The sequence below is a fragment of the Catellatospora sp. TT07R-123 genome (genome assembly GCF_018327705.1).
Lineage (GTDB): Bacteria > Actinomycetota > Actinomycetes > Mycobacteriales > Micromonosporaceae > Catellatospora.
This window is the reverse complement of the sequence record NZ_BNEM01000001.1, coordinates 457568-688253: the sequence shown is the minus strand read 5'-3', so window position 1 is coordinate 688253 and position 230686 is coordinate 457568. Positions and strand designations below refer to the sequence as shown.

General features: G+C 72.0%; 182 protein-coding genes and 4 pseudogenes (2 of these 186 cut by a window edge). 98 read left to right on the top strand and 88 right to left on the bottom strand.

The genetic code is table 11. From position 1 onward, the window contains the following. The 5 genes from Cs7R123_RS02855 to Cs7R123_RS02835 form a co-directional block, all read right to left on the bottom strand. A protein-coding gene (locus Cs7R123_RS02855; protein ID WP_212823209.1) for a YncE family protein crosses the window boundary here: on the bottom strand, positions 1-7 show its beginning. The gene continues 1145 nt to the left of window position 1, outside the view; 7 of the gene's 1152 nt are visible here — the first part of the coding sequence; its start codon is at positions 5-7; the stop codon falls past the left edge of the window. 237 nt (positions 8-244) lie between these two features. Continuing rightward, positions 245-1084: a CHAP domain-containing protein gene (locus tag Cs7R123_RS02850; protein ID WP_212823207.1), complete on the bottom strand. Its 840-nt coding sequence runs from the start codon at positions 1082-1084 to the stop codon at positions 245-247. Positions 1085-1204: 120 nt separating this feature from the next. Then, positions 1205-2161: a cyclase family protein gene (locus Cs7R123_RS02845; protein WP_244871563.1), complete on the bottom strand. Its 957-nt coding sequence runs from the start codon at positions 2159-2161 to the stop codon at positions 1205-1207. A gap of 266 nt (positions 2162-2427) precedes the next feature. After that, positions 2428-2838: a DUF6069 family protein gene (locus Cs7R123_RS02840; protein WP_212823205.1), complete on the bottom strand. Its 411-nt coding sequence runs from the start codon at positions 2836-2838 to the stop codon at positions 2428-2430. 188 nt (positions 2839-3026) lie between these two features. Then, positions 3027-5093 (bottom strand): M6 family metalloprotease domain-containing protein, encoded by a 2067-nt coding sequence (locus tag Cs7R123_RS02835; RefSeq protein ID WP_244871562.1) that lies wholly within the window; start codon positions 5091-5093, stop codon positions 3027-3029. 835 nt (positions 5094-5928) lie between these two features. Between Cs7R123_RS02835 and Cs7R123_RS02830 the strand changes: the two genes are divergently transcribed. Next, positions 5929-7470, top strand: coding sequence for an AMP-binding protein (locus Cs7R123_RS02830; protein WP_212823203.1), 1542 nt, complete (start codon positions 5929-5931; stop codon positions 7468-7470). A gap of 35 nt (positions 7471-7505) precedes the next feature. Then, the gene (locus Cs7R123_RS02825; protein ID WP_212823202.1) at positions 7506-8567 is read left to right on the top strand and encodes an alpha/beta fold hydrolase; all 1062 of its coding nucleotides are present in this window, start codon (positions 7506-7508) and stop codon (positions 8565-8567) included. Between the two features lie 58 nt (positions 8568-8625). Here the strand turns inward: Cs7R123_RS02825 and Cs7R123_RS02820 are convergent, their stop codons facing one another. From Cs7R123_RS02820 to Cs7R123_RS02810, 3 genes are read right to left on the bottom strand one after another with little or no spacing between them, the layout of a single operon-like run. Continuing rightward, the gene (locus Cs7R123_RS02820; protein ID WP_212823201.1) at positions 8626-9966 is read right to left on the bottom strand and encodes an MFS transporter; all 1341 of its coding nucleotides are present in this window, start codon (positions 9964-9966) and stop codon (positions 8626-8628) included. Next, positions 9963-11204 carry a cytochrome P450 gene (locus Cs7R123_RS02815; RefSeq protein ID WP_212823200.1) on the bottom strand — a complete coding sequence of 414 codons (1242 nt, stop codon included), beginning with the start codon at positions 11202-11204 and terminating at the stop codon, positions 9963-9965. Before Cs7R123_RS02815 ends, Cs7R123_RS02820 begins: the two co-directional genes overlap by 4 nt. Beyond that, a complete protein-coding gene (locus tag Cs7R123_RS02810) occupies positions 11201-11791 on the bottom strand; it encodes a sigma-70 family RNA polymerase sigma factor (RefSeq protein ID WP_280517272.1) in 591 nt (196 codons plus the stop codon). The genes Cs7R123_RS02815 and Cs7R123_RS02810 overlap by 4 nt, the downstream gene beginning before the upstream one ends. 337 nt (positions 11792-12128) lie before the next feature. Between Cs7R123_RS02810 and Cs7R123_RS02805 the strand changes: the two genes are divergently transcribed. Genes Cs7R123_RS02805 through Cs7R123_RS39905 form a run of 4 tightly spaced genes read left to right on the top strand, consistent with a single transcriptional unit; the run spans position 12129 to position 15796 of the window. Then, positions 12129-12620 carry a hypothetical protein gene (locus tag Cs7R123_RS02805; protein ID WP_212823198.1) on the top strand — a complete coding sequence of 164 codons (492 nt, stop codon included), beginning with the start codon at positions 12129-12131 and terminating at the stop codon, positions 12618-12620. Next, positions 12604-13578, top strand: a complete 975-nt coding sequence (locus tag Cs7R123_RS02800; protein WP_212823197.1) for a bifunctional lysylphosphatidylglycerol flippase/synthetase MprF — start codon at positions 12604-12606, stop codon at positions 13576-13578. The genes Cs7R123_RS02805 and Cs7R123_RS02800 overlap by 17 nt, the downstream gene beginning before the upstream one ends. A 17-nt stretch (positions 13579-13595) precedes the next feature. After that, a complete protein-coding gene (locus Cs7R123_RS02795) occupies positions 13596-14729 on the top strand; it encodes an acyl-CoA dehydrogenase family protein (protein ID WP_212823196.1) in 1134 nt (377 codons plus the stop codon). Positions 14730-14743: 14 nt separating this feature from the next. After that, positions 14744-15796 (top strand): SDR family oxidoreductase, encoded by a 1053-nt coding sequence (locus tag Cs7R123_RS39905; protein WP_244871561.1) that lies wholly within the window; start codon positions 14744-14746, stop codon positions 15794-15796. Between the two features lie 147 nt (positions 15797-15943). Here the strand turns inward: Cs7R123_RS39905 and Cs7R123_RS02790 are convergent. Further along, positions 15944-17023 (bottom strand): annotated as a pseudogene (locus Cs7R123_RS02790) (RNA-guided endonuclease InsQ/TnpB family protein); the annotation flags it as partial. Positions 17024-17169: 146 nt separating this feature from the next. On the opposite strand from Cs7R123_RS02790, the gene Cs7R123_RS02785 reads away from it, so the two are divergent. From Cs7R123_RS02785 to Cs7R123_RS02745, 9 genes are read left to right on the top strand one after another with little or no spacing between them, the layout of a single operon-like run. Further along, a complete protein-coding gene (locus Cs7R123_RS02785) occupies positions 17170-18414 on the top strand; it encodes an aspartate aminotransferase family protein (RefSeq protein WP_212823194.1) in 1245 nt (414 codons plus the stop codon). 21 nt (positions 18415-18435) lie between these two features. After that, positions 18436-18903 carry an SRPBCC family protein gene (locus Cs7R123_RS02780; protein ID WP_212823193.1) on the top strand — a complete coding sequence of 156 codons (468 nt, stop codon included), beginning with the start codon at positions 18436-18438 and terminating at the stop codon, positions 18901-18903. Further along, entirely contained in the window at positions 18896-20218 is a 1323-nt protein-coding gene (locus Cs7R123_RS02775) for an FAD-binding oxidoreductase (RefSeq protein ID WP_212823191.1), read from the top strand. The genes Cs7R123_RS02780 and Cs7R123_RS02775 overlap by 8 nt, the downstream gene beginning before the upstream one ends. Before the next feature lie 26 nt (positions 20219-20244). Next, a complete protein-coding gene (locus Cs7R123_RS02770) occupies positions 20245-20922 on the top strand; it encodes a class I SAM-dependent methyltransferase (protein ID WP_212823189.1) in 678 nt (225 codons plus the stop codon). Continuing rightward, positions 20919-22298, top strand: a complete 1380-nt coding sequence (locus Cs7R123_RS02765) for a cytochrome P450 (RefSeq protein ID WP_212823187.1) — start codon at positions 20919-20921, stop codon at positions 22296-22298. Before Cs7R123_RS02770 ends, Cs7R123_RS02765 begins: the two co-directional genes overlap by 4 nt. Further along, positions 22295-23290, top strand: coding sequence for a hypothetical protein (locus Cs7R123_RS02760; RefSeq protein ID WP_212823185.1), 996 nt, complete (start codon positions 22295-22297; stop codon positions 23288-23290). Before Cs7R123_RS02765 ends, Cs7R123_RS02760 begins: the two co-directional genes overlap by 4 nt. Beyond that, on the top strand, positions 23287-23940 hold the full coding sequence (locus Cs7R123_RS02755) for an SGNH/GDSL hydrolase family protein (protein ID WP_212823183.1): 654 nt from the start codon (positions 23287-23289) through the stop codon (positions 23938-23940). Before Cs7R123_RS02760 ends, Cs7R123_RS02755 begins: the two co-directional genes overlap by 4 nt. 11 nt (positions 23941-23951) lie before the next feature. Continuing rightward, entirely contained in the window at positions 23952-25331 is a 1380-nt protein-coding gene (locus Cs7R123_RS02750) for a cytochrome P450 (protein WP_212823181.1), read from the top strand. After that, the gene (locus tag Cs7R123_RS02745) at positions 25328-25546 is read left to right on the top strand and encodes a ferredoxin (RefSeq protein WP_212823179.1); all 219 of its coding nucleotides are present in this window, start codon (positions 25328-25330) and stop codon (positions 25544-25546) included. The genes Cs7R123_RS02750 and Cs7R123_RS02745 overlap by 4 nt, the downstream gene beginning before the upstream one ends. Positions 25547-25606: 60 nt before the next feature. On the opposite strand, the gene Cs7R123_RS02740 is transcribed toward Cs7R123_RS02745, so the two are convergent. The 6 genes from Cs7R123_RS02740 to Cs7R123_RS02710 form a co-directional block, all read right to left on the bottom strand. Further along, positions 25607-25930, bottom strand: coding sequence for an Ohr family peroxiredoxin (locus Cs7R123_RS02740; protein WP_212823177.1), 324 nt, complete (start codon positions 25928-25930; stop codon positions 25607-25609). A gap of 171 nt (positions 25931-26101) precedes the next feature. Then, positions 26102-26671, bottom strand: coding sequence for a dihydrofolate reductase family protein (locus tag Cs7R123_RS02730; RefSeq protein WP_212823173.1), 570 nt, complete (start codon positions 26669-26671; stop codon positions 26102-26104). A gap of 41 nt (positions 26672-26712) precedes the next feature. Beyond that, a complete protein-coding gene (locus Cs7R123_RS02725; RefSeq protein WP_212823172.1) occupies positions 26713-27720 on the bottom strand; it encodes a 3-oxoacyl-[acyl-carrier-protein] synthase III C-terminal domain-containing protein in 1008 nt (335 codons plus the stop codon). Continuing rightward, positions 27720-34562 (bottom strand): non-ribosomal peptide synthetase, encoded by a 6843-nt coding sequence (locus Cs7R123_RS02720; protein WP_212823171.1) that lies wholly within the window; start codon positions 34560-34562, stop codon positions 27720-27722. Before Cs7R123_RS02720 ends, Cs7R123_RS02725 begins: the two co-directional genes overlap by 1 nt. A 26-nt stretch (positions 34563-34588) precedes the next feature. After that, positions 34589-39178, bottom strand: a complete 4590-nt coding sequence (locus Cs7R123_RS02715) for a condensation domain-containing protein (protein WP_280517271.1) — start codon at positions 39176-39178, stop codon at positions 34589-34591. A gap of 1 nt (position 39179) precedes the next feature. Continuing rightward, on the bottom strand, positions 39180-39440 hold the full coding sequence (locus Cs7R123_RS02710) for an acyl carrier protein (RefSeq protein ID WP_212823169.1): 261 nt from the start codon (positions 39438-39440) through the stop codon (positions 39180-39182). Between the two features lie 262 nt (positions 39441-39702). Between Cs7R123_RS02710 and Cs7R123_RS02705 the strand changes: the two genes are divergently transcribed. From Cs7R123_RS02705 to Cs7R123_RS02690, 4 genes are read left to right on the top strand one after another with little or no spacing between them, the layout of a single operon-like run. After that, positions 39703-41067, top strand: a complete 1365-nt coding sequence (locus Cs7R123_RS02705; RefSeq protein WP_212823168.1) for a serine hydrolase — start codon at positions 39703-39705, stop codon at positions 41065-41067. Next, positions 41064-47333 carry a non-ribosomal peptide synthetase gene (locus Cs7R123_RS02700; protein WP_212823167.1) on the top strand — a complete coding sequence of 2090 codons (6270 nt, stop codon included), beginning with the start codon at positions 41064-41066 and terminating at the stop codon, positions 47331-47333. Before Cs7R123_RS02705 ends, Cs7R123_RS02700 begins: the two co-directional genes overlap by 4 nt. After that, positions 47330-48562, top strand: coding sequence for an MFS transporter (locus Cs7R123_RS02695; RefSeq protein WP_212823165.1), 1233 nt, complete (start codon positions 47330-47332; stop codon positions 48560-48562). Before Cs7R123_RS02700 ends, Cs7R123_RS02695 begins: the two co-directional genes overlap by 4 nt. Before the next feature lie 10 nt (positions 48563-48572). Further along, positions 48573-48791, top strand: coding sequence for an MbtH family protein (locus Cs7R123_RS02690; protein ID WP_212823163.1), 219 nt, complete (start codon positions 48573-48575; stop codon positions 48789-48791). 6 nt (positions 48792-48797) lie between these two features. Here the strand turns inward: Cs7R123_RS02690 and Cs7R123_RS02685 are convergent, their stop codons facing one another. The 4 genes from Cs7R123_RS02685 to Cs7R123_RS02670 all read right to left on the bottom strand — a co-directional run bounded on the left by Cs7R123_RS02685 (position 48798) and on the right by Cs7R123_RS02670 (position 52659). After that, positions 48798-49871 carry an HAD family hydrolase gene (locus Cs7R123_RS02685; RefSeq protein ID WP_212823161.1) on the bottom strand — a complete coding sequence of 358 codons (1074 nt, stop codon included), beginning with the start codon at positions 49869-49871 and terminating at the stop codon, positions 48798-48800. Next, on the bottom strand, positions 49868-50971 hold the full coding sequence (locus tag Cs7R123_RS02680; RefSeq protein ID WP_244871560.1) for an acyl-CoA dehydrogenase family protein: 1104 nt from the start codon (positions 50969-50971) through the stop codon (positions 49868-49870). Before Cs7R123_RS02680 ends, Cs7R123_RS02685 begins: the two co-directional genes overlap by 4 nt. Positions 50972-50976: 5 nt before the next feature. After that, on the bottom strand, positions 50977-51828 hold the full coding sequence (locus Cs7R123_RS02675; RefSeq protein ID WP_212823159.1) for a 3-hydroxyacyl-CoA dehydrogenase family protein: 852 nt from the start codon (positions 51826-51828) through the stop codon (positions 50977-50979). A gap of 108 nt (positions 51829-51936) precedes the next feature. Then, entirely contained in the window at positions 51937-52659 is a 723-nt protein-coding gene (locus tag Cs7R123_RS02670; RefSeq protein ID WP_212823157.1) for a MerR family transcriptional regulator, read from the bottom strand. A gap of 62 nt (positions 52660-52721) precedes the next feature. Between Cs7R123_RS02670 and Cs7R123_RS02665 the strand changes: the two genes are divergently transcribed. Then, positions 52722-53924, top strand: coding sequence for an erythromycin esterase family protein (locus Cs7R123_RS02665; protein ID WP_212823155.1), 1203 nt, complete (start codon positions 52722-52724; stop codon positions 53922-53924). Here the strand turns inward: Cs7R123_RS02665 and Cs7R123_RS02660 are convergent. The 4 genes from Cs7R123_RS02660 to Cs7R123_RS02645 form a co-directional block, all read right to left on the bottom strand. Continuing rightward, positions 53902-55338, bottom strand: coding sequence for a serine/threonine-protein kinase (locus Cs7R123_RS02660; RefSeq protein WP_212823153.1), 1437 nt, complete (start codon positions 55336-55338; stop codon positions 53902-53904). The genes Cs7R123_RS02665 and Cs7R123_RS02660 overlap by 23 nt on opposite strands. 326 nt (positions 55339-55664) lie before the next feature. Further along, entirely contained in the window at positions 55665-58508 is a 2844-nt protein-coding gene (locus Cs7R123_RS02655) for a glycoside hydrolase family 9 protein (RefSeq protein ID WP_212823152.1), read from the bottom strand. 282 nt (positions 58509-58790) lie between these two features. After that, positions 58791-59021 carry a hypothetical protein gene (locus tag Cs7R123_RS02650; protein WP_212823151.1) on the bottom strand — a complete coding sequence of 77 codons (231 nt, stop codon included), beginning with the start codon at positions 59019-59021 and terminating at the stop codon, positions 58791-58793. A gap of 134 nt (positions 59022-59155) precedes the next feature. Further along, entirely contained in the window at positions 59156-59395 is a 240-nt protein-coding gene (locus Cs7R123_RS02645) for a DUF6289 family protein (protein ID WP_212823150.1), read from the bottom strand. 257 nt (positions 59396-59652) lie between these two features. Here Cs7R123_RS02645 and Cs7R123_RS02640 point away from each other — a divergent pair, with 257 nt between their 5' ends. The 3 genes from Cs7R123_RS02640 (at position 59653) to Cs7R123_RS02630 (ending at position 63179) form a co-directional block, all read left to right on the top strand. Further along, complete coding sequence (locus tag Cs7R123_RS02640; protein WP_212823149.1) at positions 59653-60057, top strand: cupin domain-containing protein; 405 nt, start codon at positions 59653-59655, stop codon at positions 60055-60057. A gap of 139 nt (positions 60058-60196) precedes the next feature. Further along, complete coding sequence (locus tag Cs7R123_RS02635; protein ID WP_212823148.1) at positions 60197-62080, top strand: serine/threonine-protein kinase; 1884 nt, start codon at positions 60197-60199, stop codon at positions 62078-62080. Then, the gene (locus Cs7R123_RS02630) at positions 62073-63179 is read left to right on the top strand and encodes a DNA glycosylase AlkZ-like family protein (RefSeq protein WP_244871559.1); all 1107 of its coding nucleotides are present in this window, start codon (positions 62073-62075) and stop codon (positions 63177-63179) included. The genes Cs7R123_RS02635 and Cs7R123_RS02630 overlap by 8 nt, the downstream gene beginning before the upstream one ends. Before the next feature lie 61 nt (positions 63180-63240). Here Cs7R123_RS02630 and Cs7R123_RS02625 read toward each other — a convergent pair whose 3' ends face one another. From Cs7R123_RS02625 to Cs7R123_RS02615, 3 genes are all read right to left on the bottom strand, one after another. Then, positions 63241-66084: a M48 family metalloprotease gene (locus Cs7R123_RS02625; RefSeq protein ID WP_212823146.1), complete on the bottom strand. Its 2844-nt coding sequence runs from the start codon at positions 66082-66084 to the stop codon at positions 63241-63243. Beyond that, positions 66081-66671 (bottom strand): hypothetical protein, encoded by a 591-nt coding sequence (locus Cs7R123_RS02620; RefSeq protein WP_212823145.1) that lies wholly within the window; start codon positions 66669-66671, stop codon positions 66081-66083. The genes Cs7R123_RS02625 and Cs7R123_RS02620 overlap by 4 nt, the downstream gene beginning before the upstream one ends. 269 nt (positions 66672-66940) lie before the next feature. Continuing rightward, positions 66941-68116: a VOC family protein gene (locus tag Cs7R123_RS02615; protein ID WP_244871558.1), complete on the bottom strand. Its 1176-nt coding sequence runs from the start codon at positions 68114-68116 to the stop codon at positions 66941-66943. 35 nt (positions 68117-68151) lie between these two features. Here Cs7R123_RS02615 and Cs7R123_RS02610 point away from each other — a divergent pair, with 35 nt between their 5' ends. Beyond that, the gene (locus tag Cs7R123_RS02610) at positions 68152-70215 is read left to right on the top strand and encodes a CRISPR-associated endonuclease Cas3'' (protein WP_212823144.1); all 2064 of its coding nucleotides are present in this window, start codon (positions 68152-68154) and stop codon (positions 70213-70215) included. Positions 70216-70245: 30 nt separating this feature from the next. Here the strand turns inward: Cs7R123_RS02610 and Cs7R123_RS40640 are convergent, their stop codons facing one another. Then, entirely contained in the window at positions 70246-70380 is a 135-nt protein-coding gene (locus Cs7R123_RS40640) for a hypothetical protein (protein ID WP_275412025.1), read from the bottom strand. Positions 70381-70495: 115 nt separating this feature from the next. Here Cs7R123_RS40640 and Cs7R123_RS02605 point away from each other — a divergent pair, with 115 nt between their 5' ends. Further along, positions 70496-70849: a gamma-glutamylcyclotransferase gene (locus Cs7R123_RS02605; RefSeq protein ID WP_212823143.1), complete on the top strand. Its 354-nt coding sequence runs from the start codon at positions 70496-70498 to the stop codon at positions 70847-70849. 68 nt (positions 70850-70917) lie between these two features. Here Cs7R123_RS02605 and uvrA read toward each other — a convergent pair whose 3' ends face one another. Beyond that, the gene (gene uvrA / locus Cs7R123_RS02600; RefSeq protein ID WP_244871557.1) at positions 70918-73380 is read right to left on the bottom strand and encodes an excinuclease ABC subunit UvrA; all 2463 of its coding nucleotides are present in this window, start codon (positions 73378-73380) and stop codon (positions 70918-70920) included. 2388 nt (positions 73381-75768) lie between these two features. Here uvrA and Cs7R123_RS02595 point away from each other — a divergent pair. Beyond that, positions 75769-75972, top strand: a complete 204-nt coding sequence (locus Cs7R123_RS02595; RefSeq protein WP_212823141.1) for a cold-shock protein — start codon at positions 75769-75771, stop codon at positions 75970-75972. A 908-nt stretch (positions 75973-76880) separates the two neighbouring features. On the opposite strand, the pseudogene Cs7R123_RS39900 reads toward Cs7R123_RS02595, so the two are convergent. Next, a pseudogene (locus tag Cs7R123_RS39900) lies at positions 76881-76973 on the bottom strand (spermine synthase); the annotation flags it as partial. A gap of 32 nt (positions 76974-77005) precedes the next feature. Continuing rightward, a complete protein-coding gene (locus Cs7R123_RS02590) occupies positions 77006-77344 on the bottom strand; it encodes a helix-turn-helix domain-containing protein (protein WP_212823140.1) in 339 nt (112 codons plus the stop codon). Between the two features lie 573 nt (positions 77345-77917). Between Cs7R123_RS02590 and Cs7R123_RS02585 the strand changes: the two are divergent. From Cs7R123_RS02585 to Cs7R123_RS02550, 8 genes and pseudogenes are all read left to right on the top strand, one after another. Then, positions 77918-78034 (top strand): annotated as a pseudogene (locus tag Cs7R123_RS02585) (cold-shock protein); the annotation flags it as partial. 159 nt (positions 78035-78193) lie between these two features. Beyond that, on the top strand, positions 78194-78661 hold the full coding sequence (locus Cs7R123_RS02580) for an Asp23/Gls24 family envelope stress response protein (protein ID WP_212823139.1): 468 nt from the start codon (positions 78194-78196) through the stop codon (positions 78659-78661). Continuing rightward, a complete protein-coding gene (locus Cs7R123_RS02575; RefSeq protein WP_212823138.1) occupies positions 78661-79125 on the top strand; it encodes a hypothetical protein in 465 nt (154 codons plus the stop codon). Before Cs7R123_RS02580 ends, Cs7R123_RS02575 begins: the two co-directional genes overlap by 1 nt. A 31-nt stretch (positions 79126-79156) precedes the next feature. Then, positions 79157-79348 (top strand): hypothetical protein, encoded by a 192-nt coding sequence (locus tag Cs7R123_RS02570; RefSeq protein WP_212823137.1) that lies wholly within the window; start codon positions 79157-79159, stop codon positions 79346-79348. Continuing rightward, positions 79345-79776, top strand: coding sequence for an Asp23/Gls24 family envelope stress response protein (locus Cs7R123_RS02565; protein ID WP_280517270.1), 432 nt, complete (start codon positions 79345-79347; stop codon positions 79774-79776). The genes Cs7R123_RS02570 and Cs7R123_RS02565 overlap by 4 nt, the downstream gene beginning before the upstream one ends. Before the next feature lie 18 nt (positions 79777-79794). Beyond that, positions 79795-80325 carry a DUF6286 domain-containing protein gene (locus Cs7R123_RS02560; protein WP_212823135.1) on the top strand — a complete coding sequence of 177 codons (531 nt, stop codon included), beginning with the start codon at positions 79795-79797 and terminating at the stop codon, positions 80323-80325. Then, the gene (gene amaP / locus Cs7R123_RS02555) at positions 80322-80897 is read left to right on the top strand and encodes an alkaline shock response membrane anchor protein AmaP (RefSeq protein WP_212823134.1); all 576 of its coding nucleotides are present in this window, start codon (positions 80322-80324) and stop codon (positions 80895-80897) included. Before Cs7R123_RS02560 ends, amaP begins: the two co-directional genes overlap by 4 nt. 107 nt (positions 80898-81004) lie before the next feature. Further along, entirely contained in the window at positions 81005-81523 is a 519-nt protein-coding gene (locus Cs7R123_RS02550; protein ID WP_280517269.1) for an inorganic diphosphatase, read from the top strand. 253 nt (positions 81524-81776) lie between these two features. On the opposite strand, the gene Cs7R123_RS02545 is transcribed toward Cs7R123_RS02550, so the two are convergent. Next, complete coding sequence (locus tag Cs7R123_RS02545) at positions 81777-82064, bottom strand: catalase-related domain-containing protein (protein ID WP_244871556.1); 288 nt, start codon at positions 82062-82064, stop codon at positions 81777-81779. Between the two features lie 70 nt (positions 82065-82134). Here Cs7R123_RS02545 and Cs7R123_RS02540 point away from each other — a divergent pair, with 70 nt between their 5' ends. After that, positions 82135-84417 (top strand): discoidin domain-containing protein, encoded by a 2283-nt coding sequence (locus Cs7R123_RS02540; protein WP_212823132.1) that lies wholly within the window; start codon positions 82135-82137, stop codon positions 84415-84417. Between the two features lie 214 nt (positions 84418-84631). Here Cs7R123_RS02540 and Cs7R123_RS02535 read toward each other — a convergent pair whose 3' ends face one another. Further along, positions 84632-85936, bottom strand: coding sequence for an EAL domain-containing protein (locus Cs7R123_RS02535; RefSeq protein WP_280517268.1), 1305 nt, complete (start codon positions 85934-85936; stop codon positions 84632-84634). A 376-nt stretch (positions 85937-86312) separates the two neighbouring features. Here Cs7R123_RS02535 and Cs7R123_RS02530 point away from each other — a divergent pair, with 376 nt between their 5' ends. From Cs7R123_RS02530 to Cs7R123_RS02520, 3 genes are all read left to right on the top strand, one after another. Continuing rightward, complete coding sequence (locus Cs7R123_RS02530; protein WP_212823128.1) at positions 86313-86516, top strand: cold-shock protein; 204 nt, start codon at positions 86313-86315, stop codon at positions 86514-86516. A 338-nt stretch (positions 86517-86854) separates the two neighbouring features. Next, entirely contained in the window at positions 86855-88036 is a 1182-nt protein-coding gene (locus tag Cs7R123_RS02525; RefSeq protein WP_244871555.1) for a DEAD/DEAH box helicase, read from the top strand. Between the two features lie 68 nt (positions 88037-88104). After that, positions 88105-88524 carry an STAS domain-containing protein gene (locus Cs7R123_RS02520; RefSeq protein WP_212823126.1) on the top strand — a complete coding sequence of 140 codons (420 nt, stop codon included), beginning with the start codon at positions 88105-88107 and terminating at the stop codon, positions 88522-88524. A 180-nt stretch (positions 88525-88704) separates the two neighbouring features. Here Cs7R123_RS02520 and Cs7R123_RS02515 read toward each other — a convergent pair whose 3' ends face one another. Beyond that, the gene (locus Cs7R123_RS02515) at positions 88705-89454 is read right to left on the bottom strand and encodes an SDR family oxidoreductase (RefSeq protein WP_212823124.1); all 750 of its coding nucleotides are present in this window, start codon (positions 89452-89454) and stop codon (positions 88705-88707) included. A 505-nt stretch (positions 89455-89959) separates the two neighbouring features. Here Cs7R123_RS02515 and Cs7R123_RS02510 point away from each other — a divergent pair. Both Cs7R123_RS02510 and Cs7R123_RS02505 read left to right on the top strand, forming a co-directional pair. Continuing rightward, positions 89960-90361 (top strand): TIGR03618 family F420-dependent PPOX class oxidoreductase, encoded by a 402-nt coding sequence (locus Cs7R123_RS02510; RefSeq protein ID WP_212823122.1) that lies wholly within the window; start codon positions 89960-89962, stop codon positions 90359-90361. A gap of 227 nt (positions 90362-90588) precedes the next feature. After that, complete coding sequence (locus tag Cs7R123_RS02505; RefSeq protein ID WP_212823120.1) at positions 90589-90921, top strand: YciI family protein; 333 nt, start codon at positions 90589-90591, stop codon at positions 90919-90921. Positions 90922-90941: 20 nt separating this feature from the next. Here Cs7R123_RS02505 and Cs7R123_RS02500 read toward each other — a convergent pair whose 3' ends face one another. The 4 genes from Cs7R123_RS02500 to Cs7R123_RS02485 are packed head-to-tail and all read right to left on the bottom strand — an operon-like array spanning position 90942 to position 94849. Then, positions 90942-92168, bottom strand: coding sequence for an adenylosuccinate synthetase (locus Cs7R123_RS02500; protein WP_212823118.1), 1227 nt, complete (start codon positions 92166-92168; stop codon positions 90942-90944). Then, positions 92165-93130 carry a hypothetical protein gene (locus tag Cs7R123_RS02495; RefSeq protein ID WP_212823116.1) on the bottom strand — a complete coding sequence of 322 codons (966 nt, stop codon included), beginning with the start codon at positions 93128-93130 and terminating at the stop codon, positions 92165-92167. The genes Cs7R123_RS02500 and Cs7R123_RS02495 overlap by 4 nt, the downstream gene beginning before the upstream one ends. A gap of 10 nt (positions 93131-93140) precedes the next feature. Then, complete coding sequence (locus Cs7R123_RS02490) at positions 93141-94124, bottom strand: lipopolysaccharide kinase InaA family protein (protein ID WP_212823114.1); 984 nt, start codon at positions 94122-94124, stop codon at positions 93141-93143. Next, positions 94124-94849, bottom strand: a complete 726-nt coding sequence (locus tag Cs7R123_RS02485) for an NUDIX domain-containing protein (protein ID WP_212823112.1) — start codon at positions 94847-94849, stop codon at positions 94124-94126. Before Cs7R123_RS02485 ends, Cs7R123_RS02490 begins: the two co-directional genes overlap by 1 nt. Positions 94850-95023: 174 nt before the next feature. Between Cs7R123_RS02485 and Cs7R123_RS02480 the strand changes: the two genes are divergently transcribed. Together Cs7R123_RS02480 and Cs7R123_RS02475 are read left to right on the top strand one after the other, a co-directional pair. Then, the gene (locus tag Cs7R123_RS02480) at positions 95024-96214 is read left to right on the top strand and encodes an RCC1 domain-containing protein (protein WP_212823111.1); all 1191 of its coding nucleotides are present in this window, start codon (positions 95024-95026) and stop codon (positions 96212-96214) included. A 258-nt stretch (positions 96215-96472) separates the two neighbouring features. Then, positions 96473-96790 carry a hypothetical protein gene (locus Cs7R123_RS02475; protein WP_212823110.1) on the top strand — a complete coding sequence of 106 codons (318 nt, stop codon included), beginning with the start codon at positions 96473-96475 and terminating at the stop codon, positions 96788-96790. A 73-nt stretch (positions 96791-96863) separates the two neighbouring features. Here the strand turns inward: Cs7R123_RS02475 and Cs7R123_RS02470 are convergent, their stop codons facing one another. From Cs7R123_RS02470 to Cs7R123_RS02455, 4 genes are all read right to left on the bottom strand, one after another. After that, a complete protein-coding gene (locus Cs7R123_RS02470; RefSeq protein WP_244871554.1) occupies positions 96864-100295 on the bottom strand; it encodes a ThuA domain-containing protein in 3432 nt (1143 codons plus the stop codon). 100 nt (positions 100296-100395) lie between these two features. Then, complete coding sequence (locus Cs7R123_RS02465) at positions 100396-101484, bottom strand: cytochrome P450 (RefSeq protein ID WP_212823109.1); 1089 nt, start codon at positions 101482-101484, stop codon at positions 100396-100398. 195 nt (positions 101485-101679) lie between these two features. Next, the gene (locus Cs7R123_RS02460; RefSeq protein ID WP_212823108.1) at positions 101680-102060 is read right to left on the bottom strand and encodes a hypothetical protein; all 381 of its coding nucleotides are present in this window, start codon (positions 102058-102060) and stop codon (positions 101680-101682) included. Between the two features lie 69 nt (positions 102061-102129). Next, positions 102130-102576, bottom strand: coding sequence for a MarR family winged helix-turn-helix transcriptional regulator (locus tag Cs7R123_RS02455; RefSeq protein WP_212823107.1), 447 nt, complete (start codon positions 102574-102576; stop codon positions 102130-102132). 213 nt (positions 102577-102789) lie between these two features. Here Cs7R123_RS02455 and Cs7R123_RS02450 point away from each other — a divergent pair, with 213 nt between their 5' ends. From Cs7R123_RS02450 to Cs7R123_RS02430, 5 genes are all read left to right on the top strand, one after another. Continuing rightward, entirely contained in the window at positions 102790-103260 is a 471-nt protein-coding gene (locus tag Cs7R123_RS02450) for a VOC family protein (protein WP_212823106.1), read from the top strand. 83 nt (positions 103261-103343) lie between these two features. Next, the gene (locus Cs7R123_RS02445) at positions 103344-104249 is read left to right on the top strand and encodes an NAD(P)H-binding protein (protein ID WP_212823104.1); all 906 of its coding nucleotides are present in this window, start codon (positions 103344-103346) and stop codon (positions 104247-104249) included. A 48-nt stretch (positions 104250-104297) separates the two neighbouring features. Continuing rightward, on the top strand, positions 104298-105047 hold the full coding sequence (locus Cs7R123_RS02440; RefSeq protein ID WP_212823102.1) for an SDR family oxidoreductase: 750 nt from the start codon (positions 104298-104300) through the stop codon (positions 105045-105047). A gap of 84 nt (positions 105048-105131) precedes the next feature. Further along, entirely contained in the window at positions 105132-106007 is an 876-nt protein-coding gene (locus Cs7R123_RS02435; RefSeq protein WP_212823100.1) for a nucleoside hydrolase, read from the top strand. A gap of 333 nt (positions 106008-106340) precedes the next feature. After that, positions 106341-108704: a tetratricopeptide repeat protein gene (locus Cs7R123_RS02430; protein WP_212823099.1), complete on the top strand. Its 2364-nt coding sequence runs from the start codon at positions 106341-106343 to the stop codon at positions 108702-108704. Positions 108705-108965: 261 nt separating this feature from the next. On the opposite strand, the gene Cs7R123_RS02425 is transcribed toward Cs7R123_RS02430, so the two are convergent. Further along, positions 108966-109841, bottom strand: coding sequence for a LysR family transcriptional regulator (locus Cs7R123_RS02425; RefSeq protein WP_212823098.1), 876 nt, complete (start codon positions 109839-109841; stop codon positions 108966-108968). A 311-nt stretch (positions 109842-110152) separates the two neighbouring features. Between Cs7R123_RS02425 and Cs7R123_RS02420 the strand changes: the two genes are divergently transcribed. From Cs7R123_RS02420 to Cs7R123_RS02410, 3 genes are all read left to right on the top strand, one after another. Then, entirely contained in the window at positions 110153-110479 is a 327-nt protein-coding gene (locus tag Cs7R123_RS02420; protein WP_212823096.1) for a CHAP domain-containing protein, read from the top strand. Between the two features lie 142 nt (positions 110480-110621). Continuing rightward, on the top strand, positions 110622-111425 hold the full coding sequence (locus Cs7R123_RS02415; RefSeq protein WP_212823095.1) for a bifunctional 2-polyprenyl-6-hydroxyphenol methylase/3-demethylubiquinol 3-O-methyltransferase UbiG: 804 nt from the start codon (positions 110622-110624) through the stop codon (positions 111423-111425). A gap of 98 nt (positions 111426-111523) precedes the next feature. Beyond that, on the top strand, positions 111524-113596 hold the full coding sequence (locus tag Cs7R123_RS02410; protein ID WP_212823094.1) for a glycosyltransferase family 39 protein: 2073 nt from the start codon (positions 111524-111526) through the stop codon (positions 113594-113596). A 73-nt stretch (positions 113597-113669) separates the two neighbouring features. Here Cs7R123_RS02410 and Cs7R123_RS02405 read toward each other — a convergent pair whose 3' ends face one another. Continuing rightward, on the bottom strand, positions 113670-116279 hold the full coding sequence (locus tag Cs7R123_RS02405) for a glycoside hydrolase family 97 protein (RefSeq protein WP_212823093.1): 2610 nt from the start codon (positions 116277-116279) through the stop codon (positions 113670-113672). A 175-nt stretch (positions 116280-116454) separates the two neighbouring features. On the opposite strand from Cs7R123_RS02405, the gene Cs7R123_RS02400 reads away from it, so the two are divergent. The 3 genes and pseudogenes from Cs7R123_RS02400 to Cs7R123_RS39895 all read left to right on the top strand — a co-directional run. Continuing rightward, positions 116455-117003: an AAA family ATPase gene (locus Cs7R123_RS02400; RefSeq protein ID WP_212823092.1), complete on the top strand. Its 549-nt coding sequence runs from the start codon at positions 116455-116457 to the stop codon at positions 117001-117003. A gap of 153 nt (positions 117004-117156) precedes the next feature. Continuing rightward, the gene (locus Cs7R123_RS02395; RefSeq protein ID WP_212823091.1) at positions 117157-119160 is read left to right on the top strand and encodes a family 43 glycosylhydrolase; all 2004 of its coding nucleotides are present in this window, start codon (positions 117157-117159) and stop codon (positions 119158-119160) included. Positions 119161-119250: 90 nt separating this feature from the next. Then, a pseudogene (locus tag Cs7R123_RS39895) lies at positions 119251-119496 on the top strand (helix-turn-helix domain-containing protein); the annotation flags it as partial. Positions 119497-119650: 154 nt separating this feature from the next. On the opposite strand, the gene Cs7R123_RS02385 reads toward Cs7R123_RS39895, so the two are convergent. From Cs7R123_RS02385 to Cs7R123_RS02365, 5 genes are all read right to left on the bottom strand, one after another. Then, the gene (locus tag Cs7R123_RS02385) at positions 119651-120268 is read right to left on the bottom strand and encodes an ATP-dependent Clp protease proteolytic subunit (RefSeq protein ID WP_212823089.1); all 618 of its coding nucleotides are present in this window, start codon (positions 120266-120268) and stop codon (positions 119651-119653) included. 2 nt (positions 120269-120270) lie between these two features. Continuing rightward, positions 120271-120867, bottom strand: a complete 597-nt coding sequence (locus Cs7R123_RS02380) for a ClpP family protease (protein ID WP_212823088.1) — start codon at positions 120865-120867, stop codon at positions 120271-120273. A 130-nt stretch (positions 120868-120997) separates the two neighbouring features. Next, positions 120998-121834 carry a maleylpyruvate isomerase N-terminal domain-containing protein gene (locus Cs7R123_RS02375; RefSeq protein ID WP_212823087.1) on the bottom strand — a complete coding sequence of 279 codons (837 nt, stop codon included), beginning with the start codon at positions 121832-121834 and terminating at the stop codon, positions 120998-121000. Between the two features lie 149 nt (positions 121835-121983). Then, positions 121984-122751 (bottom strand): glycoside hydrolase family 16 protein, encoded by a 768-nt coding sequence (locus Cs7R123_RS02370; RefSeq protein ID WP_212823085.1) that lies wholly within the window; start codon positions 122749-122751, stop codon positions 121984-121986. A gap of 454 nt (positions 122752-123205) precedes the next feature. Beyond that, positions 123206-124258, bottom strand: coding sequence for a LacI family DNA-binding transcriptional regulator (locus Cs7R123_RS02365; RefSeq protein ID WP_212823083.1), 1053 nt, complete (start codon positions 124256-124258; stop codon positions 123206-123208). A 245-nt stretch (positions 124259-124503) separates the two neighbouring features. Between Cs7R123_RS02365 and Cs7R123_RS02360 the strand changes: the two genes are divergently transcribed. Both Cs7R123_RS02360 and Cs7R123_RS02355 read left to right on the top strand, forming a co-directional pair. Continuing rightward, complete coding sequence (locus tag Cs7R123_RS02360; protein WP_212823081.1) at positions 124504-125787, top strand: glycoside hydrolase family 6 protein; 1284 nt, start codon at positions 124504-124506, stop codon at positions 125785-125787. A 172-nt stretch (positions 125788-125959) separates the two neighbouring features. After that, complete coding sequence (locus Cs7R123_RS02355) at positions 125960-127345, top strand: DUF1996 domain-containing protein (RefSeq protein WP_244871553.1); 1386 nt, start codon at positions 125960-125962, stop codon at positions 127343-127345. 54 nt (positions 127346-127399) lie between these two features. On the opposite strand, the gene Cs7R123_RS02350 is transcribed toward Cs7R123_RS02355, so the two are convergent. From Cs7R123_RS02350 to Cs7R123_RS02340, 3 genes are read right to left on the bottom strand one after another with little or no spacing between them, the layout of a single operon-like run. After that, the gene (locus Cs7R123_RS02350; RefSeq protein ID WP_212823080.1) at positions 127400-128029 is read right to left on the bottom strand and encodes a hypothetical protein; all 630 of its coding nucleotides are present in this window, start codon (positions 128027-128029) and stop codon (positions 127400-127402) included. A gap of 4 nt (positions 128030-128033) precedes the next feature. Further along, positions 128034-128681: a response regulator transcription factor gene (locus Cs7R123_RS02345; protein WP_212823079.1), complete on the bottom strand. Its 648-nt coding sequence runs from the start codon at positions 128679-128681 to the stop codon at positions 128034-128036. Positions 128682-128689: 8 nt separating this feature from the next. Further along, positions 128690-129886 (bottom strand): sensor histidine kinase, encoded by a 1197-nt coding sequence (locus Cs7R123_RS02340; protein WP_212823078.1) that lies wholly within the window; start codon positions 129884-129886, stop codon positions 128690-128692. A gap of 170 nt (positions 129887-130056) precedes the next feature. Here Cs7R123_RS02340 and Cs7R123_RS02335 point away from each other — a divergent pair, with 170 nt between their 5' ends. Then, a complete protein-coding gene (locus Cs7R123_RS02335) occupies positions 130057-131193 on the top strand; it encodes a sensor histidine kinase (RefSeq protein WP_212823077.1) in 1137 nt (378 codons plus the stop codon). On the opposite strand, the gene Cs7R123_RS02330 is transcribed toward Cs7R123_RS02335, so the two are convergent. Next, the gene (locus tag Cs7R123_RS02330; protein ID WP_212823076.1) at positions 131171-131932 is read right to left on the bottom strand and encodes an alpha/beta fold hydrolase; all 762 of its coding nucleotides are present in this window, start codon (positions 131930-131932) and stop codon (positions 131171-131173) included. The two genes, Cs7R123_RS02335 and Cs7R123_RS02330, sit on opposite strands and share 23 nt — an antisense overlap. Before the next feature lie 117 nt (positions 131933-132049). On the opposite strand from Cs7R123_RS02330, the gene Cs7R123_RS02325 reads away from it, so the two are divergent. Then, positions 132050-132721 carry a response regulator transcription factor gene (locus tag Cs7R123_RS02325; protein ID WP_280517267.1) on the top strand — a complete coding sequence of 224 codons (672 nt, stop codon included), beginning with the start codon at positions 132050-132052 and terminating at the stop codon, positions 132719-132721. A gap of 60 nt (positions 132722-132781) precedes the next feature. Here Cs7R123_RS02325 and Cs7R123_RS02320 read toward each other — a convergent pair whose 3' ends face one another. The 11 genes from Cs7R123_RS02320 to Cs7R123_RS02270 form a co-directional block, all read right to left on the bottom strand. Then, positions 132782-134185, bottom strand: a complete 1404-nt coding sequence (locus Cs7R123_RS02320) for a hypothetical protein (protein WP_212823075.1) — start codon at positions 134183-134185, stop codon at positions 132782-132784. After that, positions 134182-136017, bottom strand: coding sequence for a hypothetical protein (locus Cs7R123_RS02315; RefSeq protein ID WP_212823074.1), 1836 nt, complete (start codon positions 136015-136017; stop codon positions 134182-134184). The genes Cs7R123_RS02320 and Cs7R123_RS02315 overlap by 4 nt, the downstream gene beginning before the upstream one ends. A gap of 414 nt (positions 136018-136431) precedes the next feature. Then, on the bottom strand, positions 136432-136827 hold the full coding sequence (locus tag Cs7R123_RS02310; RefSeq protein WP_212823073.1) for a hypothetical protein: 396 nt from the start codon (positions 136825-136827) through the stop codon (positions 136432-136434). Further along, positions 136824-137402, bottom strand: coding sequence for a hypothetical protein (locus tag Cs7R123_RS02305; RefSeq protein ID WP_212823072.1), 579 nt, complete (start codon positions 137400-137402; stop codon positions 136824-136826). Before Cs7R123_RS02305 ends, Cs7R123_RS02310 begins: the two co-directional genes overlap by 4 nt. A gap of 166 nt (positions 137403-137568) precedes the next feature. Beyond that, positions 137569-138174: a phosphoribosylanthranilate isomerase gene (locus Cs7R123_RS02300; protein WP_212823071.1), complete on the bottom strand. Its 606-nt coding sequence runs from the start codon at positions 138172-138174 to the stop codon at positions 137569-137571. A gap of 105 nt (positions 138175-138279) precedes the next feature. Further along, positions 138280-139083, bottom strand: a complete 804-nt coding sequence (locus Cs7R123_RS02295) for an S-methyl-5'-thioadenosine phosphorylase (protein WP_212823070.1) — start codon at positions 139081-139083, stop codon at positions 138280-138282. Next, positions 139080-139544, bottom strand: coding sequence for a hypothetical protein (locus Cs7R123_RS02290; RefSeq protein ID WP_212823069.1), 465 nt, complete (start codon positions 139542-139544; stop codon positions 139080-139082). The genes Cs7R123_RS02295 and Cs7R123_RS02290 overlap by 4 nt, the downstream gene beginning before the upstream one ends. Further along, positions 139541-140698: a molybdopterin-dependent oxidoreductase gene (locus tag Cs7R123_RS02285; RefSeq protein WP_212823068.1), complete on the bottom strand. Its 1158-nt coding sequence runs from the start codon at positions 140696-140698 to the stop codon at positions 139541-139543. The genes Cs7R123_RS02290 and Cs7R123_RS02285 overlap by 4 nt, the downstream gene beginning before the upstream one ends. Beyond that, on the bottom strand, positions 140674-141315 hold the full coding sequence (locus Cs7R123_RS02280) for a class I SAM-dependent methyltransferase (RefSeq protein WP_212823066.1): 642 nt from the start codon (positions 141313-141315) through the stop codon (positions 140674-140676). The genes Cs7R123_RS02285 and Cs7R123_RS02280 overlap by 25 nt, the downstream gene beginning before the upstream one ends. Continuing rightward, positions 141312-141959, bottom strand: a complete 648-nt coding sequence (locus Cs7R123_RS02275; protein WP_212823065.1) for a TIGR04282 family arsenosugar biosynthesis glycosyltransferase — start codon at positions 141957-141959, stop codon at positions 141312-141314. Before Cs7R123_RS02275 ends, Cs7R123_RS02280 begins: the two co-directional genes overlap by 4 nt. Beyond that, a complete protein-coding gene (locus Cs7R123_RS02270) occupies positions 141956-142606 on the bottom strand; it encodes a glycosyltransferase family 2 protein (protein WP_212823064.1) in 651 nt (216 codons plus the stop codon). Before Cs7R123_RS02270 ends, Cs7R123_RS02275 begins: the two co-directional genes overlap by 4 nt. A 113-nt stretch (positions 142607-142719) precedes the next feature. Between Cs7R123_RS02270 and Cs7R123_RS02265 the strand changes: the two genes are divergently transcribed. Next, positions 142720-143775, top strand: coding sequence for an NAD(P)-dependent oxidoreductase (locus tag Cs7R123_RS02265; RefSeq protein ID WP_212823063.1), 1056 nt, complete (start codon positions 142720-142722; stop codon positions 143773-143775). 1 nt (position 143776) lies between these two features. Then, a complete protein-coding gene (locus Cs7R123_RS02260) occupies positions 143777-145147 on the top strand; it encodes a hypothetical protein (protein WP_212828756.1) in 1371 nt (456 codons plus the stop codon). Between the two features lie 51 nt (positions 145148-145198). Here Cs7R123_RS02260 and Cs7R123_RS02255 read toward each other — a convergent pair whose 3' ends face one another. The 3 genes from Cs7R123_RS02255 to Cs7R123_RS02245 form a co-directional block, all read right to left on the bottom strand. Then, the gene (locus Cs7R123_RS02255; RefSeq protein WP_244871552.1) at positions 145199-145942 is read right to left on the bottom strand and encodes a phosphotransferase enzyme family protein; all 744 of its coding nucleotides are present in this window, start codon (positions 145940-145942) and stop codon (positions 145199-145201) included. A gap of 63 nt (positions 145943-146005) precedes the next feature. After that, positions 146006-147319: a condensation domain-containing protein gene (locus Cs7R123_RS02250; protein WP_212823061.1), complete on the bottom strand. Its 1314-nt coding sequence runs from the start codon at positions 147317-147319 to the stop codon at positions 146006-146008. Between the two features lie 154 nt (positions 147320-147473). Beyond that, positions 147474-148931 carry an MDR family MFS transporter gene (locus Cs7R123_RS02245; RefSeq protein WP_244871551.1) on the bottom strand — a complete coding sequence of 486 codons (1458 nt, stop codon included), beginning with the start codon at positions 148929-148931 and terminating at the stop codon, positions 147474-147476. Between the two features lie 326 nt (positions 148932-149257). On the opposite strand from Cs7R123_RS02245, the gene ppk2 reads away from it, so the two are divergent. The 18 genes from ppk2 (at position 149258) to Cs7R123_RS02155 (ending at position 168136) form a co-directional block, all read left to right on the top strand. Continuing rightward, positions 149258-150190, top strand: coding sequence for a polyphosphate kinase 2 (gene ppk2 / locus Cs7R123_RS02240; RefSeq protein WP_212823059.1), 933 nt, complete (start codon positions 149258-149260; stop codon positions 150188-150190). Between the two features lie 19 nt (positions 150191-150209). Then, positions 150210-150347 (top strand): hypothetical protein, encoded by a 138-nt coding sequence (locus Cs7R123_RS02235; protein ID WP_212829306.1) that lies wholly within the window; start codon positions 150210-150212, stop codon positions 150345-150347. A 238-nt stretch (positions 150348-150585) separates the two neighbouring features. Continuing rightward, complete coding sequence (locus Cs7R123_RS02230; RefSeq protein ID WP_212823057.1) at positions 150586-151617, top strand: D-2-hydroxyacid dehydrogenase; 1032 nt, start codon at positions 150586-150588, stop codon at positions 151615-151617. Position 151618: 1 nt separating this feature from the next. After that, positions 151619-152527 (top strand): dihydrodipicolinate synthase family protein, encoded by a 909-nt coding sequence (locus Cs7R123_RS02225; protein ID WP_212823055.1) that lies wholly within the window; start codon positions 151619-151621, stop codon positions 152525-152527. After that, on the top strand, positions 152524-153297 hold the full coding sequence (locus tag Cs7R123_RS02220; RefSeq protein ID WP_212823053.1) for an SDR family oxidoreductase: 774 nt from the start codon (positions 152524-152526) through the stop codon (positions 153295-153297). The genes Cs7R123_RS02225 and Cs7R123_RS02220 overlap by 4 nt, the downstream gene beginning before the upstream one ends. Next, entirely contained in the window at positions 153294-154472 is a 1179-nt protein-coding gene (locus tag Cs7R123_RS02215; RefSeq protein ID WP_212823051.1) for a pyridoxal phosphate-dependent aminotransferase, read from the top strand. The genes Cs7R123_RS02220 and Cs7R123_RS02215 overlap by 4 nt, the downstream gene beginning before the upstream one ends. A 16-nt stretch (positions 154473-154488) precedes the next feature. Beyond that, complete coding sequence (locus Cs7R123_RS02210) at positions 154489-156132, top strand: ABC transporter substrate-binding protein (RefSeq protein WP_212823049.1); 1644 nt, start codon at positions 154489-154491, stop codon at positions 156130-156132. A gap of 86 nt (positions 156133-156218) precedes the next feature. Continuing rightward, positions 156219-157208 (top strand): ABC transporter ATP-binding protein, encoded by a 990-nt coding sequence (locus Cs7R123_RS02205; RefSeq protein WP_212823047.1) that lies wholly within the window; start codon positions 156219-156221, stop codon positions 157206-157208. Continuing rightward, entirely contained in the window at positions 157205-158212 is a 1008-nt protein-coding gene (locus tag Cs7R123_RS02200; RefSeq protein WP_212823045.1) for an ABC transporter ATP-binding protein, read from the top strand. The genes Cs7R123_RS02205 and Cs7R123_RS02200 overlap by 4 nt, the downstream gene beginning before the upstream one ends. Then, the gene (locus tag Cs7R123_RS02195; RefSeq protein ID WP_212823044.1) at positions 158209-159120 is read left to right on the top strand and encodes an ABC transporter permease; all 912 of its coding nucleotides are present in this window, start codon (positions 158209-158211) and stop codon (positions 159118-159120) included. Before Cs7R123_RS02200 ends, Cs7R123_RS02195 begins: the two co-directional genes overlap by 4 nt. Then, positions 159120-160046: an ABC transporter permease gene (locus Cs7R123_RS02190; RefSeq protein WP_212823043.1), complete on the top strand. Its 927-nt coding sequence runs from the start codon at positions 159120-159122 to the stop codon at positions 160044-160046. Before Cs7R123_RS02195 ends, Cs7R123_RS02190 begins: the two co-directional genes overlap by 1 nt. Positions 160047-160081: 35 nt before the next feature. Then, a complete protein-coding gene (locus Cs7R123_RS02185) occupies positions 160082-161203 on the top strand; it encodes a Gfo/Idh/MocA family protein (protein WP_212823042.1) in 1122 nt (373 codons plus the stop codon). Further along, positions 161200-162675: a TldD/PmbA family protein gene (locus Cs7R123_RS02180; RefSeq protein WP_212823041.1), complete on the top strand. Its 1476-nt coding sequence runs from the start codon at positions 161200-161202 to the stop codon at positions 162673-162675. The genes Cs7R123_RS02185 and Cs7R123_RS02180 overlap by 4 nt, the downstream gene beginning before the upstream one ends. Beyond that, positions 162675-164054 (top strand): TldD/PmbA family protein, encoded by a 1380-nt coding sequence (locus Cs7R123_RS02175; RefSeq protein WP_212823040.1) that lies wholly within the window; start codon positions 162675-162677, stop codon positions 164052-164054. Before Cs7R123_RS02180 ends, Cs7R123_RS02175 begins: the two co-directional genes overlap by 1 nt. Next, positions 164054-164905, top strand: coding sequence for a DUF4438 domain-containing protein (locus Cs7R123_RS02170; RefSeq protein WP_212823039.1), 852 nt, complete (start codon positions 164054-164056; stop codon positions 164903-164905). Before Cs7R123_RS02175 ends, Cs7R123_RS02170 begins: the two co-directional genes overlap by 1 nt. Then, the gene (locus tag Cs7R123_RS02165) at positions 164902-165735 is read left to right on the top strand and encodes a DUF4438 domain-containing protein (RefSeq protein WP_212823038.1); all 834 of its coding nucleotides are present in this window, start codon (positions 164902-164904) and stop codon (positions 165733-165735) included. Before Cs7R123_RS02170 ends, Cs7R123_RS02165 begins: the two co-directional genes overlap by 4 nt. Then, positions 165732-166394, top strand: a complete 663-nt coding sequence (locus Cs7R123_RS02160; protein WP_212823036.1) for a GntR family transcriptional regulator — start codon at positions 165732-165734, stop codon at positions 166392-166394. The genes Cs7R123_RS02165 and Cs7R123_RS02160 overlap by 4 nt, the downstream gene beginning before the upstream one ends. 143 nt (positions 166395-166537) lie before the next feature. Further along, positions 166538-168136: a phosphonate degradation HD-domain oxygenase gene (locus Cs7R123_RS02155; protein ID WP_308442868.1), complete on the top strand. Its 1599-nt coding sequence runs from the start codon at positions 166538-166540 to the stop codon at positions 168134-168136. A gap of 64 nt (positions 168137-168200) precedes the next feature. Here the strand turns inward: Cs7R123_RS02155 and Cs7R123_RS02150 are convergent, their stop codons facing one another. The 4 genes from Cs7R123_RS02150 to Cs7R123_RS02135 form a co-directional block, all read right to left on the bottom strand. Continuing rightward, positions 168201-168815, bottom strand: a complete 615-nt coding sequence (locus Cs7R123_RS02150; RefSeq protein ID WP_212823032.1) for a hypothetical protein — start codon at positions 168813-168815, stop codon at positions 168201-168203. A gap of 119 nt (positions 168816-168934) precedes the next feature. Then, complete coding sequence (locus Cs7R123_RS39890; RefSeq protein ID WP_244871550.1) at positions 168935-170122, bottom strand: polysaccharide lyase family 7 protein; 1188 nt, start codon at positions 170120-170122, stop codon at positions 168935-168937. Positions 170123-170455: 333 nt separating this feature from the next. After that, positions 170456-171454, bottom strand: coding sequence for a cellulose binding domain-containing protein (locus Cs7R123_RS02140; RefSeq protein WP_212823030.1), 999 nt, complete (start codon positions 171452-171454; stop codon positions 170456-170458). Between the two features lie 104 nt (positions 171455-171558). Then, positions 171559-173079 (bottom strand): diguanylate cyclase, encoded by a 1521-nt coding sequence (locus tag Cs7R123_RS02135; RefSeq protein ID WP_212823029.1) that lies wholly within the window; start codon positions 173077-173079, stop codon positions 171559-171561. Positions 173080-173359: 280 nt separating this feature from the next. On the opposite strand from Cs7R123_RS02135, the gene rox reads away from it, so the two are divergent. Next, positions 173360-174787, top strand: coding sequence for a rifampin monooxygenase (gene rox / locus Cs7R123_RS02130; RefSeq protein ID WP_212828754.1), 1428 nt, complete (start codon positions 173360-173362; stop codon positions 174785-174787). An 87-nt stretch (positions 174788-174874) separates the two neighbouring features. Here rox and Cs7R123_RS02125 read toward each other — a convergent pair whose 3' ends face one another. Next, positions 174875-175687: a DUF2785 domain-containing protein gene (locus Cs7R123_RS02125; protein WP_212823028.1), complete on the bottom strand. Its 813-nt coding sequence runs from the start codon at positions 175685-175687 to the stop codon at positions 174875-174877. 89 nt (positions 175688-175776) lie between these two features. After that, positions 175777-176253, bottom strand: coding sequence for a PLAT/LH2 domain-containing protein (locus tag Cs7R123_RS02120; RefSeq protein ID WP_212823027.1), 477 nt, complete (start codon positions 176251-176253; stop codon positions 175777-175779). 216 nt (positions 176254-176469) lie between these two features. Between Cs7R123_RS02120 and Cs7R123_RS02115 the strand changes: the two genes are divergently transcribed. Then, complete coding sequence (locus Cs7R123_RS02115) at positions 176470-179358, top strand: BTAD domain-containing putative transcriptional regulator (protein WP_212823026.1); 2889 nt, start codon at positions 176470-176472, stop codon at positions 179356-179358. Between the two features lie 11 nt (positions 179359-179369). Further along, on the top strand, positions 179370-180101 hold the full coding sequence (locus Cs7R123_RS02110; protein ID WP_212823025.1) for a rhomboid family intramembrane serine protease: 732 nt from the start codon (positions 179370-179372) through the stop codon (positions 180099-180101). A 3-nt stretch (positions 180102-180104) separates the two neighbouring features. On the opposite strand, the gene Cs7R123_RS02105 is transcribed toward Cs7R123_RS02110, so the two are convergent. Further along, positions 180105-182066: a toprim domain-containing protein gene (locus Cs7R123_RS02105; protein WP_212823024.1), complete on the bottom strand. Its 1962-nt coding sequence runs from the start codon at positions 182064-182066 to the stop codon at positions 180105-180107. Between the two features lie 60 nt (positions 182067-182126). After that, positions 182127-183221 carry a winged helix DNA-binding domain-containing protein gene (locus tag Cs7R123_RS02100; RefSeq protein ID WP_212823023.1) on the bottom strand — a complete coding sequence of 365 codons (1095 nt, stop codon included), beginning with the start codon at positions 183219-183221 and terminating at the stop codon, positions 182127-182129. 218 nt (positions 183222-183439) lie between these two features. On the opposite strand from Cs7R123_RS02100, the gene Cs7R123_RS02095 reads away from it, so the two are divergent. Further along, positions 183440-184492: an enoyl-CoA hydratase/isomerase family protein gene (locus Cs7R123_RS02095; protein ID WP_212823022.1), complete on the top strand. Its 1053-nt coding sequence runs from the start codon at positions 183440-183442 to the stop codon at positions 184490-184492. 9 nt (positions 184493-184501) lie between these two features. On the opposite strand, the gene Cs7R123_RS02090 is transcribed toward Cs7R123_RS02095, so the two are convergent. The 3 genes from Cs7R123_RS02090 to Cs7R123_RS02080 form a co-directional block, all read right to left on the bottom strand. Then, entirely contained in the window at positions 184502-185680 is a 1179-nt protein-coding gene (locus Cs7R123_RS02090; protein ID WP_212823020.1) for a serine hydrolase, read from the bottom strand. A gap of 144 nt (positions 185681-185824) precedes the next feature. Continuing rightward, the gene (locus tag Cs7R123_RS02085) at positions 185825-186238 is read right to left on the bottom strand and encodes a hypothetical protein (protein WP_212823018.1); all 414 of its coding nucleotides are present in this window, start codon (positions 186236-186238) and stop codon (positions 185825-185827) included. Between the two features lie 106 nt (positions 186239-186344). Further along, positions 186345-191009: a HEAT repeat domain-containing protein gene (locus tag Cs7R123_RS02080; protein WP_212823016.1), complete on the bottom strand. Its 4665-nt coding sequence runs from the start codon at positions 191007-191009 to the stop codon at positions 186345-186347. 253 nt (positions 191010-191262) lie between these two features. Between Cs7R123_RS02080 and Cs7R123_RS02075 the strand changes: the two genes are divergently transcribed. The 3 genes from Cs7R123_RS02075 (at position 191263) to Cs7R123_RS02065 (ending at position 195503) form a co-directional block, all read left to right on the top strand. Continuing rightward, positions 191263-192510 (top strand): serine hydrolase, encoded by a 1248-nt coding sequence (locus tag Cs7R123_RS02075; protein WP_212823014.1) that lies wholly within the window; start codon positions 191263-191265, stop codon positions 192508-192510. A gap of 161 nt (positions 192511-192671) precedes the next feature. Continuing rightward, positions 192672-194096 (top strand): hypothetical protein, encoded by a 1425-nt coding sequence (locus tag Cs7R123_RS02070; protein ID WP_244871549.1) that lies wholly within the window; start codon positions 192672-192674, stop codon positions 194094-194096. A gap of 108 nt (positions 194097-194204) precedes the next feature. Beyond that, positions 194205-195503 (top strand): EAL domain-containing protein, encoded by a 1299-nt coding sequence (locus Cs7R123_RS02065; protein WP_212823012.1) that lies wholly within the window; start codon positions 194205-194207, stop codon positions 195501-195503. A gap of 73 nt (positions 195504-195576) precedes the next feature. Here Cs7R123_RS02065 and Cs7R123_RS02060 read toward each other — a convergent pair whose 3' ends face one another. Continuing rightward, positions 195577-196401, bottom strand: a complete 825-nt coding sequence (locus tag Cs7R123_RS02060; RefSeq protein ID WP_212823010.1) for a Bax inhibitor-1/YccA family protein — start codon at positions 196399-196401, stop codon at positions 195577-195579. 83 nt (positions 196402-196484) lie between these two features. Next, entirely contained in the window at positions 196485-197633 is a 1149-nt protein-coding gene (locus Cs7R123_RS02055; protein ID WP_212823007.1) for a sporulation protein, read from the bottom strand. 258 nt (positions 197634-197891) lie between these two features. Between Cs7R123_RS02055 and Cs7R123_RS02050 the strand changes: the two genes are divergently transcribed. From Cs7R123_RS02050 to Cs7R123_RS02035, 4 genes are all read left to right on the top strand, one after another. Beyond that, a complete protein-coding gene (locus tag Cs7R123_RS02050; protein ID WP_212823006.1) occupies positions 197892-198284 on the top strand; it encodes a MerR family transcriptional regulator in 393 nt (130 codons plus the stop codon). Between the two features lie 144 nt (positions 198285-198428). After that, positions 198429-200828: a DNRLRE domain-containing protein gene (locus tag Cs7R123_RS02045; RefSeq protein ID WP_212823005.1), complete on the top strand. Its 2400-nt coding sequence runs from the start codon at positions 198429-198431 to the stop codon at positions 200826-200828. 125 nt (positions 200829-200953) lie between these two features. After that, the gene (locus Cs7R123_RS02040) at positions 200954-203806 is read left to right on the top strand and encodes a BTAD domain-containing putative transcriptional regulator (RefSeq protein ID WP_212823004.1); all 2853 of its coding nucleotides are present in this window, start codon (positions 200954-200956) and stop codon (positions 203804-203806) included. A gap of 112 nt (positions 203807-203918) precedes the next feature. Beyond that, entirely contained in the window at positions 203919-205244 is a 1326-nt protein-coding gene (locus Cs7R123_RS02035) for a M23 family metallopeptidase (protein WP_212823003.1), read from the top strand. Positions 205245-205306: 62 nt separating this feature from the next. Here Cs7R123_RS02035 and Cs7R123_RS02030 read toward each other — a convergent pair whose 3' ends face one another. The 3 genes from Cs7R123_RS02030 to Cs7R123_RS02020 all read right to left on the bottom strand — a co-directional run bounded on the left by Cs7R123_RS02030 (position 205307) and on the right by Cs7R123_RS02020 (position 207740). Further along, positions 205307-205714 (bottom strand): hypothetical protein, encoded by a 408-nt coding sequence (locus Cs7R123_RS02030; RefSeq protein WP_212823002.1) that lies wholly within the window; start codon positions 205712-205714, stop codon positions 205307-205309. Positions 205715-205776: 62 nt separating this feature from the next. Next, complete coding sequence (locus Cs7R123_RS02025; protein ID WP_212823001.1) at positions 205777-207009, bottom strand: serine hydrolase; 1233 nt, start codon at positions 207007-207009, stop codon at positions 205777-205779. 221 nt (positions 207010-207230) lie between these two features. Then, the gene (locus Cs7R123_RS02020) at positions 207231-207740 is read right to left on the bottom strand and encodes a hemerythrin domain-containing protein (protein WP_212823000.1); all 510 of its coding nucleotides are present in this window, start codon (positions 207738-207740) and stop codon (positions 207231-207233) included. A gap of 198 nt (positions 207741-207938) precedes the next feature. Between Cs7R123_RS02020 and Cs7R123_RS02015 the strand changes: the two genes are divergently transcribed. The 3 genes from Cs7R123_RS02015 to Cs7R123_RS02005 all read left to right on the top strand — a co-directional run bounded on the left by Cs7R123_RS02015 (position 207939) and on the right by Cs7R123_RS02005 (position 210820). Beyond that, positions 207939-208832, top strand: a complete 894-nt coding sequence (locus Cs7R123_RS02015) for a LysR family transcriptional regulator (protein ID WP_212822998.1) — start codon at positions 207939-207941, stop codon at positions 208830-208832. Between the two features lie 210 nt (positions 208833-209042). Then, positions 209043-209681, top strand: coding sequence for a GNAT family N-acetyltransferase (locus Cs7R123_RS02010; RefSeq protein ID WP_212822996.1), 639 nt, complete (start codon positions 209043-209045; stop codon positions 209679-209681). Beyond that, positions 209678-210820: a ThiF family adenylyltransferase gene (locus tag Cs7R123_RS02005; RefSeq protein WP_212822995.1), complete on the top strand. Its 1143-nt coding sequence runs from the start codon at positions 209678-209680 to the stop codon at positions 210818-210820. Before Cs7R123_RS02010 ends, Cs7R123_RS02005 begins: the two co-directional genes overlap by 4 nt. A 163-nt stretch (positions 210821-210983) precedes the next feature. On the opposite strand, the gene Cs7R123_RS02000 is transcribed toward Cs7R123_RS02005, so the two are convergent. Both Cs7R123_RS02000 and Cs7R123_RS01995 read right to left on the bottom strand, forming a co-directional pair. Then, positions 210984-211649 (bottom strand): Tat pathway signal sequence domain protein, encoded by a 666-nt coding sequence (locus Cs7R123_RS02000; RefSeq protein WP_212822994.1) that lies wholly within the window; start codon positions 211647-211649, stop codon positions 210984-210986. A 75-nt stretch (positions 211650-211724) separates the two neighbouring features. After that, complete coding sequence (locus Cs7R123_RS01995) at positions 211725-212633, bottom strand: hypothetical protein (RefSeq protein ID WP_212822993.1); 909 nt, start codon at positions 212631-212633, stop codon at positions 211725-211727. A 257-nt stretch (positions 212634-212890) separates the two neighbouring features. Between Cs7R123_RS01995 and Cs7R123_RS01990 the strand changes: the two genes are divergently transcribed. The 4 genes from Cs7R123_RS01990 to Cs7R123_RS01975 all read left to right on the top strand — a co-directional run bounded on the left by Cs7R123_RS01990 (position 212891) and on the right by Cs7R123_RS01975 (position 221731). Next, the gene (locus tag Cs7R123_RS01990) at positions 212891-213658 is read left to right on the top strand and encodes a TetR/AcrR family transcriptional regulator (protein WP_212822992.1); all 768 of its coding nucleotides are present in this window, start codon (positions 212891-212893) and stop codon (positions 213656-213658) included. 178 nt (positions 213659-213836) lie between these two features. Then, entirely contained in the window at positions 213837-214472 is a 636-nt protein-coding gene (locus Cs7R123_RS01985) for a DUF6230 family protein (protein WP_212822991.1), read from the top strand. 2 nt (positions 214473-214474) lie between these two features. Next, the gene (locus Cs7R123_RS01980) at positions 214475-214924 is read left to right on the top strand and encodes a DUF6114 domain-containing protein (RefSeq protein WP_212822990.1); all 450 of its coding nucleotides are present in this window, start codon (positions 214475-214477) and stop codon (positions 214922-214924) included. Positions 214925-215425: 501 nt separating this feature from the next. Further along, positions 215426-221731: an RHS repeat-associated core domain-containing protein gene (locus tag Cs7R123_RS01975; RefSeq protein WP_212822988.1), complete on the top strand. Its 6306-nt coding sequence runs from the start codon at positions 215426-215428 to the stop codon at positions 221729-221731. Here the strand turns inward: Cs7R123_RS01975 and Cs7R123_RS01970 are convergent. Together Cs7R123_RS01970 and Cs7R123_RS01965 are read right to left on the bottom strand one after the other, a co-directional pair. Then, positions 221728-224298: a low temperature requirement protein A gene (locus Cs7R123_RS01970; RefSeq protein ID WP_212822986.1), complete on the bottom strand. Its 2571-nt coding sequence runs from the start codon at positions 224296-224298 to the stop codon at positions 221728-221730. The two genes, Cs7R123_RS01975 and Cs7R123_RS01970, sit on opposite strands and share 4 nt — an antisense overlap. A 41-nt stretch (positions 224299-224339) precedes the next feature. Continuing rightward, positions 224340-224891, bottom strand: a complete 552-nt coding sequence (locus Cs7R123_RS01965) for an EF-hand domain-containing protein (protein ID WP_212822984.1) — start codon at positions 224889-224891, stop codon at positions 224340-224342. Between the two features lie 189 nt (positions 224892-225080). Between Cs7R123_RS01965 and Cs7R123_RS01960 the strand changes: the two genes are divergently transcribed. From Cs7R123_RS01960 to Cs7R123_RS01950, 3 genes are all read left to right on the top strand, one after another. Beyond that, positions 225081-225638 (top strand): EF-hand domain-containing protein, encoded by a 558-nt coding sequence (locus Cs7R123_RS01960; RefSeq protein WP_212822983.1) that lies wholly within the window; start codon positions 225081-225083, stop codon positions 225636-225638. A gap of 90 nt (positions 225639-225728) precedes the next feature. Further along, positions 225729-227540: an acyl-CoA dehydrogenase gene (locus Cs7R123_RS01955; RefSeq protein ID WP_212822982.1), complete on the top strand. Its 1812-nt coding sequence runs from the start codon at positions 225729-225731 to the stop codon at positions 227538-227540. A 221-nt stretch (positions 227541-227761) separates the two neighbouring features. Further along, positions 227762-228184 (top strand): EF-hand domain-containing protein, encoded by a 423-nt coding sequence (locus tag Cs7R123_RS01950; protein ID WP_212828750.1) that lies wholly within the window; start codon positions 227762-227764, stop codon positions 228182-228184. A gap of 119 nt (positions 228185-228303) precedes the next feature. Here the strand turns inward: Cs7R123_RS01950 and Cs7R123_RS01945 are convergent, their stop codons facing one another. Then, positions 228304-229482, bottom strand: a complete 1179-nt coding sequence (locus Cs7R123_RS01945; protein ID WP_212828748.1) for a cytochrome P450 — start codon at positions 229480-229482, stop codon at positions 228304-228306. A 47-nt stretch (positions 229483-229529) separates the two neighbouring features. After that, on the bottom strand, positions 229530-230686 hold the 3' portion of the coding sequence (locus Cs7R123_RS01940; RefSeq protein WP_212822981.1) for an NAD(P)/FAD-dependent oxidoreductase. It continues 211 nt past the right edge of the window; 1157 of the gene's 1368 nt are visible here — the last part of the coding sequence; its start codon lies off the right edge, out of view; its stop codon occupies positions 229530-229532.

Sequence of the window (230686 nt, the reverse complement as noted above, 5' to 3'; positions counted from 1 at the left end):
ATGCCATGATGTTGCTGCTTGCATTACCCGACATCATGCCTCCGAGCGAACATGCAGATCGATAGTGATCATTGCATAGTTTCCCGGGTGGGACTAGATCAGATCGAGCGCGGTGACCCTGCGCCACACGGCAGACGTTTCCGTCGTCGACCGCGCGATCCGGAGCGGGTGGGCCTCGACCGGGTCGTGCGGTCGAGGCCCGCCCCTCATCGGCCGGCTGCGGCGGTGTACGTCACCGCCCGGATCACTTGAAGCGGACGAACTGGGAGAACTGGCTGTTGGCCGTGCCCACCGACACGGTGCGGTGGCTGTAGGCAGACCCGCCGTTGTAGTTGTACTCGTCGACCTCGAACGTGCCGTTGGAGTTCACCCTGGTCACGAACGCGACGTGACCGAATGTGCCGCCGAGGCGGACCGCGACGTCACCGGCCTTCGGGCTGCCGTACACCGGGATGCCGGCGCTGCGGGCGGCGTTGGCCCAGTTGTTGGCGTTGCCCCAGTGGACGCCCGCGTAGTAGTTGTGGAAGGCGACATCCAGGCGGCTTCGCACCGCCCACGCGGCGAAGCTGGTGCACTGGCCCTTGTAGAAGTTCCACGGGTCGACGCCGGTCGTCTGCCCGCGGTAGGGGTAGTCGTCCTTGGCGGGGTAGCCGCCGCCACCGGTGGGCGCGGGCTGATGCGAGGCGTTGTTGTTCTTCAGCGACGCGTTCAGGTTGACCTTCGCCCCGGACGCGATGTCCTGGGACGTGCCACCGAAGTCGCTGTTGAAGTACACCCGGATCGTGCTGCCGGTGCGGTTCCACGCCGACGCCGCGTTGTTCTTGATGCACTGGCCCTGGCCGTTGCCGGCGCTCTGGAACTCGTAGCACGTCGGCTGGGTGGCCCCGTAGTCGGCCAGCGACGATCCGTGGTCGGAGATCGACCCGGCGAAGTCGCTGTTGTAGTAGTAGCAGAACTCGCCACTGTCGCAGACACCGTCACGCGACGCCGCCTGAGCCGGTGCTGCGGCGACGCCGACACCGGCCACCGCGATGGCGATGGTCACGCCGACGGTGCGCAGCGCGCGTCCGATTCTCCCTGACATGCTTTGCCTCCCCGGGATGGAACTGAAGTGCACGGTGAGGCGAATGTACGAAGCCGACTTCCACACTTCATACATTTCCGCTACAACCGTCCCATCGCGCCTGCGAGAGCGGCACCGTGGTCAGAAGGTCGCGATCGGGTTGACCGGGCTGCCGGACGTGCCGGCGAAGCGGACCGGTGCGACGGCGAGCTGGAAGTCCCACTGGCCGAGCTCGGTGGCGGTGGCGGCGCACGCCTCGAGGTCGCAGTTGTCGAGCATCCACAGCCCCATCGCGACCAGGCTCACGGCGTGCACGGGCATCAGCACGTCCGGGTAGCCCGACGGCTGGACGTCCTGCGGGGTGTCCGCGCCGATCAGCGCGACCTGCCGCTCGTGCAGCCACGGCAGGCATGACGCGTGCCAGCCGGCCTGCGTGAAACCGCCGGTGGGGCCGGCTTCGTGCCGGGCGCGGCCGTAGCCGGTCCGCAGCAGCACCGCATCGCCCGGCTGCACCCGTACACCCTGGCGGCGCTCGGCCGCCTCAAGGTCGTCGGGGAACACCCCGTGCCCCGGCGCCAGCCACGGCACGTCGCGGACCGCCGCGACGTCCAGCAGGACACCGCGCGTGACGATGCCGTCGGCCGCCGCCGTGACGGCCGCCCACGCCGACCCCGACGCGGCGTCGACCAGCGAGTGCGGCCGGCCGTTGTACATCGTGCCGTCCCAGAAGATGTGGCACGGCGAATCGAGGTGGGTGATGGTGTTGCCGTGGAACGAGAGGTCGAGCCGTTCGGACGAGAAGCCCCAGCGCCGGTCGTCGTGGAACGCGGCCACCGGCATGTTCTCGGCTCCGGGCATGTCGGCGGCGCAGGGGCAGGTCGTCGTCGACCGTTCCATGTCCTGCGGCACGGTGATCTCCCATGCGCAGGAGACGCTCCGGCCGTGGCGCACGGCCCGCGCCGCCGCCAGCCGGACGGCGTCGGTGACGTGGTTCAGCGTCCCGAGCTGGTCGTCGTCGCCCCACCGTCCCCAGTTGGAGAGCGTATCGAAGTATCCGAGCACGTCGTCCTGCGTCGGCATCGGTCGCTGGACCGTCATACCGGCATCGGCTCCTTCAGTCAGGTTACGAAGTGAAGTGGCGACCTGGCGAAGCTTCACCGGCTTCAGGCACGTCGTGCCGCCTTGGCGAATGAAGCCTGCTGTCTGACGAACCATCCGTCGGCCTCGGCCACCGTGGCCGACGGAGGAAGATCAGACGATCCCGCAGCGGCGGTCTCGGCGGCGATCCTGACGATATCGGTCGGACACCGTTCCGGGTCCGTCGGGGATCGTCTGCGCCTCGATCCGTGAAAGTGTTCCGCCGTTCACGCGGGCAGGCGCCGGGCGACCGCCGGCACCACGATGACGGCGGCGACCAGATGGGTGAGCATGAGCAGCGCCCTGGTGGACGCCGCGGCGTCCGCGAGTACGTCCGGAACCAGGGACAGCACGGTCAGCACCACCGTCGTCCAGACGAAGACCCGCCGCGGGTGCCGCGCCGTGCGCAACAGCACCACGGCGAGGATCAGCCCCACAGCCGAGAACAGCGCGGTCAGCATCCCGAACCCCATGATCGGGATCGACGCGCCACTCACGTCGAGGCTGATCCCGGCGGCGCTGCCGGCGGCGGCGACCGCGCTCGTGGCGGCGCTGGCGACCGCGATGGCGACGACGCCCGTCGCGAGCAGCCGACCCAGGCTCGTCGTCGGCTTCGTGGCGGTGTCGGTGGTGGTCATGGTGTCCTCCGGTGATGCGGCGGCCGGCTCGTTGCCGGCTTCTCACCAGAGGTCGAACGGCGCACCGCCGGAATCGACACGGCAAGCGGGACAATCTCGCGGCGGCGGGGACGCCCCGCCGCTCAGGCGGCGGGAGACGACCCTTTGCGTGGCCGCCTCCCGCCGCATCCGCTCACCGCTTGCCGAACCTAGGCGATGCTGCAGGTGGCGGTGGCTGTCTTCGTCTGGTTGCTCTCCGAGGTCGCGGTCATCCGGATCTGGGCGGTCGGCCCGGCGCCCGAGGCGCGCTTGGCGTAGATCTGCACCGGCACGGTCTGGCCGAACTTGGCCGTGACCACGGTCGCCGGCAGGGTGACCGTCCATCCGGTGCTGGTCGTCGTCGCCGAGATCCGGTACACGTCGGCGGCGACGTACGGGGTCACGTCCTCGGGGTGGCCGGACGGCACGGTCCCGGCCTGGCCGGTGTTCTGGACTGCCAGCGTGCAGGTGGTCCAGCCGTCGGCCGGTGGTGAGGTTCCGGTGGCCGGGGACACGGCAACGCCGCGCACGTGATTGCCCGCGCCGTCGAGCGAACGTACGGCGACGGTGTAGGACAGGACGCCGGTGCCGTCCCGCTGGATGTCGAGCACGTACACATGCAGGCGGTTGGCCTGGTCGATGTACTCGTACTCGCTGCCCGAGTCGGTGCCGGCGTGGAACAGCGCGTCGGAGAGCTGCCGGTAGTCGCCGATGGTCATCTTCTGCACCGTGCCGTTGGGCCGTACGAAGTCCGTCTGGTCGATGTCCTGCGGGTTGGCGTCGACGGTCCAGATGAACGGGGCCGTGTCGCTGTTCTTCGTCTTGGCCAGCAGCACGCCGGAGTCGGGGGTGAACGAGTCGAAGCCCATCCGGTCGACGACCTCGATGGTGTAGTTGTTGTACCCGCCGCCGTCACACCGCGGGTTGGTGCTGGTGCTGCACGCGGGGCTGCGGTCCCCGCCGTCCAGGGCCACGTTCAGGCCGGTGAGCCCGGCCGTGCCGGGCTGGACGGACCGGGCGGTGACCCGGGCGACCACGAGCCCGGAGCTGGACAGGGCGTTGCGGGACAGCCGCAGTACGTTCCGCTCGTCGACGATCCCGAGCTTGATCTTGTTGCGGAGCATGTGCTGCGCGCCCATGCTGGCGCCGCCCGTGGCCGGGATGAGCCACCGGCTGTGCGGGCCGCCCGGACCGTTGAACGTGCCGCGGTCGAGCATCTCCCAGGGTCCGCTGTAGGCGCGGCGGGCCGGGGTCGAGTACGGGTTGTTGTAGTTGTCGGCGATGCCGAGGATGTGGCTGAACTCGTGGGCGTAGACCGACATCCCGGAGCTCTCGGCCTGGGTCGAGCTGCCGGTGACGGCGTTCGGCCAGATGTTGGCCGACGCCTGCCAGGAGGTCCACTCGATATACCGGGTGTAGTTCCAGTTGGGCAGTGCCGTGTCCGGCGGGCCCCATGCGTCGGTGACGCTCTCCTTCGTCGGGAACTTCATCTCGCCGAACTCCTGCCAGGTCGACGACTCGTCCTGCCCGGCGCTGAGATAGAAGACGAAGTCGTACTGCCCGACCACGGCGCTGCCGACGTCGGCGACCCAGGCGGCGCGGGCGTCGGTGCGCAGGTCACGCTGGCAGGAGTCGCCGCTCGGGCAGCCCGAGCCGCGCTGGAAGCTGTCGATCCCGTACTGGTGGCTCTTGGCGGGCATCTGGTAGACGCCGAACGCGCCGAGTTCGATCCCGTACCGGCCGCCGGAGTCCTCCATCCAGTACTCGTGGATGGTGTGCCCGTGGTTGAGCTGGCTCGGCGTGTTGAGGAAGTCCCGATAGAACTGCGGCACCTGCGCCCGCGGCAGGTTCTGCACGGCCGTCGGATTGCCGTAGATGGTGGAGTTCGCGGGCCGGGTGACGACGAAGGGCTGGTTCGGGTAGTCCACCAGCACCAGCGCGCCGCGGAAGGTGCGCACCGAGCCGTGCACGGCCGGGTTCGCCCAGTTCGTGCCGGGGACGGACCGGTAGTCGGCCCAGGTCATGGTGTCAGGTTGCTCGAAGTTCTGCGGGTCGACCGGTTGCGGCGCGCCCGCGGCGAGACTCCGGGGCTGGGCCTGCTCCTGTTGCCACGGCTGCGTCTGCGGCCAGTGCCGCCGCTGCCACGGGTTCGACGGCGGATCCGGCAGTGGGCTCGCCGCGACCGGCGTCACGGCCAGCCCACCCCAGGCCAGCGTCAGCACTGCGACCCAGGCCATGCCGCTTCTCCAAGCGATCATCGCGCGCCCCTCGGCAGGTAGGAGTCAACTCATAGTCATATTGACATTGATGAGTCACTGTCGCTACGTGCTCCGGGGCGGCTGGCACATCTCCGCGATCGGCCCACCGCACGGATCATCCAGGCGGTCCCCGCCGACCTGACCTGATGCTGCTCCACGCGCGGTTCCAGAGCCTGTCCGCCGACCCTGGCCCGCCGCCCGCCGAGGATCCGGCCGAGCTGGCGTCGTTCGAGCGCGCGCTCCAGCTGTACCGGGCGCTGGGCGACAAACCGACCTGGGCCGAGGCGTTGCGGCATCTGGGTATCGCGGCGCACGCGGCCGGCCGCCTGGACGAGGCGCGCGAGCGGCTGGGCCATAGGCATGGCCCATCACTACGAGACGGTGGCGGTCATCAATGTCGGAGATCCCGACCCAAGGTCCAGAACTCATGGCGGACCTGGGTCGGGACAGCATGATCTGGTAAGGCGGCGAGGTGAATCGCCGCCTTACTGATCGTTGGGTGGCCGGACTCGGCCATCTGCCTCGGCTTGGTGCCGATGGTCACGCCTCGTTGACGACGAACATGGACATTCACCTCCATCAGTAGTCCGGTGGCGCCATGTTAAGCACGGCCCGCCGCCAATGGCAATGACACATATCAATCCCACGCCGATTAGTAGATAGACAATGACGGATTGGGGCATCCTGCGAAATAGCCCAGCCGATCCGGCGCACACCGCTCAAATAGAACAGAGATAACCCGCGCGAGGGGTACGGATATCGCGGCCGTAAAGCAACCAGAGGCACATCGGCGTACCCGGGTTAGGGAGCTCACATGAATACCCCCAATTACGTGCGGCACGGCCTGGAACTGTTCGCGTCGTACGCGGACCGCGAGGCCCTGGTCGCGGGCGAGCGCCGGATGTCGTACGCCGAGCTGCGCACCGCCGTGCTCGACCTGGCGACGAACCTGCGCGACCACGGCGTGAAGCCCGGTTCGTCGGTCCTGATGATGTTCGCCAACCCGATCGAGGGGCCGATCGCCCAGCTGGCGCTGCACCTGCTCGGTTGCCGCACGTTGTGGATCATGCCTGGCAACAAGCAGCGCGAGTTCAACGAGTACACCCAGCTGCTCGCCGAGTCGGATGCCTTCATGTACGACCCGCGTACCCACGCCGACAAGGGCGCGGAGCTCGCGGCGTCGGCGCCCGCGGTGCCCGTGTTCTGTCTCGGGCCCGGCGGTGTGGGCCCGGACCTGCTCGTGCCCGTGGCCGACGGCGCCGCGCCGCTGGACGTGGAGAGCTTCGACACCGAACCCGAGTCGATCTTCCAGACCTCCGGCACCGTCGGCACCCCGAAGCTGGTGCACCACCGCAACAGCTTCTTCGCGCAGGCCCAGGCCCTCGCGGTGGCGTACCGGGACTCGGGGCTGCCGTCACTGCGGCAGTACTCGATCTCCCCGTTCTGGGCGGTCAGCGGCCAGATGACCGCGTTCCTCGTGATCTTCGGTGGTGGCATGCTGGTCCTGGGTGCCACGTTCGATCCCGAGGGCTTCCTCAAGGTCCTCGAGCGGGAGAGGATCAACTCGACGTTCCTGTCCCCGGCGATGTTCTACGAGGTCCTCGACCACCCGGCCGTCGAGACGACGGACACGTCGAACCTGTTCATGTTCAACCTCGGCGGCGCGGGCGCGAACCCGGCCCGGCTGCGCCAGGGCATCGAGCGCTTCGGCCCGGTGCTGCGCATCATCTACGGGCTCAGCGAGTCCACCATGGTCACCACGCTGCCGGGGCTTACGTACGACCCGGAGCACCCGCAGCGCATCGGCTCGGCCGGCACCGCGTACGGCGACGTGCGCATCGAGGTGCGCGGCGAGGACGGCCGCACGGTCCTGCCCGTCGGCGAGATCGGCGAGATCTGGATCGCCAGCAACCTCAACATGGCCGGCTACTGGGGCGACCCGGAGCTGACCGCGCAGACGCTCGTCGACGGCTGGGTGCGCACCCGCGACCTCGGGTACGCCGACACCGACGGGTACCTGTACCTGGTCGACCGGATCCAGGACATCATCATCTCCGGTCTCGGCGCCCGCAAGATCCACTCCCGGGTGGTCGAGGACGTCATCGCCGCCCACCCGAGCGTGAAGTCCGTCGCCGTGATCGGCGTTCCCGACGAGAAGCTCGGGCAGGCCGTCTACGCGTACGTCGTGCCGACCGAGCCGGGCGCGGTCACCGACGAGCAGCTGCGGGAGCTGGTGAAGGTCGAGCTGATCCCGCAGGCCGGGCCCCACCACGTGGAGTTCGTCGAGCGGCTGCCCCTGACCCGCTCCGGCAAGGTCGACAAGAAGGCACTGCGGGCGCAGTACGCCGCCCGCTGACCCATCCCAACCCCTCTGGAAGAAAGCAGGAACGCTTGAAGCGCCTCAGGTCACTCGCGTTGGTGCCGGTGCTGCTCGCGGCTCTGGTACTCGTCCCCGCCGAATCGGCGAGCGCGTCCCTCGCGTCGATGCACTGCACCCAGCACACGCTGCCCGTCCGGCTCTCCGAGACCGGTGCGGCCAGCTACAGCATGTGGGGCGAGCTGTGCTACCGGGGGCCGCGTCAGCCCCGTACGGTGCAGCTGCTGGTGCACGGGGCCGGGTACAACCACGTGTACTTCGACATCCCGTACGGCAACGGGTACTACTCCTACGTGCGGGCGGCCACGCTCGTCGGGTACGCGACGTTCAATGTGGACCGCATCGGCACCGGGCGCAGCTCGCACCCGGTCAGCCCCCTGGTGAACATCGCGGGCGGCTCGGTGGCGCTGCACGACGCGATCACCGCGCTCCGCTCGGGCGCGGTGAGTGGCACCGGCTTCGGCAAGGTGATCTGGGTCGGGCACTCCTACGGGTCGATCTACGGCTGGAAGGAGATCTCGACGTACCACGACGTCGACGCGTTCATCAACACCGCGGCGCTGCACGTGTTCAACCAGCCGCACCTGAACGCGAACATCTTCCCCAACTTCTACGGGGCGTCGTCGGATCCCGCGTTCGCGGGCCTGGGCCTGGACCCCGGGTACCTGACGTCGAAGCCGGACATGCGCCACCTGATGTACTACGTGCCCGAGACCAGCGACGCGGGCGCCCTGGCCGCCGACGAGGCGAACAAGGACGTGGTCAGCTACACCCAGCTGACCGACCTCGCCGCGATCGTGGCGCTGCCGCCCGCGTCGGCGCTGACGCAGGGCGTCACGGTGCCGACGCTGATCCTCAACGGACAGGCCGACCCGATGCACTGCTCGGCGGTCGCGGAGGACTGCACCAGCTCCGAGGTGGTGCAGCAGTTCGAGTCGCAGTACTACCCGCCGCAGGCGCAGCTGCGCACGGTGCTGATCCCGAAGACGGGCCACAACACGGTCACGAGCACGACGTCGCCGTACAGCACCGCGGTGATGCTGGCCTGGTCGCTGTCGGTCGCGGCCCCGTACTGACACCAACCCCGCACACGCGAACGCCCGGCCGCGACATCGCGGCCGGGCGTTCGGCTGTTCATCTGGTACGCGCGACTGTGCTCGGCTCCGTCTGCGCGCTCGGCTCCGTCTCCGCAGCCGTTTCCGTGGCCGTCGCCGCGGTCTGGGCCGGGGCGGGTGCGGGAGTATCGGGTGCCGGTGTCGCCTGCCCGGCGGCCCACCTCTCCTTGAACAGCAGCGGCAGCAGGCTGACGGCCAGCAGCACGATCGAACCGACGAGGATGGCCCGGTTCAGGCCGAGTCCGTCGACCGACCACCCCGCCAGCAGGCCGCCGAGCGGGATGCCGATGAACGACACGGCCGCGGCGACGCCGAAGACGCGCGTCTGGAGCTGGGCCGGGGTGCGCTCGTACAGCATCGCGCCCATGATCGGGTTGACCGACGAGATGGCGAACCCGGCGAGGAACGTGACCACGAGGACCAGCGCGAGGTTGTGCGACAGGCCCATCACGAGCAGCCGCGGCGCGCTGCCGACGACGAGCCCGACCACGAACGCGACGTAGCGGGGCAGCTTCGTGGCCAGCATGATGAAGACGATCCCGCCGAGTACGCCGCCCGCCGCGAGCGCACCCGAGATCAGGCCCAGCGCGGCGGGGGACTTGAGCACCTCGCCGACCCACAGCGGCACGAAGACGGTGAACGCCTGCGTGAACAGGTTGCTGGCCGTGGTGATCAGCACGAGCGCGAACAGCAGCCGATCCTTGCCCAGGTGCGCGAAGCCGCCCTTCAGCGCGGTGAAGTAGGGCTCCTTCACGGTGGGCGCCGGGTTGGCGCCCGGCTCGGCCGGGTCGGCGGGCGGCATCTTCACCAGGGTGATGACCAGCAGCGCGCAGAACGCGAACGAAGCCGCGTCGAACCACACCGCGCCGCGGGCGCCCAGCCAGTAGATGAGCACGCCGCCGACCGGCGCCCCGACCAGCGTCGCCGTCTTCGTGAAGCCCTCGTACAGCGCGGTCATGCGGACGATCGGGATCCCGGCGGCCTTGGCGATCGGGCGGTTGATGACGTTCTTCGACCGGTCGGCGATGCCCCGCAGGCCGCCGCCGATCGCCACGAGGCCGAGCAGGACCAGGTAGTTCATGCCGGGAAGTCCGGCGATGCCGGCCATCGCGACGGCGCTGGCGATGTTGGCGACGATGATCGTGCGCCGCAGCCCCACCCGGTCCGCGATCGGCGCCGCCAGCACGCCCGTCAGCACGTAGGGCAACATCTCGGCCGCCACCGCGATGCCCATCTTGCTGGGGCTGGCCGTCGTGACCCAGATGAGCCACGGGATCGCCAGCACCGAGATCCGGCTGCCCATGGACGACACCGTGTCGGCGATCAGCAGTGATATGTAGGGGACCTTCGGTTTGTTCATGCCTTCACCTCGCCGAGATCGACCGGCAGCCGCCGGTAGCCGCGCAGGAGCAGTTGGTCGTTGCGTTCGGCCGCGCCGATGGCGAGGTCGGGGAAGCGGCGCAGCAGCATCGGGAAGGCGAGCTGCCCCTCCAGCCGGGACAGTGCCGCCCCGAGGCAGTAGTGCGGTCCCGCGCCGAAGCTGAGCGACTGCAACCTCGGCCGGGTCGCGTCGAACAGGTCGGGGTCGCGGTAGCGGCCCGGGTCGCGGTTCGCGGCGCCGAGCAGCACCAGCACCATCGAGCGGGCCGGTACGCGTACCCCGGCGATCTCGCGGTCGTCGGCGACCCAGCGGCTGATGTACTGCAGCGACGCGTCGTAGCGGATGATCTCGTCGACCGCGTCGGTGAGCAGCTCGGGGTCGCCGCAGATGCCCTCGGCCAGGCTCGGCCGTTCGAGCAGGATCGGCAGTCCGTTGCCGAGCATGTTGATGGTGGTGACGAAGCCCGCGTTGAACATCAGCACGAGGTTGGCGACGACCTCGTCCTCGCTGAGCTGGTGGTGCTCGCTGTCCAGCACCTGCACGAGGGTGCTGACGAAGTCCTCACGCGGCCGGGCGCGCCGGTCGGCGATCATGCCCCGGTAGTAGTCGAGGATCTCCCGGGTCACCGCGTCGGTGGCCAGCAGCACCTCGGGGGACTTCGCGGTCTGGTCGAGATAGTCCACGATCTGCTGCACGCGTGGCCGGAACCAGTCCAGGTCGGCGTCGGGGATGCCGAGCAGCCCGCCGACCACGCTGGTCGGCATCAGGTACGCGAACTGCGAGATGAAGTCGACCTCGCCGCCGTCGGCCGCGGTGGCGGCCATCCGGTCCATGAGCGCGTCGACGATACGGGCGATCATGGGTGCGAGCGCGTTCACCCGGCGCACCGTCAGCACCTGGTGGAACAGCTTGCGCATGCGGCCGTGGTCGGGCGCGTTGGTGAACATCATCGTGGTCATGAGGGTCGTGAGGGTGGGGTGCTCGCGCCACGTCGTGCTGCCGAGGTCCTGGTGGCGGCTGTCGGAGACGAGGAAGCCGGGATCGCGCAGCACCTGGTCGACGGCGTCGTAGCCGTGCACGACCGCGCCGAACGGGCCCGCGACCCCCGGGGTCACCGAGGCGGCGCCACCCAGGGCGTGCAGCGCCGTGTAGTGCGGGTACGGGTTCGCGCGGCCCGCGGGGGAGAACAGCTCGCGGATGATCGTGTCGGCGTTCATCCGAGCCTGCCCGCGCTCATCGCCGCAGCGGGCACGGGCTCCGCGGGGGCGCCGTTCATGCAGTGGTCGAACTGCATGCGCAGCCGCGCCCGGCCGCGGGTGAACGCGCTCTCGACCGCCTTGGCGGTCAGCCCGAAGGAGTCGGCGATCTCCCGGTTGGTCATGCCCTTCGCCCGGGCCAGCATGATCTGCTGCTCGCGGCCCCGCAGCTGGCTCGCGCGCTCGATCATCCACCGGCCCAGGTCCAGCTCGACGAGCTGCTCGTCGGGCCCCGGGGACCGCTCGACGAACGCCACGCGCATGCGCAGCCGGCGCTGGCGGTCCCCGTCGCGGTAGTAGTCCACGCACAGCCGCAGCGTGGTGGTGGTCAGGAACTCGCCGACCCGGTCCTCGTCGAGCCGGGGGAAGAGCACACCGCGCAGCAGCACCTCCTGTACGCAGTCGTCGACGTCCTGGGGGTTCCACAGCCGCTTGCGCACCAGACGTGTCACGTGCTCGCGGTAGGAGAGGATCAGCCGCCAGCGTCGATCATCGGGACGCGGCGGATCTTCGGATGATATGGGGGGAGTTCGGTCGTGATTAAACATGGCCAACCTTCCCTTTCTCGGACAGGCTTCGCCCTGCTTTGGCCAGCTTGTGAAATGGCTGAACTCATGAATCAGACATTCACGTAACTAAAAATCTGGATGTGTCGATCTAGACACCATGCCAGAGCAAGACCGACTCCGGCAAGTGATCGGAACGGATGATTCTTCGGCCCGTCGGCGCAGTATTAATGTCCGGCTTTCGGCGGTTATATAGGAACGCTTCCCCGTCATTCGGATATGCGATTCACGCTGAAATCAGACAGCGGTGAGGGTCGATTCGATCGGTGGCGTAACACCGCTTGAACACACCCGATCGCGCCAAGCCTGGAGGTGGCCGGTGGATGCCCACAACCGGTTCGAGACACGTACGACATTCACTCTGGCCAGGCTGGAGTGGCTCACCGCCCTGGTGGTCGCCAGCGTGCTCGGGATCCTGCACATCGGCGAGATCCGCTGGCCGGTCTTCATCGGCTTCTTCCTGGTCATCGACGTGATCGGGTACATCCCCGGGGCGATCGCGTTCCGGCGGGCGCCCGGCGGCGACATCTCGCGCGGCTACTACCTGGCGTACAACATCATGCACAGCCTGGTGACCAACGCGATCCTGGTCGGGCTGTGGTGCCTGCTGGTCGGGCCCGAATGGGCGCTGCTCGCGGTGCCGATCCACCTCTTCGGCGACCGGGCCCTGTTCGGCAACACGCTCAAACCGTTCGGGGTCCCGTTCGAGCCGCACCTCAGCCCCGCGTTCGCCGAGTTCGAGCGGGCGTACGCCGCCGAGCCGAGTACCCGGGCACGCAGCGGGAAGGTCACCCATGCTGTCGACGCGTGAGGAGCTGGAGGCGTACAGCGATCACCCCAGCGGCTTCCTCGCCCTCAACTCCGGCAACCAGTACTACCGCCACCCCGGCACGCGCGGCGTCATCTCCTACCGCGAATCGGGCCGCTACCTCGTCGTATTCGGCGGCGTCACCGCCCCGCCCGGCGCGGACCACGACGGGCTCCTCGACGGCTTCATCGCCTACGCCGCCGGGCGGCGGCGCCGGATCGTCGCCATCCAGGTGCCGCTGGCCGACGCGCCCTCGTACGCCGAGCGCGGCTTCACCGTCAACCAGGTCGGCGCCTCGTACGCGCGCAGCCTCGACAAGTTCTCCCTCGGCGGCGCGAAGTACATGCGGCTGCGCAACAAGATCTCCCGCGCGGTGCGCGCCGGACTTGAAGTATCCGAAGTGGACCTGGCTGGAGCGCAGGCCGAACTCGACGCCGTCGACAGACCGTGGCTCAAGGCCAAGGGCGTCCTCGTCAAGGAGATCACCTTCCTGATCGGGGAGCGCACCGGCGAGTACGCCAAGGACCGGCGGCTGTTCGTCGGGCGCCTCGACGGCCAGACCATCGGGTACATCACCTACTCGCCCGTCTACGGCAGCCGGCCCGGCTGGCTGCACGACCTGACCCGGCGCCACCCCGACGCCCCGCCCGGCGTCATGGAGACGATCAACTCCACGGCGATCACCGCGCTGCGCGCCGAGGGCTGCGCGTGGCTGCATCTCGGCTTCACCCCGTTCGTCGGGCTCGACCCCGGGCACGCCCTGCCCGGTGGCAGCCGCCTGGTCGACCGGATCGTGACGTTTCTCAGCCGCCACGGCGAGCACGTCTACCCCGCCCAATCGCAGCTCGCCTACAAGGAGAAATGGGGTGTCGACGTGGTCCTGCCCGAGTACGTCGCGTTCCAGGGCTCGCCGCGCCCCGGCGCGGTATGGCGGCTGCTGCGCGTCACCAACTCGATCTGACCACGGGAGAGATGTCCATGCGTTTCCTGGAACGCGAACGAGCCGTACTCGGCAAGCTGCTGCCCGGCCTCGACGAGGCGCTGGCGGCGCACGGCCTGACCGCGCTGGAGCGCCCCGGCAGCCCCGGCATCGCGGCGTTCCGCGAGGCGGGCGGCCCCGGGCTGCTGGTCGCGGCGGCGCACGGCGGCGCGGGCGCGACCGCGGTGCAGGCGATCCAGGTGCAGCGCGCCATCGGCGCCCGCTCACCGTCCCTCGCCGTCGCCACGACGATGCACCACTTCTCCATGGCCGGGCTCGTCGTCGTCAGCGAGATCTCCAACGGCTTCGAATGGATGCTGATGGAGGGCATCGCCCGCGAGGCGAAGCTGCTCGCGTCGGGCTTCGCCGAGGGCACCTCCGGGCAGAACATCCTCGCCCCCGCGATGCGGGTCACCCCCGCCGACGGCGGCGTACGCGTCACCGGTGCCAAACGCCCGTGCAGCCTGTCGGCCTCCATGGACCTGCTGACCGCGAGCATCCTCGTGCCCCGCCTCGACGGGACCGGGGACCAGCTGGCCATCGCGCTGATCCCGGCCGGTTCGGAGGGCATGAGCGTCAGCCCGTTCTGGGGCAGCTTCGCCCTCGCCGGAGCGGAGTCCGACCAGGTCGTCCTCGACGAGGTCTTCGTCCCCGACGAGCTGCTCGTACGCACCGACAGCGCGCCCGGGCAGGCCCTCGACGGGATCCAGATCGCCGGGTTCCTGTGGTTCGAGGTGCTGATGACCGCCAGCTACCTCGGCGCGGCCAGCGCCCTGGTGGAACGGGTGCTCGGCCAGGACCGCATCCCGGAGCTGGAGCGCGTACGCCTGGTCTGCGACGTCGAGGCCGCGATGGCGGCGGTGGAGACCGTCGCCGCTCGGCTGGACAACGGCGCCCGCGACTCCACCGCGCTGGCCGAATCGCTCTACGCCCGCTACGCCGCCCAGGACGCCATCGCCCGGATCGTCCCCCGCGCCGTGGAACTGCTCGGCGGTATGGCGTACTTCGCCGCCGACGACGTCGCGTACCTGTCGGCCTGCGCCAACGGGCTGTCCCTGCATCCGCCGTCGCGTTCGCGCATGGCGGGTCCGCTCGTGGCCCAGCTGGGCGGGCAACCGCTCACCATCGCGTAGAGGAAGAGGATCTGATGCGGGCAGACAAGCCGGTGCTGCTGCTCACCGGGGGTGCCGGTGTGCTGGGCACCGCTCTCATCGATGAACTCGCCGACGATTACGAGATCATCTGCCTGCTGCGGCGGGCCTCGGTCACCGATCACCGGGTTCAGCAGGTCCGCGGCGATCTCGCCGCGGACGACCTCGGACTGCCCCCGGCGCAGCTGCGCTCGCTGGCCGGCCGGGTCGACGTGATCCTGCACGCCGGTGCCGCGACGAGCTGGACGCTGGCGCCCGAGGAGATCGCCGCGACCAACGTCGGGGGCACCGCGCGGATGCTGACGTTCGCCGAGCACGCCGGCGCCCCCTTCTACTACGTCAGCACCGCGTTCGTCGAGCGCCCCGTGCCCCACCCCGGCGACCCCCGCTTCATCGGGCCGCGCGCGTACGTCGAATCGAAGATCGCCGCCGAGGCGCTGATCCGCGACCGCGGGCACCCCGCGGCCATCGTGCGGCCGTCCATCGTGATCGGCGACTCCCGGGACGGGCGGATTTCGTCGTACCAGGGCATCCACAAGGCGATCCGCGCCGTCGTGCGCGGCACCGCCCCCATGATCCCCGCCGACGCGGCCGCGCTGATCGACGCGATCCCACAGGACGTCGTTGCGCGGGCCACCGGGGACCTGATCCGCCGCGGCGAGACCGGCGGCACCTACATGCTGACCGCAGGGCCGCAGGCCCTGACCGTCGCCGAGATGGTCCGCCTCTGCATGGCCATGGCCGCCCGGTGCGGCCTGACCCACAGCCAGCCCCGGCTCATCCCGACCGAAGCCGTCGACCGGCTGCTGATGCCGCTGCTCACGGAGGTCATCCCCGTCGCCATGCGCCGCCGGTTCGAAGACCTGATCACGCTGATGCTGCTGTTCCAGTCCGACGACGCGCTGCCGACCTCGCTGCCGTCACTGGGCCTCGGCGACGCCGTCACCAAGGACGCGCTGCTCGCCTCGTTCGACCACACCATCGACTACTGGGCCACCCACAGCAGGCTCCTGCCCTCGACGGTGAACCTCGAAAGGCTCGCGGCTTGACATCCACCCTGCCCTAAAGGACGGGATTCCCTTGGTTGCCCTCGGGTCTTCCTGTTTCGCCGACGACTGCCCCGTCCGAGAGGATTCTCGTTGAGGTCTTACATCGTCTCCGCAGGCTGTCACCGCCAGTCCGGCGGCCAGGATGTTGCGTGCGGCATTCACGTCGCGGTCGTGGACGCTGCCGCATCGGCACGTCCACGCCCGCACGTTCAGCGGCATCCGTTCTGTGAGCGTGCCGCAGGTCGAGCACAGCTTGGACGACGGGAACCAGCGGTCCACGACGATCAAGTTCCGGCCGTGCCAGGCGGCTTTGTACTCCAGCATGGTGCGCAACTGCCGCCAGGCCGCGTCACTGATAGCTCGGGCCAAGCGGTGGTTCTTGAGCATGTTGCGTACGGCGAGGTCCTCGATCACGATCGCTTGGTTCTCACGAACGATCCGAGTCGTCAGCTTGTGCAGGTGGTCGCGTCTGCGGTCGGCGATGCGGGCGTGGATGCGGGCGACCTTGACCCGGGCCTTGGCCCGGTTGGCCGAGCCATTCTGCTTACGGGCCAGGCCGCGTTGCGCACGGGCCAACCGCTTGCGGTCGGCGCGCTCGTGCCGCGGGTTGGTGATCTTCTCGCCAGTGGACAGGGTGAGCAGGCTGTCGATCCCAGCGTCGATCCCGACCGCGCCGCAGGCGGCGGTCTGGACGATCACGTCGTCGCAGAGCAGGGACACGAACCAGCGTCCGGCCGCGTCCTGCGACACCGTCACCGTCGACGGCGCACAGCCCTGCGGCAGGGTCCGCGACCACACGATGTTCAGGGGTTGGTTCATCTTCGCCAGGGTCAGCGTGCCGTCGCGCCACCGGAACGCGCTGGCGGTGTACTCCGCCGACCGGCGCGAGCGCTTCCTGGACTTGAACGTCGGATACTTCGCGCGTCTGGCCCAGAAGTTGGTGAACGCGGTCTGCAGGTGCCGCAGCGCCTGCTGCAACGGCACGCAGGAGACCTCGTTGAGGAACGCCAGTTCGTCGGTCTTCTTCCACGCAGTGAGCAGGGCCGAGGTCGCGTTGTAGTTCACCCGCTCCTGACGCTGCGTCCACGCCTCGGTCCTGGCCTGCAAGGCCATGTTGTAGACCAGCCGGACGCACCCGAAGGTTCGCGACAGCTGCGCAGCCTGCGCATCGGTGGGGTAAAAGCGGAACTTGAACGCCCGCTTCACCGCCCCGGCCACACCTCGCATCCTAACTGGACCGGCGACGAACCTCGGGCCGAGGTACGGGCGGACGCCGGTCCGCCCTGGCGGGCGATCAGCTTTCCCCGCCCTGCTCCGCAGGGGCTCCGCCTCCTCTCCGGCCTGATGGCCGGAGTGCCCACGGAAGGAATCTGATGACCAGCGTCGACATCGCCGCGGACGTGGTCACCCGTACCCAAAAGCACTTGAGCTCGGGACGCGCGGCCCTCGCGCGGCTGATGGGGTCGGTCGTGGAGGTGCGCTCGGAGGGCGCCTGGGTGATCGACGCCGACGGGCGCCGCCACCTGGACTTCGGCGGGTACGGCGTCTTCATCCTCGGCCACTGCCACCCCGCCGTGGTCGCCGCCGTGCAGCACCAGGTCGCGACGCATCCCCTCGCCACGCGGACCCTGCTCGAACCCGTCATCGCGCAGGCAGCCGAGGCGCTCGCCGGGATCGCCCCGCCGGGCCTGGACCACGTCCACTTCGTCAACTCCGGCACCGAGGCGACCGAGGCGGCCCTGAAGCTCGCCCGCGCCCACGGCCACCACGCGCTGATCACCACGGCGGGCGGGTTCCACGGCAAGACGCTGGGCGCGCTCAGCGTCACCGCCAACCCCACCTACCAGGACCAGTTCCGGCCCCTGCTGCCCGACGTCACGGTCGTGCCGTTCGGTGACGCGGCCGCGATGTCGGCGGCGATCGCGGCCGCCGGGCGCGCCGCCTGCGTCATCCTCGAACCCGTCCAGGGCGAGGGCGGCGTGGTCATCCCGCCGCCCGGGTACCTCACCGCGGTCGCCGCCGCCTGCGCCGAGCACGGCGCGTTCCTCATCATCGACGAGATCCAGACCGGGCTCGGGCGGCTGGGCTCCTGGTGGGGCATCGACACCGAACGCGTCGCCCCCGACGTGCTGCTCGTCGGCAAGGGCCTGTCCGGCGGGATCATCCCCGTCGCCGCGATGCTCGCGGGCGAGCAGACCTACGGGCCGTTCAACCGCGACCCGTTCCTGCACTCGTCCACGTTCGGCGGCTCACCGCTCGCGGGCGCCGCCGCCCTCGCGGCCGTACGCACGATGGCCGCCGAGGACATCCCGCGCCGCGCGGCCCGCCTCGGGTCGCTGCTGCTCGACGGGGTACGCGCCCGAGCCGCCGCCCACGGCGCCGGACTCGTCGCCGACGTACGCGGCCGGGGCCTGCTCATCGGCATCGAGATGGCCGAACAGCGCCACCTCGGCGAGCTCGCGCTCGCGCTGATCGACCGCGGGGTGCTCGTGAGCCACTCGCTCAACGCGTCCCGGGTGATCCGGTTGACCCCGCCCGCCATCCTCGGCGACCCCGAGCTGGCGCTGTTCTTCCAGGTGTTCGACGACGCCCTGGCCTCACTCACGGCCATGGCATAGGGACGAAGGGAAACGCCTCTCATGCGACGTGTCATCATCCAGGTGCTCACGGGGCTCGCGCAGCCCGACGCGTACGCGCGGATCAGCGACTTCGCCCGCTACGAGGAGCTGACCAGCACCGTACGCCAGGTGAACGTGCACGCCGCCGACCCCGACGGCAGCGTCGTGTCCGACTGGACCGTCACCTTCCGCAACGGCCTGCTCCGCTGGACCGAACGCGACTACTTCGAACCGGACCGCGGGGTCATCCGGTTCACGCAGCTCGCCGGCGACTTCGAACGGTTCGAGGGGCAGTGGCTGATCGAGGGCGCGCCCGAGGGGACCGCGATCACGTTCGACGCCGTCTTCGACCTCGGCATGCCGTCGCTCGCCGACATCCTCGACCCGGTCGCCGAGGCCACCCTGCGCGACAACATCCTGGTCATCCTGCACGGCCTGCTCGGCGAGGTCACCGTGCCCGGCGATCTTGCGACGGCCGGCCATGACTGAACCGCCGTGGCGTGCCGCGCCACCCGAACCGCCACCGCGCGACGACCGCGACGGCGCCGACGTCGTGATCGTCGGCGCCGGGCTCACCGGCCTGTCCGCCGCGCTGCACCTGCTGCGCGCCGAACCCGGCCTCGACGTGCTGATCCTCGACGCGGGACAGCCCGGCTCCGGCGCCAGCGGGCACGGCACCGGGCTGCTCGGGCCCCGCATCGGCCCACCTGTCGACCTCGCCCGGCGCCGCTTCGGCGACGACACCGCCCGCGCCGTGTACGCGTTCAGCACCGCCGCCGTGGCCCGTGTGCTGGCCCTGATCGCGGAGTCGGGCATCGACTGCGACCTGACGGCCGGGGCGCAGGAGATCGTCGCCCGCACCGAGGCCGACGCGGCCCGGCTGCGCTCGCGTGCCCGCGCGTACGCCGAACTCGGCATCGAGGTGCCGCTGCTGCCCGGCTCCGAGCTCGCCCCGTACCCGGACGTGGCCTACCTGGCCGGTCTGCGCTACCCGTCGGCGGCCACGCTGGACCCGGCGGCCCTGACGCGGGGCCTCGCCGACGCGGCACGCGCCGCCGGTGCCCGCATCCGTCCGGGCACCCTCGTCCGCGAGGTCCACCCCGGACGGGTGTCCACCAGCACCGGCCCGGTACGCGCCCGCAAGATCCTCGTCGCCGTCAACGGCTACGCCGACCATCTGCGGCTGCCCGTCGGCACGATGCTGCCGCTGCGCGTACACGCGATCGCGACCGCGCCGCTGCCGGTGGGCGTGCTCGACGGCGTGGCCCGCACCGCCGTCATCGAGCACGGCGACCTCGCCCCCTACTACCGGCTGACCCCGGACCGGCGGCTGATCGCCGGGGGCGGCCGCGCACTGCTGCCCGCGCGCGGGGACGGGCTGCCGCCCGGACCGGCCGACGACACCCGCCACGCTCCCGCGTGGCGGTTCCTCACCGGGTGGCTGCACACCCTGCACCCGGCCCTGCGCGACATCGAGGTGACGCACCGCTGGTCCGGGCGCATCGCGATGACCGGCGACGGGCTGCCCGTCGTCGGGCGCGCCGCCCCCGGCGTCTGGTACGCGGGCGGCTGCGGCGGGCACGGCCTGGCGCTCAGCGTGGCCACCGGCGCATACCTGGCCGAGCACCACCTGGGTGACCGAGCACCCGGCGGCGCACCGGCGAGCCTGCCGTGGCACCGCGACCGCGCGCCCCGCCTGCCCGTCGGCGGCCTCGCCCGGCCGCTGCTCGGCGGCTACCTCGCCACCCTGGCCGCCCGCGCGGAACGCAAGGCCCGCGAGGGTGCCGGTGCCCAGCGCGCGTAACACCAACGGAACCTGAAGGGACAGCCATGGGTGTCATCCATAAGCCGCTAGAGCTGCTAGAGGACAACTTCAAGAAGCCCACCGGCTTCTCCGGCCGCCTCGTCGGCCACCTGATGACGGTCCAGCACCGCACGCTCACCGACTGGACCATCGAGCAGATGGGCATCGCCGACGGCGACGACATCCTCGACATCGGCTGCGGCAGCGGCATGGCGCTGGGCCTCATGGCCGCCCGCAACGCCACCGGGACTCTCACCGGGATCGACTACTCGCCCGTCATGGTGGGCCTGGCCGGCAAGCGCAACGCGGCGACGATCCGCGCGGGCCGGATGACGGTCCAGCACGGCGACGCGATGAACCTGCCGTTCGAGGAGGCGTCGTTCGACCAGGTCACCGCGATCGAGACGTTCTACTTCTGGCCCGACGCGATGCGCGGGCTGAAGCAGGCGCACCGGGTGCTGCGGCCCGGCGGGCAGATGGTCGTCACGCTGGAGATGAGCCGCGAGGCGTCCGGCAAGCCGTCGCTGGTGCAGCGCTACTTCGGCAGGCGCTTCACCGAGCGCTCCGCCCGCGAGGGGCTGCGCATCGTCTCCGGCGCCGACCTCACCGGGATGCTCACCGAGGCGGGCTTCATCGACGCCCGCTTCGTCGCCGAACCCACCCGGTCGCTCGGCTGGGTCTGCGCACTGGCCCGCAAGCCATGACCACGCGAACCGTCCCCGCGGTACGCGGCGTCCCGCTGCTGGGCAGCATCACCGACTTCCGCCGCGACATCCTCGACGCGATGATGGCCGGGTTCCGCGAGCACGGCGACCTCGTCGCGTACAAACTGGGACCGGTCACCGTCTACGGCGTCTCCAGCCCCGACCTGGCGGGGGAGGCGCTGACGGAGACCGCCCGGTTCGGCAAGCTCGGCGCCGACAACCCGCTGCGCCTCGTCCTCGGCACGGGCCTGCTCACCAGCTCCGATCACGAGAGCTGGCTGCGCAACCGCCGCATGATGCAGCCCCTCTACACGAAGAGCGCCATCGCCGGCATGTACGCCACCATGGTGTCGTCCACGCAGGACTGGCTGGACCACCTCGCGCGGGCGTACCGGCCGGGGGACCTGCTGGACATGCACAAGGAGACGATGCGGGTCACGCTTGACATCGTCAGCCGCGCCATGTTCTCCACGAACATCCTCGAAGACCTCGACACCATCGGCCCCCACGCCGTCGACATCGCGATCAACTTCGCGTTCCAGCGGCTGCAGAACCCGTTCAGCCCGCCGGTGAGCTGGCCGACGCCGGGCAACCGGCGCTTCAAGGCCGTGATGACCGCGATCGACTCGCTGATGTACCGGCTGATCGCCGAGCGCCGGGCCGCCGGGCCGTCCGACAACGACCTGCTGGACATGCTGCTCGCGTGCAAGGACGACGCGACGGGGGAGGTGATGACCGACCGGGAACTCCGCGACGAGATCATCACCACCTTCGCCGCGGGGCACGAGACCACGGCGATCACCCTCACCTGGGCGCTGTACCTGCTGTCCCAGCATCCGCGGGCGCTGCGCAAGCTCCAGGACGAGGTCGACACCCTCGACGGGCGGCTGCCCACCCTCGACGACCTGCCGAACCTGCCCTACACGCTGCGCGTCTTCGAGGAGGCGCTGCGGCTCTACCCGTCCGCGCCGATCGTGCCCCGGCTCACCGGCGCGGCGACCACCCTCGGCGGGTACGAGCTGCCCGCGGGGGCCCGGGTGCTGGTCAGCCTGTTCAACATCCAGCGCAACCCGGCCCACTGGGACGACCCGGACCGGTTCGAACCCGACCGCTTCGAACCGGCCGCCCGCAAGACCTGGCACCGGTACGCGTACCTGCCCTTCGGCGCCGGGCCGCACCTGTGCATCGGCAAGCACTTCGCGCTGATGGAGGCGCAACTGCTGCTCGCGGCCCTGATCCAGCGGTACGAGCTGCGCCACCTGCCCGGTCACCGGGTCGTCCAGCAGGCGTCGATCACGCTGCGACCCCGATACGGCATGGAGATGACGATGCATCCGCGGCGACGCGTGCAGACCCGAAAGGAACAGCCGGCATGAACGACGAACAGCTCTCCTGGACGCAGTACGTCCCCGGGCAGAAGGAGGGGCACTACGAGAGCTTCTACCAGCGGGGCAACCACCCGACCCGGCCGCTCGCGTTCTGGATCCGCTACACGATCTTCAGCCCGAAGGGCAGGCCGGAGGACGCCATCGGCGAGCTGTGGTCGATCTTCTTCGACGGCGAGACCGGCGAGCACGTCGCCGCGAAGGAGGAGCACCCGCTGCGCGACTGCTCCTTCGCCCCCGAGGGCATGGACGTGCGCGTCGGCGGCGCGACCCTCGTCCCCGGCCACCTCACCGGCGGCGCGACCAGCTCCGGCAACACCATCACCTGGGACCTGTCGTACGCCGGCAAGGAACCGATGCTGTTCCTCATCCCGCGGTCCCTCTACAGCGGCGGGTTCCCGAAGGCGAAGAGCCTCGTCGGCAGCCCGCTGGCCGGATACGACGGCACCCTGACCGTCAACGGCCGCACCGTCGACATCGACGGCTGGGTCGGCAGCCAGAACCACAACTGGGGCAGCCAGCACACCGACTACTACGCGTTCGGGCAGGTCGCCGGCTTCGACGGCGCCCCCGGCAGCTTCCTCGAAGTGATCACCGCGCAGACGAAGGTCGGCCCGATCAAGACGCCGTTCATGACCCTGCTCGTGCTGCGCCACGACGGCCGCGAGTACGCGATCACGTCACCGACGCAGGCGGCCAAGGCGAAGGGCAGCTTCGGGTACTTCCACTGGGACTTCGCGACCGGCGACGACGAGGTGGCGATCAAGGGGCATGTCGAGGCGCCCGCGGGCGCGTTCGTCGGGCTGAACTACTACAACCCGCCCGGCGGGATCAAGCACTGCCTCAACACGAAGATCGGCTCCTGCGAGCTGACCGTCACGGACAAGGCGTCGGGGCGCGTGGAGACGCTGCGTACCGAGAACCGGGCGCTGTTCGAGATCCTCACCGACGACCGGGCGCACGGAATCGAGATCAAGGCATGACGACGACCGAGGCCACCGACCCGTACCTCGCCGACCAGGAAGACCTGGAGAAGCAGCTCACCGGCGCGAAGTGGCGGCGTTTCGCCGTGCTCGGCGACAGCATCGCCGAGGGCATGGGCGAGGCGACCCCCGGGTACGCCGACCGGACCTGGTTCGATCGCGTGCACGCCACCCTGTCGCGTACCCACGAAGTGGATCTTCGCAACGTCGCGCAGCGCGACCTGCGCGCCGCCGACATCCGCGCGAAGCAGCTGCCCGCGGCCGTCGAGTTCGGCCCGGACCTCGCCGTGCTCATCGCCGGGGGCAACGACCTGTTCAGCCGCGGCTTCGACCCCGACCTCGTCGAGGCCGACCTCGACGCGATCGTCGGGACCCTGCGCGCGGGCGGCGCCACCGTCATCGCGGTCACGCTGATGGACATCGTCAGCGCGGTGCCGCAGCTGGCGGGCGGTGCGATGGACCGGCTGCCGATCCTCAACGAGCGCACCCGCGCCGTCTGCGCGCGCCACGGCGCGCTCGTGCTCGACGCCTTCGTCCACCCGATGTGCGCCGAACGCAACGTCTACAGCGCCGACTTCAAGCATCCCACGATGCGCGGTCACGCCATCCTCGCGATCGAGACGCTGCGGCTGCTCGCCGCCGCACAGTGAAGGAGCCCACGGTGACCACCACCGCGAACGCCCCCGCCCCGGCGCCCCGGCTGCGCGAACCGATCCCGCTCGTCAGCCACCTGCGGGCTTTCATCCACGACCCGCTGGAACTGTTCGACAGCATGCACGCCAGCCACGGCGACGTCGTCGAGTTCTTCATGGCGGGGGACCGGTGGGTGCTGCTCAGCCACCCCGACGACATCGAACGCGTGCACCTGGAGACCACCCGCAACTACCGCAAGGGGTACCAGGAGTACAAGAAGATCGGCTACGTCTTCAGCCGTACGCTCGGCAACGGCCTGGTCACGAGCGAGGGCAGCTTCTGGCGCACCCAGCGCCGCCTGGCCCAGCCGGCCTTCCACACCAAGCGCGTGCAGGGGTACGCGGACACGATGGTCGACTACACCCGCGAGCTGATCGACACGTGGCGCCCCGGCGACGAGTTCGACATGCGCATCCTGATGGGCGGCCTGACCCAGCGCGTGGCCGGCAAGTCGTTCTTCGGCACCGACACCGAGAAGGAGTCCTCGCGGGCCAGCCAGGCCCTCGACAAGATCATGCTCGGGTTCAACGTGGAGCTGGGCAGCATGGTCCTGGAACGGCTGCCCGCCTTCGTCCCCACCCGCAACCGCCGCCGCGTCGACTCGGCGATCTCCGACTTCGAAGACGTCATCGCGGAGTTCATCGCCAACCGGCGCGCGGCCGTCGGCGAACACGCCGACCTGCTCGCGATGCTGGTCGAGTCCCGTGACGACGACGGCTCGCAGATGAGCGACAAGCAGCTGCGCGACGAGCTCGTCACCATGTACGTCGCCGCGCAGGAGACCACCACCAGCACGCTGGCCTGGATCTGGTACTTCCTCGGCACCCGCCCCGACCTGGCCGCCCGCGTCTACGCCGAAGTCGACTCCGTCCTCGGCGGGGCACCGGCCACCGCCGAGAAGATGGGCGAGCTGAAACTGCTGCGCGCCGTCGTCGACGAGGTCCTGCGGCTCTACCCGCCCGCGTGGCGGGTGTTCCGGGTGCCGGACAACGACGTCGAGTTCCAGGGCTACCGGGTCAAGGCCGGCACCATGGTCGCGATGAGCCAGTGGATCACCCATCGCGATCCGCGCTGGTTCGACAAGCCCACCGAGTTCGACCCCGACCGCTGGCTCGACGGGCGCACCGCCAACCTGCACCGGTACGCGTACTGGCCCTTCGGCGGCGGACCGCGCATGTGCATCGGCAACGGGTTCGCGCTCATGGAGATCGTGCTCATCGCGGCCACGATCGCCCAGCGGGTCCGTTATACGCTGCTCGACCACGACGTCAAGCCGTACCCGATGATCACCCTGCGGCCGAGCCCCGGCGTGCGGGTCCGCGTCGACTCTGTGGCGGGTGCGCAGTGAGCCAGTGGCGGATCGGCGTCGACCACGACGCGTGCGCGGGTTCGGGTACGTGCACGTCCATCGCCTCCCAGCGGTTCCGGCTCAACGCGCAGTCGTTGTCCACGCCGATCGAGGAGCTGATCGAACCGGACGACGACGTGCTCGAGGCGGCGGAGAACTGCCCGGCGGCAGCGATCACCGTCCGGAACGCGGAGACCGGCGCGATGATCTCGTAACCCGCCGGGAGCTGCCGCGGCGCTGCGCTCAACGGGTGCCGACGCGTGCCTCCGGCGGGCTCATGGCAGCACGCGCAGGTCGACGGCGATGTTGCCGCGAGTGGCCCGCGAGTACGGGCAGACGGCGTGCGCTGACCGGGCGAGTTCCTCGGCGGTGCCGGGTGCGACGCCGGGCAGGTGGACGAGCAGGGTGACCGCGAGGCCGAGCGCGCCCTGCTCCTCGGTTCCGAGGCTGACGCGAGCGGTGACGCTGGAGCCGCTCAGGTCAGCCTCGCTCGGGCGGGCGACCAGCCGCAGCGCGCTGTGGAAGCAGGCGGCGTAGCCGGAGGCGAACAGCTGCTCGGGGTTGGCGCCCGCACCGGTGCCGCCGAGCGCGGGCGGCATGGCCAGGTCGAGGTCGAGGCGGCCGTCGGAGGTGCAGACTGTCGCCCAGCGCGCCGGCTACACCTCGGAGTTCGCCTTCGCCGAGGCGTTCAAACGCGAGCTCGGCGTAGCCCCCGCTCACTACCGCCGGCAGTCACGGACGTAGCCCGGCAAGCGGCAGCTCAGTCGCGCTCACCGCCTTGTCTGGTACCTGGTCAGCAGCACCCCGCCGGGAAACGTGCGCGTCTCCACCAGGTCCAGGTTCACCCAGCTGTCCACCGCGGCGAAGTACGGTTTGCCACCGCCCACCAGCGCCGGATGGGTCACGATCTCGTACTCGTCGACCAGCCCGGCCCGCATGGCCGCCCCGGCGAGCGTCGCGCCGCCGACCCTCATCGGCTCGCCGTCCTCGGCCTTGAGCCGGGCGATCTCCGCGACCGCGTCGCCGGTGAACACCCGGGCGTTCCAGTCGACCTTGTCGACCGTCGAGGAGAACACCACCTTCGGCGTGTCCCGCCAGTTCCGCGCGAACTCGATCTGCGCCGGGGTGGCGCCCGGCTGCTGATCGCCGGTCGGCCAGTGGGAGCTCATGACCTCCCACAGCTTGCGCCCGTACAGGAACAGACCGATCGCCCGCTCCTGGTCGAGCCAGAACTGGAACAGCTCGTCGCTCTGACTCTGACTGCCCCAGCCGAGATCGTCGCCGGGCGCGGCGATGTAGCCGTCCAGGGACACGTTCATGCCGTAGACCAGCTTCCGCATGGCGCCATGCCTTTCGGTCGGTCGTTCTGTCGTCCCGGGCACTAGAGGTAGTGCACGTCGGTGCCCGCGGTGGCACCGTGTTCCAGTATCAGCATGCTCCAGGCGGCCGAGGGGCTGGCGTTGACGGCGATGGCCGTGCCGCCCTCGGGCAGCTCGCCCCGCTCGATCGCATGGGACAGGTTGAGCATGATGTCGTTGGGGCCCTGGTGGCCGTACCGGGAGAGGTTGTCGGCGCATGCGGGGGCGATGGCCGCGTCGAGCAGCTCCGCATAGACCTGGAACGTGCTCAGGGACAGGTTCTGGCTGAGGTAGCAGGCGATGTCCCGCTGGTCCAGGCCGCTGCGCCGCAGCGCGAGCCTGTTGAGGGCACGCAGCCGGCCGGCGGTCTCCACCGCCAGCGAGAACGAGTAGGCGGCGAGGTCCGCGCACTGTTCACGCCATTGCGCCGTCGGCAGGTCGCGGTAGTCGACCCGGAACAGGTCCCAGTAGGCGCCGTTGGTTTCGAGCACGATGTCGCGGACGCGTACCGGGCCGTGCCGGGCGACGATGACGGCCAGGCCGCCGTCGCCGCTGATGGTGACCGGGTGGCGGTAGCGGTGCGGGGTCGCCGGTCTGCTGCCGTGCGCGATGAGGACGGTGGACAGGTCCGGGTCGGCGGCGAGCAGGCCGCGGGCGGTCAGCAGGGCCGGGGTGATCGAGACGCAACCCAGGCCGCCGACGGTGAAGCTCATCGCCCGGGTCAGGTCGAGGCGGTGCTGCAGCCGGGTCGCCTCGGAGCTCACCAGGTGCTCCGGCGCACGGGATTCGACGACGATGAGCGCGTCGATGTCGGAGCCGCTCAGCCCGGCCTGGGCCAGCGCGCGCTGCGCGGCGCGTTCGGCCAGGTCGGTGGTGCTCAGGGCGGGGTCGCAGGGCACGTGTGAGACGCCCAGCCGCAGGCAGGTGTCCCGCTGTTCGGGCGGCAGATCCCGCAGCTCGGGCAGGTCGGCCACGGCGACGGTGTGCTCGGGCAGGTAAGCGGCGACCGCGAGCAGCGACGGCGACGCCATCACGCCAGCCCGGCCAGGGCGGCGGCGAGCTCGTCGGCCAGGGCCGTCATCTCCTCGGCGCGGTAGCTCGTGTCGTGGGAGACGGCCACGGACAGGGCGCCGCCGCTCACCCAGGAGCTGACGGCGATGCCGAACCCGGCGGTCTGCGGTGTTCTCAGGCGCAGCTGAAGGTCGAGCCGGTTGCGGAGACGGCGCAGCCCGCGGTCGAACGACGAGGCGTCCGTGGCCAGGTGGGTGACCAGGATGGCGGGTTCGGGCAGCGCGCGCAGCCGCGCCACGGCGGGCGACGCGGGCGAGAGGTGACGCAGGATGCCGTACCCGACGCCGTCGTTGGGGATCGAGCGGAGGCGGTCGCTCACGTCGGTGCGGCAGGCGCTGACGTCGCGGTCCGGGTCGGCGGGCAGGAACAGCGGGTGCAGGGTGGTGAACCAGCCGACGGCGTGGCCCCGGGCCTCGGTCCGGTAGATGCCGGGGGTGGCCTCGCCTTCGGTCATGACGTAGGCGCCCGGCGTGCCCTGCCATCGCGCGATGCCGTACGCGATCGCGGCGTAGGCGGCCTCCCGGGCAGCGGCGTCGCCCGTGCGCAGCACGGCAGGCACCTGCGACGGTTCCAGGGTGCGCAGGAGAGCCGTCGCGGTCTCGCCGGTCGGGTCGTCGCGGCGCTCGGGGGTGGCGGCAGATCCGGCGGTCAGCAGCGCCGTCCAGTAGCCGAGTTCGCCGGCGGCCTCGTCGGAGACCGACATGGCGTGCAGCGACCGGCTCCACTGCCGCCAGGTGGCCGGTCGTGGCGCCGCCGACAGCGGCCGCTGCGTGGTGAGCTGTTCCAGGGCCGCGTCGAGGTCGTCGAGCAGGGCGATGGCCGCCATGTTGTCGAACACGGCGTGATGGATGATCAACAACAGCAGGCCGGTCCGGTCGCCTCCGCGTTCGTAGAAGCGGGCCCGCAGGGCCGGTCCCCGCTCGATGTCCACATCAGACCGGAGTTGTTCCAGGTCGGCGGCGAGGACGGCGATTTCCTCGGTCTCGCCCATGGGCGGCAGGACCACCGTGTCGACGAGCCGCGACGGTTCGGTCTCCGCGAGTTCGATCCGCCAGCCGAGGGCGTTGTGGCGCAGCCGGTAGCGCAGCGTCTCGTGGATCTCGGTGAGATGCTGGAGCGCGGCGCGTACGTCGTGGCCGCGGCAGCCCGCCGCGACCTCGATCACCATGGGTACGGTGAACTCGCGCAACGCCCGCGGCCCGGGGTCGGTGAGGAACCGGTGCATGATGGGGGTCAACGGGATCGCTGTCCCGGAATCCCGCGGTGCCCGCGCGGGTGCCGGCTCGCCGGGGCCGAGTTCGGTGTCGTCCGCGTCGCGGTGGTGACCGGGCCCGGCGACGGAGCGCGCCAGGTCGCGCAGGGTGTGGTATCGCAGCAGCTGCTGCGGGGTGAGCTCGATTCCGGCACGGCCCGCGCGGGCGCACACCCGTACGCTCATCACCGAGTCGCCGCCGAGCTCGAAGAAGTTGTCGTCGGGGTCGACGCGGTCGCGGCCGAGGATGTCCGCCCAGACTCCGGCCAGGATCCGTTCCGCGGTCGCCGCCGTCATGGTGTCCGTCGTCATGGTGGTCCCCATCGTCTTCAGGCGTTGCCGGTCGATTTTTCCGTGGGGTGTCCTGGGCAGCGAGTCGTGGACCAGGACGCGGCTGGGCACCATGAACGCCGGCAGGTCGCGGGCGGCCAGGGCGAGGAGTTCGCCGGGAGCCGGGGCCGGGCCGGCACCGCCGACATGCGCCACCAGCTGTGCCGAGCCGTCGGCGGCGGGTGTGGCGACGACGGCGGCTTCGCCGACACCGCCCCGGGCGGTGAGGAAGTGCTCGACCTCCGCCGGTTCGACCCGGTTGCCCCGGATCTCGACCTGATCGTCGGTACGGCCGCAGAACTCCAGGTTGCCGTCGGGGCCGATCCGGGCCAGGTCGCCGGTGCGGTACATGCGTGATCCCGGCTGCGGTGCGAACGGGTCGGCGACGAAACGCTGCGCGGTGAGCGCCGCCATGCCGTGGTAGCCGCGGCCCACCACGGTGCCCCCGAGATGGAGTTCGCCGATCCGGCCCGCCGCGACCGGTTCGCCGCCCTGGTCCAGTAGGTAGACGCGGCATCCGGTGATCGGGCGGCCGATGCCGGGCAGCGCGTCGCCGGGCGCGGCCGCCACGTCGCCGCCGGTGGCCACGACGGTGCACTCGGTGGGGCCGTACAGGTTGAGCAGCCTGAACCGGGCACCGGCGGGTGGCCGGAGGTGCAGCCGGTCGCCCCCGGTCGCGAGTACCCGAAGCGGCAGATCAGCCCCGGGCACGGTCTCGGTCAGCAGGAGTTCGGCCAGCGGTGTCGGCAGGAAGGCGACCGTGATGCGGTGGGCTGTCAGCCAGCGGGTCAGCGCCCCGGGTTCGCGGCACTCCGGCGGAGCGATGTGGATGGTCGCGCCGCCGGCCAGGGCCGCCCAGATCTCCAGGACGGCGGCGTCGAAGCCGGGTGAGACGAGCTGGCTGAGCCGGTCGGCGGGGCCGAGGCCGGTCTCGTCGCGGTACCAGCGCAGCAGGTCGGCGAGGCTGTGCTGCTCGACCTCGCATCCGTGCGGCTGACCGGTCGATCCGGAGGTGTGGATGAGGTAGGCCAGGTCGCGGGGGCCGGAGCGGGGCGGGGGGTCGGCGTACCCGGCCGTCGGCAGGCTGTCCTCGATCACCATGACGGTGGGGATGCCCTCGGCCAGCGGGGTCAGGGCGGGGCTGGCCACGGCGACCCGGCTGCCCAGCGCGCCCAGGACGGCCGCCACCCGGGCCGGTGGGTGGGCCGGGTCGACGGGTGCGTAGGCGCCGCCGGCCTTGGCCACGGCGAGCCAGCCGATCACCAGGTCCGCGGAACGCTCGGCGATGACCGGCACGATGGTGTCCGGGCCGACGCCCGCCTCGATGAGGTCGTGGGCGAGCTTGTTGGCGCGTTCGTTTATCTCCCGGTACGTGTGATCGCGTCCCGCGCACACGACGGCCGGGTGGTCCGGCCGCTGCGCGGCCTGCGCCTGCACCATCGCCACAGCCGAGGGCAGCTCCTGCGCCGAGGGCGGCGCCACGGCCGGGGGCAGGTCCCGCGCGGGAGCGGCGGGAAGCGGCAGGGACCGCAGCGGATCGTCGGGGGCGTCCATGGCGGACCGGATCAGGGCCAGGAACCGTGCCGCGAGGCCGTCCACGGTGGTTCGTTCGAACAGGGCGGTCGAATACTCGATGTAGGCGAGCATGGCTCCGTCGGCCTCGTCGGTGATGCCGAAGGTGAGGTCGAACTTGGCGGTGCCGGGCGGGATTCCGTTGATCACCTCGTCCTGGTCGAAGCCGGCGAGGCGCACGCCGGGCAGGTCGACGTCGGGTGTCGGCACGTTCTGGTAGGTGTAGGCGATGTCGAAGAGGGGATGCCGGGCCGGGTCGCGGTGGCGGCGCAGCTCGGAGATCAGCGTGGCCAGCGGCACCCATTCATGGTCCAGCACCGCGGCGACCGTGCCGGTGCACGTGCGGACCAGCTGCCGGAAGGACTGCCCGCCGTCCACGGCGGTGCGAAACGGCAGGACGTTGTTGAAGTAGCCGATCAGGTCGTGGGTGGCCGGGTTGAACCGGCCGGAGGTGCCGACGCCCACGACGACGTCGGCCAGCGCCGCCCAGCGGAAGACGAGCGCGTCGACGACGGCGAGCATGGTGACGAAGGTGGTCACGCCCTCCCGGCGGCTGAAGGCGCGGACGCGCTGCGCCAGCTCGGCGTCGACGGTGAACCGGACCAGGTCGCCCTCGTGGCCGGGCCGCCCGGGTCGGGGGCGGTCCAGCGGAAGCTCGTCGCGGCGCAGGCCGGCCAGTGCCTGGCGCCAGTGGTCCAGGCCGCGTCGCAGCCGTTCGCCGCGCAGCCAGTCGCGGTGCCAGCCGGCGAAGTCGGCGTACTGCACGGCCAGCTCCGGCAGGGCGGCTGGCCTCGCCTCCAGCCCGGCGCGGTAGAACTCGAGCAGGTCGCGGAAGAACGGGCGCGGGGACCAGCCGTCGAAGATGCTGTGATGCCAGGTGTCGAGCAGCACGTGGTCGTCGTCGGCGAGGCGGACCAGGCTGGTGCGTACCAGCGGGCCGTGTGCCAGGTCGATCGGTGTGCTCGCCTCGGTGGCCGCGAGCCGCCGGAACTGTCGCGTCCGGTCGGGTTCGGGGACGCCGCTCAGGTCGATCAGCGGCAGCGCGGCGGTCGCGCCCGTGTCCAGCAGGTACGGCACGCCGTCGTCGCTGCGGACGCAGGCGCGTAGCAGCTCGTGCCGCTGCGTGAGGTCGTCCAGCGCGCCGAGGAGCGCGGCGTGGTCGAGCGGGCCGTGCCAGCGGATGGCGTGGGGGACGTTGTACAGCGCGGTGCCGGGGTGCAGCTGGTCGAGATACCACAGCTGCTCCTGGCCGAGGGAGATCGGCAGCCTGCCGCCGCGCGGCAGCACCGGGATCGTCAGGTCGTCCTGCGGGTGGGGCCGCGTCTGGGCCCGCAGGGTGTCGATGGCCTGGGCGAGCCGTCCCAGCGTCGGGTTGGCGTAGAGGGTGGCGAAGCCGATGGTGACACCGAATGCGGCGTCGATGTCGCGCAGCACGCTGATGCCGGTGAGGGAGGTGCCGCCGAGCTCGAAGTAGTGGGAGTCGTCGTCGAGGTCGGAGGCTCTGAGCGCGCGGCTCCACACGGCCGCCAGGCGCTGCCGGGTGTCCCCGTCGGCGGCTGGCATCGGGCGGCTGATCGCCGGGGTCGGCGCCGTGGGCTGGCGCCAGCAGCGCACCGGCTCGAACGGGTAGGTGGGCGCGTCGATGTGCCCGGGGCGGGTGCCGGCGTAGTGCCTGTCCCAGTCGACCGTCACGCCGTGCCGGTAGAGCCGCGCGAGCTGGTGCAGGGGGTCGGGCACCCCGGCGAAGGTCATGATCTCCAGCTCCGGGGCCAGCGCGTGAATCTGGCGCGACAGCACCCCGTCCTCGCCCATCTCCACCAGCACCGCGTCGTCCTGGACGAAACCGCGCACGATCTGGCGCAGGCGTTCCTGGTCCAGCGTCGAGGAGAGCTCGCGGCCGGTCGCCGCTGCTGCGGCCTCGGCGATGGACAGCTCGCCCCGGCACGCGCGTACGGCGAGGTTGCCGACGCCGCAGCCGGTGAGCCGCGCCTCGGGCAGGCCGAGCGCGCCCAGGGCGCGATAGAGGGCATGCTGGTGGGCGACGAGCCGCGCGGCCGGGTCGGCTTCGGCGGCGTCTCCGGCCGGGAGGACGGTGGCGTCCCCGGAGAACAGCAGCACCACCGGCCGGTCGCGGGCGGCGGGCCGAGGCGGCACGTCGGCCGTGCGCAGCGCGGTCACGAGCTCGCGCGGATCGGACACGACGGCGGCCCACCGGTAGGGGTGGTCGTCGCGGCAGCGATTCATGGCATACCCGATGGAGGGCAGCGGGTGCTCGGTGTGCTCGGCGAAGTCGGCCAGCAGGGTGCGGTATCGCCGCAGCGCGGCCTCGGACTTCGCGGACACCGTGACGAGCTGGGCGTCCGCGGGGTCGGTGGCGGGGGCGGCGCGGTGCGGCGGTGCTTCGATGACGGCGTGAACGTTGGTGCCGGTCAGGCCGAAGGAGCTGACCCCGGCGCGGCGGGGCGTGCCGGTCGCGGGCCACGCGCGGAGTCCGGTGTTGACCCGGACCGGCCCGGTGAAGTCGATGAGCGGGTTGGGGGAGTCGAAATGCACGGCCGGGTAGAGCTGCGCGTGCCGTACGCTCTGCATCGCCCGGAACAGTCCGGCCATGCCGGCGGCGTGGTCGAGGTGGCCGACGTTGGCCTTGGCCGAGCCGATGACGCAGTCGGCATCGCCCGCGCCCGCGTCGAGGAACGCCTGCCGCAGCGCCTCGACCTCCACCACGTCGCCCAGCGGTGTCCCCGACCCGTGGCATTCGACGTACCCGATGGTCCTCGGGTCGACTCCGGCGTCGCGCCACGCGGCAGTGATCACCTCGCTCTGCGCCACCTGGCTGGGCGCGCCCATGTTCGCGGCGCGGAAGCCGTTGTGGTTGGTGGAGATCCCCTTGAGCACGGCCAGGATCGGATCGCCGTGGGCGAGTGCCTCGGTCAGCAGCCTGAGCACGACGATGCCGCCGCCTTCGCCACCCACCGCGCCGGCGGCGGCCGCGTCGAACGGGCGGCAGACGCCCTCGGGCGACTCGATGCCACGCATGAACGTGTGGGTGTCGGCCGCGATGAGCTGCGGCTGAACGCTGACGCCGCCGGCGACGGCCAGGTCGGCGGCGCCGCCGCGCAGCTGCTGCACCGCCAGGGCCACCGCCGTCAGGCTTCCGCTGCACGCGGTGTCCAGCGTCAACGCCGTGCCGGTGAGATCCAGCAGGTACGAGATCCGGGCGGCCACCGCCGCCGGCACCGCGCCGAGCAGCTGCTGGGCGTCGGACTCGTCGGACAGCCGCTGGTAGCCGGTATCGGCGGCGCTGAGGATCACGGCGGTCCGGGTGCCGCGCAGCTCGCGCGGCGCGCGTCCGGAGTTCTCGATCGCCTGGTGCGTGAGCTGCAACGCGAGTCGTTGCGCGGGATCCATCAGCTCGGCCTCGCCCAGCGAGATGCCGAAGAACCTGTGGTCGAAGAGGTCGATGCGGTCCAGGTAGCCCAGCCGGACGTAGGTGACGTCGCCGGTGCCGCCGCAGTGCCGGACCCGCTCAGGGCTGGGCTGCCCCACGCTGTCGCGGCCGGAGGACAGGTGGTGATGCCACGCGTCGAGGTCCGAGGCGCCGGGAAACAGGCACGCCGCCCCGACGATGGCCACATCGTCGCCGTTCACATCGACACCTCGTTCCACTGTTGACGCTATAGGTGGACATCTCCGGCTTGCCCGTCCGAGGCAGGTGGGGGAGCCTCGATGAGCCGCGCCATGGCCTCGACGGTCTGATGGCGCAGCAGCGCCGCCATCGGCAGCTCGCCGCCGCACAGCGGTTCCAGCCGGTCGCGCAGCTCCAGCAGCGCCAGCGACGAGCCGCCGGCTTCGAAGAACTTGTCGTGTACGCCGAACGTCGGCTCGAGCAGGAGGTCGGTCCAGTAGCGGGCCACGAGCCGTTCCGCCGGTGTGCGCGGCGGGATGCCCGGCCGCGCTGCTGCTTCGTCCTCGCGAGGTCCGTCGCGGGGCTCGTCGCGTTCGCCATCGCCGAGGACGGCCAGGTGGCCGAGGGCCCGGTGCGGGGCGGCGGTCACCGTCGCGGCGAGTTCGAGCAGGTCCTCGCCGAATCGTCGGATGAGGTCGGCGGAGAACAGGTCGGTGAGATAGGTGACGGCCAGCGCCAGGCCGTCCGGTGTCTGGCGGAACTCGAGGATCAGCTCGAACGGGGACTCCGTGACGGGGACGGGGATCTCCTCCGCCCAGGGCGCGGTCACCGGCGCCCGCTGCTGGAGCACCACGAGCACGGAGACGAACGGCGTGCCGCCGTCCCGGCGCGGCGGGCGGGTGGCCCGTACGACCAGCTCGAACGGGGCGGGCTGGGCGGATGCCGCGAGCACGGTGTCGCGCACCCGGGCGAGGAAGTCGACGAAGGAGAGGCGTTCGTCGATGCTGGAGCGCAGCACGACCGTCTCGACGAAGCAGCCGACGACGCGTTCGAGTTCGACCCGGTCCCGGCCGGCGGTCACCGTGCCCACGGCGACGTCCCGGCGGCCGGTGCGGCGGCCCAGGAGCAGCTGGGTCACGGCGGTCACCGCCATGAACAGGGTGGCGTCGGCGTCGCGAGCCGCTCTGCGCAGGGCGGCGACCAGGGGTGCGGGAAAGGCGAGGTCGGCGGTCGCGGCGCGGCGGGTGGGCGCTGAGGGGGTGGGCCGGTCGCCGGGCAGGTGCGCCGGGCGCAGGTCCGCCAGCTGCCGCCGCCAGTAGGCGAGCGCCCCGGACAGCGCCGAGCCGGTGAGCCTGCGCTGCTGCCAGGCCGCGTAGTCGGCGTACCGCACGGGCGGGCGTGCAGGCCAGCCGGTCGAGCCGTCGGCGGTGTAGCCGCCGATCAGCTCCTCGGTCAGCACGGCCATCGACCAGCCGTCGCAGCTGAGATGGTGCAGGACGAGGTGCAGTACGTGCTCCTCGGTGCCGAGCCGGATCAGCTGGGCGCGTACGGGTGGCCGCAGGCCCAGGTCGAACGGGGCCCGCATCGCGGCCCGCAGCTGGTGGCGCAGCGCGTGTTCCCGGGTGTCGGCGTCGACCTCGGTGAGATCCGTTTGCGGGAGGTCGACCGGTTGTGCGGGCAGGATCCGTTGCACGGGGCCGGGTCCGAACACGGTGCGCAGCGCCTCGTGCCGGTCGATCAGGCTGTGCAGCGTGCGGTGCAACCGGTCGAGGTCGAGGGCGCCGGTGAGCCGCAGCGCCAGTCCGGTGTGGTACTGGGCGCTGTCCGGCGCGACCAGGTGGGAGTACCAGAGGCGTCGCTGGGCGGACGACTGGGGCAGCGGGCCGCTGCCGGCGGTGGCCTCGATGCGGTCGCCGTCTGCGGCGGCGACGGCCGCGCAGACGCGGATGGCCAGTCCGGCGATGGTCGGATGGTCGAACAGGGCGCGCAGCGGCAGGTCGACGCCGAAGGCGTCCAGCACGCGGGTGAGCACCTGCAACGCCTGGAGCGAGTCGCCGCCCAGGGCGAAGAAGTCGTCGTCGGGCCCGGATCGGGGCACGGCGAGCACCTGCGTCCAGATCTGCCGCAGGCGCTGCTCGACCGCGGCGACGGCGGCGGCCGGGGGTGAGCCGCCGGTGGGCACCTCGGCCGCGTACGACACGGGGGCGGACGGCTGCACGGTGGTGGCGGGGAGCAGACGGCCCAGGTCGCGGTGCGGCTCGGCGGCCAGCTGCGCCAGCATCCGGCGCAGCTGGTGCATGATCGCGTCGATGGTGGCGGCGGTGAACAGGTCCGGGTCGTAGAGCAGGCGCAGGGACAGCTGGGCACCGCCGACCACGACCAGGGCGAGCGGATAGTGGGTGACCTCGATGGCGCGCAGCGAGGACAGGTCCGCTTCCCCGGCGGGGGGATAGTTCTCGAACACCACGATGCTGTCGAAGAGGCTGCCGCCCGCGGGCAGGCCGGCGGCGGCGTGGATCCGGTTGAGCGGCGCGTGGTGGAACGGCTGGGCGGCGAGGTTCGCGGCCTGGAGGTCGGCGAGCCAGGCGGTGACGGGCTGGTCCGGCCGCAGGCGTACGCGGACGGGGACGGTGGTGGCGAACATGCCGATGATCGCGTCGGCGCCTTCGATGTCCGGACGGCCGGACACGGTGGCGCCGAAGGTCACGTCGCCGCGACCGCTGTGCTGGGCCAGGACCAGCGCCCAGGCTCCCTGCACGACCGTGCTGACGGTCAGCCCGCTGCCGCCGGCGAAGGCGCGCAGCCGGGCCGATTCCCCGGCGAGGTCGCTCGTGGTGTGCGCGCGGCCGCGCGCGTGCGGTCGCTCGCGGCGTTCGGGCCGGTAGGGCAACGGTGTGGGCAGCGCGGCGCCGGCGAGCGCGTGCTGCCAGAACCGGAGCGCCGCGTCGTGGTCCTGTCGGCTCAGCCATTCCAGATGGCGGCGGAAGGGGCGCCGGGCGGGGGCGGCGGGGGCGGTCTGGCCGGCGCGCAGCCGGTGGCGGGCGAGGACGTCGGCGATGACCTGCCGCATGCTCCAGCCGTCGAGCACCAGGTGGTGCAGGTCCCAGGTCACCTCGACCGTGTCGGTGTCGACGGTGGCGATGTTCACCCGCATCAGCGGCGGGCCGGGCAGGTCGAGGTGCCGTTCGCCGGGCCACGGGTGGTAGGAGACGGGCAGGCGTACGGCGGAGTGCACCACCTGCACCGGGTGGGTCAGGCCGCCGTGGGCCACGGCGGTCCGCAGCGCCGGGGTGCGGTCCACCACGTCCTGCCACGCCTGCCCCAGCAGCAGCGGTTGCGGCACTGCCGGGATGGTGCACACGACGCGTTCCACGTAGAGCCCGGCGTCGGGGTCGAGCAGGGTGTGGAAGAGCATCCCCTGCTGTGTCGGGGTGAGGGGGTAGATGTCCTCGACGTGGCGGCCGTTGCCCGTGACGCGGTCGAGCGCGGCCTGGTCGAGACCGGACAGTGGAAAGTCCGACGGGGTGCACCGGCCCGCGTCCGGGAGGTCGCAGTGCTCGATGATCGCGCTCAGGGCGGCGATGAACGCCCGCGCCTCGGCGTGAGCGGCCGGTTCGTCGTCGCCGGCGTAGGCCCAGGTGACCTCCAGCCGGCCGCCGCGTATCGCGGCGGTGACCTCCAGGTCGTGGCCGCGTGGGCGGTCGGTGACCGGTCCCTGCTCGGCGGCGCGCAGGTCGGGGTCTCGCGGCGGGTTCCACCGGCCGAGGTAGGTGAACAGCGTCGGTGCTGCCGGGACCTGCCGCAGCGCGCCGTGGGCCAGGCCCGGTCCGGGTCCGGCACGCAGTCGCTCCTTGACGGAGGGCACCAGTTCGCGCCACGGCGCGCCGCCGGGCACCTCCAGGCGGACGGGGAACAGGGTGGTGAAGCAGCCGACGGCGCCCGCAGGGTCCACGCCGCCCACGGTGGTGTCGCGGCCTGTCCCGGCGACGTCGAGGTGCACCTGTGCCCGGCCGGTCCGTCGCGCCACCGTATGGGCCAGCGCGCAGATCAGCAGATCCTCGACGCGCGTACGGTACGCGGCGTGGGCGTGGCGCAGCAGGCGGTCGGTGTACCCGGCGTCGAGCCCGACCGTGATCTCCCCGCCGTCTCGGTCATGGGGGTGGGTGCGACGGTGTGTCGCGGCCGCGTCCGCCGTACTCGGTGTGGCGGCGTACCAGTGGGATCTCTCGCGGTCGGATCCGCCCGCGGCGGTGTGCTCGGCCAGGGCGCGGGCCCACCGGGCGAACGACGTCGGGGCGGGCCTGCGGTCCGGCGCGCGGCCGTCGCGGGCGGCCCGATAGGCGTTGCCCAGGTCGGCGAGCAGGATCGACCAGGAAGCGGCGTCGATGGCGAGCCCGTGCACGACCAGCAGCAGCCGCGCCGCCCGAGCCTGGCCGGGGCCGCCCGGGGCCGCACCGGGTGCGGCGGGGTCCAACGCGGCGGGGTCCAGCAGGGCGGCGGTCAGCAGCGGTGGCCGGCCCAGGTCGATGCTTTGGCGCAGCGCGTCGAGTGCGTCCGGCAGCTGCCGGCCGGGTAGCCGGGCGAGGTGCGGACGCGCGTCGGTCACCCGCTGCCGCCAGCCCCGGTCCGTGCGGGTGAATTGCAGGCGCAGCGCGTCATGGCGGGCGACCACGGTCCGCACCGCGGCGGCGATCGCCCGCGTGTCCACCGGCGGTGCCAGCTCGACGGTCAACGATTGGGTGAGTCTTCGCGGGTCGGGGTGAGTTTCGATAAACCACCGCTGCATCGGCGTCAATGGTGATTCATGTCCGGCACTGTCGGGTGCGCGTCGCGGCGGCGAGGCGGACTGCTCGGCCATCTCACTGCGGCCCGGTGTCGGCGTCGATCGCCTCCGCCGCCGTTTTGCGGCCCACGAATGCGGCGATTCTGGCTATCGTCCGGAAGTTGTCGAGGCTGAGGTCCTCGGCGTCGACGGTGAGTCCGAAGCGGCGTTCCACGTAGGTGACCAGCTCCAGCGCGCGCAGCGAGGTGAGGTAGCCGAGGGCGAAGATGTCGTCGTCGTCGGCGGGTGCCCGTTCGCGGGCGGCCGAGGTGACGAAGCCGCGCAGATCGGCTGCCACCGTAGCGTATGACCGGTCCGGTTGCACCGCGTTTCCTCCCGTCGCCGCGCCCAAAACCCCTTTAGCGTTACACCCGCCTGAATGAATAGCTTGAGGTAGGAAGATTCGAAAGTCTAGATGGCACAGTGCAATGTGCACCCCTACGGTGCTGCTGGGACCGCATGGGAAACCCCCGGAGCGGTCCGTATGCCGCTGCCTTGTGTCCACACAGGACGGCGGTGAAAGCAACCACGTGTACCGACGGAGGTTTCCTGTGTCCGGCTTGACCAGACAGCGCGACGTGAGCGCGGTGCTGACCGAGAGTATGCCCCTGCTGGCACAACGATACGGGGTGCCTGGCGCCCAGCTCGCCGTGTACCGGCACGGGCGCACCGACTCCGTGGAGTTCGGCCAGCCGCAGCACCAGTCGCCGACGCCGGTCACCGGCGCCACCGTCTTCCCCGTCGGTTCCATCACCAAATGCTTCACCGCCACCGCCGCGATGGTCCTGGTCGCCGACGGCGACCTGGACCTCGACGAGCCGATCGCGGCCTACCTGAGCGGCCTGGACCGCCGCTGCGCCCAGATCACGCTGCGGCAGCTGCTGAGCCACACCAGCGGCCTGGGCTCCGGCGCCGTCCCCGGCACGGTGTCCACCGTCTCCGCGGGCCGATACACCGCCGAGCACTGCCGTGACAGCAACCTGGTGCTCCCGCCCGGCAGCGGCTTCTCCTACTCCAACGCCGGGTTCGTGGTCGCCGGCCACCTGATCGAGGTCGTGACCGGCATGGACTTCCGGGAGGCGCTGGAATCCACGGTGCTGCGCCCGCTGGGCATCGAGCCGGCGTTCGTCAACGGCACCCACCGGGGCGCGGCCGAACAGCAGCTGGCGACGGGCTATTCCGTCAACCTCACGCTCGGGCGGACCCGGCCGGTGGAACAGTCGCTGGCCGTCGCGGAGACTCCCGCCGGCGGCCTCGCCGCGACCGCCCTGGACCTGATCGCGCTGGCCCGCCTGCACCTGGACGGCGGCATACCCAAGGTGATGGCACCGGCCGCCGCGCGGCAGATGCGCGCGCCCGTGCCGCAGGCTGAGCCTTTCGGCCTGGCCCAGGGCTGGGGCCTGGGGCTCGCCGACTACGGTGCGGGCTGGCTCGGCCACGACGGCAACGCCAACGGCACCTCGTGCTACGTGCGGCTGCATCCCGAATCGGGGATGGCCGTCGCCCTGACCAGCAACGCCGGCACGGGCTCGGAGATCTGGCGCGAACTGCTCGACGAGCTCGACCACGTCGGCATCCACATCGGCCAGCCGACGCTGTGGCCGGAGCAGCCGACGCAGCTGGCCTCGCCGCAGGAGTGCGTCGGCGTGTACCACAACGGCGCCGTGGCCTACGTCGTGCACGCCACCGGCTCCGAGCTGCAACTGGCCGTCGACGGCGGGGTCTACGCGCCGATGATCTGCCAGGAGGACCTCACCTTCGCCCTGCGCATGCCCACCTCCGGTCAGCAGCTGTTCTGCGGGCGCTTCCTGCGCAATCCGGTCACCGGCGTGATCGACAGCCTCCAGGTCAGCGGCAGGCTGGCCCGGCGCGGCGAGCAGGCCGCGCCCGTCATCGTGCGCCAGCGCGAAATGCCCAACTCATGAGCGCGGGTCTGGAGCGCGCCGAGCAGACCACGGCGCGCGGACGTCACCCCGGCACGGTGCCGGCGCTGTTCGCGGCCCGGGTACAGGCCGACCCGTCGGCGACGGCCGTGGTCTGCGGTGCCGAGCAGCTCAGCTATGCCGAGCTCGACCTGCGGTCCAACCAGCTGGCACACCGGCTGATCGAGCTCGGGCTCGCCTCCGAGGAGCCGGTGGCGCTGCTGGCCGAGCGGTCGGTGGATCTGGTCGTGGCGGTGCTGGCCATCGCCAAGGCCGGCGGCGCCTACCTGCCGCTGGATCTGCGCGCGCCGCACGCCCGCCTGCGCGCTGTGCTGGCCGAGGCGGATGCGCGCATCCTGCTGACCGACAAGGCTCTCGCCGAGACGGCGGCGGCCATCCACCACGGATGCACCGAACGCCTCGACGCGGCATCGGCGGACCAGCCGGACCACCGACCCGAACGCGCGGTGTCGCCGGACCGGCTGCTGTACGTCATGTACACCTCCGGCTCCACCGGCACGCCCAAGGGCGTGGCGGTCACCCATGCCGACGCGGTGGCGCTCGCGCTGGACTCCCGTTTCGACGACGAGGCCCACCGGCGGGTGCTGCTGCACTCCCCGACGGCGTTCGACGCGTCCACCTACGAGCTCTGGGTGCCGCTGCTGCGCGGCGGCCGCGTCGTGGTCGCCGAGCCCGGCGACCTGGAGCCGGACACGCTGCGCCGCGTCATCTCCGAGCACGGCGTGACCGCGCTCTGGCTCACCGCGGGACTGTTCCGGCTGCTCACCCGCGAGCACCCCGACTGCCTGGCGGGGGTACGGCAGGTGTGGACCGGCGGCGACGTGGTGCCGCCCGCCGCGGTGCGCCGCGCCATGGCCGCCACGCCGGGGCTGGTCGTGGTCAACGGATACGGCCCCACCGAAACCACCACCTTCGCCACCACGCACGCGATGGCCGACCTGGACCACGTGGCCGAATCCGTGCCCATCGGATCGCCGCTGGACGGGATGCGGATCCATCTGCTCGACGAATCCCTGCGGCCGGTCGCGCCGGGCGAGGCCGGCGAGGTCTACATCGCCGGACCCGGGGTGGCCCGCGGCTACCACCGCCGCCCCGCCCTGACCGCCGAACGGTTCGTCGCCGACCCGGACGGACCGCCCGGCAGCCGCATGTACCGCACCGGCGACCTGGCGATGCTGCTGCCCGACGGGACGCTGGGGTTCCTGGGCCGCAGCGACCACCAGGTGAAGGTGCGCGGATTCCGCATCGAGCTCGGCGAGATCGAGGCCGCCCTGCACCGCCACCCGGCCGTCGCCGAGGTGGTCGTCGTGACCCGGGAGGACTCCGGTGCCAAACGCCTCGCGGCGTACCTGGTGGCTCGGGAGGGTTCGCCGGCTCCGGCCCCGGCCGCGCTGCGCGAGTTCCTGCGTGGCGTGCTGCCCGACTACATGGTGCCGGCCCACGTCGTCGTCCTCGACGCGCTGCCGCTGAGCGCCAACGGCAAGGTCGACCGGCAGGCGCTGCCGGCTCCGGCCGCCGATCCGTCCGCCGACCGGGTGGAGCTGAGCACGGACGCGCAGCGGGCCGTCGCCGCGATCTGGGCCGAAGTGCTCGGCGGACCCGTGCCCGGCGCGGGCGACGACTTCTTCGACCTCGGCGGCGACTCGCTGACCGGCATCCAGGTGATGTCGCGCCTGCGCGCCCGCTTCGGGATCGCGGCACCGCTGCGGCTGCTGTTCACCCACCCGACGGTCGCGGGCCTGGCCGAGGCGGTGTCGCACGCCCCGCACGCCGACGCCGAACCGATCGAGACGGTGCCGCGCGGGCGGCCCCTGCCCCTGTCGCCCACCCAGCACCGGTTGTGGCTGTCGGAGAAGGTCTCCCCGGGTACGCCCGAACACAACACCGGCATCGGCCTGCGCCTGGACGGCCCGCTGGACCGGGGTGCGCTACGCGCCGCACTGGCCGCGCTGGTGGCCCGGCACGAGCCGCTGCGCACCACCTTCGGTGACGACGACGGCCGCCCGTACCAGCGCGTGCACGAGCACGGCGAGCTCGCGCTCACCGAATACGACGTATCCACATCGGCGCATCCCGCACCCGATGAGGCGTGCGAGGCGATCCTCGCCCGGCATCTGAACACCGGCTTCGACCTCGAACACGGCCCGCTGGCCGAAGCCGTCCTGGTCGAGCTCGGCGAGCGGCGGCACGTGCTGCTGCTGCGCCAGCACCACCTCATCACCGACGGGTGGTCGATCCGGCTGCTGGTCGACGAGCTGCTGGAGCTCTACGCCAACGGCGGGTCGTGCCCGCCGCCCCCGTCCGTGCAGTACGCCGACGTCGCCGTGCGCCAGCAGCGGCGGCTGACGGAGGCGGTCATCGCCGAACACGTGGACTACTGGACGTCGACGCTGGCCGGGCTGGACGTACTCGACCTGCCGACCGACCGGCCGCGCCCGCCGGTACGCACCACGGCCGGTGCCGTGCACCGCCACCACGTGCCGGCCGACCTGGTCGAGGCACTGGCCCGCGTCGGCCGCGACAGCGGCGCCACGCTGTTCATGACCCTCGCCGCCGCCGCACAGGTGCTGCTGTCGCGCTACACCCACCAGCGCGACATCGCCATCGGCACCGTCACCGCCGGCCGGGACCAGGCCGAACTGGAACAGATCATCGGCTTCTTCGTCAACACCGTGATCCTTCGCTGCCCCGTCGAGGAGGAACTGACCTTCGCCGGATACCTCGACACGGTACGCGAGCGCGTGCTGGAGGCCTTCGCCCACGACCAGGTCCCGTTCGAACGCCTGGTGGAAGCGCTCGAACCGGTGCGCGACCCGAGCCGCGCTCCGCTGGCACAGGCCTACGTCGTGCTACAGACCGACATGGTGCGGCCGCGGCGCGTCGGCGCCCTGACCCTGGCCGAGCACGACCTGCCCCGCCCCGCGGCCAGGTTCGATCTGGTGCTGGAGTTCACCCCCCGCGACGGCGGGCTGACCCTGACCGTCGAATACAACACCGATCTGTTCGACGCGAGCACGGTGCGCAGCCTCACCGGCCACCTGATGACGGTGCTGGAGGGCGTCACCGGCGATCCGGCGACCAGGCTGCGCGACATCGAACTGATGGACGCCCCGCAGCGCGACCAGATCCTGGTGCACTGGAACGACACCGGCCGCGACGTGACACCGGCGACCCTGCCCGAGCTGTTCCAGGCGCAGGCGCGGCGGACCCCCGGACTGATCGCGCTGCGAGAGGCCGACACGGCGATGACGTACGCGCAGCTGTCGGCGCGCACCGCCCAGCTGGCGCACCTGCTCATCCAGCGCGGCGCGGGGCCGGAGGACATCGTGGCGCTGGCGCTGCCGCGCTCGGTGCAGATCGTCGTCGCCCAGCTCGCCGCCACCCAGGCGGGCGCGGCGTTCCTGCCGGTCGATCCGCACTATCCGCCGCAGCGCATCGCCTTCATGCTCGACGACGCCCGCCCGATGCTGCTGCTGACCACCGCCGAGGTGGCGCAGCGGCTGCCGCAGACCGACGGCGTCGACGTGCTGGTGCTCGACGACCCCGTGACGCTGGCCGAACTGGCCCGGATGCCGCAGCATCCGCCCACCGACGCCGACCGGCGGGCGCCGCTGCTGGCGGCCCACCCCGCCTACCTCATCTACACCTCGGGCTCGACCGGCCGCCCCAAGGGCGTGGTGGTCACCCACACCGGCCTGGCGAGCTTCGCCGCCGCCGAGGCGGAGCACTACCAGGTACGCGCCGGGGACCGGGTGCTGCAGTTCGCCTCACCGAGCTTCGACGCCTCCATCCTGGAACTGTGCATGGCCCTGCCGACCGGGGCCAGCCTGGTGGTGCCGCCGCCGGGCCCGCTGCTCGGCGACCGGCTGGCCGAGGTGCTCGGGCAGCAGCAGATCAGCCACGCGCTGATCCCGCCGACCGCCCTGGCCACCGTCCCCGCCGAGACCGTGCGCGACGGGCTGCCCGCCCTGCGCTGCCTGGCCGTCGGCGGCGAGGCGTGCACGACGGAACTGGTCGAGGACTGGGCACCGGGACGCTCGCTGATCAACTCGTACGGCCCGACCGAGGCGACGGTGGTGTCCACCTGGAGCGAGCCGCTCACGCCCGGCGCCGCCGTCACCATCGGGCGGCCCATCCTCAACAGCCAGGCCTACGTCCTGGACCCGGCGCTGCGCCCGGTGCCGGTCGGTGTCACCGGCGAGCTGTACGTCAGCGGTCCCGGCCTGGCCCGGGGCTACCTGGGCCGGCCCGAGCTGACCGCGCAGCGCTTCGTCGCCAACCCGTTCGCCGGACCGGGCGCACGCATGTACCGCACCGGCGACCTGGTGCGCTGGACCGCCGAGGGCGAGCTGGAGTTCCGCGGGCGGGCCGACAACCAGATCAAGGTCCGGGGGTTCCGGATCGAACCCGGCGAGATCGAGGCGGTGCTGCTCGCCGATCCGGCCGTCGCCCAGGCGGTCGTGGTGGCGCGCCGCGACCACGGGTGGCAGCGGCTGGTCGCGTACCTGGTGGCCGCGCCCGGCCACGAGATCGACGCCGACGCCGCCCGCGCCTCGGTCGCCGGGGTGCTGCCCGAGCACATGGTGCCGCACGCCTTCGTCACGTTGGACCGGCTGCCGCTGAGCCCCAACGGAAAGCTCGACCACCAGGCGCTGCCCGCGCCGGTCGTGGTCACCCGCCACACCCCGCCCGAAGGCCCTGTCGAGGTGACGCTGGCGCAGATCTGGGCCGAGGTGCTGGGCGTGGACCGTACCAGCCGCGATGACGACTTCTTCCACCTCGGCGGCGACTCGATCCTGGCCATCCAGATCGTGTCCCGGGCCCGGCAGGCGGGGCTGAGCCTGACCCCCACCGACATCTTCGCCCACAGCACGGTCCGCGCGCTGGCGTCGGTGGTGACCGCGGTCGACACGGGCGGCGGCGACGACGCGCCGGTCGTCGGCGAGGTGGCGCTCACGCCGATCCAGCACTGGTTCTTCGACGTGCACCGCGACAGCCCGACCCACTTCAACCAGGCGCTGCTGATCGAACTGGCGCCGGACTGGGACGAAGCCGCGCTCACCGAGGCGGTGACCGCCCTGCCCGCACACCACGACGCGCTGCGGATGCGGTTCGAGGCCACCGGCGACGGCTGGCGGCAGTACAACGCGGCGGTCGAACCGTCCGTGCTGCTGCGCCGCGACCTGCCGCCCACCGACGACCCGCTGGCGGCGGTGCGACCCGTCGCCGACGAGATCCACGCCGGCTTCGACCTGAGCCGCGGCCCGCTGTTCAAGGCGGTGCTGTTCACCTTCGGACCACGGCAGCGACCCCTGCTGTTCCTGGTCGCCCATCACCTCGTGGTGGACGCCGTCTCCTGGCGCATCCTGGCCGAGGACCTGGAATCGGGCTACCAGCAGGCCCTGCGCGGCGACACCGTACGGCTCGGGCCCAAGACCACCTCGTTCCAGAGCTGGGCGCACCGCCTGACCGAGCACGTCCGCACCGGCGGCTTCGACGCCGAAGTGGACTACTGGACCGACGCGCTCGACGTGACCCCGCTGCCGGCGGACCGGGCGCCGGGCAGCGGACCGGCCGCGGCGCTGTGCACGGTGGAGGTGAGCCTGGACAAGGACGACACCGAGGCGCTGCTGCGCGTCGCACCCGTCGTGTACCGGACCCGGATCAACGACGTGCTGCTGGCCGCCCTCGCCCGGGCGCTGTCGCAGTGGAGCGGTCAGCCGAGGGTCTGCGTCGACCTGGAAGGCCACGGCCGGGAGGAACTCTTCGACGACACGGACCTGACCCGCACCGTCGGCTGGTTCACCACGATCACCCCGATCGTCCTGCACTGCGAACAGGACGCCGGACCGGACTGGCGGGAGATGACCAAATCGGTACGCCGCCAGCTGCGGCGCGTACCCGCCAACGGCATCGGCTTCGGGGCCCTGCGCCACCTCGGCGGGCGGTTCGGCGACGCCACCACGGGACCGCAGATCGCCTTCAACTACCTGGGCCAGTGGGAGGCGCGGGCCCGCGACGGCGCCGGCCTGATCTGGGACGTGCACGGCTCCATCGGGCAGGACCGCGACCCGGGCAGCCGGGGCACCCACCTGGTCGAGGTCGAAGGCGCGGTCCTCGACGGGCTGCTGCGCTTCGCCTGGTACTACCGGCCCGACGTGCACCACGAGGCCACCATCGAGGCCGTTGCGAACAGCTTCCTGCAAGCGCTGCGCAGCATCGCCGCCGACTGCCGGGAGGCGCTGTGAGCACCGCCACGACCGAACAGGCCGCGGTTCCGCTGTCGCGCAACCGCGACTACCAGCTGGTGTGGGGCAGCCAGGCGCTGACCGACTTCGGCGTCAACGCCGCCACGATCGCCCTGCCGCTGCTCGCGCTGTCGGTCACCGGTTCGGCGGCCCGCTCCGGCCTGGTGCTGGCGGCGGCGGCCGGAGCGAGACTCGCCGCCGGCCTGCCCGCCGGGGCACTGGTGGACCGGTGGAACCGCAAGGCGATCATGATCGGCTGCGCGGTGGCGCAGACCGTCACCGCGGCCTCCTTGGCGGCTGCGGTGTCGTCGGACCTGCTCACGCTGGCCCACCTGGTCGTCGCGGCCGTCGTCATGGGCGCCTGCGCGGCGCTGTTCGACCCGGCCGAGGACGCCAGCCTGCCCAACCTCGTCGCGGCCGAACAGCTCGCCTCGGCGGTCGCGCTCAAGTCGGCTCGGGTCTACCTGGGGCAGCTGACGGGCACCGCCGCGGGCGGATTCCTGTACGCCGCCGCCCGGGCGCTGCCGTTCGCGGCCGGGGCCGCCGTCCACGCCGTCGCGTGCCTCGGCCTGCTGTTCCTGCGACTGCCCGGACGCGAGCCGTCGCCGGCACCCGCCGCGGGGCTCGGCGCCGACATCGGGGCCGGGCTGCGCTGGGTGTGGCAGCACAGGTACATCCGGGTCGCCATGGCCTGCGCCGTCACGCTCAACCTGTTCTTCAGCGCCTTCTACCTCGTCGCCATCGTGCTGGCCGCCTCGCGCGGGGTGCCGTCGGGCCAGATCGGCGTGATGGCCGCGATGCTCGGCGCGGGCGGCGTCGTCGGCGCGCTGCTGGCACCCAGGCTGTCGCAGCGCCTGAGCGCCTACACGGCGATCGTGTCGGTGTTCTGGATCGTGGCCCTGCTGACCCCGATCGCCGTGGTCATCCACAACGGCTACCTGATGGGCGTGCTGTTCTTCGTGATGGCCCTGCCCGCACCCACCGCCACCACGATCATCGTCTCGCGGCTGCTGCTGCTGACCCCCGATCACCTGCGCGGGCGGCTCAGCTCCGTGCTGGGCCTGACCGCGGGCATCGCCGCGACCGCGGGCCCCGTACTGGGCGGGGCGCTGGCCCAGGCGGTGACGGGCGGCCAGGCGACGCTGATCTGCGCGGCCGGCGTCGCCGTCATGGCCCTCGTCGTCACCTTGAGCCCCACGCTGCGCGCGGGTACCCCGGACCAGGCATAAGGAGAATCCCATGTCCACCAATCCTTTCGACGACCCGGACGGCACCTACCTGGTGCTGGTCAACGATGAGGGGCAGTACTCGCTCTGGCCGGCGCTCGCCGCCGGACCCGGTGGCTGGACGGTCGTGCTCGGGCCGACCGGCCGCCAGGCCGCGCTCGACCACATCGAGCAGCACTGGACCGACATGCGGCCCAAGAGCCTGGTCGAGGCGATGAACCAGACGTCCTGAACCGGGTCAGGCCAGATCCTGGGCCGTGACGTGGATCGAGGCCGGCGGTGTGCGGTGGGTGGCGACGAGATGGAGCCGCTGCACACCGCCGCCGCCGGGCAGATCGTCCAGGCAGGCGCAACCGGCCGCGGTGAAACCGGCGAACCGGTAGGCGACCTCCATCATGCGATTGCGCTCGGTGCGTACGAAATCCGCCGCCACGTGCACACCCGCCGACGCCGCCTGATCGATGAGCCACCCGAGCAGCACCCCGCCGACCCCGTACGGGATCACCCGGCAGGAGGTGGTCAGCAGCTTGAGGTGCCACGACCGCGCGTGCCGCGCCACCAGCGCGATGCCCACCGTGCCGTGCTGCCCGAACCGGTCCTCCAGCGTGCACACCAGGACCAGGTGACCGCTGTCATCCAGCAGGCCGCGCAGCGTACGCAGGGGATAGTGCACTCCCGTGGCGTTCATCTGACTGGTGCGCAGGGTGAGCTCCTCGACCCGGAGCAGGTCCGGCGCGGTCGCCTCCCGGATGTGCAACCGCAGTTCGAGCGTACGCAGGAAGTCCTCGTCGGGCCCGGCGAAGCCGGCACGGGCCGCCTGCCGCCGCAGGCTCGTCTGGTACCGCTGCCGCCGCAGGTGCGCGTCGGGGGCCACCACGGGCGGGCAGAACTCGGCCCGCGACGGCAGCGTCACCGCCTCGTGCGCCGCGTAGCACCGCACCTGCGGCAGGTGGTGGGCGACCTCGGCCTGTTCGGCCGGATGGTCGTCGATGAAAGCCATGCTCCGATAGGCGAAGCCCAGCTCGTCGGCGATCGCGCGGACCGACTCGGACTTGGCGCCCCACCCGATGCGCGGCAGCACGAAATACTCGGCGACGCCGAGCCGCGCCAACCACGACATGGCCTGCTCGGCGTCGTTGCGACTGGCCACCGATTGCAGGATGCCCCGGCGGTCGAGCTCGACGACGACCCGGCGGATCTCGTCGGGCAGGCTCACCACGCCGTCCTCCAGCAGGACGCCGCGCCACAGCGTCTCGTCCAGGTCCCAGACCAGGCACTTGACGGTGTCGCCGGTCAGGTCGTGCTCGCTCATGACCACGTGTCGATCACGTGCCGGGCCAGCAGCAACTGGCTGATCTCGCTGCTGCCCTCGATGATCTCCATCAGCTTCGCGTCGCGGTACGCCCGCGCCACCGGATGACCGTCGTGGGCGCCGGCCGACGCCAGCACCTGCACCGCCGCCGCCGCACCGCGGGCGGCGCCGGTGGCCGCGAGATGCTTGGCGATGACCGCCGCGGTCGCGAGCTCCGGTATCGCCTCGTCCCAGCAGTGCCCGGCATGCCGGCAGGTGTGGGTGGCGGCCCGCTCGGCGACGAGCAGCTCGGCCAGGTGCGCGCCGACGAGCTGGTGCTCGGCGAGCGCCGCGCCGAACTGGCGCCGCTTGACGGCATGCCGGGCCGCCGCGCGCAGGCAGGCCCGCAGGATGCCCACGCATCCCCACGCCACCGACAGCCGGCCGTAGGTCAGCGCGGCCGTCACCAGCCACTCCAGCGGCACACCGGCACTGCCCAGCAGGCGGTCCCGGGGCACGCGGACCCGGTCGAACTCGAGGTCGGCGTGTCCGGCCGCGCGGCAGCCCAGCGGATCGGGAACCACCCGTACGGTGAGCCCGGCGCTGTCCATCGGGACCAGGACCGCCGCACCCGCGGCGCCATACCTGCCGAAGACGAGCACGTCGTCGGCGTAGGCGGCGGCGGTGACCCACACCTTGCGGCCCGACAGCACCAGGTCCGCGCCGTCGGACTCGACGCGGGTGGTCACCGCGGCCAGGTCGCTGCCGGCCTCCGGTTCGCTGACGGCGACCGCGGCCAGCGTGCCGGAGGTGAACCGGCGCAGATGTTCGTGCTGCTGGACGGGGGTGCCGAAGCGCCGCACCGTCCAGGCCGCCATGCCGTGCGAGGTCATCAGGCTGCGTACCGACGAGCAGAGGCTGCCGACGTGCGCGGTCAGCTCGCCGGTGTCCAGCATGGACAGGCCCGGCCCGCCGAAGCCGTCCGGGACGTCCGGGCACAGCGCGCCCGCGCCGGCCAGACCCCGGATCACCTCCTGCGGGATGAGCATGCGCCGGTCCCACTCGTCGGCCCGGTCGCCGATCAGCCGGTCGGCCAGCGCGATCAGCGTCTGCCCGCGCACGGCCGTCACCCGAGCGGGTCGGGATAGTCGAAGAATCCCCGGCCGCTCTTGCGGCCGAGCTCGCCCTGCCTCACCTTGGCCAGCAGCAGGTCACACGGCGCGTATCCCGCGTCCCCGGTGCGTTCCAGCAGCACGGTGAGCGTGTCGACGACACTGTCCAGGCCGATCAGGTCGGCGGTCGCCAGCGGGCCGCTGCGATGGCCCAGGCATCCGGTGAACAGGGCGTCGACGGCCTCGGCCGAGCTGATGCCCGCCGCGACGATCCGGGCGCTCTCATTGATCATCCGTTGCAGGACCCGGTTGATCACGAACCCCGGCCCGTCCAGCACGACGATGGGTTCGCGGCCGAGCGCGGCCACCACCGACAGCCCGGCGGCGAGGGCGGCGTCGGAGGTCCTCGGTCCACGCACCACCTCCACCGTGGCGATGTGGTACGCCGGGTTCATGAAGTGGACGCCGAGCAGGTCGCCCGGCCGCGCGATCGCCCGCGCCAGCTCGTCGATGGGGATCGCGGAGGTGTTGGAGATCAGCACCGTGCCCGGACCGACCATCGTGGACACGGCCGCCAGGACCGAGGCTTTGACGTCGGCGCGTTCGGTGACCGACTCGACCACCGCGGTCGCCTCGGCCACCCGGGACAGATCCGTGGTGGTCGTCAGCTCGCCCGGCCGCCGCCCGGCGGGCACGGCGCCGATCAGCCTGGCCAGCCGCAGCTGCCGGGTCACCTGCGCCCGGGCGCGATCGAGGATCTGCTCGCTGAGATCGATCAGGGTCACCGCGAGTCCGCTGCCCACCGCGAGCGCGGCGATGCCGGTGCCCATCACGCCCGCACCGAGGACGGCCAGACGATGCGTCATAGTCCCTCACCAGCGATCATCGATCATCTGGAATATATCACTGTGATCGATGTATCGCGATGACGCCTCCGGGTGACGCCAGGGGCGACCGCACCGGGCGGGCCGCTCCTATCCGCGGCCCCGACCAGCTCGGTGGTCCAGGTAAGCCGCAAGCGCGGCCGCGCCCGCCAGCATGGCACGGCCGCGGGCCGACAGGCGGGCGTGCCAGTCGCGCAGCATCGAGCCCAGCGGCGCGACACCCCCGGCCGTACGGATCTGATCGAGCATCGGCACGATCTGCTCCAGCCGGTAACCGCCCCGCCGCAACTGATGGACGAGCAGGGCGTCACGTACGTCAGCCGCCCCGTAGACCCGGTAGCCGGTCCGGCGGTCACGCCGTGGCCGCACCAGACCGGCCCGTTCCCATTTGCGCAGCGTGGCCGGGCGGACGCCCAGCCTTGACGCCAGCGGGCCGACGAACGTGTCGCCCCGTTCCGGCGGCACGGGACTGAGGTCGGCCAGCGCCGCCTCGACGGCCCGCAGGGTGCGGCGGTCGTCGAGCAGCTGGGCATGGCTCGCGTCGACGAGCCACAGCGCGTCCTCGACCGCGTCCCGGTTGACCGCCTGCATGATCGACGCGGCCGTGCCGTGCCCGTGACCGGGCACCAGGGCGAGGAACGCCCGCAGCGCCGCGGCGTGCAACGGCGTGTAGCCCCGATAGCCGTGCACGGAGCGCTCGGCTTCCGGAAGGATCCCGGCCTCCTCGTAATTGCGGACCGCCTGCGTGGACAGGCCGTGCTCCCGCGCCAGGTCGACCGGCCTGAGCTGCCGGTCAGGTTGAGGGTTCTGCATGGGGAGCACACCTAAAGTCGCTGAGAAGTCTCAACTGTCGGTTCAACGATACCGTTGAGGGAATGACAGCTGCGATCGAAGACGCCGCCCATCCCGTCGCCACCGACATCGTCATGGGTCTGCTGCCCGCCAAGCCGAGGCTGCTCGCCCTCGGGGAACCCACCCACGGCGAGGACATCCTGCTCGAAGTGCGAAACGACCTCTTCCGGCAGCTCGTCGAGCAGGAGGGCTACCGGACGATCACCATCGAGAGCGACTGCATGATGGGCCTGCTCGTCGACGACTACCTCGCCTCCGGCACCGGCACGCTCGACGACGTCATGGCGCACGGCTTCAGCCACGGGTTCGGCGCCTCGGCCGCCAACCGTGAGCTCGTACGCTGGATGCGCGCGTACAACGACGGCCGGCCCCGGTCGGCGCAGCTGCGCTTCGCGGGCTTCGACGGCCCGCTGGAGATGACCGGCGCCGCCAGCCCCCGGCAGGCTCTCACCGCACTCCACGCCTACCTTTCCGTGCGCGTCGACGCCGACCTGCTCGCCTGCACCACGCAGACACTCGACCGCCTGCTCGGCGCCGACGACCCGTGGAGCCACCCCGACTCGCTGCGCGACCCGTCCCGATCCGTCGGGCAGACCCCTGAGGCCCTACAGCTGCGGCTGCTCGCCGACGACCTGGCCGCGCTCCTCGACACCCACCTGCCGCAGCTGATCGAGGCGTCCACGCCCGACGAGCTGGAGGCTGCCCGCCTGTTCGCGCGCACCGCCACCGGCCTGCTGCGATACCACCACTGGCTGGCCGACACGTCACCCGGCAGGCTCGCGCGACTGCTGGGCGTACGGGCGTCGATGATGGCCGCGAACCTGCTCGCCGCGACCGAGCACGGCCCGGCACTGGCGTACGCCCACAACTCGCATCTGCAGCGGGAGCAGAGCAGCATGCGCCTGGGCGGCATGCGGCTGGAGTGGTGGAGCGCCGGGGCGATCGTCGCCTCCCGGCTCGGTCAGGGGTACGCCTTCCTGCCCACCGCCCTCGGCACCATCCGCCACCACGGCGTCGACACCCCACCCGCCGACACCCTCGAAGGCCTCCTGTACGCCCTACCCGAGGACCGGCACGTCATCGACGTCCGTCGGCTGGAAGCCGTCCTCGGCGAGACATCGCCCGACGCGCGGGTGTCACCGTGGTTCGGCTACGCCCCGGTCGATCCGGCACACCTCACCGGAATCGACGCGATGGTCTTCGTCAAGGACTCCCCAGCCGCGTGAACACCGACCCGGTGGTCTCACCGCCCTCGGAACGACTGGCCAGGCAGTACAGCAGCCAGGTGTCCCGGTCGACCTGGATCGGCCAGGCCTCGCGCTGCCAGCCTGCGGTCGTGGCACCTTCCCGGGTTCGCTGCGCCATGACCTGCGCGGAGCAGAGGGCGGCGACATCGGCCCGGTCCATGAGCTCGTCCTGGCGCACGAACTCCGCTCCGGACGGCAGAGTCCCCACGACGACCGTCTCCCAGGAGTGCGGCTGATCGCAGGTGATCGGCTTCGGCCGGTGCGCCGTGCCGCCAGTGCTGGTCAGGCCGCCCCAGCACTCGGGCGTGGGCGGGCAGGCGGCCGCGCCGCACGCCACATATCCGGCGGGCACCCGCGGACCGTCGGTGGCCCCGTTCGACGCCGTCCACCGAGGCGACGCGTCCGATCCCCACACCGACCAGGCGGCCAGGCCGCCGCCGCCGAGCACGACGAACGCGACCGCCGCCGCGAGGAGCAACCGGATCCGGCGGTGCGCGGAGACCCTGCCGGGTTCGTCGTCTGGACCGGTGCCGGCACTCGGGTTCAGGGTTGCGGAAGGGGCCTGCGCCTGCGGCGGTGCGCCGCTCAGCACGCCGAGGGCGGCCTCGGCCAGCGCGGCGGCCGACGGCCAGCGCCGCTCGGGATCGACCGCGAGTGCCCGTTCGACCAGGGCGGCCACGCGCTCGGGAACATCGGCGCCCAGCGGTGGGGGCGGCTGCTCGACCCGCTGCATGGCGACTGCGAACGGATTGTCGCCGGTGAACGGGCGGCGTCCCGCCAGGCACTCGTACGCCACGACGCCCAGCGCGTAGACGTCGCTGCGCGAATCGGCGGGCCGGCCGAGGACCTGTTCCGGCGCGAGGTACGACGGTGTGCCCAGGATGCCGCCCGGCGTGGTCAGCGCGGTGTGGTCCTGCGCGCGGGCGATGCCGAAGTCCGTCAGCACGATGGTTCCGTCGACGCGCACCAGCAGGTTGCCGGGTTTGACATCGCGATGCACGATGCCCTGTTCATGCACGGCCTGCAGCGCCTCGGCGGTCTGCGCGACCAGGGCCAGGGTGGACTCGGTGGTCAACCGGCCGTGCCGGGCCAGCGCGTGCGACAGCGACTCGCCCTCGACATACTCCATCACCAGGTACGCGCCACCGGAGTCGCCGTGGTAGTCGTGGATGGTGACCACGCCGCGGTGGCGTACGCCGGCCATCGCACGCGCCTCGGCGAGGAACCGGCGGACGAACCCGGGATCGTCGAGCAGTGCCGGAAGCACCGCCTTCACCGCGACGACCCGGCCGAGCACCGTGTCGGTCGCCCGCCAGACCTCTCCCATACCGCCGGCGCCGATCCGCTCGTCCAGCCGGTAACGGCCGTCGAGCAGCGCTCCTGGACTGTGCATGCCCTGCCCCGCTCCTCGCCGTGATCGGATCGCCCGCCGACGATAGCGTCGCGCCCCGACAGGCCGCCGCCGTGATCGCATGATGAGAACGGCCAGGCGCATGCGCGCACGACCGTATCGTGCGGAAGTCAGGCTTTGCGCCTCGCCGCCAGGCCGCCGGTGGAGACGGCATGAGCCGGTGTCGCCTGCGCCCGGACCGGCGGACCACTGGCCGCATCGGTCGTGCGCTCAGGTCACGGCATGCGCACCAGGTGGGATGCTCGCCGACGTCGGCGATGGGGGTGGCCCGCGCCGCCACCCGTGGCGGCGGCGCGGGCCCGATGGCGTCAGCCGATGGTGCAGGTGACGCCGTTGAGGGTGAACGCGACCGGGCGCGGGTTGCTGCCGGTGTGCGTGGCGTTGAAGCCGAACGACGTGGACGCGCCGGGTGCGAGCGTCCCGTTGTAGCTCTCGTTGGTGATCGCCACGTTCGCGCCGGTCTGGGTGTACTTCGACGACCACGCCTGGGTGATCTGCTGGCCCGCTGTGAAGGCGAAGGCCAGCGTCCAGCCGTTGATCGTCGCGGTGCCGGTGTTCTTGACCGTCACGTTGCCGGTGAAGCCGGTGCTCCAGTCGTTGGTGGCGTACGTGATCTGGCAGGCCGACGGCTGCGGCGGGGCCGTGGTGGTCACCGACACGGGGCTGGACGCCGCGGAGGCGTTGCCCGCCGCGTCGACCGCGACCACGTAGAACTGGTACGCCGTCTGCGCGGTCAGCCCGGTCACCGCGTACGTGGTGCCGGTGACGGTGCCCAGCAGGGCGTCGGTGGCGCCCGCCTCACGGTAGACGCGGTATCCGGTGACGCCGACGTTGTCGGTCGACGCGGCCCAGGCCAGCGTCACGCCCGAGGACGTGACCGCGGACGCGGCCGGGGTGCCGGGCGTGCTCGGCGGGGTGGTGTCCACCGGGTCGGCGGCCAGCGTGGTGAAGGTCGCCGGTGCCGAGGCCGCCGAGCGGTTGCCCGCCCCGTCCTTGGCCACCACGTAGTAGGTGTACGAGGTGCTCGGGGTGAGCCCGGTGATCGTCAGCGCGGCCCCGGCCGGTGAGCCGACCAGCACGTCGGTGGCACCGGCCTCGCGGTACACGTCGTAGCCGGCCAGGCCGCTGCCGCCGGAGTCGGTGGAGGCCGCCCACGCCAGGGGCAGCGCGGTGCTGGTGACGCCGGAGGCGGTCGGCGTGCCGGGCACGCTGGGCGCGGTGGTGTCCGGAGTGGTCGACGGCTCGTTGCCCCAGATCCGCACGCCGCCGTGGTACAGCGGCACGCCCGGGTTGACCCCGGCGGTGGCCAGGTACGACGGGTCGTTGGCGGGGTTCCAGGTGCCGCCCTCGCCGACGCCGACCTTGAACTGGACCTCCATCCGGTGCTGCGACTGACCGGCGGGTGCGATGGTGAACCCGGTGCAGTCGACCTCGACGTACCAGAGGTTGCCCTGGGCCTGCTTGGCGGTGCTCGGGGACGGGCAGCCCTGGGTGTAGCCGGGGGTGACCACGACCGCCGTGGCGTCGTCGCGGTTGAAGTAGTAGCGGAACTTCGCCGTGGTCAGCGCGCGGGCCGGGAACGCGGACTTGTTGTAGACGATCGCCTTGACCCGGGTCTCCCGGACGTCGGCGGTGAGCGTGGTCTCCACCGTCATCTCGTCCATGTCAGGCGCCTCGACGCCGGGGAAGCCGGCCAGCGGCGTGCCGCCGTACTCCTGGGACAGCCGGGCCAGCGCGGAGGTGAGCCCGGCGTTGTAGTCGGTGGCGACCTCGTTCATCACGTAGTCGCCGCGCTCGTCCTTGTAGGCGTCGTCGGGCGAGGACGGGCCGCCGACCAGCGCGCCGTACAGCACGTGCCGGGTGCCGGTCGGCACGGTCTGGCTGTCCCACCAGGACCCGTGGGCGGTGCGGTGGTGCGGGTTCTTCGGCGAGTTGCTCCCGAAGCCGATCATGTATGAGGAGTTGCGCGGGTTGTCGCCGAGCGCGTAGTTGACCTGGCGCAGCGCGAAGTCGTGGTAGCGCTGCTTGCGCGTGGCGTCGGTGGTCTTGTCGCTGTAGACGAGCGCGGCGAACGAGGTGTTCGCGGCGTAGCGCAGCGCCCCCCAGCTGTCGAGCACGGCCATGCCGCCGGGCGAGGTGCGCACCTTCTCCCCGTTGACGCCGACGGTCCAGTAGTCGAGCCAGCGGTTGGCGTCGTCGACGTACTTCTGCTTGCCGGTCAGGTTGGCCAGCAGCACGTACGCGCCGAACTGCTTGTTGTCCCAGGCCAGCGTCCACTTGTAGGAGCGCGTGGTGGACTGCGGCTCGGTGCCCAGGCTGTCGTAGGCCGCCTCGGCCTTGGCCAGGTAGGCGGCGTCGCCGGTGGCCCGGTAGAGCCAGATCCCGCCCCACACCAGCTCGTCGGTGTAGCCGCTCCACGACTTGTAGAAGTTCGTCGCGTCGGTGATGCAGGAGTGGTAGGTCTGGCGCACCGTGTCGGCGAACGTGTACAGCTGCTTGGCGTGCGTGACCAGGGTGTCGGCGTAGGTCGGGTCGGTGGGGCGGAACACCATCGACGAGGCGGCCATCGCGGCCGCGGTCTCCCCGGCGAGGTCCGCGCCGCCGCAGGTGGCATCGATCTTGTACGCGGGCCGGGCCATCGGCATCACCTCGGCCGGACCCCACCACTTGTGGTCGTCGTCGCCCTTGCCGATCTGCCCGTAGAGCACGTTCGGGGCCGGGTGCGCCTTGATGAAGTAGTCGTTGGGCACCCGCAGGTTGTTGAGCAGGTAGGTGAGCTGCCCGGAGGCGGCGTAGCCGGCCCGGTACTCCACCGCGCCCCAGGCGAGCATCGTGGTGGTGAACGCCATCGGGAAGCCGAACTTGACGTGGTCACCGGCGTCGAACCAGCCGCCGGTCAGGTCGAGCCCGACGTCGGAGCCGTCGTTCATGGCGGAGTCGCCGCGCCAGGAGACCCGGCTCCACGACGGCTTGGGCCCGGAGATCTGGGCCTCGTAGAAGAACAGCGACTTCTGTAGCGCCTCGGCGTAGTTGAAGGCCGGGGCGGCGGTGGCTGGGCTCGGGGCCACGGCGACCGCGAACGCCGCCGCGGTGAGCGCGGCGGATACGGCCCCCGCGATGCGGCGACCCCAGCGGGATCGTGCGTCGGGCATGAAGGACTCCTCGTACGTGGAGCCGCGCCGGGCACGCCGCGCCGGTGGGGTGCGGGCGGACGTGGGCGCGTCCGTCCCGCCCGGCGCGCGTGACCAGGCGCGGTGGGTGATCGGGCAGTTGTCACGGGAGCGCTCCCATAACAACGGTCAATGTAGCCCGATGTTGCGTTCCTGTGAAGCGTCAATGACGGCGGACGTCCGCCGTCGGGTCTGGCCACCGGCCGCGGGATGCCGCGGCCGGTCCGGCGAAGGGCGTCGGCGCGACTCGCCGATCGCCGCGCATCAGGCGTAGATGAACCAGAGGCCCGAGCCGTTGCCAGTGGAGTTCCAGACGCACTGGAGCGGGCCGGTCCAGCCGTAGTTCTGGATGCCGTAGTTGCCGATCCGGACGCACTCCGAGTAGTCGTAGACGACGCCGCGAAGGCTGGTCGCCGCGTGCGCGGGCGTGGCTCCGGCGAACATGGTGGCGCCGACCAGGGCTGTCGCCGCGATCGCCATCTTGACTCTGCGCATTTTCCCTCCATCGATGAAGCGGTTAAGCGGAGCATAGATAAACGGCGATCGAATCGTCTCGCCTGTCCCGTCAGTTGGGTCGGCCCTACCGGCCGGCGGGCGCCGTCCAGGCGGTGAAGGTGCCGGGCGGTGCGTCAGCAGGGGGTCTCGGCGAAGGTCGCGTACCCGCTGCGGGTGCCCCATGTGGAACGGCTGCCGCCGCAGTCCTCGTACAGCTGCCCGACGACGGAGGTGTGGGCCGCGTCGGCGTACCAGGTGGTGTAGCAGTAGTGGTCGATCGTGCACGCGCGTGCCTGCGCCGGCGCGCCAGGTAGCACCACGGCTACCGAGCCGATCGTCACCAGAGCCGCCGCGAGGCCGAGACGTCGAAGCATGGTCGTGACCCTCCTCCTGTTTCGGAGTCGACAAAACATTCATGAGAATCATTGCGTGGCGGGTCGTGGCGGCGCAACCGGCCGGTGCGACGACGGACGATAAGGCGGTTCGCGACACACGGCGGCCCGTCGTTTGCGAGGATGATCCTGCCGCTGCGTGGCTGAGCAGACTGATGACGGAGCAGGAAAGGCCGCACGCCGTCGGCGGCCGCGCGCGGAAGCTGACCCGCCGATGCCGAGCAGGGAGCCGATCCGAGATGACCGTGGAGAACCGGAGCACCTCGGTGCTCACCCCGCTGTGGGAGCGGCAGCTGCCGACCGTGGCGCAGCCCGTCGACGTCATGACGCTGCTGGTCGAGATACCGCCCGGCGGCAGGGGCCTGCCGCCGCACAAGCACTCCGGCCCGGTCTTCGGGTACATGATCGAAGGCGAGATGCTCTTCGAGCTCGAAGGAGAGCCCGAGCGGGTCATCAAGGCGGGCGAGGCGTTCTTCGAACCGGGCGGCGACGTCATCCACTACCAGGACGCCAACAACCTGCCCGACACGGCCAGCCGCTTCGTGGTCGTCATGCACATGGTGCCCGGTCAGCCCATGCTGACCTACGTGGACGACGACGAACTCCAAGCCCGCCGCGACCGCCGCGCACCGCGCCCGCAGTAGCCGCGCCCGCGATAGCCAGGCCCGGCGGCGCCCGAAGCGACGGCGACGTCCGGCACGTCGTCGCCGCACCCGCCGCGCTACCAGCGTATCCGGCCATCCCGCCGATGCTCGGCGCAGCGCGCACCGGTACGGTCTTGGGATGTCCGCCGCATCCTCCCAGCAGGTCGTCGCCGGCCGCTACCGGCTCGTCGAGGCGCTCGGCCAGGGCGGGATGGGGCGTGTCTGGAAAGCCCGGGACGAGGTCCTCCACCGGGACGTGGCGATCAAGGAGATCATCCCGCCGCCGGGCCTCACCGAGCAGGAGTGCCAGGAGATGCGCGAGCGATCGCTGCGCGAGGCCCGCGCCATCGCTCAACTCAGCCACACCAACGCCGTACGCGTCTTCGACGTGCTGCGCACCGACGGCGAACCGTGGATCGTGATGGAATACGTGCCCTCACGCTCCCTGCACGAGGTCCTCACCCACGACGGCCCCGTCACGCCGCAGCGGGCGGCGGAGATCGGGCTGGGTGTGCTCGCGGCATTGCGCGCCGCGCACCAGGTCGGCGTCGTGCATCGCGACGTGAAGCCCGGCAACGTGCTGCTCGGCCACGACGGCCGGGTGGTCCTCACCGACTTCGGCCTGGCCACGGTGCCCGGCGACCCGAACGTCACGCGCACGGGGATGATGCTCGGCTCACCGGCGTACATGTCGCCGGAACGGGCCCGCACCAACAGTGCCGGCCCCGAGGCCGACATGTGGTCCCTGGGCGCGACCGTCTTCGCGGCCGTCGAGGGGCAGTCGCCCTACGCCCGCAGCACCGCCATCGCGACGCTCACCGCACTGGCCAGCGAGCCGCCTCCGCCCGTCCGCAACGCCGCCGGTCCGCTCAAGACGGCGGTCGCCGGCCTGCTGCGGCGAGACCCCGGCAGCAGGATGAAGGCCGACGAGGCAGAGCAGCTGTTCCTGCGCGCGATCGAGCGTCGCAAGCGCGGGCTGTCGCTGCTTCCCGGGGTGCGCCGGGTGGGCCTGATACCGCGCCAGGACCGCTCGCGCGATGCCGACAGCGCCCCCGCAGGGCGGGTGCCGTCGGCCGCGGCGCAGCCGCCGATGAACACCGTGGCCGAGGTGACGGAGGCCGCGCCGACGTACCTGCCGCGTGCCGCCGCTCCCGTACGCGTGCCGCAGCCGCGCTCGAATCCGGACGCCGAGAGCGGGCCCGCGCCGGCGGCGACCACCGCGGACGCGTCGACGACGAAGATCGACCTGGTCGCGGCGGTGGACCAGGCACCCGCGCCGGTCGAGTCCCCCGCGCCGGAGTCCCAGCCCGAGGATCTCGTGCTGATGGCCACGGAGACAGCCGTGGTCCCGGCCGCGTCGGCCACCGCTGTCAGGCGTCGGCGTGTCGGCGTCGCGCTGGTCGCGACCGTCGTCGCGCTGGGCGTCTCCGTGCGCCTCGCCGCCGGCGGCGACGACCCGCCGACGACCCCGGTTGCCGCACCGACCAGTGCGGGCACGCCGACCCCGTCCGCCACGCCTTCTCCGTCCGCCAGCGCGGCCACCTCGCCGACGCCGGCCACCTCGCCGACCTCCGCAGCCGCCACCGGCTTCGTGCTGCCTTCGGGCTGGCACATGTACAGAGGTAGCGGATTCTCGATTCCGGTGCCGGACAACTGGTCGGCCGACCGCGACGGCGGCATGATCCTCTTCAAGGAGCAGGGCGGGCTGCGTCGCGTGCTCGGCGTATACCGGTCGGAGGACGTCGACCCGGATCCGGTGGCGGCCCTGACCGGCGAGGAGCGCCAGCAGAGCAAGTCCGGCTACCGCAGGTTGGGGCTGGACCCGGTCGACTACCGGGGCTACCAGGCCGCCGACTGGGAGTGGCTCTACAGCACCGGCAGCGGCACCCGCGTCCACGTGCTCCGGCGCGGCTTCATCGCTTCGGACAGGTACTACACGATCTCCTGGTACGTAGCCGATGCCAGCTGGCAGGAGAATCTCAGCCTGTTCAAGATCGTTGCCGACGGCTTCAAGGTTGCGTAACCATGAGCTCACCCGGGTCGAGGCGCGTCGCATCGCCGTGCGGGCCCAGCTGCTGGACCGGCCGCGGCCGACCTCGCTGCTGGCGGTGGTGCGGCAGCTGACGCTGCTGCAGGCCGACCAGACCGCCGCCGTCGCGCCGAGCGCGGACCTGGTGCTGTGGAGCCGGCTGGGGCCGGCATACCGGCCGAGGGATCTGGAGGCGGCGCTGGGGGACCAGGCGCTGCTGGAGTTGCAGGGCATGATCCGGCCCGCCGAGGACCTGGCGCTGTTCCGCGCGGACATGGCGGACTGGCCGGGCAGCGGTGAGCTGCTGGACTGGCAGCGGCACCGGCGTGACTGGGTCGCGGCCAACCGGGGCTGCCGGTCGGACATCATCTCCCGGTTGCGGTCCGACGGCCCGCTGCCGGCCCGGGAACTGCCGGACACGTGCGAGGTCCCGTGGCAGTCCAGCGGCTGGAGCAACGACCGCAACGTGCTGAAGATGCTGGAGCTCCTGGAGGCCCGGGGCGAGGTCGCGGTCGCGGGGCGGGACGGCCGCGAGCGGTTGTGGGACCTGGCGGCGCGGATCTACCCCGACGACCGCGTGGTCGCGGCTGGTGAGGCGGCTCGGATCCGCGCACAGCGGCGGCTGCGTTCGCTGGGTGTCGCCCGCAGTAGCCGCACCAAGCAGTCCGTCGGGCCGGTCGACGCGGCCGAGGTCGGTGAACCCGCGGTGATCGAGGGCGTCCGCGGCCGGTGGCGGGTCGATCCGGCCCAGGTCGGTCAGCCGTTCACCGGCCGGGCAGCGCTGCTGTCGCCGCTGGACCGCCTGGTGTTCGACCGCAAGCGGATGGCCGAGCTGTTCGAGTTCGAGTACCAGCTGGAGATGTACAAGCCGGCCGCCGGACGCCGGTGGGGCTACTGGGCGATGCCGATCCTGTACGGCGACCGGCTGGTCGGGAAGCTGGACGCCACCGCCGACCGGCGTTCCGGTGTGCTGCGGGTGGACGCCGTCCACCGGGACGTGCCGTTCACGAAGGCGATGGCGACCGAGGTCGACCGTGAGATCGCGGAGCTGGCGGCCTGGCTCGAACTGGGCCTCGACCTGCCGTCCGACTGACGATCGGCCCGGCACCCGGCGGCTCCGGCGGCACGCCGCTCGTCCCGCCGGATGCCGTATGTCAGCCGCGAACCCGGGTCAGCTCCACCCGGTAGTCGGGGCCGTGCAGCAGCATGGTCCCTGCGGCACAGGTGTACTCATCCGGGGAGACGGCGGGCGCGAGATCGGCGGTGCGCAGGACCGCGCCGTCCACGCGCAGCACGACGGTGCCGTGCGGGGTCCAGTCGCGATAGGTGATCGTCGACTCGTCCACCTGGTAGAAGCCGGTCGCGCCACCCTGGACCGTGATCTCCAGCAGATGACCGGCCGACGTCGCGCGCAATGGCGCGGCCCCTGCATAGTCGATCGTGATCGTGCCGTCGGCGTGGAAGGACTGCCGGGTGCCGCTGCCGGTGAACCGCACCTTCCCGAAGTCGTCCATGTCGAGGTCGAGGAGGTCGCTGGCTTCGGTCCAGTCGCCTACCAGACATGACTGGGCGGTTGCCGCGGTCTGCTCGCTGTCCACGGGATCCCAGTAGCCGATGTTGTGCGGCACGACGACGACCGCCGCGGTGAGCAGCGCGGCGGTGAGCAGCGCCAGCGTGGCCAGCACCGGACGGCGTGCGGCCCGCGCCGGGCGCCGACGCCGCAGCCGGCTGCCGATCAGCGCTCCCAGCAGCACCGCCGGGATCGCGACGGCGAGCCCTTTGGCGAGCAGGGTGTGCACGTAGCCGGCGAGTTCGGCGGCCGGGATGGCGGGCGGCGTGCAGCGGCCGGTGCCGCCGGACAGCTTGATGCAGCGGGTCACCGTGAAGGTGGCGATCAGGCCGAGGCTGGCCACGACGGCCACGACGGTGGCGGCCAGCGCGCCCAGCGCGGGCCGGGCGGCGTGGCTGCGGGCGGCGACGACGGTGGCAGCCACCCCGGCGGCTGTCACCGCGACGGCCCAGTAGGTGTTGAGGAACACGAGCCCGAAGAACGGCGGCATGCCCGCGGTGATCGGCGGGGTGGCCCGCACCTGCGCCGACAGGACGGCTCTGGCCGTGAACGCGGCGGCGACACCGAAGACGACGACGGCCAGCCCGGCCGCTGCGCCTACACGCAGGGCGGCGCCGAATGCCGGCTCGCCGGCGGCCTCGCCGTCACCGGTCACGCTGCCGCCCACCGCGGTGCCGGTAGCCGCGGTGTCGGCTTCGCGGCGGTCGGCGGGCTGCTCCGCCCGGTGCGGGCGGAGCAGCGCAGGGACCGCCCACAGGCCGATGAGCGCGACGCTGACCAGCGGGTTTTCGACCACGTACAGCAGCGGCAGGTACTGGCTGCCGGTGACCTGCGACAGCGTGGCGAACCAGCCGATGTCACCGCCAGGCTCGGGCACGCCACCGGGCAGAACCGCCGTGATCAGGCCGCCCTGCAGGAAGGCGTGCCACAGCGCGAACAGCGGCGCGCCGAGGGCGATCGAAGCGGCCACCACGACCGCCTGCGCCCGGCCGCGCCGTGCCGTACGCAGGCCGCGCCGGGCGACCGAATGCGTCCACGCCGCCAGCGCCGCACCGCCCACGAACAGCAGGATCAGACCGACCAGCAGACCGGGCCGGTCCAGCGCCGCGCCGCTGGTCGTGGCCGACAGCAGTGTCAGCGGCAGCGCGGCAGCGTATCCGGCGACCAGCGCGACCGGCGGACCGAGCCACGCGCCTGCTCTCGGCGGGCGGTCCGGATCGGCGACAGCGGCCCGCCACATCGCGGCGGCCAGCACCCCGGCCGCGAGGACCCCCGCAGGAAGGCCGCTGAGTGTCAAGCCGAGCACCGCGTTCGGCGCGACGCTCGCGGCCAGCAGGCTGGCGTTCAGCGCGGCGAGCGCGGCGGTGAATCCGACACCGATCATCTCCCACACGCCGGTGCGCAGCAGCCGGCCGGGGGAGTCGATCGCCGCCAGCCGCGCCGCTCGCGACGGATGGGTGCCGAGCCGAGAAGCCAGCCGCCGCCATGCGCCAGCCGGTTCGGGCAGCCCGGCGATCACGGCCCGTAGCGATCTGGCGTGTGCGCCGGCGCCGGCCCGCCCGTCGGCGTGCAGCTCACGGGTACGCAGGATCGCGTTGCGGGTCAGGTAGACGACGGCCGTCAGCGCGGCCACCGCACCCACCTGGTACGCGATCTCGGGGCCGTGCCCGTCGAACCGGTCGGCCGACCAGCGCAGCGGTGTGTAGAACAGCGCCGGGTGGATGAGCAGCGCCACGAACGGCAGCAACCCGACGAGCGCGAACGCGCGCCACAGGGCGATGCTGAAGTAGGTGCGGGCGACGTCACGGTTGCCGAGGTGGGCCAGCTCGTGCCGCACCACGGCGCGCACCGCGTCCGGGTCGGTGCCGTAACGCATGATCAGGCCGGCGTCGAGCACGACCACGGGCCGCCATGGCAGGCCGAACGCCTGGCCGCCCGCGGTCGCGGCGCGCGGGTCCAGCAGCCAGCGCGGCGAGCGGGCCAGGCCGACCTGCGCGGGCAGCCGATCCAGGTCGGCGATGAGCTCCGCGCTGTCGGGACCGGCCAGCGGCAGCAGGCCGCGGCTGCGCCTGATCCACCACGGGTGCAGCAGGTACAGCAGGGCGGCGAGCATGAACACCAGCCCCACGCCGACGCCGATCCATGCCGCCTGGTCCAGGTACAGCGGCCGCGTGCAGCGCATCAACCGGCCGGCGGCCGGGACCAGCCGGTCGGTGAAGTCCGCAGTCGTGACGACGGGCCGGTCGAACCCCTGCTTCTCGGCGCCGTAACAGGCGGTCATGACCGTCTGGAACAGGTGGGCCTTCGCCGGCACGGCCAGATACACCCAGCTGTACACCGATACGCTGGAGGCAAGGACCGCCGCCACCAGCAGCAGGAACCGGGTCGCGGTCCCGTCCGGCGCCCGGGCGCCGGGCGCGACGGTCATCGACCGCTCCCGCGCAGCACGCCCTCACCGACCACGGCGACCGCGAGCCTGTCGGCGCGCTCGGGCGCCATCCTCGCGTGCCGGACGAGCACCGACTCGACGATGCTCGCGACCTCGGCCCACTGCGCCGCGGACAGCGCCAGATCACCATCGCCCGACTCGGTCGGCGACGGGCCGTGGGCCTGAGCGCCCGCCGGTGTCGACACGTCCCGGCCGGCCGGGCCACCCGCGTCAGCCGAGCCGCCCGGCGGCCGAGTCTTCGCGAACAACCTGCGCAACGCAGCTGTCGAGGCGGCCCCGCCGCGCAGCACCGCCTGCCCGCCCAGATAGGCGAGGACCTCGACGGACGCCTCCATCAGCACCGGCACCAGCAGCAGTTCGAGCCCCGTCAGCCCGAACTGCAGCGGCCGGCCCTTGGCATCCTGCCCGGCGAGCGCCCGGGCCGGATGGTCGAGATAGGACCGTGCCTGTTGGGCGAAGATCAGCCGGGCCGGCGACTGCTCGGGCTCCACCTCCACGATGCGCTCGAACATCACCCGTGCCAGATCGACGGCAAGCTGCTCGTCCGTCGAGGAGGTCCCGCCCATGCCGCATCGCCCCTTCCACCGCACTGCTGCTGACCGGCGCCAGTGTAGTGAGGCTGCACGCGGACCGATGCCTGCTGACCGAGGCTCGACCCGGTCGGACGAATGATCGATCTCGATGTGGCGCCATTGCCCATGGGGGGACTGGCCGCCGACACACGACGGACAGTCGAAACTCCATAGCGGACGAACGGCATTCGACCGAACGGCCTAATCCGTGCGGGTAAACCCCGCTCGCGGGACTCAACCCCCGCGAGCGGCGCGACGCGACCTCATACCCCGCTGACGATCACGATCTCGTTGCCTTCGGGGTCGGCGACCCGCCACCGGCCCTCCGCCTCGCCGACGAGCCGGCCACCGGCCGCGACGGTCGCGGCCACGCGCGTCTGCGCGAGGTCCGAGGGCACCGCGAGCTCGAAGTGGATCCGGTTGCGCTGCCGGCGCCGCTCCGTCTCCGAAGCGTCGAGCTCCTGGAACACCAGCACCGGGTTCAGCCGCCGCGGATCGTGGATGTCGCTGACCCCGGCTCGCCGGTCGTGGGTGTATCCGAGTGCGGCGACCCAGAACGCGCGGACCGCGGCGACGTCGGCGGCGTCGAGGAAGAGCTGGGCGAAGCGCGGCAGCCCCGGATCCGCGATGGCTCCGAGCCTGCGGGCGGCGGTCTGAAGGTCTGCGGCGAGGCCGGTGAAGTCGAGTTCGAGGCCGTGGGCGTCCTCTTCCGACTGGTCCTTGCCGCTGTCGATGATCACGAGCCCGGGGCGCAGGTCGATCAGCAGCGGGAAGCCCGCGTCGTCGGCCAGTGCCGCCGCTGCGGCGGCCAGGTCGCGCTGCTGCTCCGGCGAGGTGGTGCGGTAGCACGCCATCGCGCTGAACACCGCCTGCCAGTCTGCGGTCCCGCTGCTCTCGCCGAGCGCCGCGCCCGGCACCAGGTCGACCTCGTTGCCGTCGGGGTCGGCGTGACAGACCCCGTAGGGTCCCGAGGCCTCGCCGAGGCCCGCCTGCTCGACCGCCGCGGCCGGCCGCACCACGTCGAGGTGGATGCGGTTGCGCAACGGCCGTGGCTCGGTCGACTGCCGGATCCGTATCGCGGGGTCGCGCCGCACCGGATCGGCCAGACCGCCGTCCTGCCCGGGCGCGTAGCCGAGCACGCGCTGCCAGAATCGCCGCACCTCGGACGGGTTCGCGGATTCGAACACGACACCCATGTCCTGCAACGCGGCAGGGTCCGCGGCCAGCCCGAGATCCCGCGCGGCCGCCGACACCGCCCCGGCGTGCGCGTCCGAGTCCAGGCGCACCCGCATGCCGGTCGCGCGCAGGTCGACCGCGATCCCGGCCGACATTTCGACGATGCGTCCGGCGAGCGCCGCCCCTTCGACCAGCGAAGGCGCGCCGAACCATGCCGTCGCGACGCCGTCGACCAGCCGCCAATCTGTATCGATCTCTGCCATGCCCAGCACTGTAGAGCCCGGGTAGGGTGCGGATCGTGGACGGGTTCGAGGGTTTCATGCGCACCGCGACAGGGCACGCTCCCCACCCGTACCAGGCGCGGCTGGCCGCCGAGGGGCTGCCCGAACTGCTCAGCGCACCGACAGGTGCGGGTAAGAGCGCCGCGGCCGTGCTGGCCTGGCTCTACCGGCGGCTGATCGCCGCGCCGGAGAGCACGCCGCGCCGGCTGGTGTACGTGCTGCCGCAGCATAGCCTCCCCGATCAGCTGCACGACCGGATCGGGCAGTGGCTGGCCCGGCTCGGCCGCGCCGACGAGGTCGGCCTGCACCCGATCACCGACGGCGCCTGGCGGCGCCGTCCCGAGCGCACCGCGATCCTCGTGGGCACCCATGACCTGCTGCTGAGCCGCGCCCTGATGCGCGGGTACGGCGACGCGACCGCGCTGGCCCCCGTCTCGTACGCGCTGCTGCACACCGACACCCAGTGGGTCGTCGACGAGGCGGACCTGCTCGGCCCCGCGCTGCCCACGACCGTCGCGCTCCAGCGGCTCCGCGACGAGGTCGGCACGCCTTCGCCTACCGGCACGATGTGGATGTCGTCGGATGCGTCGCTGCCGTCGGTCCGGCGGATCACCCGGCTGGACATCGACCCCGCGCACTACATCGAGGGGCTCGCCGATGCGCTGGCGGCCGCACATGTCCCCGGCACCCAGACCATCGCCGTGCTCAACACGGTGGAACGGGCCCGCGCGCTGTACGCGGCGCTACGGGAGACCGGACGCGACGTCCTGCTGGTCCATCCGCGGTTCCGGGCCGTGGACCGTCGGCGGCTGCTGTCCGAACTCGACGATACCGGACACGACCGGATCGTCGTCACGGCGCAGGCGCTGGAAGCCGGGATCGACGTCTCCAGCCGCACCCTCCTGACCGAACTCGCCCCCTTGAGCTCGATCGTGCAGCGGGCAGGGCGCTGCAACCGCTACGGCGAGCATCCCGCAGGCGGGGACCTGCTCTGGTGCGAGCCGTCGACCGGCGCAGACCCTGACACGGCACGCTGGCTCCTCGCTCCTGACCGGCCGCCGGTCCGCCCGGCCACTCCGGACCGTCCGGCCCTGCGCCTGCCCGACCTGCTGGAACTGTTCGACACCGCCGAGCCCGACACGGACGTCAGCCGCTGGATCTGCGACCGCGCCGACCTCACGGTGTCGGTCGCCTGGCGCGACGGCGAACCCTCCGAAGACGAACCCGGCCCCGGGCGCGACGAACTCTGCCAGGTCCCGCTCGCCGACCTGGAACAGCGGGACCACGCCTGGGTACGGGACCGGTCGGACGGCCACTGGCGGCGGGTGGCGGCCGGGGACCTCCAACCGGGCGCGACCGTGCTGCTCCAGGCCGAACACGGCGGCTATCTGCCGGACGAAGGCTGGGCCCCGGAGAGCCGTACCCCCGTGACGCCCCTGGCCCTGCCCCCCAGCACGCTGACCTTCGCCTGCACCAGGTGGGTCAGCCTCGACCAGCACCTCATGGAGACCGAGCAGGAGGCGCGGCTGCTCCTCGACGCTCTGCCCGGCCTGCCCGCCGAGCAGCAGGAGGCGGTGGCCCGCGCCGCCCGCTACCACGACCTCGGTAAATGCCACGAGGTGTTCCAGGAGATGCTGCGCGCAGGCGGCGGCGACTTCCCGGAGGGCCTGCTGGCCAAGTCCCGAGCCCCCTACAACACGGGCCGCCACCGCCGGGCGCACTTCAGGCATGAGCTGGTCAGCGCGCTGATCCTGCCGGACGGACAGCCGCTGATCAACTACCTGGTCGCGGCACACCACGGCAAGGTGCGGATCACCGTGCGCCCGGCGGCGGGGGAGGAGACACCATTCCTCATGGGCGTACGCGACGGCGACCGCACCCCGCCGATCGAGCTGTCGACCGGGGAGCGTTTCCCCGCCCAGTCCCTGCGGACCGACATCTTCACGACCGGCCCGTGGACAGAACGGGCGAAGGCGCTGCGCGACGACCTCGGTCCCTTCCGGCTCGCCTACCTGGAGACCCTGGTCCGCGTCGCCGACTGGCGCTCCAGCGCCCGCCACGACGGCCCGGTCCTGCCATGATCGATCAGTTCCGGCCGGATGGTCCCTGCATCAGCCGCCGGTGTACTCCGGGTCGTCCGGCCCTTCCGCAGGCTCGATGGGGTGCGGGGTGCGTCCCCGCTGCTCGCGAATCTCGGCCTCGTCGTCCTCCCGGACGATTTCCGGCTCCTCGGGCGTCTGGCTCATCGCGGCCTCCTCGATCCGATGACCGCAGTCGTACCCACGACGGGCCGTTTTCATACCCGGGCACGCGGCAGAGCGCCGGGGCGTCGGCGGGGCACGACGGCGGTAGAATCGTGCGGTGAGTGATGATCTCGGCCCGACTCACCGCCTGGCGACCTACGGAAGCCTCGCGCCGGGCAAGCCGAACCATCACCACCTCGACGGCCTTGACGGCCGCTGGTTCCCGGGCCACGTGCTCGGCCGACTCGTCGATGCGGGCTGGGGCAGCGCCATCGGGTTCCCCGGGCTCGCCGTCGACCCCGATGGCGAGCGCGTAGACGTCGAGGTCTTCGAGTCCGGCGACCTTCCGGCCCATTGGGCGCGGCTCGACGAATTCGAAGGTCCGCAGTACGAGCGGGTCGTCGCGAAGGTGCACACGCCGGGCGGTCCGGTCGAGGCGTGCATCTACGTGCTGCGGGCGGCGAAGCCGTGAGGCTGGCCGATCGAGCCGTATGACGCCGTCGTCGAGCACGCCGGGCTGGAGAAGGACGAGGAGTTCGGCTACCGGCGCGAGAACGTGCCGACAGCGGCCAGGTAGCGGGCGGTGTGCCCGTCGGCCGCGGCGACCTGCGCCGGGGTGCCCGCCGCGACGATCCGGCCGCCCGCGTCGCCGCCGCCCGGCCCCAGATCCACGACCCAGTCGGCGGTCGCGGCCACGCCCATGTCGTGCTCGACGATGATCACGGTGTTGCCCGCGTCGACCAGGTCCTGGAGCTGGCCCATCAGCAGCTCGACGTCGGCCGGGTGCAGGCCCGTGGTCGGCTCGTCGAGCAGGTACAGGGTGTGGCCGCGGTGGGCGCGCTGCAGTTCGGTGGCGAGTTTGATGCGCTGCGCCTCACCGCCGGACAGCTCGGTGGCGGGCTGGCCGAGCCGCAGGTAGCCGAGCCCGACCTCGCGCAGGGTGCACAGGCTGCGGGCAGCGGCGGGCACGTCGTCCAGGAAGCGGCCGGCCTGCTCGACGGTCATCGCGAGCACGTCGGCGATGGTCGCGCCGCGATAGGTGATCTCCAGCGTCTCCGGGTCGTAGCGCGCGCCGTGGCAGTCGGGGCAGGTCGCGTAGGTGCCCGGCAGGAAGATCAGCTCTACGGTGACGAAGCCTTCGCCCTGGCACGTCGGGCAGCGCCCGGCGGGCACGTTGAACGAGAACCGGCCGGGATCGTAGCCTCGGGCGCGGGCCTGCTCGGTGTTGGCGAAGACCTTGCGTACGGCGTCGAACATGCCGGTGTAGGTGGCGAGATTCGACCGCGGGGTGCGGCCGATCGGCTTCTGGTCCACTCGTACCAGCCGGTCGAAGTGCTCCAGGCCGCGCACGTCGGCGGCGAGCACGTCGAAGTCGTCGACCGGCCCGAGGCCGAACTCGGCCTCGGCGGTGTCGTCGGGTTCGGCCGCCGCGACGCCGAGGTGGCGGGCGACGACCTCGGCCACCACCTGCGTCACCAGGGTCGACTTCCCGGACCCGGACACCCCGGTCACCGCGGTGAGCACCCCCAGCGGCAGGTCGGCGTCGAGGTCGCGCAGGTTGTGCCGATTGACGCCGCGCAGCCGCAGCCAGCCCGTGGGCTGCCGGGGTTCGCGCCGTCGGGGGCGGGTGCGTCCCGGGAACAGGTACGGGCGGGTGGCCGACTCCGCGGCGTCGCGCAGCCCGGCGACCGGTCCGCTGTAGACGATCCGGCCGCCGGCCTCGCCCGCGCCGGGGCCGACGTCGACGAGCCAGTCCGCGTGGCGTACCACGTCCATGTCGTGCTCCACGACGAAGACCGAGTTGCCCGCGGCACGCAGGTGGTCCAGGACCTGCAGGAGCGGCTCGGCGTCGGCGGGGTGAAGCCCGGCGGACGGCTCGTCGAGCACGTACACGACGCCGAACAGTCCCGAACGGAGCTGGGTGGCGATCCGCAGCCGCTGCGCCTCGCCCGGCGACAGGGTCGGCGCCGGCCGGTTGAGCTGCAGGTAGCCGAGCCCCAGGTCGACCAGTACGCCGATGCGGTCGGTCAGGTCGGCGGCGAGCATGCGCGCGACCTCGGTGCGTTCCCCCGACAGCGACGACTCCCATGCGGGCTCCGGATCGGCCATGGTGGCGGTGGGCCGCAGTACCTCGGCCAGCGCCGACAGCGGGAGCGCGACCAGGTCGGCGATGGTGCGCCCGGCGAAGGTGACCGCCAGCGCCTCCGGCCGCAGCCCGGTCCCGTCGCAGGTGGGGCACGCTCCGATAGTCACGAAGCGCAGGGCGCGCTCACGGTTACGCTCGCTCTTGGAGCTGGCCAGCGTATGCATGATGTGCGACCGGGCGCTCCAGAACCGGCCGTTGTACACGGCCTCGCCCCGGTCCCGGTGCGGGTGCACCTCGACGACCGGCTGTTCGTCGGTGTAGAGGATCCAGTCCCGCTGCGACTTCGGCAGCCGGTGCCATGGCCGGTCCACGTCGATGCCGAGCGCTACGAGGATGTCGCGCAGGTTGACGCTCTGCCACGCGCCCGGCCAGGCCGCGACCGCGCCCTCGCGGATGCTGAGCTTCGGGTCGGGCACCATGAGCCGTTCGGAGACCACGTGGGTGCGGCCCAGGCCGTGGCAGGTCGGGCACGCGCCCGCGGCGGTGTTCGGGGAGAACGCCTCGGCCTCCAGCCGCTGCTCGGTGCCCGGCGGATAGGTGCCCGCGCGGGACAGCAGCAGCCGCAGCAGGTTCGACAGCGTGGTCAGCGTGCCCACGGTCGAGCGGGCGCCACCCGAGCCGCGGCGCTGCTGCAACGCGACCGCCGGCGGCAGCCCGGTGATCTCCGTCAGCTGCGGCGCGGGCAGCTGGTTCAGCAGGCGGCGGGCGTACGGCGCGACGGACTCGAAATATCGTCGCTGAGCCTCGGCGTATACGGTGGCGAACGCGAGTGAGGACTTGCCCGAGCCGGAGATGCCGGTGAACGCGACCAGCGCGTCGCGCGGCAGGTCCACGTCGACGTCGCGCAGATTGTGCACCCGAGCGCCACGGACCCGGACGAACGGATCATGAGCTGGCGGCCGCGTCCTGGGCACACGACGAGGCTACCGCGAATCCCGCCACGAGTTCACCGGCCTGCACTGGATGGCCCCGCGACAGGTCCTCGCCACCCTGTCGGCGCCTTCGGCGTCGGCGGAACATATGGCACCGAGCGTGGCGCACCTGTCGCACCGACCTCACGGAAGGACGCCAGAAAATTTGTGGTGGCCGTAGTAGACATCAGCAGACTCGTTCGTTAAAGTTTCTGGAGTCAAGGACGGAAAATAAAGACGCCGACGAAACATTGCCCGCCCATGCGGGTACTGGACCAACGCGGAGCTGGTGCCGAGCACTTCACGGCACCGCCCGAGCAGTGCCGGTGCGGTTTGGGGCCGGATGTTGCCGGTGAGGCCAGGTTTTGGTCAGGGTTTCACCGGGATAGGAGATGGCCGTACATGCGCGGGGCTGCGAAGTCGAGTGGGGCTCCGGCATCGGCGGAACGTAGGCAAGTGGCAGTAGGGGTACAGCCCGGGTAGGACCACCGGGTGTCAGCAGGCGAGGCCAGGAAGCTGTTTTAAGGCTTCGCCTGGGTTGGAACAGTCCGCCGTACGTGGTGGGGCCATGAAGCTGCGTGGGGCTCCAGCGCCGGTTGGATGGCACGACAAGCAAGGCACGTGGAAAGAAGAGGAGAGGGAGGGCAGGTACACCGTTGGATCGCCCGTTGCAGACCGTTTGTTGAGTCTGCCGGTCGCCGCTGTTTCCATCCGTACGAAAGGTGGTCTCGGTCACGCTTACGCGATCCTCGCGCCCGGCGCCGTTCACGGCAGCCGGAGCGGATACGACAAACCGGCGCTGTTAGCCGGTGATGGTGTTCTACCCGTAACCCTGGGCCCCGGCGCTTTCGCGCCGGGGCCCTCGTCATAACGCCCCACCGGGTGGGGCGTGTAGCAGAACGAGGAGCTCCGGCGCGTTCCAGCTGCACTCGATGCATTGAGCGGCATCGGACAGCATCGACACCCGATTGAAGATTAAGATCGGTGAGGGCGTCGCGGAACGCCGGACGCTACTCGTGCAGCCGCAGCGATCACAGCACTGCGCTCTGCGTCAATCCAGGCAGTTACGGTTACCGCAGGGACGCGAGCTGCACGGTCCAAGTCCGGGCTGTCCCGACGACCGCCATTGCCCGGCAGAGCAGCTCGCAGCCCAGCTCTGGACTTCCCTCCGCGAAGCCGCGGTTGATGATGCTGACAGCTCTCGAGTGGTCACCCGCTTCAAGAGCATGCTCCAGTCCGGTGGCCAGGACCGCGGCGAGCGAGGCGTGGAAACTGTCAGCCCCTCTTTCGCGGAGGGTCTTGGCGGGCTCGCGCGACAGTGACGGAGAGAACGTGGGCGGGGCTAACACGAATGTCATGTCCTTCTTCTGCGGTGTCGGCGTGCCCGAATCGGGCCAGCCGGATTGGGGGCTTCCTGCGTAGCGGTGCGGCAACGGTATCGTCGCACCGCCCCGGGCGGAATCGGCTGCTGCTCCCAGCAAGGAACAGCCGATGACCCTGGCTTGATCGCTGGCGGGACGCCGCGCGTCGTTGTGCCTGGGGCGGACGCTTCTCGAAGGGCTGCCGACAGGGGGAGGCCCCGCCATCGGACGCCCGCCACGCCTCCGATCATGATCGTTTGCCTGGCGGCGCTGGGCGTCGCCTGTAGCGGACGCGGCGTTGTGGGTCAGCGCACTGAAACGGCGGGGGCGATCGGGTGGTCTGCCAACGCTCGGCCCTCCAACATCGGAGTTGTCCTGTGGACACCGCCGAGACTGGCAGCGCGCCCTGTGGGCGCTGGCCCGCCAACGATGTTGACGAGATGATCCGCGGCCCACTCTACGCGCGCTGAACACCGCGCAGCCGCCGCCAGCTCAGGAAGCCGATGCCGGCGATGGACCTGGCTCCCGCTCGGCAAGAACCGACCGGCCCCCGTCTCGTGTCATCGTCACCTCCGCCTGCGTGGCTGTCACGTACGACAACCCGGACGTGTCCGACGTGGACGAGCTTTGTGAAATACATGATCTCGACACTGGCAGAGGATTCGGGAGTGACGGTGACCGAACACGGTGGTCGGCTCATCGTGCTCTACGGCCGAGATGTCGCAGTGATAGAAGTCGCGCCTCGCGGTGCAGTGCTGGGACGCAGGCAGTGCGCGTGGTGCTGACGAATGCAGGATCGTGTGTTACGGTAGTCCTGTTGCAGTTTTGATTTCCGTAGACGTTTCGGCGCCTGGTGGTCTGACCAAGACCATGCAGGTGCTTTTTTCGTTTGTGTCGTTTCCGACGCGGGTGATCAACGCGGCGGCGTGGGAACCGCACAGGGCGGTCCCCAACAGCCTGCGAAGGAGCAGACATGGCTACAGGTACCGTGAAATGGTTCAACGCCGACAAGGGCTTCGGCTTCATCAGCCAGGACGACGGCGGCGCCGACGTCTTCGCCCACTTCTCGGCGATCTCCTCAAACGGCTTCCGCAGCCTCGAGGAGAACCAGCGCGTGGAGTTCGCCATCACCCAGGGCCCGAAGGGCCCCCAGGCGTCGGACATCCGCTCGCTCTGATCCACGCTTTCCCGAACGGCGGCCTGACTGTTTCAGCAGGCCGCCGTTCGGCGTTCATCTATCATTTGTTCAGGTTCGTTCTTGCGATGTCCCGTGGCCTACGGCCCCGTGCCTTCTCTGCGACGTACCGCTCGAGGAAGGCACAGCATGACCGTGATCACCGCGCCGCCGCGCCCGCACGACGCCCACCCGCAGACCGTCCCGGGCGGGTTCAGTCACGACCGGCAACCGGTCGCTGGCGCTCCGCTCTGGAAGCCGACCCCCACTGCGGCCTTCGGTCGCATGGCACCGTTCCTTGCTCCACCCACCACGGAAGAACAGAAGCCCGCGCCTCGTGCATCCGATCGGGATGAGGTGGCGATGCATCGACTGCGCCACCCGTTCGCTGGCGCAACCGACCCGGGCCACGGCGGACAGTGAAGATGGCCGCCCCGTCAGTGTGAGCTCATAACCACCGCTGGCGATGACTGCAGCAGCCGAACTCCGGTAGCCCTGGCCTTACGAGAAGCGACGTCGCGACCGGAACTGGCCGACCTCGACTCCTCGTCACCGTCACCCACCGTCGCACCCTGCTCGACGGCCACAAAGCCTTCCTCTGCCAGCAGTACAACCTCGGCCAGCGCAACGCCTCGGAACTGTTCCGGCAGATCAAAGCCCAGGGCTACCGCCGCAGCCCACCCCAGCCGGCCACTTCATCCGGCTGCTCAAGTTCATCCGGCTGCTCAAGAAGGCCGCGATCGCTGCTGGAGGGGTAGGCAACCCCGTGGTCGCGAGCGACATCCTGGCAGCAAACCAACGGCGGACAACCGGGCCGCTGCACCCCCGAACACAGCTGGGGCCACGCGGCGACATACGTGCTGCGTCCAGCCGGACGCTGACCGTCGCCCACGGCAGGCCCGGCGAGGATTACGTTGCGACGAGCCCGGCCGGGTGGCCGATACACAGCGGTGCAGCGTGAGCGCGCTGGCACCCAAGTGCAGCACCCACGGTGGGGCGCCGGCGCGGCGGCGTCGACGATCGAGGCGATGCGGCGCTATTCGGTACCGCCCGGAGCGGGTCGGCCTTCGGCCTGGTAGCGCCGGTTGAGTTCGAGCGCCTCCTGCAGCTGGTCTTCGAGAATGATGATGCGGCACGCCGCCTCGACCGGTGTGCCCTGGTCGGCGATCTCGCGGACCCGGGCTGCCAGGCGCAGTTGGTAGCGCGAGTAGCGGCGATGGCCGCCGTCGGAGCGGGCCGGGACGAACAAACCGCCCTCGAGGGAGCGGAGGAAAGCCTGGGTGACGCCGAGCATCTCGGCGGCCCGGCCCATCGTGTACGCGGGATAGTCGTCGTCGTCGAACTTGTCGGCCGGGACACTGTCAGCAGAGGTCATAGGCACCTTTCCTAGAACGCAGGTAAGGATCCCGGCGCCAAGACGCCGGGATCCTTGGGGAGAAACGAGTTACATACCATCGCCGGCCGACTGCACCGGCTTACCGTCTTCTCGCGCCCGCCAGACAGCGCGGGGTAGCGAGCATCTCGTGGATACGACCGGGGACCACCTTCCGTTCGGGGTCTGCGGCCCGCCGGCATGCGTGCCGGGCGGGGATCCGATGGCACTACTCCTCTCGCCTTCACCTGTCACTGATCAACTACGGGTACTGCGGTCGTGCGACTTGCCAGAACTGCCATGACCGGAATCGATGCGGTCCTTCACCCGGCGTGCGGTCTGCGGGGCCTCTTTCGTGCACCTGGCCTCGCGTCCCGAACGGTCGGACGGTCCTGCTTCCTACCCGTGCTGCAGTTCACCTGCCGCACTCGATAGATCTTCGTTTGCAACAACTGGAACACTACACAGGGCCGGACTGGATGTCTACTAGCGCCGCTGAAGATTTTCGGGTTGGGCGAGTAGTGCCTTCCTGTGCGCTGATGGCCGAGCCTCGACTGGGACTCGGGCTGCGTTCAAGCCGACAAGGGCTTCGGCTTCATCACCGTCGACGGCGGCACCGCCGACGTCTTCGTCCACCACTCGGTCATCCAGATCGGCGGCTACCCCGAGCTGCGCGAGAACGAGCGCGTCGAATCGACCGGCTGATCTGCCGCTTCCTGACCCGCCGCCGGCTTTCTGGCCAACCGGGGCGATATCCGCAAGGCGGACGTGGCGAACAAAATTCGCAAAACATGACTGATACCGGCGCGGTGTGGGAACGGAGCGGCTGAAGGCGAGACCAAGGAGAAGCCGATGACGCAGACGATGGAACGTTCTCCCGTGCCGGCCGCCGAGGCGGGTCGGGAGGCGAAGCCGCGCAACGACCGGCTGGTGACCGATACCGGCAAGATCAGCGTCGCGCAGGGCGTGGTTCAGAAGATCGCGGGAATCGCTTGTCGTGAGGTCGCCGGTGTGTACTCGATGGGTACCGGCAGCGCGCGGGCGTTCGGCGCGATCCGGGAGCGGATCCCGGGTAGTGCGGGCCCGAACGTCGCTCAGGGAGTCGGCGTCGAAGTGGGCGAGACGCAGGCCGCGGTCGATCTCGACATCGTGGTCGATTACGGGGCCAGCATCGCGGAGCTGGGCCGCAGCGTGCAGCGCAACGTCAAGCAGTCGATCGAGCGGATGACCGGCCTGGAAGTGGTCGAGGTAAACGTGAACGTCGACGACGTCCACCTGCCGGACACAGGCGACGATCGCAGTTCGGCCAGGGTCGAGTGATGTGCACGCCGGGGTCGGCCGAGCGGCTGCCGGAAGTCGATGCCGAGGCGGTGGCGGGCGCGGCCCGCGCCTGCCGCGGGGTGGAGGCGCTGCTGGGCGGGTTCCCGGAGGTGGCGACCTACCTTCCCGGAAGGCGGGTGCTGGGTGTGCGGGTGACACCGCGAGCGGTGGAGATCCAGCTGCGCGCGGCCTGGGGGATACCGGCAGATGAGGTCGCCGCGGGGGTCCAGGCGGCGGTGGCGCCGCTGGTCCCCGGGCGTGCCGTCGATGTGACGATCGGCGATCTCGGTGACCCGCCCGAGGCCGGCCCGCCGACCGGCGCGCCGACGTCCGCCACGACGGGAGCGGCGGGCCTTCTCGACGCCCGGGTGGTCCTGGCACACGCCTCGGCGGAACCCGCAAAGACGCACGGTGACCTACTCGGGTCCGAGGCGATGCCGCACAGGGCTAACGCCGCGGCCTGAATTCAGTTCAGACAACGCGAGGGAGCAGCTCATGAATCGCACCATGTTCGGCACCGCTGTGGGGCTGCTCCTCGGCGTCGTGCTGGTGTATGCCGGATTCGGGCCGATGGTCGTGGTCGCCGCGTTCGGGCTCGCCGGCTGGGCGGTGGCGAAGGTACTGGCCGGGGAACTGGATCTCAGTCGGCTCGGCGAGGGCACCGGTCAGCGTCGGAGTCCCCGATGACAGCCACCACACGGCACGCGGCAGACCCCGCGACCAGCCCGCCCGAAGACGCCGGGCCGTCATCCGGCGGAACGATCCGCATCAGCAAGGACGTGATCGCCAAGGTGGCGGCACAGGCCGCCGGCGAGCTGCCCGACGTCGGTGGCCCGACACACGGGCTCGGTCGCCTGCACGGCACCGACAAACTCGGTGGCAAGGCGGACCTGAGCCATCGACCGAAGGCATCCGCGCATGTTGACGGTGACCGCGTGTACGTCGACCTGGTGGTGAGCGTGCGATGGCCGGCATCGCTGCCCGACGTCACCGCGGCGTTGCGCGACCACGTGCGCACCCGTGTCGAACAGGTGACCGGCCTGCACGTCGGTGCCGTCGACATCGACGTCACCGACCTGATCGGCACCAACCACGCCGGCGCCCGCGTGCGCTAGCCAACGACAGGAGGCAGCATGAGAAGGCTCGTCAACCGCCTGCTCGCCCTGATCACCGGCCTGGCCCTGGCCGCTGCGGCGGCTCTTGTCATCGTCGAGGCCGTCGCCGTGCTGATCGGCAAGGGCCCGCTGCTGGTCGACTGGCCCGCCGCGGCCGGGTGGGTGCGGCGCACCGCCTGGGGCGACCGGCAGGCGCTCGCCGTCAGCCTGCTGCTCCTCGCTTCAGGTGCCGCGCTCGTGCTCGCACAGCTGTGGCCGGCCAGGGTCCGGCGGCTGCCTATCGACACCGCGGACCCGGCCACCGACGCGGCGATAAGCCGCCGCACTCTCGCCCGGGACGTGACCGCGGCTGTCCAGGAGGTCGACGGAGTCGTCCCGGAACGGGTCAAGGTCGGGCGGACCCGGATCTCTGTGCGCGCCGGCGCCCACGTGGCCGACCGGTCCGCGCTGGCCGGCCAGGTGAGCGCCGCGGTGCGGGAAAGGCTCGACCGACTGCGCCTGCGTCGCCAGCCCCGGCTCACGGTGAGGTTGTCCCGGAGGGGATCATGAACGTGGACCGCTTCAACCGCATCGCGCTGCTCGCCGTCGGAACGCTGCTGCTGGCTGCCGGGGTTGTGGGCCTGCTGGCCCACACCGACGCCCTGGGCTGGTCGCTGCGCGACCGGGTCCTCGCCGACAGTCCGGTGAGCCGGTACGCCGCCGACAACAGCCGCTGGCTGTGGCCGGTCGTGGTGGCCGGTGCTGTCGTAGTGCTGGTGCTGGCCGTGAAGTGGATGCTCGCGGTGCTGCTCGCCACCGACCGGCTGCGTACGGTGGCGTTGCGCACCGAACCGGACACCGGCGAGCACACGACGCTGGCCGGACCCGCCCTGGAGGAAGCCGTGCGGGACCAGATCGAGGCGTACCGCGGAGTCGCCTCGGCGAAGGTCCGCCTCCTCGGCGAACCGCAGAAGCCGATCATGGCTGTCGGGGTGCGGACCTCCGCCCCGGGCAGGCTCGCGCCCCTGTGCGACCGGATCGAACAGGGGGCTCTGGCAGACGCCCGCCGCGTACTGGGCCGGCCGGACCTGCCCGTGCGCGTGGACCTCGACACCGGCCGCCGACCGGGCCGGGTGGTTTGAGGACCGCCAGACGTGGGGGCAGGTAGTTGACCAGTTCGCTTTTCCCGGCTTTCCCGGCGCGGTCGGGGCGGCATCCGCCGGAGGCCGCCGCGGGGCGCGGTGGGCAAGTGTTCGACGTGACGGTCGAGATTCCTCGCGGGACCCGCAACAAGTACCGCATGGAGCGCGCCACGGGCCGAATCCGGTTGGATCGGACGCTGTTCACCTCGACGCAGTATCCGGCCGACTACGGTTTCATCGAGGACACCCTCGGCGAGGACGGCGACCGGCTGGATGCGCTGGTGCTGGTCCAGGAGCCGACCTTTCCCGGCTGCGTCATCGGCTGCCGGGCGATCGGCATGTTCCGCATGCGCGATGCGGGACGCCCCGATTTCAAGGTCCTGTGCGTGCCCATCGCGGATCTTCGCCTCGCTCATCTCGCCGACATCGACGACCTTGAGCCCTACCACCGGATGGAAATCCAGCACTTCTTCGAGATCTATACAGACCTGGAGCCCGGAAAGAGCGTCGACGCCGAGCACGGCGTCTGGGCTGGGCGGATGGAGGCGGAACGGGAGGTCGTTCAGGCGCGGGCACGCATGGCCACCGCCGAGGCCCGAGATGACGCGCAGGAAGAAGTACGCTGAAGAAGCCGCGGGTCCGTAGCACGGATGGTGCCGCGGGTGCGGCCTGTCCGTCGGCGACCACGACGGCGTCGTACAGCACCGATGCCACCGTGTTCACGGCCCGGGTCACCGGAATTGCCGCTCCGTCGGTAGTCGTCACGGCCCCGTCGACCAGTCCGTGGTTGGCCGGCCCCGCCGCCGGGGACGCGACACCGATTACCCGCGGCCACGGCCACGGCCAGCTGATGGTCGATCTGGTTGAGGTGTTCGAACATCAGTGGATGTGCGGTTGTTCCACCTCGCCGAGTTCGAACCGGTACGCGGTGATGATGTGCTCCTTCTCCCACGCGGCCATGCTGTTCCAGAACAGGGTGGCCTGGGAGTAGCGGTCGGCGAAGGTCTCCGACCATTTGCGTTCCTTGCCGGTCTGGCATGGCCGAAGGACTCCTGCCAGACCGCTTTTCTGCCCGTGCGGCCGGATCGCCGAGGATGACGCGCAGGTGCGCTGCGCTTTGTGCGGATCTGTGCCATCCGGACGGCAACGGCCGATGCCCGGCGCCACAGATATTGACATCGAGGTTTGTGAGTGTTGTCGTGGGCCTATGCCCGGCCGACCGAAGGGACCGCTTCACATGACCCCCTGTCGCGCGTCAGGCCTGCTTACGGCGGTCTTTGCCGTCGCCGCCACCCTCACCGTGCCCGCACCGGCAGCGGCCGCCGCCTCGCCGCAGACGATCCCCGCGCTGCAGCAGTGGACGGTGGGCTCCGGCAGCTACACGTTCACCTCTACGAGCCGGGTCGTGGTGAACCTCGCCTACGCTGGCCAGCTCGCCGACGAGGGACAGACTCTCGCCGACGACCTGTCGACAGACCAGGGCAGGACCGTCTCGATGATCCAGAGCAGCAGCCCGGTCACCGGTGACATCTACCTCACCCTCGGCGGCGCCGACGCCAACGCCGAGGGTTACACGATGACCGTCGGAGCCACGATCGGCATCTCGGCCCGTACCGACGTCGGGGCCTTCTACGGCACGCGTACCGTGCTGCAACTGCTGCGCCAATCCGCGAGCGTCCCCGCCGGCACCGCGAAGGACTGGCCGGTCAAGCCCGAACGCGGCCTGATGATCGATCAGGGCCGCAAGTTCTTCACCGTCGCCTGGGTGCGCAACCACATCCGCGAGCTGGCCTACCTGCGGATGAACTACTTGCACCTTCATCTGTCGGACAACTTCGGCTTCCGCCTCGAATCCGCCACTCACCCGGAGGTCGTCTCGACCCAGCACTACACGAAGGCGGAGATCGGCAGCCTGGTGGCGCTGGGTCAGAAATACCACGTGACGATCGTGCCGGAGATCGACACCCCGGGACACATGGACGCGATCCTCGCCGCCCACCCCGAGCTGAAGCTCAAGAACTCGTCCGGCACCGCCAGCAACTCCTTCATCGACCTGTCGCTGGCCGGGTCCTACACCCTCATCGGCGATCTGATCAACGAGTACCTGCCGCTGTTCCCCGCGCCGTACTGGCACCTCGGCGCAGACGAGTACGTCACCGACTACGCTCAGTACCCGCAGCTGCTCACTTATGCCCGCGCGCACTACGGGTCCGGCGCGACCGCGAAGGACACCTACTACGGCTACATCAACTGGGCGAACGGCCTCGTCCGGACCGGCGGCAAGACGATGCGGATGTGGAACGACGGCATCAAGTCCGGCGACGGCACCCTCAGCCCGGCCGCGAACATCATCGTCGAATACTGGTACAACTACGGACTCACGCCGGCCCAGCTCGTCGCCGCCGGGCACCTCGTCGCCAACGAGTCCTGGGACCCGACCTACTATGTGCTCGGCGGGTCGAAGCCCAACAGCCAGTGGGGCTACGAGACCTGGAGCCCTGACCTCTTCCAGGGCGGCAACACGATCTCCGACGGCACGAGGAATCTTGGCACCAACATCCACGTCTGGTGCGACAACCCGAATGCCGAGACCGAGGAACAGGTCGCGGCCGGCATCCGCTACCCGCTGCGCGTCCTCGCCCAGCAGACCTGGGGCTCGCCGAAGCTCGTCGCCGCCTACTCCTCGTTCACGACCATCGCCGACACCATCGGCCACTCTCCCGGCTGGCCGACCGTCAGCCTCCCCGGCGACCTCGCGCTCAACCGGCCGGTCACGGCCTCCTCGACGGAGACCCCGTCCTTCCCCAGCAGCGCGGCCGTCGACGGTGACGGGGCTACCCGCTGGTCGTCAGCCTATGCCGATCCCAGTTGGATCCAGGTCGACCTGGGCTCGACAGTCTCGATCGGACGGGTGATCCTGCGCTGGGAGACCGCATACGGCAGGGCGTACCAGATCCAGACCTCCAACGACGGCTCCGCCTGGACCACCGTCTACTCCACCACCACGGGCGACGGCGGCGTCGACGATCTCACCGGCCTGGCGGGCAGCGGCCGCTACGTCAGGATGTACGGCACCGCACGGGGCACGACCTATGGCTACTCGCTCTATGAGTTCGAGGTCTATCCGGGCACCCCCAACCTCGCCCGCAACCGGCCGGTCACGGTCTCGTCCACGGAGACGGCCGACTTCCCGGGCTCCTACGCGGTAGACGGAGACACGTCCACGCGGTGGTCGTCAGCCTATGCGGATCCCAGTTGGATCCAGATCGACCTTGGTGCCACGCAGACCGTCAAACACATCATCCTGCGCTGGGAGACCGCGTACGGCAGGTCGTACCAGATCCAGACCTCCAACGACGGCACCACGTGGACCACCGCCTACTCGACGAGCACCGGCGACGGCGGCGCCGACGACCTCACCGGGCTCACCGCCAGCGGCCGCTACCTGCGCGTCTACGGCACGCAACGAGCCACCCAGTGGGGCTACAGCCTCTACGAGGTAGAGGCATACGCCGTCTGACGTCGGTTCCCCGTCCGGCACGACGGGATCAGACCTGCATGACGCGTAGGCCCGCGGCCGAAAGTTGCGCAATCGCCTCCGGGCTCGCGGTGGTGTCGGTGATCGTCTGCACGGCGCCGCTGCTCGGGGTGGCCGCGCGGCTGGGCCGCAGCTCCCTGCCCAGGGCCGTGCCGAAGCCGGTGATCAGGCGCGAGGCGCTCGCCGTCGCCGGTGCCTACGCCAGCGGCGGGCTCTCGGCGATCGGACGCAGCCTTGGCACGAGGGTGCGTGCGGCGTCGATCACGAGGTCGCGGTCGTAGCTGACGATGACGTCGAACTCTCGGCCGCCCTCGCTGGTGCCCAGATGGCCGCGGTCTCTGGCGAACAGGGCGCACGCGAAGTAGGTGCCGATCACGATGACGTTCCACTCGCGCAGGAGCGGATCGGTGGCGGACAGCGCGGCACCGCGTACGCCGGGTGAGGGTTCGGCAGGCATGTTCGCGCCGAACGCGGCGACCAGGAACGCGTGGCCCGCCAGCCTGCGGTAGCGGTCCTCGGCCTGCCGGAAGTACCGCAGGTCCTGGAAAGTAGACAGCAGCACGGCCGATTCGCGCGAGAGGCTCTGGCTCTCTATGTGCCTGCTGAGGGGGATCAGCAGTTCCTTGGTGGTGGGCCGGGCGGTCCGGTGCTGGCGGGCGTGTTCGAACGGAGTGCTCGGCCCGTCGCCGCTCACCGCAAGCCGGGGGAGCGGCCGGCCCGGGCCGGGGAAATGGCCGGGCAGCGCGCCAGGCCGACCGAAGTACCAGCCCTGGCCGAAGGTCGCGCCCATGGAGGAGGCGACGGCGAGGTGCCGTTCGGTCTCGATGCCCTCGGCGAGGATGACCGCGCCGGTGCGTTCGGCCTCGGCCAGTGCGGCGTTGACCACGCGGGAGACCCGGCCGGTGGTGCGCTCCTGCACGACGGTGCGATCCAGTTTGATCACTTCCGGCGAGATCAGGGGCAGCGTGGCGAGGGTCGCGGGGTTGGACCCGACGTCGTCGAGGGCTATGCGGGCCGACCGGGCACGCAGCCCCGCGATGGAGGCGACCAGCGCCGCGGGATCGCGGTCGAGCTGCCGTTCGGTGATCTCGACTACCACCTGGAGTTCTCGGTAGGCCCGCTCGTTCAGATCGGTCAGATCCGTCGGGCAGGCGGCACGCATCGACACCGGCTCGACGTTGACGAACAGCGGCAGATAGGCGGGCAGGTGTGCGTCCAGGGCGTGCTGGAACGCCGAGCAGCGCGCGATCCAGTCGAGTTCTGCGGTGCGGCCCAGCTGCGCGGCGGTGCGGAACAGGACTTCGGGGGAGTGGAAGGCCGTGCCGACCGGGCCGCGAATGAGGGCCTCATATCCCGCGACCCGCCCGTCGGCGATCGTGACCACGGGCTGGAAGACAGGCTGAACGGCACGGCAGCCGAGAAGGTCTTCGAAATCTGCCGGGCCGGCTGCCCACCCGGCCGAGTCCGGCTGCGTCCCCAGGGCTCTGTGCACACGCCACATCCCAAGATCGACGACTTGCGGTGCTCGCGCCGCCGGATCGCAGCGCTCGATGCGCCCGAGCAGCCCTTACGTTACCCGTGAAGGTCGAGACGACGCCCGGCGCTGAGCGAGCCTTGCGGATCAAATGTATCGTTTTGCAGCGGTCGGCGCCAAATGTGGCTGTCGGCGTCCGGACGAGCCGCTGCGGGGACGGCGTGCCTCCAATAACCGCGCCGGGCGTGTATGGTAAAGAGACAGTTTCCTGTTTGTGGTCCTTCCACCTCGCCGGGGCATTCTCCGGGGTCGGTTCTCCTCCCGGATTACCGCGGTTACCGCTGCTCGAGACGGCCCATCGGGGCCTCGCGGCGCGCGCGGTCCCCTGCCTCAAGGAGCACACATGGCATTCGGCACCGTGAAATGGTTCAATGCCGACAAGGGCTTCGGCTTCATCACCGTCGACGGCGGCACCGCTGACGTCTTCGTCCACCACTCGGTCATCCAGATCGACGGCTACCGCGAGCTGCGCGAGAACGAGCGCGTTGAGTTCGACGTCGTGCAGGGCCCGAAGGGCCCGCAGGCCGAGGCCGTACGCCTCGTCTGAGCCGACCGCGACGTCCGTCGTGGCCTGCGAATGGGCAGTCCCCGGCGCCGCGATTCGATTCACGGACCGGCCGGGCGTTGCCACCACCGAGTCGCCGCCGGTCGCCCGACCCGAAACGGGTCGAGGGCTGCCGCGCTGCACACCGACTTTCGAAAGGCTCCAATTTGACTACAGCTGTACCTCTCCGGACCGTTCGCCGCAGGCGCCGGCCCTCGCAGACGCCGGCCGTGGCGGTGCCCACTCCGGTACGACCGCCCACTGGACCAGACGCGGAAAGCTTCGCGAAACTGGCCCTGCATCCGGCGCTGATCGACATCCTGGCCGCGCAAGGGTTGACCGTGCCGACACCGATCCAGGCCCGCGCCGTTCCCGACGCAGTCGCCGGGCGTGACCTGCTCGGCCGTGCGCGTACCGGCTCGGGCAAGACACTCGCCTTCGGGCTGCCGATGCTGACCCGTCTGGCGGGCCGCCGGGCCGCGGCCCGCCGCCCGCTGGGCCTGGTGCTCCTCCCCACCCGGGAACTGGCAGCCCAGGTCAGCGCCGCGCTGGCCCCGTACGCCAAAGCGCTGAGCCTGCGCATCGTCACCGTCGTCGGCGGTTTGTCCCTGGGCCGGCAGAGCGACCAGCTGCGCTCCGGCGCCGAAATCGTCATCGCCACCCCCGGCCGCCTCAACGACCTGCTCGAACGCGGCGACTGCAAGCTCGACCGGGTCGAGATCACCGTGCTCGACGAGGCCGACCAGATGGCCGACATGGGCTTCCTTCCCCAGGTCACAGCGCTGCTGGCCGCGACCGCGCCGGACGGGCAGCGGATGCTGTTCTCCGCCACCCTGGACGGCGACGTCGACCGGCTGATCCGCCGCTTCCTGACCGACCCGGCCCGGCACTCGGTCGACCCGCCCGCCGGTGCGGTCACCACGATGGACCACCACCTGCTGCATGTCGACGCCGCCGACAAGGACGCAGCCACCGCACGCATCGGCGCCCGCGACGGCCGGGTCATCATGTTCGTCAAGACCAAGCACCGCGCCGACCGCGTAGCCGACCGGCTGCTGGCCAGCGGCGTCACCGCGGCCTCCCTGCACGGCGGCAAGAGCCAGCCGCAGCGCACCCGCATCCTCGAGCAGTTCAAGTCCGGCGCGGTCAACGCTCTGATCGCCACCGACCTGGCCGCCCGCGGCATCCACATCGACGACCTCGACCTCGTCGTCAACTACGACCCGCCCAACGACGCCAAGGACTACCTGCACCGCGGCGGCCGCACCGCCCGCGCCGGGCGCAGCGGCACCGTCGTCACCCTCGTCGTCGACCACGAGCGCCGCGACACCACCCGCCTGCTGGCCGCCGCCGGCGTCAAAGCCCGGACGACGTCGGTGGGCCCCGACGGCCACGAGCTGACCCGCATCACCGGAGCGCGCACGCCGTCGGGCATCCCGGCCGTGCTGCCCGCCTTCCGTCCCTCCGTCCCCGACCCGGCGCAGCCGGCCCGCCGAGCCCGCCGCAACCGGAGACCACGCTGAACACGCCGATGCGGCGCAGGACAGCCAGCCCCAATACAGCGGAACCGGCCACCACACGCGGTGTCGTCATGCCAGAGGAACTGCGCATCCGCCTGCGCGTACACGCCGGAGAACTACGCCTGCTGGTGGCGGGCGAGGTCGACCTCGCCACCGCGTACCTGCTCGGCAAGGTGACCACTGCGTTGCTGCGCACCCGCACCGCCGCGAGTCTGGCCATGGACATGTCCGCGGTCACGTTCATCGACGCCGCCGGGATCGCGGCGGTGATCGGCTGCCGCCGCCAGGCAGCCCGACACCGCCTCCCCTTCTCTGTCGTCAACCCGTCGCGCGCGGTCGCCGCCACCATCGGACTGTGCGGCGTCGGACACCTGCTCGCGCAGCCGGTGCCACTGGGTTGTGCCGCTGAGGCGCTGGCATCGGCCCCCACCCGACACCGCCCCCGCAGGCGTCAGCCGTCGTCGGCACGCCCACGTCCGGCACGACCGTGACGTCACAACAGATTGCTGCGCCGGATCGGCTTCAGTAGCCGACAGGTCGGCGGCGCGTCTCCGTCGGGCAGGGCTGCCTGATCCGGCCCACCCGGTGACGCGCCGTCCGGCGCTGCAATCGATGAGTGCCGACGCGTGTCCGCGGCGGGCCGCCCATGGTGGACCTGTTCCTGGCCCAGGTCAGACCTGGTTCATGCCCCCGTCGACGAACAGTTCGGCGCCTGTGATGAAGCTGGACTGCCCGGATGCCAGGAACAGCACCGCGTCGGCCACCTCCTCGGTCCGCCCCATCCGGCCCAGCGGAACCTGGGCGATCAGCGCCTGTCTGAGCTGCCGCGCCTGCTGCTCACCGGCGGCCAGCCCGCTCAGACCGGGTGTCTCGATCGGGCCGGGGCTCAGGGTGTTGACGCGTACGCCCCGGTCCTTGAGTTCCACGGCCCACGTCCGGGCCAGCGACCGGACCGCTGCTTTCGACGCCCCGTATACGCCGAACGACGGCTGACCGGCCGACCCGGCCGTGGAGCCGGTGAGGATCACCGAGGCTGGGTCGTTGAGCAGCGGCAACGCCTTCTGCACGGTGAACAGCAGCGCTTTGACGTTCAGGCCGAACGTGGTGTCGAAGTGCTGCGCCGTGACCTGCTCCAATGGTGCGAACTCGCCGCCGCCCGCATTGGCGAACACCACGTCAAGCCCGCGGCCGCGGGCACGTACGGCATCGTAGAGCCGGTCAAGGTCGGCGTCTGAGGTGACGTCGCCGGTGATACCGGTGGCACTGTCACCGATTGCGGTCACCGCCGCGTCCACCTGTGCGGGACGCCGACCCATGATGAAGACGTGCGCCCCATGCTCGGCCAGCCGTTTCGCGGCTGCCAGGCCTATGCCGGTGCTGCCGCCGGTGACGACCGCCGTCTTACCGTCAAGCTGTCCCACGACTGCCTCCTCGCATCGCCGGGTCGGCTGCCGGCGCCGCTTGCCTCCCCCATTGATCCCACAACTTCCCGGCGGCGACCCGTCATATCGCCAACTTCGCGCTGGTGGCGGATCCCAGGCGATCGGGCCGACGCCCGCTTCCCATCGCCGTCCGCGGCGTTATGGCATGTGAGGGGTCGCTGCCGCGAGGGGTTGCGGCAGTTCGAGCCCGGCCGGTGGGATTGCCTGAGGGGTGCAGTCCCACCGGCCACACTCGCGAGACCTTGTAGGGCGACACGATGCACATGTTCTCGGCAGGTAACCCTCGGCAGCGGACCCGACAGCGACTTCATGCTTGCCGCCATTTGTGCCGATGCGGTCGCCGCCCGGCTGCTCATCCGCCCGCGTGAGGCGCGCGGGTCCGTAGCGCCGTCCTCCAGGCCGCTGAGCGCTCATCGGTATAACGTGATAACGATTCTGCGCAGCTGGGCGGCGCGAACACGGCCAGCAGGAAGGCGGGCGGGTGATGACGACACGCTTGACCCCGGCGGCACTGGATTTCGTCGAACGGCGGCACCTGGCCACGTTGACGACCTTGCGCGCCGACAGAAGCCCGCACGTGGTGCCGGTGGGATTCACCTACGACGCCGATGAGCATGTCGCCCGGGTCATCTGCGACGGCTCGAGCCGAAAGGTTGCCAACATCAGAGGTGAAGGCTACGCGGCGCTGTGCCAGGTCGACGGTGCCAGCTGGCTGACCCTGGAAGGCCGAGCCGTAGTGCAGACTGACCACGCGGCGGTAGCCGACGCGGTCGCCCGCTACACCGCCAGATATCGCGAGCCCAGACCGAACCCGAACCGGGTGGTCGTCGTCGTGACCATTGATCGTGTGATGGGCTCGGCTGATTTGACTGCTGCCCGACCATGACATGAGGCACCGCGCCCGCTCCAGTGGCCGGCAGGACTGGGGCGCCAACTTCAACCGGGTGCTGTGGAACGCGGGTGCAGGGGAGTACCGCTCACCCGGGTACGGCGGGCGACACCGACGACCCGGTCCGACGGCGTATGCGCCGCTCCGCAGGTTTCGCCGCCCGCCTGACCGGTGATCTGGTATGTGTCACCGCCTGGTGACCCCAGCCGCGGAAGGATCCCGCCATGGCGAAGTTCGTGACCATCGGATACGGCGACCAGGCCGGATACGACCGGACCGCCGCTGCGCTGCGCGATCGGGCGCATGCCCATGAGGTGCGGCTGCGGGAGGCCGGTGCCGAGTCGGGGATCGCCGGCCCGCCCGTTCAGGTGAGAAACCATGATGCCGCCGGCGTGGTCGTCGAGCAGGGTCCGTTCCTGTCCGCGGCACTGCCGGTGGCCGGGTTCGCCCTCATCGAGGCCGCTTCGATGGACGAGGCGATCGAAGCCGTGTCCGCGACTCCGTGCGCGATCGCGCACGGAGTCGTCGAGGTGTGGCCGCTGCACGAGCCGGAGTAGGCCGCCGACGATGCGGCAGGTCACCGCGACCGCGTGGCCCACTGCTTCTTGTCTGCGCAGGTCGGGCCGGACGAGGTGACCGCGACCGGAACGCCGAGCACTTCCGCGACATCGCCGAGCCCGGTGTAGACCGGGGTGGCGGTGCTCAACGTCTGGGTGAGCTTCTCCTGGTACGCCAGGTCGCCGCGCTCGCCGGGCGCGATCCGGTCCAGTCGTCCGTACGACAGGCACATCTTCAGCGCGTGGTGTTCTGCCGCGTCGGTGTGGGTGACGGCGAGCGCGTCGACGCCGCCGCAGACCTCGACGGCGTAGCGGTGGGCCACGGCGTCGAAGTGTCCGGCCCGCCATGCGCCCTGCCACGGTCCGTGGCCGTTGTGCCGCTCCGGAAGCGCCGCCGTGAGCTGCGGATCCTCGGTGACCAGAGGTCCGGCGCCGTGGCGGGTGGTGTAGGTGCGTACGACGCCCAGGCGCAGGGCGTCGCTGTCGCCGTCCTCGGCCAGCAGCGTCTCGGCGTTGTCGAAGGTGGTGGTGGACCAGGTGGTGTACGGGTGCCAGCCGCGCCATTCGTCCAGCAGCACGCCCTGGGCCCCTTCGAAGACGCAAGGGCCGGACAGCGCCTGCCGGGACGAGGAGACGAGCCGGACCGCGGTCCCGAACGCCTGGAAGGTTTCGGCGACGGCGGCGACCGGCGGCGCGTCGAGGGGGCCGAGTTCGGCGGTGAGCGCGTCCCGGACCGCCGCCAGCTTGCGCACCAGCGCGACCGGGGAGTCGGTGTCGCCGGCGCGTACGGCGAGGTCGGGGTGGGCCAGCGCGAACGCCGCGGTCTCGCCGACGCCCATGCCGCACGACCCGTGCCGGTCGCCGCCGCGTGCGGTTTCCCGGCGGCGGTTGGCGGCCCGGTGCCACGGCGTCGTCAGCAGGGCCCGCCGGTCGACGGTCAGCAGCTCGAACGGCGCGGCCACGCCCAGTTGCACGAGGTGTCCGGCCTCGGCGGCCAGCGCCAGCGGGTCGACCATCATGAACCGGGACAGGTGGGTGCGTACGCCGTGCAGGGTGCCGGAGCCGAACTGGGCGAAGGTGTGGTGACGCCCGTCGGGCGTCACCACGTTGTGGGCGGCCTGCGCGCCCCCGTTGAACCGGATCACGGTGCTCACCGGCCGGGTCGCGCAGAGCCAGTCCACGATGGTGCCCTTGCCGGCGTCGCCGTAGCCGAGGTCGACGACGATGACGTGGCGGGGTTCGGTCACAGCCGGGTCACCGGCGTGGCCCGGTCCCCGAAACCGATGGGAAGCGCGGAGCGCACCAGCGCGCCGCGGGTCCTGCCCAGCGGGGCGAGTGCCTTGCCGACGGTCGGGCTGGCCGCCGACCCGGCCTCGGTGAGGTCGACCAGGCCCGAGTCCAGGTCGGTGGCGTCCTCGCCGAGTCCGACGGTGAGGGCGATGGTCTCGCAGACGGCGTCGAGGTCGTCGAGTTCGATGACGTTCTGGCCGAGCAGCCCGCGCCAGAATCCGAGGATCTGGGCGTCGCCGGTGTAGCTCGCCTGGGCGGGCATGATGAAGTACACGTCGTAGCTGCGCTGCAACTCCGCGACGATCGCCTCGGTGCTGATCGGTTCGCCGATCGTGTCGCCGATGACCTTGCGCACCTCGCCGGGCTTGACCTGCCGGTAGGCCATCTCGTCGCCGATGATGAACAGGTAGCCGCGCCGGCCGCGGGCGACGGCGTCGAGCGCGGTGTGGCGGGCCATGAAGTACATGGCGAGTTCGTAGGACTCGGTGCGCTGCCCGCCGCCACCGCCTTCGAGCAGGATCCGGCCGAGGTCGTCGTCGGTGCGGTTGTCGGACTCGAACTGCCCGATCTGCAGCGGCGCCCGGTCGCAGGTGGCGTCACCGATCGCGCCGAACAGGATCTGCGGGTCGGTGCAGTAGCCCTTGCGGATCAGCAGGCCGAACAGTTCCGGCAGTTTGGTCTGCAGCACGCGCGGCACCGAGCCCATCGACCCGGTCACATCGAACAGGATCGCGATCGGCGTCGACCGCGGGTGCTGGTCGCTGTCGCGGCTCTCCCGCACCGTGACACCGTGCGGGTTGAGGGCGTCGTGCACGGTGCGCGCGCCGGAGTCGCTGTAGGCGAACGCGCTCGTGCCGGTTGCCGAGCGGTAGCCCGCCGCGGCGGCGTAGACGTCGGTGGACCATCGTCCGCTTCCCATGATCTGCTCCTTACAGGGTGAAGGGCCGGTAGGCGCGGGGCCCGTAGAGCGTTTCGAGCAGCTCGTCGAGTTCGGCGAGCAGCCGCCACGCGTCGTGCGGGCGGGTGTTCGGGTCGGGCAGGGTGCAGCCGCGGGCGAACCGGGCCAGGGCCGGCGGTGTCCGGTCGCCCATGAGCCAGGTCATGCACCGGGTGGCGAGGTGGACGTCGGTCGCCGGCCCGGCGGGGCGCTTGCCGGTGACCTCCGGTGGGTAGAGGTCGCGGTACCCGCCGGCGAGCGCCGGGACGGTCTGGCCGGGTTCGGTGGTGCTGTAGCACCAGTCGACGAGGACGAGGCCGTGCTCGCCCGGGTGGATCAGCACGTGGTCGGGGACGACGGCGCCGTGGACGACACCGGCGCGGTGGGCGTACCCGACGGCGACCAGCAGCCGCCGCCACATCCATGCCGCGTCACGCGGGTCGACCCCGTCGGGGTGGGACTGCTTCACCCGGGCCAGGTTCACGAACCCGTCCTGGTGGGCGAGGACCGTCGCGGTGCGGCGGGTGCCGCCGGCGGGGTCGCGGTGCGTGAACGACTCGATCAGCCGCGGGGCGTACGCGTGGTGGCGCGCCTCGCCGTGGTCCCGCAGCCGGGCCAGGGCGCGTGCCTCGCGGCTCATCAGGTCGCTGTCGGCGGGGTGGCGGGGCAGCTTCAGCAGCGCCGTGCCGTCGTCGACGGTGTACAGGTCGGCGAGGTCGCCCGTGTACCGCAGCGGCCCGACGCGATAGGTGCCGCGGTGGGTGACCATCGTCGTGTCGTCGTGGTGCGCCGCCCACAGGTCCGAGAGCCGGGTGAAGGCGCGCGTCGCGGTCGCGGCCGAGCCGGCCGGTGCGGCATCCGGGTGCAGGGCCTTGGCGAGCATCCGGTATGCGCGTCCGCTGTCGCCGCCGCCGAACAGGTCGCCGGGCACGCGTGCGGCCATCACCCGGGTGACCGCGTCGTCGAAGCCGCTCATCACCGCTCCTGCGAGGGCCGCAGCAGCGCCGGGTGCAGGATGCGGGCGTCGCCCGCCCGGTAGAGCTTGGAGCGGGGGCCGCCGCGTTCGCCGCCGCGCTGGGTCGTGGCGCCGGTGTCGGCGATGAAACCCGGCACGGACAGCGCTTTGCGGTGGAAGTTGCCTGCGTGCGGCTCCTCGCCCCAGACCGCCATGTACACGCCGCGCAGCTGCGCGATCGTGAACTCCTCGCCCACGAACGCGGTCGCCAGCGGCGTGTATTCGATTTTGGCGCGGGCACGTTCGAGGCCTGCGGCGAGGATCGCGTCGTGGTCGAACGCGAGGCCGGTCGCGGCGCCGACGGGGACCCAGCGGGCCGCGGCGGCGTCACCGCCGACGGTCGGATCGGGCAGGTGCGGCGCGAAGGCGAGGTAGGCGACCGACACCACCCGCATGCGCGGATCGCGGCCCGGGTCGCCGAACGTCGCGAGCTGCTCCAGGTGGACGCGGGGAAGAATCGCTGTCTCCTCGGCGAGCTCGCGCAGGGCCGCCTGGTCGAGTGTCTCCTCGCGGACGAAGCCGCCCGGCAGCGCGAGGCGGCCGGCCTGGGGCTGCTCGCCGCGTTCGACGAGCAGCACGTGCAGGACGCCGTCGCGGATGGTGAGCGTGACGACGTCGACGGTGACCGCGACCGCCGGGTAGGCCCGCGGGTCGTAGCCGTCGAGGAACTCGCGCTCGGTGACCATGCCATGTCCTTATCGATCTGAGATTAACTCGAACTGAGAATGACTGTAGGCCGAGGCGTGGCCGCTGTCAATCGCCGGCGGATCCATACGGGCTGACCTGCCACGTCCAGGCGTGTCGGCGACATCCGTCGGCGACCCACCGGTACAAAAGATTCCATAACACGCGGGGTGAAGATGGACACGACGCTCACACGCCGACTGGCCGGTGCGGCACTGCTCGGCACGATCCTGGTCTCGCCGCTCGGCGCCGCCGACCAGGCGGCGGCTGCGCCGCGACACGGCTTCACACCGCACCCGGCGGTGGCGTGGGGGAGCAACCTGGACGGCCGGCTCGGCGACGGCACCACGCAGCCGCGGCAGACACCGGTAGCCGTGACGGGCCTGCTGTCGGTCGCGCAGCTCGGCGCGGGCACCGGGTACGGCATCGCGCTGCTGGCCAATGGCACGCTACGAGCCTGGGGCGACAACGAGCGCGGCCCGCTGGGCGACGGCACCGAGACCGACCACTCCACCCCGGGCGTCGTGACCGGACTCGACGAGGTCACCGCGGTCGCGGCCGGCGCCGTCCACGCGCTGGCGCTGCGCCGCGACGGCACCGTCTGGGCCTGGGGCGACAACAGCAGCGGCCAGCTCGGCCTCGGCGTCATCGACCCGAACCCGCAGCTCACCCCGGTGCGCGTGCCCGGGCTGACGAAGGTCCGGGCGATCTTCGCCCGGGACAGCTACTCCATGGCGATGCTGGCCGACGGTACGGTGCTGGCCTGGGGCAACAACAGCGCGGGGGTGCTCGGCAACGGCACGTTCGGCACGGACGACCCGCACCCGACGCCGGTACGGGGGCTGCACGGCGTACGCACCATCGCGGCGGGCAGCGGTCACGTGCTGGCGCTGCGGCGCGACGGCACCGTGCTGTCCTGGGGCGCGAACAACTTCGGCCAGCTAGGCCGGGGCACGGTCAGTCAGACGCCGTCGCCGCTGCCCGCTCCGGTGGAGGGGCTGACGGGGGTGGCGGCGATCGCCACCGGGTTGCGGCACAGCCTGGCGCTGCGCAAGGACGGCACCGTCCGGTCCTGGGGCGACAACTCCGCCGGCGAGCTGGGCGTCGGCGTCTTCGGCGGCGTGCGCGATCGTCCGGTCACGGTGCGGCGGCTGGCAGGGGCACGCGCGGTCGCGGCCGGGTTCGACACCAGCTACGCGCTGTCGCGCGGCGATGACCACGTCGTACACGCGTGGGGCCGCGACGACACCGGCCAGCTCGGCGACGGCAGCACCACCGGCCGCGCGCTGCCGGTCACGATCCAGACGAGCCTGGACGCCGTCGCCGCGGTCGTCGCCGGAAACGGGTTCGCCCTGGCCGCGGGCTGACATCGCCGCGACCACGTCGACCGGACGGGTGCAGCCCGTTCGCCCCTGTGCCAGTATCGGCCGATGACAGGACTGGTGCGGGCAGACGGAGACTCCGTTGCGGCGGGAAGGATCGCACGACGGATCGGGTACTGGGACGGACCGTGGGCGTGGTCGGGCATGCCGGACGTCTGCCGCTTCGTGGATCTCGGCGCTGACGACACGCAACAGCGCCGGGTCGCGGCCTATCTCCGATCCGGGCCGCGATTCGTGCTCACCATGGGCGTGTCCCTGTGCCGGCTGTGCGGCTGCGGCAACGGCTCCGCCGAGCAGACCGACGGAGAGTTCATCTGGCCCGAGGGCCTGGCGCACTATGTCGAGGACCACCGCGTGCGGCTGCCGGATGAGTTCATCGAGCGCGCCGAACGCGGCCCGGTCGCCGACTTCGACCTGGACGGCTTCTGCCGCGGCCTGCGGCCCGACGGCGATGTGAGCGTCGACCTCGACTGGTGGGAGGGCCTGCCCCAGACCGGCCGCCCCGGCTCGGTGACCGGACACCTCCCGGGATGTCGGCAGAGCACTTCGGCCCCGGGCTGAGACAGGGCTGGTGACAGAGCCGATCGAGGAGGCGACCGGCTCTGTCACGTCGCGTGGCGCTACGGGTGGTGCGTCAGTTCACGGTGATCACCACGCTGCTGGAGTGGGTCGCGCCGACGCTGTCGGTCAGCGTCAGCCATGCGGTGTAGACGCCCTTGCGGGTGTACACGTGGCTGGCCGAGGCCGCGTGCACCGTGGCGCTGTTGTCGCCGAAGCGCCACTCGCGGTCCACGATCGTGCGCCCGGGCGGCGCGGTCGCGGTGCTGTTGAAGGCGACGGTCAGCGGCCCCGTACCGGTGGTGGGTGTGCCCGTGGCCGTCAGTGTCGCGCCCGTCTCGGCCTTCACGCCGCGGCCGTTGAAGCGCAGCCAGTCCAGCGCCATGATGTCCGGATCGCCGGTCTGCCCGGTCTTGACGAACCTCAGGTAGAGCGTGAACGTGCCGCCCGGGTTGGTCAGCGCGACCGTCGGCGACACCACGTTGTCGTAGCTGCCGGTGACCGGGATGGTCGCCGTGCCCAGCAGCGGGCCGGTGGGGGAGCCGTTGCGGAACTCGATCGTGCCGCCGGTGCCCCCGGAGCTGGCTCCGACCACGACCCCGCCGATGTTCTGCAGGTTGACCGGGCCGATGTTGATCCAGTCCCCGTCGTCGATGTCGCCGAGCCTGCGCCCGGCCTGCGCGGTGGCCCGGTCGAGCACGGTGACCCCGGACGAGGCGTCGAAGTGTTCGGCCTCCATGCTCCGCGGCTGCAACTCGACCTGCACCGAGCCGACCAGTGCGGGCGCGCCGGTCGCGCCGGCGTCGGTGTACTGGGCGCTGATCAGGGTGAACAGGTCGGCGCCGGGCCCGTGGCCGTCGCCGCCGCCGGACTCGGTGACCAGCGTGCCGGAGCAGCCGATGTAGTTGTCCATCGGGTGCGCGTGCGAGTCGTGGCCGAGCAGCGTCTGCACCACCACCCGGTTGCAGTCGACGGTGGTGTCCTCCGGATCGGTGACCGTGACCGTGTACGGGATGCGGTCGCCGAACTCGAAGAACCCGCCCTGCGGCACGTTGATCGTCACGACCGGGCGGGTGTTGCCCACGGTGATCTCGGTGCTGGCGACGGCCGTCAGCCCGCCCGCGCCGGTGACGATCAACCGGGCGTTGAACCGGCCCCGGGAGGTGTAGGTGTACGACGGGCTGGCGGCGGTCGAGTCGACGGTGCCGTTGCCGTCGAAGTCCCACGCGTAGGAGGTCGCCCCGGCCGATCCGGCGCTGGAGAAGGCGACCGCCAGCGGAGCGGGCCCGTTGTCCCGGCTCGCGGTGATCTTCGCGGTGGGCGGCACGCCGTTGGCCACATAGTCGATCCGGTAGATGCCGGCGCCCTCGTTGGAACCGCCGCGCCCGCTGCCGGACCCGGCCCCGAAGTCGATGACGTACAGCGATCCGTCCGGGCCGAACTCGGCCTCGAACGGCTGGACCCAGCTCATGCCCGCGAAGATCCCGTTGACGGACTGCAACGAGCCGACGGTGGTGGGGCCGAACCGCGGGTCGGTGAACGTCTGCGCCGTCTGGTGCAGCGACAGCGTCTTCCACCACTGCCGGGTCAGCTCGTAGACGATCCACTTGCCCTCGAAGTACTCGGGGAACTTCGAGATCCGGGGGTTGGCCGGGTCGTAGTCGTAGACCGGGCCGCTCATCGGGCCGCCGCCGCCGGTGCCGAGCTCGGGGAACTGTGCCGAGGCGGAGTAGGCGTACCAGACGAGCGCGCCGCGGGCGGCGGGCAGGGCGGTCAGGCCGGTGTTGTTGGGGGAGTTGTTGACCGGGGCGGCGCAGTTGAACTTCGCCCCGGAGACCCCGGTGGCGAAGTCGTAGTCGTTGAAGGCGATGTTGTTGCCGATGCAGTACGGCCAGCCGTAGTTGCCGGCGCTGGTGACCCGGTTGAACTCGACAGTGCCCTCCGGGCCGCGGTTGGCGACGGCGGCTGTGGCGTCAGGGCCGTAGTCGGCGACCAGGACGGCGTTGGACAGCGGGTCGACCGTGATCCGGAACGGGTTGCGGAAGCCCATGGCGTACACCTCGGCCCTGGTCTTGGCCGTGCCCGGCGCGAACAGGTTGCCGGCGGGCACGGTGTAGGTGCCGTCGGCCTGCGGCCGGATGCGCAGGAGCTTGCCGCGCAGGTCGTTGGTGTTGCCGGCGGTGCCCTGGGCGTCGTACGCCCGCCGCCCGGCCCGCTCGTCGATCGGGGTGAAGCCGCTGGACTCGAACGGGTCGGTGTTGTCGCCGATCGCGGCGTACAGATTGCCGTCCCTGCCCATGGCGATGGAGCCGCCCATGTGCGAGTTGGCCCGCGCCTCCCCGCGCAGCGTCGGTATGGCGAGCAGCCGTTTCTCGGAGCTGAGCGCGATCGTGGAGCCGGTGACGGTGAACCGGGACAGGTTCAGCTGGTTGAGGGTCCGGTCCGACCACAGCAGGTACAGCCAGTTGTTGGTGGCGAAGTTGTTGTCCAGCGTCAGCCCGAGCAGGCCGTCGGACTGGCTGGTCTGGGCCGGGGTGTACGCGAAGTCGATCAGGGTCGTCACCGCGAGGGTGGCCTGGTCGATCACCTTCACCGCACCGGTGCGCTGGATGTAGAACACCCGCCGGTCGGGCGCGACGGCCAGCTCGAACGGGTCGGCCAGGTCCGCGTTGACCAGTGGCACGCGCTGGAACTGCCCGTTCTGGGTGGCGCTGCAGTCGCCCGCGACCGCGCCGGCGGCCCACTCGATGCCCCAGCGCAGGTGGTCGAGGAACAGCGGCTCGCTGAACGCGGAACTGCTGTGCCCGCCCGCGGTGAACCAGGACCGGCCGCCGTCGTAGTTCTGGCACCACGAGTACGCATGATCGACGCCCTCGTCCAGGCCGGAGATGCCGTCACGGACCTTGATCTGCGCGAGGGTGTGCACCCGGCCGGTCGGGTTGGTGATCCAGTTGTACCATTCCTCGCTGCGTTCCCACAGCTCAGGCAGGTTGCGAGTGGACGGGTGCGCGTGGTCCAGCACCTTGATCCGCCCCGGGTAGACCCCGCCGGTCGCGGTGAAGTCCGGATGGTTGTCGAAGATCGTGCCGACCAGGCCGTCGTACCAGGCCCAGTCGCGCTCGCTGGCCGACGCCGCGTGCAGTCCCGCCCAGCCGCCGCCGGCGCGGATGAAGTTCTGCAGCGCGAGCCGCTGCGACGCGTCGAGCAGAGCCCCGGACGCGGGGGTCGAGTTGGTGTTGTTGAAGATCAGCGCGTCGAACCGGGCGAGGTTGGCGTCGGTGAACGCGGCGGCGTCGACGGTCGCCTCGACCTCGAAGTTGTACGCGGCCCCGAGCTGCTGGACGGCGGCGACGCCGGCCGGGATCGAGTCGTGGTAGAAGTTCGTGACCTTCGAGAAGACCAGCACCCGGAAGCGGGGTGCGGCGGACGCGGGCGCGGCCACCGAGGTGGACAGCACCAGGGCGGCTATGGCGACGATGGCGGGCAGGATGCTTCGGCGGCGACGCATGCGGGCGCTCCCTGACAGGGGACGGGCGGGCAGGTGGAACGCGTACGGTTCGCCGAAGAGTCACATCATAAATTGAAATCAGCCAATGTGGCAACGGAGATCACAGAGTGACCGGCAGCTGGAGCAGGCCGCGGGTGCGGTGTCCACCCGTCCAGCGCAGCTCGACTTCGGGTACGGCCAGAGCCAGACCCGGTGCGGCGTCGAGCAGCACGCTGACGGCGACCTCCGCCTCCAGCCGCGCCAGCGGCGCGCCCACGCAGTAGTGGATGCCGCGCCCGAGCGAGAGGTTCCCGCCGTCGGTGCGGTGGAGCAGGTAGTCCTCGGCGTCGGCATACCGGTCCGGATCGCGTCCGGCGTCGGCCAGGGACAGCAGCACGGTGGCGCCCGCCGGAATCGTCGTACCGTCGAGGTCGACGTCCTCCATCGGGAAGCGGCGGATCGCCGAGGGCGCCGGCGCGTTCCAGCGCAGCGTCTCCTCGACAGCCGCCGGGATCAGGCCGGGGTCGGCGCGCACGTCCGCCAGCTGGCGCGGGTGGGTCAGCAGCGCATGGACGGTGTTGCCGATGAGGTTCACCGTGTTCTCGTAGCCCGCCCACAGCAGCAGGAACGCCAGGCTGACCAGTTCGTCCTCGGAGAGCCGGTCACCGTGGTCGTGGGCCTCGACCAGTTCGCTCAGCAGGCCTTCCGCAGGCTCTTCGCGGAGGCGGTGGACGAGGTCGGTCAGGAAGTCCTGCATGGCCCCCATGGCGTGGGCGGCATCGGCCCGGTCCTTGGGCGCGAGCAGCGTGGACGTCCAGGACCTGAACCGGGACCGTGCCTCGCCGGGCACTCCCAGCAGCTCGCCGATGACGGTCAGCGACAGCGGCGCGGCGTAGAAGCCGATCAGGTCCGCGCCGTCGGCCAGCGTCGCCGCGAGCTCCGCCGCGGTGTTCTCGATGAACGGGCGCAGCTTGTCGACGGTGCGTGGAGTGAACGCCTGACCGACCAGCGCCCTGATCCGGGTGTGGTCCGGCGGATCCATGTTGAGCAGGTTCCGGCCGAACACGGCAGGCAGCCGCAACCCGGTGTAGTTGGTGGCGTTCGCCTTGTCCAGCGACAGCCGCGGATCGCCGAGCGCATCACGCACCTGGTCGTACCCGGACACGGTCCACACGCTGTCGCCGTCACCCAGGGTGCGCTGCTGTGCCATCTGGTCCCCCCGTTCCGCGGGTGAGCAGACCACCCGCGCAGCCGCCGGAAAGCGGCCAGGTGAGACGGGCAGGCGCAACCCGGCACCACATTAGAGCGTGACGTGCGGGTCATCGTGATCGGTATGCGCGATCGGGAGCAGGTGACCCCGCTGAGGTTCTTGACGGACATGGTGATCTGGCGCTGGGACACCCGGTCAGGGCTGATCGGTGATGAAGTGTTCGCCGATGGGGGTGCCGGCGAACCGCTCGCCCATCAGGCGGGCGAAGAGCAGCACCGAACTGCGTGGCCGGTGGTTCACCACGATTCGCTCGGCTCGCCCGGCGCTGTCACGGGCGATGGTGACCACGACGCTGGTGGGCTCCCCGCGGATCTGGCAGGAGTAATCCTCGATGAACCCGTTGTCGCCGTAATCGCCGACGAAGCTGAACTCCTGGTTCGCGTACAGCTCACGGGCGGCGACCACGAGCGTGCGGACGGCCTGCGCGCCGTGCAGGACGCCCTGCATGGCCGCGCCCTCCAGGGTGACGTCGTCGGCCAGGTTGTCCAGCCACAACGGGTAGTAAGGGTTGCCCATGTACGTCACGCTGTGCCTCCTCCGCCACCGTATGCCACGTGGGGAAGCGGCCGGGGCTGTTGTCGGCGTTCACTCGGCCCAGGGCTGGAAGCCGGTGTGCAGGACGGCTTCGAGGGACGTGCGCAACCGTGCCGCGTCGGCGGCGCCGAATGCGCCCTCGAACCGCGCCTGGACCTCCTGCCACAGCGGCAGGCCGGCTCTCATGCGGGCGAGCCCGTCCGGAGTGATCTTCACGATGCGGGCGCGGCGGTCGGCGGCGGACGGCTCGACGGTCACCAGGCGTTCCCGGACGAGCGGCTTCAGGTTCGTGGCCATGGTCGTGCGGTCCATGGCGATCGTGTCGGCGAGTCCGCCGATCGTCATCTCTTCGCGCTCGCTGAGCTTCTGCAGGATGCTGAACTGGGTGGCGCGCAGACCCACCGGCGCGAGCGCCTTGTCGTAGGTCGAACCGAGGTAGCGGGCTGCCTTGCGCAGCGCCAGGTTGTTGCAGAGTTCGACGTTCGCCGCCTCGGTCATCCTCGCCTCCTCCGGGTCCGGGTTCAAGGATAGGAGCAGCTGCGCCGATCCCTCGGGCGCGATCGTCGCGGGGGGCTCGGCTGTCCGAGGGTGACCGGAGGCACCTTGTCGACGCCGAAAATATGAGCATATGCTCGTATCACCTCGGCCAGGCTTCCGAACTGCGGAAACGGCCGACCGAAAGCCGGATGCCCGGCGCCAGGAAGAAGGATCATGAATCTGAAGCTCGAACTCATCGTGCTGCCGGTCTCCGACGTCGATCGGGCCAAGGCCTTCTACGAGACGGCGGGGTTCCGCCTGGACCTCGACCGGGCGGTAGGCGACGACTGGCGCGCGGTGCACCTCACCCCGCCCGGATCCGCCTGCTCGATCATCTTCGGCCAGGGCCTCACCTCGGCCGCACCAGGCTCCGTACAGGGCCTGTACCTCGTCGTCCCCGACATCGAGCAGGCGCGTGCGGAACTCCTCGCGCGCGGCATCCAGGTGGGCGAGGTGTTCCACGACGCGGGCGGGATCTTCTATCACGGCCACGATCGCGGAGCCGTCGTCCACCACGCCGACCAGGCGAGGGTCCCCGGACCGCGCCCTGATCGTGCCAGTTACGGCTCCTTCAGCACGTTCCGCGACCCCGACGGCAACGGCTGGGTGCTCCAGGAGGTCGCGAAACGCGCTCCCGGCCGTTGACAGGTTGGACGGGCAGACCGCCGAACTGCGACAGCCCGCCCGTCCGTTTGAGCTTCGATTGCATTGACTCAGGAGGTCAACTGATGGCTGACAGTGAACTCGTCCTTGTCGCCAACGCCGGCGGGGTGGGACGCGCGGTGGTCGAACTGCTGCGCGCGCGGGACGTGCCGGTCCGCGCGATGGTCCGCCGCGACGACGACCGGGCCGCGCAGCTGCGTACGCTCGGGGCGGAGGTCGTCCTCGGCGACCTGACCCGGCCCGAGACCGTCGCGCCCGCCGTCGACGGCGCCAGGCGCCTCTACTTCGCCATGCCGGTCTCGCCCGACCACCTGCTGGCCGCGACCGTCGTGGCCAGCGTCGCACGCGAGTACGGCGGGCTGGACTGCCTGGTGGACATGTCCCAGATGACGGTGTCCCAGATGACCGCCACCAGCACCGCCGAGTCGCACCAGCAGCGGCTGCACTGGCTGGCCGAGCAGGTGTTCAACTGGTCGGGCCTGCCCGTGGTCCACATCCGGCCGACCTCGTTCCTCGACAATCCGCTGTTCACCACCCTGGCCGCGCAGTCGATCAGGAAGAACGGCACGATCGCGCTGCCGTTCGGAACGGGTCGCACCTCGCCGGTCGCCGTGGACGACGTCGCGAGAGTGGTCGCCACCGTCCTTCGCGACCCTTCAGGTCACGTCGGCCACGTCTATGAGCTGACCGGGCCCAGCTCGGTCGACCTGACCGAGCTTGCCGAGCAGTTCTCCAGAGCGCTGGGCCGCCCGGTGACGTACACCGACGTCCCCCTCGCCTGGTGGCGAACCGAGGTCCTGGCCAAGGCCGGGCTGCCGCCGCACACCGAGGAGCACATCGCCACCATGGCCCGCCTGCACCGCGAGAACCGCTACGACCGCACCTCCGACGACGTCGCACGGGTCACAGGTCTGCCGGCCCAGACGATCGAGGCATTCGTCGCGGCCCGCAGGGAGTTCTACCTCGGCTGAGACGCGACGACGCTCAAGAATCCACGTAGGTACCAGAGGAGCGCTGAAATGCGAGTAGCAGTCATCGGAGCCACCGGACGGATCGGCTCCCTGACCGTCGCCGCCCTGCGACGCGACGGGCACGACATCGTGCCCGTCAGCCGTGCCGACGGCATCGACGTCATCGCCGGCGTCGGCCTGGACGAAGCCCTGGCCGGAGTCGACACGGTCATCGACACCACCAGCACCAACACCGTCGACGAGACCGAAGCCGTCGGCTTCTTCACCACCGCGACGGCCAACCTGCTCGCCGCCGAGCAGCGCGCCGGGGTGGGTCACCACGTCCTGCTGTCCATCGCCCGGGTGCGCACCGTGCGCGGCAACGCCCACATGGCGGGCAAACGCGCGCAGGAGGCCGCAGTCGAGGCGGGGCCGATCCCGTACACCATCGTGCCCGCGACGCAGTTCCACGACTTCCCGGCCATGGCCGCCGGTTGGATGGAGCGCGCCGGGGCCGCGGAACTGCCGCCACTGCTGATGCAGCCGATCGCTCCCGCCGACGTCGCCGACATCCTCGCCCGGATCGCCGCAGGCAGCCCGCAGGGACGACACCGCGACATCGCCGGACCCGAACCGCAGGACCTGATCGACATGGCCCGGCGCACACTGACCGCTCAGGGCGCCTCCATCCGGCTGGTGCCGACCTGGCACAGCGGCATCTTCGACGAGACCGCGGCCGGTGACGCCCTGCTGCCCGCGCCAGACGCGGAGATCGCACCCACCACATTCGACCAGTGGCTGGCCGATCAGCGGCGCTGAGGCAGGGCGCCCGCCCCGTCGGCCATGCCTCGTGCGCCCGGCAAATCGATGGACATCGCCCAGCCGACACGGTGTGATCATTTAGTGCTCGACGTGGTGTGGGACATGGAGACCGGCGATCCCGACGACTTTCTGACCCTGCTGCTGCTGGCGGGGCATCCCGAGGTGAACCTGCGGGCGGTGACGGTCACCCCTGGTTCGCCGGCCCAGATCGGTGTCGTACGCCACGGGCTGGCGCTGCTGGGACGTACCGACGTACGGATCGGCGCGTACAACCTCGCGCACCCCAAGGCGTGCGTGTCGCCCTGGCACTACCGCGTCCTGGGCGAGGTGGCGCCGTCGTCGGACGCCGAACCCGGCGGGCAGGTGCTGGCAGAGGTCTGCGACGAGCAGACGACGCTGGTGTGCGGGGCGCCGTTGAAGAACCTGGGCGCGGCGATCGCCGGTGGCCGCCTGCGCCTGGGCACACTGGTGGCGCAGGGCGGATTCGCCGGTGAGGGAGTGGTTCCGGCGAGCCGGCAGCTCCCCAAGTTCCGCGGCCTCGCCACCTGCCCCACCTACAACCTCAACGGCGACCGACGTGCGGCATTGGCCGCGTTGGCGTATCCGGGCATCCGGGAACGCTGGTTCGTGTCCAAGAACGTGTGCCACGGCGTGGTGTACGACCAGGATCTGCACGAACACGTTGGTGCCGTGGCCCACCGCAATCCCGCCCTGGGGCTGATCCACCGCATGATGGGGGACTACCTCGCTCACCACCCGGACGGCAAGAAATTCCACGATCCGCTCGCTGCCTGCTGCGCGATCGACCGAGGCGTCGGCACCTGGGCGCAGGTGGAGATCTACAGGGCGGGCAACGAGTGGGGCGCTCGGCCCGCCACCGGCACGCACACCTCGATCATCACGGGATACGACCCGCAGCGGTTCCTCGACATCCTCACGTCCAGCCGTAGGGCGTGAGGCGCGCCGTCCGCTGCGGTCAATGCCGCCAGGCACCGCGCCGACATCGGGCGCGTGGACGACAGCGAAGTCTGCAAGAACAACCCGCGCCGCCGTCTCCTGGGAATCGGAGGCGGTTTTCAAGACCAGTCGGCAATGCGCCTGCTACCTGTGAGAATTCCAGTTCGCCTGCTGCGTAACCCATACATTGCCTGGATCTTGTCTTCGGTCAGGGTTGTTTTCTGCCTACGTAGTGGCGGGCAGCCCTTACCCGCGACGCCAGCCCACTCGGTTGGTCTGGCGGGGGTGTTCGGACGGTGGTGCGGGGTTGATGGCCGTGGATAGATTGCGGTGATGACCGGTCGTCGGTGGTTCAAGTACGGGTTGATCGCGGTGGCGTGCTGCGTGGGTACCGCCACCGTTGTCTGGTCGCTGGTCGCCGACGACAAGCCGCCGGTGGTGATCGTGTCGACGGCGGTTGCGGCTCTGGTCATGGCCTTCCTTCCCGATCTCGTCAGCAAGGTGCGGTCTGCCGACGGTGCGGGCGGTCCGCCGGTGGTCGGGTTGTCGTCGCGGGTGGTGGGGCAGGTCCCGCTGGCGGCGGCGCACTTTCAGACGCGATCGCGTGAGATGAACGCGCTGCGTCGGGCTGTGGGTGGTCGTGGCCGAGTGGCGTTGGTGGCGTTGCCGGGGCAGCGTGGTGCGGGTAAGACGCAGTTGGCGGCGGCGTTGGCGCGTGAGTGTGATGCGGCGGGGTTCGATCTGGTGGCGTGGTTGAACGCCGAGTCGGGTCCGGTGGCGGGGCTGGCGCAGGTGGCGCGGGCGCGTGGCCTGGGCGGTGCAGACGATGCGCCGGAGGTACTGGCCGGGCTCGCGGTGCGGTGGCTCAGCGATGGCGGTCGGGTGCGGCGGTTGGTGGTGTTCGACAACGTCGACGATCCGCAGGCGCTGCGGGAGTGGCTGCCCACGCGTGGCGGGGTCAAGGTGGTGATCACGTCGAATCGGCGGGAGTTCCTGCGGATGGACGGGGTCGCCGTGGTGGAGGTGGGGGTGTTCACCGAGGCGCAGGGGCGGGCGTTCCTGCGCGAGACGACCGGTCTGGCCGACGGTCCGGACGCGGTGGCGTTGGGTCGGGAGTTGGGTTGGTTGCCGCTGGGTCTGGCGCAGGCGGGTGCCTATGTGGCGCGTAACGGGGAGTCCTACGCGGGGTATCTGGGGTTGTTGGCCGGTGAGCGTTTGGATGAGACGTTGCGGCAGGAGTCCGGGGCGTCTCATCCGGGGGTGTTGAAGGCGACCATGCTGAGCATGGCCGGTGTCGGCGCGGCCGACGCCTCCGGTGACGCGCAACGGCTGCTCGGAGTGCTGTCGGTGTTGTCGGCCGACGGTGTGAGCCGCCGACTGCTGGTGCGGGGCGAGCCGGGGTTGGGATTGTCCGGCGGGGTGCGGGCCGCGCTGGATGTGTTGGCGAGCTGGTCGCTGGTCACGCTCAGCGGATCGGCCGGCGCCGCGGGCGATGGAGTGGTGGTCGTGGTTCACCGGCTGACCGCGCGGGTGGTCCGACACCTCGCCTCCGCCGACGACGCGCATCCCCACCTGGCCGAAGCCGCCGACACAGCGTCGCAGCTGCTCGACGTCCTCACCGACGGTCTGCCGCTGGCACAGGTAGCGCTGCGCCGAGCCGAGGTCGACGAACTCACCCGGCACGTGCTGGCGGTTCGCGAGAACTCGGCCGGTGATCCTCCCGCGCTGCTACTGGTTCAGGCCGACTGGATGGGCCGAGCGCTTGAGGCTGCGGGCGATCTGACCGGCGCCGTGTCAATACTGTCCCGCAACCTCGCCGACCGCCGTCGTGCGCTCGGCGAGGACCACCCCGACACCCTGACCTCCCGCCACAACCTTGCCGTCGCCTACCGGGTGGCGGGTCGGGTCGCCGAGGCCACCGCCCTCTTCGAGCAGGTCCTGGCCGACCGTCGGCGGGTGCTCGGCGACGACCACCCCAACACCCTGACCTCCCGAAACAACCTCGCCGTCGCCTACCAGGAGGCGGGTCGGGTCGCCGAGGCCACCGCCCTCTTCGAGCAGGTCCTGGCCGACCGCCTCCGGGTGCTCGGCGATGACCACCCCAACACCCTGATCTCCCGCAACTACCTCGCCTCCGCCTACCGGGTGGCGGGTCGGGTCGCCGAGGCCACCGCCCTCTTCGAGCAGGTCCTGGCCGACTACCGGCGGGTGCTCGGCGACGACCACCCCAACACCCTGACCTCCCGCAACGACCTCGCCGTCGCTTACCAGGTGGCGGGTCGGGTCGCCGAGGCCACCGCCCTCTTCGAGCAGGTCCTGGCCGACTACCGGCGGGTGCTCGGCGACGACCACCCCGACACCCTGATCTCCCGCAGCAACCTTGCCGGCGCTTACCAGGTGGCGGGTCGGGTCGCCGAGGCCACCGCCCTCTACGAGCAGGTCCTGGCCGACCGCCTCCGGGTGCTCGGCAACGACCACCCCAACACCCTGACCTCCCGCAGCAACCTTGCCGGCGCCTACCGGGTGGCGGGTCGGGTCGCCGAGGCCACCGCCCTCTACGAGCAGGTCCTGGCCGACCGCCTCCGGGTGCTCGGCGATGACCACCCCCACACCCGGGCCTCCCGCAACTACCTCGCCTCCGCCTATCGGGTGGCGGGTCGGGTCGCCGAGGCCACCGCCCTCTACGAGCAGGTTTGATAGCCGCCACTCAGCGGTCACGAAGACCGCCGCCAGCCGTATGGCTGAAATGGGCCCGCGTGTTCGGGACCTGGCCCGGTACCCGGTCATTGCCCGGAACTTCGCGGGATCTGCCATGTCCGGGCGACCAGCTGCGGCAGCGTGCTGCCGTTGCAGTGGCTGGCTGACCAGGGTGGCCGTCTGCTCGCGCTGGCCGCTCCGGGAGCTGCCTGACGCGCGGAGCCGGGGCCTGGGTCGGCAGGTCCAGCGGTACGACTCAGGTCAGCCGCCTGCGGCGGCGTGGGCGAAGGCGCGGACCAGCGGGGTCTCCGCGGCGCTGCGCCACACGGGGGCGTACCGCAGGATCGGGCCGTCGGTGATGGGCAGGAAGGCGAGGTCGCCACGCTGCCGGGAGGCGGCCGCGTACGACCCGACGGGCGACACGACGCTGCCGGCGCCGATCGCCGTGAGAGCCTCCTCCAACGTGGCCGCGGTGGTGCCGCGCCGGATGGGCCGCCCGGACGGTGTCACGGCCGGGGTGTGCTCCTGCCACACGTAGTCCGGGACAGGCCCCTCCAGGTCCACCACCGGGTGGTCGCCGAGGTCCTCCATCTCGACTCGGTCCCGGCCGGCCAGCGGATGGGCGGAGGAGACGGCCAGCACCAGCCGCTCGGTGTACAGCTGCGGCCCGACGGTGAGGTCGGGTTCGCGGACGGGCAACCAGAGCAGGCCGATGTCGACCCGGCCCGAGCGCAGCCCGCCGAACGGGTCGGAGGGGAGGATCTCGCGCATGCGCAGTTCGCATCGCGGATGCCGCTGCCGGAACAGGTCGAGGACGGCCGCGATCTCCCGGTGGTGGGTGTCGAAGGTGCCGATGGTCAGGGTGCCGGCCTGTCCGCGGGCGGCGGCGGTGGCCTCGCCGATGGCTGCCATGATCTCGCGGTAGCCCGCGTCGAGCCGGTCGCGCAGCCGCTCGCCGAGCGGGGTGAGCCGCACGCTGCGGCTGGTCCGCTCGAACAGGGCACCGCCGATCCGGCGCTCCTGCTGTTTGATCGACTGGCTGATCCGCGCCTGGGACACGTGGAGGCGTTCGGCCGTACGCCCGAAGTGGAGCTCTTCGGCCAGGGCCAGGAAGATCTCGATGTCGCGCAGCTCCACCAGGCCGCCTCCCTCCGGTCACCGCGTCCGGATCCTGCCGCTGAACTGCGTGATCCGGGGAAGCTTACGGCTTCGACGCGCGCCGTCGGGCGGGTGCCCCTGGTGCGACCCGGCCGCTCGCGGGCGCATCAGGTGCAGAAATGGGCGCTGATGTGACGGCCGAGCGCCCATAGCATCCATACATGGGAATGCATCGACGACTTGTCCGATGGTGGGCGCCGCTCCTCGCAGCGGTGATCTCCGCCGGCGCACTGGTGACAGTGGCGCCCGCTCCGGCCGCCAGGGCGGCGGCCCCGGTCTTCTGCCAGTGTGTGAAGTACGTCAAGACCAGGTACGTCCTGAACGGTGTCGGCGACGCCTGGCAGTGGGAGGCGCTGCTGCCCGCGGAGGGCTTCACGAAGATGACCGTCACCACCGTCCGCGTCGGTGACATCGCGGTGTGGGACTACAACGAGGAGCCCGACGTCGGCCACATCGCGATCGTGCAGGGGATCTACCCCAGCAGCCAGGGCCTGGCGATGTCGTTCCGGGGGGCCAACCAGCGGGGCAACCCGAAGTTCACGGAGAACGGCTGCAACAACGTCAGCGACTGGGTCAGCGCCACCGCCTGGGCGACCGCCTCCTTCTTCCACCGGTAGCCGACTGTCCCGAGTGCCCCGGTGATGTCCGAACAGGTGCCGCCGCCGATGAGGCCACGCCCGGCCTCATCGGCGGCGGCGAGTGCGCGGAGTGCGCGGCGACCGATTGTGCGGCGGGACGGCACGTGCCAGGGTGGACGCCGTGGCGATCAACGAGGAGACGTACGGCCCAGCGGGTGCCACCTTCTACGAGGAGTACTTCCCGATCGACGACCGCGCCCGGGACACCGCCACCTTCCTGGCCCGATGCGTCCGCGACACCGGGGCGGGCGAGCCGATGGTCCTCGAACTCGGCATCGGCACCGGCCGGGTCGCGATCCCGCTGGCCGAGCACGGCATGACGGTGTACGGCGTCGATCTCGCCCCGGCGATGCTGGAGATTCTGCGGACCAAGCCCCAGGCGCACCGCCTGCGCGTGACGGTCGGCGACATGACCGATGCGGCGACGCTCGCCTCCCTGTCCGGCGGGACACGCTACGACGTCGTCTACTGCGTCTTCGGCACGCTGACGGCGCTGCCTGACGCCGCGGCGCAGCGGCGGTGCCTCGCCGCGGCCGCGTCGGTGCTCGCTGACAACGGGCGGCTCGTGCTGGAGATGCCCGTGCCGGATCTCAGCACGTTCGACAAGAGCCGGCGCCGCGTCCGGCACCTCGGCCGGCACGGCGACGGCACGATAGTGGAGACGGCCCGGCTGGACCCGGTCGCCCAGACGATCGACTTCGAGGTGGCGGTGTTCTCGCCGACCTCCGGGCTGACCCTCCAGCCCGTACACAGCCGGTATGTGTGGCCGCACGAACTGGACCTGATGGCCGAGCTCGCCGGATTGCAGCCGCTGGCCCGCTACGGCAGCTGGACGGGCGACCCGCTCGGCGTCGGTTCGGCGATCAACGTGTCCGTCTATGTCGCACGTGCCCAGGGCGCGTCTCAGGAGTCGGCTGACGCGTAAGGCCGTTCGACCGGTACGGCGGTGAGACTGCCGCCTGCCTGCGGCCGTCCTCCCGAGATCCCGTCCCGGGCGTCACGTATGTGCGGTATACCCTTTCTGTGGCTGTTCCTGCTTCTGCTCCCGTCGCCGCCCCACCCGCCCCCGGCGCACGGCCGCTCAGCGCGGTCTGGGGGTCGCCGCCCGATCAGCCGCGGTGGGCGCGGCCGACGCTGCTGCTGCTCACGGCAGTGGCCGCCCTGGTCTACGCGTGGGACCTGTCGCGAAACCCGCTGCACCCGTACTACGCTGCCGCGGTCAGGAGCATGTCCGAGAGCTGGCAGGCGTTCGCCTTCGGTGCGCTGGACCCCGCAGCCTCCATCACCGTGGACAAACTGCCCGGCGCGTTCATGGTGCAGGCGCTGTCGGCCCGGGTGTTCGGCTTCCACACCTGGTCGGTGATCCTGCCGCAGGTCGCCGCGAGCGTGGTCACCATCCTCGTGCTCTACCGGGCGGTGCGGCGGTGGCAGGGCCCGCGGGCCGCCATCCTGGCCGCCGCCGCGTACGCGGTGACACCGGTCGTCGCTGCGCTGGCCCGCAGCCAGATCTCCGACACGCTGCTGGTCATGCTCCTGGTCCTCGCCGCCGACGCGTGGACCCGTGCGGTCGCCGGCGGCCGGCTGCGCAGCCTGCTGCTGTCGGGCCTCTTCGTCGGGCTGGCGTTCCAGACGAAGATGGCGCAGGCGTGGGGCGTGCTGCCCGCGCTGGCCATCGCGTACCTGGTCGCCGCTCCGGTGCCGCTGCGCCGCAGACTCGGCCATCTCGGTCTCGCCGGCCTGCTCACCGCGACTGTATCCGTGCTCTACATCAGCGCCGTGATGCTGCTGCCCTCCGCATACCGCCCCTACGCCGACGGGTCACCCGACAACTCGCTGTTCTACACCGTGTTCCGGTACAACCTGCTCAGCCGGTACGGCATCGGTGCCGAAGCCGGGCCCGACCTCGGCGGACCGCCCTTCATGTTCAGCGACGGCGTCGCGCCGCAGGTCGGCTGGCTCTACCCGCTGGCCCTGGTCGGGCTGGTGACCGGCCTGGCCTGGCGGGGCCGGGCGCCGCGCACCGACCTCGTCCGGGCCGGTTACCTGATGTGGGGCCTGTGGCTGCTCACCCACGCGGTGGCGTTCTCCGCCGGGCGGGTGGCACACGAGTTCTACGTCGTCGCGGCCGCCCCGGCGATCGCGGCGCTCGCCGGAGGCGGGGCCGTCACGCTGTGGGCAGCCTGGCGCCGCGGCGGGCGGCGGGGCTGGGTCCTGCCCGCCACGATCGCGCTCACCCTGGCCTGGACGCTGCACCTGTCGCTGCGCTTCCGCACCTTCCTGCCCTGGCTCGCCTGGTCCGCCGCGGCGCTCGCGGTGCTCGCGGTCGCCGGGCTGGTCGCCGTACCGGCCCTGCGCGCCCGCCACCGGCGGCTCGGTTCGGCGGCCGGGATCGGGCGCGGCAGCCGGCTCGCCGCCGTCAGCGCCGGGCTCGGCGTCGCCGCGTGCCTGATCACGCCCGCCGGCTGGGCCGCGTCCAGCATGGACAGCGCGTATCGGGGCAGCGGGGCCAACCCGGCGGCCGGACCGCGCACCGGCACCGGCGGGCCTCCCGGCTTCGCCGCCCGCTTCCCCGGGCCCGGACAGCTCCCGGGCGGCGAGCAGCCCGGCGCTGTTCGCGGCCCGGCCGCGCCGAGCGGTCCACCAGCCGCGGCAGGCTCTCCCGGTGGCGGCGGGTCCGCGAGCGCGACCCCGCCGGGCGACGGCGGCTTCGCCCCGAACGTCAGCGACACACCGAGCCGGGACACCACGGCGCTGCTGGACTACCTGAGGGGCCACCGCCCCGGCCGCACCTACCTGTTCGCCACGTACGGCCTGCAGGCCCTCCCGTACCTGGTCGCCGGGGCTTCGGTCCTGCCGCTGGGCGGTTTCTCCGGCCGGACGCCGTTCCCCACCGTCGACCGGCTCGAACAGCTCGTCACCACCGGGCAGCTGCGGTACGTGCTGATCGGCGGCGGCGGGTCCGGCGTGTTCGGCAGGTTCGCGGCCGGGCGCGCCGCCGGCGCGGGCAACGCCGAGGCCGTCTCCGCCTGGGTCACCGCCCGCTGCACCGCCGTCGACGCGAACGGTACGCAGGTCTTCGACTGCGCGGCTCGCTGAGCCGGGCCTGCCGCGCGACAGGCGGCCCGGCCCCGCCACACGTTCCGAGCCGTGGCGGGGCGGGCGCGCACCGTCAGCTGCGGGTCCACTTCTGGTTGTCGCCCGTTCCGCAGGGCCAGAGGATCAGCTGGGTGCCGTTGGCCGTGCCGTTGTCGTAGGCGTCCAGGCACCTGCCCGAGCCGACGCCGACGACCCGGCCGTCGGACCGGACCCGCCACTGCTGCCCGACGGTGCCGTTGCAGTCGAAGATCTGCACCGCCGTTCCGTCGGCGGTGGCGCCGCCAGCCGCCTCCAGGCACTTGCCGTCGAAGACCTGGAGCTGGTTGGCAGGAGTCGAGGTCCAGGTCTGGTTCATCGCGCGGTGGCAGTCCCACAGCACAGGCCGGGTGCCGTTGGCCTGGTTGCTGTTGGGCACGTCCACGCAGCGGGCCGACGCTGCGCCCCGCAGCGGGGCCGGGGTGCTGTTGCGGTGCCACTTCTGGTTGGCGCCGCCGTTGCAGGTCCACAGGACCAGCGGAGTGCCGTTGGCCGTGCCGTTGCCGTACGCGTCGAGGCACTTGCCGGAAGCCGCGCTGACCACGGAGCCGTCGCTGCCGACCGTCCACTGCCGGGTGGTGGCGGTGGTGCAGTCGTCGATCTGCACGGCGGACCCGTCGGTGGTCCCGGCGGCGGTCAGGCACTTGGTGCCGTAGACGACCAGCTGCCCGGCCGGGTTCGCCGTCCAGCGCTGATTGGCGCCGCCGTGGCAGTCCCACAGCGCCACGGCGGTGCCGTTGGTCTGGCTGTTGTTGGGCACGTCGGCGCAGATGCCGGACTCATGGCCCTTGAGGATGCCGCCCGGGTCCCCGGTGCCGCAGCTCAGCATCCCGGCGGCGTAGGGGCAGAGCACGGTGGTGAAACCGCCCCGGGTCGCCAGCGGCACGGACAGGGCGGTGGCGCTGGTGACGACCCGGGTCTCGCGGAGCAGGCCGTCGGAGCCGTCGCGGACGGTCTCGGCGAGCCACTGGCCGGTGCCGAGGAACGCGAGCGGGGTCTGGAACGTCTTGGCGGCGAGGGCGGAGATGCCGGCGACATACCACTTCGTGCCGTTGCGCCGGGCGACGTAGACCTCCCGGTTGGGGCGCCCGCCGAGCAACCGGGTCTCGTCCCAGGCCGTGGGCAGCTGGTTCAGGATGCGCAGCGCGTCGGGGCGGGCCGCGTAGCTGGCCGGGTTGTCGGCGGCGTGCTGCCAGCCGGACTCGAAGACGACCGCGGTCGCGAGCTCGTGGGCGTCGGTGGTGTCGCGGTTGACGCTGAAGGTGACCGGGGTGAAGTCCATGCTGGCGATGGCGTTGCGGGTGAAGGGCAGGATCGTGTTGAGGGCGGCCCGGTTCTGCTGCTGCTCGGCGCCGAAGACCGCCTCCGCCGTCATGACGTGGGGCCAGGTGCGCTGCATGCCGCGCGGGGTGGCGCTGCCGTGGAAGTCGGCCATCAGCTTCAGCTCGGCCGTGCGGGCGAGCACGGCGTCGTACCACTTCAGGGTGGGCTGGGTGAACTGGTAGCTGAAGTCGATCTTCACGCCCGCGACGCCCCAGCTCTTGACCAGCGGCAGCCACGCCTCACGCTGCTGGGCGGTCTGCAGGTCGGCCGAGTTGAACCAGACGATCACCCCGACCCCGCGGTCCCGGGCGTAGGTGACCACCCCGGGCAGCCAGCTCGACTGCCATCCCTCGTCGATGAGGACGTAGCTCCAGCCGTTGCGCTGGGCGAAGTCGACGTACTCCCGCTGGCGGGCGGGGTCGGCCGGGCTGGCGTGCTCGGTCAGCCAGGACCAGGCCACCATGCCGGGCTTGATCCACGAGGTGTCGGTGAACCTGGCCGGGGCCGACAGGTCGTCCACGATCGTCGACTCGGTGACGGTCTTCAGGTCGCCGATCGCCGCCGTGCGCCACGGGGTCGCCAGCGGCAGGGTGGCGGTGACCGGTGCCGCGGTGATCGACGTGGTGTACGTGCCGGACCCGGCCTGGTGCGACAGTGCGCTCGACGCGTACCGGCCGTCCAGGTCGGACTCGGCGAGCAGGGCGAAGGTGCCGCCCACGTCGAACAGGGCGGGCACGCCGTAGTCGGCGGACCCGGCGGCACCGGCCGTCGACTCGAACCAGACGCCCTGGTCCTCGGCGTGCGGTGGGACCAGCCAGGCCGGTGCCGAGGCGGGCAGGGTCCAGGACGAGGCCTCCCGGCGTACGGTGACCGAGCCGCTGCCCGGCAGCAGGTAGCGGTAGGCGGCCCCGGCATCGGAGACGCGGACCACGACGTCGAGCCGTGCCCCGCCCGTGCCCGTGAACGACAGCGTCGCCTGGGCGTAGGTGGTCTGCCGGCTGCGCTTCTTGCCGGTCGGCATCGGGTAGGACTCGGTGACCGACTGGTCGGCGCGCGCGGTGAAGACCAGGTTGCGGGTGAGGTCCGCGGCGGCGGTCTCGATGCCGATGGGGGAGGGCAGCAGCACGGCGCTGCCGCGGCTCGACGCACCGAAGCTGAGCACGCCGTTGTCGAGCGTGACCTGAGCCGAGATCACACCGGACGGTCCGGCGACGGTCCAGGTGGTGGCGGCCGACGCGGCGGCCGGGGTGAGGGCGGTCGCGGCCGCGGTCGCTGCGAGGGTGGTGAGCAGAGCGACGCACGCGCGGAGTCTGCGGCGGATCATGGCCGTCTCCTTCGAGGCGATGACGGGCCGCACGTCCGCCGCGACGTGCGTTCTGGCGCGCCCTCGAATCGGAGCGCGTCTGATTCCACCACACCACGACATTTCCAAACAAGAGACAACCATGGATGGTGTACCTGTGGAGCGGAGGACCATGAGGGCGGGAGAGGGGTTGCCCATGCGGCGGTACATCATCACGGGCGCGCCGGGCGCGGGTAAGACGACGATCCTGGCGGCGTTGCGCGGCCGCGGATACGCGGTGGTCGACGAGGCGGCGACTGATGTCAACGTCCACCTGCAATCCCTGGGTCGCGACGAGGCATGGCGCGATCCGGGGTTCATCGATGCGATAGCGCTCCTGCAACGGGAGCGCCTGGAGCAGGCCGTACCGCCCGCGACCGGGGTCCAGGTCTTCGACCGGTCGCCGATCTGCACGCTGGCGCTGGCCCGATACCTCGGAGTGCCGGTGACGCCGACCCTGGCGAGGGAGGTCGACCGCGTGGTCGTGGAGCGGACGTACCAACCGCGGGTCTTCTTCGTCCAGCTGCTCGGGTTCATCACCCCGACGGCGGTGCGCCGGATCAGCCTCGCCCAGTCGGTCGGTTTCGAGCGTTTCCACGAGCAGGCGTACCGGGAGCACGGCTTCGAGCTGGTCGACGTGCCCGCCGGAACGGTCGAGGAACGGGTGGAGCTCGTGGACGGGTGCATCCGGTCCTGGGCCGACTAGCGGCGCCGCCCGACGTGGCGGATGCGCGGCGGTGCGCCAGGTAGCGGTCGTGTTAGGACGTTGACAGCACGGAAGGCCGGACCTAATTTTAACGCACTGGAAACGAATGAAACGTTTCAATACGCGGCTCCCGGAGCCGAGAGGAAGTCACCGATGCGACGTCCCGCGTACCTCGCCGTGCTCCTGCTGCTCGTATCAGGACTGACCGGCGTCGCCGCCAGCCCGGCAGCGGCCGCCCACACCACCACCATCGTCAACTTCGACCCGGCCGGAAACCAGGTCACCCGCTACGACGTCGGCGGCAACGCCGTCGACGCGCACGACGGAGACCTGGCGCTGTTCGGCGGCCGCTACTACCTCTACGGCACCAGCTACGACTGCGGGTACGCCCTGTCGACCACCGGCACGCCGTTCTGCGGATTCAAGGTGTACAGCTCCACCGACCTCGTGGGCTGGACCGACGAGGGATACCTCTTCGACGCCGCGAACGCGCTGTGGCAGGGCAGGTGCGCCCCGCCGCGCTACGGCTGCTACCGCCCGCACGTGGTGTTCAACGCGGGAACCGGCATGTACGTACTGTGGATCAACAGCTACGACAACGCCAGCGGCTACCACGTCTTCACCTCGCCGACCCCGGCCGGACCGTTCACCGAGACCGCCGAGCCGACCATCGCCCTCATGGGCACGCCCGGCACCTTCGTCAACGGCGACCACGACCTGTTCGTCGACGACGACGGCACGGCATACCTCGCCTACACCGACATCCGAAGCGGCCACGACCAGATCATCGAGCGGCTCAACGCCGCCTACACCAGCGGCACCGGCAGCTACGCCCGGTTGAACTCGCTGCACACCGAGGCCCCGTCGATGTTCAAGCGCGACGGCGTCTACTACTACGTCTACGGACCGACCTGCGCCTACTGCACCGGCACCGCGACCTGGGTCAAGCGGGCCGCCACGCCGCTGGGCACCTGGTCGGCACCGGTCAGCGTCAACGCCAACTCCTGCGGCGGCCAGCCGTCGCTGGTGGCCGGGATCCCGACCACCACCGGCACGGCCTGGCTCTACGGCAGCGACCTGTGGAACGGGCAGAACAACGAGGCGCTGGCCAACTTCCACTGGGCGCCGCTGACCTTCGCCGCCAACGGGGACGTGCAGCCGTTCACCTGCCAGAACACCGTGACGCTCGCGCTGGCGACCGGGTCCGGATCCAGCGCGGCGCCCTCGGCGGACCGGGACCAGGCCAGTGGCACGGGCCGGTTCCGCACGTGGTGCGACATCCGCTCCGGTGGGCTGCGCCGGATGCAGACCTTCGTCGCCTCACGCAGCGGTACGCTCACCGGTGCCTCGTACACCACGTTCCAGCAGGGCGGCACCAACGCGGGGCTCCAGGTGAGCATCGTGTCGGTCAACGCGGGGCTCCAGCCCGGCACCACGCTGGCCACCACCACGGTGCCCGCGTCGTCGGTCGGCTGGGCGCCGCGCAACGTGACGGTCTTCCCGAACATCGCGGTCACCGCGGGCGTCCGCTACGGCATCCTGGTGCAGTCCACGACGACGTCGGGATGCTACGGCCTGACCTACGACGACGCGGCGCCCTACCCGGGCGGCGGCGAGGCGTACAGCAACGACAACGGTGCGTCCTGGAACGCCGAGCCGAACCGGACCTCGAAGTTCGAGACCACCATCGGCGCCACCAACACGGCGGCCGGCGGCGCACGGGCGTCGAGCAGCTCGGCGGAGTTCTCCGGCTGGGGCGTGGCCATGGTCAACGACGGGCTGAAGACCTCGACCCCGGCCTCCATGGGCTGGTCGTCCAACGCCAACCTGGGCGCCAACCACACGGAATGGGTCCAGGTGGACCTCGGCGCGCTGCGCTCGGTCGAGCGGGTGACGCTCTACCCGCGCGCCGACGCCGGCAACGCGGGCCAGGGCTTCCCGGTGGACTTCCGGGTCGAGGTGTCCAGCAACGGCAGCACGTGGTCGACGGCGACGGTCCGCGCCGGTTACCCCGCCCCGGCCGGAGCGTCGGCGCAGCAGATCGTGTTCGGCGCGCAGAGCGCGCGGTACGTCCGGGTGGTGGGCACGAGCCTGTGCAACACGAACCCGAACGATCCGACATACCGGATGCAGTTCGCCGAGCTGGAGGTCTACTGACAGCGAGGACCGGGACCGGCCGGGTCAACCCGGCTCTGCCGGTAGCGAACTCGGCTGTCAGGCAGCGGCCGGGCTGGCTATAAAAGACCCATGCTGAATCCGGCGGAGAGGGCTCACGCCCCGTCGGCCCAGCGCCGAGTGCTGCTGCGCTCGGCGCTGGGCGAATCACTGCGGCGCCTGCGCCTGGAACAGGGGCGTACGCTGGCCGAGGTCGCGCTGGCGGCGCGGATCTCGATGCCGTACCTGTCCGAGGTGGAGCGCGGTCTCAAGGAGGTCTCCTCCGAGGTGCTCGCGGCGCTGTGCCGGGCGCTGGGCATCGAGCTGCCGGATCTGCTCGTAGCCGTGGCCTTCCACATCTCGGCGGACAGCGCGGCGGCCAAGGTGCGTCCGGTCCGCGGGACGACCGTGGGACGGCTCGGCGACACGGCGCCGCCGCCCCGGCGAGCCGGCGACGCCTACGCCCTGGCCGCCTAGCCTCCCGGTGTCGTCTTCACGGTGTCGTCTTCACAGTGGAGATGACCTCGTCGGCCAGGCCGTACGCGACAGCCTCGGCGGCGCTGAACGTCTTGTGCCGGTCGAGGTCGTGCCGGATCTTCGGCGCCGGGTGCCCCGTGTGCCGGCTGAGGATGTCGTCCATCTCGGCCCGCACCCGGGACACGTCACGCGCCCGGATCGCCAGGTCCGGCAGCGTGCCCTGCGCCACGTCGAAGGAGCCCTCCTCCGTGGACGGCTGATGCAGCACCACCTTGGCGTGCCGGAGCACCGACCGCTTCCCGGCCGTCCCCGCCGCCAGCAGCACGGCCGCCGCCGAGGACGCCTGCCCGATGCACAGGGTGGCCACGTCCGGCCGGACGTACTGCATCGTGTCGTAGATCGCGGTCAGCGCGCTGTAGGAGCCGCCCCGTGAGTTGATGTAGAACGAGATGTCCAGGTCGGCGCTCTCGGACTGGAGGTGCAGCAGCTGCGCGATGATCACGTTGGCGACGTCGTCGGTGATCTCCGTGCCGAGGAAGATGATCCGCTCCGACAGCAGCCGGGAGTAGATGTCGAAGGCGCGCTCGCCGCGCGAGGTCCGCTCGACGACGGTGGGAACCGTGTAGTGGCCCATGGCTACATCCCCACCCGCTGCTTGACCATGCGCGGGCGGATCTCGTCGAGGTGCCCGACGATGTGGTCGACCATCCCGTAGTCGAGCGCCTCCTGCGCGCTGAACCAGCGGTCGCGCTGCCCGTCCTCGACGATCGCGGCCACCGGCTGGCCGGTGTGCCCGGCGGTCAGCGTGTTCATCAGGTTGCTGATCCGGTCCAGCTGCCCGGCGTAGATCTCGACGTCGGCCGCGGTGCCGCCCAGGCCGGCCGACCCCTGGTGCATCAGGATCTGCGCGCTGGGCAGGGCGAACCGCTTGCCCGGCGTTCCGGCACACAGCAGGAACTGGGCCATGCTCCCGGCGAGTCCCATCGCCACGGTGATCACGTCGTTGGGGATGAGCTGCATCACGTCGTACACGGCCAGCCCCGCGAGCACGGACCCGCCCCGCGAGTTCAGGTACAGCGCGACGTCGCGGCGCGGATCCTCCGCGGACAGCGTCAGGAGCTGAGCGCATATCCGGTTGGCGATCTCGTCGTCGACGTCGGATCCGAGCACGATGATCCGCTCATGCAGCAGCCGGTTGTTGAGTTCGTCGTCCAGCGTGGCGGTGACGCCCATGGGTGTACTCCTGTTCTCTGGGCCGTTCACGCTCCACGATCAGGCCCGCGGGTGCGGCGTACCAAGGGAATCTGCTGTCAGCGACTTAGCCCGGGGCAGATCGGCGGCCGGGCGGGCGCGGCTGCGGCCCTCACGGCCTGAGGAAGAGCCGGGGAAACCTGAGCGCCAGCCAGGGCCGCCGCCCGTAGGACAGCGCCTGCCCGGTGGCGATCATGCGCCAGACCGGTACCCGGCCGAATGCGATCATCAACGCCGCCACCGGCGCCAGCGAGAGCGCGCAGTCGCTGCGCCCGAACTGCCCGGGTTCACCCACGCGGACGTCACCGCCGGCGAAGGCCATCGCGAACCTCCCGGCGCCGCGCAGCCTGACGTCGTAGACGGCACAGGTGTCGGCCGCCGCCTCCCGGTCCAGCACCGACGGCAGCATCCGCGTCATCACCGTCGGCGTGACCAGCGCCGCGAGGCGCCGGTTCGGCCGGTACGCCAGGCCCAGCCCCCGGTGTATGTCGCCGCTGTGCACCAGGGTCTCGGACCCGATGAGTGCCGCGAGCGTCGAGCCCGCGAGCACGAACGACGGCCCGTACCAGGGCGCGGGGACAGGCCGGTCGAGGTCGGTCGCCGAGACGGCCGACAGCAGTGCCTCGCCCGCCAAGGCCAGCTGCTCGGCGGCCTCGGCCGCCGAGGCGAACGCGTATCGGCTGACCACGTTCGCGTTCGTCGCGGCGACCTGCCGCGGGAGGGTGTCGTGTACGCCGATCTCGGTGAACAGGCTGCTGACGTCCTCGTCGCGCAGGGCCGCGGCGAAGACGCCGTAGACGGTGAACAGGTGCATCGCGACCTGCCCGACCGTCCAGTCGAGCCCTGGCACGGGCCGCTCCAGCGACCGGCCGCCGCGGATCACGTCCGCCAGTCCCGCCACCTGCCCGCGCAGTTCGAGCACGACGGCATCACGGTCGAGTGGCATCATGCCGCGGCATGCTACTCGGCAGTAGCGCGCCGCGACATGACGGTGCCCGCGTGAGCCGGGCTGTCGCGGATGCCCGTGCCGGTCGGCGAGCCACCGTGCCGGGGCTCGCCGACCGGGCTCCGCGTGCTGTCAGGGGTGACGACCCGACCTCAGTACTTGGTGTAGGCGACCGATTCGTATCGGGCGGTCAGCGGCGTCCCGGGGTAGGTGAAGGGGCCGAGCCAGCCGTCGACGCCGATGCCGGGCCACAGGTTGGCCATGATGCGCTGGGGATGCGTGGGCAGCGGCCCGCGCGAACCGTTCTCCTGGTGGACGAGCCGGCCGTCGACGAACCAGTTGATCGTGCCCTGGTTCCACCACTCGATGGCGTAGTTGTGGTACCCCGTGGAGGCGTCGAAGCCGAGGTTGATGATCGTCTCGTGCCCGCCGACACCGTTGGTGAAGTAGTTGGTCTGCATCTGGGTGGTGTTCTTGCCGAGGATCTCGATGTCGATCTCGTCCCAGGGCTGGTTGTCGCTCGGCCCGGTGTAGGTGAAGAACGACGTCACCGTGCCGGAGCGTTTGACCGCCATCATCCGGGTCTCGAACCGGCCGTACGAGTACAGGTCGGTGGTCCGGAACTCGCCGGAGGCGTAGGGCTTGCCGGAGCATCCGCCGGGGCACGAGGCGGTGTCCAGGTTGATGCCCATGACGCCGCCGTTGAACCAGACGTGGTCGGCGCGCCAGCCGACGTTGAACATGCTGCCGTTGCTCCAGCCGTCGGACTTGTACCAGCGGCTGGTGTTGAACGAGTTGAAGTTGTCGGTGAAGCTGCCGCCGATGGCGGCGTAGGCGCCGGACGGGATCTGGACGGCGCCGGTGACGGCGGCCAGCGCCATCGCCGCGGCGATGGCGAGGGTGCGGGTGAGGCGTTTCATTGCCTGCTCCATCTCTGGAGGCGACCGCGGGCAAGCGGTCTGCCGTGGACGGGAACTGCGGCAGCCGGTGCGGGGCGGCTGACGAATAGCGAGCAGTGATCTGGAAGGGCTTCCAGTCACTTCCAGTGGTCCAGCGGCGTCATCGCAATGATGTGCATGAATCAAAATGCTGTCAAGTGCACTTCGCGGTACCGATCCGCAACTTGGCATTTACACGCCGGCAGCACGCGTGTAGCTTCCAAACTGGAAGCGCTACCAGTTCCTCGGTCGAGATGTGCCCTGCGCCGGGCTGGGTGGTCGCGGCGGCGTCAACGCACGTGGCACCTGCGGGCCGACCGGGGAGGCGGGTGCTTCCGCGCATGCGGGTGGCGGTCTTCGGCGCGTGCCGGCGCGCGGCCGGGGACCGCCGCCCGCCGCGGCGGGCGGCCCGGACCGGTCGGCGGGAGTGCGCCGGTCAGTGGTGGACGGGGGTGCGGGTCGACCCGCGGACCACCAGGCGGGCGGGCAGGATCAGCGGCGTCGGCTGCGCGCCGTCCAGCACGGACAGCAGCATGCGGGTCATCTCCGCGCCCAGCGCTCCTATGGGCTGATGGATCGTGGTGAGCTGGGGATCGGTGTGCTGTGCGGTCGGCAGATCGTCGAAACCGATGACGCCGACCTCCCCGGGAACCGCGCGGCCGTGCGCCCGAAGGATTCGCAGCGCACCGGCGGCCATGTTGTCGGACGCGGCGAACACCGCGTCGAGGTCGGGATGCGCCTGCAACAGGCGGGTCATCGCCGCCGCGCCCCCGGCCTCACTGAAGTCGGCGTGTTCGACCCGCTGCGCCGGGAGTTCCGCGACCGCCATCGCGTCGCGGTAACCGCGGTAGCGCGATTCGGCGACGTCGAGGCTGAGCGGTCCGGTGATGGTGGCGATCCGGCGGTAGCCCGCCTCGACGAGGTGCTCGGTGGCCAGCCGCGCGCCGCCCCGGTTGTCGGTGTCGACGTACCAGCGGGGTTCGCCCCGCAGCGGCCGTCCGCCGAACACCACCGGCACCGTCGTCTGCTCGGCGAGCTTGGCCAGCGGATCGTCGCCGTGCAGGTTCATCAGCATGATGCCGTCCGCGCGGCGCGACCGCACGATCTGTTGCAGCTTGACCCGCCCCTCGGGCCGCCCGGCCAGCACCAGGGTCAGGGTGAAGTCGGTGGGCTCCAGCGCGACGCTGATGCCGTAGATGACCTGGGCGAAGAAGGCGTCGGCGAAGATGCCGGGCACGTCGGTGGCGACCGCCAGGACCACCGCGCCCACCCGGTTGGTGGCCAGCGCGCGGGCGGACGGATTGGGGACGTAGCCCAGTTCCCGGACCGCACGCTGCACCGCCGCCCGCTTCGGGGCGCTGACGTTGCCGACGTTGTTGATCGCCCGGGACGCGACCGAACGCGACACTCCCGCCCGCTCGGCTACGTCGTCGAGGGTGGGCGAGCGGTCGGGCGGCGCGGTGTCCATGAGCGGGGACCGGTCTTTCATCGCGGGGATCAGCGGGACTCATAGTAGGGCAGCCGAGGTGTGGCGAGGCGTGGCGAGGCGTACGGCGCTTGCCGGAGGCGCAAGCCGTCCGCCCGTGCCCGTGGCCGCCCACTGGTCCGGCTGTTGGAAGCGGTTGCAGTGTCCATAATCGCCGTCTGCCATTGACAGTGCAAGGTGGATCGGTGACGATGCATCAAGAAACTGGGAGCGCTACCAGTCCGTCCCCATCGCTCCGAGGAGACTCGATGCACCGACGACGACGGCTTCTTGCCTCAGCGCTGGCCGCAGCCCTGCTGGCAGTGGCCGCCACCCCCGCATCGGCCGCCGGGCCCGTCGCCCCGGCCCGACGCGTACTGCCCGCCGACACCCGCTTCTACGTCGACCCCGCCGCGGGCGGCGCCGGCCAGGCCCTCGCCGACCTGCGCGCCGGCGACTTCGCCGACGCCGTGCGGATGGCCAAGCTCGCCACCTGGCCGCAGGCGATCTGGATCGACAGCGGAACACCCGCCGAGATCGGCACCCGGGTGCGGAAGATCATGGCTGCCGCCCGGTCGACGCGGACCGTTCCCGTACTGGTTAGCTACTTCATCCCCGGGCGTGACTGCAGCCTGTACTCCGCCGGCGGGGCGCAGACGTCCGCCGAGTACCGGGCCTGGATCGCGGCGTTCGCCGCCGCGATCGGCGACGGCAGGGCCGTGGTCGTCGTCGAGCCCGACGGACTGTCGCTGCTGCCCAAGGACTGCGCCGGCGGCATCGACCCCACCGGTGAGCTGACCGCGCAGCGCCTGGCGGATCTGAAGGCCGCGGTGGGCCTGTTCGGTGCCCGGCCCAACACCTCGGTCTACCTCGACGCCGGCAACAGCGGCTGGCAACCCGTCGGCGTCATCGCCGAACGGCTGCTGCAGGCGGGCGTCGACCAGGCTCGCGGGTTCGCCCTCAACGTCTCCAACTACTGGCGCACCGAGCAGAACACCAGGTACGCGACCTGGGTCGCCGAATGCGTGTGGTGGTCGACCCGCGGCCCGGACTGGGCCCGCGGCCACACCGACTGGTGCGCCAGCCAGTACTACTCGGCCGCCGCGCCCAATGACGGACAGCCCGGCAACGCCGTCGTCTACGAAGACCCGGCGACGTGGCACTGGACCGACGCGTGGTTCGACCAGAACGTCGGTGCGCCGCCCCTCGACGAGCTCACCCACCACGTCGTCGACACCAGCCGCAACGGCATCGGCCCCTGGACCGCCCCCGCCGGCCGGTACACCGATGCCGAGACCTGGTGCAACCCGCCGCAGCGCGGCATCGGCGCCCGGCCGACCGCCGACACGGGCCTGCCGCTGACCGACGCCTTCCTGTGGATCAAGACCATCGGCGAGTCCGACGGCAGCTGCAAGCGCGGAACGCCCGGACCCGCCGATCCCGAGTACGGCACCGTCGACCCCGCCGCCGGTGCCTGGTGGCCCGACATGGCCCATTGGCTGGCCGACAACGCCGCACCCGCCCTCACCTTCAACCCCGACCTGCTGCGCTGACACACCGGCGGGGCGCCCACCCGGGGCGCCCCGCCGAGACCCGGGCCTGCGCTGCCCACAAACTGGGCCCTGCAACCGTCGCCCGATGAGGACTTCGCCTCATGCTCCGATCCACGACCGTAACTACGTTGAAAAGCTCCCGTTCTTTCGCGAAACGTAGGGAAGGTCGCGCATGACAAGAGACTGGATCAGGCGGCCGATGCGGATGGTGTCGCTCGGCGTCGGCGGTGCGGCCATGGTCGCGGCTGCGGCCGTGGTCGCCCTGGCCCCGTCGGCGCACGCCGCTGAACTGGTGGTGCAGGCCGAGGCGTACTCGGCTCAGTCCGGCGGGGTCGTCGAGACCACCGTCGACACCGGTGGCGGCTCCGCCGTGGGCTACCTGTCCCGCGGGGACTGGCTGCGCTACGACGGCGTGGACCTGGGCGCCTCCGGCGCGATGGCCGTCTCCGTCCGCGTCGCCTCCGCCACCGGCGGCCCGGGCACGGTCGAGCTGCGCACCGGCTCGCTCACCGGGCCCGTCCTGGCGCAGTTCACGATCACGGCCACCGGCGGCTGGCAGACCTGGGCGACCCAGACGGTGAGCCTCACCAGCCACCCGGCGGGCGCCCAGTCGGTGTACGCCGTCATGGCCAACGCCGGCAGCGGCGCGGACTTCGTCAACCTCAACTGGCTCTCCTTCAACACCGGCGGCCAGGCCAGCGGCTGGATCAACGTCGACCCGGTGAAGTGGAACGCGCAGCTGGCCGCGTTCCGGGCGATGGCCATGGCTCCCGCACCGCCCGACGCGGTACGCGTGCCGGAGTTCAACGCGACGTGCACCTACAGCCACTCCCTCAAGGACGACCCCATCGTCTTCCCCCGGCTGCCCGGCGCCTCGCACATGCACACCTTCATCGGCAACCGCAGCGCCAACGCCGGCTCCACCGTGGACAGCCTGCGCGCCAACACCGCCACCACCTGCGCACCGACCCCGGCCGACCTCTCGGCGTACTGGGTGCCGACCCTGTACGAGCGCGGCACCGCCGTCGAACCGAAGGGGATCGTGGTGTACTACGGCTCGCGGCTGGCCGATCCGAGCCGGACCGTGCCGTTCCCGCTGGGCTTCGAGATGATCGCGGGCAACGCGCGCCTCCAGGAGCCCACCCCGGCGGGAACGGTGAACCAGTTCTACTGCGTCGGCGGGACCACCGGCGGCGCGATCGGCCGCAGCGCCGACGGCAACTGGCCGGTCTGCGCGCCGGGCGGGACGCTGATGTTCCAGCTCGTGTTCCCGGACTGCTGGGACGGCACGCACCTGGACAGCCCCGATCACAAGTCACACGTGGCGTACACCCCGAACGGGACCTGCCCGGCCGCGTTCCCGGTCGCGATCCCCTCGGTCTCGTTCGTCATCGCCTACCCCACCACGGGCAGCGCGGACGGTTTCACTCTGGCGTCGGGGATGGCGTCCTCCATGCACGGCGACTTCTTCAACGCCTGGGACGACGACGCCCAGGGGCACCGGGTGAAGAACTGCATCGTGCAGTCGGCCAAGTGCAACAGCGCAGGCCAGTTCTGAGTACGGGTCGGGGCGGGTGCGCTACATGGCACCCGCCCCGACGCGGGTACGGCCTCAGCTGACCGTGACCGTGTCGATGTCGGGGGCCGAGCCCGCGTCGTTGAAGAAGCTGATCCAGCAGGTGCCCTCGGGCAGCCGCACCCGCACCGAGACGCGCGCCGGGATCAGCCAGCTGCGGGCCCCGGCCAGCGTCAGCTCCTGGACCGGCCCGTCGTCGACGGCGAACTTGAGGGTACGCGGCAGCTCGGTCTCGTAGACGATGGTCAGCGTCCGCTCACCCGCCCGCGGCACTCCCGCGATGCGGACCGCGAGGGTGTTCGGGCCGCCGATGTAGCCGACCCGGCTGCCGTCCACGCAGCTGGGGCAGGCGATCACCCGGGCGCCCACGCGGATGTTGACCGGATCGGCGGCGTGCACGGTGATCGGCCGGAACCGGCTCGCCGCCGACGCGGCCGCCCTCGGCGTCGTCGGCGGCGGCTCCGCCTTCGACGGGGACGGCGCCGGGGGCCGCGGGCTGGGCAGCGGCGAGGGCGGCATGACGCTCGACCCGGCGCTCTGTTGCACCACCGGCGCCGCGCCGGGCCGGGGGTCCGGCAGGACCAGCGGCGGCACGACGGCGATGGTGGCGCCGACCGCCAGCACCAGGGCCGACCAGCCCACCACGCGCGAGGACACGACAGGCACGGCGCTACCCGCGCCCGGTCCACACGGCCACGGCCTCGGTGCGGCGGCGCACCCCCAGTTTGGCGAAGACGTGCTGGAGGTGGTTCTTGACCGTCTTCTCCGTCAGCATCAGCCGGTGGGCGATGGCGGCGTTGGACAGTCCGAGCGCGAGCTGCGCCAGCACCTCCTGTTCCCGCCGGGTCAGCCCGTACCGGGAGCGGGCGAGCCGCTGCCGCTCGGCGAGGTCGCGGCGGCTGCGCTCGTGCTCGGCCTGCTCGCGTACGGCCGCCGCCGCGACCGCCGCCGCGACCGGGGAGAGCCAGCCGTGCCCAGCTGCCACCGCCACGACCGCCCGGTGCAGCTCCGGCGGATCGAACGCGCCGTGGACGAGGTAGCCGCTCGCGCCGCCGCGCAGCATGCCGGTGATGAGATCCGCGCTGGCGTCGCTGGTGAGCACCAGCACGCGGGTGTGCGGGGTCAGCTCGCCGAGCACCGAGAGCCCGTCCGCCACCGGCATGCGGTGGTCGAGCAGCGTGACCGCGGGCCGGTCCCGGCGGGCCAGCGCCACCGCCTCCCGCCCGTCGGCGGCCTGCGCGCAGACGTATACGTCCGGACACAGCGCGAGGTAGCCGCTGAGCGCCGCCCGGACGATCGGGTTGTCGTCCACCACCATGACCGAGATCATGACGAGGCCCCCGCGTACGACGCCGTCCTCGGTGACCCGTCCGCGACGACCGTCTCGACGACGGTCCCCCGGCCGGGCGCGGAGACGACCCGCAGGGTGCCGTGGACGGCGGCGGCCCGCTCGGCCATGCCGATCAGGCCGAAACAGCCGCTCCACCCGGCCGGGACCCGAAACCCGCAGCCGTCGTCGGCGACGCGCAGCCGCACCACCGCACCGACCTGCGCAAGTTCCACGGTCACCGACGTCGCCCCGGCATGGCGCGCGACGTTCACCAGCGACTCGCGCAGGATCTGGCCGAGCTCGTAGCGCAGGTCCAGCGGCAGGTCGGTGGGTGCGGCGGACACCCGCACCGCGACCCCCTCGCGTCCGGTCCACTCGCGGCAGATCCGGTGCACCGTCGCGGCGAACTCGCCGTCCGGATCGTCCAGCCGCAGACCCTCCAGGACCTGCTGCGCCTGGTGCACGGCCGCCGTGGCCCCGGCCGACACCGTCGCGGCCAGCTGCTCGGCCAGGCCCGGCTGCCGCCGCAGCGAGGCGGGCAGTGCCAGCGCCGCGAACGAGACCCCGCGCAGCGTCTTGGTGACCGAGTCGTGCAGCTCGCGGGCCAGCCGCGCCCGCTCTGCCGCGGCCGCCGTGCGCTGCGCCGACGCGACCAGGCGTACCGCCGACTCGACCTGCCCGGCCAAGGCGGCCGTCGCGGCGGCGGCGCCGACGGCGGCGAGCACGTTCGCGATGGGGAAGGCCAGGACGAAGCCGGCCAGGCTCGCCGCCGACCCCACCGAGCCGAGCAGCCGGGCGGCGACCAGGTAACCGAGCCCGGCGTAGCACGCGGCGGGCAGCAGACCCCGGTAGCCCGCGAGCACCCCCGCCAGCGCGCTCGCGCCGACGGCGCCGCAGAAGAACGCGACGTCACCGCCCCCGAGCCCGAGGACGGCGAGCACGGTGGCGGCGTCCGCGGCGAGGACCGGCACCGGTCGGCCGACCAGGCGGGGGTCGCGGGCCAGGCAGACCAGGGCGACGGCTGTCGTGACCAGGACGAGCAGGAGCACGGCGAGCAGCGGTGCGGGGCGGGCGCTCAGGCGCAGGACACCGCCGGTGACGGTGAGGGTCGCCGCCGCTCGGCCGAGCAGCACGGCCCGTGCGACAGCCGCTCGCGCGACGGTGCGGTCGAGGTGTCCGGCAGTCGTGTTCATGAATGTGCCTCAGGCGTGGGCGGTACCTGACGATCTTTCGGGGAGCGCTCTCTGAGGATCGGCCAACCGATCGGCCGTTGTCAACCCGCGGCCGGTATGCCGGAGGACGTCACCCACTCGTGATCGTTTAGGGATTCTCACGGCCTTGGCGGCAGTGGGAGACTCCGGACGTGGCACCGAACGCGAAACCTGGTCACATCCGGCACGTCGGGTTCTGGGTGACGCGGCTCGTGCGCGCCGAGGGCGTCGGTCCGCTGCGGCGACGGGCTCAGCGCTGGCTGCAGCGGCGTGCCGATCCGCGCCGCCGGCTCGCCGCCACCCTGACCGCGCGCCACCTCCGCCAGCTCATGGCCGACACGCCGTACGAGCCGCCGACGGGCACCGCGGCCCACCTGGCGCAGGAGACCATCCGCGCCGTGTTCGGCGATCCGCACGCCGTCCTGCTGCTGGCGCTGCCCGACGACCGCGGCTGGGTCGACGTCGACGACCAGCCCGCACCCGGGCCGCTGGAGCGCCGCCACGGACATGTCGAACTGGTCGCCGGAACCGGTGGGCGGGTCATCGCCTACTTCCTGCGCGCCGCCGACACCGGCGCGGGTCCGGCCGGTGCCGCCGGGGTGGTCGACGAGCTGCGCGTGCTGATCGAGCGGGCGGTGTTCCGGGCCACGGTACGGGACCAGGCCGAGCGCATCGTCCGGGAGCGGGAGCGGGCAGAGCGGGCGGCCATGGCCGAGCGGATCCGGCTGGAACGCGACCTGCACGACGGGGTCCAGGGACGGCTGCTGGCGCTGGCCCTCAACTTGCAGCTGGCCCGCCACGCCGTCGCCGACTCGGCGACCAGCGACCTGCTGGCGGACTCGATCCAGGACCTGCGCATCGTGCTGGACGACCTGCGCGGCATCGCCGCGGGCCACGCACCGAGCCTGCTGATCCGGCAGGGTCTGGCCGCGGCCGTCCACGACCTCGCGTCGAGGCTGCCGCAACCGGTCGAGGTGGACGTGGCCGACGTGCGGTGCGAACCGGCGATCGAGGCGGTGGCGTTCTTCGTCGTGGCGGAGGCGCTGACCAACGCCGTCAAGCACGCCCGCGCGCAGCGCATCGAGGCCCGGGTGACCGCGTCACCGGCCGCGCTGCATCTGGAGGTCACCGACGACGGCCGCGGCGGCGCGGATCCCGCCGGCGGCGGTCTCCGCGGCATCCAGACCCGGGTGGCCCTGGCCGGTGGCGTGCTGACCGTCGGACAGCGGGCCGGCGGGGGAACGGCCGTCCGGGCCCAGCTGCCTCTCAGTCCGCCAGGAAGGCCGTGACCGCGTCGTAGAACTCCGCCGGACGGCGGCTGTGGACCAGATGCCCCGCCTCGATCGTCACCAGGCGGGCGCCGGGCACCGCCGCGGCCACCAGCTCCAGCCGTTCCAGGGAGAGGTGGCTCGCCGGGCCGCCCCACACCACCAGCGTCCGGGCCCGGATCGCCGCGAGCTGCCGCCACCAGTCGGTCTGGGGCTGCCGCAGCTGCCGCAGGGCCGAGACGACAGCCCGGCGGTGGAAGCCGCGCCGGAAGATGAGCAGGCCGAGGCTCTCCAGCAGGAACCGGGGCGCCAGCAGGCCGTCGTCGTCGGCGTCGTCCCGGGACGGCACCGGCGGCTCCTCCAGGATGAGATGGCTGACCAGCTCAGGCCGCGCGTACGCGACGAGCGACGCGACATGCGCACCCAGCGAGTGGCCCACGACGGCCACCTGCTTCAGCGCCAGCGCGTCGAGCAGGCCCACGACGTCGGTGCAGTACGCGTCCAGCGGATAGGACACGGCCCGGGTGCTGCCGCCGTGCCCCCGCAGATCGACCGCCACGGTGCGCCAGCCCTCTGCCGCCAGCGACGACGCGAGCCGGTCCCACGTCGCCGAACTGCTCGCACCCCCGTGCAGCAGCACCAGCGCCGGGGCGTCGGGGCGCCCGTACTCGCGGTACCGCACGTCTATGTTGCCCAGCGCCATGGTGAGGACGCGGGGCGCGACATCAGCCACCGCCGTCGATGCAGAGGTTCCGGTCATGCGAACAAGCTACTGCCCACCTGTTCCGCCGGTGGTCCGGACTTCCTATCATGCGGCCGTGATCATCGAAGCGACCGCCCGACACGGCCCCCGCCCCACACCGGTCCCGGTGACCGCGTGAGCACGTCCGCGTTGCGGGTCGTCATCGCCGAGGACATGGCTCTGCTGCGCGACGGCATGACACGCCTGCTCACCGCCGCCGGTATGCAGGTCGTCGCGCAGGTCGAGGACCCCGACGCGCTGCTGGCCGCGGTCGCCGCGCACAGCCCCGACCTCGCCGTCGTCGACGTGCGCATGCCTCCCACCCATACCGACGAGGGCGCGCGGGCCGCGCTGCACCTGCACGACGCCTATGCCGACCTCGGTGTCATGGTGCTGTCCCAGGTCATCGAGCAGACCCTGGCGGCCCGGCTGGTCGCCGACCCGCCGCCCCGGTTCGGCTACCTGCTCAAGGACCGGGTGCTCGACGTCGACGAGTTCGTCAGCGCGCTGCACCGGATCGCCGCTGGCGCGACCGTCGTCGACGCGCAGATCGTCGACCGGCTGCTCGGCAACGCCGCCGACGGCCGGCTCGACGTGCTCAGCACCCGCGAACGGGAAGTCCTCTCCCTGCTGGCCCACGGCCTGAGCAACGCCGCGATCGGCCGTCGGCTGAGGGTCTCCGAACGCACCGTCGACGCCCATCTGCGGTCCATCTTCGCCAAACTCGATCTGCACCCCAGCGCCGACGAGAACCGCCGGGTACGGGCCGCGCTGGCCTGGCTCGGATCGGCGCCCACGCCGCCCTGACCTGCGGTGGCTGACCCGGGCCGGTGCGGGCGGCGCCGACGTGCCGCCCGCACCGGGTGGTCAGCCACCGCAGATCGCCAGCGGCGGGGTGTTGCGGGTCTTGTCGATGATCGTGTGCCTGGTCAGGTTCCGCGGCTCCCACGGCTTCAGGGCCTGGCCGAAGAGCTTCCCGAGCGCACCCTTTACCGCCTCGTTGGCTTCGAGCCCGGCCCCCGAGATCGCCGTCACGGTGAGCGTGGCGCTGCGGCACAGCACGATGCCCAGGTCGGAGCCGCGGGTGATGCCGATGGTGAGGATGAGCTTGCCGTAGGGCCCGGCCTGCAGGGCGAGCAGGCCGAAGCCCAGCTTCACCGTCATCGCCGCGCCCCAGACGACCCCGTTGATGCCCAGCGACGCCCCGCCGATGGAGTTGGTGATGCTCTGCAGGGTGCCGAGCACGGGCGCGGTGTCGCCTCCGATCGCCCCGTCGAGCGACCACTCGCCCTCCGCGTTCAGGGTCGAGTTGCGCGCGCTGAAGGCGGTCTCCAGGTACAGCTTGAAACCGACCTTCAGGGTCATCGGGATGCCGTACACGAGCAGCTGCCGGCTGACCAGCTGGATCGGCAGGTCCACGCGGTAGCCGACGTTGCCGGCCAGGCCCCTGCCGCTGCCGCCGTCGAGCTTCACGCCGACCGAGCGGATGCCCTCCACCAGGACCTTCGGGTTGCGGGCGACCTCGATCGCACCGTCGCGGATGCTGATGTCGGCGCGGAACCTCGGCTCGGCGTAGGTGACGTGGAACTCGCTGATGATCTTCGTTTCGCGCTGGTCGAGCGTCGCCCGGAAGCCCAGCCGGTTGCCCTCGTTGACCACCGAGTACGTCCAGTCGCCCGGCAGCGTCGGGCCGTACTCGGCCGAGCCGAGCAGGCCGGCGGCGCGCGCGTTCGGGACGTATCTCATGTGCGGCGAGGTCGTCCCGCTGGCGGGTGTGGGCGCCGGGGTCGCCTCGACGCTGGAGTTCATGTCGCGGAACAGGTGGCCGCCCGGCACCGTGCCCGCGTCGGCGACAGTCGCCTGGTCGAACGACAGCGGCTCGTCCGCGGCGATCCGGCCGTCGCGGACCACGTCGGTCAGGTCGACCGGGGCGACGGTGACGACGACGTCCCCGTCCGCCTTCTCGGTGCGTACCACCCGCCCGACCGCGACCGCGCTGGCGAACATCACCTTCCCGGGTGCCAGCTCGTCCACGCCGTCGGCGTCGCCGTCCATCGTGAACGTCATCGCCGCCGGGTCCATCGCCCGGATCGCGGTCGGGCCGCCGCCGATGAGCACCACGTCGGGCTGCAACGTCACCGAGGAGTCCGGCTGCGGCGCCATGCCGTAACGGGCCTGCGCCTCAGCCGCCGACAGCTCGTCGGGCCCGCAGCCCACCAGGCCGAACGCGGCGGCCGTGAGCAGCACCGTCAACAGTGTCCGGGTCTTCATCGCAGTGCCTCTCCGGTGGCGGCGGTCCCCAGGTCGATCCCGGCGGTCGTCTCGGCGAACTTGTCGGTGAACAGGTCGGCGATCTCGTCGACGCCGCGGACGGTGAGGCCGAGCCGACCCGGTGTGTACGAGTCGGGCACCGAGAACAGCACGCTGAGCTGCTGCGTCTGTCCGGGCTGGAAGTCGCCGATGCCGCCGTCGGCGACCGCCTGCGTCAGATAGCCGCCCTCGGCCAGCAGGAACACCATCCCGGCCGGACGGAACACCAGCCCGAGCGCGCGCGACCGGGCCCCGGGCGCGCAGCTCACCGTCAACCGCAACTCCAGCTGCCGGGTGCCCGGCCCCGCCGCCGGCGTCCCGGTGAGCATGCCCAACCGGTAGGACGTGACCTGCACCGACCAGTCACCGGACACGACGGGCGGCGCGACGACGGGCCCTTCGGTCACCGCTGACGGGTAGGCGGGCACGGTGGAGGCGCTGCCCAGCGGCAGGCTCGACGCGACACTGTTGGACGGGCCGACCAGCAGCGCCGTGCCGGCCGGGTCCAGCCGGTCGACCCCGTCGAAACGCAGCGTCACCGCGGTCGTCCCGGCCGCCGCCACGGACGTCGGACCGACGATCGCGCCCTGGTGGTACCGGCCGCCGTCCACCAGTGCCGCGTTGAACGAGAACTGCGGCGGCACGTACAGCGGGCTGGTCGGGTCGGCGTCGTCGCCGGTCAGGTAGCGGACCTGGCCGTCGACGGTGGCCGACTGCGCGACCGGGTCGAAGCGCAACCGCTGGGGGGTGAACTCGAACCCGGCGACGTTGACGCCACCGACCGCCAGGTTCACGTCGACGGCGGCGGCCGGGGCGGCCGACGGGCCGGCGGCGAGCACCGGCACCGGCGGCGCCAGAGCCGGCCCGGGGTCCTCGATCGGCGCACCGGCGCCGACCGGCACCGCCGCCTCGGCATACACGATCTTCTCCGGGTGGAAGGTGGAGAACCCCGTCGACGACACGCTCGACAGCCGCAGCCGGTACGTCCCGGCGTAGTCCGCGGGCACCGGGAAGTCGATCCAGTTGCCGCCGAACACGGTCCAGCTGCGCGGGATGACCCCGGGGCTCTGGTCGAGGGCGCTGACCGGCGCGTCCGCGCCGGGCGGGACCAGCGTCAGGTGCTCCTGCGGGAAGAACCCGTTCACCGGGTCGAACCGGTGGGCGTACGCGTCGAAGTCCAGCCGCAGGATCCGCCGCCCCGGGTCGGCCTGCTGGTTCAGCACGCCGATGGAACCCGCGTAGACCCGCGCCCGGGTCACGTGCACCGTGTACTTGCCGTTGCGCAGCCACACGTCCAGGGCCTGGGCGGTCGGCGTGAACACCGTCGACTTCGCACCGTCCAGCGCGACGACCGCCCGTTCCCGCTGCTCGCCGCCGAACAGCACGACACCTCCGGCGGTCGGGTCGGTCGGGGTGGCCACCGCGACGTAGGTGAGGTCGGCGACCGCCCGCGGAGGTATCCGCGGCGAACCGCTCGTGGTCATGGGCACCTCGACCCCGCCGCTGCGCAGCCAGCCCAGGACCGTCGTGTCGGCCCAGGCCCCGCCGATGTTGCGCAGCCGTACCGCCAGGCGGTACTCGGCGCGGGCGGGGTCGTGCACCGCGTCGCCGACGGTGGCGAGGAAGGAGCCGTACTGGAAGGTGACGCCGACCGAGTGCCGGACCTGGCCCGGGGCCAGCACCAGCGCGGGTGCCGCCTCGCTCGCGGCCGCCGCCGGTCGCTCGCCGCCGGACGAGCAGCCGCCGAGGACCAGGACGGCGGCGAGGGCGGCCGCGCTCCACCGGGCGCTCACGGGGCCTCCTCCGCCGGCTCGGCGGAGCAGGCGGGATCGATGATCACCGCGGCGGGGCCCCGGGCGGGGGGAGCACCCGACGCCCTGCCGTCCGGCTGTAGCGCCGCGGCGCCCTCGTCGGGGCTCGGCGGGCGTTGCATCATCCGGCTGACCGGTGACGCCGGTATCGGGACGGGGTCATGGCCGGGCCGGGCTCCTGGCGGGCGCCGAGCGCACCGAACGGATCGCGGCTGCCGGGTTTCGCCGGCGTGGGGCCGTCAGTCGGGCAGACCGGCGGGGGACCGGACGGTGCCGCGCTCGCCGCCGGCGGCGGGGCGGACGGTGGCGGTGCGGACCTGTCGGCGTCGCCGTCGCACCCGCCGAGTGCGATCAGTGCGGCGCAGAGTACGGCCGGGAGGCTGCGCATCGCTGCTCCTACCGCTTCAGCCGGGTGAAGACGCCCAGCAGCAGCAGGAGCAGACCGCCCCCGGCGTACAGGACGTAGGTCGTGCTCTGCCCGGCCGGCGCGGCGCTGTCGCCGCTGACCACGAGCTGGACCGGGTTGCCGGGATGCACGTCGTCGCGTCCGAACGGGACGGACGTGTCCGTGTGCTGCTGTCCGGCGCTGTCGGTCCAGGTGACGTCGCAGGAGTTCGTGTACCACGTCCGGCTGGTGCTCTTGTCCCGATGCGCCAGCGTGTGGCACGCGCCGACCGTGCCGGTGGCGGGCCCCCACGCCAGGGTCCGCAGCTGGAACAGGCCGAACCCGAGCAGCAGCAGACCGAGCAGCACCATCGCGTACGCCCCGGTGCGGCGTCCGCGGCCGCTCACAGGTCCCGCTCGCCGCAGGTCCAGGTGATGGTGCCGTTGATGGGCTTGAGGGCGTAGCTGTTGGGCAGCATGCGGGTGAACCGCCACGAGCCGCTGCCGTCCTTGTTCACCGTGAACGTGCTGGTCGCCCCCTCCTTCTCGAAGCCCACGGAGTAGCCCTCGCCGTCGATGAACAGACCCGGCTCGCTGCCCATGACCCCGACCAGGGGCTTGTTGCCCTCATAGGTGCCCGGACCGTGGTACGGCGAGACGTTGGCCTGGAGGTGGACCGTCTTGCCCTCGATCTTCGACTTCTCCATGTACGGCATGCTGAAGATGCCGACGCCGTTCTTGCTGCCGCCCTCGGCGTACCTGGCGCATGAGTGCAGCAGGATCTCGCCCTCGACGAACGCGGCCGCCTCGGTCGTGCCCTTCAAGGTCGTGCCGCCGCTGATGTCGTAGGTCACCGTCACGAAGGCCTTCTTGACCGAGCCGTTCCCGGTCCCCGGCAGGCTGCCGTCGGTGTCGTCCGGACCGCAGGCCGCCGACGCCGCCAACACCCCGGCCAGCACCGCGACCACCGTCGTCTTCTTCATCCGCGCTCCTTGATCACATCGTGCTCAGCGCGGTAAATGCTGGCAGCGGCCACGGCTGTACGCATCGGTGCCAGCACCTATCGCCGTGGCCGGCGTGTGCGCGTGACCGCCGCGACGCGATCGGCACACGCCTGATGTGATCCCGGGTCGCCGGGCTTTGTGAGATCTACGCGGCGGCTGTGCGGGCGGCCGCGACGAACCGATGGATCAGGTCGTGGTCCTTCACCCCGCGGGACGACTCGACACCGCTGGACACGTCCACCCCCCACGGCCGGACCGCGCCGACCGCCTCGGCGACGTTGTCCGGCCGCAGGCCGCCGGCGAGCAGCCACTTCCCCTCGGGCGGGGCCGCGCCGAGCAGTGACAGGTCCCAGCGCTCGCCGGAGCCCGCGACCGGCGAGTCCAGCAGGAGCAGGTCCTCGCCGTATGCGCCGACCCGGACATCGGTGCCGGCGTCGAGCGTGGTCGCCCGGATCAGCTGGAAGGGCAGCCCGGCCAGCTCCTCGAACGCCGAGCGCGGATAGCCGCCGTGCAGCTGCACGGCCCGGACACCGGCGGCCAGGCCGAGCCGGGCCGCCTCGGCCGCCGGGACGCCGTGGACCACGCCCACGGTGAGCACCTCCGGGGGGACCCCGGCCGCCAGGAGCCTGGCCGTGCCGGGCTCGACCCGGCGGACGCTGTCGGTCAGCACGAACCCGACCGCGTCGGCGCCGGCGGCGACCACCGCGGCGACATCAGCTTCGGTCCGTACCCCGCACACCTTCACGAACATGCCGAACACCATAGATCAGCGGTACGCCGTACCGACGCGGCCGCAGGGGTCAGGGCTCCGCGGCGAACGGCACCGAGGCGGGCGCGCCCTGGCCGGCACCGTCGCTCAGGGCAGTCGGTAGGCGGGCTGCATGCCGTACAGGGCCGCGGGGCAGGGGCAGGCACGGTCGTCGGGAAGGTCCGCGATCACGGCGAGGAGCAGGGCGCGCAGGCGTTCGATGTTGTCCTTGAAGACGCGGAAGACCTCCTCCTGGGTGACGCCGCGCTCACCGTCGACACCGGCGTCGTGGTCGGTGACCAGCGCGACGGCGGTGTAGCACAGGGCCAGTTCGCGGGCGAGGGCGGCTTCGGGGGCGCCGGTCATGTTGATGACGGTGCCGCCGGCGGCGGCGTACCAGCGGGACTCGGCGCGGGTGGAGAACCGCGGCCCGTCGATGACCACCATGGTGCCGTCCGGGGCGAGGGCGACGCCGGTGGCCGCCGCGGTGGCGGCGACGGCGGCACGGCCGGCGGGGCAGTACGGGTCGGCGAAGTTGACGTGGACCGCACCGGATTCGACGAAGGTGTGCTCGCGCCCGCTGGTGCGGTCGATCAGCTGGTCGGGCAGCACGAAGGTGCCCGGTCCGAGGTCGGACCGCAGACCGCCGACGGCGCACGGGGCGAGGATCTGGCGTACGCCCAGTGAGCGCAGCGCCCACAGGTTGGCGCGGTAGGGGATGAGGTGGGGCGGGTGGCGGTGGTCTCGGCCGTGCCGCGGCAGGAACGCGACGCTGCGCCCGGCGACCTCGGCGACGGTGACGGTGTCCGACGGCGGGCCGTAGGGGGTGTCGACGTGGACGTCGCGGGCGTCGTCGAGCAGGTCGTAGAGGCCTGATCCGCCGATGACGGCGATGGTGGCGGTGGGGGTCATCGTTCTTCCTCTCCAGGGTCGGTCGCGGTGGCGCGCCGGCGGGCACGTAGCGCCAGGACGGCGGCGGTGACCAGCCAGATCACGGCCAGGCAGACGAGGTAGCCGCGGTGGTAGTCGCGGGGCAGCGCGGACGGGTCGTCGGGTCGGCGGCCGTGGCCGAGCAGCAGCGGTATCGCCACGACGGTGAGCGCGGCGGTGACCAGCAGCGCGCCCTGCACCACGGGCCGTGCCCAGCGGGGCAGCCACCGGGTGAGCACCGCGCCGACCGCGATGGCGGCGGGCAGGACCAGCAGGTCGTGACCGAGCAGGACGGTGGCGGCGTAGCGGGCGTAGTTCGGCAGCGAGACGCTGGGGTCGGTGAGGACGCCGATCAGGCCGTAGCCCGCGGCGAGCACGCCGACGGCGACGAGCAGGCGCCTGGCCCACGTCGTGGCGGGTGACGCGGTGGGCCGGGCGGTCATGGCAGCACCTCGATGCGGGCGACCCATTTGGTCTGCAGCACGCCGGGCCGGTTGGGCGCGATCAGCCGGCATGGATAGCCGTGGTCGAGGGCGAGTGGCTGTCCGCGCAGCTGAAGTGCGAGCAGGGTGAGCGGGTCGGCGGCGTGTGGCGGGGCCAGGGTGGAGATCCGGTAGGGGCTGTGCTGCTCCAGCGAGGTGACGCGGACGTGGGCGCCGTCGCGGCCCCCGACCGCGGTGACCAGGTCGCGGATGCGTACCCCGGTCCAGGCGGCGGTCGCGCTCCACCCCTCGACGCAGGTGATCGGCAGCGCGGCGGTGTACTGCGGCATGGCCGCCAGCTGCGCCAGGCTCAGCCGCAGGGTGCCCTGCGGTCCGGTGACCTCCAGGTGGTAGCCCGGATCGGTGGCCGCGGCGGTCACCCCGGCCGCGGCGGCCGACCTGTTGACGGGCAGCCCCTGCGGTCCGACGCGTGGATCTCGGGGGCCGAGCAGCGAGATCCCGGCCAGGGGCCGCAGGGTCTGCCCGACGGTGGCGACGGTGATCGCCGCGACCGCGGCACCGACGGCTGCCAGCAGCCCGCGCCTGCTCAGCCCGTCCGCGGGCGCCGTCCGGGCCGGGGCGGACAGGGCGCGGCGGATGATCGGAAGCTTGACGCCGATGTGCGCCAGCAGCGATCCGACCAGGATCCAGGCGGTCCAGTAGTGCGCGGTGGTGAAGAAGAAGCTCATGGGGGAGTACCACAGCGCGATGTTGAGGATGCCGGTGGTGACCTGGAACAGTGCGGCGGCCACGAGCAGCAGCAGGCTGATCCGTTCGATCGCGTGGACGGCGTCGCGGAACGGCGGCCAGCGGAACAGTTTCGGGTAGACCGACCACAGCTTCGCCGCCAGCAGGGGCACGATCGCCAGCCCGGTGGCCACGTGCAGCCCCTGGGTGACGCGGTACAGGCCGACCGGTCGCGAGGGCCAGTAGAACCAGGCGGGCGGATGCTGGATCGCGTGGCTGACGTACCCGGTCAGGAAGCACACCGCGACGGCGGCGCCGAGCAGCGTGCCGAGCCGGCTGGTCAGCTGAGGTGAGCGCAACCGGGAGGTGAACAGGCGCGACAGGCGTGCCGGATGCAGGCGCGTCAGCGGTTCAGGCAGGCGAACCATCGCCCCTCCTCGGTCCAGGTGTCGCACTGGCGCAGACCGGCTCGCGCGGCCAGCGGGCCGAGTTCGTCGGCGCTGACAGCGGCCCACGCGAACGGTTCGCTGGTGCGCCGGGTGTCGGTGAGCGCGACCGGGCCCTGCCAGCCCTGGGTGCCCGGCGGGTCGACCTCGGCCAGGACCGTGCCGTCCGGGCTGAGCAGCTCGCGGCAGCGGGCCAGCAGGCGAACCGGGTCGCCCCCGATGCCGATGTTGCCGTCGGCCAGCAGCGTGTGCCTGAAGCGTCGGCCGGGCAGCGGCGCGAAGACGTCGTGCACCAGCGCCCGCGCGCCCCGGGAGCGGGCCAGCCGGACCGCGGCGGGGCTGAGGTCGATGCCGAGCGTCGGCACGCCGCGGCGGGTCAGTTCGGTGGCCAGGCGGCCCGGTCCGCAGCCGATGTCGAGGGTCGGGCCGCAGCACCGGGCCAGCATGCCGGCGTCGGCGCGGCTGGGGGCGGCGTACCAGGCGGCGGTGTCCAGCTGGCGCAGCAGCCGTCCGGCGGGGTCGGTCAGGTGCAGCGCCCCGTCGGCGCCGGCGGCAGTCCGGCGCAGCGCCCCTCCGTAGAGCGTGAGCGCGCTGGTCATCGCGTCACCTGGTCGAGGTCCGGCAGACCGGCGGCGACCGCGGCGGCGAACCGTCCGCGGGGCTGCTGCGCGGCCACGGCCAGCGCGTCGGCGGCGGTGTCGACGTCGCGCAGGGTGTCCAGCAGGGTCACGCGCAGCCTGAGCCGGTGCAGCGCGGCGATCGTGTGGGCCGCGGTGTCGCCGGTGGACATCGGTACGTCGGTGAGCACGGCGCCGTGGGCGGGATCGCGCAGGGCCAGCAGCCACCAGCCGCCGTCCTCGGCAGGGCCCAGCACCGCCTGCGCGTCGTGCAGCGCCGAGGTCGCGGCGGCGAGCATACCCGGGGTGAGCTGCGGGGTGTCCATGCCGACGAGGACCGACGGCACACCCGGCAGTGCGGTGTCGGCGTAGGCGTTGGCCAGGCGTGGCCCGAGCCCGTCGCCGCGCTGCGGCACGGTCGACCACCCGGGCGGGGTGGGATGCCGCCCGTCGAGGACCAGCACCCGGCGGGCGGCCGGGCTGGCGGTGAGGACGTCGACAGTGTCGGCGAGGGCGGCCGCGGCGATGTCGGCGGCCTGCTGCGGTGTACACGGCGGGCACAGCCGGGTCTTGACCCGGCCGGGCACCGGCGCCTTCGCGATCAGCAGCAGCTGAGCGGCGGTCATCGGGCCAGGACCTTGGACATGTCGCGCACGGCGCGGGCGGTGCCGAGCAGTGTGCCGGTGACTTTGGACCGGGTTCCCTCGGCGCGGGGGCTGTAGCGCACGCTCACCTCGGCCACCCGCCATCCCGCGCGCGCCGCGGCCACGATCATCTCCAGGGGGTAGCCGAAACGCCGGTCGGTCAGGCCCAGCCCGAGCAGCTCCTGGCGCCTGCCGGCGCGCATCGGGCCGAGGTCGTGGATGGGCAGTCGCAGGCTGCTGCGCAGCCGCCACGCCAGCAGCCCGTTGGCCAGCCGCGCGTGCGCGGGCCACGCTCCCGGGACCGGGCGGCGGCGGCCCAGCACCAGGTCGGCGGTACCTGCCACGACGGGCTCGGCGACCAGCGGCAGCTGTCCGAGATCGAAGGAGCCGTCGGCGTCGGCGAAGCACACCACCTCGGCGGTCGCGGCGGTGAGCCCGGCGTGGGCCGCCGCCCCGAACCCCCGCTGCGGCACGGTGACGACCTGCGCGCCGAACGCCCGCGCCACGTCGGCCGAGCCGTCGGTCGATCCGTTGTCGGCGACGATCGCGCGATATCCTGCGGGCAGCCCGGCGAGCACCCCGGGCAGCGCGGCCGCCTCGTTCAGGCATGGCAGCACCACATCAATCATGATCTCGACCCTAGTGGTGCCGACCCCGCCAAATTATTATCAAACGCTGACAAATCATTACGAAGTGCGAACGTGGCACCATAACGGGCAGATGCCCGGCTACGTTGTGCCTCATGCGCGTACTGGTCACCGGCGGCGCGGGCTTCATCGGCTCGCACGTCACCCGCACCCTGGCCGCGGCGGGACACGACGTGTCCGTGCTGGACAGCCTGCACCCGGCCGCCCACGGCACCGGATCGGAGCTCCCCGACCTCCCCGGCGTCGCGGTGCGGCGCGGCGACATCCGCGATCCCGCCACCGTCGAGGCGGCTCTGGCCCAGGTGGACGCCGTGGTGCACCAGGCCGCCATGGTCGGTATGGGCGTCGACCTGGCCGACCTGCCCGACTACGTCGGCTGCAACGACCTGGGCACTGCGGTGCTGCTGGCGGGCATGGCCCGGCACCGGACAAGGCGGCTGGTGCTGGCCAGCTCCATGGTCGTCTACGGCGAGGGCGCCTACGCCTGCCCCGAACACGGGCCGGTCCGCCCCACTCCCCGCCGCGCCGGCGACCTCGCCGCCGGACGCTTCGAACCCGGCTGCCCGGCCTGCGGCATGCCCCTGGAGTCCGGCACCGTGGACGAAGACGACCGGCTGCAACCCCGCAGCGTGTACGCCGCGACCAAGCTCGCCCAGGAACACCTGGCCGACGCCTGGGCCCGCGAGTCCGGCGCGCGCGCCATCGCCCTGCGCTACCACAACGTCTACGGACCGGGCATGCCCCGCGACACCCCGTATTCCGGTGTCGCGGCCATCTTCCGCTCCGCCCTCGAACGCGGCGATGCCCCGCAGGTGTACGAGGACGGTCAGCAGCGCCGCGACTTCGTCCACGTCACCGACGTCGCCGCCGCCAACCTAGCCGCGCTGTCGGCCCTGGACACCCGGCCCGAGCCGGGACTGCGGGCCTACAACATCGCCTCCGGCGACCCGCGCACCATCGCCGACCTGGCCGCCACCCTCGCCACCGCGATGGGCGGCCCACCGCCGGAGGTCACCGGCGCCTACCGGGCCGGCGACGTCCGGCACATCGTCGCCTCACCCCGGCGCGCGGCGGCCGACATCGGCTTCACCGCCAGCACACCGTTCACCGCGGGGCTGGCTGAGTTCGCCGTAGCGCCGCTGCGTGCCTGACATGCTCGACCTCCGTACGCCCACACCCGCCGCCGGCACCGCCTTCCCCCGCGCCGACCGCGTCACGACCGCCGTCGCGGCCGCCCTCGTCGCCGCCTCGATCGCCGCCGGGGTGGTCCTGAACCTCACCGGCGCGCCGGTGCAGGCCCAGGCGGCACCCCTGTACGCACTCTGGCGCCCGCACATCGGCCCCGGCACCCCGGCCGCGCTCGCCACCGCGGCGGCCGTGATCCTGCACGGTCCGCGCCTGGCCGCCGCACTGCCCTGGCGACGTCTGCTACCGGCTGCCTACGCCGCCGCGGTGGTCTGGACGTTCAGCCTCGCCATGATCGACGGATGGCAGCGGGGACTGGCCGGGCGGCTCACCGCGCAGGCCGAGTACCTCACCGAGGTGCCGGCCACCACCGACATCCCCAGCATGCTGCGCGAGTTCACCAGCCGCATCCTCGACTTCCAACCCGACTCGTGGACCACACACGTCTCCGGGCACCCTCCGGGCGTCCTACTGATCTTCGTCTGGCTCGACCGCATCGGCCTCGGCGGCGGAGGCGCGGCCGCCCTCGCGTGCATCCTGACCGGCTCGCTGGCCGCCGTCGCCGTACCCGTCACGCTGAGGGCCCTGGGCCAGCAGGCCGCCGCCCGCGCCGCCGTGCCGTTCCTGGTGCTGACACCCGGCGCGGTATGGATCGGCGCCTCCGCCGACGGCCTGTTCACCGGTCTCACCAGCATCGGCGTCGCACTGCTGGCCACGGCGCTGGCCACCGGCCGACGCGGCCGCGCCACCTGCTGCGCCCTGGCCGCCGGCGCGCTGCTCGCCTACGGCTGCTACCTGTCTTATGGCCTGGTGCTGCTCGCCCCCGTCGTGGGCGCCGTCGTCTGGGCCGCATCGGGGCGGGCCGGATGGAAGCACCTCGGCCTGATGACGGGCACAGCCGTCGCGGCCGGGCTGGCCGTCGCGGCAGCGTTCACCGCGGCCGGCTTCTGGTGGCTCGACGGCTACCACCTCGTCGTCCAGCGCTACTACCAGGGCGTCGCCTCCGAACGAGCCTACGGCTACTGGGTGTTCGCCAACCTCGCGGCATTTCTGCTGTCCGCAGGTCCCGCCACCGCCGTCGTCGCCCGACGGGCGCTCAGCGCGCTGCCACGCCACCGGACCGCACACGTGCTGCTGCCGGTCGCGGCACTGCTGGCAGTCGTGACCGCGGACCTGTCCGGGCTGAGCAAGGCCGAGGTGGAACGCATCTGGCTGCCGTTCGCCGCCTGGGCGATCGCCGGGGCGGCGCTGCTGCCCGCCGAGAGCCGCCGCGGCTGGCTGACCGCCGGTGCCGTCACCGCTCTGGCGGTCAACCATCTCCTGCTGACGGTCTGGTGAGGTCCCTGTGCCAAGGCGAGACCGCCGTCAGCCCGGTCCAGGTTCCGGTTCTCAGACGGCTCGGACTTCGGCGAGCCGCTTGACCGCGTACCCGTCGTCCCAGCAGACGGCGGCCTCCCACGCGGCCGACGCCTGCGCGGCGACGTCGTACGTGCCGTCGTCGAGGTCGGCGGCGTTGCCGGGCAGCACGAGGTCGAGGTCGGGGACGTCGACGTGCGACTCGTCCCAGTCGATCAGCGCGACCCGGTCCGCGGTCATGCGGATGTTGCCGGGGTTGGCGGGATTGCCGTGGACGACGCAGGTCGGACGCCCGGTGAGCCGCGCCCACGCGGCCCGGCACCGGGCGACGCCCTCCGAGGGCATCGCACCGAGGTCGATCTTCGTCCCGGTATCGGCGTGCAGGAGGTCGCCCGACGACCGCCAGCCCGGACGCTGCGGCCAGCCCCGCGTCAACCGGTGCAGCTCGCGGAGCGTGCCGGCCACGCGACGCCAGTCGGCCCGCGTCTCGGGCGGTCCGCCGTCCAGGTAGGTCATCACGACCAAGCCGTCGGCGAACAGCCGGCCGTCCGTGGTGGGGATCGGCACGGGCACGGTCAGACCTGCCCGGTCGAGGTAGACGAGCAGCTCGGTCTCCCACGCGAGATCGGCGTCGCTCCTGGTGCCGCGACGACCGACCGCGAGCTGTCCGTTGAGGCGCACGCTCCACACGTCGTTGGCGACTCCGCCGGTGAGCGGTTCGACGCGAGCGACGTCGTCACCCCACTGCCCAAGTGCCTCCCACGCCACGGGCCACATCGTACGGGGCTGCGAACATCGCTGCTCTCTGCCGACGTGCACCGGCTGAGGAACACCGGGTGGCTACTCCTGCCGCGGCTGCGGCGTGAACACCGGCGGCGTGGCGCCCTCGGCCAGGTCCCGGAGCACCGCGATGATCTCGTCGGCCATCGCCGCGGCGGTGTCCCCGGTGAACAGAGCGGTGTCGTAGCGCAGCGTCAACTCCAGGCCGTCGGGCTCGCGCCAGGCATCGACCCCCAGGTCGTGCAGGATCTGCGGGGAGGCCTGGGCGAACGGCCGCCAGTGCGGATCGGCCAGCCCGCCGGCGGTATGCGTGTGCAGCACGGCGGTGACCTGGAAGACCGGGGTGCGGGAGCGGTCGGCGTCCGGGTCGACGGCGGCGACGACCTGCCCGAACGGCACCGCCTGCCGGGCCAGCCCGTCGATGGCCGCGGCGCGGACCCGCCCCAGCAGTTCGCCGAGATCAGGGCCTCCGGACAGGTCGACCCGCAGCGCGATGGTGTTGGCGAACAGGCCGACCGTGCGCTCGGTCTCCTCCAGCAGGCGGCCGGACACCGGCATGCCCACACACAGATCGGTCTGCCCCGAACGTCTCGCGAGCACCACCAGCAGCGCGGTGACCAGCACCATGAACGGGGTGGCCCGCCGCTGCCGGGCGAACCGGTCCAGCGCGTCCGCGTCCGGTGCCGCGATACGCACGTCGACCTGGCCGCCGCGCAGCGTCTTGGCCGGCGGGCGGGGCAGGTCGGTGGGCAGCTCCAGCGGCGGCACGCCGCGCAGCCGGTCGGCCCACCAGGCCAGATCCCGGTCTCCGGTGGTGTCGGCGCACTGCCAGGCGGCGAAGTCGGCATACCCGATGTACGGCTCGGGCAGCGGTTCGCCCCGGTAGAGGGCCACCGCCTCGCGTTGCAGGATCATCGCCGACTCGCCGTCGGCCAGGATGTGGTGCACCGCCAGGCACCAGACGTGGTCGTCCGGGCCGAGGCGGATCAGGCGGGAGCGCACCAGCGTGCCGCCGTCGAGGTCGAGCAGCGTTCGGGCGAGTTCCGCGACCAGTTCGCGTGCCCGTGCGGGCGGGTCGGCATCGCCCGACACGTCGTGCAGCTCCGTCACCAGGCCACCGGGTGGTGCGATCACCTGTCGCGGCCCGTCGGGGCCGACGGCGAACGTGGTGCGCAGGACGTCGTGCCGGTCGGCGAGTGCGTCCACGGCCGCCGTGAACGCGGGCACGTCCAGTGGCGCGGTGATGCGGTCGGCGATCACCACGATCGGCGACGCGTCGCCCTCGTATGCCGTGCACAGATGCCACCATCGCTGCTGCAACAGGGACAGCGGCGCGGTGCCGTACGGCGTGTCGCGGCGCGGGATGACCTGCACTCAGACAACCCCTCGTCGCGGCGCGTCAAACCCGCGCCTGATGCCATCTATGTATCCGCATGTATTTGATAGCACAGTCGACGCTTACTGCAAAGTTTATTTCCAGAACTATGCCGACGGGTGCCGCCGGGCGGGCTGTGCCCGCCCGGCGGACTCAGTGACCGACTCCGGCGTGCTCGGCGTTGCTGTCAGCCCTGGCGGGCAGCAGCAGGGCGGTGATGATCACGCCGACGGACAGGACGACGCCGATGAGGAACGCCAGCCGCATGCCGTCGAGGCTGGCGGCCGTAGCGTCGACACCCCGTGCCTGTAGTGAATCGGCTCGCGCGCTCATGACCGTGACGACGAGTGCGGTGCCGAGGGCCGCTGCCACCTGCTGGAGCGTGCCCAGGATGGAGCTGCCGTGGGCGTAGAGGGCTGGTGGAACCGCGCCGAGCCCCAGCGTGAAGACCGGGGTGAAGGTCGCGGCGAGACCCACCATCAGCATGGTGTGCAGGCCGAGCAGCTGCCAGTACGGCATGGTCATCGAGGCCTGGGTGAGGCCGGCGAGCGACAGCGTGATCGCGACCGCGCCGGGGATGACCAGGACTCGGCCCCCGAACCTGTCGAACAGGCGGCCCACGGTCGGTCCGAGCAGGCCCATGGCCAGGCTGCCGGGCATCACGAGCAGCCCGGCCTGCAACGCGCTGAGGCCCCGGATGTTCTGCAGGTAGAGGGGCAGCAGGATCATCGAGCCGAGCATCGCCATGAAGGCGACCGACATCAGGATGAGCGCGACGGTGTAGGTGCGGTGCTTGAGCGTCCGCAGGTCCATGAGCGGCGACCCGGTCTTCTGCAGCGACAGCTGGCGCACCACGAAGACGGCGATGGCCGCCAGCCCGGCCACGACGATTCCGGCCGCCAGGCCGGTGTCCGCGCCCTGGAACCGGCTGAGCCCGTAGACCAGGCCGCCGAAGCCGAGGGCGGCCAGGACCACGCTGGACCAGTCGATCGTGCTGACCTCGGGCTCGCCGACGTTGTCGAGCTGCTTCATGCCGCCCCAGGTGATCAGGGCGGCGATGGGCAGGACCACGGCGAACAGCAGGCGCCAGGACCCGAAGTTGAGGATCACCCCGGACAGCGCCGGGCCCATCGCGGGCGCGACCGAGATGGCCAGGGTGACGTTGCCCATCACCTTGCCCCGGTCCTGCTCCGGCACGACATGCATCAGCGTGGTCATCAGCAGGGGCATCATCACGGCCGTGCCGGACGCCTGGACGACGCGGGCGGCGAGGAGCAGCTCGAAGCCCGGTGCGACGATGGCCGCCGCGGTGCCGGACAGGAACAGGCCCATCGCCGTGGCGTAGGCGCCGCGGGTGGACACCCGCTGCAGGAACCATCCGGTGATCGGAATCACCGCGGCCATGGTCAGCATGAACGCGGTCGAGAGCCACTGCGCCGTCTGCTCGGTTATCTTCAGCGCGCCCATCAGGTTGGGTATCGCGTTGATCATGATCGTCTCATTGAGAATGACGACGAACGTGGCCAGCACGAGCAGCCTGATCACGGGCGGGGTCCGACCTGCGATCGCGTTGTCGGGCTTGGCGGGGGAGTCGAGCAGTTGGCGGGACACGGTACCTCGATCTGGTTTGGGGCCTCGGATGGTCATGGCCGCTGGTCTGCCGGCAGCCGTCTCATGCCGAGATTGGACGATGCCTCCGACAAAATTCATCGCAGCGGTCCAGACTGCAACAAATTCGGCCAAGCATCATCCCGATTTCACTCTGGGGAGTGGTTCCACCTCCGGCGGCGGCCCGCCATGCGTCACACCGCGTCGATGCGGGCCGGGACCCACCGCCGACCGCCGGAGCCGGTGGACATCTGCGGGACGGCACCGCCGCGGGCCGGCGGCCTGCCAGACTGGAAGCAAGCAGGCCGCGCACGCCTGGGGGTGGGTCCGTGTCCGAGCAGGTCGAGCGTCTCGCAGCCGCCGAGCTGCTGGGAGACCTGCGTGACTACCGGGTCGAGTACGACCCGGACGGTGAGCCGAACCTGGTCGGCCCCGACGGTGCCCGGCTGGACACGTGGCGGGAGGGCCATCCGTATCCCGAGCGGATGTCGCGTGCCGAGTACGACATCGTCAAGCGCCAGCTGCAGATCGAGCTGCTGAAGTTGCAGTCGTGGGTCAAGTCGGCGGGCGAGCGGCTGGTCGTGGTGTTCGAGGGGCGGGACGCGGCGGGTAAGGGCGGCGCGATCAAGCGGTTCACGCAGCACCTCAACCCGCGGGGGACGCGGGTGGTGGCGCTGGAGAAACCCACGGACCGGGAGAGCAGCCAGTGGTACTTCCAGCGGTATGTCAAACACCTGCCGGCGGCGGGGGAGATCGTGCTGTTCGACCGGTCCTGGTACACGCGGGCCGGGACCGAGCGCGTGATGGGTTTCTGCACGCCGAAGGAGTATCTCGACTTCATGCGGGCTGCGCCGGAGCTGGAGCGGATGCTGGTCAACTCCGGGATGCTCCTGGTCAAACTGTGGTTCGGCGTGTCCCGTTCCGAGCAGCGCACCCGGTTCGCCATCCGCCGGCTGGACCCGGTGCGGCGGTGGAAGCTGTCGCCGGTGGACCTGGCGTCGCTGGAGCGCTGGGACGACTACACCCAGGCCAAGGAGGCGGTGTTCTTCTACACCGACACCGCCGACGCGCCGTGGATGGTGATCAAGAGTAATGACAAGAAGCGTGCGCGGGTGGAGGCGATGCGCTGCGTGCTCAGCCGGTTCCGGTACGCCGGCCGCGACGACGGCGTCGTCGGCGTGCCCGATCCGCTGATCGTCGGACGCGGCAGCGAGATGATCGATCCGGACGAGCAGCCGATGCGGTTCCTGCCCAGCCTGTGACGACCGGTCAGGTGCGCCGGTGCCCTACCGGCTCGGGTCTACGCGGTGCTCCACTCCCGCCGCCACCGCCGTGCAGCAGGCGGCGGGCAACGCCACCCCGCTGATGAGCTACACCATCGTCTACGCCCTCTCCAACGTCGTCCTGCCCCTGCTGTGACCGATAGTCGTGGCCATGGCCAGCGCCATCTCCTGACCCGGCGGCGCGCTCGTCGATCGAGGCACCCGCGCGGACGGCCCTCTGCGTCGGCAGCGTCGGTCGGACCGGGCCTACGCCGACTCTCCACTGGTCGATACGTCCGAATACTGCCTGGTAGTCCGATAAAAAATTGCCCAGCAGGCAAAAAATGTGTCGGCTGCCGATTGTCGACAATCGGCAGAAGGCCTATGGTTCGATCATGTCCCACCGGCTCGGCACCCTCATCGCCACTTATCTCGAACCTGACCTGGTCGAACAGATCGCCGCCGTCGACCCCGCCGTCGACGTGATCTACGAACCGGATCTGCTTCCGCGGCCGCGATACGCCTGCGACCACACCGGCACGCCCCGCGACCTCACCGCCGCTGAGCAGTCCCGCTGGGACAGGGCACTGGCCGCCGCCGACGTCGCCTTCGACTTCGACTGGCAGGCCCCGGCCCAGCTGCCGCAACGCGCTCCGAACCTGCGCTGGGTCCAGGCCACCAGCGCCGGCATCGGCGCATTCGTCCAGCGCACCGGCCTGGACCGCACCGACATCACGTTCACGACCGCCGCCGGCATCCACGCCGTGCCGCTGGCGGAGTTCGCGGTCACCGGCGCGCTCCACTTCATCAAGGGCCTGCCGCACCTGCGCGCCCAGCAGAGCGCACACCGCTGGCAGCGCTACACGACCGCACGACTGGCCGGTCGCACCGTGACCGTCGTCGGACTCGGCGGCATCGGCCGGCAGGTGGTCGCGAGCTTCGCCGCCCTGGGCACGCACGTGACCGCCGTGGGACGTCCCGGCGGCAGCTACGACCTCGACGGCGCGGCCGCCGTGCGCACCACCGCCGACCTGGCCGAGCTCCTGCCGCACACCGACGTCCTCGTCCTGTGCACCCCGCTGACCCCGCTGACCGAAGGCCTGCTCGACGCCGCGCTGATCGCCCGGCTGAAGCCCGGCGCGATCCTGGTCAACATCGGCCGCGGCCAGCTCGTCGACGAACCCGCCCTCATCGAAGCCCTGCGCGGCGGGGCGCTGGCCGGCGCGGCCCTGGACGTGTTCGCCACCGAGCCGCTGCCGGCCGACTCGCCGCTGTGGGACCTCGACAACGTGCTGGTCTCGCCCCACTCGGCGTCCACCGTCGACACCGAGAACGCCGCCATCACCGACCTGTTCCGCGACAACCTGCGCCGCTTCCTCGACGGCGGCAGCCTGCGCAACCTCTACCGCCGGGAGCTGGGGTACTGACATGACGACACTGGCCGGAACCTGGTACATCAGCCCCACCCCGTTCACCGAGGCGGGTGAGGTCGACCGCGAAAGCCTGCGCCGCATCGTCGACGCGGCGATCGGGTGGGGTGTCGACGGCATCACCATCCTCGGCGTGATGGGTGAGGTCGCCGACCTCACCGCCACCGAACGGGACACCGTCCTGACCACCGTCTCGCAGGCCGCGGCGGGACGCATCCCCTTCGCGGTCGGCTGCTCGGCCCCGGCTCCGGCCGTGGTGCGCGCCAACGCCGCCCGCGCCGCCGACAGCGGCGCCGCCGCCGTCATGGTCGCCGCGCCCGCGCTGCTCAAGGACACCGACCAGATCGCGGCCTTCTACCGCTCGGCCGTCGGCGACTGCCCGATCCCGGTGATCGTGCAGGACGAACCCGCCGCCACCGGTGTGACGCTGCCCGTGTCGGCGCTGCTGGCGGCCTTGGACGCGGCCGGCAGCACCGTGGTCAAACTCGAGGATCCGCCGACGCCGCCCAAGATCGGTCGGCTGCTGGCCCAGCGACCCGACCTGACCGTCTTCGGCGGCCTCGGCGGCGTCAGCGTGTACTCCGAACTGCGCCGCGGCGCGGCCGGAACGATGACCGGCTTCGCCTACCCCGAGATCCTCAAAGCGATCCGGGTCGCCTTCGAGAACGGCGACTCCGCCCTGGCGGCACGGCTCAACGACCGGTTCCTGCCCTACCTCGTGTTCGAGGGCCAGGTCCGGGTCGGACTGAGCATCCGCAAGGAGGTCCTGCGCCGCCGCGGGGTGCTGGCCACCGCCCGTACTCGGGCGCTCAACCCGCTGCCCGACCCGGCGACCCTGGCCGAACTCGACGACGTCCTTGCCCGCGTCGGGCTCACGCCCGCGATCGCACCGCTGGAGCTGCCGTGACCACCGCCGTGGTGGGCGGCGCCAGCGCCGGACTCGGCGCCGCCGTCGCCGAGCGCCTCGCCGCCGCCGGAACCGATCTGCTGCTGTGGTCGCGCAGCACCGCCCGGCTCGACCCGATCGCCGCCACCCTGCGCGAGCGGTACGGCGTGACGGTGTACACCGTCGCCGCCGACGCCGCCGCGCCCGAGGCCGCGAGCATCGTCGCCGACCGGGCCCGGGAGGTCTTCGACCACATCGACACCTGCGTCCTCAACGCCGGCGGCCCACCCCCGGCGACCGCCGACCAGACCGACGCCGACACCTGGCGCAGCGCGCTGCAACTGCTCACCGTCACCCCGATCGACCTGGCGACCCGGCTGCTGCCCGGCATGCGCGAGCGTGGCTACGGCCGGATCGTGGCAGTGCTGTCCTCCGGGGTACGCGAGCCGCTGCCGCACCTGACCTACTCCAACAGCGGCCGGGCCGCGCTGGCCGCCTGGATCAAGACGGCCGGCCGGCAGGTCGCCGCCGACGGGGTGACCGTCAACGGCGTCGTGCCCGGCCGCATCGACACCCCGCGCGTCGCCGAGCTCGACGCGGCCGCCGCCCGCCGCGCCGGCACCGATCCGGCAGCCGTACGGGAGGCCAGCATCGCCACGATCCCCGCCGGACGCTACGGCCGGCCCGAAGAGTTCGCGGCGCTGGTCGGCTTCCTGGCCGGTCCCGAGTCGTCCTACGTCACGGCCAGCCTGCTGTCCTGCGACGGCGGCCTGATGCGGAGCATGACATGACCGCCCCGCTGATCTCCGCCGAGGTCGCCGCGACCCCGGCGTCGGGCATCCGCGCCCTGGCCAACGCCGCCTGGCGGCACCCCGGTGCCATCCACCTGGAACTCGGCGAGCCGGACTTCGCCACCCCCGGACACATCGTCGAGGCGGGGCACGCCGCCGCCCGTGACGGCCGCACCCGCTACAGCCCGAGCGTCGGCGTCCCCGCACTGCGCGACGCCGTCGTGGACAAGCTGGCCCGCGACAACGGCCTGACCGCCGCCGCCGACCACGTCGTCGTCACCGCGGGCGGGGTCGGCGGCCTGACCGCCGCCTACCGGGCGCTGCTGTCGGCCGGCGACGAGATCCTCGTCCCCGACCCCGGCTGGACGAACTTCTCCACCATCGCGACGATGCTGGGCGCCACCGCCCGCGGTTACCGGCTGGTGGAACACGACGGCTTCAGCCCGGACTACGAGCACCTCGACACGTTGGTCGGACCCCGCACCCGGGCGATCCTCATCAACTCCCCGGCCAACCCGGTCGGCTACCAGTGGAACGCCGCCCAGCTCGCCGAGCTGGGGCAATGGGCGGACCGGCACGGGCTGACCGTCATCTCCGACGAGTGCTACGACCAGCTGTGGCTCGACGAACCGGCCGTCACCTTCGCCGCGGCCGCTCCGGACACCCCCGCCGTCACCGTGTTCTCCCTGTCCAAAAGCTATGCCATGACCGGCTGGCGGCTCGGCTACGCCGTGACCAGCGGGCCCGGACACGACCGGCTCGCCGCCGCGCTCGCCCGGGTGCTGGAGGCGACAGCCTCCTGCGTGAGCACCCCCACCCAGTACGCGGGCACGGCCGCGCTCGCCGGCCCGCAGGACTGCGTGGCCGACATGCGCCAGGCGTACCGGTCACGTCGCGACACCGCCGTCGACCGGGCCGCGGCCCTGGGCCTGAGCGCCGTACGCCCGGCGGGCGCCTTCTACCTCTGGCTGGCCGTCCCGTCCGTGGCCGACACCGCCGCGTTCGCGCTGGACCTGCTCGCCGAACGGGGTGTCGCGCTGGCTCCGGGCGTCGCCTTCGGCAGCCAGGGCCGGTCCCGCCTGCGCCTGTCCCTGGCCGCCCGGCCGGAGGAGATCGACGCCGGCCTCACCGGCCTGGCCGGCTTCCTGAACATCCGTCCCACCACCCCTCAGTGAAGATGGAGTCAAAGAGATGAAACGCAACCCCCTCCGGCGGGTCCCCCTCCGCCGGGCCGCGCTGGGCGCCCTGCTCGCCAGCACGCTGGCGGTGACCGCCGCCTGCGCGGGCAACAGCCCGGCGACCGTCGACCCGGGCACCGGCTCGACCGAACCCCGCCACGGCGGCACGATGACCGTGGGCTACAAGAGCGACCCCAAGACGTTCGACCCGGCGGTGTGCTACGACGCCACCTGCTGGAACAACATGCGCATGATGTACGACCGGCTCTTCGACTACACCGGCGACACCATGGACCTGGCCGCCCAGGCCGCGGCCGACCTGCCGCAGGTCAGCACCGACGGCCTCACCTACACCATCAAGCTGCGCGCCGGGATGACGTTCACCGACGGCAAGCCCGTCACCGCCGCCGACGTCGTCTACTCCCTCGACCGCATCCTCGACCCGGCCACGAAGTCGCCGGTGGCGAGCTTCTGGACCGGGGTCAAGGGTGCCGCCGACTACGCCAAGAACCCGGCGGGTGAACTCGCCGGCATCACCGCCGTCGACGACACCACCGTGAAGATCGAGCTGACCGCCCCCAACAGCTCGTTCAAGTACGTCCTGGCGATGCCGCACGCGTCGATCATCGAGAAGGGCACCGCGAGCAAGCCCGTCGGCTCCGGGCCGTTCGTGCTCGACCACTTCACGCCCGGCGCCGAGATCGTGGTCAACCGCAACGCCAAGTACTGGGACAGCCCGCGGCCCTACGTCGACAAGGTCGTCGAGAAGCTCGGCATCGACCCGCACGTGCAGCTGCTGGAGCTGCAGAAGGGCCAGCTCGACCTGATGGGCGACCCGATCCCGGCCGCCGACTACCTGCAGGTCGGCAACGACGCCTCGCTCAAGGCGCAGACCAAGACGATCGTGAAGCCGTCGACCTACTACCTCACGATGAACACGCAGATGAAGCCGTTCGACAACCCGAAGGTGCGCGAGGCCGTCTCGTACGCCGTCGACCGGGCCTTCCTGCTCAAGCTCGTCGCGGGCCAGGGCCAGGCCGCCAACGAGTACCTGCCGCCGGGCATCACCGGCTACACCAGCGACAAGCTCGTCCACGACCAGGACATCGCCAAGGCTAAGCAGCTGCTCACCGAGGCCGGCTACCCCGACGGCTTCACCACCACGATGTACTCCTGGAACACCTCCCCGTGGACGGCGCTGCTGCCCCAGCTCCAGCAGGACCTCGGCAAGATCGGTATCAAGGTCGACGCGCAGCCGATCCAGCAGAGCGCCTTCTTCGACCTGGCCGCCACCCCCGGCAAGGCGCCGATGACCCTCACCTTCTGGGTCGCCGACTACCCCGACGGCAGTGACTTCTACCAGGCGCTGCTGTCCTGCGCCTCGGCGGTCCCGGGCGGACAGAACTACTCGTTCTACTGCAACAAGGACGTCGACGACCTGGTGAACAAGGCGCTGGCGGCACCGACCGTCGCCGAGGCCAACACCATCTACGCCCAGGCCACCGCCAAGATGCTCGCCGACAACCCGGTGGTGCCGCTCTACTACGGCTCCAAGACCGAGGTCTTCGGCAAGTCCGTCGGCGGCTACCACTCCCAGCCGATCTGGGGCTGGGACATGACCAACTACTGGAAGACCGACGGCGCAGCCAGCCGCTGACCTTCCCCGGCGGTGCGGGACGCGTCCTGCCTCCTCCCGCGCCCCGCACCGCCACCCCTCGACCCCTGCGACACCGAGGAACTTCGATGACAGCCATTCTCGAAGTCGACGACCTCACGATCGACTTCACCCGCCAGGGCACGCGCACCGCCGCGGTCCGCGGGGTCAGCCTGCGCGTGGACGCGGGGGAGCGGGTCGGGATCGTCGGCGAGTCCGGCTCCGGCAAGTCCGTCACCGCCCAGGCCGTGATGCGGCTGCTGCCGAGCACCGCCACCGTCGGCGGCCGCATCCGCTTCGCCGGCCAGGACGTCCTCGGCTTCGACCCCGCCCGGCTGGCCGCCTGGCGCGGCGCCGACATCGCCATGGTGTTCCAGGACCCCATGTCCAGCCTCAACCCGCTGCTGCGCATCGGCACCCAGCTCACCGAGGGACTGCGGCGCCACCGCGGGCTCGGCCGGGCCGCCGCCCGCGCCGAGGCCGTCCGGCTGCTGCGCCTGGTCGGTATCGCCGACGCCGAGCGCCGCCTGCGCGACTACCCGCACGCGTTCAGCGGCGGCATGCGCCAGCGCGTCTGCATCGCCGTCGCCGCCGCCTGCACCCCGAAACTCATCATCGCCGACGAACCCACCACCGCCCTCGACGTCACCGTCCAGGCCCAGGTCCTCGACCTGCTCGACGAGCTCACCGAACGCCATCGCACCGCGACGATCCTGGTCAGCCACGACCTGGGCGTCATCTCCAGCTTCTGCGACCGCATCCTGGTCATGTACGCCGGGCAGGTCGTCGAGACCGGACCGACCGACGACATCGTGGCGGCGCCGTCGCATCCGTACACCAGGGCGCTGCTGGACTCGATCCCGCGCCTGGACGGCGAGCTGCCCCGCCGCCTGCCCGCCATCCCCGGCACGCCCCCGTTCGGCGACGTGCCGACCGGCTCCTGCGCTTTCGCCGACCGGTGCCCCCACGCCCGGGACATCTGCCGCACCCGGGCCCCGGCCCCGGCTCCCACCGGCGCACAGACCAGCGCCGCCTGCCACTTCCCCCTGACCACCGCCGTGAAGGAGGCGACCCGATGAGCGTCGTCGCCGTGCGAGACCTGACCGTCCGCTATGGCCGCCGCGGACTGCTCCACCGCGGGCACCACACCGCGGTCGACGCGGTCAGCTTCAGCATCGCCGCCGGACGCACCCTCGGCCTGGCCGGCGAGTCAGGTTCCGGCAAGAGCAGCGTCGCCCGCGCCCTGATGCGGGTCCACGACCCGGCCGCCGGATCGGTGCGCGTCGCCGGACGGGAGGTCACCACCCTGCGCGGCGCCGCGCTGCGCCGCTTCCGCCGCCACATGCAGATGGTCTTCCAGGACCCCTACGACTCGCTCAACCCGCGGCTGACCGCGGGCGACAACGTCGCCGAAGCCCTCACCGCGGCCGGGGTGCCCCGCCCCGACCAGATCACCCGCACCCGCGAACTGTTCGACCGGGTCGGCCTGCCCGCCGCGTTCACCGGCCGCTACCCGCACCAGCTGTCCGGCGGGCAGCGCCAACGGGTCTCCATCGCCCGCGCGCTCGCCGTCGCACCGCAGGTGCTGGTCTGCGACGAGGCCGTCTCCGCCCTGGACGTTTCGGTCCGCGCCCAGATCCTCAACCTGCTCAAAGACCTCCAGGAAGCCGACGGCCTGGCCTACCTGTTCATCTCCCACGACATGTCCACCCTGCGGTTCATCGCCGACGACGTCGCGATCATGTACCAGGGCCGGATCGTGGAACTGGGCACCAGCGCCGACGTGTTCGCCCATCCCCGCCACCCCTACACCCAGGCCCTGCTCGCCGCGATCCCGCAACCCGGCGCGGGACGCCGCCACCGGCGCGGCATCGTCGCCGGCGAAGCCCCGGCCGGCAGCGCCACCGTACGCGGCTGCGCCTTCGCGCCGCGCTGCCCGCTGGCCACCGACGTGTGCCGCAGCCGGCGCCCGGAACTGCTGGCCGGCCCGACCGGACACCAGACCGCGTGCCACCACGCCGACACCGCCCCGGCCGCCGCGCCCAGCGGTGACCAGAACCCGCAAGGGAGGACCGCCGCATGAGCGCCCCACCGCTCACCGCCACCGTCCCCGACACGGTCGCCGCCGCCCCCACCGGAGTACGGCGGGTGCTGCGCAGCCTGCGCCACGACAAGCCCGCCCTGATCTCGATCATCGTGCTGGTCCTGCTCGCGCTGGCCGCCGTACTGGCACCGGTGCTGGCCTCCCACCCGCCGCTGCAGACCTACCCCGAAGGACTCGCCGCCAACGGCGCACCCGTCGGCCCCGGCCACGGGTTCCCGCTGGGCACCGACCCCAACGGCCGCGACGTCCTGTCCCGCCTGCTCTACGGTGCCCGGGTGTCGCTGGTCATCGGCATCCTCGCCAACGGGCTGGCGACCATCGCCGGAGTGCTGGTCGGACTCGCGGCCGGATACCTCGGCGGCTGGACCGAGACGATCCTCATGCGGCTGACCGACATCGTGATGTCGTTCCCGATCCTGCTGTTCTGCATCGCGCTCATAGCCGTGACCGGACCCAGCGAACGCAACGTCATCGTCGTCATCGCCGTCATCTACTGGACCACCCTGGCCCGCATCATCCGCAGCCAGGTCCTGTCACTACGCGAACGCGAGTTCGTCGTCGCCGCCCGCACCATGGGCCTCACCCACTGGCGCATCATGCGCAAGCACCTGTTCCCGCACCTCGTACCCACGATCATCGTGTACGCCACCCTCGGCGTCGCGTCGTCCATCCTCATCGAGGCGTCCCTGTCGTTCCTCGGCGTCGGCGTGCCGGTGCCCACCCCGTCCTGGGGCCAGATGATCGAACAGGGCAAGGAGTACTTCCAGATCGCACCGTGGCTGCTGTTCGCCCCCGGCGTCTGCCTCATCCTCACCGTCCTGGCCTTCAACCTGGCCGGCGACTGGCTGCGCGATCTCCTCGACCCGACCGCCCCGGAGCGCCGCTGATGTCCCGGTTCCTGCTGCGCCGCGTCCCGCAGGCCGTCGTCGTCCTGCTCGGCGTGGTGACCCTCGCCTTCCTGCTGACCCACCTCGTCCCCGGCGACCCGGCCCGGCTCATCGCCGGCCCCAACGCCAGTGCCGCCACGGTCGCCTCCATCCACCACGAACTCGGCCTCGACCGGGGCATCGCCTACCAGTACTGGCACTTCCTCATCGGACTGCTGCACGGTGACCTCGGCACCAGCTTCGCGCTCCAGGACACCCCGGTGGCCACCGCGATCCTGCGGGCGTTGCCCATCAGTGCCGCCCTGGCCGTGCTCGGCGTGGTCTGGGAGGCGCTGCTGGGCATCCCCGTCGGCATCCTGGCCGCCTACCGGCCGGGCAAGCTGGCCGACCGGGCCACCACCCTGGCGACCCTCGTCGGGCTGTCGGCACCGCCGTTCTGGGTCGGCCTGCTGCTGCTGTACCTGCTGGCGTTCAAGTTCGATCTGTTCCCCCTGTCGGGCTACCAGGCGCCGTACATCAACTACCTGATCCTGCCCAGCTTCACCCTCGGCCTCGGCGGCGCCGCCTGGTACGCCCGCCTGACCCGCACCAACATGATCGAGGCCCTGCGCAGTCCGTACGTGCAGATGGCCCGCGCCAAGGGCATGCCCGAACGCGTCGTGCTGCTGCGCCACTGCCTGCGCAACGTCCTCAGCCCGCTGCTGACCATGCTCGGGATGGACCTGGGCTACTTCCTCGGCGGCGTCGTCGTCATCGAGTCGGTGTTCGGCATGCCGGGCGTCGGCAAGCTCACCTTCGACGCGATCGGCACGCTCGACATCCCCATGATCACCGGGGCGGTGCTGTTCGCCGCCTTCTTCATCGTCGTCATGAACCTGCTCGTCGACCTCGCCTACGCGCTGGTCGACCCCCGGGTGCGCCGCTGATGCGCCCCCGCCCCGCAAAACCGGAAGGAACCCCCATGAGTGACAAGCTGCGAGTAGCCGTCGTCGGTGCGGGCCGCTGGGCCCAGCGCGCCCACATCCCCGGCTGGCAGCGTGACCCCCGCGTCGAGGTCGTGGCCCTGTCCGACACCGACCCGGCCATCCTCGCCCAGGCCGGCGCCGACTTCGGCGTCGACCGCCTGGTCACCGACTACCGCGAGCTGCTCGACGCACCCGACATCGACGTGATCGACGTGGCCACCGCCAACCACGCCCACTTCGAGATCTCCGCAGCCGCCCTCGACGCGGGCAAGCACGTCCTGTGCGAGAAGCCCGTCCACCACGACAACCGGCAGACCCGCGCCCTGGCTGAACTCGCCCGCAGCAAGGGCCTGAAGACCAAGCTCGGCTTCACGTTCCGCTACGCGCCCGCGGTCCAGTACGCCAAGAGCCTCATCGACGCCGGGTTCGTCGGCACGCCCTACATCTTCAACGGCTACGAGCAGAACAGCCAGTGGATCGACCCCGCCACCCCGATGCGCCAGGTCGACCCGGACGCCGACCCGAACGTGCTGGTCACCTCGTCGATCGAGGGCTACGGCGCCCCGATCATCGACATCATGCACGAGTGGAGCGGCGGCAACCTGACCTCCGTCGTCGGCACCATGCGCAACTTCGTACCCCAACGCGTCGTCCGCGCCACCGGCGCCATGCAGCGCCTCAACATCGACGACGGCGACATGTGGATCGCCGAGTTCGACAACGGCGTCCTGGCCTCGATCCAGTCCTCCTACGTGACCGTCGGCAACTTCCCCGGTATCGAGGCCCGCATCTTCGGCTCCGAAGGCGCCATCATCGTGCGGCTGGTCGAGGAATTCGGCATCTGCCAGACCATCAAGACCGCCACCAAGGACTCGGTCGAGTTCGTCGAACGCGAGATCCCCCAGCAGTTCTTCCCCGAAGGCGGACACTCCCGCGAACCGTGGGACTTCCTGTTCTACTCCAACCTCTGCGCCGACTTCGCCACCGAGATCCTCTCCGGCACCGACGCCAACCAGGGCGACTTCGCCCAGGGCGCCCTGGTGCAGGAGACCATCAACGCGTTCGAGAAGTCCTTCCGCGACCGGGCCTGGACCTCCTTCCCGCTGGAGCAGGCGTGAGCGCCCACGACTGGGGCACGCTGGCCGACGACGCCGCAGCCCGCGCCATCCTGGAAACGGCACTGGACACCCTCGCCGGGCGGGTCCAGTTCGCCGACGCCCGGCTCATCGAATGCGAGGAGCTGCGCTCCTACGCCCAACTCGGCGCCGACCCCGACGAGCGCATCGAGCAGAACATCGGCATCGGCGTGCGCGTCCTCGTCGACGGCCAGTGGGGTTTCGCCGCCCGGCCGCTGACCGCCGTCGGCGACGCCGCTCTCGCCGCCCGCGCGGCGCACGCCGACGCGCTGGCCATGTCCGGCATCGGCAGACGGGTGGACCTGCCTGCCCGCGAGCCGTCCAGCGGACGCTACGCCACGGAGGTCGGCCAGGACCCGTTCGCCGTCGACACCGCGACCCGGCACGGCCTGCTGGCCGGCTGGCTGGCGGAGGCAGGCGCGCCCGCGCTGGTCGCGGCCGGGCAGGCCGGGATCAACGCGAAGCGCCAGCACCGGCACTACGCCGACACCGAAGGCTCACGCCAGCACCAGCACTTGCTGGAGACCGGCGCGATGCTGGTGGTGACCGCCGCCGGGCACGGCGACGTACAGCGGCGCAGCTACCCCAACTCCTTCCACGGCAACACCGCCGGAGCGGGCTGGGAATACCTGGCGAGCCTGGCCATGCACGACAACGCCGCCCGGGTGGGGGAGGAGGCCGTCGCGCTGCTGACCGCGCCGGCCGCCCCCCGCGGATTCGCCGACGTCGTCATCGGCGCCCAGCAGGTCTCGCTCCAGATCCACGAATCGGCCGGGCACGCGCTGGAGCTCGACCGGATCCTCGGCGACGAGGCCAACTACGCCGGAACCTCGTTCATCAGGGCCGCCGACGTCGGCTCGCTGCGCTACGGCTCGGCCGCGGTCACGATCGCGTCGGACCCGACCGTGCCCGGCACCCGCGGCAGCTTCGCCTTCGACGACGAGGGCACGCCGTCCCGCCGGGCCGCCCTCATCGACCGCGGCATCGTGGCCAACACCCTGTCCACCCGCGACTCCGCCGCCCGCTCGGGCCTGGCCCTGACCGGCGCCGCCCGCTCCGACGGCTGGGCCTACCTGCCGGTGTGCTTCTCCACCCACGTCTTCCTGGAACCCGGCGACGGCGGCAGCCTCGACGACCTGCTCGACCGGATGGGCGACGGCTACTACATCGACGACAACCGCAGCTGGTCCATCGACAACCAGCGGCTCAACTTCCAGTTCGGCACCGAGGTCGCCTACGAGGTCAAACGCGGACGCCGCGGCCGGCTGCTGCGCAACTTCTCCTACGGCGGTGTGACGCCGCAGTTCTGGGGCTCGGTCGAGGCCGTGGCCGGGCCGTCGGAGTTCCGCTCCTTCGGCTACCCCTGCGGCAAGGGCGAACCCAAGCAATGGGGCTTCCTCAGCCACGGCGCCAGCCCGATGCTGGTACGCGACCTGCGGATCGGAGTGGCCTGATGACCGCCTTCCACCCACCGGTGTCCCTCGACGGCCTGCTCGACCGGCTCGGCACGGCCGCGGCGTCGGGCACCGCCGACGCTGTCGAGATCACCCTGCTGGGCCGGGCCGGGCAGTACACCCGGTTCGCCGACGGCCGGATCCACCAGCCGCAGGACATCATCGAAACCCAGTACACGGTCCGTGCCATCGTCGACGGACACGCCGCGCGCGCCGCGGTCGGCACCCTGGGCGGCCTGGCGGCCGCCGTGGGCAAGGCCACCGAGGCCGCCCGAGCCATGGCCCGCAGGCCGGGCGCCGCCCCCGGCACGGCCCGGACCTCCGAGCCGGCGCCACTGCCCCAGGTGGCGCTGTGGCACGACGACACCGCGGCGTTCGACGCCGGCGCGCGGGCAGTCGCCGCCGGTCAGACCATGCGCGCGGCCGCTGCCGCAGGCGGCACCGCCGCCGGCATGTTCGGCCGGGCGATCACCCAGATCGCCGTCGTCGCCTCCACCGGCGCCGCCCACCACGCCGTGGCCACCGAGGCACTCGGCTCGCTGACCGCAGCGGTCGCCGACGGCACCTCCCACTGGGTCGACCTGCACCGCTCCAGCGGCGCCCTCGGCCTCGCGGCCGCCGCCGACCGCACGATCGGCGAGGCGGTCGCGGGCCAGGGCCGCGTCCCGGTCCCGGACGGACGGCACACCGTCGTGCTCGGCCCGCAAGCAGTCGGGGAACTGCTGACGTTCCTGGAGGACGTCGGCTTCTCCGGCGAGCTGGCCGCCGCCGGCGTCGGGCTCGTCGCCCGGCGGCGCGGCGAGCGGGTCGCCTCGCCGCTGGTCACCGTCGCCGACGACGCCACCGCCACGATCGGGCTGCCCATCGGCTTCGACATGGAGGGAACACCCAAGCGGCGTGTCCCGCTGCTGGACCGCGGTGTCGTCGGACAGGCGGTGACCGATCTCGCCACCGCCGCCCTCCTCGGCACCGCCTCCACCGGCCATGCCCACATCGCCCGCGAACAGGCTCCCGCCCCGGTCGCCGCGAACGTCGTCATGGCCCCCGGCGACGCCACCGAGGCCGACCTCATCGCCGGCGTCGAGCACGGCGTCTACGTGCAGCGGTTCTGGTACACCCGGCTGGTCGACCGCCTGACCGGCACCATCACCGGCGTCAGCCGCGACGGCTGCTTCCTGATCCGCGACGGCAGGCTCGCCGAACCGGTCGCCGGCGCCCGGTTCACCCACTCGGTCCTCGACTTCCTCGCCACCGTCGACGCCGTCGGGTCAGCCCGCCGCTCGCAGCCGGTCATGAACGTGTGGAACGGCGCGGTCACCGCGCCCGCCGTACGCGGGCACGGGTTCCGCTTCGGCTCGGCCGCGATCGAGGAGCAGTGATGATACGAACCAACGCGGACCGCCTGGTCACCCAGATCCTCGCCGGCGAGGTGTGGCCGGCGCTGGCCGACCGGCACGGCTACCGGGTCGACGCCGACGGGCAGCCGTTCCTGCTGCCCGGCATGGGCGGGGTGACACTCGGCGTGCACCCGGGCGACCCGGCGACCGGCTACGCCGCCGACCATCTCGAACCGGGCCTGTCGGTCCGCGCCCGCGGCGAAGGCGCCAACATGGCGCTGCAGTTCCTCAGCTGCGTCGGCAACATCGTCACGGTCCGGACCGGACCGGCCGCCGGGCGGCAGGGCAAGGTCATCGGCCAGCACGCCTACGTGCTGGTCGACCTGGCCGAGGCCGACCTCGCCGAGGTCAGCACCGGCGACCAGGTCACCGTCGCCGCCCGCGGCCAGGGCCTCAGGCTGCTGGACCACCCGGCGGTCGTGGCCAAGAACCTCGATCCCGACCTGCTGACCCGGCTTCCCGTGCGGACCCGTGCCGACGGACGGCTGGAGGTCGGCGTGGCCGCCCGGGTCCCGGCTTCGGCAGTCGGCGCGGGTGCGGGCATGGTCTCCGAATTCGCCAACACCGACCTCATGGGCGCCTACGCCGGGCAGGGGGACGACCTGTCCCTGGGCCTGGAGCGCCTGCGCATCGGCGACATCGTCGCGATCGAGGACGCCGACCACCGCTTCGGCCGCGGCTACCGGCGCGGCCATCTGGCCATCGGTGTGATCAGCACCGGCCACTGCCGCCTGTTCGGCCACGGCCCGGGGCCGAGCACCATCCTGACCGGTCCCGCCGACGCGTTCCATCTCGTCGACGACCCCGACGCCTGCCTGGGAGGAATCCTGTGACACCGATCGCGGTGAACCTGACCGGCGTGGTGGAGACCCCCACCATGCCGTCGACGCCATACCTCGTCGACGCCGACGGACATCCGTACGTGCCGCTGGGCGACTGCGGCGTCGTGCTCGGCGTCCACATCGGCGACGGCGTCTTCGACCACGACGCCGACCACGTGGCCCCCGGAGTCACCCTCAGCCACGCCGACCAGTCGGCCCGGCACGCGCTGACCGCCTTCGCGTGCTTCGGCAACCGTGCCATGGTCCGCACCGGCGCCGCGGCGGGCGCTCCGGGCTTCGTGCTGGGCAAGCGCGGCGAGCAGGGCCGTGTCATCGTCGTCTTCGACGACGAGACGCTGGCACAGCTCGTGCCCGGCGACACGATCGTCGTGCGCGGCCGGGGACAGGGCGCCGAGCTGCCCGGCGTGCACCTGCTCAACGCCGACCCGGACGCGTTGGACCTGCTGCCCCTGGTGATCGGCGACGGGCAGGTCCACGCCACGGTGCGGGCCGTGTTCCCGTCGCGGGTCGCCGGCAACGGCATCGGCCGCCCGGCGCAGATGTGGGACATCGACCTCCAGCTCACCCCGGACGACCCGGAGGCGGCCGGGCTGCGGCTGGGCGACCTCGTCGCCGTCGACGACCTCGACGTGCGGCACAACACCGGATACCGGGGCGGATACCGGACTGTCGGACTGATCGTGCACGGCGGCAGCCCGCTGCCCGGTCACGGACCCGGCCTCATGCCGATCCTGTGCGCGCCGGCCGCCAACCTGCCCGTCTCGCTCACCGGCGACGCGGCTCCACAGCTCACCCTCGACCGCCTACACTTCCGGCCATGACGAATCCAGCGACCGTGGTGCACCGGTCCCTGCCGGAAAACGTCTATCTGCTGCTGCGCCGGCGGATCCTCAACAACGAGCTGCCCGCCGGGCAGCGACTCATCGAGACCAACCTCGCCGAGGAACTCGGTGTCAGCCGCTCCACGATCCGGGAAGCGCTGCGCCAGCTGTCCTTCGACGGGCTGGTCGACATCTCGCCGAGGCGGCACAGCGTCGTCACGCGGATGGCGTACGAAGACATCCGCGACGCCTGCTACGCACGCTACGTGCTCGAGGCCGGCGCTGCCCGCAGCGTCGGCGAGCGGCAGGAGATGGTCGCCAAGATGCAGGCGGTGGTCGCCCGCATGGGCGCTGCCGCGCGGGAAGGCGACGTGGCCTCGATGATCGACCTTGATACGGAGTTCCACGCCTGCATCATCGACGCGTCCGGCCGCAACCGGCTCGGCTCACTGTGGCGGACACTGGACGCGCAGATGGGGGCACTCATGCGCTCCTCCATCGACCGCCAGCACATCGACCTAGTCGAAACCGTACGCCGCCACCAGCTGGTCGTGGACGTCTTCGGCAAGGGCGGCATCGACGAGATGGTCCAAGCGCTGGAGGAGCACTACCTCGGAGCGGTCGACGGCATGGCGCAGGCGGGGATCCTGACCGACTGAGCCATGCCGGCCCTGCCCGTGGTGCCCCGGCGACGGCCCTGGCCGCTGCCGCCGTCGGCACCTGGGGGGCGCCCTCCGCGGACGCGAACGCTTGGTGAACAACGCGGCGGACGGGTTGCGGCCGGTCGCGGTGCGTTGCCACCATGGCTGCCATGCCGGCCGGATCGACGACCCTTCGCCTTGATGATCATGAACTGCCGGCCGTGTGGCTGCGCGACAACTGCCGCTGCCCCGCGTGCGCCGACCCGGTGAGCGGCCAGAAACTGTTCGGCATCACGGACCTGCCCGCCGACCTGAGCATCGCCGACGTGGCCGACGACGGCTGCGAGGTGGCCGTCACCTTCGCCCCGGACGGGCACGTGTCCCGCTTCCCGCGCGGCTGGCTGCTCGCACCGGTGACCGCCGATGAGCGCACCGAGGCGGGCAAGGAGTTCGGGGCCGGGCTGGTCGAGGTCGCGTGGGAGGACTTCCGGCAGGACCGCGCCGGGGCGCTGGATGCCCTGCTGCGGCGAGGGTTCGTGCTGCTGCGCGGCGTGCCGGTCGTCGAGGGGGCGGTCCTGGAGGCCGCCGCGGAGTTCGGCTACGTCCGGGAGACGAACTACGGCCGCCTGTTCGACGTCCGCGTCGAGGCCGATGCGACGAACCTGGCGTTCACCGGCCGCGAGATCACCCCGCACACCGACAACCCCTACCGGGACCCGGTGCCGACCGTCCAACTGCTGCACTGCCTGGTCAACGCCGCCGACGGCGGGGACTCCGGGCTGGTCGACGGGTTCGCCGCAGCGGCCGTCCTGCGGGCGGAGGAGCCCGAGGCGTTCGCCGTGCTGACCCGGACCCCCGTCACCTTCCGTTACGCCGATGCCGACACGGACCTCTCCGCCAGCAGGCCGCTGATCGGTGTCGACCCCGCCGGGCGCGTCTGTGAGATCCGGTTCAACAACCGGTCGACCCAGCCGCTGCGCGCGCCGCACGCCGAGGTGAGCGCGTTCTACGCCGCGTACCGGACGTTCGCCGAGATCATCGCCCGGCCGCAGGGGCGCCTGGACTTCCGGCTGGAACCGGGGGACTGCCTCGTCTTCGACAACACCCGCATGCTGCACGCCCGCACCGCCTTCGCCGAAGGCGGCGCCCGGCACCTGCAGGGGTGCTACGCGGACCTGGACGCGGTGGCCAGCCGGCGGGCGGTCCTGCGCCGCCAGGCGCCACTCGACCAGCTCGCCGACCTGTTCGCGGGGCCGGGTGCCGCCGACTACCTGGGCGAGGCCGTGTCGCAGGCCGCGCACATGCTCCAGACGGCGTCGCTGGCCGAAGCCGCAGGCGCGCCCGACGCGCTGGTCGCGGCCGCGCTGCTGCACGACGTCGGCCACTTCGTCGGCGAGGTCGGCGGCGGCGACCTGATGGCCGGGGTCGACAACCGGCACAGCCACACGGGCGCGGACTGGCTGGCCGCGTGGTTCCCGGAGCCGGTCACCGAACCGATCCGACTGCACGTGGCGGCCAAGCGGTACCTGTGCGCGGTCGAGCCGGGCTACCGCGAGCAGCTGTCGGCCGCCTCCGAGTACACGCTGACCGTGCAGGGCGGCCCGATGACTGCGGCGGAGACCGCCGCGTTCGAGGCGCGGCCCGGGGCCGCCGACGCCGTCGCGGTACGCCGCTGGGACGACGCCGCCAAGGACCCCGCCGCAGCCGTGCCGGAGTTCGGACACTTCAGGCCGATCCTCGCCCGCGTGCTGCGCCGGTGACCCTGCGTTCGGCGGCGCGGAATCCGGCGCGGTCCGCGCCGTCCGGCCGCGGCGCCCGTGCCACCTAACGCCGGTCGGGGCCGCTCAGCAGTTCGAGCACGTCATCGAGGTCGGGGACGTCCGCGACCAGGGCGGCGACCGCGGCGACGAGCTCGGCCCGGCGCGGATGCGGCACCCACAGCTCGGGTGCCGCCCGCAGCAGCGCCGTCGCCGGTCTGGCCCAGTTGGTGACGCTGAACCATCCCTCCGCGGCCCGGTAGGCGCCCTCCCCGCCGAGCAGCGGCGCCAGCCGCGTGACAGCGCTCTTCAGGTGGTCGTCGGCCGCCTCCGGATCCGGCAGCTTCTGCCCGGCACCGGCCCTGTTCCAGGCGTCGCGGAACCGCCCGGCCTGCTGAAGCGACCGGAGCAGGCCGTCGGCGACCGGAGTGACCAGTGCGTCGGGCTGCGCCCCGAGCTCGACCAGAGCCCCGCACAGGATCGAGAACCGGCCGCCGGAGCCGACGCTCAGCCCGCTCAGCAGCCAGGCGCACCGTTCGAGCGCGGCGGTGACGTCGCGCGGCGAGGCCTTCTGCGCGGCGGTCCACAGGCCCAGGGCAGCCTGCTCGAAGGCGGCCGGGTCGTCGGCCGCCTCAAGTTGATCGCAGTACTTGTCGACCTTGTTCCTGGCGCCGAAAAACACTCGCGGATGCTACCCCGGCGCGCCGCTGACCGACAGCTGACCGCGTACGGTCACGGCCCTGCGGTCCCGCCGACGCGGGATCGCAGGGCCGTCACTGCTCGGCGCCCCCGGCCGGGGGCCTAGCCGTGGGTGACGCTCAGCGCGTAGAACTTCACCTTCGCGCCGTTGCTGGTGCTGGTCGACGACGACTGGTTGTAGTCACCGGCTTTGAAGTACTGGTGGTACTGGTTGAACGACGAGGGGATCGGGTAGCTCGTCGTGCTGCCGTTGATCGTCAGGTTGATGCTGCCGCCGGAGATCGCGATCACGTAGCTCCACTGCGTGCCCAGGGGCACGTTGCCGACCGGGTGCAGGGTCTGCCCGCCGTCGGGGGAGTTCTCGGTGCCCAGGGTGATGTTGCCGTTGGGCGCGTAGTAGAGCTCGAGCAGCGGCTTGGTGGACGTCCCGCCCGAGCCGAGGTGGACCTGTCCCACGCAGACGTTCTTGGTCACCGAGACGACGCGCAGCCGTGCGCTCAGCCGGTGGGTCCCGGTCAGGGCCCAGTCGGCGGCGCTGCCGTTCGGGTTCATCTCCCGCAGTTCGGTGCGCGCGTAGTTCGAGTTCGGTGTGGTGACGCCCGCTTCGGGGTCCCAGAAGGTCATCGAGCCGTCGTTCTTGTCGGTCCAGAAGTAGGTCGGGTTGGCGTATCCGGTCGGGCCCTTGAGCTGTGCCGGAGGGATCGTGGTGGGCGAGCCAGGTGAGCCGATCGGCAGCTGGAGCGACCATACGGACAGGTCGAAGTTGCCGCCGGGGGAGACGTTCGGGTTCAGGCCGGTGACGTCGACGTCGATGAAGTCGATGTTGGCCGGTCCGTTGGCGGTGGTCGCCGTGATGCGCACCTTGTTGGTGCCGGCGTTGACCGGCGCGGTGACGGTCCGGTCGGCCCAGGTGTCCCAGTCGGCGGTGGCCGGGAACGACAGCCCGGCGGCCACCGTGCTGCCGTTGACAGCCACGGTCGACGGCCGGTCCACGCTCGTGCCGTTGGCGTACCGGATGGTGATGGTGGCGGTGCCCGCGCTGGCGGCGGTGACGGTGAACTCGACGTAGCTGCCCACCACGTTGTCGGCGTTGACGTAGCCGGTGCCGGAGTAGCCCGGGTGCAGCGTCTCCAGGATGCCCTGGGAGATCGTGGCGTTCTCGGCCTCGTAGCGGGTGGCCGCGGCGGCGGCGGGGGCGGCCGGTACGACCGTGGCGATGACGGCGACGGCGAGTCCCGCGCCCCAGCGCCTCGCCCGCGTACCGCGTGACGTCCTACGCCCTGAGGGCATTGAGCTGCGCAACATCATAGATCCTCCTGCTCGACCGACATGGGCGCGGGTTGCCGCGACCGGCCGTCATCGATGAACTGGACGCCTGATCGCGCTGCGAGCGGCGGAGAGGTACGCGACCAGATAGGAAAGTTACCTAACTGATAATAGGTGGAGCCATCTACCTGTCAAGGTGTCGACATCTGCCAATCCCATCACCCTGGAACATTCGATCCACATATGTGGACGGCGGAACATCGCGCTGCGGGCGTACGCCGACAGCGACGGGTCCGGAAGCGGCGATTTCGCGAGAATCGCCGCTTCCGGTGGTCGGGCGCTGAACGCCGGTTCGGATCAGGCCGTCGTGCAGGGGACGGTGCCGTTGAGCACGAAGCGGCTCGGCGGCGGCGAGCCGGCGGGCGCCGTCACGCCGAATCCGAACGTGGCGGCTCCGCCCGGGTTGATGGTGGCGATGTAGAACGCCGGGGTCGCGGTCGCCTGGTCGCCGGCGCGGGTCACCGTCGCGTTGAAGGCGCCGCCGAGCGTCTCCGCGGTCGGCAGCGTGAACGTGACCGTCCAGTTCTGCAGCACCGTCGATGCCGTCATGTTCTCCACGGTCACGGTCACGTTGAACTGCGTGCCGTAGCTGATGATGGAGGACCGGCAGGTCGGTGCGGGCTGGACGGCCCGGGTGGTGAAGGTGACCGGGTCCGAGCGCACCGACCGGTTGCCGTTGGGGTCGAAGGCGACCACCACCACCGTGTACGTCGTGCTCGGCGTCAGGTTGTACAGGTAGACGGTGCCGATGTTGTTCGTGGCCCAGTCTGTCCACACGCCGTTGACCTGGCGCTGCACCCAGTAGCCGGCGACGCGGTTGTTGTCGGTGGAGCCGTTCGTGTTGATGGTCGCGGCGATCGTGCTCACGGAGTACGCGATCGGCGTGGCCGGCTTGGTGGGCGGCACCGCATCGGGCAGCGGCGCCGTGGTCACGGCGATGTAGCCCGACGGGCTGCTGGTGGTGTAGCCCGAGTTCGGCTGGGCGTTGGCGATGATCCGGTACTCGTACACCTTGTCGGGGGTGAGCCCGGTGTGGGTGAACGACGTGGTCGCGTTGTGGGCCAGGTCGTACCACGGGACCAGCGGGCCGTCGATGACCTGGATGGTGTAGTCCTTCACCGGGCCGGCGGACGCCGCCCAGGTGATCGTGATGCTGGTCTGCGTGACCTGGGTGGCCACCGGGGTTCCGGGCGTGGGCAGCGGCGTGGCCGCGCCGGCCGGGCCGGCCGTGATCGCGGCGGTGACCACGACGGCCGCGGCCGCGCCGAGCAGGCGCAGGAGGCTGTGAGCGTTCATGGTGGTGATCGTGCAGGGCCGGACCCGCGAACCCCGGTGTGGTTGGACACCGTTGGACACCACCGGCAGTCCGGGCCCTGCGACGTCGGCGCTCGCGGTGTCGCTCAGGCCTGGGCGCCTCCGCCGTTCAGGCGATCAGCGCCTCGCCGCCGCCTGGTGCGGTAGAGGGCGTCGTCCGCCGCGGCGAGACTCTGCACCGGGTCGTTCGTCAGCCGGGCCCAGCCGACCGTGGCCGAGACGGGTGTATCGGGCACGATGGAGGTCCAGTCCTCGGCGGCCAGGGCCCTGCTCATCCGGCGGCCGGTCTGCTCCGCTTCGGCAAGCGTCGTACGCGGCAGGATGACGACGAACTCGTCACCGCCCAGCCGGGCGACCAGGTCCCCCTGTCGGATCGTACGGGCCAGCACACCGGCCACCCGCTGCAGGACGACGTCACCGGAGTTGTGCCCGTAGGTGTCGTTGACCGCCTTGAAGCCGTCCAGGTCGAGGATGCCGATGACGGCGTCCACGCCGCGCCGGGTCAGCTCGGCGGCGAGCTCGTCGATCCGGCGCCGGTTGGGCAGGCCCGTCAGCGGATCGGTGCTGGCCTGGCTGGCGTAGTGCGCGGCCATGCGCCGCAGCCGGTCCTGGTCGAGCCGGGCGCTCGCCCCGCTGTGGAAGAGCGTGCGCAGCTGCCGTTCCTCGATGGACAGCGCGCGGATGGCGTTGCGCTCGGCGTCGAGGGCCGCGGCGTGGTCGCCGCGCTGGGTCAGCGCCATCGACCGCAGCCGCAGCGGCTCTGCCACGCCGAGGGCGTCGATCGCGTTCGGGGTCTGATCGAGCAGCGAGAGTGCCTGGTCGGGCTGGCGCGCCGCGATGGCGTCGCAGACCTCGGCCAGGACGTTCACGTCCGCCAGGATGGCATCGACGCCGGTGTCCTCCGGCACGTCGAGGCGGACCCGGTGGCCCAGGGCCGCCAGACGTTTCACCGCGTATCGCAGCGGTACGCGCTGCATCACCGGAAGGTCGCCGGTGAAGTGGCTGCTGTAGCCGATGAGGGCGGTCAGTCCCTCGACACAGCCGGCGGTGTCCCCGCGCTGGTCGAGGTGGACGGCGGCGCCCACATAGGTGATCACGCAAGCGGCCTCTGCCGGTGCGATGCCGGCCTGGGCGCACAGGCGACGGCACTGCCCTGCCGCGGTCAGTGCTTCGGCGTGGTATCCCAGCTGCGTGTATACGGCGGCCAGGTCGTTCCACGCGTCCACGGCGCCCAGGGTGAGCTCGTCCATGCGGCGCAGCTCCCGCTCCGCGTGGACGAGGTGCAGCAACGCCATGTCGTGTGCGCCCCGCTCGCCCGCGACCGCGGCCGCCAGGACGTGGAACTCGCCGTGCAGCCGCGGGTCCCGCGTCTGGCGCAGCAGTTCGTCGACCTCGTCCAGCTGCGATGCGAGAGCATCGGTGTGGCCCATGTTGTAGAAGGCGGCGAGGCGTTCGATGTGGGCCTGGGCCCGCCTGCGCGGGTCGCCGGTCTCCGCCGCGATCCGGTCCGCCAGCGGAAGGACCTCGGCAGACCGCCCCGCGACCGTCAGCTCCCGGAAGCGGACCCATTCGTCGGCGACGGGATCACCCCGTACGCCATGTTTCATTATCTGACTGTACCCGGCGCTGAGAGCAGGAGACGTGAAGGTGATGATACGGGAGGAATGGGTTCGAATGCCGTTTCGCCCAGCCGGAAGCGGACTGGACGGGATGATGGCCGGGCTTGTACCTTGCAGCTGACCGCTACACGCCTTGAGGAGGTGAGACCCATGAACGCTGGATCGAAGTGGGTGCTCCCCCTCGCCGTCACGGTCGGGCGAACGACGTAGGTGTCGCCGGAGCGCCCCGACAACAGGGCACTCCCGAAAGGCAACACCTATGTCCCCCATGTTCGACGTGATCATTGCCGGGTGCGGCCCGGCCGGTGCGATGCTGGCCGCCGAGCTGCGGCTGCACGATGTACGGGTGCTCGTCCTGGAGAAGGACACCGAGCCCGCGTCCTTCGTCCGCATAGTCGGCCTGCATGTTCGCAGTATCGAGCTGATGGCGATGCGCGGGCTGCTGGAGCGCGTGCTCGAACGCGGAAGGCGCCGTCCGGCCGGCGGCTTCTTCGCCGCCATCGACAAGCCGGCGCCCGAGGGCCTGGATTCCGCGCACGCCTATCTGCTGGGCATCCCGCAGCCGGTCATCGTCGCGCTGCTCGAAGAACACGCGATCCGACTGGGCGCGCAGGTCCGGCGCGGCTGTACGGTGGCCGGGCTCGAACAGGACGACGACGGGGTGACCGTCGGGCTGGCCGACGGGGAACAGCTGCGTACGCGCTATCTCGTCGGCTGCGACGGCGGCCGCAGCACGGTGCGCAGACTGCTGGGCGTCGGCTTCCCCGGCGAGCCGGCGCGGACCGAGACGCTGATGGGCGAGCTGGAGATGGGCGTGCCGCAGGAGGAGATCGCCGCCAGGGCGGCCGAGATCGCCAGGACCGACAGGCGGTTCAGCCTCCAGCCCTTCGGCGCGGGGGTCTACCGCGTCGTGGTCCCCGCCGCGGGCGTCAGCGATCGTGCGGAGCCGCCCACCCTGGAGGACTTCAGGCAGCAGCTGCGCACCATCGCCGGAACCGATTTCGGCGCGCACTCCCCGCGCTGGCTGTCCCGCTTCGGGGATGCCACCCGGCTGGCCGACCGTTACCGGGTCGGGCGGGTGCTGCTGGCCGGAGACGCGGCGCACATCCATCCGCCCATCGGCGGCCAGGGCCTGAACCTGGGTGTCCAGGACGCGTTCAACCTCGGCTGGAAACTGGCCGCGCAGGTCCGCGGCTGGGCGCCGGAGGCACTGCTGGACACGTACCAGGCCGAGCGCCATCCGGTCGCCGCGGACGTGCTGGACAACACCCGGGCCCAGATGGAGCTGCTGTCCGACGAACCGGGCCCGCGGGCCGTGCGCAGGCTGCTCACCGAGCTGATGGACTTCGACCAGGTGAACCGCCACCTGATCGAGAAGATCACCGCGATCGGCGTCCGCTACGACTTCGGCCCGGGCCCCGACCTGCTCGGCCGCCGCCTGCGCGACCTCGATGTGAAGCAGGGCAGCCTCTACGGTCTGCTGCACCGCGGGCGCGGTCTGCTGCTGGACCGCACCGAGCGCCTGGCCGTCGGCGGCTGGGCGGACCGGGTCGACTACCTCGCGGACCCCACCGCGGCGCTGGACGCTCCGTGTGTCCTGCTGCGCCCCGACGGCCACGTGGCCTGGGTCGGCGACGACCAGCAGGACCTGGACGGCCACCTCGCCCGCTGGTTCGGCCGGGCCGGTCGGCCGTAGCGCCACGGGTGCGGCGCCGAGGACTGCCGCGCACGGGGCGTCGCCGAGCACTTGGGGCTGGCGGCGCTCCGTGGCCGCCGGGCGGGGCTAACCGATGCCCTGGACGGACAGGCGGAGCACCTCGGCCAAGCGTCTGAGCAGGGCGTCTCGATGGCGCACACGGGCCACTTCGGCGGGGTCGGCCGGGTTCCAGCCGCGTCTGCCGCGGTCGACCAGGACGTACAGCATCCGCAGGGTGTGCATGGTGTTCACGGTCCGCGCCGGGACCGGCACCGGCCGACCGGCCGCGCGCAGCTCCTCGACGATCAGGTCCAGCCAGCCAAGCGCCTGCGCCTGGTCGAGCTCGGCCCGGGTGAGGACGCGGGCGAGGGCGTCGGCGAGCCGGTCGTCCTCCCAGGCGGCGAAGAGGTGGTCGGTGGGGGCCAGCATCCGGCGGGCGCCCAGGGCGAGCAGCCCGGCGAGTTCCGCGGGGCCCACCTGGGGCGCGAGTCCGAACGCGCCGAGCAGGTCGGCTCCGTGCGCGACCGCGTGCAGCCAGCCCAGCTGCGGGTCGTAGCCGCGGATGTCGCGTTCGTCGGCATACCAGGCGGTGAACGCGGCGAGCCACGACGGCGCGAACACGCCCCGGCTGACTATCGAGTCGAGGATGAGCGGTGCGAACGTTCTGGCCTGGATCTCGGGGTCGGCGAACCGGGCCGCCATCTCGTCGCCCAGCGCGACCAGGTGGGCGTCCAGGTCACCGCGGCCGATCCAGGTGGCCACCACCGAGTACGCCGTCCGGTCGCGTATCGCCGGGTCGGCGGCCCGCAGCATCCCGGAAAGTTCGGCGACGAGTTCCGCCGTCGGCCGGTCGCCCGGGACGGCCATGTCGTTCGCCATCACCTCATGCCAGTCGGTCACCGGGGGAGCTTAGCGGTGTCCTGCGGGAGCCGCCGCCCGTGCCGGCCGCCGGGCGATCGCCCGGCGGCCGGACCCGGCCCGGTTCACCGTCAGTTGGCGCAGGCGTAGTAGTTCGTCGCCGCCGCGTCCGGGTACCAGGTGTAGACCGAGCAGAACGCCACCGCCCCGGTCACCAGGTTCTGGATGCTGACCCACTCCGGGTACCACTCCGACCCGCTGCCGTCCTTGCGCAGCCCGATGCCGTCGATGCGGCCCAGGTCGGCCCAGCTCGTCACGCCGAACGTCTCGGTGGAGTTGCGCTCGAAGTTGTCGCGCGAGTCGTCGAGCTGCTTCTCCGAGGAGATGGCCAGCAGGCCGTACGCCCGGATGTAGATGTTCGCGTCGGTGCCCGCGCCCGAGAAGTTGCCCGTGCGCACCGTCACGTTGTACCCCGGTCCCGCGAGGGTGACCACGCCCGAGGGCGTGTCGGCCGGGGTGGCCGGCGCGGCCGAGGCGGCCTGGCCGGTGAAGGTCACCACTGCGGTGATCGCGATCGCGGTCGCCGAGAGCGCTGCCCTGATGTTCATGATTCCTCCGTCGGTCGGACTGGTTCGTTCCTGCCGACGACGATGCGGTCCTGTTTCGACGATCCGTCGACGACCGGTCGACAGTCCGTCGACAGCGCCCCGCCCGGGGGCCGCGACCAGGGATCGGACACCGAAAACCGTCCACTGTGTCCGGTACGCGATATCAGTGGCCGCCGATCCCGCCCCGCGGTCAGAATGGGCCTGACAGGAGGGCCGATGCAAGCGCCGCACAATCTCCCCTTCCGGGTGCTCGGGCCGCTGGAGGTCAGCCACGACGGGCAGCCGGTCCAGGTCGGCGGACCGAACATCCGCACCGTCCTCGCCCGGCTCCTCGCCCAGGCCGGACGCACGGTCAGCGTCGCCGCCCTGGCCCGGGAGGTCTGGGCCGACGACGCTCCGGCCGACGCCGAACGGACCATCCGCACCTACGTCTCGCGCCTGCGCTCGGCGCTCGGGCCCCTGGCCCAGGCCGGAGACGTCGAGCTCGTCACCGCGGCACCCGGCTACCTGCTGCGGGTCGACCGCGACGCCCTCGACGCCACCCGCTTCGAGCAGCTCGCGAAGACCGGCCGCGACGCCGCGTCCGGCGGCCGCCACGCGGAGGCCGCGGCGCTGCTCAGCGAGGCACTCGGGCTGTGGCGCGGCGACGCGTTCGCCGAGTTCGACGGCGGCGACGCCCTCCCCGCCGCAGCCGACCGCCTGCGCCGCCTGCGCCTGAGCATCAGCGAGGAGCGCATCACCTCCGCCCTCGCCACCGGCGCCGACGTGGTCGCGGACCTGGAGGCCCTGTGCCGTGCGCATCCCGAGCGGGAACGCCTCTGGAGCCAGTTGATGATCGCCCTCTACCGGGCCGACCGGCAGGCCGAGGCGCTCGCCGTGTTCCGCGAGGTGAGGACGATCTTCGCCGACGAGTACGGCATCGAGCCGTCACCGCAGCTCGCCGAGGTCCACCGGCGGATCCTCGCCCAGGACCCGTACCTGTCGGCCCCCGCCGGACCGACCCCGCCGCCCGACCCGGTCGCACCGCCGCCCGCCGCACCGGAGCAGTCCGCGTGGCCACTGCCCGCGCAGCTGCCGCCGCCGGTGCCCGGGTTCGCCGGACGCGCGGGCGAACTCGCCCGGCTCGGCGAGGCCCTGCCGGACGACGGCGCGGCCGCGCCGGTGCCCGCCGTGATCGTCTCGGGCCCGGCCGGTATCGGCAAGACGGCTCTCGCCGTGAGCTGGGCGCACCGCGTCAAGGACCGGTTCCCCGACGGCAGCCTGTATGTCAACCTGCGCGGCTTCGACCCAGACGACGGCGCGGTCCTGGACGCTGCGGCTGTGGTCCGCGCGTTCCTGGACGCGCTGGGTGTGCCCGCGGCCCGCGTGCCGCACAGCACCGACGCGCAACTCGGCCTCTACCGCAGCCTGCTGGCCGGGCGGCGGATGCTGGTGCTGCTCGACAACGCCCGCGACGTCGCGCAGGTCCGCCCGCTGCTGCCCGGGGCGCCCGGCAGCCTGGTGCTGGTGACCAGCCGCAACCGGCTCACCGGGCTCGTCGCCACCGACGGCGCCCGGCCCGTCGACCTTCACCCGATGACCGACGAGCAGGCCCAGGAGCTGCTGCACGGTCGGCTCGGCGCACGTCGCGTCACGGCCGAGCCCGCCGCGGTGGAGGCGATCGCCGCCCGCTGCGGCGGGCTGCCGCTGGCACTGTCCATCGCCGCGGCGCTGGCCGCGACCCGCCCGCAGCAGAGCCTCGCGGCGCTCGCCGATCAGCTCGCCGACCCGGCGGGGGTGCTCGACACCCTGCGCGGCGACGGCGACCCCGCCACCGACCTGCGGGCCGTGTTCTCCTGGTCCTACCGGGGGCTGAGCGCACCGGCCGCGGAACTGTTCACCCTGCTCGGCCTCCACCCGGGCCCCGACCTCGGCATCGGCGCCGCCGCGAGCCTGCTCGGGCTCCCGCTGCGGAGCACACACCCGGTCATCGCCGAACTCGTCGGCGCCAATCTGCTCACTCCGTCGGGTCCGGACCGGTTCGTCCTGCACGACCTGCTGCGCGCCTACGCCGTGGACATCGCCGACGGCATCGGCGATCCCGGCCGGCGCGACGCGGCCCGCACCCGCCTGCTCGACCACTACCTGCACACCTCCTACGCCGCAACGCTCGCCCTGCACCCGCCGTTCAGCTCCCTGCACCTGCCCGAGGCGGCACCCGGCACCTTCCTGCCGGAGATCGGCGGCGAGCCCGCGGCGCAGGCGTGGTTCGCGGCCGAACGGGCCGGTCTGCTCGTCACCGTGACGCATGCCGCCCGCCACGGCCGTCCGGCCCACGCCTGGCAACTGGCCTGGAGCATGGCCCGGGACCTGGACCGGCGCGGGCAGTGGGCGGACCGGCTGGCCACCCAGGAGACCGCCCTCGCGGCCGCCGAACGCGGCGGCGACCTGATCGGACAGGCGCACTGCCACCGCGAGCTCGGCATGGCCTACTTCCGGCTCGGCGGCGACCGCCAGGCGGCCGGCCACCTGGACCGGGCGCTGCGGCTCTTCGCCGACCTCGGCGAGCCGTCCGGAGCCGGGCACACCCGGGTCAACCTGTCGATGCTCACCGAGCGCCAGGGCGACCTGGACGCCGCGCTGCGGCACGCGCGGCAGGCCCGCGAGGAGTTCGAGCGCGGCGGCAACGCGGCCGGGCAGGCGTACACGTTGAACATGATCGGCTGGAAGCTGACCCTGCTCGGGGACCACGAGCAGGCGGTGGCCTACTGCGAGCAGGCGCTGGAACTGCTCCGCGACGTCGGCGACCGCCAGGGGGAGGCCGACACCTGGGACAGCCTCGGCCATGCCCACCACCAGCTGGGGCGCCACGCCCGCGCGGTCACGTGCTACCAGCGGGCGATCGCCCTGTTCGAGCAGGTCGGCGACCAGTACGGACGAGCGGCCAGCGACGCCAACCTGGCCGCGACCCACTGGACGGCCGGCGACCACGAGGCGGCCCGGTTGGCGTGGCGGCGGGCGCTGACCACGTTGGACGAGCTCGGCCATCCCGACGCCGACCAGGTCCGGGCACGGCTGCGCCGCGCCGATCCCGCCCTGCGCACCGACCCGCTCGTGCTCACGTGAGGTCCGCAGCCGTGCGTGCGCTTCGTGGCGGGCCGCTCACCCTCGCGGTCGCGGCGCTCAGCACGTCGGCCTTCGCGGTGCAGCTCGCGGCACCGTCGGTGGTCGACGCGCTCCAGCGCGATCCCGGCCCCATCCGCGACGGACAGTGGTGGCGCCTGCTGTCGCCGCTGCTCGTGCAGCCGTCGGGCTGGGGCCAGTACGCGTACAACACCCTGGGCCTGCTCCTGGTCGGCCTGGCGGTGGAACGGCGGCTCGGCCGGGTCCGCTGGCTCCTTCTCTTCCTCGCGGCAGGCCTGGCGGGCGTGGTGTTCATGCTGCTGGTCGAGCCGTCCGGCACCGGCGGCGGCTCCTCCGACGCCGTGGCCGGCCTCATCGGCGCGCTCGCGGTGCTGACCTGGCGTGACCGCCGGCCGCTACCGCTGCCCGCACGCCTCTACGCGGTCCACTTCACGCTGTACCTGGCGGCGCTCGCCGTGGCCGGGCCGATCGCGGGGACCGTCGCCGGGGCACTGGCGGTCGCCTTGGTCATGGCGGCCAGGACCGGCGGCGCGGGCAGGTGGGGTCTCGTCGCGGCCGTGGCCGCGGGCGCGCTGCTGCTGGCCGGGCTCGGCGACGCGCACGGCGCCGGGCTGCTGACCGGGCTGGCGCTGGCGACACTGCTCGCCGTGTACGGGCCGGAGCCGACCGCAGCATCTCGCGAAGCCTCCACGTCGGCGACCGGAGGGCCGACCTCGGCCGGATGAGGCTCACGGCGGCGGCCGCCGCGGGCGGTCGTGCCCGGGTTCCGGCGGGACGTCCTCGAAGTGCTGGATCACGCCCTGGCTCACCTCGTGCGGCGCGACCCGCAGCTGCGACGCCACCGACCGGAGCAGCAGGTCGACGTCGCCGTGGCGCACCGCGTCGAGCAGGAACGGGGCGACGGTCCGGTAGGCCCGCACCCGGGCCTCCGGCCAGTCGGCGTGGAAACCGTCGGGAAACGCCCTGGCCAGCGCCCGCTCCACCCCGATCAGTGCCAGCGGCCGCTGCGCGGCGAGCAGGTCCAGCAGGGCCGCGTCGGGACCGCGGGCGGCCAGCAGTTCGGCGATGTCCTTGAACCCTGTCGGCGCGGTGCCCAGGACCCTGCCGTGCGGCCAGCTCACGGCCAGCGGATAGGCCCGCTCCAGCGCCCTGGCACCCGCGCGGTCCAGGTCGAACGACATGATCAGCGACGTGTCCGGGCCGGCCGCGGCGGCCAGCAGCGCGAACTGCGCCGGCGTGAACGCGGTGCCGCCCGGAGCCACCACGACGGTGCGGACGCCCCCGCCGGCCGGGCCGCGGTAGGCCAGGTGCGCGGCGATCGCGTCGGTAGGCCCCTCGACCACGAGGAACCGTGCCGGGCAGCCCTGGCCGCGCAGCTGCGGCGCGAGTCCGTACAGCAGCTCGCCCTTGTGGAAGATCGGCGTCTCGGGGGTGTTGTAGAACTTGGCTCTGCTGCGCCCCGACAGGTCGCGGCCGGTGAAGCCGGCGATCCGGCCGTCGGGGGCGTGGATGGGGAACACCAGTCGGTCCCGGAACACGTCGTAACTGCCGCGCCCGTGCAGCCGGTCGGCGGCCACCAGACCGGCGTCGAGCATGACCTCGTCGGTGAACCCGATCGAGCGCAGGTGCTGGAGCAGGACGCCGCCGCCCGCCGGGGCGACCCCCAGCTGCCAGCCGCTGTCGGGATCGGCGGCGGCGGCGATGCCCCGCGACCGCAGATAGGCCGCAGCGGCACGGTTCGCGGGCAGCTTGGCGGCGTAGAAGGCCGCCGCGGCGGCGTTGACGGCGTACAGCGCGTCCCGCTGATCCTGGTCGTCGGCCGGCGCCGAGACGGCCTTCGGGGCGGCCTGCCGCTGCGCCGGGACGTGTGCCGTGCCCCGCCGCTGCGCAGGAGCCCCGGCGGGGGCCGCCGATCGGGCAAGTGCCCGCTCCAGTCGGGCCGTCACGGCGTCCGCCGTGCGGATGACCACCGCGATCGTGTCGATCAGCAGGTCCGCAGCGGACCCGTTCCCCGGCACCGCCCACCGGCGCGGCTGCGGAACCGGGGCGTCGACCGGTTGCAGACCGAACCGCCTGGCCACGACGCGGGCGACACCCAAGGCCTGCACCTCGCGCGCCGGGCCTGCGGGCAGCATCGGCAGGGCCATCCGGCCGACCAGATGCCCCGCCGTCTCCGACAGGGGCAGCTCAGCGGCCAGGTCGACGCGGTCCCCATCGGCGCGCACCGCGGACTCCAGCCCCTGCCGCAGCCGGACGGTCAACCCGGCCTCACCCGCCAGCACGGCCAGCGCCGCCACGACCCGCACCAGGTCATATGACGGTCGGCGAGGCGGGGGCACCGCGTCGGTCTGGGTGACGTCGAAGACCTTGACGACGTCGAGGGCGTCGCCGGTGCCGTCCAGCGGCCGCAGCAGCATCAGACCGCGCTCGCTGCGGCGCACGTGGGCGCCTCGTGTCCGCCACCGGTCATGGGTGGCCAGCTCGGTGGCGTCGGGTCGCTGCCGCGCGATCAGCAGGACGTCGTCGGCACCGCGGCCGCGATGGCGCGCGGCGACGTCGAGCAGGCGATGCCAGGCCTGGGCGGTGGTGAGGTCGGCCACCGCCAGTTGCAGCGTGAGCCTGGCGGCGTGGACCAGGGCACGGCTGGACGGGTGCATCCGCGCGGTCGCTCGTTCATCGCCGTTCGGCATTCTCCGAATTCTATCGAGCCGACCGACAGCGCAGCAGGTTCAGCCGGCGGCGAGGTAGCGCTACCAGCGGGAGTTGAAGCGGACCTCGCGGCGGGCGGCTTCGGGCGCGGCGAAGGCGAGCAGCCGCTCGCCCTCCTCGGTCAGCTCCTGCACGTCGAGGGTCGGGATCTGGAACAGCGGCCGCACCACCAGCGTCGCGACGCCCTTCCTGCGGTCGATCGTCCAGATCGCCCGGACGGAGCCGTCGACGAGCACCGTGCCGGGAACGACGCCCGGCACGGCGAACACGTCGCGCCGGTCCCGGTCGTCCAGGATCCGGGTGCCGTCGTCGTACGCCGACAGCACGGCGTCGAAGTCGGCGAGGTACCGCCCCGGCGCCGGGGTGTCCGGGTGCGGCAGCGGGGCGTCCGGCACGTCGAGCAGCTCGACGCCGTCCTCGCCCCGGTGGTCCACGAGCCGGTCGCCGAGCCGCTCGACGACCTCCCGCAGCCCGCCCAGCCCCGACCAGGCCTGCAGGTCGCGAACGGTCGCGGGCCCGAACGCGGCGAAATACCGCACGACCAGGTCGTCGAGCGTCATCCGCGGGCCGGCGTCGGCGCCGAGCCAGTGCTCGGCGCTGGTGTACGCGGGCTGCCCGACCGCTCCCCACAGCCCGTGCGGCGGCACCTGCACCATCGGGACCCCGGCCCGCGCCGCCGCCCCGAGCGCGGCCGGATCGGCCTCCGGCCACTGCGCCGCGAGCGCCGCTCCCAGCTCCTTCACGGTGTACGGCCGCTGCTCGACCAGCGCCCGCCCCGCCTCGGCGACGCGGTCCGGGTCGGCGCCGCGCAGCCGTTCCCGCATCGGTGCCGACAGGCTCCGCTCCTGCACGACCCGCAGGCGCGGCCCGATGTCCACCGCATCTCGGGCGCTGACCAGGTGCGGCGTGGCCCGCATCAGCGGGGTGCGGACGGCCGCCCGGGAGGTGAGCAGCTCCGACAGGTCCTCGACCTGGAACTCCCGCAGCCGGGTCCACAGCCCGACATACGGCGGGTTCGGCGCCTGGGCGGGCAGGCCGACCAGGTGCTCGATCGCCTCCAGCGGTCCGAGCGGCGAGCGCTCCAGCAGCAGCTGCCGCGCTAGCAGGGCACGGTTGAGATCGCGGCGGGTCAGCACGGGTCGATCATTTCACGGGCGCGACCCGCCTCCGGCGACGGTGGCGCGCAGGCGCTGCTCGATCGCGTCCAGCGGCCCGGCAAGGGCCGACGGGTGGACCAGGTGCGGCCGCCGTCGCGACCCCGGTGCACCGTGTGTCCGCCCGGATCTGGCAGGCTTCGACCAGTCCGTGCACGTCGTGGATCCGCGTCGGGTCCCCGCGAGAGAGGCCCGCCGCCGTGAGTGCACCGCCCGCGGTGTTGACCCGGATCACCGGCCGCCTGGGCCGGATCGTCCTCAACCGGCCGCGCGCCATCAACGCGCTGACCACCGAGATGGTCACGAGCATCCAGCAGACCCTGGAGCTGTGGGCCACCGCCGACCGGGTCCGGACGGTGCTGGTCACCGGTGCGGGGGACCGGGGGCTGTGCGCGGGCGGGGACATCCGCGCGCTCCGCGCCGACGCGGTGTCCGGCGGCCGCGGGGCACTGGACTTCTGGGCCCGCGAGTACCGGCTCAACGCCGCGATCGCCCGATACCGCAAGCCCATCGTGGCCTGGATGGACGGCCTGGTGATGGGTGGCGGCATCGGGATCTCCGCACACGCGGGCGTGCGGATCGCCACCGAACGCTCCCGGCTGGCGATGCCGGAGGTCGGGATCGGCTTCCACCCCGACGTCGGCGGCAGCTGGCTGCTGTCGCACGCGCCCGGGCAGGTCGGCACGCATCTGGCCCTGACCGGGACGTCGATCGGGGCCGCCGACGCCGTCTACGCCGGACTCGCCGACCACTTCGTTCCCGCCGGGTGCCTGCCGCAACTGGCCGCGACGCTGGCGGGCACCGGCGCCGAGGAGGCCGTGGCCCGGTATGCGCTCGCGGCGCCGGACGGAGAGCTGGCTGCCGCCCGGGACTGGATCGACCGGTGCTACGACGCCGACTCCGTGCCCGAGATCCTCGACCGGCTGCGATCCGATCCGGCCGCGGGCGCCCGCGCGGCCGCGCGGGAGATCGCCGCCAAGTCGCCGACCGCGCTGACGGTCACCCTGCGGTCGCTGCGCACCGCCGCCCGCCTGCCGTCGCTGGAAGCCGCGCTGGAGCAGGAGTATCGGCTGTCGGCGGCGATGCTGACGTCGGCGGACTTCGCCGAGGGCGTCCGCGCCCAGGTCATCGACAAGGACCGCAGCCCCCGCTGGCAGCCGGCCAGCCTCGCCGACGTCGACGCCGCCGCGATCACCGGCTACTTCGCACCGACCGCCGACGATCTCGACCTGACCGCGGTGGCATCGCTCTGAGCTTCTCGGTCACATCTGCGGCGGACGGTCGGGCACCAGCATGGTGGCGATCTCCTTGCCCAGCGGGAGCGCGTTGTCGGTGTTCGCGTCGGACTTCGGCCCCAGGGTCACGTAGGCGACGACCAGCGTCTTCGTCACGGTGTCGTAGTACACGACACCGTGGTAGCCCCCGTAGGCCGGGTTCATGAAGAACCAGTCGCCGGCGTGCGCGACGCCGTACGCGAAGAACTTGTCCTTCGTCAGCGGCCCGAGTCCGGCGGTCGACGGTGCCATCATGGCCTGGTGCTGCTCCGGGCTGAGCAGCCGGCCGTCGGCGAGGGCGCGGATCCAGGTGGCGACGTCGGCCACGGTCGTGTTCATGTTGCCGCTGTGGCGAAACGCCGTCGGGTTCCAGAAGGACGAGTCCTCGAAGACCCCGCGCTCGTTCGTGTAGCCGTGTAGGAAGGGCTCGCTGAGCTGCGGTGTCAGCATGACCTTGCTGGCGCGCATGTTCAGTGGGTCGAGGATCCGTTTCTGCAGCAACTCGCCGAGCGGCTGCCCGGTCGCCTTCTCCAGCACCTCGCCCAGCACGACGAGGTCGCTGTGCGCGTACGCGAAGCTCTTGCCGGGCTCGAACAGCGGCGGGCGCTCGTTGGCGAGCGCGAGCAGTTCCGCGCTCGTGAACCCCTTGATGGGGTTGGCGTAGAACTGCTTCAGGAAGTTGGGGTCGGTCACGTAGTCGGAGATGCCCGAGGTGCTGTCGGCGAGCATCCTCGGTGTGATCTGGTTCGCGCGCGGGAAGTCGGGCAGCCACTTCGCGATCGGCTCGTCCTGTTTGAGGACGCCCTCGCCGTCGAGTTGCAGGAGCACCGTGGAGAGCATCGGCTCCATCGGCTGCCCGATGCGCAGCTGCATGTCGGAGGTGGCCGGGACGCCGATGGGCGAACCCCCGACCGCGCCCGCGGCGATGAGCTGGTCGCCGCGCCAGACACCGTAGACGGCGCTGGTGAGGTCCTGTTCCTTCATGTGGCGGTCGACGATGGCGGCGATCTGCCGGCTTTCCGGAGCAGCGGTGCCCGGCGCGGACGTCTGCCTGGCGCCGCTCGGGGCGGTCGCGTTGTAGGCGGACCCGCACGCGGTGAGGCCGAGCATCAGGATCGTGGCGAAGGCCGCGCCGGTGCGGCGCGGGAGCCGGTTCAAGACGTTCACAGCCAGCCGTCCTTGCCGAGCGGGACAAAGGTGGGCACTCAGTGATGAATCTACTTCGAGTCCCTCGGCGATGATCCTGTTTTGCACGCATCGCGGCATTGCCAGCCGGAGTCGGAGCCGGCCGGGCCGGCTCCGCCGCTGCCGTCACGGGTCGGCCCGCAGGGCCTCCTGCTCGTACCGCTCGTACCCGGAGTCGCCTCGGGGGAGGAGCCCCGCCCTGACCATGCCCGCACCGAGTCGCAGTTCCAGCTCAGGGTCCTTGCATTCAAGGCCGAACTGGATCACCTCTGCCACGATCTCGGTGCCGTCGGCGCGGAACATGGAGCCGGAGTCCACGTTGTAGAACCAGGCGGCGTAGGCCACCACGCCGTCGAGCTCGACGTCCCAGACCGTGAGCTCGAAAAGGTGCTCCTCGGCGGTGTCGTCGCCGAGACGCACCTCTGCGGGAAGGTCGTCTCCGTCGTAGGCGATCCCCGACAACCTCACCTGCTCGCGCTGGATCTCGGTGAGCTCGTCGACGGAGGAGATCTCACGTACGTTCGTAAAGGTCGCAACCACAGTGGACAGCTCTCCTGGCCGTGACGTGAAGGGGTGGGCGGATCTCAGGTCTAGCAGAAGCGCGCCCGTGCGCCGCATCCGGCCGGGCGTTCCGTTCCGGCGCCGGTCAGGGCTGTTCCCTCGCCGTCTCCTCCCGCGCGCTGATCTGCTCGATGATCGCGGTGTAGCGGGACCTCCGGTCCGGCCGGGCGCGGCCGGCGGCATGGGTGAGGGCGGGCAGCGCCGGCCGTCCGAGCCGGACGAGTCCATCGGCGGCAGCCTCCCGGACGGCGGTGCTCGGGTGGGTGAGCAGGCCGACGATGGCGGGCACCGCGGGTTCGTAGGCCCCGTGGCTGAGGGTGCTGATCGCCGACCGGACCACGTCGGGCGCGGAGTCGTCGAGCAGGACCGCGGTATGGCGCAGGTAGGCGGGGCGGTCCAGGACCCGGCGGGCGATCCGGTGGGTGTGCAGGCGGACCCTGGGCTCGGGGTGGTGGAGCAGGCCGACCAGCAGGTCTTCCAGTTCGCGGTCCGGGCCGGTGACCGCTGTGCCGTCCGCCCGGCGGTCGTCCTCATCCACTTCCGCCAGGCGGGTGAGGGCGCGGCGGATCTGCCCGGTGTCGCCGGTGCGGACCAGGTCGAGCAGATCGCGGCGCGACGCACCGGACGCCGGCGGGGCCGCCGCCGGGTGGGGCCGCTCGCGCAGCGCCGCGAGGGCCGTGGCGGTGCCTGCGGTGCCGGGCCGGCGCAGCGGGCCGTCCACCAGGATGAGCCGGTCGGCGAGATCGGCGCGTCCTGCGGCGAGCAGGCGCCGGCGGGTTTCGGCCAGCGCCGGGGTCCGCAGCAGCGGCTGCCCGGCGATGAGATCGACGAAACCCCAGGCTCCGGCGTCCAGGCGCCCGCACAGGCTCTCGGCGACGGTGTCGAGGTGCCCGGGAGTCGCCCGCAGCGCGCGCTCGACCGATGCGCGGGTGGCCGATCCGCCGTGCTCCCACCATTCCAGCAGCAGGGGGAGCAGCCGGTGCAGTTCGGTCGGGCTGAGCTGGAACGCGACCCGGGCGGCCCGTTCGCGGGCTGCGTCGTCATCGGTGACTGCCCGCAGCTCCGACAGGTCGAGGCTGTTCAGGGCGCGTGCGAGCGTGCCGGTGGTCGCGACGTCGACGCGTCCGCGCAGGAACGCGCGAAGCACGACACCGGCGGTCTGCGGCTCGGGCCAGCCCCGCAGCACCGCCGCCGCCGTGCCGCGCCTGCTCGCGGCGGGTGCGTCGAGCATGGCGAGGAGCCGCTGGTGCTGCACGGCCGAGCGCGGCTGGTCGAGGTCGCCGTCCTGCGGGGTCCGTGGCACGGGGGAGGGCCGGTGGGCGGTCTCGGCGAGGGTCCAGGGCGGGGCGTCGATGGGCTGGAGCGATTCCATCCAGTCCAGCATCGCGCCGCGGACGTCGCGGGGCGCTGTGGCGAACACGTCGATCAGGGCGGTGAGACGCTCGCGGGAGGTGAGCGAGTGGTCGTCGCGGGACCGCCACTCGTGGAGGGCGGCCGGGGTGCGTACGGCGGCTTCGAGCGCGAGCCGCCAGGCGGCGGCCTCGTCGGAGGCGGGGGCCGGGGTCACGGCGAAGGCGTCGCGCAGCACTGCGGCCTCGGCGAGCCACGGGTCGGGGCCGAGCTGGGCGGCGGCCAGCGCCCGGTCGACGTCGGCGCGGGTCAGGACGGCGCGGCACCCTCGCAGCAGCGCCAGCGGCGACCGGCGTCCGGCCGGGGTGGGCGGCTGCGCGCGCAGCCGTTCGGCGAGGTCGAGGCACTGGGCGGCGGACAGGGTCGGCGCGACCTTCTCCAGCACCGCGATGAGTCCGTCGCGGTCCTCGCCCGTGGTGTCGGCCAGCCCGGCGGTCAGGGTCCGGGCCGCCCCGGCGAAGGCCTTCACCTCGGCGGCCGCCCAGGGAGCCGGACACAGCCGCAGGGCGAGCCGCAGCGCGTCCGGCCGGACAGCAGGGTCGGTGCCGGCCAGGTCGAGCCAGCCGGGCAGCGTCGGTCGCAGCCGGGCGAGCTGGACGGCGCTCAACCGCGGCGGCCGGGCTGCGTGCGCGGCGGCGAGCCGCAGCGCGGTCTCGGTGTTCCAGCCGTCGCGTACCAGCGCGTCGACGTCCGCGCGGCACGGGTCCGCGCCGTCCGGCGCCCGGCGCGCCGGTACGGCGATGCCGTGTGCCGCCAGCTGCGCCGCGAGGTCTTCGGCGGACCCGTCGGCGAGCACCAGGTCGCCTGCGGCGGCCAGCGCCAGCAGCGTCGGGGCGACCGGCGATCCCTGCCGGGCCAGCGCGTTGACCGCCCGCGCCGACAGCGTCGCGTCGAGCCCGTCGAGGAGCAGCCTGCGGGTCCGGTCGTCGGTGGCCTGTTCGGCCGCGGCGAGGACCGTGGCCGCGTAGGCGCGGCCGAGGACCGCCCGCAGCGCCTCGACGAGCCCGGCTCGCAGACCCGGGTTGTCGTGACGGCCGAGCCAGAACAGCAGCCGCGGCACCACCGCGGGGGTGCCGGTCTGGGATAGCACCCCCGCGGCGGTCTTCTTGACGTTCATGGCGGGGTGCTCCAGGCAGGCCGCGACGGCCGGTGCGGCCCAGCGCGCCCGAGCGTGCCCGAGGGCGAGCAGCGCCTGCCGGACGGTCTGCCCGTCGCGGGCGCCGGTCAACGCGATCAGGCTGGCCGAGAGGGCTTCGGCGTCCTGTCCGGTGGCGTCGGCGGCCAGCAGCGCGATCACCTGCTTGCGGACGTGGCGGTCGCGGTGGCGCAGCAGCCGGTGCACCCGGGCCCGCGTGCCGGCGTACGGAGCCCGCAGCAGCAGCGCGAGCAGGACTGCCTGCTCGCCGCCGGACAGGTCGGGGCGTTCCAGCAGGTCCAGCGTCACCGTCGCGACGAGCGCGTGGCCGGCTGCCCGGGCGTCGGCCGCCTCGCGCAGGCAGAACGGCCGCAGCTTGCCCCGGGCGTGCAGGCGGGCGCCGAGGGCGTGGATCGCGGCCACGACCTCCTCGGGCACGGCAGGCTCTCCCATCAGCCGTCCGTCAGGGCGTGCGCGGTCGGCGGGCCGAGCCGGGGCGCCCGGCTCCCACGCCGCCGCGAGGTCCGCCACGATCCGCAGCAGCAGGTCGCCGATGGCCGCCAGGACGCCGGCGTCGCCGTTGCGGGCCAGCACGGTCAGCGCCGCGACCGGATCGACCGGATCGAACCCGCCGGCCAGCAGCGCCAGCTCATGCCGGTCGGGTGCGCCGAGGTCGGCGGCGATCCGGCCGGGCACGTCGCGGGGGTCCAGCCGGGCCAGGATCGCGGCCCGCTCGTCGGGATCATCGGTCAGCTGCCACAGCAGCTCCAGGGCCTGATGGCGGACCGGCCGCAGGTGCGGCGCGATCGCCGCGTCCCCGTCGGGACAGGTCAGGCCGAGCCCGTCGCGCAACATGGCCGCAGTATGCCCGCCGCCGACGGCCTCCAGCGCGTCCAGCGCGGCGGCGGCGGCACGCGGCAGCAGGTCGACGACGGCGACCTCGGCGGGAGTATGCCGCAACGCCCGGATCGCGGCCAGGAACGGCTCCGGACGGGACGCCGCCGGCAGCACCCCGGCGATCGCGTCGCCGACCGGAAGGTCGCCGCTGCCCTGACGGGCGAGTTCCACCAGCAGTTCCAGCCGCCGCGGCCACATCACGTCGCCGGGATCCTCGACGACCAGCGCCCGCAGCGCCTCCCGCCGACAGGTGAACACGACCGTCGCCACCTCCACCGCGGAGACGCTGTGATCGGCCAGCGCGAGGCCGACGATCGGCGCCGCGTCGGCACCGGCCGGGAACAGGCCGCGCCGGTGCATCCCCGCCAGGCACGCGAGCACAGGCCCGGCCAGCAGCAGCGGATCGGCGGCGGCGACCGCCAGCAGCCCGCCGATGTCCTCGTGCCCGGCCAGGTTCCCCAGCACGCGCAGCGCACGCTGGCGAGAGCCCGGCGGCATCGCCTCAGCCACGACGACGTCCCACAGGAGGTCACCGTGCCCGTGCCGGGCCGCGGCCGCGATCGCCGCATCGACGACAGCCGGCTCCGGCGCCACCGGACCGGTGAGCAGCGGCGACAGCCGCTCCCGTCGCAGCGCGGCGAGCGCGGCCCACGGTTCGGCCAGCTCGCGCAGCGCCGCGACCACCACGCCGGTGCTCGCGGATTCGAGCAGCCTGTCGAGGTGCTCACGGGCACGGGCCGGGGCCAGCAGTGCGCTGTGCAGCCCTTCCCGCGCCAGTCGCAGCGCCGCGTGCCGCAGGATGTCGTCACCGCTGGCGGCCAGCTCACCGATCAGTTCGTCGAGCTGGTCGGTGTCGGCGGCCGCTGTCGCGGCCACGGACTGGTAGAGCAGCTCGCCGACCGGCTCGTGCCGGAGCGTCGCGGGCTGGTGGCAGAGCTCGGCCCACAGCCAGGTGAGCTGAACGCCGATCGGCAGCCCGGCGGCCCGCCACCGGGGCCGGTGCTGCTGGGGGACGTACTGCCAGAGCTGCTGGTGGAGGCGGGCCAGGATCTGGGCCGTCTCCGGCGGTCCGTCCAGCGTCGGGGGCAGCAGACCGGCGAGTTCGGCGAGTTCGGATTCGCCGATGCCGGGGCTCGCGAGCCGGGCGCCGAGCCGTTCCAGGCCGAGATGGCGCAGCAGCGGGTCCTGGTGCCGGACGAGTAGCGCCAGGACGGCCGGTGTGCAGTCCTGTGTTTCGAGTTCGGCGGCGAGCCAGCCGAGGTCGGCTCGCCGCACCGCGGCCCGGACCGGCTCACTCACTGGTGTCATGCTGCCCGATGTTAGTGACCGCCGTCGGCGGCGCATCGGGCCGTCGAGCGGCGGTCGCAGGCGGGCAGGACAGCCGAGGCCAGACCAGGTGGGCTGCTAAAATTAGTGGGATTTGTCAGCCCTTCCGGCCGGCCCGAGCACGTGTCACGGCTGCTGCTCGGCTTCCGGGCATAGGCGGTGATACGCCATGGGAAAGACCCTTCGGGCGCAGAGCGGAGCAGACGGGAGCCGCCGTCCGCGCAGGACGCGGCGGGTGGGTGTCGCGCTCGCGGCCTGTGTGGCGTTGCTGCTCGCGGGCAGTGCGGCCGCCGCGGCACCCCCGTCGGCCGCCGGACCGGCACCGCACCGCGCGGGGCTGAAGCCCGTCGACCAGAACGCCCTTGAGCGCGCCGTGCGCGCCGCCGCCGAGCAGATGCTGGTCCCCGGCGCGATGGTGCTGGTACGCACCCCGGAAGGCACTTACCGCGCCGCCGCCGGGACCACCGAACTCGGTGCGCAGCTCCCGCCCACCGCCGACACGCACTTCCGGATCGCGTCGAACACCAAGACCATGACCGCCGCGCTGATCACACTGCTGGCCCAGGACGGCGGACTCAGCTTCGGCGATCCGGTGTCGGCCTATGTGGACGGCGTGCCCAACGGGGCGAACATCACCATCGCGGACCTGCTGAAGATGCGCAGCGGCCTCTACGGTTACACCAACGCCCCGGAACTGGCCACGGCCATGGACGCCGACCTGGGCCGGGTCTGGACGCCGCAGGAGATGCTCGACATCGCGTTCAAGCGGCCGCCGAACTTCGCGCCGAACACCGGCTACGAGTACAGCAACACCAACTATGCGCTGCTGGGCCTGGTGGCGGAGAAGGTAGGCGGCAAGCCGCTCGCCGAGCAGTTCCAGCAGCGGCTGCTCGGCCCGCTCGGGCTGCGCCAGACCTCGCTGCCGGCCGCCACCGACGACAAGATCCCGGCACCCTACTCCCACGGCTACATGTACGGCGGCACCGCCTACGCCCTGGTCGACGAGCCGTACCCGGCCGAGATGCAGGCCGCCGCCCGCGCCGGCACGCTCAAGCCCATCGACTACACCAACCAGAACCCGTCCTACGCCACCGCGGCAGGCGGGGCCGTCTCGACCGCCGACGATCTGGCAGTCTGGATCAGCTCCCTGGTCACGGGCAAGGTGTTCGACGCCGCCTTCCGCCGGCAGTGGCTGGACAGCCTGCAAGCCGAGGACCCCGCCCACCCGGACGGGCAGAAGTACGGGTACGGCATCTCCTACCAGCGCTTCGCGCCGAACGCCGCGATGTACTACCACGGCGGCGAACTGCCGGGCTTCAACTCGTTCATGGGCCACGACCCGGACAACGGGGTGACGATCGTGATCTGGACGAACCTGCCCGTGGCACCCGACGGCCGGACCACGGCCAACGCGCTGCTGCCGACGGTGCTGGACCAGGTCTACGGCCTGTCGCTCGCCCCGGCGCCGACCCCGACCAGCTGAGACCCGCCGTCCTGCCCTCGGCGGGCCTGGCATCCGCGGTCACCCGCCCGGCATAGGCCGGATGCCCCGACGGCCGTGACGCCGCGAAGACATGTCCAGCCCGTACGCCGGTTCAGCTCGAATATAGACTGACTTCACCGTGTCGGCGTACCTTGCCGCTCGTGAGAAGACTCGCCACCGCGGTCAGCGCGGTCATGCTCGCCCTCGCGGCCACCGCCGCGCCCGCGGCCGCCGCGCCCGACGACCTGCCCTTCGCCTCCGCCGTGTTCCGCGCGACCCACAACAGCTACTCGGGCAACGCCGACGGGGCGAAGGGATCGATCACCTCTCAGCTCGACAACGGCGTACGGTTCCTGGAGTTCGACATCCACGACAACGGGTACGCCACGACCGGGGACTACGGCGTCGGCCACAGCTCACCCGGCGACCTGGTCGACCACAGCGGCAACCCCGCGTCGAACAACCTGCGGCCGTGGTTGCAGACGGTGGCCGCCTGGTCGGCCGCTCATCCCGGCCACGCGCCGCTGCTGGTGATGCTCGACCTCAAGGACGACCTCACCGACAACACCTCCTACGCCGCAGGTGATCTGGCCGCGCTGAACGCCGAGCTCGCCGGGGTGTTCGGGACCCGGCTGGTGCGGGCACAGGACGTGCCCGGCGCCCTCGGCACCGTCGGGTCGCTGCGGGGACGCGTCATCACGCTGCTGTCCGGGCACGCGGGGACCCGCAGCGCGTACAAGGCGGACTCCGGTGCCGACCCGAGTGTCGCGATCAACTCCAGGGGCCAGGTCGTCGAGGTACACGACTCCGGCGCCGGAGCGCTGTGGTATTGGAGCGGAACCTACGGCCCGGACGGCCGCGTCAGCTGGCTGCGGCACGGCCGATACGACTCCGGCACGACGCCCGCGGTGGCGCTCAACGACAGCGGTCTGCTCGTCGAGGTGCACAAGTCGCAGAACGCGAGCACGCTGTGGTATCGCGTCGGGCAGCTCACCGCCGACGGCGACATCACCTGGTCGGCCAGCCGGCAGTACGACACGGGCATCCTGCCGTCGATCGCGTTCGCCAGCCCCGCCGGCAACACGCTCAAGGAGATCCACCGCAGCCAGTCCCAGAACCAGAACTGGTTCTGGGACGCCGTCCTCGACCCGGCGGCCGGCACCGTGACCTGGAACAGCGCCACCCACGCCAAGACCGCCGACCCCCGCTTCACCACCGCCGCCTCCACCAGCGGATCGATGCGGGTGACGGTCAGCACCGGCGCGGACGGCGCCGCCCCGGCCACCACGCTGCGCTACGCGACCGACCGGATCGGTGCCACGCGCGTGCGCTACCAGCAGACAGCCTTCGACGAGTTCCAGGCCGGCGACAGCGCGCTGCTGGCCGAAGGCGCGATCTTCTACGCCTCCGTCGCGTCGAACAGGTCCTTCATCACCGCGAGCCGCAACGCCGGCAAGGTCGTACGCGGCTGGGACTTCGACAGCGCCTCGCTGGCCACGGCACCGCCGGCCAACTACCCGGCCACCAACCAGCCCTACGCCACCTGGTACGCCGACCTGCTCAGCGCCGCCGGGGCGGTCCAGTAGCGGCCGGACAGGGCCGCCCGGACCGCGTCGGCAGGACATACCGGCGCGGTCCAGGCGGCAAACGACCGAAAGCACCGTCGGGCCGGGGCTGGTTGGGTAGCTTGAGGTATGCCCAGCGCCTCGCGGGCAGGCGGGTCTGCGCCCGGCGGCTCCGGCGGCGACGCCGAGTTCGACGCGATCTTGGACCGTCGCGCCCTCTACCCGGTCTTCCAGCCGATCGTGGTGCTGGCCACCGGCAGGGTCGCCGGTTACGAGGCGCTGGCGCGCGGACCGGCCGGTTCGGCCTTCGAGCTCCCGGCGGCGATGTTCGGGCACGCGCTGCGAGCGGGCCGGCTCGGGGAACTGGACTGGGTGGCGCGGGCTGTGGCGTTCCGGCACGCGCTGCGGGCGGGTCTGCCGTACGAGATGCCGCTGTTCGTCAACGTCGAGCCGATGGCGCTGCGGACCCGCTGCCCGCCCGACCTGGTCGCCTCGGTCGACGACGGTGCCGAGCGGCTCCAGGTGGTCGCCGAGATCACCGAGCGGTTCCTCGGGGAGGACCCCGCCGCCCTGATGGCGCTGATGACGCGCGTACGCGGTCGCGGGGCGCGCATCGCCCTGGACGACGTCGGGTCCAACCCCGCCAGCCTGGCGCTGATGTCCCTGCTCAGCCCCGAAGTGATCAAACTGGATCGGGAGGTCGTGCAGCACCCGGACACCGCCGTGGCGCGCCAGGTCGTGCAGGCGGTCCGGGCCGAGTCGGCGCGGACCGGAGCGGTGGTCCTCGCTGAGGGCATCGAGACCCCGCAGCACCGCGCCTCGGCGATCGCCATGGGGGCGACCCTGGGGCAGGGCTGGCTGTTCGGCCGCCCCGGCCCGCTGCCGCGCCGGCACACGCATCCCGGCGCCGACCTGCCCCGCAGCGCCGGGTCGCGCGCTGGGGACTCGACCCCGTTCCAGATCGCCCGCCGCTACCGCGACCCTGCCCTGACCACCAGGCGTGCGCTGATCCGGGTCAGCGCCCGGCTGGAGGCCATGGCCAGCCGCGCCCCGGAGGCCATGGTCCTGCTCGCGACGTTCCAGCACCGGGTCCACTTCACCGCGACGGTGCGCACCCGGTATGCCGCATGGGCCGCAGGCGGCGCCTTCATCGCGGTGTTCGCCGGCGGCATGCCGGCCCGTCCCGCGCCGGGCCTGCGCGGCGTGACGCTGCGCGCTGACGACCCGCTGGTGGGGGAGTGGACGGTCATCGTCGTGAACAGCTATTTCGCCGGGGGCCTGTTCGCCGAGGAGGTCCGGTCGACCGGCGGGGACGGCCAGCGGGAGTTCGACGCGATCGTCAGCTACGACCGGGCGCTGCTCACCGAGGCGGCCCACAGCCTGCTGGGACGGCTCAACTCCCGGGGCGGACGGTCCGCGGACGGCTGACCCCGGGCGTCCGCCTCCCGGCGGCACGGCGGTCGCGGCCCGTACGGCGTGCACGGGCCGCGAGCCGTTGGGGTCAGTCCTCCTGGAAGTAGGAGATCAGCCGCAGGATCTCCAGGTAGAGCCAGACCAGTTCCACGAGGATGCCGAACGCGCCCAGCCATCCGTACTTGCGCGGCAGCCCGGCGGCGATGCCGTCCTCGATCTGCTGGAAGGTCACGACGAACATGAGCGCCGCGACGACGATGCAGACCAGGCTGAAGACGATCGCGATGCCGCCGCCGTCGCGCAGCGGCCCGGCCGAGCCGGTGAACAGGCTGATCACGAGGTTGATGAGCATGACGACGCCCAGGCCTGCGGCGGCGCCGATCACGACCTTCATGAACTTCGGCGTGGCCCGGACGATCCGCGCCTTGTACAGCGCGGCCATGACCAGGAAGACGCCGAGGGTGGCGATGACGGCCTGGGCGACGATGCCGTTCCAGCGGGTCTCGAACGCCTTGGACACCGCGCCGAGGAACACGCCTTCGACGATCGCGTACGCGAACAGCACGGCCGGGTTGGTGACCTGCGCGAACGAGATGACCAGGCCGAGCACCAGGCCGATGAGCATCGCGGCGATCCACACCACGCCCATGGCCGGCGGCGGCACGAGGATCCACGTGGCGGCCGCTGCGGCAGCCGCCGCGCCGATCAGCGACACGGTCTTGACCACGACGTCGTCGATGGTCATGACGTCACGCGGTGCCTGCACGGTCTCGGGGTAGCCGTAGCCGGCGTCCGGCTGCTGGTAGGTGCGCCCGGCGTAGCTGTAAGTGGGGGCGGGCCCGCCGGCCACGGTGTAGGTCGGCTGCTGCGCGGCGGCGGTGATCCGCCCGAGCACCGGGTTGGAGGACTTCACTCAGGACTCCTTCTGCGTAGTACGGGGGCGGTGGGATCAGGCCGGGTCGGGCGGCCCCGGGCCGCCCGACCCGGCGTGGCCGGTCAGAAGTCTCCGAAGTCGCCGCCGTCGAATCCGCCGTCGAAGCCGCCGTCCTCGAAGCCGGCGTAGTCGGCCGCGGCCGCACCCGGGTCGTCGATCGCCTCGGCCACGTCGGGCGAGAACGCGTCTCCGATCATGTCGCCGATGACCATGCCGCCGAGGAAGCCCAGCGCGGCGCCGCCGACACCCGCGGCGACCGCGCCGGCCATGCTGGGCCTGCCCTGGTAGCCGCCGTACCGGTAGTCGCCGTGGCCGCCGTAGGCGTAGCCGTGCCCCTGCTGCGGCCGGTGGCCGTATCCGGGCTGACCGTATCCGGGCTGACCGTAGCCGGGTGCGTGACCGCGATGCTGGCCGGCGGGGGCGTGCGGCTGCATGAACGAGCCGGGCGTCGCGGCCGGGGCCTGGCCCAGCTTGTCCAGCGCGGCGACGATCCACCGGTCGACCTCGCCGACCCAGCCGCCCTCGGCGCTCAACCGCGCGACGTCGGCCGGCGGAAGGTCGTGGCGGTCGGCGCTGCCGGGCCGGGCGCTGAGTTCGGTCAGCACGACCAGCACGTCGCCCGTGGCGGTGAAGGTGAAGGTCAGCTGCGGAATGTGCGGGCCCGGCTGCTGGCCCTCCGGTAGCGGCGCGTAGAACGTGACCGCCTGCGCCACCGGGGCGGGCAGCCCGGCGGTCGCGCCGGGCCGCAGCTCGTTGCGGGCGAACCGGCACCCGATGGTGCCGAGCGCGTCGATGATCTGCTGGTGGGCGGGGGCGGCGTCGACGCGCACGGGGTCCCAGTCGCCCTTGGCGCTGCCGGAGGCGACGGCGACCTCGGTGCGCACGCCGATCCCGCCGCCGGGCAGATTCTGCCCGTACAGGCTCGTGAACGGCGCGAACATGGGGACTGCGAGAGTGAACGGCACCGACTGCGTCGATCCACCCGCCACCCGCATCCCGCCGGCGACCTGCTGGCGGCCCAGTTCGGTCTCCCCGAACGGGGTGGTGGCCACCAGCAGCACCCAGATCGCGGTGATGTCGGTGTCGGACTTGGCGCGCAGGTTGACCTGCCCGGTCAGCGGCCCGCCGGGGGTGGTCGGGTGCGGCGACAGGACGGTGTCGACCTCGACGCCGCCCAGGCCGAGACTGGCGAGCAGTTTCTTGAAGACCACGGAGTTCCTTCCTTCGGAGGCGGTGTTCGGCTAGCTGCGGGAGTGCTGGGGGACGACAGCCGACCGGTGGCCTTCAGCGCCCGCTGCGCGACGGTGCCACCGGCGCGGATCAGCACGGCTGAGCCGGCGCTCCAGCCTGGGCGGCCCGGACGGCCGGGAAGGGTTTCGACCGGCGCGGGGCCGCAGGGGCCGCGCTATGATCATCCATGAGGGCGACACTAGCACGTGAAACTGTACGGTTACTGGAAGAGGCTGGTCATGGCGTTGATGCGGATCGGTGAACTCGCCGCCGCGGCGGGGGTCAGCAACCGTACCGTCGACTTCTACACCAATCTCGGCCTGATCAGCCCGGCCTCGCGAACCTCCGGCGGTTTCCGCCTCTACGACCCCGCGGTGGTGGAGCAGATCGCCACCGTGCAGCGGCTGGAGTCCTCCGGCATGAGCCTGGAGGAGATCGCCGCACAGCTGCGGGCCGGCGGTGCCGACCTCGCCGCGGTCCTGGCCCGCCTGGACACCGACCTGGCCGCGCTGCGCGAACTCGCCGAGGCTGCGGCCGTGACCGGCCATGGGCTGGCCGCGAGCCTGGCGGTGCGCGCCAACCAGCTGATCACCCTGGCGGCCGAGCTGCTCGCGGCGATGCCGAACGGCTGACCCCGGCGCCTGCCCGGGCGTTCCGGCCTGCTGGGAGGCGGACCCGGCGCGTCGGCGGACGGCAGGTAGCCATACGGTTACTCTGCGTGACGGCATGTCCGATCTGGGCATGACCACACCGTCCGGCTGAACGGAGCCGTCACCATGGCAGTTGCCAACCCCGGGCGCGCGTGGCGGGTGCCACGCGCCAGAGACCCCCACGTCACCTCCACGTTCCGCCGCCGCCTGCCCGTACGTGCCTGCGCGGCCGCGTTGCTGGCGACCACCCTGATCACCGTGCCGGGCAGTCCGGCGTACGCGGCCACATACGACACCACCCTGGTCAGCCGGGCCGACGGGACCAGCGGTGCCGCTGCCGACGGCGACTCCTACGGTCTGGCCGTCTCCGCGAACGGCCGCTACGTCGTCTTCGCCTCCGACGCCGACAACCTCAGCGACCAGGATGACAATGCCTATACCAACGTCTTCGTACGCGACCTGACGACCGGCACGACGACGCTGGTCAGCCGCGCCGACGGTCCGACCGGCGCGGCCGCGAACGGCCCGTCCGCGGATCCGGCGATCTCCGCCGACGGCCGCTACGTGGCGTTCAGCTCGACGGCCGCCAACCTGAGCTCGCAGGACAACGACACCTGCCTCGTGGCGGGCGGCCTTGAACAGGGGCCCTGCGCCGACATCTTCGTACGCGACCTCACCGCCGGCACGACGACGTACGTGAGCAGGGCCGACGGCGTCGACGGTGACGCCCCCGACGGCGGCTCGGTCACCCCGTCCATCTCCGACGACGGCGCCAGGGTGGCCTTCACCTCGGTGGCGGCGAACCTGAGCACCGTCGCCCCGCACGAGTGCTACCTGGAGGACACCGCCTTCTACTACTGCCCCAACTTCTTCGTCCGGGACCTGCGGACCGGCACCACGAAGTTCCTCAGCACGGGAGGCACGCCCTACTCGACGGAGCTGCCCTGCCGGGTGCAGCTGTCCGGCGACGGCCGGTTCGCCGCCTTCGACGGGGGCGTCGGCGGCGGCAGCGGCTGGTTCGACATCGTCCGGTACGACCTGCAGACCGGCACCGGCGAATACGCCAACCGGGTCGACGGCTCCGGTGGCGGACTCGCTCTGAACGGCGACTCACGCTGCCCGTCGATCTCCGCCGACGGCCGCTACGTCGCGTTCAGCTCGGAAGCGACCAACCTCAGCGCCGACAACGTCGACGGGGTCTCCGGCGTCTACGTCCGCGACCTGCGCGACAGCCGGACGGTCTTCGTCAGCAGGGCCGACGGCGCCAACGGCGCCGCCGCCGCGCTGGCCTCGACCGAAGCGTCGATCTCCGCCGACGGACGGTACGTCGCGTTCACCTCGCGCGCGCTCAACCTCAGCCCCAGCGACGTCGACACGTGCTACGACCCGCTCCAGGGGGCGGACAGGCCGTGCCCCGACGTGTTCGTCCGCGACCTGCAGTCCCAGCTCACCGCACTCGTGAGCCGGGCGACCGGCGCGAGCGGGCCGGGCGGCGACGACCGGTCCACCAACCCGTCGATCTCCGGTGACGGCAAGCTCGTCGCCTTCGGCTCGGTGGCCGACAACCTGAGCACCGAGGACGACGACAACGTCCGTGACGTGTTCGTCCGCGACTGGGGCGCCGGGCTGCCGCCACCGCCGACGATCGACCTGTCGGTCACCGCGTCGGCCGCACCCGCCACCGTGCCCGTCGGCGGCAACGTGACCTTCACCGTGCGGGTCGCCAACGCCGGGCCCGCCCCGGCCACCGGGGTGGCCGTCACCGACCGGCTGCCGTCGGGCGTGACGTTCGTGTCCGCCAACGCCGGCCAGGGTGGTTACACCGCGGCCAGCGGCGTCTGGTCGGTCGGCGGCCTCGGCAGCGGCGCCGCCGCCACCCTCCAGCTCGTCGGGAAGGTCACCACCACCGGGCAGAAGGCGAACACCGCCCAGGTATCGGCCGCCGACCAGCCCGACGCGGACTCGACGCCCGCCAACAGCGACGCCGCCGAGGACGACCAGGCCACAGCCACCGTCAACGGCACCGCGGCCTGCCCGGCCACGGCGACCAGGACCGCCGACGCCGACACCTGGATCACTTCTAGCTGGCCCACGACCAACTACGGCAAGGACACGATCCTGAAGGTACGGAGCAAGGCCAACGCCGACGCCCGGTCACTGGTCCACTTCCCGCTGCCGACTCTGCCCGCAGGATGCAAGGTCACCACCGCGAAGCTCCGCATCTACCTGTCCACGGCCGTCTCCACGCGCACCGTGCGGGCCACCCGGCTCGCCGGATCATGGACCGAGACCGGGGTCACCTGGCGCACCCAGCCCGCGACGACCGGCAACCCGGCCACCGCGACCGTGCGTGCGGGCTGGGTGGAGTGGACGGTCACCCCGCAGGTCGCCGACCTGTACGCCGCCGGCAACACCGGCCTGCAGATCCGCGACGCCGGCGAGGGCGCGGCAGGTTTCGAGCAGCGCCTGCACAGCCGCGAGAACACCAACAAGCCCACCCTGACCGTCTCCTTCGGCCCAGGCTGAGCCAGGACGCCGACGACAGAAGGCCGATCCGGACCACCGGGTCGGCCTTCGTCGTACGCGCCCGCGCGAACACCGGCACCCGCCCGCTATGGGCCGTTCATCCATCCCGGCTACGATCGGCGCCGATGATCGCAGACGGCCACGGTGGCGACTTCCGCGTGCTCGGCCCGGTGGAGGTCGTCGCCTCGGGCCGGCCGCTGCGATTCGCCCGCCGCCAGCAGCTCGACCTGGTCGCCCTGCTCATGCTGCACACCGGGCGACTGGTGACGATGGACGAGATCGTCGAGGCGATGTGGGGCGGGGCACCGCCGCGCACCGCGACCGTACAGGTGCAGAACATGGTCTCCACCCTGCGCGCCGCCCTGCGCGACGGCGACGGCCCGCTGGCCGCCGTGGACCGCCAGCCCGCCGGTTACACCCTGCACATCGCCCACGGCCGGCTCGACCTCGCGGTGTTCACCCACCTCGTCGGCCAGGCACGGGCGGCGCGCGCGCCCGCCGAGGCCGTCAGGCTGCTGCGTGCGGCGCTCGGCCTGTGGCGCGGCCCGCAGCCGCTGGCGGGGGTACGGGCACCGTACGCCGCCGCGGCCCGCGCCCACCTCGGCGAGCGGCGCGACCGGGTGCTGGAGCAGCTGTTCGACGCGGAGCTCGACTGCGGCAACCACGCGCTGATCGTGCCGGAGCTGACCGCCGCGGTGGCCGCCGACCCGGTCCGGCAGCGGCTCGTCGCCCAGCTGATGCTCGCGCTGTACCGCAGCGGCCGGGTCACCGACGCGCTCGGCGCCTACCGCACCGCGCGCCAGGCCCTGTCCGAGGGCTACGGCCTCGACGTCGGCAGCGAGCTGCGGGACCTCGAACGGCGCATCCTGCTGGGCGACCGCGCCCTCGACCCGCCCGGCGACCCCGGCCCGGCAGCGGGCGGTCAGGGCACGCCGCCGCGTACGGCCCGGCCGGCGGCGGTGGTGCCCGCCCAACTGCCCCTGGACGTGCGCGGCTTCGCCGGCCGCGGTGCGGAACTGGCCCGCCTGGAGACGCTCGCCGGCGCCGCCGGTGCCACGCCGCCGACCACTGTGGTCACCGTCCTCATGGGCACCGCCGGGGTGGGCAAGACGGCGCTCGCGGTCCATTTCGCACACCGGGTCGCGGCCAGGTTCCCCGACGGGCAGCTCTACGTCAACCTGCGCGGATTCCATCCCGCCGCCCGTCCGGTCGAGCCCGGCGAGGCGCTGCGCGGCCTGCTCGACGGGCTCGGTGTCGCGCCCGACCGCGTCCCGCCCGGCCTCGACGCCCAGGCGGGCCTGTACCGCAGCGTCATCGCCGGGCGGCGCATGCTGGTGCTGCTCGACAACGCGTTCGACGCCGAACAGGTCCGGCCGCTGCTGCCCGGCGGAGGCGGCGGGCTGGTGCTGATCACCAGCCGTGACCAGCTGCTAGACCTGGTGGCGCTGGAAGGCGCCCATCCGGTGACCCTCGACGTGCTGCCCGACGACGAGGCCCGGGAGCTCCTGGCCGGGCGCCTGGGTCCGGAGCGCGTGGCCGCCCAGGCGCAGGCCGCCGCCCAGATCGCGGCCCGCTGCGCGCGCCTTCCGCTGGCGCTGGCCATGGTCGCTGCCCGCGCCGCCGTCCAGCCGGGCCTGCCGCTGGACGTGCTCGCGGCTGAGCTGTCCGCCACGCGGCAGGGCCTGGGCGCCGCCAGGGTGGACGGGATCACCGCCGACGTGCACGCGGCGTTCTCCTGGTCGTACCGCAGCTTGACGCCGTCGGCCGCGGCGCTGTTCCGGCTGCTCGGGCTGCATCCGGGACAGGACCTCGGCCCCGGCGCGGCGGCCAGCCTGGCCGGCGCGCCGCCGGCCGAGGTCCGGCCCGCGCTGGCCGAACTGGTGCGCGCCCACCTGATCACCGAGCACACCCCGGACCGGTTCTCGCTGCACGATCTGCTGCGGACCTACGCCGCCGAGCTGGCCCGCCGCACCGACCCAGGGTCCGGCCGGCAGGCCGCGCTGCGGCGGGTGCTGGCGTACTACCTGCACAGCGCGTACACGGCGGCGGTCCTGATCTACCCGCACCGGTACAAGCTGAGCCTGCTGCCGGTGGAGCCCGGCGCGAGCCCCGCCCGGTTCGCCGACACCGGCACGGCGTCGGCGTGGTTCGCGCGCGAGCACGCGGCGCTGCTGGCCGCGACGAGCGCGGCCGCCGACACCGACCTCGCCGAGTACGCGTGGCAGCTGGCCTCGGCGCTGTCGACGTTCCTGGACCGGGGCGGGCACTGGCACGACTGGGTCGCCACCCAGCGCACCGCGCTGGCGGCTGCCGAGCGGGTCGCGGACCGGGTCGGCCAGGCCCACGCGCACGGCGGCCTCGGGCTGGCGTACAACCGCCTGAAGCGCTACCCGCTGGCGCACACGCACCTGCGCCGCGCCGACGACCTGTTCGGGGAACTCGCCGACCCGGTCGGCCAGGCGTACACCAATCTGCGGATGAGCCTCGTCCACGAGGGGCAGGGCGACCGGCACGCGGCGCTGCTGGCCGCCCGGCGGGCACTGGACCGGTTCGGGTCGGCGGGCCACCTCATCGGCCGCGGCCAGGCCCTCAACAGTATCGGCTGGCTGCACGCCCAGCTGGGTCAGTACGGCGACGCCGTCGAGTACTGCGAGCAGGCCGTCGAAGTGCACCGGGACCTCGCCGACCAGGAAGGACTGGCCAACGCGCTGGACAGCCTCGGCTTCGCCCACCACAGCCGGGGCGACCACGGGCAGGCGATGGTCCACTACCGGGAGGCGCTGGTGGTGCTGCGCGGACTCGCCGACCCCTACTACGAGACGATCACCCTGGCGCACCTCGGCGACGCCCACCACGCGGCCGGGGACGACCGGGCCGCCGCGGACGCCTGGCGGCACGCGCTGGCCATGCTCGACGAACTGGGCCACCCCGACGCCCAGGACCTGCGCGACCGGCTGGCCCGCCTGCCCGCGGCCTGACCGCGTGTGACGGCCGGATGTGCCGACGTGTGAACCCGCCCTCCGACAATGGGCGCGCACCGCTGTCGATCCATCTGCGCGGATGCGTTCCCTTGGCCGGAAGAGGAGTGACATGGCACGAACCGACGAAGGCGGCTGCTGCGCGGGCGAGGGCGAGCCCACGCCGGGCCTGAGCCGCCGCGCGATGCTGCGCACCGCCGCGCTGGGCGCGGGCGCGATGGCCGCGGGCGGGGTGCTGGCGCTGCCCGGGGCGGCGTACGCGGCACCGGTGATCTACAACCCGTTCACCGCATACCCGATCACCGACACCTGGGAGGGCCACCTGGCCCGGGGCTCGCTCGGCGGCATCGACTTCGGCATGCCCGTGGGCACCCGCCTGCCCGCCTGCGGTGCCGGAACGGTCCAGAACACGCCGTACAACGGCTCCGGCGGCCACACCGTCACGATCTACCACGCCGACGGCTACCGCAGCCAATACCTGCACCTGTCGCAGTTCCTGCTCGCCAACGGCACCTACGTCGAGGCGGGCACGATCGTCGGCCTGTCCGGCGGCGCGGCCGGGGCACCCGGCTCGGGCAGCTCCACCGGCCCGCACGTGCACTGGCACATGATCGACCCGGCCGGCAACCGGATCAGCCCGCTGGTCTACATCGCACAGCACCCGGGCGGGGTGTCGCCGCGGCAGGTGTACGAGGCGGCCAGCAACAACGCCTGGCGGGCGCTGCCGGTCTCCGGCAGCGCCGGTGCGGTGACCGGCTCGGCGGTGGCGCCGATCGCACTGGGCACCACCAAGATCCTGTACACCCTCAACGGCGGCCGGATCTTCGAGGCGGCCAGCAACGCGGGCTGGCAGAACCTGTGGACCGGCGTCACCGGCGCGCAGGGCACCGCCCTGGCCGCGCTGAACCTCGACGGGGTGAAGCTCATCTACAGCGTCGTCGACGGGTACGTCCACGAGGCGGCCAGCAACAACGCCTGGCGCAACCTCAACAGCGGCATCGGCGGGGTCGGCTCGTCGTCGATCTCGGTGATCCAGCTCGACGGGATCAAATACGTCTACAGCATCGTCGGCGGATACGTGCACGAGGCCAGCAGCGCCAACGCCTGGCGCAACCTGAACACCGGCATCCCCGCCTCGGCGGTCGCGGCCATCACCCTCGGCAGTACGAAGATCATCTACACGGTCAACGGCGGCTCGGTGTACGAGGCGGCCAGCAACGCGGGCTGGCAGAACCTGTGGACCGGCATCTCCGGCGTCTCCGACGGCACGCTCGCGGCGATGAACGTCGGGGGCGTCAAGCACATCTACACCAGCGCGGGCGGCTACGTGCACGAGGCGGCCAGCAACAACGCCTGGCGCAACCTCAACTCCGGCGTCGGCGGCGCCACGGTGGCCGTGCTGACCGTCGGCGGCGTCAAACTCATCTACTCCGCCTGAGGCCTGCCGCTCGGGTGGCGGCCGGCGCGAGGCCGGCCACCACCCGAGCGGGTGCCGTCGGCTCAGGCGGCGTCGAGGGCGGCGGTGATCTGGCGGATGACGGCCGCCATGGTGGGGCTGGGCTCGTCCTTGCCCGCCCGGGTGGCGGCCTGGATGGCGACGTCGACGACGCCGCGGAAGTTCTCGGCCTCGGCCGGGTCCTGCTTTCCGGGCAGGACCACCGACGCCGTCAGCGCCGGCAGCACCTGGTCGGCGATCTCCGCGACGGACTTGCCGCTCACCTTCACCGCCGACTGGGCGGCGAGCACGTGACCGACCGGGCCGGTCGCGGAGGCCAGGGCGATGCTGCCGTCCGTGGCGATCTTGTGCGGCGAGCCTCCGGCGGCACCGGCGGCGGCCAGCAGCGACACGGCGCCGTACGCGGCGGTGCGCAGGGTCTGCTTGTCCTGGTCGGACAGAACGATGGACATGATCAATCCTTTGTACGAGGGGATGTGGGGTCGGCGGGACGGGCGTCCCGCGATTGCTCGGGTCAGTCGCCGAGCGACTGGTAGAGCGCGGTCCAGAAGTCCTGGACCAGCCACGCCGGATCCGGGACGGACAGACCGACCTGGGTGAGCAGAATGCCGACGACCTGGTTCTGCGGGTCGGCGTAGGTCGTGGTGCCGCTTCCGCCGTCCCATCCGAACTGGCCGATGGGCGCGTAGTCGCCGCGGTAGGTCCGCACCGCCATGCCGAAGCCCCAGCCGCCCTGCTGCCCCTGGCCGAACGAGACATGGACGTTCTCGGTGGCCAGCGTGGTGCGGGCGGCCTGCTGCTCGGGCGTGAGCCGGTTGGTGGTCATCAGCTCGACCGCGGCCCGGGACAGGATCCGCTCGCCGCCGTGTGTCCCGTGGTTCAGCAGCATGCGGAAGTAGGCGTGGTAGTCGTCGACGGTGGAGACCAGGCCGCCGCCCCCGCCCTGGAACGCCGGAGGGGTGCTGTGGCGTCCGCCCTCGGCGTGGTCCCACACGTGGAACTCACCGGTCTGCGGGTCGGGAACGTACGCGGGCGGCAGCCGGTCGAGCTTCCCGGCGGGTACGTGGAAACCGGTGTCCGCCATGCCCAGCGGACCGAAGAGCCGCTCCCGCAGGAACGCCTCGAACGACTGGCCGGTGACCCGGGCGACGAGCACGCCGAGCAGGTCACTGGCGATGTGGTACTGCCACCGCTCGCCGGGCTGGTGCATCAGGGGCAGCGCGCCGAGGCGGCGCAGCCACTCGTCCGGCTCGGGCATCGGCTCCGGCAGGTTGGGGGTGAGCCCCTGCTCGAAGACCGCACCCATGATCGGGGTGCCCAGCGCCGTCATGTCCATGCCGAGCCCGAAGGTGGAGGTCAGCACGTCCCGCACGGTGATCGGCCGCCGGGCCGGCACCGTGTCGTCCAGCGGGGCGTCGACGCGCGAGAGCACCCGGCGGTCGGCGAGTTCCGGCAGCCAGCGGTCCACGGTGTCGTCCAGGCGCAGCCTGCACTCGTCGAGCAGGATCATCGCCGCGGCGGCCGTGACCGGTTTGGACGTCGAGGCCATCCGGAAGAGGGTGTCGCGGGCCATCGGCGGACCACCGTCGTGGCGCATCGTCCCCATCGTCTCGACATGCGTCTCGCCGCCCTGGCTCACCAGCGCGACGAACCCGGGTATCCGCCCGGAATCGACGTGCCGCGCCAGCACGTCACGCATCTTGCGCAGCCCCGTCTCGGTGAGGGCGCTCTTCCTGCTGGTATCCATAATGCTGATCTGCTTTCTGACGTCGAAGTCATGACATGGGCCGGTGGAACAGCCCCACGCGAGGTGGGACGGGGCAGGGTCGTGCCGCGAGGCGGAGCGGGGCCGGGCGGCGGCGGCCGCGGCCCACCAGCGCGTCTGCGGGCGGGACTGATGCGGAGCCAGGGGGCGGCGGTGCGTCTGCTCATGGTTCGGCCTCCGATGCGGCTGGTGATGGATTGCGGTCAGGCACGGGCGGTCCAGCGGTCGGCCGGGGCCCGGGTCAGCGTCGTGCCGATCCGGCGGTGGTGGACCTGCTCGAAGGCTGTCCACTCCTGCGGCGTCAGGAGCCGGGTGATGAGCGGGATCGCGGCCTGCTCCTCGTGGGCGAGGTGCCCGCGCAGTCCCGCGATCAGCGAATCGAGCAGGTCCCCGAGCCAGACCGGGTCGACCTCCGGGCCGGCGAGCAGCGTGTCGATCGCCGCGACCACCTCGCCGAGAGCCGCGTGCTCGGCCTCCAGTGCCTCCAGCGGCACCAGCTCGCCGGGCCGTCCGGCACGCCGCCGCAGCGCCGGCCAGAGCAGTTCGTCCTCGGTGCGGTAGTGGCTGTGCAGCGTCCGGGTGAACAGCTGCCACCCCGGCGCGGTACGCAGGACGCGCCCGGGATCGTCGCCGACGGCGATGCGTGCCAGCTGCTCCAGTTCCAGGCGCAGCGCCCCGTGTGCGGCGTGCATCGCCGTCAGGTCCAAACCCATGGCTCATACCCTGGCCACCCGCGGCAGCTTGATCAACGACGACTTCGCATGCCCGGCGATAACAGTGGGGTTAACAGAACCCGCTGACCTCGGCGCCTGCGGCACGGTGACGCGATGCGGCGGGGAGAAGTGCCCTGGGCCGCCGCGGCTGCCCGGCGTAACCTGTCAGGCGGCACAGCCGCGGGCATCGGGGAGCGCATGGAGATTCGCGACATCGAGATCTTCCTGACGCTTGCCGAGGAACTGCACTTCGGCCGCACCGCGCAGCGGCTGTACGTCTCCCAGGCCCGGATCAGCCAGGCCGTCAAGCAGCAGGAACGCCGAGTCGGCGGGGAGCTGTTCGATCGCGCGAACCGCCGCCAGATCCAGCTCACGCCGCTGGGCCGGCAGCTGTACGACGACCTGCGACCGGTCTACGCGGGACTGCGCGCCGGCCTCGCCCGCGCCCAGCTCGCCGCCCGGGGCATCGACCACGTCCTGCGCGTCGGCCTGCTGCCGGTCAACCGATACGACATGCGGCGCTTCTGGGAGTCGTTCCAGGCCGACCATCCGCGCTGGAAGCTGCGCTTCCAGTTCGCTCCGTTCGTCGACCCGTTCGCCGGCCTGCGTGCGGGTGAGATCGACGTGCTGGTCGCGTGGCTGCCGGTGGAGGAACCCGATCTGACGGTGGGTCCGGTGATCCTGTCCGAGCCCCGGGTGCTGGCCGTGGCCGTCGGGCACGAACTCGCCCCGCGGTCGTCGATCCCGCTGGAGGCGGCCGCAGACTTCCAGCATCCCCAGGTCGTCTCACCGGACTACTGGTTCGACGGCTACGCTCCGCCGCACACCCGCACCGGCCGGGTGATCGAGCGCGGGCCGGTCGTGCGCAACAACGACGAAGTCCTGACCATGGTCAGCGTCGGGGAGGTCGTCGCCCTCTACCCGGCCCACGTCTCCCGGTACCTGGTGCGCCCGGATCTCGCCTACATCCCCGTCCGGGACCTGGAGGAGCTGCGGTACGCACTCGTGTGGCGGACCGAGTCGGAGAACGAACCCATCCGCGCGCTCGCCGACACGGTACGCACGCTGGGCGTCCTGCGCCCGCACGAGTGACTCCGACCGACGGCGTCCCCGCGCCCGACCCGGGCCGGGCACGCCGCCGTGCAGCCGCGTCGGCTGCGCGGCCGGTCGGCGGTGTCGACGCGGCTCGATGGCCCCACCCGGCTGGCTGAGGCGGCCGCCCGCCGCATCTCCTACGCTGCAACAGATCAGCGGAGATCGAAGTCATGGCCATGGGGGTTCGTCAGACCAAAGGGGTGCCGAGTGCCCTTTCCGGTGACCATCGACGGTGGCGACATCGTCCTGCGGGAGCTGTGCGAGCAGGACCTGCCCGCGCTGACAAGGCTCTACACCGATCCCGAGCTGACCCAGTTCATGGGATTCGACAAGCTGGCGGCCGAGCAGGTGCCCGAGGCGCTGGAGGCGCACCTGGCCGCGGCGCGGCGCACCCCCCGCACGCAGTACACCCTGGCCATCACCGTCGACGGCGCACCCGACCTGGTCGGAGTGGTCCGGCTGCTGGTGGAGGAGTACGGCCGCAATGCGATGCTCGGCGGCCTCATCGTGATCCCCGAGTCCCCGGGGGTGGGCCGGGGCGTGACCGCCTCCCGCCTGCTCATGGCATACGGGTTCGGCCCGCTCGCCCTGCACCGCATCTGGGGCGGCAGGCGCACCGACTACCTGCGCATGCACGAGCGGATGACCCGCCTGGGCCTGGTCCAGGAAGGGTTCATGCGGGAACTGTTCCACACCCACGGCGTCTGGCACGACGTGGTCAGCTACTCCGTCCTGGCCCACGAGTGGAAGCCGGACGGGCCCGAGGTGTCCATCATGGAGTCGACCGTCCCGGCGGCCCTGTCGGCCTCCGGCCCGGCCGGGCTCGCGTATAAGGAGCACAGGTGACGATCCCCGAACTGCTGGCCGCGCAGGAACGCGACGGCGACGTGCTCGCCTGGCGCCCCGAACTGTTCCGGCCGAGCGGTGACGGCGACCGGCGGCGGTTCGAGGAGCTGCTGGTCTCGGGGCGGGTGCGCGAGGTCTGCGACACCTTCGCCGAGCAGGTGGCCGACCTGGTCGCCACGCTGCACCCGCCGCTGAAGGGCGATCGCGACCAGCTAGCCCGCCTCGCCGGCGACCACCTGGGCGGCGCCGAGCCGTGGCAGGCCGGCACCTGGGTGTTCTACCCGTGGTCGGGGCGGCTGGTGCACCTGCTGGACCGCGACGACTTCCGGCTGCTGCGCACCGACCGCAACTGCGGCAAGATCAGCCGGGAGCAGCAGCGCAGCCTCGCGGGACGCCGCGTCGGCGTCATCGGGCTGTCGGTCGGCAACAGCGCCGCCCTGACCCTGGCCACCGAGGGGATCGCGACCGCGTTCACCCTGGCGGACTTCGACACGCTGGCCCTGTCCAACCTCAACCGGCTGCGCGCCGGGGTGCACGAGCTCGGCGTCAACAAGACCGTGATCGCGGCCCGGCAGCTGTTCGAACTCGACCCGTACCTCGACGTGGACGTCTATCCCGACGGGCTGCACGACAACAACATCAAGCGGTTCTTCCTCGGCGGCAGCGGCCCGATCGACCTGCTGGTCGAGGAGTGCGACGAGCCCCGCATCAAGCTCGCGGCCCGCGAATGGGCGCGCACCTGCCGCATCCCGGTCCTGATGGACACCAACGACCGGGGCATGCTCGACATCGAGCGCTTCGACCTGGAGCCGGACCGGCCGCTGCTGCACGGCATCCTCGGCCCGATCGGGTCGGCGGACCTGGCCGATCTCAGCCGGGCCGAGGTGATCGAGAACGTGCTCAAGATGATCGGCGAGATCAGCCCCAAGCTGGCCGCCTCGATTCCGCGCATCGGCGTCGAGCTGAGCAGCTGGCCGCAGCTGGCCTCCGGGGTCAGCCTGGGCGGAGCGCTGGTCGCCGACGTCGCCCGGCGGGTGCTGCTGGGCGAGCTGCGCGAGTCGGGCCGCTACTACGTCGACCTGGATCTGCTGATCCGCGACGGCCTCGGCGCCGACCCGGCGCCGGTCGCCGGTCCGTGATCCGGGCACGTCGTGCCCGGCGGCCGGCCCGGTCCGCAAGCAGCGATGCCGTGTGCCGTCAGGCCGTACGCGGTCACGGTCAAGCCGGAGGCGGATCGGCAGGGCAGCCGCGGGCGCTCCGTCCGCGAGGACAGCGGAGCGACCGCGGCTGCCGGTCAGGGGATCACTGCACGAAGACCAGCGGGCTGCCGCTCACGCTGGTGTCCCGGACGGGCGCGTACTTCGCCGTGAAGTAGCCGTTGGCGAAGCAGGTGCCCGGTCCGGAGAACCGGTTGAACTTCTGGTTGGTGAAGGTGATCGAGTTGTCGCCGTTGTCGGTGGCACCGGTGACCGTGTTCAGATCCGCGCGGTAGACGCAGGTCACGGTACCCAGCAGCGTGCACAGCTTGATCGTCGTCTGGATCGGTGCCGCGGCGGACCCGGTGATGGTGATGACCTTCGTGGTGCCGTTGACGGCGGCGCTGTACGGCAGGTTGTTGACCACGATGCTCTGCACGCAGGTGGCACCGGGGACGTTGGTGGTGCAGCCGCTGAAGCTGTGCGCGGTGACGCTTTCAGTGGCGATGCCGCCCGCGCCGGGGTTGGTCAGCACGGTGCCGCTGAAGCTGGACCCGGTGCAGGTGACGCCGGTGGTCCCGGTGGGGCTGGAGTAGAATGTGGCGTTCGTGCCGGACTTCAGGTTGGACTGGATCACGTGGCCGGCCGGCACGGCGGTCCCGCCGAGCGAGCCGTACGTGAGCACCGCGCCGGCCGCCTGGGCCGGGGTGGCCGCGAGGGCGACCAGGGCGGCGGCGGTCGCCGCGACCGTGAGGAACAGCTTCTTGCGCATGGTGGACGTTCCCTTCTTCGTCGCCTGCCTGGCCGGCAGACGTAGGTGGGTGGGACATGCGGAGCTGGAGCGAGGTCAGCTGGCGGCGAGCGCGGCCGTCAGGTCGGCGAGGCTCTCGTCGATGGCCAGGGAGGTGTTCGTCCGGTCGAAGACCACCGCGTTGTGTCCGGCCCCGGCCTGGGAGAGGCCGAACGCCTGCTCGACGAGGCCGTTGAGGATGCCGCCGAGGCCGCAGCCGCTGGCGCCGGGTGCGGCGAACTCGTTGTCGACGAGCCTGGCTCCGGCGAACGAGGCGACGACCGCGCCGTAGCCGTGGGGGTCGGCCTGCACGTCGATGACGCCGGGGTCGCCGGTGACCGGGACGTTGGGCGGCAGCGGGTTTGTGGTGCCGGTGGTGGGGCGCAGGATGAGCGGATGGCTGCTGGAGCCCAGGTAGCACTGCAGGCCCAGGACCGCGTTGATGAGCCGCAGTTTGATCGGCAGGACGAAGACCGGGTACGACTCGCCGGTGGCCAGCGGGACGAACCGGGTGATCGGCCCGGCCAGTTCCACCTGTGCGAAGACACTGGTCACGCCGGGGATGATGTTCCAGATGCCGGGGATGGCCACCTGGATCGGCGCGGCGGTCAGGGTGCGGCCGTTGGCGGGCGGTACGACGTTGTAGACGTTGGCGCTGCTGCCGTCGGGGAAGTCGACGACGGGCGCGCTCGCCGGCCAGTACACGCCGAACTGGAGCGTGATGGGCGAGCTGAGCGTGACGTCGGTGGTGCCGATGCGGAAGCTGCCGGCGTTGGTCACCGAGTAGACGCAACCGACCTGGAGGTTCGTCGTGTCGCGCATGGCGGGGGCGGTCAGCGGGCAGTTGCCCATCCCGGTGTAGTTGCCGCCGGGTGCCTTGGCGGCGGCCGGGCTGGCGCCGAGCGCCAGGACGGCCGCCATCGTCGTGCCGACCGCCGCGACGCGGCGGATGTGGGTGGAGATCATGGGAGCTCCCTGTTCAGCTGGTGGAGACAGGCAGCGGCCGTCGGCCTCTGCGCGCTGCTCCCGGTCATTCCGCAGCTGAGCCGGGTACGCGGTCTTGTCCGGAGGGCCGGCCGGTCGATACTGGTGCGAGGCCGGGTCCTGGACGGTTCCGCCATCCGATGTGGTCACGGGGCGACGGGGCCCTGTGGCATCATCGAAATAAAAACCTACCGATGTTATAAACCTGCCGAAGTCTTGACGTCAAGTGAAAGAGTTGAATGTCTGTGACCGCAGCCGACGCCCATGTCACCCATCCGCCGCTACCCGGCGCCCGCACCGGCCGGGACCCCGACCGGGCCATCAAGCGCGGGCCGAGCCGGGTCCCGCCCGAGGTCGTGGCGGCCACCCAGCGCGACCGGCTGTACGACGCGCTGGTGCACACGGTGGCCCAGAAGGGGTTCGGCAACGCCCGCGTCGGCGACATCTGCCAGGCCGCGGGCGTCACCCGCCCCGCCTTCTACGCGCTGTTCGAGGGCAAGGAGGACGCGTTCCTGGCAACGTACCGGCACGGCATCGGGGTGCTCTGGGAGGTGATGGAGGGCGCCTACACCACGGCGCCGGACTGGCGGACCGGCATCCGGGGCGGCATCGGGGTGCTGCTGTCGGTGCTGGCTGCCGTGCCGTCCTTCGCGGTCATGGCCGTCGTCGAGATCGACGCGGCGGGTCCGGCCGCCCGGCGCGAGCGGGAGGAGCTGCTGGAGCGGTTCCACCGCTTCTTCGCCGAAGCGCCGCACCGCGACCAGGTGCCCGCGGAGCTGGTCAGCTCGATCATCGGCGGCATCTATTCGACGATCTACCGCGCGGTCGCCGGGGGCAGGGTGGCCGAGCTGCCCGGCCTGCTGCCGACCTTGACGTACTTCGCCCTGGTGCCCTTCCTCGGCCGGGAGGAGGCCGCCGACGAGCTGGTCGATCGCATCGACCCGCTGATCGTGAACCCGCCCTGCGCGCCGGTGGCCGCCGCGCGGAGGCCGCGCCTGATCGAATGACCGATGTGGACTCCAGGTATTGACCAGACCCGTACCGGGGGGTAACTTCCTGACCTGAGATTGAAACATTGATCTCTACAGATGAAGATCCATTGCCGACGGCCCTGGTAACTCATCCGCAGTGATTCGCCACGCCGAGACAAGGGTCTGGTCAAGCACCCCTCTGAAGGGAGCAGCCATGCCTCTGGAATCGCACAGTGCTGACAACGCCGAACACCCCGAACACGGAAGAACCCACTGGCGCAGGTTCGCCGGCGCCATCGCGCTGACCGGCACCGCGGCCGCCACCCTGGTGGCACTGACCGCTCAGGGCGTGCTCGCCGCCCAGTTCTCCGTATCCGGCATGCCGTTCGTCGTCACCGCCGACTCGCTGCAGGGCGAGGGGTTCGAGCAGTTCGCCACCCTCGACACGATGGTGCCGGGCAGCCCCAACGAGGGCGACACCGGCGGCCAGCTGGTGCTGATCGTCTCCGCGGTCCGCGACGCCAGGCTGACCAACCTCTGCCAGGCGATCAACCTCGGCGGGATGAACCTCAAGCTCACCGCGGGCGACGCGGGAACCCCCGTGACGGCCAGGAACCTCGTCGTCGACTCCGACGCGATCAGCGGCAACGCCTCGTTCGACGACATCAGCATCGGCCAGGACGCCAGCACCCTCGACCAGGTCCCCGGCGTCACCGGCGGCATCGGTGTCCTCGGCCAGCAGTCCCGCACCGTCACCATCGACAACCTGCGCCAGAACAACTACGCCACCACGGCGGTCGCCTTCAAACTGCCCAACCTGCACATGAGCTTCACCGAGGACGGCTGCTGACCGTGTCCGGCCCCGACACCGGCGTGGACTCCACCGGGCTCGACCCGGTGGAGTCCACCACCGCCGATCCGACCCGCGCCGCACCACCCCCGCGCGGCTTCCGCCACTGGCGACGCACCCGCCCGTTCTGGAGCGGCCTGCTGGTCGTCGCCGGCGGTCTGGAGATCACGTTCACCGTCCTCGCGCCGCTGCCCGTCATGCTGCGCGTCGGGTTGCAGGGCACCGCCGGCTACCTGATCCCCATCGTGCTCACCATCTGCGGCCTGCTGATCATCTTCACGCCGGCCCAGCGGATCTTCAACGCGTGCGTCGCGATGGTGCTGGCCCTGGCCAGCTGGCTCACCTCGAACCTGGGCGGCTTCCTGATCGGCATGCTGCTCGCGCTGATCGGGGCCTCGCTCGCCTTCGCCTGGGGCCCGCGCCGCGCCCGGCCCGCCCACCGGCAGCACTGAGCCCGCGGCGGCGCCCGGTCGGGCGGCTCCGTACCGGCGAACCGGACCGGCCCGGCGGCGTGCACGCCGGGCCCGCCCGGACGTGCCGTGAAAGGGACGGGCGGGCAAGGAACGGGCAAGGAACAGGCAAGGAAAGCGGTCAGCAGAGCGGATCCATCGAAGACACACTGGCGACGAATCAGGCGTCCGACACCCCGGCCCTCAGGCAGGGCTGTCGGCGGCTGCCCATCGTCTCCAGCGAAGGATCAGATGAGTCACGTGACATGGAGAGGTCGACGCGACCGACTCCATAGCAAGCCAGGAATAGTCGCCGCCGGAATGACATTGTCGCTGCTCGCGGGATCGATCGGATGGGCCCCGCCGGCTGTGGGCGCCCCTGCGACGGGTGCCGCGGCCGTGGCGGCGGCGTCGCCGCGGGTCTCCGTGGCACCGGTGCAGCAGAAGGTCCGGCCCGGGGCGGATTCGGACAGCCGCTGGAGTCCGTCCAAGGTGTCGTGGCCGGTGTCCGCCACCACGGTGGTGAACCTGACCGGCGCCCCGGCGACTAGAGGGGCATCGGTCTCGGCATCCCCGGCCGAGGTCTCTGTCGGCGGCCTTCAGCTGCGGCTGAGCGCCGCCGCGAGCGCGGGCGGGAAATCGGGTGGCGCCGGTGCGGCCGCGCTCGCCGTCGCCGACGTGCCGAAATCGGTCCGGGTCCAGACGGTGGATCATGCGATGGCGGAGCGGGCGGGTGCCGGCACCGGATTCGTCGTGGCCCGTGGCGACGGCGGCACCGCGGCGGCGACGCTGAACCTGCGCGTCGACTACCGGGCCTTCGCGCACGGATACGGCGGTGACTTCGGTGCCCGGCTGCGGCCGGTGCTCGCGCCGGCGTGTGCGCTGACGACGCCAGACCTGCCGCAGTGCGCGACGCGCACGCCGCTGGTGGGCGTGAACGATACGACCACCCAGGCGGTCACGGCCACGGTGGACCTCGCCGGTGCCGCCGCGCGGACGTCCGGCCTGTCCGGGCAGGCGGCCGGGAGCGGCGCGGTGGTGCTGCTCGCCGCCTCGGCGGCCAGCGAGACGGGAGCCTTCACGAAGACGCCGCTGGCGGCCTCGATGTCGTGGCAGGCGGGCACCTCGGGGGGCGGGTTCAGCACCACCTACCCGCTGGCGGTGCCTCCCGTGGCGGGTGGCCTGGTGCCGCCGGTCGCCTTCACCTATTCGTCGTCGGCCGTCGACGGCCGCACCAACGCGGAGTCCGCGCAGACGTCGTGGCTGGGCGAGGGCTGGTCGTACGAGCCCGGCTACATCGAGCGCTCCTACCGGTCGTGCGCCCAGGACCACGACACCACGCGAACCTATGCCAACGACACCGGCGACCTGTGCTGGAACAACGCGAACGCGACGCTCGTGTGGGCCGGCCGGTCGACGGAGCTGGTCCTGGACTCGGCGACGCAGAAGTGGAAGCTGGGCGCGGACGACGGTTCCAAGATCGACAAGTTCACGGGGCCGGGGAACTGGGGCAACGGCGCGGAGACGTGGCGGATCACCACCCCGGACGGCACGGAATACTACTTCGGGCTGAACCGGATCAAGGCGAACTGGCAGACCGGCGACCCGGAGACGAACTCCACGCTGAACGTCCCGGTCTTCGCCAACCACGCCACGGACCCGTGCTACCAGTCCGGAGGCTTCTCCGTCTCGTGGTGCTGGATGACGTGGCGCTGGAACCTCGACTACGTCGTGGATCCCAACGGGAACACGATGGTCTACACGTACTACAAGGAGACGCCGAAGACCGGGATCAACGGCTCGGCGACCAACCTGAAGAACTACGACCGCGCCGCCTACATCGACAAGATCGAGTACGGGATGCGCAAGGGCACCGAGGGAGTCGGCGACGCGCCGGCGCTGGTGGACTTCATCCTCGGCGACCGGTGCCTGTCCTCGTGCTGGTCGGGGGCGAACCCGGTCGTGGCGAACTGGCCCGACACCCCGTGGGACCTCAACTGCCCCTCCAGCGCGACGTCGTGTCCGGACAACGTGACGCCGTCGTTCTGGGGATACAAGCGCCTGTCCAAGGTCGTCACCAGCGTCGTGCAGGCGGACGGCACCGGCTACGACCCGGTGGACGAGTGGACCCTGGACCACGTCTTCCCCGACAGCGGCGAGACCCAGGTCGCACCGGCGATGTGGCTCAACGACATCACCCGTACCGGTAAGGGCACGGCCACCCCGATCACCGTCGGCAACGTGCACTTCAGCGGCTACCGGGCCGACAACAAGGCCGGTTTCGAGGGCGGGGTGCGCATCAAGCGCTACCGGCTGCGCTACATCGACAACGAGACCGGCGGTCGCACCGCGATCAGCTACGAGTTGTCCGACTGCGCCACCGGCACCAACCCCAACCCCGACCACAACACCAAGCGGTGCTTCCCCCAGTACTACACGCCACCGGACAGCGACACCGGCGGCGCCTGGACCTGGTGGAACAAGCTGCGCGTCACCAGCGTCACCGAGCAGGACTTCGTCGGCGGGCAACCGGACGTCGTCCGCTCGTACGAGTACTGGATGGAGGGCTCCAAGAACGGCGCGGCCACGGTCGCGGAACTGTGGCACCACACTGACAGCAACCGGTTCTCCACCCGGCTGCCGGACCGTTCGTGGGCCGACTTCCGCGGCTGGCCCACGGTGGTCACCACCGTCGGCAGCGGCACCGGCACCGGACACACGTCGAAGACGAAGCAGCTCTTCTTCCGGGGCATGAACGGCGACCGCCTGGACCCCGCCGAGGGCGGCTGGGGAGCGCGGACGGTCAACGCGGTCAACTCCGAGGGCCACGTGTACGTCGACTCCGACTACCGGGCCGGATTCCTGTACGAGGAACAGGTCATCGACCCGGACACCGCGATCCTGGAGTCCAAGACCCTGCACTACCCGTGGGGGGCCGGCACCGGCACCCGCACCATCACCGGGCTGCTGCCGCCGACGCAGACGTCGGTGATCATGGAGGAGGACCTGTCGACCTCCTGGACCCGGGTCTCGTCGGGATCACCGACCTGGCGGATCAGCAAGACGAAGAACACCTGGGACGCCACCCTCGACCGTCTCAACACGACGGTGAACCACGGTCTGGTCACGGTGGACGGCGCTCACCCGTTCGGTGTCGACGGAGCCGAGAACGACGAGACCTGCACCACCTACACCTACGCCGCCACCGCCGCCGCCTGGATGACCGACCGCGTCGCGACGCAGGTCACCAGCAGCGACGAGACGTGCCCCGGGCTCGCCCAGGCGACGACCCTGGCCGCCACCAGGAACTTCTACGACGCTCAGGCCTCGGGGGTGCTGCCGGCTGTCGCGGCGAACGTCCACGGGCTGCTGACCAGGTCCGAGAAGCTCACGGCCTACCCCGTCGGCGGCCCGACGTGGGTGAAGGTCGCCGACACCACCTATGACGCCCTCGGCCGGCCCGTCAGCAGCAGCGACGCCGTCGGCCGGCAGACCACGACCACCTACACGCCGGCCGCCACCAGCCCGCTCACGGCCGTCGCCGTCACCCGGCTCGGTGCCGCCGGCAGCGCCGACGACCTCACGACGACCACCGGCGTGGACCGCCTCCGCGGCCTCCCGCTGACGGTCACCGATCCGAACGGCAAGGTCACCACCAGCCGCTATGACGCCCTGGGCCGCCTGACCAAGGTGTGGCGACCCGGTCGCGTCGTCGACACCGACACCCCCGACGTCGAGTACACCTACTTCATCGGGAACGCACCTCCCTACGCGTCGTTCACGGCGACCAGGACGCTCACCGCCAACGGCACCGTGGCCAGGTCGTACGACGTCTACGACGGGCTGCTCAGACCGATCCACCACCGGACGGTGCTGAACTCGGGCACGGCGGCGGCCGTCACCGACACCGTCTACAACGACCGCGGCACCGTCGACCGGATGGCGTCGTACGAGTGGGCGTCCAGCGTCTTCACCGACGTCTACGCCACCGACTACCAGACGGCGCCGCGGCAGGTGCGCTACACCTATGACGGCCTGGGGCGTGCCAAGACCTCCGAACTGTGGACCAGCAACGGCACTACGGCATCGAAGGTGGCACAGGTCTCGTCCACCTACACCGGCGACCAGATCACGGTGGACCAGCCCGCCGGCGGCACGGACACCACCACCGTGATCGACGTCCTGGGCCGCACCGTGCAGGTGCGCCAGTACGTGTCCGACACCGCATCCGGATCGGCCGACACCACGACCTACGGCTACGACCTGCTGGGCCGGCTCACCACCGTGACCGACGCGGGCAGCCCGGTCCACACCTGGACATACGCCTACGACCTGGCCGGCCGCCGTAAGCAGGTGGTCGACCCGGACGCGGGCACCTCAACGGTCGACTACTACGACGACGACCAGGTGAAGCTCACCACCGACGGCCGCGGCCGCAGCCTCTACGCCACCTACGACATGTTCGGCCGGATCACCGCCACCTACGACGGCACCGGCGCGGTGGCGGCCAACCAGCTCACCGGCTACCAGTACGACACCGTCACCGGCGCGAAGGGCTATCCCGCGACGGCCACCAGGTACGTCAACGGTTCCGGTGTCGGCGGGTCGGCCTACCTTCAGAAGATCACTGCGTACGACGTCGGCTACCGTCCGCTCACGGTCCAGACCGTGATCCCGGCGGTCACCGGCGGCACCACCGCCGAGACGGCGCTGGCCGGCACCTACACCACCACCAACGAGTACAAGGTCGACGGCGCTCCCTACCGCACGACGATGCCCGCGATCGGGGGACTACCCGCCGAGACGCTGACCTACGGCTACAACTCCGTCGGCCAGCTCACCTCGGTGATCAGCCCCAACTACAACGGCACCGGCGTCGACCAGAAGTACGTCGCCGACACCGCCTACACCTACGACGGGCTCACCGCGCAGCAGATCCTCGGCAACCCCGGGACCGGCGGCGCGTCCGGCAAGCAGGTCCAGCACACCTACACCTACGACGACGCGACCAGGCGGCTCACCAAGTCGGCGGTCAAGACCGAGAACCAGACCTCGGCGGGTGCCTGGGTCGACCGGATCACCGACACCTACACCCTCAACCACGCCGGTGACGTCACGTCGATCGCCGGCACCACCGACGGCGTCGCCGACCAGGAGGAATGCTTCGGGTACGACTACCTGCGCCGACTGAGCACCGCCTGGACCCAGACCAGCGGCGCCTGCGTCACGGGAGCCGCCCAGGGCACCGGCGCTGACCCGTACTGGACCTCGTGGACCTTCGACAAGACCGGAAACCGGCTGTCCGAGACCAGCTACAACCCCGGCGGCACCGAGAAGTCGAAGTCGGTCTACGACTACACGGGTTCCGGCGGACCCCACGTGGTCAACACCGTCACCACGACCGGCACCGGCGCCGGAACCACGACGTTCACCTACGACGCGATGGGCAACCGCAAGACGCGTGCCACCTCGGCGGGTGCGAGCCAGACCCTGGACTGGGACGCCGAAGGCCGACTGGCCTCCGCCACCGGCAGCCTCACCGGGACCGTCTACAACACCGACGGCGGCCGCCTTCTGCGAAAGGACGCCGACGGCAAGGCGACGCTGAAGCTGCCTGACGGCACGGAACTGGTCGCCTCCGGCACGGGCACCGTCACCGGCACCCGCTACCACGCCGGTGTCGCCGTCCGGACCGCCGTCACCGGCGGCACCGCCCTCACCTGGGTCGTCGCCGATCACCACGGCACGGGTACGGCCGTCATCGACGCCGTGACCATGCAGACGGCGCACCGGCGCAGCCTGCCCTACGGCGGTGCCCGCGGCACCCAACCCGGCGGGTTCGGCACCCAGGGCTTCGTCGGCGGCACCAACGACCCCAACGGACTGGTACACCTCGGCGTCCGCGAATACGACCCCGAGACCGGCCGGTTCATCAGCGTCGACCCGGTCTTCGACATCACCGACCCGCAGTCCTGGAACGGCTTCGCCTACGCCAACAACGCACCCACGAGCAGCAGCGATCCGACCGGACTCATCCGGACGCCCGAGGACACCAGCGGCCCTCCGCCGGATTACTGCACCGAGCACCGCAACGACGCGGCCTGCGGCGGCGGCGGCAGGGAGGAAACACAGGCCGACCGATGCCAGCGACGTCCAGGCTTCTGCGTCTCGGTCGAGCCGAGCGCTGAATGCCTCTTCCTGAACGACTGCACCCCCGGGTCCACGCAGTTCACCGCACCGGAGTGTCAGACCCTGACGCCGGGCTCGCAATGGAGCTCGCCGGGCGGCTGCTCGGCAGCCGCCGCCGGGAACACGCAGCGGATGAAGGACTGCCAGGCCAGCGGGTGGGGCAACGTCTGCAAGATCATCGTCAAGCCGACGAAGCAGGACGTCCCGGAAAAGCCCACCATCGACTACGGCCCGCCGGCCGAGGAGGAATACGACTACGGCTTCAACCCTTACTACACTGAATCCTATTGCCTGGTCATTTGTATCGGTTACACGCAGACGGCGGAGGCGGGCTTCCTGACGCTGGGCGGGGTGGGCTTCGGAGCCTTCGGTCGCAGCGTCGGCGCGACCTCAGCTCGTGGAGTGGACCAGCACGCCCTCTCCTGGGGGATGTGTGCGGGATACATCGCCAGCGGATGCGTTTCTGCCGGTGGTCTGGCAAGCGACTATGACAAGGGCTGGGTCGGCGGCGGCGTCGGATGGGGGGGAGGATTCTCCATCGGACCCAGCCTCGCCTTCCAGGTCCCCAGCCCCTCGTTCGATCCCGGTGACAGGCTCATCCGTGGGCGGATCTATTCCTAGGTGAGCAGGTAGTCGGGGGTGTCGCCAGGTGAAGCGCCTGTCGGCACCCCCTCGCCGTCCGCCCTTTCTGGAATGGGACAGGTCGATTCCTGCGGCCGTCGATCAAGGTATGGACGTGCAGCAGACCGTTGCCGTGCGCGGGGGTGTGACACAGGTGCCGGGTCGCGGCGGCGTGGTGCGGCAAGGCGGGTGCTGGGGCGTCCGGCGTAGACGAGCAACCCGACGGTGGAGGCGGCGATGGTCAGCACCGCGAGGCCCGGCAGGTGCGCCGCGGCCGGGGCCAGCAGCGCCGGGACGGCCACTCCGAGGATCCGGTGCGCGGGCAGGCGCCGGTGGACGGTCCAGGCCAGGCCGGCCAGGCCTGACTGGTACACGGCGACCCCGAGCAGCAGCGCGAGGCCGGCGGCGGTGGGCAGCGGGCCGCGCGGGCCGTCGGTGGACAGGACGGCCACGGCGGTGGTGACGGCGTAGCAGAAGCCGATGACGGCGGTGAGCAGCAGCAGGTGGCAGGCGGTGTACGGGCCGGTCGCCAGGCGGTGGCGGGCGGGGATTCCCACGGTCGTGAGCAGGTGTTCGGCGGGTTCGCGCAACCGGGCGTACTGGTGCCACAGCCCGGTCGCCATCAGCATCGCGACGGCGGCGGTCGCGGCCGTCGCGGTGGTGATCGCGGTCCCGAACGTCGCCGTGGTGATCGCGGTGGCCAGTGAGGCCAGTCCGAGCAGCGTCATCAGGTTGAGCCGTTCGACCAGGTGCGCGGGCGCGGTGACCGGGCAGGTCCGGCTGCCGGCCCACCAGGTGCCGATCTCGGTGGCGGCGAGCAGCGACCACGCCGCGGGCCGCAGCGGCTCGGGCACCGCGGCCTGCGCGAAGATCAGTGTCGTGGCCAGCGCCGCGCTGGCCAGCACGGGCGCCAGCCGGGCCGCGGGCGGGCGCAGGGTGAGCACGACGGCGGCCGCGGTCAGGCCCCGGACCAGGAGATAGGCCAGCGCGAACACGACCGTGGCGGCGCCGGCGCGGCCGGGGCCGGTGGTGAACACCTGCGGCGCGGCGAGGGTCAGCAGCAGCAGCGCGGCCATCGCGGCGAGCAGGCAGACGCGGGTCGCGCCGAGGTCGGCCTTGACGGTGTTGGCCAGCCGGGTCGTGGCCGACCAGCATCCCCACAGCATCAGCAGGACCAGCGTGGCCTGCGCCATCCCGGCCGGGGTGGGGTCGGCGTCGACCAGGTACGCGGTGCGGGTGACGGCGAATCCGGCCACCACGTCGACGAGCAGTTCGAGGTCGGTGACGGTGGCGCGGGCGGTGTTGTAGCGGCCGAGCAGGCGCAGCCGCCAGGCCAGGCGCCGCCGGGCCGCCGCGGGTCGCTGCGGCGCGGCGCGGCAGTGGCGGCTGTCGGCGAAGGCCAGCCCGGTGCACGCCGCGGCGGGTATGGCGAGCATCGCGGGCAGGGGCAGAGCGGCGGCGGCCGGGGCGAGCGCGAGTATGAGCACGGCGGTGGCGGGGCGCAGCCAGCAGCGGCGTTCGGCGATGACGGCCCAGAACCAGAACTGGCCGAGCAGGTAGAGCGTGACGCCGCCGTAGACGGTGCCGACGACCGCCGGGCCGGCGGGCGCGGTCGTGGCCGGGCCGGTCAGGGTCCGGGCCAGGCCCACGATGAGCAGCACGAGTCCGACCAGCATCACCATGTTGGCCTGGAAGTACGTGAACAGGGCGGCGGCGCGTACGGTGGCGCCGGTCTTGGCGCGGAACCGGATCCGGGCGTGGCCGGCGATGAAGCCGAAGTGCAGCCACCACAGTGCGATGAGCAGGGTGAGGTATACGAGCAGGTAGACCAGGACGGGTCTGGCGCCGAGGTGGGCGGGGTCCAGTCCGCCGAGCAGTTCGACCACGCAGCCGAGGGCGACCACGACCACGGCGGCGACCCGGTCGGTGAAGACCGCGGTGGCCCGGGGGAAGAACGTCTCGGTGGCGCCGAAGGGCAGCCGGCCGCGGAAGTCGAGTTGCAGCGCGCCCATCACCACCACGTTGACCGCGAGCGCGGCGACCAGCAGGAGGGTGCGCTGCCGATCGGCGGCCGCGGCGGCGAACCACATGGCGCCGGAGGCCAGCGGGGCCAGGGTGGCCGCGGCGGCGTTGCCGGGGTGCAGCCGGTGGGCGGGCAGTACGGCGTACACCATCCACACGCCCGCGGTCTCCAGGGCCTGGACGGTCAGCATCGACGCGGCGAACACGGTCGCGCCGGCGGTGCGGCTGTCGGCGACGATGTCGGGCGCGGTGACCGCGACGAGGGCGAGGCTGACGGTCGCCCCGACGATGACGGGCCGCATCGCGGCGCGTTCGGCGCTGACGACCGATCCGGCCAGGACCAGCCCGGTCCAGTACATCAGGACGGCCAGCAGCACGGCGAAGCCGCGTACGGTGGTCGCGGTGTCGGTGGTGCGGGCGAGCACGGCGGCGACCTGGGCGACGGCGAGCACGAACACGACGTCGAGGAACAGCTCGGTGGCGGTGGGCAGGCTGCCGGGTTCGATCGGGGCGACGCCGGTGCGGCGGCGCACCCACGGGAGCATGGCGTGGGCGTACGCGGTGGGACGCGGTCCGGTTCGCACGGTCAGCGGGTGAGTTCGCCGAAGAACCAGTTGCCGCGGGCGCGCGGGTCCGGGCTGGTGTAGAACTCCCAGGCGGCGTCGGTGAGCTCGTCGGCGCTCAGGCGCCCGTCGCCGTCGGCGTCCAGGGCGGCGAACGCGACGCGCACATCGCTGCGGCTGGTGCCGAACGCGCGGTGCATGGTCGCGAACTCGGTCAGGTCGAGCAGGCCGTCGCCGTCGGTGTCGCAGATGTCGATCAGCGCCTGCACGGCCGGGCGCAGCATGACCGCGCGCCCGGTGGGCCGGATGAACGCGGCGGTCATGCCGTGGTGGAACTCGTGGTAGGTGATGGCGCCGTCGGCGTCGGCGTCGGCGTGGCGGGCGATCTCGTCCCAGAGCCGCTCGTGCCGTTCCAGCGCGGCGCGCCCCTTGGCGGAGGCGGGGGTGTGGCGGAAGCTGAGCAGCAGCCGGGAGGCGAGCGCCAGGATCTCGTCGCACTCGATCTGGCCGTTGCCGTCGATGTCGAGGTGCGCGAACGCCAGATCCAGCTTGCGTTTCTGCAGGGCGCTGACCACTTCTCACCATCGTCCTAAACCGGTCAAAACATCGGAATAGTAGCCACCGACCGTGTGATCCGCGCGCGGAGCCGGGCGTGTCGGCCGGGCTGAGGCGGACGACACGTCGGTGCGCGGGCTCCGTTCTTCACGGAAGAACCACTGTTACTGTCCGTAAGTCGATGGCGACGATTAGTGATTGGAATGTCGATGACGGCTACCCGCAATGAACTCGAGGCCCGGTACTCGATCCTGTTCGAGCTGCTCGACGCCGAGCGCAACGGCGAGCTCACCGCCCAGGACATGACCGCGCTGGCGACCCGCGTGGTCACCGCCTTCGAGGCGACCGCGACCCCGGCCAAGACCGCCGCGGTGTACACGGCCTTCGCGGCCTACTGGGAGGGCCTGGCCGCCCACCTCGGCGGCGGCGACGGCCCGTTCAACCGGACCCAGTTCATCAAGGCCCTGCAGGTCGCGATCGGCGACAGCGAGGCCGGGTTCACCCAGCTGATCCGCCCGATCGCCGACACCCTGTTCGGGCTCATCGACACCGATGACAACGGCGAGATGTCGCTGGCCGAGTTCCGCCAGGCCCAGGTGGCGATGGGCGTCGACAGCGTCGACAGCGAGCGGGCCTTCGCGCGCATCGACGCCGACGGCAACGGCCGCATCGACCGCGAGGAACTGGTCGCCGCCGTCGCCGACTTCTACCGCAACCCCTCGTCGGACTCCCCGATGAGCGAGTTCTTCGGCGCCCTCAGCCGCTGACCACCGATGCCGCCGCCACCCGGTGCACCGCACCGGGTGGCGGCGTCGTTTCCCGCACGCTGGCCCAGCCACGAACCCGAGAGGCAGAAGATGTCGACGGCTGTGCTCGCACCACGGCAGACCCGGTCCGGATCCGCCACGGCCCGCTCGCTCACCGAGATCCTGTACGGCCACCGTTTCGACCAGGACCACCGGGTATGGCAGAACCTCCTCGCCGGTCCGGAGTTCGCCTTCCGCGACCTCGGCCACGACGCGGTGGTAGAACGGGCCTACCAGCGCCTCGCCCTGGTCAACGCCGAGATCGACGATGTCGCCGCGTTCGCCTCGGACGTGCACCGCATCGCCGCCCTGCACGAGTGGACCGCTCCCCGCGACGGCGCGCTGACGACCGTGGCCGGCATCCACTACAACCTTTTCCTGGGCAGCCTGCTGGACCTGGAACCCGTCGGCGCGCGCGACCTGGCCGAGTTCACCGCGCTGCACCGGATCGGCGTCTTCCTGTGCACCGAGGCGGCGCACGGCAACAGCGCCGCCGACCTGGAGATCACGGCCACCCACGACCCGGCGACCGGCGGCTTCGTGCTGCACACCCCGCACCCCGGCGCCCGCAAGTTCATGCCGAACACCGGCCCGGCGGGCGGCCCCAAGACCGCGCTGGTCGCCGCGCGCCTGCTCGTCGACGGCACGGACCAGGGCGTACACCTGTTCTGCACCCCGCTGCGGGACCGCGTCGGGACGCTGCCCGGTATCAGCGTGGAAGCCCTGCCGCAGACTTCCACCGCGGCCGTCGACCACAGCCTCACCACCTTCCGGCACGTGCTGCTGGCGCCGGACGCGCTCGTCGGCGCGAACCTGCGCGACGGGGTCCTCGGCGGTGCGCCGAGCAGCATGCGCAAGCGTTTCCTGCGCTCCATCGGCCGGGTCACCGTCGGCAAGCTGTGCATGAGCGGCTGCGCCGTCGGAGCGGCTCGCACCGCCGTGACCAGCGCCGTCCGGTACGCCCACACCCGGCACACGGCCGGCCTGGACCCGGGCGCGACCGTGCCGCTGTTCGCGCACCGGGGCCACCACGCCCGGCTGATCGAGGCCGTGGTGACGAGCTACGCCTTGACCCTGCTGCACCGGCACGCGGTGGCGAGGTGGGCGGCGGTCGCCGCCGTCGATCACGACGAGGTGGAACGCCTGGTCGCGGTCGTCAAGGGCTGGACCACCTGGCGGGCGCGCGACGTCGTACGGGAGTGCCGGGAACGCACCGGAGCCCTCGGTCTGCTGCGGGTCAACGGCCTGGCCGACCTCGCGGCCAATCTCGAGGGCACCGTAACGGCCGAAGGCGACAACCTGGTGGTCTGGACCAAGGCGGCGGGGGAGATGGTGTTCGGCCACGCCGTCCCCGCGGGCACCGGCGCGGCCGCTGACCTGTCGCAGCCGCTGTCCCTTCAGCACCTGCTGACCGACGTGGAACGGCTGTGGCAGCAGCGCGCGCGTGCCCGCCTGCGTGACCGCGCGCAGCGCGGCGCGCTGCAACGGTGGAACAACGCCGTCGGCTCCGCGCTGGAACTCGTCGACGCCTACGCCCACCGGCTGGCGGGCGAGGCCCTGCTGGCCGCCGCCGACCGCGCCGACGACCTGGCCGCGCGTGAGCTGCTGCGCGAGGTGTACCGGCTGTTCGCCCTCGGCCGGATCGCCGCGCACAGCGGAGACCTGCTGGCCACCGGCCGCCTGACCGCCGAGCAGGTGACCGGCCTGCCCACGCTGCGTGAGGCGGCGATCGCGGCGCTGCAACCCTGGACACCCACGCTGGTGGACGGCTTCGCCCTCGACGACGACTTCCCGCGCGCCCCGGGGGACGGGGCGTCCACCGGATCCAGGTCGGCCACGCCCACCCCGCGATCAAGCCTGTGACCAGCGGTTATGTCATTTTGTCTGATAAGGTCGGCATGTAGGTTAATTCTACTTAGGAGCGACAAGGCATGAGTGTTACCATCGACGTCCTCACCCCGTTGCAGCAGCGCAAGCTGGCGCACCGGTTCAAGCTGATCGACGTGAACGGCGACGGGTTCTTGTAGCAGGACGACTACGAGGAGCTGGCCGCCCGGCTGGCCCACACCTTCGGCCTCACCGAGATGGCCGCCGCCGCGGTCGCGGTTCGTGAGGGCTACCTGGCCCTGTGGCGGGCACTGGTGGCCAAGATGGACGCCGACGGTGACGGCCGGATCAGCGAGGAGGAGTTCCTCACCTCCGTGGGACGTTCGATCGTGGTCCGCCCCGACGGCTTCGACAACCACCTGCGCCCCCTGGCCGAGGCGCTGATGGGCCTGACCGACACCGACGGCGACGAGCAGGTCAGCCCGAACGAGTTCACCGCCCTCTTCGGCGCCCTGGGCGCGGCGGGCGGCGACGCCGCCCACGCGTTCAGCGTGCTCGACCGCGACGGCAACGGGCATCTGAGCACCGAAGAGATCATCGACGCCATCCGCGAGTACTACACCAGCCCCGACCCCGACGCCCCTGGCAACCTGCTCTTCGGCGACCTCACCGTCCGCTGACGGAGCCGGGTCCCGGCGTCAAGCGCCGCCCCCGGCCCTGCCGCGGCGTGGGAGTCACGCGGGTGGGTGGTGCCTGCCACCCACCCGCGTGACTCCCGGCAGAGTGCGCCCGTGCCCGGTCAGGAACGGCCGTGCAGGTACACCGGCAGGGCCAGGTTGCCGTTCATGATGAACGTGCCCGGGGGTCTGAGCTCTGCGGGCGCGACCGCCAGCGACATCATCGGAAAGCGGTTGAACAGCGCGGGCAGCGCGGTCAGCGCCTCAAGGCGGGCCAGCGAGGCCCCGACGCAGAAGTGCGCGCCGTAGCCGAACGACAGGTGCTCCTTGTCGGTGCGGGTCAGGTCGAACTCGGCCGCGGAGGCGCCGTAGCGGTCAGGGTCGCGACCGGCGGCGGCCAGGCACATCAGGATCGGTGAGCCCTTGGCGATCACGTTGCCGTCGTCGAGTTCGATGTCCTCGACGGCGAACCGCAGCGGCAGCTGGGCGATCGGGGCCTCCACCCGCAGGGTCTCGTCGATGACGTCGTCCCAGCCCGCCTGGCCGGAGGTGACCAGGGCGAACTGGTCCGGGTGGGTGAGCAGCGCGACGACCGCTTTCGTGATCAGGTTCATCACGGTCTCCGAGCCGGCCCCGAGCACATTGAACAGGGAGCCGATGACCTCCGAGGCGCTCAGCCGCTCGGCGTCCTGAGCCTGGACCAGGCGGCTGGTCATGTCGTCGGCGGGATGCTCGCGCTTGGCCGCGGCGAGGTCCTGCAGCGCGAGCTGCCAGTGGTGCAGGTTGGCCTCGGCCACCTCGGGCGGCAGGGTGGTGTCGACCGCGAGTTCCAGGCCGCGGAGCACCTCCGGGCGGGCCTGCTCAGGGATGCCGAACAGCTCGCAGATCATCCGGGCGGGGATCTGCTGGGCGAAGGCCTTGCGCAGGTCGACCGGCTCATCGGCCGCGACCTCGGCGAGGTCGTCGAGGATGGAGGTGACGATCTGCTCGACCAGCGGGCGCTGGGCCTCGATCCGGCGCGGGCCGAAATCCGGGGCGATCAGACCCCGCAGCCGGCGGTGGTCGTCGCCGTCGTTGATGGTCATACTGTCCATCTTGACCCAGCTGATCAGCGGCCAGTCGTCGCCGATCTCGCCGTCGATGAAAGCGGGCCAGTGCTTGCGGGGGTCCTTGGAGACCCGCGGGTCGGCGAACAACCGCTTGGCCAGCGAGAAGCTGTTGACGGACCAGGCGAGCACCTCTCCCGGGAGCTCCACCTGGACGGCCGCGCCGAGCTCACGCAGCCGGGTGGCCTCGGCCATCACGTCGCTGCCGGCGCGGTCGATGACATAGGGGCACTGCGGTGTCTTCACCGGACCTCCGCCTGGGTCGCTCTCGGTTCGGTGAGCACGCTGTGCCGCAGCGTCCGCAGCAGGGTGCCGAGCTTGAACAGGGCCTGGGGCGGGTCGACCAGGCCGGCTGCCCGCAGGAACGCCTCGGTCAGCGCGTCGTCGTGCGCGGCGGCACGCTGGACTTTGTTGATGTAGGCCGAAGCGATCCTGAGTTTCGGGGTGCGGCGGCCCTCGATCTCCGGATACCGCAGGTCACCTGCGAGGTTGACGTCCCAGGCGGCCTGGATGTTCGGGGTGATCGCGGCGAAGTACCGCCGCGGGTCCGGCTCGCCCCCGTCGGCCACCTGGGTCCTGAGGGCCAGAGCCGCCAGTGCCGACAGCGTGTTCCCCTGGGCGTAGACGGGATTCGGGCTGGCCACGCTGTCCCCGATCAGCAGCAGCCCGGCCGGGAAGGCGGTCAGCTTCTCGTAGTGGCGCCACTGGGTGGCCGGGAACCGGTAGGTCTGGATGTCGTTGAGCGGCTCCGCGTCGCGCACCGCCGCATAGATCTCCGGCACCGGCACCGACCGGGCGTATTCGAGGAAGCCCGCCGGGTCTGCGGGCGGATGGTCGCCGGCGTGGGCGTTCAGCGACAGCACATACCGGTCGCTGCCGTCCGGGAGCCGGCGCTCCCGGGCCAGGACCGCGCCGCGCGGATGCGACGGGGTCTGCGCGACGATGTAGCCGATGTCCTTGCCCAGCAGACCCGCCGGCATCCGGAAGTTCCGGGTGGCGTACCCGAGGCCGATCTTGACCCGTTCCTCGGCCGGCGGCTGGTAGCCCAGTTCCGACAGCCACAGGGGCGTGCGCGAACCACGCCCGGTGGCGTCCACCACCAGGTCTGCGGTCAGCACCTCGGAACGCGCGTCGGCCTGGTGGAACACCTGGGCCCCGGTGACCCGGCGCCGGTCGGCGGTGGTCGTCAGGCCCACGATGTCGCAGTGTTCCAGCAGCCTCACGTTGGGCAGGGCGCTCACCCGCGTGCGCACCCCGTCCTCCAGCACGGTTCTGGGCGTGGCCAGGCAGGTCAGGCCGATGGAGGTCTGCCGGAGGCGCCGGCCGTTGATGACCCAGCGCAGATCGGATCCGACGTCGCCGACGGGCACGCCGTCGGCGGCGAACTCGTCGGTGATGC

Excerpts from the sequence above, each read along its gene's own strand:
- Cs7R123_RS02820 (WP_212823201.1), bottom strand. The coding sequence starts at position 9,966 with ATGAACAAACCGAAGGTCCCCTACATATCACTGCTGATCGCCGACACG.
- Cs7R123_RS02530 (WP_212823128.1), top strand. The coding sequence starts at position 86,313 with ATGGCATTCGGCACCGTGAAATGGTTCAATGCCGACAAGGGCTTCGGC.
- Cs7R123_RS02230 (WP_212823057.1), top strand. The coding sequence starts at position 150,586 with ATGTCCCACCGGCTCGGCACCCTCATCGCCACTTATCTCGAACCTGAC.
- Cs7R123_RS02340 (WP_212823078.1), bottom strand. The coding sequence starts at position 129,886 with ATGAACACGACTGCCGGACACCTCGACCGCACCGTCGCGCGAGCGGCT.
- Cs7R123_RS02015 (WP_212822998.1), top strand. The coding sequence starts at position 207,939 with ATGGAGATTCGCGACATCGAGATCTTCCTGACGCTTGCCGAGGAACTG.
- Cs7R123_RS02210 (WP_212823049.1), top strand. The coding sequence starts at position 154,489 with ATGAAACGCAACCCCCTCCGGCGGGTCCCCCTCCGCCGGGCCGCGCTG.
- Cs7R123_RS02375 (WP_212823087.1), bottom strand. The coding sequence starts at position 121,834 with ATGATGCCACTCGACCGTGATGCCGTCGTGCTCGAACTGCGCGGGCAG.
- Cs7R123_RS02450 (WP_212823106.1), top strand. The coding sequence starts at position 102,790 with ATGAATCTGAAGCTCGAACTCATCGTGCTGCCGGTCTCCGACGTCGAT.
- Cs7R123_RS02135 (WP_212823029.1), bottom strand. The coding sequence starts at position 173,079 with ATGAAACATGGCGTACGGGGTGATCCCGTCGCCGACGAATGGGTCCGC.
- Cs7R123_RS02835 (WP_244871562.1), bottom strand. The coding sequence starts at position 5,093 with ATGGCCTGGGTCGCAGTGCTGACGCTGGCCTGGGGTGGGCTGGCCGTG.
- Cs7R123_RS02740 (WP_212823177.1), bottom strand. The coding sequence starts at position 25,930 with ATGCCGCCCGCGCTCGGCGGCACCGGTGCGGGCGCCAACCCCGAGCAG.
- Cs7R123_RS02760 (WP_212823185.1), top strand. The coding sequence starts at position 22,295 with ATGAACGACGAACAGCTCTCCTGGACGCAGTACGTCCCCGGGCAGAAG.
- Cs7R123_RS02065 (WP_212823012.1), top strand. The coding sequence starts at position 194,205 with ATGCCCAGCGCCTCGCGGGCAGGCGGGTCTGCGCCCGGCGGCTCCGGC.
- Cs7R123_RS02520 (WP_212823126.1), top strand. The coding sequence starts at position 88,105 with ATGCCAGAGGAACTGCGCATCCGCCTGCGCGTACACGCCGGAGAACTA.
- Cs7R123_RS02155 (WP_308442868.1), top strand. The coding sequence starts at position 166,538 with ATGGCTGCCATGCCGGCCGGATCGACGACCCTTCGCCTTGATGATCAT.
- Cs7R123_RS02140 (WP_212823030.1), bottom strand. The coding sequence starts at position 171,454 with ATGAACGCTCACAGCCTCCTGCGCCTGCTCGGCGCGGCCGCGGCCGTC.
- Cs7R123_RS02650 (WP_212823151.1), bottom strand. The coding sequence starts at position 59,021 with ATGCGCAGAGTCAAGATGGCGATCGCGGCGACAGCCCTGGTCGGCGCC.
- Cs7R123_RS02615 (WP_244871558.1), bottom strand. The coding sequence starts at position 68,116 with ATGGCAGAGATCGATACAGATTGGCGGCTGGTCGACGGCGTCGCGACG.
- Cs7R123_RS02430 (WP_212823099.1), top strand. The coding sequence starts at position 106,341 with ATGACCGGTCGTCGGTGGTTCAAGTACGGGTTGATCGCGGTGGCGTGC.
- Cs7R123_RS02715 (WP_280517271.1), bottom strand. The coding sequence starts at position 39,178 with ATGGCCGAGCAGTCCGCCTCGCCGCCGCGACGCGCACCCGACAGTGCC.
- Cs7R123_RS01985 (WP_212822991.1), top strand. The coding sequence starts at position 213,837 with ATGCCTCTGGAATCGCACAGTGCTGACAACGCCGAACACCCCGAACAC.
- Cs7R123_RS02360 (WP_212823081.1), top strand. The coding sequence starts at position 124,504 with ATGCACCGACGACGACGGCTTCTTGCCTCAGCGCTGGCCGCAGCCCTG.
- Cs7R123_RS02570 (WP_212823137.1), top strand. The coding sequence starts at position 79,157 with ATGAATCGCACCATGTTCGGCACCGCTGTGGGGCTGCTCCTCGGCGTC.
- Cs7R123_RS02640 (WP_212823149.1), top strand. The coding sequence starts at position 59,653 with ATGACCGTGGAGAACCGGAGCACCTCGGTGCTCACCCCGCTGTGGGAG.
- Cs7R123_RS02300 (WP_212823071.1), bottom strand. The coding sequence starts at position 138,174 with ATGTTCGTGAAGGTGTGCGGGGTACGGACCGAAGCTGATGTCGCCGCG.
- Cs7R123_RS02465 (WP_212823109.1), bottom strand. The coding sequence starts at position 101,484 with ATGGCACAGCAGCGCACCCTGGGTGACGGCGACAGCGTGTGGACCGTG.
- Cs7R123_RS02725 (WP_212823172.1), bottom strand. The coding sequence starts at position 27,720 with ATGGCGTCGCCGTCGCTGCTCGCGGTCGCCGCTTACCTGCCCGAGCAC.
- Cs7R123_RS02185 (WP_212823042.1), top strand. The coding sequence starts at position 160,082 with ATGAGTGACAAGCTGCGAGTAGCCGTCGTCGGTGCGGGCCGCTGGGCC.
- Cs7R123_RS02565 (WP_280517270.1), top strand. The coding sequence starts at position 79,345 with ATGACAGCCACCACACGGCACGCGGCAGACCCCGCGACCAGCCCGCCC.
- amaP (WP_212823134.1), top strand. The coding sequence starts at position 80,322 with ATGAACGTGGACCGCTTCAACCGCATCGCGCTGCTCGCCGTCGGAACG.
- Cs7R123_RS02440 (WP_212823102.1), top strand. The coding sequence starts at position 104,298 with ATGCGAGTAGCAGTCATCGGAGCCACCGGACGGATCGGCTCCCTGACC.
- Cs7R123_RS02675 (WP_212823159.1), bottom strand. The coding sequence starts at position 51,828 with ATGACGCATCGTCTGGCCGTCCTCGGTGCGGGCGTGATGGGCACCGGC.
- Cs7R123_RS02270 (WP_212823064.1), bottom strand. The coding sequence starts at position 142,606 with ATGATTGATGTGGTGCTGCCATGCCTGAACGAGGCGGCCGCGCTGCCC.
- Cs7R123_RS02445 (WP_212823104.1), top strand. The coding sequence starts at position 103,344 with ATGGCTGACAGTGAACTCGTCCTTGTCGCCAACGCCGGCGGGGTGGGA.
- Cs7R123_RS02025 (WP_212823001.1), bottom strand. The coding sequence starts at position 207,009 with ATGGATACCAGCAGGAAGAGCGCCCTCACCGAGACGGGGCTGCGCAAG.
- Cs7R123_RS01960 (WP_212822983.1), top strand. The coding sequence starts at position 225,081 with ATGACGGCTACCCGCAATGAACTCGAGGCCCGGTACTCGATCCTGTTC.
- Cs7R123_RS39890 (WP_244871550.1), bottom strand. The coding sequence starts at position 170,122 with ATGCCCTCAGGGCGTAGGACGTCACGCGGTACGCGGGCGAGGCGCTGG.
- Cs7R123_RS02765 (WP_212823187.1), top strand. The coding sequence starts at position 20,919 with ATGACCACGCGAACCGTCCCCGCGGTACGCGGCGTCCCGCTGCTGGGC.
- Cs7R123_RS02455 (WP_212823107.1), bottom strand. The coding sequence starts at position 102,576 with ATGACCGAGGCGGCGAACGTCGAACTCTGCAACAACCTGGCGCTGCGC.
- Cs7R123_RS02495 (WP_212823116.1), bottom strand. The coding sequence starts at position 93,130 with ATGGGAAGCGGACGATGGTCCACCGACGTCTACGCCGCCGCGGCGGGC.
- Cs7R123_RS02160 (WP_212823036.1), top strand. The coding sequence starts at position 165,732 with ATGACGAATCCAGCGACCGTGGTGCACCGGTCCCTGCCGGAAAACGTC.
- Cs7R123_RS02320 (WP_212823075.1), bottom strand. The coding sequence starts at position 134,185 with ATGAAGACCCGGACACTGTTGACGGTGCTGCTCACGGCCGCCGCGTTC.
- Cs7R123_RS02290 (WP_212823069.1), bottom strand. The coding sequence starts at position 139,544 with ATGACCGCCCGGCCCACCGCGTCACCCGCCACGACGTGGGCCAGGCGC.
- Cs7R123_RS02175 (WP_212823040.1), top strand. The coding sequence starts at position 162,675 with ATGACCGCCTTCCACCCACCGGTGTCCCTCGACGGCCTGCTCGACCGG.
- Cs7R123_RS02170 (WP_212823039.1), top strand. The coding sequence starts at position 164,054 with ATGATACGAACCAACGCGGACCGCCTGGTCACCCAGATCCTCGCCGGC.
- Cs7R123_RS02205 (WP_212823047.1), top strand. The coding sequence starts at position 156,219 with ATGACAGCCATTCTCGAAGTCGACGACCTCACGATCGACTTCACCCGC.
- Cs7R123_RS02810 (WP_280517272.1), bottom strand. The coding sequence starts at position 11,791 with ATGTTTAATCACGACCGAACTCCCCCCATATCATCCGAAGATCCGCCG.
- Cs7R123_RS02020 (WP_212823000.1), bottom strand. The coding sequence starts at position 207,740 with ATGGGTTTGGACCTGACGGCGATGCACGCCGCACACGGGGCGCTGCGC.
- Cs7R123_RS02830 (WP_212823203.1), top strand. The coding sequence starts at position 5,929 with ATGAATACCCCCAATTACGTGCGGCACGGCCTGGAACTGTTCGCGTCG.
- rox (WP_212828754.1), top strand. The coding sequence starts at position 173,360 with ATGTTCGACGTGATCATTGCCGGGTGCGGCCCGGCCGGTGCGATGCTG.
- Cs7R123_RS01970 (WP_212822986.1), bottom strand. The coding sequence starts at position 224,298 with ATGCTCCCGTGGGTGCGCCGCCGCACCGGCGTCGCCCCGATCGAACCC.
- Cs7R123_RS02730 (WP_212823173.1), bottom strand. The coding sequence starts at position 26,671 with ATGCGGAAGCTGGTCTACGGCATGAACGTGTCCCTGGACGGCTACATC.
- Cs7R123_RS02620 (WP_212823145.1), bottom strand. The coding sequence starts at position 66,671 with ATGGGCGGGACCTCCTCGACGGACGAGCAGCTTGCCGTCGATCTGGCA.
- Cs7R123_RS02460 (WP_212823108.1), bottom strand. The coding sequence starts at position 102,060 with ATGGGCAACCCTTACTACCCGTTGTGGCTGGACAACCTGGCCGACGAC.
- Cs7R123_RS02195 (WP_212823044.1), top strand. The coding sequence starts at position 158,209 with ATGAGCGCCCCACCGCTCACCGCCACCGTCCCCGACACGGTCGCCGCC.
- Cs7R123_RS02265 (WP_212823063.1), top strand. The coding sequence starts at position 142,720 with ATGCGCGTACTGGTCACCGGCGGCGCGGGCTTCATCGGCTCGCACGTC.
- Cs7R123_RS02035 (WP_212823003.1), top strand. The coding sequence starts at position 203,919 with ATGGCACGAACCGACGAAGGCGGCTGCTGCGCGGGCGAGGGCGAGCCC.
- Cs7R123_RS02845 (WP_244871563.1), bottom strand. The coding sequence starts at position 2,161 with ATGACGGTCCAGCGACCGATGCCGACGCAGGACGACGTGCTCGGATAC.
- Cs7R123_RS02345 (WP_212823079.1), bottom strand. The coding sequence starts at position 128,681 with ATGGTGGTGGACGACAACCCGATCGTCCGGGCGGCGCTCAGCGGCTAC.
- Cs7R123_RS02045 (WP_212823005.1), top strand. The coding sequence starts at position 198,429 with ATGGCAGTTGCCAACCCCGGGCGCGCGTGGCGGGTGCCACGCGCCAGA.
- Cs7R123_RS02475 (WP_212823110.1), top strand. The coding sequence starts at position 96,473 with ATGGGCGTGTCCCTGTGCCGGCTGTGCGGCTGCGGCAACGGCTCCGCC.
- Cs7R123_RS02080 (WP_212823016.1), bottom strand. The coding sequence starts at position 191,009 with ATGACACCAGTGAGTGAGCCGGTCCGGGCCGCGGTGCGGCGAGCCGAC.
- Cs7R123_RS01945 (WP_212828748.1), bottom strand. The coding sequence starts at position 229,482 with ATGGCCGAGGCCACCCGGCTGCGTGAGCTCGGCGCGGCCGTCCAGGTG.
- Cs7R123_RS02000 (WP_212822994.1), bottom strand. The coding sequence starts at position 211,649 with ATGCGCAAGAAGCTGTTCCTCACGGTCGCGGCGACCGCCGCCGCCCTG.
- Cs7R123_RS02575 (WP_212823138.1), top strand. The coding sequence starts at position 78,661 with ATGTGCACGCCGGGGTCGGCCGAGCGGCTGCCGGAAGTCGATGCCGAG.
- Cs7R123_RS40640 (WP_275412025.1), bottom strand. The coding sequence starts at position 70,380 with ATGAGCCAGACGCCCGAGGAGCCGGAAATCGTCCGGGAGGACGACGAG.
- Cs7R123_RS02485 (WP_212823112.1), bottom strand. The coding sequence starts at position 94,849 with ATGGTCACCGAGCGCGAGTTCCTCGACGGCTACGACCCGCGGGCCTAC.
- Cs7R123_RS02040 (WP_212823004.1), top strand. The coding sequence starts at position 200,954 with ATGATCGCAGACGGCCACGGTGGCGACTTCCGCGTGCTCGGCCCGGTG.
- Cs7R123_RS02200 (WP_212823045.1), top strand. The coding sequence starts at position 157,205 with ATGAGCGTCGTCGCCGTGCGAGACCTGACCGTCCGCTATGGCCGCCGC.
- Cs7R123_RS02260 (WP_212828756.1), top strand. The coding sequence starts at position 143,777 with ATGCTCGACCTCCGTACGCCCACACCCGCCGCCGGCACCGCCTTCCCC.
- Cs7R123_RS02785 (WP_212823194.1), top strand. The coding sequence starts at position 17,170 with ATGACCAGCGTCGACATCGCCGCGGACGTGGTCACCCGTACCCAAAAG.
- Cs7R123_RS02215 (WP_212823051.1), top strand. The coding sequence starts at position 153,294 with ATGACCGCCCCGCTGATCTCCGCCGAGGTCGCCGCGACCCCGGCGTCG.
- Cs7R123_RS02370 (WP_212823085.1), bottom strand. The coding sequence starts at position 122,751 with ATGAAACGCCTCACCCGCACCCTCGCCATCGCCGCGGCGATGGCGCTG.
- Cs7R123_RS02305 (WP_212823072.1), bottom strand. The coding sequence starts at position 137,402 with ATGAAGAAGACGACGGTGGTCGCGGTGCTGGCCGGGGTGTTGGCGGCG.
- Cs7R123_RS01950 (WP_212828750.1), top strand. The coding sequence starts at position 227,762 with ATGGCCGCCGCCGCGGTCGCGGTTCGTGAGGGCTACCTGGCCCTGTGG.
- Cs7R123_RS02470 (WP_244871554.1), bottom strand. The coding sequence starts at position 100,295 with ATGCGTCGCCGCCGAAGCATCCTGCCCGCCATCGTCGCCATAGCCGCC.
- Cs7R123_RS02625 (WP_212823146.1), bottom strand. The coding sequence starts at position 66,084 with ATGACCGTCGCGCCCGGCGCCCGGGCGCCGGACGGGACCGCGACCCGG.
- Cs7R123_RS02330 (WP_212823076.1), bottom strand. The coding sequence starts at position 131,932 with ATGACCGGAACCTCTGCATCGACGGCGGTGGCTGATGTCGCGCCCCGC.
- Cs7R123_RS02365 (WP_212823083.1), bottom strand. The coding sequence starts at position 124,258 with ATGAAAGACCGGTCCCCGCTCATGGACACCGCGCCGCCCGACCGCTCG.
- Cs7R123_RS02535 (WP_280517268.1), bottom strand. The coding sequence starts at position 85,936 with ATGTGGCGTGTGCACAGAGCCCTGGGGACGCAGCCGGACTCGGCCGGG.
- Cs7R123_RS02225 (WP_212823055.1), top strand. The coding sequence starts at position 151,619 with ATGACGACACTGGCCGGAACCTGGTACATCAGCCCCACCCCGTTCACC.
- Cs7R123_RS02700 (WP_212823167.1), top strand. The coding sequence starts at position 41,064 with ATGAGCGCGGGTCTGGAGCGCGCCGAGCAGACCACGGCGCGCGGACGT.
- Cs7R123_RS02770 (WP_212823189.1), top strand. The coding sequence starts at position 20,245 with ATGGGTGTCATCCATAAGCCGCTAGAGCTGCTAGAGGACAACTTCAAG.
- Cs7R123_RS02795 (WP_212823196.1), top strand. The coding sequence starts at position 13,596 with ATGCGTTTCCTGGAACGCGAACGAGCCGTACTCGGCAAGCTGCTGCCC.
- Cs7R123_RS02670 (WP_212823157.1), bottom strand. The coding sequence starts at position 52,659 with ATGCAGAACCCTCAACCTGACCGGCAGCTCAGGCCGGTCGACCTGGCG.
- Cs7R123_RS02595 (WP_212823141.1), top strand. The coding sequence starts at position 75,769 with ATGGCTACAGGTACCGTGAAATGGTTCAACGCCGACAAGGGCTTCGGC.
- Cs7R123_RS02115 (WP_212823026.1), top strand. The coding sequence starts at position 176,470 with ATGCAAGCGCCGCACAATCTCCCCTTCCGGGTGCTCGGGCCGCTGGAG.
- Cs7R123_RS02190 (WP_212823043.1), top strand. The coding sequence starts at position 159,120 with ATGTCCCGGTTCCTGCTGCGCCGCGTCCCGCAGGCCGTCGTCGTCCTG.
- Cs7R123_RS02590 (WP_212823140.1), bottom strand. The coding sequence starts at position 77,344 with ATGACCTCTGCTGACAGTGTCCCGGCCGACAAGTTCGACGACGACGAC.
- Cs7R123_RS02660 (WP_212823153.1), bottom strand. The coding sequence starts at position 55,338 with ATGCACAGTCCAGGAGCGCTGCTCGACGGCCGTTACCGGCTGGACGAG.
- Cs7R123_RS02050 (WP_212823006.1), top strand. The coding sequence starts at position 197,892 with ATGGCGTTGATGCGGATCGGTGAACTCGCCGCCGCGGCGGGGGTCAGC.
- Cs7R123_RS02775 (WP_212823191.1), top strand. The coding sequence starts at position 18,896 with ATGACTGAACCGCCGTGGCGTGCCGCGCCACCCGAACCGCCACCGCGC.
- Cs7R123_RS02510 (WP_212823122.1), top strand. The coding sequence starts at position 89,960 with ATGACGACACGCTTGACCCCGGCGGCACTGGATTTCGTCGAACGGCGG.
- Cs7R123_RS02665 (WP_212823155.1), top strand. The coding sequence starts at position 52,722 with ATGACAGCTGCGATCGAAGACGCCGCCCATCCCGTCGCCACCGACATC.
- Cs7R123_RS02400 (WP_212823092.1), top strand. The coding sequence starts at position 116,455 with ATGCGGCGGTACATCATCACGGGCGCGCCGGGCGCGGGTAAGACGACG.
- Cs7R123_RS02255 (WP_244871552.1), bottom strand. The coding sequence starts at position 145,942 with ATGTGGCCCGTGGCGTGGGAGGCACTTGGGCAGTGGGGTGACGACGTC.
- Cs7R123_RS01955 (WP_212822982.1), top strand. The coding sequence starts at position 225,729 with ATGTCGACGGCTGTGCTCGCACCACGGCAGACCCGGTCCGGATCCGCC.
- Cs7R123_RS02480 (WP_212823111.1), top strand. The coding sequence starts at position 95,024 with ATGGACACGACGCTCACACGCCGACTGGCCGGTGCGGCACTGCTCGGC.
- Cs7R123_RS02280 (WP_212823066.1), bottom strand. The coding sequence starts at position 141,315 with ATGACCAGCGCGCTCACGCTCTACGGAGGGGCGCTGCGCCGGACTGCC.
- Cs7R123_RS02385 (WP_212823089.1), bottom strand. The coding sequence starts at position 120,268 with ATGGGCCACTACACGGTTCCCACCGTCGTCGAGCGGACCTCGCGCGGC.
- Cs7R123_RS02840 (WP_212823205.1), bottom strand. The coding sequence starts at position 2,838 with ATGACCACCACCGACACCGCCACGAAGCCGACGACGAGCCTGGGTCGG.
- Cs7R123_RS02635 (WP_212823148.1), top strand. The coding sequence starts at position 60,197 with ATGTCCGCCGCATCCTCCCAGCAGGTCGTCGCCGGCCGCTACCGGCTC.
- Cs7R123_RS02655 (WP_212823152.1), bottom strand. The coding sequence starts at position 58,508 with ATGCCCGACGCACGATCCCGCTGGGGTCGCCGCATCGCGGGGGCCGTA.
- Cs7R123_RS02030 (WP_212823002.1), bottom strand. The coding sequence starts at position 205,714 with ATGTCCATCGTTCTGTCCGACCAGGACAAGCAGACCCTGCGCACCGCC.
- Cs7R123_RS02755 (WP_212823183.1), top strand. The coding sequence starts at position 23,287 with ATGACGACGACCGAGGCCACCGACCCGTACCTCGCCGACCAGGAAGAC.
- Cs7R123_RS02105 (WP_212823024.1), bottom strand. The coding sequence starts at position 182,066 with ATGCCGAACGGCGATGAACGAGCGACCGCGCGGATGCACCCGTCCAGC.
- Cs7R123_RS02490 (WP_212823114.1), bottom strand. The coding sequence starts at position 94,124 with ATGAGCGGCTTCGACGACGCGGTCACCCGGGTGATGGCCGCACGCGTG.
- Cs7R123_RS02395 (WP_212823091.1), top strand. The coding sequence starts at position 117,157 with ATGCGACGTCCCGCGTACCTCGCCGTGCTCCTGCTGCTCGTATCAGGA.
- Cs7R123_RS02800 (WP_212823197.1), top strand. The coding sequence starts at position 12,604 with ATGCTGTCGACGCGTGAGGAGCTGGAGGCGTACAGCGATCACCCCAGC.
- Cs7R123_RS02120 (WP_212823027.1), bottom strand. The coding sequence starts at position 176,253 with ATGAACATCAGGGCAGCGCTCTCGGCGACCGCGATCGCGATCACCGCA.
- Cs7R123_RS02690 (WP_212823163.1), top strand. The coding sequence starts at position 48,573 with ATGTCCACCAATCCTTTCGACGACCCGGACGGCACCTACCTGGTGCTG.
- Cs7R123_RS02380 (WP_212823088.1), bottom strand. The coding sequence starts at position 120,867 with ATGGGCGTCACCGCCACGCTGGACGACGAACTCAACAACCGGCTGCTG.
- Cs7R123_RS02275 (WP_212823065.1), bottom strand. The coding sequence starts at position 141,959 with ATGACCGCCGCTCAGCTGCTGCTGATCGCGAAGGCGCCGGTGCCCGGC.
- Cs7R123_RS02645 (WP_212823150.1), bottom strand. The coding sequence starts at position 59,395 with ATGCTTCGACGTCTCGGCCTCGCGGCGGCTCTGGTGACGATCGGCTCG.
- Cs7R123_RS02580 (WP_212823139.1), top strand. The coding sequence starts at position 78,194 with ATGACGCAGACGATGGAACGTTCTCCCGTGCCGGCCGCCGAGGCGGGT.
- Cs7R123_RS02560 (WP_212823135.1), top strand. The coding sequence starts at position 79,795 with ATGAGAAGGCTCGTCAACCGCCTGCTCGCCCTGATCACCGGCCTGGCC.
- Cs7R123_RS02405 (WP_212823093.1), bottom strand. The coding sequence starts at position 116,279 with ATGATCCGCCGCAGACTCCGCGCGTGCGTCGCTCTGCTCACCACCCTC.
- Cs7R123_RS02685 (WP_212823161.1), bottom strand. The coding sequence starts at position 49,871 with ATGAGCGAGCACGACCTGACCGGCGACACCGTCAAGTGCCTGGTCTGG.
- Cs7R123_RS02815 (WP_212823200.1), bottom strand. The coding sequence starts at position 11,204 with ATGAACGCCGACACGATCATCCGCGAGCTGTTCTCCCCCGCGGGCCGC.
- Cs7R123_RS01995 (WP_212822993.1), bottom strand. The coding sequence starts at position 212,633 with ATGATCTCCACCCACATCCGCCGCGTCGCGGCGGTCGGCACGACGATG.
- Cs7R123_RS01990 (WP_212822992.1), top strand. The coding sequence starts at position 212,891 with ATGTCTGTGACCGCAGCCGACGCCCATGTCACCCATCCGCCGCTACCC.
- Cs7R123_RS02285 (WP_212823068.1), bottom strand. The coding sequence starts at position 140,698 with ATGGTTCGCCTGCCTGAACCGCTGACGCGCCTGCATCCGGCACGCCTG.
- Cs7R123_RS02850 (WP_212823207.1), bottom strand. The coding sequence starts at position 1,084 with ATGTCAGGGAGAATCGGACGCGCGCTGCGCACCGTCGGCGTGACCATC.
- Cs7R123_RS02780 (WP_212823193.1), top strand. The coding sequence starts at position 18,436 with ATGCGACGTGTCATCATCCAGGTGCTCACGGGGCTCGCGCAGCCCGAC.
- Cs7R123_RS02505 (WP_212823120.1), top strand. The coding sequence starts at position 90,589 with ATGGCGAAGTTCGTGACCATCGGATACGGCGACCAGGCCGGATACGAC.
- Cs7R123_RS02355 (WP_244871553.1), top strand. The coding sequence starts at position 125,960 with ATGACAAGAGACTGGATCAGGCGGCCGATGCGGATGGTGTCGCTCGGC.
- Cs7R123_RS02540 (WP_212823132.1), top strand. The coding sequence starts at position 82,135 with ATGACCCCCTGTCGCGCGTCAGGCCTGCTTACGGCGGTCTTTGCCGTC.
- Cs7R123_RS02295 (WP_212823070.1), bottom strand. The coding sequence starts at position 139,083 with ATGACCCCCACCGCCACCATCGCCGTCATCGGCGGATCAGGCCTCTAC.
- Cs7R123_RS39905 (WP_244871561.1), top strand. The coding sequence starts at position 14,744 with ATGCGGGCAGACAAGCCGGTGCTGCTGCTCACCGGGGGTGCCGGTGTG.